Below are 230,686 nucleotides of genomic sequence, written 5' to 3' on the forward strand. Positions count from 1 at the left end.
CCGCCTCTATCGACCAGGGCCTGAACGAGCACGGATACATCATCCCGGGGCTCGGCGATGCCGGCGATAAGATCTTTGGTACGAAATAATCGAATAACGATAAATAAGCCGACTTTGATAGTCGGCTTTTTTTTGAATAAAACACCAACAACAATACTACTCAGAGGAAAACACTATGACGCGCCGTGCTATCGGGGTGAGTGAAAGACCGCCGCTTTTACAGACTATCCCGCTTAGTTTGCAGCACCTGTTCGCCATGTTTGGCGCAACCGTGCTGGTGCCAATCCTGTTCCACATTAACCCGGCAACCGTGCTGTTGTTCAACGGCATCGGTACGTTGTTGTACCTCTTTATCTGTAAAGGCAAAATCCCGGCGTATCTGGGGTCAAGCTTCGCGTTTATCTCGCCGGTTTTGCTGCTGCTGCCGCTGGGTTATGAAGTCGCGCTGGGCGGCTTTATCATGTGTGGCGTCCTGTTCTGCGTGGTGTCCTTCATTGTGAAGAAAGCCGGTACCGGCTGGCTGGACGTGATGTTCCCGCCTGCGGCGATGGGCGCCATCGTTGCGGTCATCGGTCTTGAACTGGCGGGTGTGGCGGCGAATATGGCCGGTCTGCTGCCTGCTGACGGCCAGTCACCGGATTCCAAAACCATTATCATCTCGCTGGTAACGCTTGGCGTAACGGTGTTTGGTTCCGTCCTGTTCCGCGGCTTTATGGCGATCATCCCGATCCTGATCGGCGTGCTGGCGGGCTACGCGCTCTCCTTCGCGATGGGCGTGGTGGACACCACTCCGATTGCCGAGGCGCACTGGTTCGCGCTGCCAACCTTCTACACCCCTCGCTTCGAATGGTTTGCGATTTTCACCATTCTGCCTGCGGCGCTGGTGGTGATTGCGGAGCACGTCGGCCACCTGGTGGTGACGGCGAACATCGTTAAGCGCGATTTGATCCGTGACCCGGGTCTACACCGTTCCATGTTTGCGAACGGTTTCTCCACCATTATCTCCGGTTTCTTTGGCTCAACGCCAAACACCACCTACGGTGAGAACATCGGCGTGATGGCGATTACCCGCGTCTACAGTACCTGGGTTATCGGCGGCGCGGCGATCATCGCCATTCTGCTCTCCTGCGTCGGCAAGCTGGCGGCAGCGATTCAGATCATCCCGGTGCCGGTGATGGGCGGCGTGTCTCTGCTGCTGTACGGGGTAATTGGTGCCTCCGGTATTCGCGTGCTGATTGAATCCAAAGTGGATTACAGCAAGGCGCAGAACCTGATCCTGACCTCAGTAATCCTGATTATCGGCGTGAGCGGCGCGAAAGTGCACATCGGTGCGGCCGAGCTGAAGGGCATGGCGCTCGCGACCATCGTCGGCGTTGGCCTGAGCCTGATCTTCAAGCTGATCTCGGTGATCCGCCCTGAAGAGGTGGTACTGGACGTTGACGAAAGCGAAAAAGCGTCACATTGATCGAAAAGTCGGGCGAGGGATCGCCCGGTTCTCTCCTTGCAGGTTCCGTGTTAAACTCCTTTCCGATTTTACGTAGGATCTCTGGTTGAGGTATTTCTGAACGGACCGGCACAGCTCTCTCTGCCACTTTATCTCCCTGACGACGAAACTTTCGCGAGTTTCTGGCCGGGTGATAACCCCTCTTTACTGGCTGCACTGCAAAACGTGCTGCGCCAGGATCACAGCGGATACATCTATATCTGGTCACGCGAAGGCGCGGGGCGCAGCCATCTGCTGCATGCCGCCTGCGCGGAGCTTTCAGCGCGCGGTGATGCAGTAGGCTACGTGCCGCTGGATAAACGTACGTGGTTCGTGCCTGAGGTGCTGGAGGGAATGGAACATCTCTCGCTGGTCTGCATTGATAATATCGAGTGCGTGGCGGGGGACGAGCCGTGGGAAATGGCGATCTTCAACCTCTACAACCGCATCCTGGAGTCGGGCAAAACCCGGCTGCTGATCACCGGCGATCGTCCACCGCGACAGCTGAATTTGGGGCTGCCGGATCTGGCGTCTCGTCTGGACTGGGGGCAAATCTACAAGCTCCAGCCGCTGTCGGATGAAGATAAGCTTCAGGCGCTACAGCTGCGCGCAAAACAGCGCGGATTTGAGCTGCCGGAGGACGTGGGACGTTTCCTGCTCAAGCGTCTGGATCGCGAAATGCGCACGCTGTTTGACACGCTCGATCAGCTCGATCGCGCCTCCATTACCGCCCAGCGCAAGCTGACCATTCCGTTTGTGAAAGATATTCTCAAGCTTTGAGTTTTTTGCCGGGAGGCGGGCGGGGTTTGTAGGCCCGGTAAGCGCAGCGCCACCGGGCTAAACCATCATAGGATCTCGAGCACGTCTTCCGGCGGACGTCCAATGCGCGCCTGGCCGTTCGCCACCACAATCGGGCGCTCAATCAGCTTTGGATTTTGAACCATCGCCTGGATCAGCTCAGCCTCGGTGAGACGGCTGTCATCCAGGTTGAGCGACTTATACAGATCTTCTTTCTGACGCATCAGCTCTCTAGCGCTGCCCATTCCCAGCATGTGCAGCAGCTGGCGGAGGGTTTGCGCGTCAGGTGGTGTGTCAAGGTACAGTACCACCTCCGGCTCAACGCCGTTAGACTTCAGCAGGCTCAGGGTATCGCGGCTCTTGGAGCAGCGAGGGTTGTGATAAATTTTTACGGCGTCTGTCATGACGTGAATTCTCCTTTATTACATCTTCTCGTACGGCTTAAAGCGCTGCTGCAGGCCGCGAAGCTGATCGATACGCGCGTCGTAACGGGCCTGCTGTAGGCTACCAAGCTTGACCTGCGAGCTGGCGCTGCTGAGCGCGGAAATCGCCTGATCGAGGCGTCCCACCAGGGCAAAGCCTTCGGCACGTGCCGCAAGCTCCTGATCGCGGTTGCCGAGCTGGGCTTCCGCCTGAGCGAGAAGATCCCAGCCGTTTTGATCGTCTTTATTATTAAAGGTGTAACGGTTCAGGATGGTCGCCGCTTCACCCGGCTGGCCGCCCTGCAGGTAAGCATTCGCCAGGTTAAGCTGCAGCACCGGGTTGGTACGGACGTCTTTCGCCCCTTTGAGACGGTTAATCGCATCGGCGGTTTTCTTCTGCCCCAGATCGATATCCGTCGACAGATCGAGATACCACGGGTTGTTCGGGTCGGCAGCCAGAAGCGGTTGCAGCGCTTTACGCGCCTCGTCGTATTTGCTGGCTTCCATCGCCTGAAGCGCCTGACCATACTGCGCGGCGTTTTTCTCACGCACGTTGCCTTTCGCCAGGGTATCCAGCAGGTCACTGGTGAGCTGGTTACGCCCGGAATTGTACATTCCAAGCGTTCTCACTTTCGCCATGTAGAAATCCTGCGAAGACTGGACCACCACCGGACGCATCTGGTTTGCACGGTTACGCGCGTCCGATAGTCGGCTTTCAGGCAGCGGGTGCGTCAGCAGGATTTCCGGCGGACGGGAAGAGTAACGCGCCTGATCGAGCAGTTTTTCCAGGAAGCTCGGCATGGCCTGCGGGTCAAAGCCCGAGCGCTGCAGCACCTGAATCCCGATGCGGTCCGCTTCCTGCTCGTTTTGTTGGGTAAAGCTGATCATCCCCTGACGTGTTCCCGCCAGCGTACCGGTCAGAGCTGCCATCCCGGCCTGCGGGCTGGCCATCGCCAGCAGAATCGATCCCAGTGCACCCACCCAGGTGAGGGGAGCGTTACGTTTCTGGTCTTCCATCGCACGCGCCAGGTGACGCTGTGTGACGTGCGAAATTTCGTGCGCCATTACCGAGGCCAGCTGGCTTTCGTTGTCTGAGTAACGGAATAACGCCGAATGCAGCACCACGTTACCGCCAAAGAAGGCGAAGGCGTTGATTTCGTCATTATTGATTAAATAGAAATGGAAGGGGGTCTTTACCGAGTCGGCGTGCGCTACCAGACGCATCCCCAGCCCGTTTATGTACTGCACCAGCAAAGGGTCGTTGATCAGCGGGGCGCTGCCGCGCAGTTGGCGAACATAGTAATCCCCCATTTGCATCTCTTGCCCAATAGAGAGCGTGCTTCCTGCTGTGGTGCCCATGTCCGGCAATGAATCGGACGAGTCAGCAAAAGCGGGCAACACCTGACCGACCGTCACCGCGGCAATCAGTGTTGCAACCAGTGTTTTTCTCAATTGCCTGAACATAACCACTGTCCTGTATGTTGGATGTGCTAATTTGACCGATGAACCGGCATATCGTTCATCTCTGCTGCCCTGCGAGTGTAGCCGTGTTGTAGCATGAAGAAAATCCCATTCATCAGGCTTTTGCGGATTGCGATCGGGATACAAAAAGCGAAAGTCTTTTTTGTGACAGTTAGATACAATTCACCGTCTCACTCCCGCCATTCGATTCAGGGAAGGGTTGTATGCTCGAAATGTTAATGCAGTGGTACCGGCGTCGGTTCAGCGACCCGGAGGCCATTGCTTTGTTGGTTATTCTGGTTGCCGGGTTCGGTATTCTGTTCTTCTTCAGCGGTCTGCTCGCCCCTCTGCTGGTGGCGATTGTGCTGGCGTACCTGCTGGAGTGGCCCACGGCGCGTCTGGAACATATCGGCTGTTCCCGCCGCTGGGCGACCAGCATCGTGCTCGTGCTGTTTGTCGGCATCCTGCTGTTAATGGCTTTTGTGGTGATGCCGGTCGCCTGGCAGCAGGGAATTAACCTGATCCGCGACATGCCCGGCATGCTGAACAAGCTGTCTGATTTTGCCGCCACGCTGCCGCGCCGTTATCCGGCCCTGATGGATGCCGGAATTATCGACGCGATGGCCGAAAATATGCGCGCTCGCATCATGACGATGGGTGATTCGGTGGTGAAGTACTCTCTGGCGTCCCTGGTCGGACTGCTGACGCTGGCGGTTTACCTTGTGCTCGTGCCGCTGATGGTCTTCTTCCTGGTGAAAGATAAAGATCAAATGCTCAACGCCGTGCGCCGTATTCTGCCGCGCAACCGCGGGCTGGCAGGGCAGGTCTGGGAAGAGATGAACCAGCAGATCACCAACTACATTCGCGGCAAGGTGCTGGAGATGATTGTCGTGGGGGTAGCGACCTGGATTGGCTTCCTGATTTTCGGCCTGAACTACTCGCTGCTGCTGGCGGTGCTGGTGGGACTGTCGGTTCTGATCCCGTACATAGGCGCGTTTGTGGTGACCATTCCGGTTGTTGGGGTCGCGCTGTTCCAGTTTGGGCTGGGGACAGAGTTCTGGAGCTGCTTCGCGGTCTACCTGATTATTCAGGGACTGGACGGTAACCTGCTGGTGCCGGTGCTGTTCTCTGAAGCGGTGAACCTGCATCCGCTGGTGATTATCTTATCCGTGGTGATTTTCGGCGGGCTGTGGGGATTCTGGGGCGTGTTCTTTGCGATTCCGCTGGCGACGCTGATTAAAGCGGTGGTCCACGCGTGGCCGGATGTACCGGCGGTGGAAGAGAAGTAGAGGGTGTGCGGCCTGATGCCCTCACCCCGACCCTCTCCCACAGGGAGAGGGCGAAAACACGAAAAACGGCAACCTGGGTTGCCGTTTTGCTGTTTATCAGGCGCTTTGTTTCAGCCAGTTCAACACCACGTCGTGGTGGTTGCTGGTTTTGAAGTCGTCAAACACGTGTTCAACTTTACCGTCAGCGTCAATCAGGAAGCTGATGCGGTGGATGCCGTCGTAGGTTTTACCCATAAACGTCTTCTCGCCCCAGACGCCGAACTGCTCGCATACCTGATGATCTTCATCGGAAAGCAGCGTGAAGTTCAGCAGCTCTTTTTCAGCAAATCGTGACAGCTTTTCTGGTTTATCGGTGCTGATACCCAGCACTTCCACGCCGACTTTTTTCAACTCGTCCATGTTGTCGCGTAAGCCGCAGGCCTGTACGGTGCAGCCGGGGGTCATGGCTTTCGGGTAGAAATAGACCAGAACACGCTGTCCCTGGAAGTCGGTCAAATTTACTTGCTCGCCGTCTTGATCCGGTAAGCTAAATTTCGGTGCGATGTCACCGGCTTTCAGTGGGTTCATTACTCAACTCCATCCTGTTCGTGCTGCGAATAATTGACGACGCTTATACTGCCCTGCGCGTTTAATTCTGTACAGAGGGCTTTGAACGCTTGCTCGATATTTGACGCATCCTGTGAGGCAGGGCTGTGCGCGGTAATTTGAATAAACAGCACCGGAAGACCATGGTCATCGCTTGTCTGCGTACGGGAAACCAGTTCGGCAATATTCATCTGATGACTGTCAAAAAGCGCCGTGAAACGCTCAATCAGATGCGGAGAATCAGGCACTTCAACCTGTACCCAGACGGTAGAAGGCAGTGCCGGACGCGGACGCGCAGTGGTGCGCTTCATGACAATCAGCAAATCCAGTTCGGCCCCTTTCAGCGGCAGGGTCGATTCAATCAACGTGATGGCGTTCCATGTCCCGGAAAGTAACATAATAAATGTGAACTCTTCACCGAGCATCGCCAGACGGCTGTCTTCGATATTACAGCCGCAGCTGCTTACGTGGCGGGTGATGGTGTTCACGATACCCGGCCTGTCGGCACCCAGCGCAGTGATAACCAGGTAATGTTGTGATGAGGTTGTCAAACCTGTTCTTCCTTTGCATGGTTAAGTCTTCCTAAGGAAAGCATAAAAAAAACATGCATACAACCGCCTGAGAGCCTCAGGTCGCTTGCTTTTATTACAGTTCCAAACGTAACATTGAGGCTCTTGTTCGCACAGAGGATGGCTCATGTTCACGGGAAGTATTGTCGCGCTTGTTACACCGATGGATGAAAAAGGTAATGTCTGCCGGTCAAGCATGAAGAAGCTCATTGATTACCATGTCGCCAACGGAACCTCGGCGATCGTTTCGGTAGGGACTACCGGTGAATCCGCAACGCTGAGCCACGACGAGCACGGCGATGTGGTGATGCTGACCCTGGAACTGGCTGACGGACGTATTCCGGTCATCGCGGGCACAGGGGCTAATGCAACAGCAGAAGCTATCAGCCTGACCAAACGTTTTAACGACAGCGGCATCGTTGGCTGTCTGACGGTGACTCCTTACTACAACCGTCCTACTCAGGAAGGTTTGTTCCAGCACTTCAAAGCCATCGCTGAACATACTGACTTGCCACAAATTCTGTATAATGTGCCGTCCCGTACCGGTTGCGATATGCTGCCGGAAACCGTTGGTCGTCTCTCGGAAGTAAAAAATATTATCGGTATTAAAGAGGCGACAGGGAACTTAAGCCGCGTTCATCAGATCAAAGAGCTGGTTTCAGACGACTTTATCCTGTTGAGTGGTGATGATGCGACCGCGCTGGACTTTATGCAGCTCGGTGGCCATGGCGTGATCTCCGTAACGGCAAACGTTGCGGCGCGCGACATGGCTGAAATGTGCAAACTGGCCGCAGCAGGTCATTTTGATGAAGCGCGCGTCATTAATCAGCGTCTGATGCCGCTGCACAATAAATTATTTGTCGAACCCAATCCGATCCCAGTGAAATGGGCATGCAAGGAGTTGGGTCTTGTAGCAACCGATACGCTGCGTCTGCCAATGACACCGATCACCGACCACGGTCGTGATATCGTCAGGGCTGCGCTGAAGCATGCCGGTTTGCTGTAGAGTTTAGGGAGATTTGATGGCTTATTCAGTACAGAAGTCGCGCCTGGCGAAGGTTGCGAGTGTTTCGCTTGTTATGCTGCTCGCTGCCTGTAGTTCAGACTCGCGCTACAAGCGCCAGGTGAGCGGTGATGAATCCTATCTGGATGCGACCCCGCTTGCTGAACTTCACGCACCGGCTGGTATGATCCTGCCGATTCAGAACGGCGATTATAATATTCCCGTGACCAACGGCAGCGGCCTGGTCGGTAAAGCGCTTGATATTCGTCCGCCAGCACAGCCTCTGGCGCTGGTTAGCGGGGCGCGTACCCAGTTCACCGGTGATACGGCGTCTCTGATGGTTGAGAGCGCGCGCGGTAGCAATCTTTGGCCGCAGGTTGTCAGCGTCATTCAGTCGAAGAACTACACCATCGATAAACGCGATGACGCCAGCCAGACGTTAACCACCGACTGGATCGAATGGAACCGTCTGGATGAAGACCAGCAGTACCGCGGTCGCTATCAAGTCTCCGTTAAACCACAGGGTTATCAGCAGGCGGTCAACGTTAAGCTGTTGAACCTGGAGCAGGCGGGTAAACCGGTTGCGGATGCCGCGTCCCTGCAGCGTTACAGTACCGAAATGTTGAACGTGATTGCCGCAGGTCTGGATAAGACCGCTACCGATGCCGCCAACGCTGCGCAGAGCCGTAACGGTGTGACCTTCGATGTTCAGAGCGGCGCGGATGATACCGGCCTGCCAATGCTGGTGGTGCGTGCACCGTTTAACCAGACCTGGCAACGTCTGCCAGCGACGCTGGAAAAAGTGGGCATGAAAGTGACCGACAGCACGCGTTCAACCGGCAGCATGACGGCAACCTATAAGCCGCTCTCCGACAGCGCGTGGCAGGAACTGGGCGCGAAAGATCCACAGCTTGCCTCCGGTGACTATAAGATTCAGGTAGGCGACCTAGATAACCGCAGCAGTCTGCAGTTTATCGATCCAAAAGGTCACACGCTGACCCAGTCGCAGAACGATGCGCTGGTCGCTGTCTTCCAGGCAGCATTCAGCAAATAAATACGAGGGCTGGTGAATCCAGCCCTTTTTATTTTAGTGCCACGCAAACGTGTGCGTGGCATAATATCCACAGTTTTGAACACAAATCATCACACCAGGAGTAATGAAGATGCAGAAGCAAGCTGAGTTGTATCGTGGCAAAGCGAAGACCGTATACAGCACGGAAAACCCGGATCTGTTGGTGCTCGAGTTCCGCAATGATACGTCAGCAGGGGATGGCGCACGCATTGAGCAGTTCGATCGTAAAGGCATGGTGAACAACAAGTTCAACCACTTCATTATGACCAAACTGGCCGAAGCGGGTATCCCGACCCAGATGGAAGCGTTGCTGTCCGATACGGAATGTCTGGTGAAAAAACTGGATATGGTTCCGGTTGAGTGCGTTATTCGTAACCGTGCGGCGGGCTCCCTGGTGAAGCGTCTCGGCATTGAAGAAGGTATTGAACTGAATCCACCGCTGTTCGACCTGTTCCTGAAAAACGATGCCATGCACGATCCGATGGTCAATGATTCCTACTGCGAAACCTTCGGCTGGGTGAACAAAGAGAACCTGGCGCGCATGAAAGAGCTGACCTACAAAGCCAACGACGTGCTGAAAAAACTGTTTGATGACGCGGGCCTGATCCTCGTCGACTTCAAGCTGGAGTTTGGTCTGTTCAAAGGCGAAGTGGTGCTGGGCGATGAGTTCTCACCAGACGGTAGCCGCCTGTGGGATAAAGAAACGCTGGATAAAATGGACAAAGACCGTTTTCGCCAGAGCCTGGGTGGCCTGATTGAAGCGTACGAAGCGGTTGCTCACCGTTTAGGCGTTAAGCTCGACTAACTCCCTCACTTGCCAAAGGATGTTCGCATCCTTTGGCGTCTTACCTTTGTTTCCTATGGTAATCTTGCCGTTAACCGCCTACGATCATAGCTATTATAAATGGAATAGTTAGAGGTGGTTATGCGCTGGCAAGGGCGTCGTGAAAGTGACAATGTAGAAGACAGACGCAGTGATGGCGGCGGCGGTCCTTCAATGGGTGGACCCGGCTTCCGTTTACCCAGCGGTAAGGGCGGCATCATCCTGCTGATTGTGGTTTTAGTCGCGGGTTATTACGGCGTTGACCTCACAGGGTTGATGACCGGTCAGCCGCTGCAACAGCAGCAATCTCAGCACTCCATCAGCCCGAATGAAGATGAAGCGGCCAAATTTACCTCCGTTATCCTCGCTACAACGGAAGACACCTGGGGTCAGCTGTTTGAGAAGATGGGGCGTACCTACCAGCAGCCGAAGCTGGTGATGTACCGGGGCGCAACCCGCACCGGATGCGGCACCGGACAGTCCGTGATGGGGCCGTTCTACTGCCCGGCGGACGGCACCGTCTATATCGATCTCTCCTTTTACGATGACATGAAACGCAAGCTTGGCGCTGACGGTGATTTTGCCCAGGGCTACGTGATCGCGCATGAAGTCGGCCATCACGTGCAAAAGCTGCTGGGGATTGAGCCTAAGGTGCGCCAGCTGCAGCAAAATGCCTCGCAGGCAGAAGTTAACCGACTGTCCGTCAAAATGGAGCTGCAGGCGGACTGCTTCGCGGGCGTCTGGGGCCACAGCATGCAGCAGCAGGGCGTTCTGGAATCCGGCGATCTTGAGGAGGCGTTAAACGCCGCTCAGGCTATCGGTGACGACCGTCTTCAGCAGCAGAGCCAGGGCCGCGTCGTGCCGGACAGCTTCACTCACGGTACCTCACAGCAGCGCTACAGCTGGTTCAAACGCGGCTTCGACAGCGGCGACCCGGCGCAGTGTAATACCTTCGGTAAAGCGATGTAATGCTGGCGTTTGAACAGCTGATACGCGAGCTTGAGCGCACCGGCCATCGTCGGCTGGTGGTGCTCAGCGGCGAGGCGCAGTGGACGTTAACCCAGGCGCTTGCCCTGCGTGCTGCCCTGCCCGGAGACTGGGTAAGGCTTGACGAACATCCTTCAAAAGCCATCAGCGGCCTGCTGGGACGCGAGTTCCGGCATGCTGTTTTTGACGCCAGCGCCGGGTTTGATGTCGCCGCGTTTGCCGCCCTGAGCGGAACGCTGAGTGCCGGAAGCCTTCTGGTGCTACGGGTTCCGCCACTCGACGCGTGGGCCGGGTTGCCAGACAGCGATTCACTGCGCTGGAGCGACAGCGCGGAAGCAATAGCCACGCCGCATTTTGTCCACCATTTCTCCCGGACGATTGCAGCCGATCCCGACGCGATTGTCTGGCTTCAGGGCCGCGCGTTATCCCTTCCGCCTTTACCCGGCGCGCCAGACTGGCAGCCTGCCAGCGGCGCCCCGCAGCGCGAGCAGGCTGAGATCCTGGATGTGCTGCAGGGGATGTCGGGTGGCATCGTGGCCGTCACCGCCGCGCGCGGGCGCGGAAAATCAGCCCTGGCAGGAATGTTGCTGAGCCGCATTGCTGGCAGCGCCGTGGTTACCGCGCCGTCGAAGGGGGCAACGGATATCATCGCCCGCTTTGCCGGAGAGCGTTTTCATTTTATGGCCCCGGACGCGCTGCTTGCCTCTTCGCGCCAGGCAGACTGGCTGATTGTTGATGAAGCCGCTGCGATCCCCGGACCTCTGCTGGAAAAGTTAGTTGCCCGTTTCCCCCGCGTGCTGTTGACCACCACGGTGCAGGGCTATGAAGGGACGGGCCGGGGATTTTTGCTTAAATTCTGCGGTCGGTTTGCCGGGCTGCAGCGCTACAGCTTATCTACACCTGTGCGCTGGGCGGCGGGCTGCCCGCTTGAGCGGATCGTCGCCAGTGCGCTGCTGTTTGACGATACGCTGATCGACCGTCGCCCGGAAGGAGAGGTGCATTTAACGTCTCTGGCGCCGACGGCATGGGAAAGCCGCCCGGCGCTTGCCGCGAGCGTGTATGAGCTCCTCTGCGCGGCGCATTACCGCACCTCGCCGCTCGATTTGCGCCGCATGATGGACGCGCCCGGGCAGCAGTTTGCCGTTGCCGAAACGAACACGGTTATCGCCGGGGCGCTATGGCTGGTAGAGGAGGGCGGGCTGTCCCCTGAGCTTAGCCGTGCCGTGTGGGCGGGGTTCCGGCGTCCGCGCGGGAACCTGGTGGCGCAGTCTCTGGCGGCACACGGCGGCTCTCCGCTGGCGTCGACGCTCAGAGGACGGCGGGTGACCCGCATTGCCGTGCACCCTCGCCGTCAGCGGGAAGGGATTGGCCAGGCGCTTGTTCGCAGCGCCTGCGGCGAAGATTATCTGTCGGTGAGCTTTGGTTACACCGATGAACTTTGGCATTTCTGGCAGCAGTGCGGCTTTGTGCTGGTGCGGATGGGCAGCCATCGTGAAGCCAGCAGCGGCTGCTACACGGCGATGGCGCTGCTGCCGCTTAGCGAGGCAGGGCGTCGGCTGTGCGCGCAGGAACATCAGCGTTTGTGCCGGGATATGCGCGTCCTGTCTGCCTGGAACGGTGAAAAGATCCCCGTGGAAGACCGATGGGAAGCTACCCTTAATAGTGACGACTGGCTGGAGCTGGCGGGGTTTGCTTTTGCACACCGTGCGTTTTCAACCTCGGTTGCCGCGCTGACGCGGGTGTTGTTAGCCGTGGACATGCCGCTTCCGGCCCTGCGTGGGAAAATGGCAGGAAAAACGGAAGACGTCGGGCGAAAAGCGTTGCTGGCAAAGCTGCGCAGTGAAACCGCGCAAGCGCTTGAAAGCCTTGATTATCCCCGCAGCCATCAGTTGAAAGAAGACATTTTGCAATGGCAATTTTTTCAATGACTTCTTCAGTAAAGTGGCATGGTCATTCACGTCGGGAAGCGTAGAATCCAGGTCATCTATTAAGGAGACCACCATGAAACACGATCATTTTGTTGTTCAAAGCCCTGAAAAACCGGCTAAACAGTTACTGCTTCTGTTTCATGGGGTTGGCGATAATGCCGTCAATATGGGGCAGATTGGCAGCTGGTTTGCACCCGTTTTCCCCGAAGCGCTGATTGTCAGCATCGGTGGCGTAGAGCCATGCGGCCCGAACGGGCGCCAGTGGTTCTCGGTTCAGGGCGTGACGGAAGAGAACCGTCAGGCGCGCATCGACGCCATCATGCCGACCTTTATCGACGTTGTCCGCTACTGGCAGCAGCAGAGCGGCGTGGGTGCCGAGGCGACCGCGCTGATTGGCTTCTCGCAGGGGTCAATCATGTCGCTGGAAAGCGTAAAGGCGCACCCGGGTCTGGTGTCACGGGTGATTGCGTTTAACGGCCGTTTTGCGACGTTACCGACAAGCGCAACCACGCAAACCACGATCCACTTAATCCACGGCGGTGAAGACCGGGTGATTGAGCTCTCGCATGCGGTTGCTGCCCAGGAAGCGCTGATTCGTGAGGGGGGGGATGTGACGCTGGATATCGTTGACGATCTGGGCCACGCCATTGACGACCGCAGCATGCAGTTTGCGCTCGATCGTTTGCGCTATACCGTACCGAAGCACTACTTTGATGAAGCGCTCAGCGGCGGTAAGCCGGATAATGATGATATTGTTGAGTTTATGTGAGGTTATCCCCTCTCCACAGGAGAGGGGATACGGACCGGTTACTTCTTCTGGTCTTTCTTCGGCCAGTCGTCGTCATCGTCCCACTTGTCGTTGAAATCACGGTGCGGGGGAAGATCCGGTTTGTTGGCGAGAAATTTTTTATGGTCCACGCGCTTAAGGTCTTTAATCACGTTAAGCAGTACGCCGACCAGAAAAACCAAAACCAGAACCCACCAGTACTTTGAAAGCCAATCCATTCGCTATTCCTCTCAGAGCGTTCGTCAGGCGACGAGTTGCTCCATAATACGTTGATACATACGGGCCAGCAGTTGTAAATCTGCCGCATTGACACACTCATTTATTTTATGAATGGTTGCGTTCACTGGCCCCAGTTCGACAACCTGTGCACCCATACGGGCGATAAAGCGTCCGTCTGAGGTGCCACCCGTTGTCAGCAGCTGTGGCTTAATTTCATTATAGTGCTCGATGGCGTTCACCACCGCATCCACCAGTTTGCCGCGCTGCGTCAGGAACGGCTGGCCGGAAAGCCACCACTCCACGGTGTAGCGCAGGTGATATTTTTCCAGCAGGGCGACAACCCGCGCCTTGATCATTTCATCGGTCAGCTCAGTGCTGAAGCGGAAGTTGAACTGGACGAAGTAATCCCCCGGGATCACGTTATTGCTGCCGGTCCCGGCCTTGACGTTCGCAATCTGCATGCTGGTCGGCGGGAAGAACTCGTTGCCTTTGTCCCACTCGATGCTCACCAGCTCGTTCAGCATTGGCGCAGCGCGATGGACCGGGTTATCGGCCAGATGCGGATACGCAACGTGCCCCTGAACGCCGTGAATGGTCAGGTTACAGGTCAGCGAGCCACGGCGTCCGTTTTTGACGACGTCACCCACCACTTCGGTGCTGGACGGCTCACCGACCAGGCAGTAGTCGAGACGCTCGTTGCGTGCCATCAGCGCTTCAACAACCTTCACGGTACCGTTGTGCGCGCTGGCTTCTTCGTCGGAGGTTACCAAAAACGCGAGGCGGTTTTTGTGGTTGGGATGCTGCGCCACAAAGCGCTCTGCCGCCACGACCATCGCCGCCAGAGAGCCTTTCATGTCTGCCGCGCCGCGACCAAACAGCATGCCGTCGCGAATGGTCGGTTCAAACGGTGGGTTAATCCAGCGGTCCGCGTCACCGGCGGGAACGACGTCAGTATGCCCGGCGAAGGCCAGCGTTTCGCCCTGGCCGCGCCACGCCCAGAAGTTCTGGGTATCGCCAAAATCCATGCGTTCAACGGTAAAACCGATGGCTCGCAGGCGTTCAATCATAAGAGCCTGACAACCTGCGTCGTCCGGGCTAAGGGAAGGACGGCGAATAAGCTGCTGAGTCAGCTCAATGACCGGGCATGACATAAACTACACCTCAACGAAAAAAGTCGGAATAAAGGGTTTCACTGAAACCCAGCAGCATAGGCTGCCCTGGCGCGCAGAGCAATGGGCGTTTGATAATTGCCGGCATCTCGAGCATCAGTTTTGCCGCGCTGTCGGCATCTTTGATGCTGGCGCGCAGAGATTCGTCCAGTTTACGCCATGTGGTACCGCGTGTGTTCAGCAGAGCTTCCCAGCCCAGTTCGCGGATAGCGCTATGCAGAAATTCTGCATCAAGCCCATCGGCGCGGTAATCGTGGAAGCGGTACTCCACGCTGTTAGCTTCCAGCCATCGGCGGGCTTTTTTGATGGTGTCGCAATTTTTAATGCCGTACATCACAACCATGGTGAATCCTTTTGACCTTATGATGATTAAATGTTCAGTAAATTCGAAGATATATCCTTAAGTGGAATATAACACATTCAGGAATCGTCTGGATTTACACTTTATATTAATTCAACTCACATCTGTACGCTGAATATTCTTTCACCATTTAAGCATAGATGTCCATAAACTTTAAAAACCCAATAAACTCAGCAAATAAAATAAAACTCACCCATCCGTAGGGTTATTTCAAAATATTGCTGGCCGTCACAAAAAATTGAGGTCTCACCGTTCATATTTATCATAAATCCCCGCAGGACGTGGGGTACAATCACAGCAATTGGTTAAATAGTCTTCACAATGATGGCCCGTTTTTGTAGAATGCGCATAATAATAAGAGAGGTAGTTATGATTGAACGTGAACTGGGGAACTGGAAAGATTTTATCGAAGGCATGCTTCGTAAATGACATTCAGTAAGAATTGCAAGAGCACTAAAATAAGTAAAATAACCATAGTGTGAATTAATCACACAGTAAAAAGGCGGCCGATAAAGCCGCCTTTTTTTATTTCAATCACTTACTCAGCACGTTCCTTTAGCGGGAAGCGACGACGCACCAGCACAAAGAACAGCGGAACGAAATAAATGGCCAGGATGGTGGCGGAAATCATGCCGCCCATGACTCCCGTCCCGACGGCATGCTGGCTGCTGGAGCCTGCTCCCGTACTGGTTGCCATCGGCAGTACGCCAAAGACAAACGCCAGTGACGTCATCAGGATCGGGCGCAGGCGCTGACGGCAGGCGTGCAGCGTGGCCGCCATCAGTTCGTGGCCTTTGGCATTCATCTCGTTGGCAAACTCAACGATCAGAATGGCGTTTTTCGCCGACAGCCCAATCACGGTGAGCAGACCCACCTGGAAGTAAACATCGTTCTCCAGACCGCGCATCCAGGTCGCGAGCAGGGCACCAATGACGCCAAGGGGCACGACCAGCATGACGGAGAACGGGACCGACCAGCTTTCATACAGGGCGGCAAGGCAGAGGAAGACCACCAGCAGAGAGAGTGCGTAAAGTGCGGGAGCCTGCGCCCCGGAGAGACGCTCCTGGTAAGACATGGCCGTCCACTCCAGACCAAAGCCGGCGGGCAGCTGTTGCACAAGTTTTTCCATAGTGTCCATGGCGGTACCGGTGCTGACGCCCGGCGCGGCTTCCCCGACGATTTCAACCGCAGAGTAGCCGTTATAGCGCTCCAGGCGTGGCGATCCGCTCTCCCAGTGCGAAGTCGCAAAGGCAGAGAACGGCACCATGCTGCCAGCGTTATTCCTGACAAACCAGCGGTTTATATCATCCGGCAGCATGCGGAACGGCGCGGCGGACTGGACATAGACTTTTTTCACGCGGCCGCGATCCATAAAGTCATTCACATAGCTCGAGCCCCACGCCGTTTGCAGGGTATCGTTGATATCGTTGATCGACACGCCCAGCGCCTGCGCCTTACGCTGATCGATATCCACCTGAAGCTGCGGGCTGTCATCCAGACCGTTATGGCGAACGCGGGTCAGGCCGGGATCGTTGCCCGCCAGCGCTAACAGCTTATCGCGTGCCGCCATCAGCGCCGTGTGTCCCGCACCGGCGTGATCCTGCAGCTCCATGTCAAACCCGGCGGAACTGCCAAGGCCGCTGATTGCCGGCGGGCTGCTGGCAAAGACGCGCGCCTCTTTGATGTGCGCGAAGGCTTTGGTCGCGCGTTCAATGATGGCAAATGATGTTCCCGTTCTGGTATCGCGCTCGTCCCAGTCCTTCAGGCGGACGAACATGCGGGCGACGTTCTGCCCGTTCCCGCCCGGCCCGGAACCGACGGTAGAGAAGACGGATACGACGTTATCTTTCTCTTTAGTAAAGAAATACTGCTCCACTTTCTGGACCACTTTCAGCGTCTGCTGCTGCGTTGCGCCGCTCGGCAGCTGCACCGAGGTGGTGAACATCCCCCGGTCTTCCATCGGCAGGAACGAGGTGGGCAGGTGCAGGAACAGCCACACCATCCCGCCCAGCAGCACGACGTAAACCATCATCCAGCGCAGGCTGCGGTGCAGTACACGCCCAACGGCAGATTCATATCGCGCGGCGTTGCGGTCGAACATGCGGTTAAACCAGTTGAAGAACCCTTTCTGCCCGTGATGCTCCCCTTTATGCAGCGGTTTCAGCAGGGTGGCGCACAGCGCGGGGGTGAGGATCAGCGCGACCAGCACGGAGAGCACCATCGCCGAGACGATGGTGATCGAGAACTGGCGATAAATCGCCCCGGTGGTGCCGCCAAAGAAGGCCATCGGGATAAAGACAGCCGACAGTACCATCGCGATACCGACTAGCGCCCCCTGAATTTGACCCATGGATTTACGCGTCGCCTGGCGCGGAGAGAGCCCTTCTTCGCTCATGATGCGCTCGACGTTTTCAACCACGACGATGGCATCATCCACCAGCAGGCCGATTGCCAGCACCATCGCAAACATCGTCAGGGTATTAATGCTATACCCGAACGCGTAAAGCACCGCAAAGGTCCCAAGCAGCACCACGGGGACTGCAATGGTGGGGATCAGCGTCGCGCGGAAATTTTGCAGGAACAGGTACATGACCAGGAACACCAGCGCGATGGCTTCCAGCAGGGTCTTCACCACGTCCTCAATGGAGGCTTTAACGAAGGAGGTGGTTTCATAGGCGACTTTGTACTCCAGCCCGTGCGGGAAATACTGTGAAAGCTCGTCCAGACGGTCTAACACCAGTTTTGCCGTCGCCATTTCGTTCGCGCCGGAGGCCAGTTTAATCCCCAAACCGGAAGCCTGATTGCCGTTAAAGCGGCTAAGGTAGTCGTATTTTTCGGCCCCCATTTCCACCGTGGCGACATCGCCCAGACGCACTTCCGACCCGTCCTGATTCACGCGCAGGGTGATATTGCGGAACTGGTCCGGCGTCTGCAGCAGGGATTGCGAATTGATGGTGGCGTTCAGGGCTTGCTTATCAACGGAAGGCGTTCCCCCCAGCTGTCCCACCGCAATCTGGGCGTTCTGGGCTTTGATGGCATTCGTTACGTCGGTCGCCGTCATCTGATAGCTGTTGAGCTTGTTGGGATCGAGCCAGATGCGCATGGAGTATTGTGAGCCGTAGGCGTCAATATCCCCGACGCCGTTAATCCGGCTGATGGGATCCTGAATATTACTGGCGACGTAGTCCGCGATGTCCTGTTTATCCATTGAGCCATCTGTCGAGACAAACGCGATGGTCAATATGTTGGTATCACCGGTTTTACGCACGGTTACGCCCTGGTTCTGCACCGCCTGGGGCAGCTTGCGCATGGCCGACTGCAGCTGGTTTTGGACCTGCTGTACGGCTTCGTCCGGATCGGTACCCGCCTTGAAGCTCAGGGTCACCGTTGCCTGTCCCGTGGCGCTACTTTGCGAGGACATGTACATCAGGTTATCCAGACCCGTCATGTTCTGCTCGATAACCTGCGTGACGGTATTTTCCAGCGTCTGTGCGGAAGCGCCGGGGTAGTTTGCTGTGACGCGCACGTTCGGCGGTGCCAGATCGGGGTATTGCTCAACGGGAAGTGAAGTAATCGCCAGGACGCCTGTCAGACACAACAGGATGGCAAGCACCCAGGCAAAAATGGGGCGATCGATAAAAAAATTCGCCATGAAAGTGTGACCTCGTTTTGCTGCACGTCATTATTGTTTATTGCCCGCATAACTTTAGCGGTAAGGCCCAGGTCAAACGTGGAGAAATAAAGGAGATAATGTAAATTATCATGCGCTTTTCCCTGCGCTTCCCTCTTTACCGTTATTTACCCGATATCGGCGTAGGCGCCGGGAACGTCACGCTGACCAGCGTGCCGCCGTTTTGCGGCTGCGAGAAGTGCAGCATCCCGCCGAGCCGTTGCGCGCGTTCGCGCATAATATTCAGACCGTAATGTCCCGGCGGCTCGCTGGCCTCGCCAATCCCAATACCGTTGTCACGAATGCTGACGCTGTGCGTCCCGTCAACTGAGGTCACGCAGCTTACGGTGATCTCGCTGGCCTGCGCGTGCTTAATGGCATTAAGCACGGCCTCGCGGACGATCTGCAGCAAATGCACCTGCTTTTGCGCATCGAGAGCCAGCGAGGACAGACGACAGTCCAGATGCAGTTTCGCCTGCGTCTGGCTCTGCAGCACGTCGAGGGACTCCTGCAGCGCCGCGGGCAAATTCGCGTGGTTCAGCGTCAGGCGGAAGGTAGTCAGCAACTCGCGCAGCTGCTGCCAGGCATTGTTCAGCTCGCGGGAGAAGTCGGTGATGATGGTCTGCGCCGGGGTATTTTCCTCGGGCACGGCGCGTTTGAGCAGCGCAAGCTGAATGCGTAGATACGACAGCACCTGCGCCAGCGAATCGTGCAGTTCGCGGGCAATGGTGGCGCGCTCTTCCATCAGGAGCAGCTGCTGGTAGTGCTTTTGCGCCTGGTTAAAGTACAGCCCGCGCCCGAGCATGGTCGCCACGCTTCTCATCAGCGGAAGGGGGACGCTGTCCGTCTCGCTTTGCCAGCGCAGCTCGCCGTAAAGGGTATCCTGCATCAGTACCGGCAGGTTTTGCAGAGGAGTGCCATGTGCCTCCGTCCCTTCACACAGCCGCCAGTCGTCGCTGGTGCGCAGTTCCAGATAATTCATCTGCGTATAGTCATGGACAATCTGCAGGATATGCCGGAAGCAGTGGCTGTCTATCTGGCCGGTATTCAGCGCCTGAGAGCACTTGAACAACATGTCGAGCTGCTGGTGGGCTTCATGCAAATGTCGCGTCTTTTCAGCGACCGAGGCTTCGAGAGAACGGTAGAGCGTATCCAGCTCGGCTGACATGTGGTTAAAGGCGCGCGAAAGCTGGCCCAGCTCGTTCGGCAGGGCGCTATCCGGCGCAGGCGTGGCAAACTCGCCGCGCTCAATGCGTTCGCTGGCCGCCACCAGGTTATTCAGCGGTAGCACCACCTGGCGGCGGATGCGTCGCAGGGTAAACAGCGTCAGCAGCAGGATCCCGAGTGCGCCAGCCAGCGAGAGCAGGGTGACCGTCTGAATTTTATGTTCAGTGTAGTGCTGCAGGGCGAGCACAAAGGCATCAATGCGGCCGACAAAATCTTCAATATTGCGTTGATACCACGCGCTGTCGCCGCGGGCGATGCGCGCATCCATCTCCTGCCAGGCCACATGCAGCTGCTGATAGCGTGCTTTCACATTGTCCGGGACGTACCAGCGGTTCAGCTTATGCAGGGCAGGCGCGCCGAGCGTCTGTTGCCAGCTCTCGCGATGTGCCGCAAGAGAAGGGCTGTTGCGCTGCATCTCGTAACCCATGCGATAGCTCTGCATGCGCAGCGAACCGGCGATATTGATGGCTTCGGCATCACGCTGGCTGCTTGCCAGCGTCAGCAGCGCGACGGTGCTGGTCAGCACGGACAGGGCTATGATCGAAAAGAAAGCCCAGGCAAGGCTTCCGGAAACGGGTCGTTTAACGGTCACAGAACGGCTCTCTGAATAAAATTGATCTGCCACAGGTTCACTGGAAATAATTGGGCGCTTCAGGCATTTGAACGTTGCCCGATCGCACCGTGATGCGTAAATACCATACTCTTATAAAGAGAAAGGTTATTGAACCAAAAACAGGTGTGGTTATGAATCGTTTTATTATGGCTAACAGCCAGCAGTGCATTGGGTGTCACGCCTGCGAAGTGGCCTGCGTGATGGCGCACAACGATGAGCAGCATGTCCTGAGCGAGCGCCATTTTCATCCGCGTATCACGGTCCTGAGAGCTGGCGAGAAAAGCCGCCCCGTGACCTGTCATCATTGCGAAAACGCGCCCTGCGCGCAAAGCTGCCCGAACGGCGCCATCAGCAAATGCGATGACAGCGTACAGGTGAATCAACAAAAATGCATCGGCTGTAAGGCCTGCGTGGTGGCCTGCCCGTTTGGCACGATGGAGATTATCGTCACCCCGCTAGACAACGGCAGCGTGAAGGCTTCGGCGAATAAATGCGATCTTTGTCTGACGCGTCCACACGGCCCGGCCTGTATCGAAAATTGCCCGGCGGATGTCCTCACCCTGGCGACGCCTGCCGTGCTGGATAAGCTGGTGAAATCACGCCGACAGCGCACGGCCTGCCTGGAGGCGCAGCCCTGGCATGATTCGGAGGCCGTCGGCGTGGACGCGCCGCGTACCAAACTGCAGCAGATGCAGGCGACGGCGCCACGCGGCGAGCCCGACAAGCTGGCTGCCGCAGAACGCGTGGGCCATTTTAACGAAATTTACCTGCCGTTTCGGGCCGAACAGGCCGTTCGCGAGGCGTCGCGCTGCCTGAAATGCGGAGAGCACAGCCTTTGCGAGTGGACCTGCCCGCTGCACAACCACATTCCGCAGTGGATCGAGCGCCTCAACGCGGGAGATATCGCCGGCGCGGCCGAGCTTTCTCATCAGACCAACTGTTTACCTGAAATTACCGGCCGCGTCTGCCCGCAGGATCGATTATGCGAGGGTGCCTGCTCAATACGTGAAGAGGCAGGATCCGTGACCATCGGCAACATCGAGCGCTATATCTCCGATCGGGCGCTGGCGATGGGCTGGCGGCCGGATATGTCCGCCGTCACGCCGTCAGGTAAACGCGTCGCGATCGTCGGCGCGGGGCCTGCCGGGCTGGCGTGCGCCGACGTGCTGGCGCGCCGCGGCGTGAGCGTGACGGTCTATGACCGGCACCCGGAAATTGGCGGATTGCTGACCTTCGGCATCCCGGCGTTCAAGCTGGACAAATCGCTGCTCGCGCGGCGCAGAGAGATATTTACCGCGATGGGGATCCGCTTCGAGCTTAACTGCGAGGTGGGCCAGGACGTGTCGATGTCGCAGTTAAAGAACGATTACGACGCCCTGTTTATTGGCGTGGGAACCTATCGCTCGATGAAGGCGGGTATCCCACATGAAGACGCGCCAGGTGTCTACGACGCGCTGCCTTTCCTGGTGGGCAACACGCGCCATGTTATGGGGCTGGAGGCAACGGCCAGCGAACCATACATCGACACCCATGGCTTAAACGTGGTGGTGCTTGGTGGGGGCGATACCGCGATGGACTGCGTCCGAACTGCGTTACGCCACGGTGCGGCGAAGGTGACCTGCGCCTATCGCCGGGATGAGGCCAACATGCCGGGCTCGAAGAAAGAGGTGAAGAACGCCAGAGAAGAGGGGGCGGCGTTTGAATTTAACGTCCAGCCGGTTGAGCTGACGCTGGATCCGAACGGAAAGGTCAACGGTATCCGGATGCTGCGTACCGAGCTCGGAGAGCCGGATGCGCAGGGACGGCGGCGACCGGTTCCGGTGGCGGGCAGCGAGTTTGTGATGGCCGCGGATGCGGTCATCATGGCGTTTGGTTTTAACCCGCACGCGATGCCGTGGCTGCAGGCGCAGGGTGTCGAAACGGATGACAGGGGGCGGATCGTGGCCTCGGTCGAGAGCCGCTACCGTTACCAGACGACCAACCCGCAGATCTTCGCCGGGGGCGATGCGGTACGCGGCGCGGATCTGGTGGTAACCGCAATGGCGGAAGGGCGCCATGCCGCGCAAGGGATCCTCGACTGGCTTGGGGTTAACGCGCCAAAACATCATTAAACCTGCGGGCGACAAAGCGGGATTCACGGCGTAGTATAGGACGACTCATTGTGCTGTGGAGCCCGTATGACCCTGAAAATTGATGTTATCAAAGACAAAATTCTCTCTGAAAACTACTTTGTCCTGCGTAACATCACCTATGATCTTACACGTAGCAACGGTGAGGTTATCCGCCACAAACGCGAGGTCTACGACCGCGGCAACGGAGCGACCATTCTGCTCTATAACCGTGACAAGCAGAGCGTGGTGCTAATCCGTCAGTTCAGGGTGGCGACATGGGTTAATGGCAACCCTGATGGACGTTTGATTGAAACCTGCGCGGGCCTGCTTGATGACGATGAGCCGGAAGTTTGTATCCGCAAAGAGGCCGTGGAAGAAACCGGCTTCGAAGTGGGTGAGGTCAAAAAGGTCTTCGAGCTGTTTATGTCTCCGGGCGGCGTAACGGAAATTGTGCATTTCTTCATTGCCGAATACAGCGACGCCCAGCGCACGCACCGGGGCGGTGGCGTAGAGGATGAAGATATTGAAGTGCTGGAGCTTCCTTTTACCCGGGCGCTGGAGATGATGCGTTCAGGCGAAATCAGGGATGGTAAGGCAGTGATATTACTGCAGTATTTACAGACGACCGGGTTGATGAACGCTGCTTTCGAGCGGATGTAGTGCATTTTTCGGGTATATCTGATAAATCCGATTGAGCAACCCCGCCGGGAACACGAAGATACTGCCCAGTTAAGCGTTTTCGTTCCGGGACTGTGTCATTCATGCGCTACAGCGTCTTTTTGTTTTACCTGTTTTGTGTGCTCCTCGCACCGCAGGTGCGGGCTGCACCTGCGCAGCAAGCCTTCTCTGACTGGCAGGTAACCTGCAATAACCAGAATTTTTGCCTTGCACGCAACACGGGTGAACACCGTGGTCTGGTCATGACGCTCACCCGTAGCGCCGGGGCGAAAACGGATGCCACTCTGCGTATCGATCTTGGCGGTCTTGATACTCCCTCGATCAAAGAGCCAGAGATTGCCCCCCGGCTGCTGCTGGATAGCGTTCCTCTGAAGCTGGACAAACAGCGCTGGCAGCTCACGCCATGGCATCTGAAAACGGACGATGCGGCCACCATCACCGCCTTTCTGAAAAATATCCAGGAAGGGAAGGCCCTGACTCTGCGCGGCGGTAAGCAGGTCATTTCACTGACCGGGCTTAAGGCCGCGCTACTGTTCATTGATGCGCAGCAAAAGCGCGTCGGCAGCGAAACCGCGTGGATCAAGAAAGGTGACGATCCGCCGTTAAGCGTTCCGCCTGCACCCGCCTTAAAAAAGGTGGCGGTCGTCAATCCGACCCCGACGCCACTCTCCCACGCCGAACTGAACGACCTGCTGGACTATGGTACCGGACGGATGAACAGCAGCCAGTGCTCGCTGGATCCTAACCGCCGGGAAGTGCGCGTCACCGCGTTAACCGATGAGAAAGCGCTGCTGATCGTCAGCTGCGAGGCGGGGGCCTATAACACGGTCGATCTGGCGTGGCTGGTATCACGTAAAAAACCGTTCACCGCACGCAGCGTCAGGCTTCGTCTGCCGTTTACGCCGTCAGGCGACGGGAGCGAAATGGAGTTGATGAACGCCAGCTTCGATGAAAAGACGCGCGAGCTGACAACGCTGGCGCTGGGGCGCGGTTTGGGCGATTGCGGAGTCCAGACGCGCTGGCGTTTTGACGGACAGCGATTCCGCCTGGTGCGCTACGCCGAGGAGCCCAGCTGTGATAACTGGAACGGGCCAGATGCCTGGCCCACGCTCTGGATCACGCGCTAGTTTTGCCCGGTAAGCGTAGCGCCACCGGGCACGCAGACAGCGCTACAGCACGCTCAACGCCTTCTCAACCACGTTCTCAACGGTAAAGCCGAAGTACGGGAACAGCTTGTCGGCGGGGGCGGACTCACCGTAGCCCCTCATGCCGACAATCGCCCCTTTCAGACCCACATATTTGTACCAGTAGTCGGCGATACCGGCTTCCACCGCCACGCGCGCTGCGACGTTTGAGGGCAGTACCGATTCGCGGTACGCCTCGTCCTGGGCATCGAAAATATCCGTAGAAGGCAGGGACACCACGCGCACAGCGTGACCTTCGGCGGTCAGTTTCTCCGCCGCTTTCACCGTGATTTCCACCTCGGAGCCGGTGGCAATCAGGATCACGTCCGGCTTGCCGCCGCTGTCCTTGAGGATGTAGCCGCCGCGGGCGATGTTTTTCACCTGCTCCGGAGTACGCTCGATCTGCGCCAGGTTCTGTCGTGACAGAATCAGTGCAGTCGGGCCGTTATGGCGTTCTACCGCCAGCTTCCAGCCCACCGCAGCTTCGACCTGATCGCAGGGACGCCACGTGCTGAAGTTCGGCGTCAGGCGCAGGCTCGCCAGCTGTTCAACCGCCTGGTGGGTGGGGCCATCTTCTCCCAGACCGATGGAGTCGTGGGTATAGACCATAATCTGCCGCGCCTTCATCAGCGCTGCCATGCGCGCCGCGTTACGGGCGTACTCGACGAACATCAGGAAGGTGGCGGTGTAGGGCACGAAGCCGCCGTGATGGGCGATGCCGTTGGCAATCGCGGTCATCCCGAACTCGCGCACGCCGTAGTGGATATAGTTCCCGGCGATATCCTCTTTCAGCGATTTCGATCCCGACCAGATGGTCAGGTTACTCGGCGCCAGATCCGCCGATCCGCCGAGCAGTTCGGGCAGAAGAGGGCCGATTGCATTCAGGGTATTTTGCGACGCCTTACGGGTGGCGATTTTCGCCGGGTTGGACTGCAGATTTTCAATCAGCGCCTGGGTTTTATCGTCCCAGTCTTCCGGCAGGCCGCCGCTCATGCGGCGGGAAAACTCGGCTGCCAGTTCAGGATGCGCTTTTTTGTAGGCGGCAAATTTATCGTTCCATGCGTGCTGCGCTTTCTCACCCTCTTCGCGGGCATCCCATGCCCGGTAGATCTCTTTCGGGATCTCAAACGGCGGATGTTTCCAGCCCAGCTTCTGCCGGGTCAGCGCCACTTCCTCCTCGCCCAGCGCCGCGCCGTGCGCCTCTTCTTTACCCGCCTTGTTCGGCGAGCCGAAGCCGATCGTGGTGCGGCAGATAATCAGGGACGGTTTGTCCTTCACGCTTTGCGCTTCCTGAATCGCTTTTTTCACCGCTTCTGGGTCGTGACCGTCGATCTCATGCACCACGTGCCAGTGGTAGGCTTCGAAGCGTTTTGCCGTGTCGTCGGTAAACCAGCCTTCGGTTTCCCCGTCGATGGAGATTCCGTTGTGATCGTAGAACCCGATCAGCTTGCCGAGCCCCAGGGTGCCCGCCAGGGAGCAGACCTCATGGGAGATCCCCTCCATCAGACAGCCGTCACCCATAAACACGTAGGTGTAGTGATCGACAATCTCGTGGTCCGGTTGGTTGAACTGTGCCGCCAGCGTGCGTTCGGCAATCGCCAGCCCGACCGCATTTGCCAGCCCCTGGCCGAGCGGCCCGGTGGTGGTCTCCACGCCTGGCGTATAGCCGATCTCCGGGTGCCCCGGGGTTTTGGAGTGCAGCTGGCGGAAGTTTTTCAGCTCCTCAAGCGGCAGATCGTAGCCGGAAAGGTGCAACAGGCTGTAGAGCAGCATTGAGGCGTGACCGTTGGAGAGAATAAAGCGGTCGCGATCGTACCAGGTGGGGTCATTGGGGTTGTGCTTCAGAAAGTCGTTCCACAGTACTTCGGCAATATCAGCCATGCCCATCGGCGCGCCGGGGTGGCCGGAATTGGCTTTCTGCACGGCATCCATGCTGAGGGCGCGGATGGCATTGGCTAGCTCTTTACGGGACATAGTTCACTCCGTGGCAAGGTTAAAGTTTGGCGGCGAGAAGATCTTCTAGTTTGCGCTGGTCGACGGCGAACTGGCGGATACCGTCCGCCAGTTTTTCCACGGCCATGGCGTCCTGGTTGTGCTCCCAGCGGAACTCCGCTTCGGTCATGGCTTTCGGTTTTGGCAGAACGGTGGAGGTCGGCACCAGCTTGCGGATCACCGTTTCTTCTTTGTCCTGTAGCTCCTGGAGCAGGTTGGGTGAAATTGTCAGGCGGTCGCAGCCTGCCAGGGCGAGGATCTGCTCGGTACGGCGGAAGCTGGCACCCATCACGATGGTTTCGTAGCGGTGCTGCTTGTAGTAGTCGTAGATATTACGTACCGATTTCACGCCCGGATCCTCATCCACCACGTACGGATCCATCGGCTGTTTCGCCTGGTACCAGTCGTAGATGCGCCCGACAAACGGCGAGACGAGGAACACGCCCGCTTCGGCACAGGCGCGCGCCTGGGCAAACGAGAACAGCAGCGTCAGGTTGCAGTGGATGCCCTCTTTTTCCAGTACCTCTGCCGCGCGGATGCCTTCCCAGGTGGAGGCGAGCTTGATCAGAATGCGTGATTTATCGATCCCCTGTTCCTCGTACAGTTCCACGAGGCGACGCGCCTTATTGATGCTCTTTTCTTTATCGAAAGAGAGGCGGGCGTCGACTTCGGTCGAGACGCGGCCCGGGATGCTTTTAAGAATTTCCGCACCAAAATTAACTGCCAGCTTGTCGCTGGCTTCGGCGACCTGCTGCTCCTGCGTCTTCCCGCGCTGTTTACCGTAGGCAATGGCGTCATCAATCAGATGACTAAAATGGGTAAGCCCGGCTGCCTTGAGCAGTAGCGAAGGGTTGGTGGTCGCGTCCTCCGGCTGATAGTGGCGAATCGACTCAATATCGCCGCTGTCTGCCACCACCGTGGTGAATTGTTTGATGCCGTCTAGCTGGTTCATAAATGATTACTCCTTGGAAATAAAAGAGTTAGATGAGTGCGTTAGTTCACACTTCTGAAAAAATCATGATGGACTTAACAAAAAAGCATAGCAGACAGGGGAGGCATTGCTTTTGAGACGGGTAACATGGCTGTTATAAATTGATAACAATTTTTAATGTGTGATGGTGAGAGTTTGGCTGCCTTCAAAGTTTAGGAGGCGGCCTGAGGCGATACTAGGCGGCACACCAGGGTGTGCATCAGGATCGCTTACGTCACCCTTTTGACCGATACGTGAAAGGATAAATAAGATGGATGAGCAGTTGAAACAGAGTGCCCTCGATTTTCACGAGTTCCCTGTCCCGGGCAAAATCCAGGTCTCCCCAACCAAGCCGCTGGCAACTCAGCGCGATCTGGCACTGGCCTATTCCCCGGGCGTAGCTGCCCCGTGTCTGGAAATCGAAAAAGACCCGCTGGCGGCCTACAAATACACCGCGCGCGGCAATCTTGTCGCCGTGATCTCTAACGGCACGGCGGTGCTGGGGCTGGGCAACATCGGCGCGCTGGCCGGTAAGCCGGTGATGGAAGGCAAGGGGGTGCTGTTCAAGAAATTCGCCGGTATCGACGTGTTCGATATCGAGGTGGATGAACTCGATCCTGACAAGTTCATTAACGTAGTGGCCGCGCTGGAGCCGACTTTCGGCGGGATCAACCTGGAAGACATCAAAGCGCCGGAATGTTTCTATATCGAGCAGAAGCTGCGCGAGCGTATGAACATTCCAGTGTTCCATGATGACCAGCACGGTACGGCCATTATCAGCACCGCTGCGATTCTGAACGGCCTGCGCGTGGTAGAGAAAAACCTCTCCGACGTGCGCATGGTGGTCTCCGGCGCCGGCGCCGCGGCCATCGCCTGTATGAACCTGCTGGTGGCGCTGGGTATGCAGAAACACAACATTGTGGTCTGCGACTCTAAGGGCGTTATTTATAAAGACCGCGAGCCGAACATGGCGGAAACCAAAGCGGCGTATGCGGTAGAAGACGACGGCAAGCGCACGCTTGAGGACGTCATTGACGGCGCGGATATCTTCCTCGGCTGCTCGGGTCCGAAGGTGCTGACCCAGGAGATGGTGAAGAAGATGGCGCGTGCGCCAATGATCCTGGCCCTGGCGAACCCTGAGCCGGAAATTCTGCCGCCGCTGGCGAAAGCGGTGCGTGAAGACGCCATCATCTGTACCGGCCGTTCGGACTACCCGAACCAGGTCAACAACGTGCTCTGCTTCCCGTTCATCTTCCGCGGCGCGCTGGACGTCGGCGCAACGGCGATCAACGAAGAGATGAAGCTTGCAGCCGTTCACGCCATCGCGGAGCTGGCCCACGCCGAGCAGAGCGAAGTGGTTGCCTCAGCCTATGGCGATCAGGATCTGAGCTTCGGCCCGGACTACATCATTCCAAAACCGTTCGACCCGCGTCTGATTGTCAAAATTGCCCCTGCGGTGGCCAAAGCGGCAATGGACTCCGGCGTGGCGACGCGTCCGATTGAAGACTTCGACGCTTACGTCGATAAGCTCACCGAGTTTGTCTATAAAACCAACCTGTTCATGAAGCCGATCTTCTCTCAGGCGCGCGCCGACGCGAAGCGCGTGGTGCTGGCGGAAGGGGAAGAGGCGCGCGTGCTGCACGCCACCCAGGAGCTGATCACCTTAGGTCTGGCGAAGCCGATCCTGATTGGTCGTCCGAGCGTGATTGAAATGCGTATCCAGAAGCTGGGCCTGCAGATTAAGCCGGGCGTCGACTTCGAGATCGTAAACAACGAATCCGATCCGCGCTTCAAAGAGTACTGGACCGAATACTACGCGATCATGAAGCGTCGGGGGATCACCCAGGAGCAGGCGCAGAAAGCCGTCATCAGCAACACGACGGTGATCGGCGCGATCATGGTCCATCGCGGCGAGGCGGATGCGCTGATCTGCGGCACCATCGGCGATTACCACGAGCACTTTAGCGTGGTGCAGGAGATCTTCGGCTATCGCGACGGCGTGCATACCGCCGGTGCGATGAACGCCCTGCTGCTGCCGAGCGGCAACACCTTTATCGCTGACACCTACGTTAACGACGATCCGAGCCCGGATGAGCTGGCGGAGATCACCGTGATGGCCGCCGAGACCGTGCGTCGCTTTGGTATCGAGCCGAAGGTGGCGCTGCTGTCGCACTCTAACTTCGGTTCGTCCAAATCTGCGGCGGCTTGCAAAATGCGTGAGACGCTGGCGCTGGTGCGCGAGCGCGCGCCGGAGCTGATGATTGACGGAGAAATGCACGGCGATGCCGCGCTCGTGGAAAGCATCCGTAATGAACGTATGCCGGACAGCCCGCTAAAGGGATCGGCTAATATCCTGATTATGCCGAACGTGGAAGCGGCGCGTATCAGCTATAACCTGCTGCGCGTCTCCAGCTCTGAAGGGGTGACCGTAGGACCGGTGCTGATGGGCGTGGCAAAACCGGTGCACGTGTTAACGCCGATTGCCTCCGTGCGTCGTATCGTGAATATGGTCGCGCTGGCGGTAGTTGAGGCGCAGACGCAGCCGCTGTAATTTTTACCCTCACCCTAACCCTCTCCCTTTGGGAGAGGGCCGGGGTGAGGGGAGGGTTACACCCAGTCCCGAACCTGAATAAACTCTTTTAAGGCAGCCTCCGGGCTGCCTTCTTTTGGCTCGTAGCAGTACTCCCAGCGCACCAGCGGCGGCATCGACATCAGAATCGACTCCGTGCGCCCGCCGGTCTGCAGGCCGAACAGCGTCCCGCGATCCCACACCAGGTTGAACTCCACGTAGCGCCCGCGGCGGTAGAGCTGGAACTCGCGCTCGCGCACGCCGTAGCTGGTGTCTTTACGGCGTTCGACGATAGGCAGGTACGCGTCGGTATAGCCTTCACCCACCGCACGCATAAAGCTGAACGCGGTATCAAAATCAGGCGTGTTGAGATCGTCAAAGAACAGTCCGCCGATGCCGCGCTGCTCGTCGCGATGCTTCAGGTAAAAGTAGTCGTCGCACCACTTTTTATATTTCGGGTAAATGTCTTCGCCAAACGGCAGGCAAAGATCCCGCGCGGTGGTGTGCCAGTGCACGGCATCCTCTTCGAAGCCGTAGTAGGGCGTCATGTCGAAACCGCCGCCAAACCACCAGACCGGATCGGCCCCCGGCTTTTCCGCAATGAAAAAGCGCACGTTGGCGTGGCTGGTTGGCACGAACGGGTTGTGCGGGTGCACCACCAGCGAGACGCCCATCGCTTCGAAGCTGCGGCCCGCGAGTTCGGGACGATGTGCCGTCGCAGACGCGGGCATGGCGTCACCGTGAACGTGGGAAAAATTCACGCCAGCCTGTTCGAAGATGCCGCCGTTACGCAGCACGCGGCTGCGCCCGCCGCCGCCGGCCTCGCGCTGCCAGGTATCTTCCTGAAATTCTCCGCAGTCTGCGGCGGCCAGTTTCTGGCAAATCTCATCCTGCAGCTTCAGCAGGAAAGTTTTGACCAGTTGTGCATCGGGTTTCATCAACGTTTCCTGGAGTGCGCTTTTTGGTTATCGAACCAGTTGAAATAACTGATAATGCCAGAGGCGATAGCGTTGGCGATCTTCTGACGAAATGCCGTGGTGCCAAGGAGTCGCTCCTCTTCCGGGTTGGTGATGAAGGAGGTTTCCACCAGCACGGACGGGATGGACGGTGATTTCAGGACCACGAACGCCGCCTGCTCGGTGCCTTTGCTGTGCAGGCGATGCACCGGCTTAATCTTCTTCAGGATGTGCGAGCCAAGCGTCAGGCTGTTTTTGATCGTATCCGTCTGCACGAGGTCGAACAGCACCTGCTGTAGCAGGTGGTCTTTGTCGGTGGCTTTTTTCCCGGCGACTTCATCCGCCCGGTTTTCGCGGTCGGAGAGGTATTTCGCCATGGCGCTACTGGCGCCGCGGTTGGAAAGCGCAAACACCGAGGCACCTGCCGCAGAAGGGTTGGTAAAGCCGTCCGCGTGAATCGACATAAACAGATCCGCACCGTGCTGGTGGGCGATCTCTACGCGGTCATACAGCGGAATAAAGGTATCGCCAGAGCGCGTCAGACGGGCGTCAATGCCGTTACTGCGTAAAATCGTCCGCACATTTTTTGCAATCGCCAGCACGACGTGTTTTTCTTTCGACCCGTTTTTGCCGATGGCGCCGGTATCAATGCCGCCGTGCCCAGGGTCGAGCATCACCAGACGCTTCGCGCCCGGCTTTTTGCTTTTCGGTTTGCTGTGTCCGTTACTGGTTTTAAGCGTGCTCTCGTCTTTCGCCTGAGCCTGCTTTGCGATACCCGTTAACGTTAAGGCCGCCAGCCCCGCTTTGAGAACCTGACGACGCGATGTGAGTGCTTTTAATGGTTTGAATGTGCTCATGCGGCCTGAATACTAAAAAATGGGGTCCTGGTGTTATATCGTATCGTGTTTCCCGTTACGACAGTCCATGTTGAGAATTGTTTTACTTTTCATTTCAATACGTGACAAAGTGACATTATGCCAAATTTTGGCGAGATTTTCCCCGGTTATTGGCTAAAGGCGAGCTTCGCGCCATAATCACTGTTTTTAAACCCGAAAAGGCGGTTAATACCATGGAGATACGCGTTTTTCGCCAGGAAGATTTCGAAGAGGTGATTACCCTTTGGGAGCGCTGCGATCTGCTGCGTCCGTGGAACGATCCGGAAATGGATATCGAACGTAAGGTGAATCACGACGTCAGTCTGTTCCTGGTCGCGGAAGTCAACGGTGAGGTTGTGGGGACGGTAATGGGCGGTTACGACGGCCACCGCGGCTCGGCCTATTATCTGGGCGTCCACCCGGAATACCGTGGTCGCGGCATTGCCAATGCGCTGCTTAACCGGCTCGAGAAGAAGCTGATCGCCCGCGGCTGCCCGAAAATCCAGATTATGGTGCGGGAAGATAACGATGTGGTGCTGGGAATGTATGAGCGTCTGGGCTACGAGCATTCTGACGTGCTGAATCTGGGAAAGCGTCTGATCGAAGATGAAGAGTACTGAGATCCATCCGGCAGACTATGACGCGCAGGGCCGCGTCAGGCTGCCCTTTTTATTCTGGTGCGTTCTGCTGCTCCAGGCCAGAACCTGGGTTCTGTTTGTGATGGCCGCCGCGTCGCGCGGGCAGGGCGATACGCTGCTGAATCTTTTTTATCCCGATCACGATGCTTTCTGGCTCGGCTTACTGCCGGGCGTACCGGCGGTGGTGGCTTTTTTGTGCAGCGGACGACGGCACCTGATCCCTCGTTTTTGGCGCACGCTTCGCTGGCTGCTAATCCTTGCCCAGACTGCGCTGCTCTTATGGCAGCCGGTTCTCTGGTGGTACGGTGAACCGCTGACGGGCACCGGCGTTGCGCTGGTGGTGGCCGATATTGTGGCGCTGCTGTGGCTGATGACCAACCCGCGTCTTCGCGCCTGTTTTGCGCCTCAGGATGATTAATCCGGCACTTTTTGCCGATGTCGCACTCCAACAAGCGTTGATTTAACAAGTAAGGACGTTTTAATGAAATCGCTGCGTTTACTCTTATGCGCTCTCCCGCTGGCATTGACCGGCTGTTCGACGCTCTCCTCCATTAACTGGTCCGCTGCGTATCCGTGGAACTGGTTTGGCTCATCAACGGAAGTAACCGAGCAGGGCGTGGGGAAAATTACCGCCGCGACGGCGCTGGATCAGAATGCTATCCAGGATGCGCTCAGCAGTGATTACCGCCTGCGCAGCGGCATGAAAACGGAGAATGGCAATATTGTTCGCTACTACGAGGCGCTGAAGGGCGACAAGCTGGCGCTGGTGATTAACGGTGATAAAGGCACGGTCAACCGAATTGCCGTGATGGATGAAGATATTCCGACGGCGAGCGGTGTGAAGGTGGGGACCCCGTTTAGCGATCTTTATAAGCAGGCCTTTGGCAACTGCGCCAGCGTGCCGTCTGACGACAAGGTTGCGGTGGAATGTAAGGCTGAAGGCAGCCAGCACATCAGCTATGTCTTCACCGGCACCTGGAGCGGCCCGGAAGGACTGATGCCGTCTGACGACACGCTTAAGAGCTGGAAAGTGAGCAAAATACTCTGGAAGCAGTAATTTGCGCCTGAGCAAACCGCCTCGCTGAAATCCGGGTATAATACCCGCCATCAATGCCACGCTGACGTGGCATCTTTATTTCAGGAGGAGCGATGTCTCAGGTTCAGAGTGGCATTTTGCCAGAACATTGCCGCGCGGCGATTTGGATTGAAGCCAATGTTAAAGGGGACGTGGATGCCCTGCGTGCGGCCAGCAAAGCGTTTATTGATAAACTGGCGACCTTCCAGGCCAAATTCCCGGAAGCACACCTCGGCGCCGTTGTCGCCTTTGGCAATAACGTCTGGCGTCAGCTGAGCGGTGGCGAAGGGGCGGAAGAGCTGAAAGACTTCATCCCATACGGCAAAGGTCTGGCTCCGGCAACCCAATACGACGTGCTGATCCACATTCTCTCCCTGCGTCACGACGTGAACTTTTCCGTTGCCCAGGCGGCGGTAGCGGCTTTTGGCGACAGCATTGATGTGCAGGAAGAGGTTCACGGCTTCCGCTGGGTCGAAGAGCGCGATCTGAGCGGCTTCGTCGACGGTACCGAAAACCCGGCGGGGGAAGAGACGCGTCGTGAGGTGGCGGTGATTAAAGACGGCGTGGACGCGGGCGGCAGCTACGTGTTCGTGCAGCGCTGGGAGCACAACCTCAAGCAGCTTAACCGCATGAGCGTGCACGACCAGGAGATGATGATTGGCCGTACGAAAGAGGCTAACGAAGAGATTGACGGCGACGACCGTCCCGTTACCTCGCACCTGACCCGCGTTGACCTCAAAGAAGACGGCAAAGGGCTGAAGATTGTCCGCCAGAGCCTGCCGTACGGTACTGCAAGCGGAACGCACGGCCTTTACTTCTGCGCCTACTGCGCGCGCCTGTATAACATCGAGCAGCAGCTGCTGAGCATGTTCGGTGATACCGACGGCAAGCGCGACGCCATGCTCCGCTTCACCAAACCGGTGACCGGCGGCTACTACTTTGCGCCGTCCGTTGAGCGTTTGCTAGCGCTGTAATGGCATTTCTCCCTCTCCCTGCGGGAGAGGGCCGGGGTGAGGGCACCAAGCCTCACCCTTATTCCCTTTTCTGCTTCTAAATCACCAAACGGTATATAAAACCGTTACTCCTTTCATCCCCGTTATAAATATTATGACTATAAGATAGTCATCACATTTATAAGGGTGCGCAATGGCCGTTACTGTACTGAAAAAAGGAACTCTGGCGCTGGCAGGTTTACTGCTGGTGGCACAGGCGCAGGCGACTGAACTGTTGAACAGTTCGTATGATGTCTCCCGCGAGCTGTTTGCCGCCCTTAATCCACCGTTTGAACAGCAGTGGGCGAAAGACAATAACGGCGACAAGCTGACCATCAAGCAGTCCCACGCCGGCTCGTCCAAGCAGGCGCTGGCGATTTTGCAGGGCCTGAAAGCGGATGTGGTGACTTACAACCAGGTGACTGACGTGCAGATCCTGCACGACAAAGGCAACCTCATCCCGGCGGACTGGCAGAGCCGTCTGCCGAACAACAGCTCCCCGTTCTATTCCACCATGGGCTTCCTGGTGCGTAAGGGCAACCCGAAGAATATCCACGACTGGAGCGATCTGGTGCGTTCCGACGTGAAGCTGATTTTCCCGAACCCAAAAACCTCCGGTAACGCGCGTTATACCTATTTAGCCGCGTGGGGCGCGGCGGACAAGGCTGACGGTAACGATAAAGCCAAAACCGAGCAGTTCATGACCCAGTTCCTGAAAAACGTCGAAGTGTTTGATACCGGCGGCCGCGGGGCGACAACGACCTTCGCGGAGCGCGGTCTCGGCGACGTGCTGATCAGCTTTGAATCGGAAGTGAATAACATCCGCAAACAGTATGAAGCGCAGGGCTTTGAGGTGGTTATCCCGAAAACCAACATTCTGGCCGAGTTCCCGGTCGCATGGGTGGATAAAAACGTGCAGGCGAACGGTACCGAGAAAGCGGCAAAAGCCTATCTCAACTACCTGTACAGCCCTCAGGCGCAGACCATCATTACCGATTACTACTACCGCGTAAACAACCCGGACGTGATGAACAAGCTGAAAGATAAGTTCCCGCAGACCGCGCTGTTCCGCGTGGAAGAACATTTTGGCTCCTGGCCTGATGTGATGAAAACGCATTTTGCCAGCGGCGGTGAGTTAGACAAACTGCTGGCGGCGGGGCATAAGTAATGTTTGCAGTTTCGACAAAACGCGTCCTGCCGGGCTTTACCTTAAGCCTCGGGACCAGCCTGCTGTTCGTCTGCCTGATCCTGCTGTTGCCGCTCAGCGCGCTGGTGATGCAGCTTGCTCAGATGAGCTGGGCGCAGTACTGGGACGTGGTCACCAACCCGCAGGTGGTGGCGGCCTATAAGGTGACGCTGCTGTCGGCGTTTGTCGCCTCCATTTTTAACGGCGTGTTTGGCCTGCTGATGGCGTGGATCCTGACCCGCTATCGCTTCCCGGGCCGCACGCTGCTTGACGCCCTGATGGATCTGCCGTTTGCGCTGCCGACGGCGGTGGCGGGCTTAACCCTCGCGTCGCTCTTCTCTGTAAACGGGCTGTACGGCGAGTGGCTGGCGAAATTTGATATCAAAGTAACCTACACCTGGCTCGGTATCGCGGTGGCGATGGCCTTCACCAGCATCCCGTTTGTGGTACGTACCGTGCAGCCGGTGCTGGAAGAGTTGGGTCCGGAATACGAAGAAGCGGCGGAAACACTGGGCGCCACGCGCTGGCAGAGCTTCCGCAAGGTGGTGCTGCCGGAGCTCTCTCCAGCGCTGATGGCAGGTGTTGCGCTGTCGTTTACCCGCAGCCTCGGTGAGTTCGGCGCGGTGATTTTTATCGCCGGGAACATCGCCTGGAAAACGGAAGTGACCTCGCTGATGATTTTCATCCGCCTGCAGGAGTTTGATTATCCGGCGGCGAGCGCGATTGCTTCGGTGATCCTCGCCGCCTCGCTGCTGCTGCTGTACTCGATTAACACTCTGCAAAGTCGCTTTGGTCGACGTGTGGTAGGTCACTGATGGCGGAAGTTACGCAATTGAAGCGATACGATGCGCCCCGCATCAACTGGGGTAAATGGTTTCTGATTGGGGCGGGCGTGCTGGTTTCCGCCCTCATTCTCGTCGTTCCGACGATTTATATTTTCGTTCAGGCGTTCAGCAAGGGTCTGATGCCCGCGCTGGAAAACCTGGCGAACCCGGATATGCTCCACGCCATTTGGCTGACCGTGCTGATTGCCCTGATCACCGTCCCGGTGAACCTGGTGTTCGGTACCCTGCTGGCGTGGCTGGTGACGCGTTTTAACTTCCCGGGACGTCAGCTGCTGCTGACCCTGCTGGATATTCCGTTTGCCGTGTCGCCGGTGGTAGCGGGCCTGGTGTACCTGCTCTTTTATGGCTCCAACGGCCCACTGGGCGGCTGGCTGGATGCGCATAACCTGCAGATCATGTTCGCCTGGCCGGGCATGGTGCTGGTCACCATCTTCGTGACATGTCCATTTGTAGTGCGCGAACTGGTGCCAGTGATGCTAAGCCAGGGGAGCAACGAAGACGAAGCGGCGGTGCTGCTGGGGGCTTCGGGCTGGCAAATGTTCCGCCGCGTGACGCTGCCGAACATCCGCTGGGCGCTGCTTTACGGCGTGGTGCTGACCAACGCCCGCGCGATTGGCGAGTTCGGTGCCGTTTCCGTTGTTTCCGGCTCCATTCGCGGTGAAACCCTGTCGCTGCCGCTGCAGATTGAACTGCTGCAGCAGGACTACAACACCATCGGCTCGTTTACTGCCGCAGCGTTGCTGACGCTGATGGCCATTTTGACCCTGTTTTTGAAGAGTGTGGTGCAGTGGCGTTTAGAAAATCAGGAAAAACGTCAGCATCAGGAGGGAAATCATGAGCATTGAGATTGCCAATATTAAGAAGTCTTTTGGTCGCACCCAGGTGCTGAATGATATCTCGCTGGATATCCCTTCCGGACAAATGGTGGCGCTGCTGGGGCCGTCCGGCTCGGGCAAAACCACGCTGCTGCGCATTATCGCCGGGCTTGAGCATCAGACCAGCGGACACATCCGCTTCCACGGCACCGACGTGAGCCGCCTGCACGCCCGCGATCGTAAAGTGGGTTTTGTGTTCCAGCATTACGCCCTGTTCCGCCACATGACCGTATTTGACAACATCGCGTTTGGGCTTACCGTGCTGCCGCGTCGCGAGCGCCCGGATGCGGCAACCATTAAGGCTAAGGTGACCAAACTGCTGGAGATGGTGCAGCTGGCTCACCTGGCGGATCGTTTCCCGGCCCAGCTGTCCGGCGGGCAGAAACAGCGCGTAGCGCTGGCTCGCGCGCTGGCCGTTGAACCGCAAATTCTGCTGCTGGATGAGCCCTTCGGCGCGCTGGATGCGCAGGTGCGTAAAGAGCTGCGCCGCTGGCTGCGTCAGCTCCATGAAGAGCTGAAATTCACCAGCGTCTTCGTGACCCACGATCAGGAAGAGGCGATGGAAGTTGCGGATCGCGTGGTGGTCATGAGCCAGGGCAACATTGAGCAGGTTGACGAACCGGAGCAGCTCTGGCGTGAACCGGCGACCCGCTTCGTGCTGGAGTTTATGGGCGAGGTGAACCGTCTGCAGGGCACTATTCGCGGCGGTCAGTTCCACGTGGGCGCGCACCGCTGGCCGCTGGGCTATACCTCCGCGCACCAGGGCCCGGTCGATCTGTTCCTGCGTCCGTGGGAAGTGGACGTGAGCCGCCGAACCAGCCTGGATTCACCGCTGCCGGTGCAGGTGCTGGAAGCGAGCCCTAAAGGTCACTACACCCAACTGGTGGTACAGCCGCTGGGCTGGTATACCGAGCCGCTGACCGTGGTCATGCGCGACGACGTCCCGCCGCACCGGGGGGAGCGCCTGTTTGTCGGGCTGCAGCATGCCCGGATTTATCACGGGAAGGAGCGCATCGAGACGCGCGAGGATATTGCTCTGGCGGAGTCAGCCTGATAGGTTATTAGGATGTTTATCGCCCGGTGGCGCTGCGCTTACCGGGCCTACAGTTATCACTGCGTCTTGTAGGCCGGGTAAGCGAAACGCCACCCGGCTTTTTTATTGAGTAAAAAACGTGAATACACTCGAACACACCATCGGCAACACCCCTCTGGTCAAACTTCAGCGCATGGGGCCGGCTAACGGCAGCGAAATCTGGGTCAAACTCGAAGGCAATAACCCGGCGGGGTCGGTAAAAGATCGTGCCGCGCTGTCGATGATTGTCCAGGCTGAAAAACGCGGAGAAATTAAGCCGGGAGACGTGCTGATTGAAGCCACCAGCGGCAACACCGGTATCGCCCTGGCGATGATTGCGGCGCTGAAAGGCTACCGCATGAAGCTGCTGATGCCGGACAACATGAGCCAGGAGCGCCGCGCCGCGATGCGTGCCTATGGGGCCGAGCTGATTCTGGTGACCAAAGAGCAGGGGATGGAAGGCGCGCGCGACCTGGCGTTACAAATGGCCGAGCGCGGCGAAGGTAAACTGCTCGATCAGTTTAATAACCCGGACAACCCGTACGCGCACTACACCACAACCGGCCCGGAAATCTGGCAGCAAACCGACGGGCGAATCACCCATTTTGTCTCCAGCATGGGCACCACCGGCACCATTACCGGCGTATCGCGTTTTCTGCGCGAGCAGGATAAAGCCGTCACCATTGTGGGCCTTCAGCCGGAAGAGGGGAGCAGCATTCCGGGCATTCGCCGCTGGCCGGCGGAGTATATGCCCGGCATCTTTAATGCAAAGCTTGTTGACCAGGTGCTGGATCTTCACCAGCGCGAGGCGGAAAATACCATGCGTGAGCTTGCCGTGCGCGAAGGTATCTTCTGCGGAGTCAGCTCGGGCGGCGCGGTAGCGGGTGCGATTCGGGTAGCGCAGGCAAACCCGGGCGCGGTGGTGGTGGCGATTATTTGCGATCGCGGCGATCGCTATCTTTCTACCGGCGTCTTTGGTGAAGAGAGTTATTCGCAGGGGGCGGGGATTTAAGCGTCATGGAGATGATTCTATTCCGGGATAATACCCGGGCGCAGCAAACTGATATTGTCGCGGTACAGTCGCAGGTGGTGTACGGGAGCGTGGGTAACAGCATTGCGGTGCCTAATATTCGAACCCACAGGCTGAACGTCACCGCCGTGCCAACGGTACTGTTCAGCAACACGCCACACTATGACACCTTCTATGGTGGCGTGATCCCCGATGAGTGGTTCAGCGGCTACCTGAAGGCGCTGGAAGAGCGCGAGATCCTGCGCGAGCTTAAGGCGGTTACCACAGGCTATATGGGCAGTGCCAGCCAAATAGTCCTGCTGGCGCAGTGGCTGAAGGCGGTCAAAGCTCAGCATCCTGATCTGCTGGTGCTGGTCGACCCAGTTATCGGCGATATCGACAGCGGGATGTACGTGAAGCCGGATATCCCGCAGGCGTATCGGGAGCACCTGCTGCCGCTGGCGCAGGGGATTACGCCAAACGTCTACGAGCTGGAAGTGTTAAGCGGCAAGCCGTGCCGCACGCCGGAAAGCGCCATCGCGGCGGCACAGGGACTGCTTTCAGACAGCCTGAAATGGGTGGCGATCACCAGCGCGCCGGTCGCTGACGACCCGCAAAATATCCACGTGGTGCTGGTGACGAATGAGGGCGTGACCGTCAGCGCGCACCCGCGCGTAGAAACCGATCTGAAAGGGACGGGCGACCTGTTCTGTTCAGAGCTGGTGAGCGGCATTGTTGAGGGGAAAACCGTTGCCGATGCCATTCGCATGGCCGGCGATCGGGTGACTGACGTGATGCTTTATACCCAGTCGAAAGGCTACGATGAGCTTATCCTCCCGGCATAAACAAAAATGGCGCCCGAAGGCGCCATTTTTCTGTGCGGCAAGAATTACTTCTTGATGCGGATAACCGGGGTTTCACCCACGGTGACGCTGCCAGACAGTTTGATCAGTTCTTTGATTTCATCCATGTTGGAGATAACAACCGGCGTCAGGGTAGACTTGGCTTTTTCTTCCAGCAGTGGCAGATCGAATTCAATCACCGGGTCGCCAACTTTAACACGCTGGCCTTCTTCCGCGATACGTTTGAAGCCTTCGCCTTTCAGTTCAACGGTGTCGATACCGAAGTGAACGAACAGTTCGATACCGCTATCAGATTCGATAGAGAACGCATGGTTGGTTTCAAAAATTTTACCGATGGTGCCGTCAACTGGAGCAACCATTTTGTTGCCAGTTGGTTTGATAGCAATGCCATCACCAACGATTTTCTCAGCAAACACTACATCCGGCACGTCTTCGATGTTGACGATCTCGCCGGAGAGCGGAGCAACAATCTCAATAGTTCCGGAGTCTTTCTTATCATCAGAAACCAGAGATTTCAGTTTATCGAACAAACCCATGATCTTCTCCTAAGCAGTAATTTGGGCCGCATCTCGTGGATTAGCAGATTGTTTTTTCTTCAATGAACTTGTTAACCAGCGTCATTAACTCGTCCGTTGTCGGTTGAGCAAGAGCCTGCTCTGCTAACACCTTCGCATCTTCGAAGTTCGTGTTACGGATAATCTTCTTAATGCGCGGGATGGAAATGGCGCTCATAGAGAATTCGTCCAGACCCATACCCAGCAACAGAAGTGTAGCACGTTCGTCGCCTGCAAGCTCACCACACATGCCAGTCCATTTACCTTCTGCATGAGAAGCATCAATAACTTGCTTGATCAAGTTCAGTACGGACGGTGACATTGGCTGGTAGAGATGTGAAATCATATCATTACCACGGTCAACTGCCAGGGTGTACTGCGTTAAATCATTGGTGCCGATACTAAAGAAATCAACTTCTTTGGCTAAATGACGCGCAATAGTCGCCGCCGCAGGTGTTTCCACCATTACGCCGATCTCGATTGACTCGTCAAACGCTTTACCTTCGTCGCGCAGTTCCTGCTTGTAAATTTCGATCTCTTTCTTCAGTGCACGCACTTCTTCAACAGAGATGATCATCGGGAACATGATGCGCAGTTTACCGAAAGCAGAGGCACGCAGGATCGCGCGAACCTGGTCACGCAGGATCTCTTTACGATCCATCGCGATACGAATCGCACGCCAGCCCAGGAACGGGTTCTCTTCTTTCGGGAAGTTCATGTACGGCAGCTCTTTATCGCCACCAATGTCCATAGTACGGACGATAACCGCCTGAGAGCCACACGCTTCAGCCACGGCTTTATAGGCAGCAAACTGCTCTTCTTCCGTTGGCAGCGCGTCGCGGTCCATGAACAGGAATTCTGTACGATAGAGACCTACGCCTTCCGCACCGTTGCGCTCAGCGCCATCAACGTCGCGAACGGTACCGATGTTTGCGCATACTTCTACCTGATGGCCGTCAAGGGTGATGGCTGGCAGGTCTTTCAGCTTAGCGAGTTCCGCTTTTTCAGTCGCAACCTGCTCCTGAACCGCGCGCAGTTTATCGATCTCTTCATTAGTTGGGTTGACGTAAACCAGATTGTTTACGGCATCCAGAATCAGATAGTCGCCGTTTTTCACCTGAGAGGTGACGCTACCGGTACCCACGATGGCAGGCAGTTCCAGAGAGCGCGCCATGATAGAGGTGTGGGAGGTACGGCCACCCGCGTCGGTGATGAAACCGAGGACCTTTTTCAGGTTCAGCTGTGCGGTTTCAGACGGGGTGAGGTCCGCGGCAACCAGGATCACTTCATCCTGAATTGCGCTCAGGTCGATAATGGCCAGACCCAGGATGTTGCGCAGCAGGCGCTTACCGATGTCACGTACGTCAGCCGCACGCTCTTTCAGGTATTCATCATCCAGTTCTTCCAGGGCAGTTGCCTGACCTTCGATAACTTCATGCGCAGCCGCGTCGGCCGTCATGCCTTTATCTTTAATCAGGGCTATGATTTCCTGCTCCAGCTCCTCATCTTCGAGCAGCATGATGTGCCCTTCGAAGATGGCTTCTTTTTCTTCACCGAAAGTTTCGCCAGCTTTAGTTTTGATTGCTTCCAGTTGCGCAGATGCCTTGGCACGACCGCTCAGAAAACGTTCAACTTCCTGATCAACCTTGTCGGCAGAAATTTTTTTCCGGTCGATGACGATCTCGTCTTCTTTCAGCAGCAGTGCTTTGCCGAAAGCGATACCCGGGGATGCTAAAATGCCTGAAATCATAACCCTACCTTACTTGTGACTGATATTTAAAAGAACCCGGAAACTTACTCGAGCTCAGCCATCAGTTTTACCAGATGCTCAACTGCTTTCTGCTCGTCTTCACCTTCCGCAGAGATGGTGACAACGGTGCCCTGAGTCAGGCCCAGAGTCTGCAGTTTGAACAGGCTTTTTGCGCTCGCGCTTTTGCCGTTGGAAGTCACAGTGATTTCAGAAGAAAAGCCTTTTGCTTCTTTAACAAACTGAGCAGCAGGGCGGGTGTGCAGACCGTTCGGAGCGGTAATGGTAACTTCTTGCTGGAACATTGTATTTCCCCAACTTATAGGTTTAGTGTTGTGGAACTAAAGTCTAGCCTGGCGACTGAACTTTAGCCTGTATTGTTAGCGCTGACGTTTCGATCGTCATTAAACATTATGCAGCGAAAGCAAGACTTGAACCAAATCATAAAATCGATTCAGCAAGGCTATTTCATTCACCGATTAATTTCACGCATCAAAATAATTGCTGGTTTAAATACCAGACCCAACGGGGTGAAGCAATGCCAGGAGGGGCAAAAGTTTGAAGCAGGCCACAAAAAAGCACCTGGAAAGGTGCTTTTTTACGCGTTATTAACATGCTGGCACTACTGTTGCAGCTCTTTTTCGGTAAACAGATCGGCAAACAGTGCGGTGCTCAAGTAACGCTCACCCGAGGACGGAAGGATAACCACAATATTCTTATTGGTAAAGGCTTCGTCTTCCTGCAGCTTGAGCGCTGCCGCAACGGCCGCACCGGAAGAGATACCCGCCAGAATGCCTTCTTCATCCATCAGGCGACGCGCGGTAGAGATGGCCTCTTCGTTAGTGATGGTGACCACTTTATCGATCAGCTTCAGATCCAGGTTGCCCGGAATGAAGCCTGCGCCAATACCCTGGATTTTATGCGGGCCTGGTTTGAGCTCTTCACCGGCCAGGGCCTGGGTGATAACCGGTGAGTCAGTCGGCTCAACGGCAACGGTGATCAGGTCTTTTTTACCCTTTGTGCCTTTAATATAGCGTGACACGCCGGTCAGCGTACCGCCGGTACCCACGCCGGAGATAAAGACGTCAACCTGGCCGTCGGTATCTTCCCAGATTTCCGGACCGGTGGTCTTCTCGTGAATTTCCGGGTTTGCCGGGTTGCTGAACTGCTGCAGCAGCAGATATTTCGCCGGATCGCTGGCTACAATCTCTTCGGCTTTCTGAATGGCGCCCTTCATGCCCTTCGCGCCTTCGGTCAGAACCAGGTTCGCGCCCAGCGCTTTAAGCAGCTTACGACGCTCGATGCTCATCGTTTCTGGCATAGTCAGCGTCAGCTTGTAGCCGCGCGCAGCAGCAACATAGGCCAGAGCAATACCGGTGTTGCCGCTGGTCGGTTCCACCAGCTCAACGCCAGGCTTCAGCACGCCACGTTTTTCAGCATCCCAAATCATGTTTGCACCGATACGGCATTTAACGCTGAAGCTCGGGTTACGTGATTCGACCTTCGCCAGGATGCGTCCATTACCGATACGGTTCAGTCGAACCAGGGGCGTATGACCGATAGTCAGCGAGTTGTCTTCATAAATCTTACTCATGGCCTGTCCTTAACTGTATGAAATTGGGATACCGACCCAGCATACCTGTTGAGCAGGTAGGGGGAAGTAAGGAATTCGCATATCTATATACTGCAAGGAAATAATGGGGATCAGTATGGAATAAGGGGCGGCATAAGCCACCCCTGCTTTACACATTTTTTCATTATTTCCATAACGCGTGCTTAGCACGGTAGCAGTCGACCCACATCGCCGTCGCGCCGCAAACGGCGACGGGCATAATGAACAGATTAAGGAAGGGAATCATGGTGAACAGGCTGGTCAGTGCGCCAAACTGCATATTGGCGACCTTCTGGCTGCGCAGGGCGGTGCGCATCTCTTTAAACGGTACCTTGTGGTTATCGAAAGGATAGTCGCAGTACTGAATGGCCAGCATCCAGGCGCTGAACAGGAACCACAGCACCGGTGCCACGGTCTGGCCAATGCCTGGCACAAAATAGAGGATAAGCAGCACGAGCGCGCGGGGCAGGTACCAGGCAAACTTCTGCCATTCGCGCTTCATAATGCGAGGGAGGTCTTTCATGATTCCCCATATCCCTGTGTCCGGCGGCGTCGCACCGGTAAGCCGCGCTTCCAGCTGTTCCGCCAGCAGACCGTTAAACGGTGCGGCTATCCAGTTTGCAATTGTCGAGAAGAAGTAGCCAAACACCAGCAGCACGGAGATCACCGCCACCGGCCAGAGCAGGTAGTTAAGCCACTGCAGCCAGTCCGGCACGTAACTCATCAGCGACGGGATCCAGCTCTCCAGCTTTGTAAACAGCCACCAGAACGCGCCGCCCATAAGAATAATGTTGATCAATAGCGGCAGAATGACGAAGCGTCGAATCCCCGGCAGGGAGACCAGTTTCCAGCCCTGAGAAAAATACCAGACGCCGCTGCGCGGGGGGGAAGAAGATGTTGAAACCATAGCCAGGCTGTACTCCTTTTTACACAACCAGTGGAATTGCACGCCTATATTATCCACTTACGGAGCAATGACCAGTTCGGAAATGTTCGAAAAACCAGCAAAAAGCACGATTTCCTTCATCTTTATGCTGTGAATGCTCTGCACACACTTGCACTTGACGTAAACGGCAAATACTCTTAGTGAGTAAATGTTTGCCGTGGTGGCAAGGTGTTAGAACAACAGAGAATATAATGATGCAGGATTTGCGTCTGATATTAATCATTGTTGGCGCGATCGCCATAATCGCTTTACTGGTACATGGTTTCTGGACCAGCCGTAAAGAGCGTTCATCGATGTTTCGCGATCGCCCACTGAAGCGCATGAAGTCCAGTCGTGACGACGATGACAGTGAAGATGACATCGACGGCAGCGATGACGACGGCGTGGGTGAAGTTCGTGTTCATCGGGTCAATACTGCGCCCGGCGCAGGCCATGGGGAGCATGAAGCGCCTCGTCCTTCGCAGCACCAGTATCAACCGCCGTATGCTTCTGCACAGCCGCGCCAGCCAGCGCCGCAGCCTGTGGAAGAGCCGGTGCGCCAGCCGCCGCAACAGCCTGTTTATCAGCAGCCTGCTGCGCCACAGCCGGTTCAACATCAACCGGTACAGCAACCGGTTCAGCAGCCCGTGCAGCAACAACCTGCTCAGCCGGTACAACAACCGCAGCAGCCTGTTCACGTACAGCCTGCGCCTCAGCCTGCTCCGGCCCCGCACGTTGAGCCTGAGCCCGTTGTAGAGCCAGAGCCGGTTGTTGAAAAACCGCAGCGTAAAGAAGCGGTGATCATCATGAACGTGGCCGCGCATCACGGTAGCCATCTCAATGGCGATGTGCTGCTTAACAGTATTCAACAGGCAGGCTTCAAGTTTGGCGATATGAATATTTTCCATCGCCACCTGAGCCCTGACGGTAGCGGTCCGGCGCTGTTTAGCCTGGCCAACATGGTTAACCCTGGCACCTTCGATCCGGAAATGACCGGTGATTTCGTGACCCCGGGCGTCACTATCTTTATGCAGGTGCCGTCCTACGGTGATGAACTGCAAAACTTTAAGCTGATGCTGCAGTCCGCTCAGCACATCGCTGACGAAGTCGGTGGCGTGGTGCTCGACGATCAGCGTCGAATGATGACCCCGCAGAAATTGCGCGAGTATCAGGACCGCATCCGCGAAGTTAAGGAAGCTAACGCGTAATCGCCGCGTTGACTTCAATTCCTCCTCAACCCCCGCATGTCGGGGGTTTTTTCTCATTGATGGTGCGATATGGACTCAATCGAACAACAACTCACTGAACTGCGAACCACGCTTCGCCATCATGAATACCTCTATCATGTTATGGACGCGCCGGAAGTGCCGGATGCGGAGTATGACCGCCTTATGCGCGAGCTGCGCGAACTAGAGTCGCAGCATCCTGAACTCATCACGCCGGATTCCCCCACCCAGCGCGTCGGCGCTGAGCCGCTGGGCGCTTTCAGCCAGGTGCGTCATGAAGTGCCGATGCTGTCGCTGGATAACGTCTTCGATGAAGAGAGCTTCCTCGCGTTTAACAAGCGCGTGCAGGATCGCCTGAAAAGCAGCGACTCTCTCACCTGGTGCTGCGAGCTCAAGCTGGATGGCCTGGCGGTCAGTCTTCTCTATGAAAACGGCGTGCTGGTGCGTGCCGCGACGCGTGGCGACGGCACGACGGGCGAAGACATCACCACCAACGTGCGTACCATCCGCGCGATCCCTCTGAGGCTGCAGGGTGACAACATTCCTGCTCGTCTGGAAGTGCGCGGCGAAGTGTTCCTGCCGCAGGCGGGCTTCGAGAAAATTAACGAAGAGGCTCGTCGCACCGGCGGGAAAGTGTTTGCTAACCCGCGTAATGCGGCGGCGGGCTCGCTGCGCCAGCTTGACCCACGTATTACCGCGAAGCGACCGCTTACTTTCTTCTGCTACGGTGTGGGTATTCTGGAGGGCGGCGAGCTGCCGGATACGCACCTCGGACGCCTGCTGCAGTTTAAAGCGTGGGGCCTGCCGGTAAGCAATCGCGTCCAGCTCTGCGACTCGCCGGAAGCGGTACTGGCGTTCTACCACAAGGTGGAAGAGGACCGTCCGACGCTCGGTTTTGATATTGATGGCGTCGTCATCAAGGTGAATTCACTGGCGCTGCAGGAGCAGCTGGGCTTTGTGGCGCGCGCGCCGCGCTGGGCGGTGGCGTTTAAGTTCCCTGCCCAGGAGCAGATGACCTTCGTTCGCGACGTGGAGTTCCAGGTCGGTCGAACGGGGGCTATTACACCGGTCGCCCGTCTGGAACCAGTGCAGGTGGCGGGCGTGCTGGTGAGTAACGCCACGCTGCACAACGCCGATGAAATCGAACGCCTGGGCCTGCGCATTGGTGACAAAGTGGTGATTCGCCGCGCAGGGGACGTGATCCCGCAGGTGGTTAACGTCGTTGAGTCAGAGCGTCCTGACGATACGCGCGAAGTTGTCTTCCCGACCCATTGTCCGGTGTGCGGCTCGGACGTTGAGCGCGTAGAAGGTGAAGCGGTGGCGCGCTGTACGGGCGGCTTAATCTGTGGCGCGCAGCGTAAAGAGTCACTGAAGCACTTCGTTTCCCGTCGCGCAATGGACGTTGACGGAATGGGCGATAAGATTATCGATCAGCTGGTTGAGAAAGAGTATGTTCACACGCCAGCGGACCTCTTCAGGTTGACCGCTGGTAAACTGACCGGTCTGGACCGCATGGGACCTAAGTCTGCCCAGAACGTGGTTAACGCGCTGGAAGCCGCAAAAGAGACGACTTTCGCCCGTTTCCTCTACGCGCTGGGCATTCGTGAAGTGGGTGAAGCAACCGCAGCAGGTCTGGCAGCATACTTTGGTACGCTGGAGGCGCTGGAAAAAGCGAGCATCGAGGAGCTGCAGAAAGTCCCGGACGTAGGTATTGTCGTCGCCACGCACGTCTTTAACTTCTTCGCCGAAGAGAGCAACCGTAACGTCATCGGCGAACTGCTGGAAGAGGGCATTAAATGGCCCGCGCCGGTGGTGGTTAACGCTGAAGAGATCGACAGCCCGTTCGCCGGTAAAACGGTGGTGCTGACCGGCAGCCTGAGCCAGCTTTCACGCGACGATGCCAAAGCACGTCTGGTGGCGCTGGGGGCAAAAGTTGCGGGCAGCGTGTCGAAGAAAACCGACCTGGTGATCGCCGGTGAAGCGGCGGGTTCGAAGCTGGCGAAAGCCCAGGAGCTCGGCATTGCGGTTATCGACGAAGCGGAAATGATGCGTCTGTTAGGAGAGTAACGTGGAGAAAGAGCAGCTCGTTGAGATCGCCAATACGGAGATGCCGTTTGGTAAATACAAGGGCCGCAGGCTGATTGATTTGCCGGAGGAGTATCTGCTGTGGTTTGCCCGTAAGGATGAATTCCCAACAGGGCGACTGGGCGAGCTGATGGCTATCACGTTATTGATCAAAACCGAGGGGCTGACCCAGCTGGTGCAGCCCCTGAAACGTCCTTAACTTAAGCCTTCGCGGCGCGGGTCTCTTCCTGCGCCAGCTTTTCGGTCTGGCGCTTGTAGCGACGCGCCAGCACCGCGCAGACCATCAGTTGGATCTGGTGGAAAATCATCAGCGGCAGCACCATCATCCCAATCACCGAGGTCGGGAACAGAATGTTGGCCATCGGGATGCCGTTCGCCAGGCTCTTTTTCGAACCGCAGAACACAATCGTGATTTCATCCGCTTTGTTGAAGCCGCACTTGCGTGCCACAAAGACGTTTACCGCAATCACAATCGCCAGCAGGACGATGCTGACCACCACGATAAACAGCAGCGAGCCTGCCCCCACCTTGTGCCAGATCCCGTTCACGACCGCTTCGCTAAAGGCGGAGTAAACCACCAGCAGAATCGAGGTCTGGTCGGTTTTTGAAATCCATTTTTTATGCTTCGCCACAAACGCCCCGGTCCACGGTCGGGAAAGATGCCCCAGCACAAACGGCAGCAGCAGCTGCAGACAGATTTTGCCCACCTGCTCAAGGTTACCTTCCGCACCGTGCATGTTCATCAGCAGGCCTACCAGCAGCGGGGAGACGAAAATTCCTAACAGGCTGGACGCGGATGCTGAACAAACCGCCGCCGCTACGTTGCCGCCAGCCAGCGAGGTAAACGCAATGGCGGACTGCACGGTCGCGGGCAGAATGCACAGATAGAGGAAGCCCGTATAAAGGGCCGGATCGACGTTTACCGGTGCCCACCAGGCAAACAGCACGCCGAGGATCGGGAACAGAATGAACGTGCTGCACATCACCCACAGGTGTAGTCGCCAGTGGCTACCGCCCGCGATAATGGCTTCGCGGGAGAGCTTTGCGCCGTGCATAAAGAACAGTAGCGCGATGGCGGCCGTCGTCAGCCCTTCAAAAAACGGGACGAAACCGCCGCGAGCGGGGAAGAAAGAGGCCAGTAAAACGGTAACTACCAGGGTGAGCGTAAACGGATCAACAATACGAAATAGTTTCATAATGACTCCTGAAAACAGATGACGCTATTGTGCTTTTTTCCATTTGAGAAATAAAATTGATTTATTGCATCCATTCATGAATTAAACAGATGAATTATTCACTACGTCAGCTTCGTGTTTTTGTCACCGTGGCGCAGGCTCGTAGCTTTAGCCGGGCAGGAGAGATGATTGGCCTGAGCCAGTCGGCGGTTAGCCACAGCGTGAAAGAGCTGGAAAATCAGACTGGCGTCCGGTTACTTGACCGAACCACGCGCGAAGTGGTGCTGACCGAAGCGGGGCAGCAGCTCGCTCTGCGCCTTGAACGGTTGCTGGATGAGCTCAACAGCACGCTCAGAGACGTGGGGAGGCTGGGCCAGCAGCTTTCGGGTACCGTGCGGGTCGCGGCCAGCCAGACGATATCCGCACACCTTATACCTCAGTGTATTGCCGAGGGAAGCCATCGCTACCCGGACATTGATTTTGTGCTGCATGACAGGCCGCAACAGTGGGTGCTGGAGAGCATCCGCCAGGGGGATGTCGATTTTGGTATTGTTATCGATCCCGGTCAGGCAAGCGATCTGGCGTGCGAAAGCGTACTTTCTGAGCCTTTTTTGCTGCTCTGCCGTGACGACGATCCGCTGGCCTCGTTGCCGGAGGTCAGCTGGCAGTCCCTGCAGGGCGCGAATCTGGTATTACAGGATTATGCCTCGGGCAGCCGTCCGTTGATTGATTCCGCGCTGATGAATCAGGGCGTAAAGGCAACAATCGTGCAGGAGATTGGTCACCCGGCGACGCTGTTTCCCATGGTGGAAGCCGGCATTGGCATCAGCGTATTGCCCGCCCTGGCGCTCCCCCTGCCGCAGGGAAGCAGACTGGCCGTCAGGCGATTAACGCCCGTTGTCGAGCGAAAGCTGATGCTGGTGCGGCGAAAAAATCGTTCACTCTCGGGGGCGGCGCAGGCTATCTGGGAAGTGGTGCGTATCCAGGCACAACGATTAACCGAAGCCCGCATACGCGACCCACTGTTTAACGCATCAGAAGATCAGATGTAGATATCAATCTGATTATTGTCTGACGGGCTATTCACGCCTTCCACTTTGCCCAGTTTTTGTTCCTGCTTCTTCTGGGCCTCTTCGGCCTGCTGGCGCTGCAGCGCCGCGAGCTGAGCCTGCAGCACTTTGAGCTGGGTCTGAATAAGTTCCTGCTGCTTTTTCTTCTCGTCGGTGCTGATGGGGCTGTTCGACAGCTCTTTTAACTGCTGGGTCAGTTTTTTGATCTTGTCGAGAATGCGGGTGATTTGCGCAGAGATATCGTTACTGCTCGAAGTTCCACTCGCGCCGCTGGTTTGAATCTGTTGGGTTGAAGCCTGAATGGTCGTCATACTTTTTCCTCGCGTTATAAAACAGAGGTATCGGCACCAATGGGATTAGCTTGAGCAAAACTGCCATATCTGGCAGGGAGTTGCATCGATACACAATCAGTATTGATTGCGACGTTGAAGGCAGGGAAGTAGACAAACTGCGGATAGCAAAAAGGCGCCTTTAGGGCGCCTTTTTACATTGGTGGGTCGTGCAGGATTCGAACCTGCGACCAATTGATTAAAAGTCAACTGCTCTACCAACTGAGCTAACGACCCGAAATGGTGGGCGATGACGGGCTCGAACCGCCGACCCCCTCCGTGTAAAGGAGATGCTCTACCAACTGAGCTAATCGCCCATTTCGGAACTGCTGTGATAAGGTGAGAATGGTGGGCGATGACGGGCTCGAACCGCCGACCCCCTCCGTGTAAAGGAGATGCTCTACCAACTGAGCTAATCGCCCAATCTCAATTCTTATCTACACTGCGGGTCTACCGAAGTAGATGGTGGGTGATGACGGGCTCGAACCGCCGACCCCCTCCGTGTAAAGGAGATGCTCTACCAACTGAGCTAATCACCCCCGCTGTGTGGAGTCGCATTATAGGGAGAGTTGAAAATGAGTCAACGCATTTTCTAAAGTTTTTATTCGTTCGTCGTAAAATTAAGCAAAACGATCGCGAAACGGGCTGTGGCGCATGATTTCTAAACAAAAATCGCAAACTCGGTCACGATAAAGGGATCAACATTGAGGAATCGCCGCACAGTGATAGAATATTGCCCATCGTTTTTTCCCCAGGATTTGCCGATTGCCGGCATCTTTATAACGTAAGGCCATTTCATGAAAATCAAAACTCGCTTCGCGCCGAGCCCGACAGGCTATCTGCACGTCGGTGGTGCACGTACCGCTCTCTATTCCTGGCTTTTCGCACGCCACAACAAAGGTGAGTTCGTGCTGCGTATTGAAGACACCGATCTTGAGCGCTCCACGCCAGAAGCAATTGAAGCCATTATGGATGGGATGAACTGGCTGAATCTGGAATGGGACGAAGGCCCGTATTTCCAGACCAAACGCTTTGACCGCTATAACGCCGTCATTGATGGAATGCTGGTCGCGGGCACGGCGTATAAGTGCTACTGCTCCAAAGAGCGTCTGGATGCGCTGCGCGAAGAGCAGATGGCGAATGGTGAAAAGCCGCGTTATGACGGCCGCTGCCGCCATGACCACAGCGAGCATGCTGCTGATGAGCCTTGCGTTGTGCGTTTTGCTAACCCGCAAGAGGGATCTGTGATCTTTGACGACCAGATCCGTGGCCCGATCGAATTCAGCAACCAGGAGCTGGACGATCTGATCATCCGCCGCACCGATGGTTCCCCAACCTACAACTTCTGCGTGGTGGTTGACGACTGGGATATGGAAATTACTCACGTTGTCCGTGGTGAAGACCACATCAACAACACGCCACGTCAGATCAACATCCTGAAGGCGCTGAACGCCCCTGTGCCTGTTTATGCGCACGTCTCCATGATCAACGGCGACGACGGGAAAAAGCTGTCTAAACGTCACGGCGCGGTCAGCGTCATGCAGTATCGCGACGACGGTTATCTGCCAGAAGCGCTGCTGAACTATCTGGTGCGTCTGGGCTGGGCTCACGGTGACCAGGAGATCTTCAGCCGTGAAGAGATGATCGAACTGTTCTCTCTGAGCTCTGTCAGCAAATCAGCGAGCGCGTTTAATACCGACAAGCTCCAGTGGCTGAACCATCACTACATCAATACCATGCCTCCAGAATATGTGGCGACGTACCTGCAGTGGCACATTGAGCAGGCAAATATTGATACCCGCACTGGCCCTGAGCTGGTGGATCTGGTGAAACTGCTCGGCGAGCGCTGCAAAACTCTGAAAGAGATTGCTGAAAGCTGCCGCTACTTCTATGAAGAGTTTGCTGAGTTCGACGCGGACGCCGCGAAGAAACACCTCCGTCCGGTTGCGCGTCAGCCGCTGGAAGTGGTGCGTGACAAGCTGGCTGCGCTCACCGAATGGACCGCTGAGAATGTGCATCACGCCATTCAGGCGACGGCAGACGAGCTGGAAATCGGCATGGGTAAAGTCGGTATGCCACTGCGCGTTGCGGTGACCGGTGCGGGTCAGTCTCCGGCGCTGGACGTAACGGTTCATGCCATCGGCAAATCACGCAGCGTGGCGCGCATTAACAAGGCGCTGGACTTTATCGCTGAACGAGAAAATCAGCAGTAATAACGTCTCAGATAAAACAAACGGCAGGGGAACCTGCCGTTTTTTTATGCTTCTTCTTCTGCTATACCCAGACGCTTAAGAAATCCGTGTATGCCTTCGCGCTTCAATAACGCATCCAGACGCTTCTGCTCCGGCTTAGTCATACTCTCCAGCGTCTCAATAATGCCCGGATACAGGTTTGAAGAGGGGGTATTGTAGGAAGACGTGGCCTCCGCGAGATGGTAAACCTCGTGAGGGGTGCGAATTGCCGGGAGGCTCATAATATGTTCCTTCACGCGCGCATCGACATGAATGAGTCGCGCGCGACCGCCTTTCACGCCGTTGAGCCCTTCGGTTTTCCATCCCTGCTGGCGTATCCAACGATTAACCGTTTGCCTGGCGACGCCCAAACTCTCCGCCAGCTCTTCCGTGGTCATTTTGCTCCGTAATCTTTTCATATCAGTCCCGATCGCGAATCCCTAAACGTTGCAACAATCCGGTGATCCCTTCCCGCAGTAATAGCGATGTCATCTGCTTCTGCTCTTCCAGCGTCATTTCATTGGCTAGCGTCAGGAGCAGGGTGTGAAGTGAACTATCATGACTGACGCCTTCTGGCAGTTCGGATGTTTCGCTTTCCCGACGTGCACTGCGGATAAATTCACGGACTTTTTCGTTCACATGTACCAGACGCGCTTTCCCGCCCTGGACGCCTGGTTTAGGTGACGTAATCCAACCCTCTTTGCGTACCCATTTATTGATGGTCTGTCGGCTATAGCCAGTGAGGAGGGCTAACTCTTCTGGCGTCATTCGTTCCTTGATCATGCAATTTCCTGAATATCAGTGGGGTTAATTAGCGGCTCATTTTATAGCACCGTTTAACGTGAAAACGTGACAGGCTTAACTCCTGACTGCGAGCAGGCTCGCAAAGTGATTCATTTGCATGATTTTTCGGCGATTGAATAGCTGGAATTGATTTTGCCGTTGACACTCCGCAGCGGAATTCATATTATGCCGCCCGTCAACATGACAGCTTTACGATGGGGCTATAGCTCAGCTGGGAGAGCGCTTGCATGGCATGCAAGAGGTCAGCGGTTCGATCCCGCTTAGCTCCACCAAACTCTGAACCCAACAGAGTGCGGTCAGTAAAGTCATATGTGGGGCTATAGCTCAGCTGGGAGAGCGCTTGCATGGCATGCAAGAGGTCAGCGGTTCGATCCCGCTTAGCTCCACCAAAATTGTAAACCCTCGTCGAATGACGGGGGTTTTTTTTATCTGTTTGTAACGCCCTTTACCGCATTTTGTTATCAAAAAGAAGGTATTTCTGTACCTCGCCTCAATCGTAATCAATAAACCGGTCTATAAATAGACTTGAACTTGATTCGCGCAATTAATAAACCTATTATCCATCCGGTCAATGATTCTCCTGGAAAATAACGTCCCTGATTAATGAATAAAAAAACGTATGATAATGTAAAGATATTTATGATTGCCCTGGCACTTTGCCTGATTGCGGTACCTGTCTCCCGTTATCTTTCTCCACGCGCAATTGTTAATGGTCACGACGTTTATTTAGCATGGTTGCCACTCAGCGTTATGCTGGCGGTCATTCTGATATTTGGGCGCAGAGCAATTCTTCCCATTCTGTTAGGTTTTACTGTCACTAATTTATTCTATATTAATTTAGCGCCGCTACAATATCCAGTTTTACTGTTCTGTCAGACCTTTGCGTTATTCGCGGGGTGCGGCCTGCTACGCCTTATGCTGGGCAAGCGCTGGCGCTACAGTATCCCTAACAAACACATCGGGCTTCGTATATTCTGGCTCGGTTTTGTCGTGCCATTAGGTATTAAGCTGTCGATGTATATGGCAGGCTATTTCTTTGATTTTCCGGTGACAATTTCGACCTATTTCGGCGAAGGTACGGTAATTTATAACGTTGTGGATATTCAAAGCCTGATATGCGCGGCGCTGATTTTTACCATGATGTTCTATTACCCGTTAAGAATGATAATTAATCCTCGTTATGCCGTCACCTTCTGGCGGCGAAGCGTGAAGCCCGTGTTTTATCACAAGAATCCATTATATATTTTTGTCTGGTTAGCGCTTTTAAGCTTCATTCTTGTCATTTTATGTGGTCCTTTTGAGTCACCGGTCATTGCGGGCTATTTGATGCCGCTGATATTTATTCTTTTTACCTTAGCGATAAGCCGCCTGACCTATGCGTTGATTTCTCTGCTGTGGGCCACATCAGCGCTCCTGCTGCTGACATACAACTATAATTTCCTTAACGGGGTGGAATCGGGACATTCGCTCTCCTTTATCCTCTCCGTGCTGATTTCTTTCGCCATCTGTTTGCTTTACATGTCTCGCATTTACCAGCGCAGCGAGTGGCTGAAGCGGGGCTGGCAGGACAGGGCACTGACCGATCCTCTTACCGGTCTGCCTAATATTCGTGCGCTGGAGGATTACCTTGAAATTCATCCGGATGCCAAAGTGTGCATTTTGCGCATGGATAATCTGGAGTTTTTGAGCCGCCACTACGGGATTATCATGCGGGTCCATTGCAAACGAACGATCGCCACGTCGCTCCAGCCGCTCCTGCAAAAAGATGAGATGCTCTTCCAGCTGCCCGGAAGCGAGCTGGTGCTGGTATTGCTTGGGCCCGAAATTGCTGAACGACTCCAGCATATGGTCGATCGGCTCAACAGCAATAAGATTTTCTGGAACAACACCGGGCTGGATATTGAGTTTGGCGCGTCATGGGGAATGGTCGAAGACGGCGAGAAACTGCATCATACGCTTGGGCAGCTAAGCTGGTTGGCAGAGCAGGCAGGCGGAGCGCAAAACGTTCTCGCGCTGACGAATAGCCTTGAGGTGGCATCAGGGCAAACGACAGAGCGTGTCCTGATGCTGGCCCGGATTAAGCATGCGCTTGAGGCGGGGCAGTTCCATTTATATGCGCAGCCGATCCAGAAGGCGGACGGGAGCGGGTACTATGAAATCCTGACGCGAATGGAAAGTGAGGGGGAGATTATTACTCCTGACCGCTTTATTCCGCTGATTGCGCAGTTCAACCTCAGCCATCGGTTTGATATGTGCGTCATGGAAAAATTACTGGTATGGCTGCGAGATAACCCTGCAACGCACGCTGGCACCCGTTTTTCCATCAACCTGATGCCGCTGACGCTGATGCAAAAAGAGGTGGCGACCGAGATTTGCGCGCTGTTTGAACGGTACGGCGTTGCGCCTCAGGCCGTCGTGATTGAGATTACTGAAGAGCAGGCTTTCTCAAATTCAGGCACGAGTATCAATAATATTCAGCAATTGCGGGAGTATGGTTTCCGGATCGCCATCGATGATTTTGGTACTGGCTACGCTAACTATGAGCGTCTCAGACGCCTGCAGGCGGACATCATTAAAATCGACGGCTGCTTTGTGAAAGACATTTGTACAGACGACATGGATGCAATGATTGTGCAGTCGATGTGTAATCTGGCAAAGACAAAATCGCTCTGCGTCGTCGCGGAATATGTGGAAACACCGGCGCAGCGGGAGATGCTGCTCCGCTTCGGTGTGGATTACCTGCAGGGCTACCTGATAGGCAAACCCAAACCGCTGGAAGAATTACGGACATAAAAAAACCGGGAGCCAGGCTCCCGGTTTTTGTTTCACGGTAAACGTTACAGAACCAGTGCCGCAATGGACGCTGACAGGACGCTAACCAGCGTAGAGCCGTAAACCAGTTTCAGGCCGAAGCGAGATACCACGTTACCCTGTTCTTCGTTCAGACCTTTAATCGCACCCGCGATAATCCCGATGGACGAGAAGTTCGCGAAGGAGACCAGGAACACGGAGAGAATGCCTTCCGCACGCGGAGAAAGCGTACTGGCAATTTTCTGCAGATCCATCATTGCAACGAATTCGTTAGAAACCAGCTTGGTTGCCATGATACTGCCCACCTGCAGCGCTTCGTGAGCCGGAACACCCATCACCCATGCAACCGGATAGAAGATGTAGCCCAGAATCCCCTGGAAGGAGATACCCAGCACCGCAGCGAACAGGGCGTTCAGCGCAGAAATCAGCGCAATGAAGCCGATCAGCATGGCGGCAACGATAATCGCGACTTTGAAACCGGCCAGAATATACTCACCCAGCATTTCGAAGAAGCTCTGGCCTTCGTGCAGGTTTGACATCTGAATGTTCTCTTCGCTTGCGTCAACGCGGTACGGGTTGATCAGCGACAGAACGATAAAGGTGCTGAACATGTTCAGAACCAACGCAGCAACCACGTATTTTGGTTCCAGCATGGTCATATACGCGCCCACGATAGACATGGAAACGGTAGACATTGCGGTTGCCGCCATGGTGTACATGCGGTTGCGGGACATCTTGCCGAGAATATCTTTATACGCGATGAAGTTCTCAGACTGACCGAGGATCAGGGAACTAACGGCGTTGAAGGATTCCAGCTTGCCCATACCGTTCACTTTGGATAACAGGAAACCAATTCCACGAATCACGAACGGCAGAACACGGATGTGCTGCAGAATACCGATCAGCGCGGAGATGAAGACGATAGGGCAGAGAACCTTCAGGAAGAAGAACGCCAGACCTTCGTCGTTCATTTTACCGAAGACAAAGTTGGTCCCTTCGTTGGCGAATCCGAGCAGTTTTTCGAACATTTCGGAGAAGCCTTTCACGAAGCCGAGGCCTACGTTGGAGTTCAGGAAGAACCACGCAAGTAAAACTTCAATGACCAGCAGTTGAACAACATAACGGATACGAATTTTTTTGCGGTCTGTGCTGACCAGCAATGCAAGTGCAGTAACGACAACAAGTGCCAGGACAAAGTGAAGGACGCGGTCCATATTTGCTCCAAATATGAGGCAGGTTTAATTTTCGTGCACATTCTATGTAACAAGCGAAAAGAAAACGAGATCGAGGACACACTATAGTTACATCCTGTGACGAGTCTCAAAAATAGTGATCCACAATACATTTTTGTTATGTTAGGTAAATGAGTGAAAAGTTAAGTTTGTGTGCTAGTCTTCACAAAAGCATGCGCGATTTCAGTTTCGGTTAGATCGCCCCACCTACCCGCCCGTCTATCGTTCAAAGCTATCAGAGAAATCACTGCAAACTTCATAAATGATCTTGATAATCATTCTCATTTTGATAGCATTAAACATAGCAAAGGCTATATTTCAGAGGCAGACATGACAAACAGTCGCGTAGAGGGTAGCAGTGGCAGAGCCGCGCGCAAGTTGCGGTTCGCATTAATGGGACCTGCGTTCATCGCTGCCATTGGCTATATCGATCCAGGAAACTTTGCGACCAATATTCAGGCCGGGGCCAGCTTCGGCTATAAGCTGCTGTGGGTGGTCGTCTGGGCTAACCTGATGGCGATGCTGATTCAGATGCTCTCCGCAAAGCTGGGGATTGCGACGGGTAAAAACCTGGCGGAGCAAATTCGCGACCATTACCCGCGCCCCGCCGTCTGGCTCTACTGGGTTCAGGCTGAAATCATCGCCATGGCCACTGACCTCGCTGAGTTTATCGGTGCAGCGATCGGCTTTAAGCTGATTCTGGGCGTGTCGCTGTTGCAAGGGGCGGTGCTGACCGGGATTGCCACTTTCCTCATCCTGATGCTGCAGCGTCGGGGTCAAAAGCCGCTGGAGAAGGTGATTGGTGGTCTGCTGCTTTTTGTGGCGGCGGCCTACATTGTCGAGCTGATTTTCTCACAGCCGAATCTGGCACAGCTCGGTAAAGGGATGGCGATCCCAAGCCTGCCAACGTCGGAAGCGGTGTTCCTGGCCGCCGGGGTGCTGGGGGCGACCATCATGCCGCACGTGATTTATTTGCACTCCTCGCTGACGCAGCATCTCCACGGTGGGACGCGTAAAGAGCGTTACTCCGCCACCAAGTGGGACGTCGCGATCGCTATGACCATCGCAGGGTTTGTAAACCTGGCGATGATGGCGACTGCAGCCGCGGCTTTCCACTTTAACGGTCATACCGGTATTGCCGATCTCGACCAGGCGTATCTCACGCTGGAGCCGTTGCTGAGCCATGCTGCCGCCACGATATTTGGTCTCAGCCTGGTAGCTGCAGGCCTCTCTTCTACGGTGGTGGGCACGCTGGCAGGCCAAGTGGTGATGCAGGGGTTTGTCCGCTTCCACATTCCGCTGTGGGTTCGTCGCTCCGTCACCATGCTGCCGTCATTTGTGGTGATTCTGATGGGTCTCGACCCAACGCGAATTCTGGTCATGAGCCAGGTTCTGCTGAGTTTTGGTATCGCGCTGGCGCTGGTGCCGCTGCTGATCTTTACCAGCAACAAAACTCTGATGGGCGAGCTGGTTAACTCAACGCTGGTAAAACGAACCGGATGGGCCATCGTGGTGGTGGTCGTTGCGCTGAACCTGTGGTTGTTGGTGGGAACCGCACTGGGTCTTTAACAAAAAAAGGAGCCTCCATGGCTCCTTTTTTATTAGTGGTGATGGCCGTGACCATGACCTTTCCCGCGACCCCAGCCGCCGCGACGGTCGTCACGATCGTTCCAGCCTTCACGGTAGCCGCGCTCATACGCGTTGTCTTTATACCAGCCGCGGTGTCTGCCGTTATCATGTTTCCACCAGCGATCGCCGCGCCATTCATAATGACGGTGCCAGTAGTCACGGTCGCGCCAGTAGCCGCCGTCCCAGTATCTGCCGTAGTCGTCACGATCGCCAATTTGTAATTTTACTGATGGCAACAGGGTGATTTCGCCCGCAGTGGCGATCAGCGGCGCCGAAGCCAGTAATACCGCTGCAAGAATCAGTGACCTGAACATACTCTTTCTCCTTCACGATCGGGGCCTTTGGTGGGCCTGTTAACGCAATTTTACGAGTTGGTAAAGCTTCGTATCATCGCCTCAACTCCGAATTCCTGGGGGAGAGCACTTTTTGCTAAAAACGGTTTTATATTGAACTGCTCAGGATCGCGTCTATACGGGCCAACTCATCCACAGAGAAATGGCGGTTTGCCAGCATCCCCACGGCGTCATCAATTTGAGCCGCTTTACTCGCCCCAATCAGCACTGAGGTCACACTCTCATGACGTAATACCCAGGCCAGCGCCATCTGGGACAGCTTCTGGCCGCGCTCTTCCGCCATGGCGTTCAGCTTTCTAATCTTCTCCAGCTTCTCTTCGGTGAGCTGGTCGGGGTTAAGGAACTGACTGCCGCTTGCCGCGCGTGAGTCTGCGGGAATGCCGTTCAGATAGCGGTTGGTCAGTTGCCCACCGGCCAGCGGCGAGAAGGGAATACAGCCGACTCCTTTTTCCTGCAGCACGTCCAGCAATCCCTCTTCCGGCGCACGCTCAAACAGGGAATATTTCGGCTGGTGGATCAGGCAGGGCGTACCGAGATCGTCAAGGATATCAATCGCCTTGCGGGCCAGTTCAGCGGGGTAGTTGGATAATCCAACATACAGAGCCTTCCCCTGACGCACCGCATGGTCAAGCGCTTTCATGGTTTCCAGCAGCGGCGTCTGCGGGTCAGGACGGTGATGATAGAAGATATCCACATACTCCAGCCCCATCCTCTTCAGGCTTTGATCGAGGCTTGCCAGCAGGTATTTGCGTGACCCCCAGTCGCCGTAAGGACCCTCCCACATGGTATAGCCCGCTTTGGTTGAGATGATTAGCTCGTCGCGCCAGGGCAGGAAGTCCTCCTGTAAAATACGGCCGAAATTACGTTCGGCCGATCCCGGTGGCGGGCCATAGTTGTTGGCAAGGTCGAAATGCGTAATGCCCAGATCGAACGCACGCTGTAAAAGTTGACGGCTGTTTTCGATAAGGGTGGTATCACCGAAGTTATGCCACAGCCCGAGCGAGATGGCGGGCAACCTGAGCCCGCTTTGCCCACAGCGGCGATACTCCATTGTCCCGTAACGATTTTTGTCCGGCTGATAACCCATTTTCGTAACCTCTGGCGCTGAAGTGTAAAATCAGTGTATGCGTTTACATTTTTAGGAAAAAAAGCAGCATAGCGCAGCCTTTTTTGTAAAGCATTCTTTCCATGCCCTTCTTATCGCCAATTCTGGACAGCCATCACGCTTATTTAATACTCAAGGTGAGGTCAACATTAGAAGGATACCTGTTCATGCGTACCCCATACTGCGTCGCCGATTACCTGCTGGACCGTCTTACAGATTGTGGAGCCGATCATCTGTTTGGCGTGCCGGGCGACTATAACCTGCAGTTTCTCGACCACGTGATAGACAGCCCCGATATCTGCTGGGTGGGCTGTGCCAACGAGTTAAACGCCTCTTATGCCGCGGACGGATATGCCCGATGTAAGGGCTTCGCCGCGCTGCTGACGACATTTGGCGTAGGAGAGTTAAGCGCCATGAACGGCATTGCGGGCAGCTATGCCGAACATGTTCCGGTACTGCATATTGTGGGGGCGCCGGGTATGGCGTCACAGCAAAGAGGGGAGCTACTGCACCACACGCTGGGCGACGGTGAGTTTCGTCATTTTTATCATATGAGCGAGCCGATTACTGCTGCACAGGCGATCCTGACCGAACAAAACGCCTGCTATGAAATCGACCGGGTGTTAACCACTATGCTCCGGGAGCGTCGCCCCGGTTATCTGATGTTGCCTGCCGACGTGGCAAAAAAGGCCGCCACGCCTCCTGTAAGCGCTCTCACGCTCCGCCATGCGCATGCCGATAGCGCCTGCCTGAAAGCGTTCCGGGAGGCCGCTGAGAACAAGCTTGCCAGAAGCAAGCGTACTGCGCTGCTGGCCGATTTCCTTGTCCTGCGCCATGGCCTGAAGCATGCGCTACAGAAATGGGTTAAAGACGTGCCGATGGCACATGCCACCATGCTGATGGGCAAAGGAATATTTGACGAACGTCACGCTGGTTTTTACGGCACCTACAGCGGCTCGGCGAGTGCCGGCGCGGTAAAAGAGGCGATTGAAGGGGCTGATATCGTGCTGTGCATCGGGACGCGATTTACCGATACCCTTACCGCCGGCTTCACGCATCAGCTCACCCCGGCACAAACGATAGAAGTTCAGCCTCATGCTTCACGCGTTGGTGATATCTGGTTTACCGGCATCCCCATGCTTCAGGCAATCGAAACGCTGGTGGAGCTGTGTAAACAGCACGTGCACGGTACGCCCGTACCGTCCTCTCAAAACTTGATGGCCTACCCGCAGCCGGATGGCTCGCTGACGCAGGCGAATTTCTGGCAAACGCTGCAGACGTTTATTCGTCCGGGAGACATCATTCTTGCGGATCAGGGCACCTCGGCCTTCGGCGCGATCGACCTTCGTCTGCCGGCGGACGTGAATTTTATCGTCCAGCCGCTGTGGGGATCGATTGGCTATACGCTGGCGGCGGCATTTGGCGCACAGACGGCCTGCCCGAACCGGCGCGTGATTGTTCTGACGGGGGATGGCGCGGCGCAGCTCACCATCCAGGAGCTCGGCTCGATGCTGCGGGATAAACAACACCCCATCATTCTGGTCCTTAACAACGAAGGGTATACGGTGGAAAGAGCGATCCATGGGCCTGAGCAGCGGTATAACGACATTGCGCTATGGAACTGGACGCAAATCCCGCAGGCTCTGAGCCTTGATCCTCAGGCCCAGTGCTGGCGGGTCAGTGAAGCGGAGCAGCTGGCGGACGTCCTTGAAAAAGTAGCGCACCACGAGCGGCTCTCGCTGATTGAGGTGATGCTGCCGAAAGCGGATATCCCGCCGCTGCTGGGGGCGATTACCAAAGCGCTGGAAGCGCGCAATAGCGCCTGATTATTTGTCGTTTCGCCAGGCCATCATCATCGGTTTGCCCGCCAGCAGGAGCCAGGCGGGCAACATCACTATACAAAGCAGAGGGAAAAGCGTTGAATCCGGTACGACTACCGCCGCCATAAACAGGCTTAGCCAGGCGTCGCGCGTGACCACCAGAACCAATCCCAGAATAGAACAAGAGACGGTAATGGCCGCAGGGACCGCATCGACATGCTCGTGCAGCATCAGCCCCAGCGCGACGCCGACAAAAACCGCCGGGAAGATGCGTCCACCGCGGAAACCACAGGCGGCGGCCACCACCAGCGCTGCCAGCTTGATCACGGCAAAAAGCAGATAGTCGGAGACGCTAAACACCTGGCTGAAGGCCAGCTGCTGCATCTCGTCCAGACCTTTGAACAATGTCACCGTCCCGCCGATTGCCCCTAAAATACCGAGGATCAAACCGCCGGCTCCCAGAATCAAAATCGGGTGTTTGAGTCTGTGCATCAGCCGATGCAGACGTGGAAGGCACCATACCGCCACCATGCCCAGCGCAATGGCGATGGCGACGACGATGGCGCCGCTGAAGATATCGGCGATTTGCATCTGGCCGTAGTGTGGCAGGGAGAGTGAAAAATGGGGATGGAAAAACAGGCTGGTGGTCAACGCCCCGGCTGCGGCAGCCATCAGCGGCGCAAACAGCTTATCCCACAGCGGGACATCGTTATTACTACTGAGCGTCTGTGAAAAGATCAGTGCTGCCGCAACGGGCGTGCCGAATAGCGCCCCGATGGTGCCTGCGGAGGCGAGAATGGTCCAGTCCAGCGCGCCGACGCGAGGCAAAATGCGTGAACCGAGAAAAACCGCCAGGCCAATATTCACGGCCATAATCGGGTGCTCAGGACCCAGGCTGACGCCGCCGGCAAGCCCCAGAATCAACGCAATGATTAGCCCTGGCAACGCCGAGGGTGCAACCGGGGCACCAATCAACGGTTCCTGCGCCGGGTCTGGTCCAGCATGGCCGGGACTGAAACGGATCACCAGACCCACCGCTATACCGGTTAACGTCAGCATTCCAACGATCCAGGCAGGAGAATCAGCGGGGACGCCCAGTCCTGCAGGAAGCGCGTTCCATAATAGTGTTTGCAGCACCGACGCGACTTTCATCACGACAATGAGCACCAGACTTGAAACCACGCCAATGATGAGCGCCGGAATGGCCAGCAATAGCATGGTTCTGGCTCGCGGGTGGAGCATGATGATTTCCTTGTACAAAACGGTATTACGTTACTTTGCACATTAAGCCTTATGGCAATAGTGCAAAAGGTGCTGAAACGGTAAAGTTATTCTGTGACGAAGATCGATAATCCACGGGCATTCACCTTCCGGTCGTTGTTGTTATCACGCCTTGAATTTACAGTGTCCCAAAGATTTATTTTGACTTTAGCGGAGCAGTTGAAGAATGACAAAGTATGCGTTGGTAGGTGATGTGGGCGGCACGAACGCGCGCCTCGCATTATGCGATGTAAGTAGCGGTGAAATTTCCCGGGCGAAAACCTATTCCGGGCTGGATTATCCAAGCCTTGAGGCCGTTGTCCGCGTCTATCTGGAAGAACATCAGGTGAGCGTTGAAGATGGCTGCATCGCAATTGCCTGCCCGATAACCGGCGACTGGGTCGCCATGACCAACCATACCTGGGCATTCTCCATCGCCGAAATGAAAAAAAACCTCGGCTTTGCGCATCTTGAAATCATCAATGACTTCACCGCGGTGTCCATGGCGATCCCGATGCTGAAGCCGGAGCATCTGATCCAGTTTGGCGGCGCTGAACCGGTCGAGGGTAAGCCGATTGCTGTCTACGGGGCCGGTACCGGCCTGGGCGTTTCACATCTGGTGCATGTCGCTCAGCGCTGGGTGAGCCTGCCGGGTGAAGGTGGTCACGTGGACTTTGCGCCTAACAGCGAAGAAGAGGGCATTATCCTCGAAGAATTGCGCGCTGAGATCGGCCACGTCTCCGCCGAGCGCGTCCTTTCAGGTCCGGGACTGGTGAACCTGTACCGGGCGATTGTGAAATCAGACGGTCGTCTGCCGGAAAATCTGCATCCAAAAGACGTTACCGAACGCGCGCTGGCGGACAGCTGCATTGACTGCCGTCGTGCCCTGTCGCTGTTCTGCGTGATTATGGGACGCTTCGGCGGCAACCTGGCGCTGACGCTGGGCACCTTCGGGGGCGTTTATATCGCGGGCGGCATTGTGCCGCGCTTCCTGGAGTTCTTCAAAGCCTCCGGCTTCCGCGGCGGATTCGAGGATAAAGGGCGCTTCAGAAGCTACGTGCAGGACATTCCGGTTTATCTGATCGTGCATGATAACCCAGGCCTGCTGGGGTCGGGTGCCCACCTGCGTCAGGTTCTCGGTCAGATTCTCTGATGCTTGGCCCTCTCCCGCGGGAGAGGGCTTTTTCGTTACAGGTGCATGAGCTGGCGGAACTCTTTCACCTTGCTGCGGCTCACCGGCACCTGAAAATCCAGATCCTTCAGGCGCAAGATATAGGTGTTGTTAAACCACGGTTCGATCTCGCGGATCTTGTTTAAATTCACGCAGAACGAGCGGTGGCAGCGGAAAAAGTGCGACGCAGGCAGCTTGCTGCAAAACTCGGTGATGTTCATCGCCATCACGTAAGATTCCCGCCGCGTATAGACAAAGGTCATCTTTTCATGGGCTTCGGCATAGTAGATATCATTGACCGGCGTCACGATGATGCGCTCATCTTTGACCAGATTGATGGTGTCGTTGTCCCTTACCGTTGGGCTGGCGTTAGCAGGGGCTGTCTGCTGCTGCCATGCGGCCTCCAGCTTTTGCAGCATGCTGACAATCCGCGATTCCTGGTAAGGCTTAAGGATATAGTCAAACGCCTCCAGCTCGAAGGCCTCTACGGCGTGCTCTTTCCAGGCGGTAACGAACACAATAAACGGCTTATGGGCAAACTGATTGATGTTTTGCGCCAGTAATACGCCATCCAGCGACGGAATATTGATATCCAGAAAAATGGCGTCGACCCGGTTATGCTGCAAAAACTTCAACACGTCCAGACCGTCATCAAACGTACCCACAATGTCCATCTGGCTGTGGGTGTTGATAAGCCAGGTTAGCTCCTGTTGAGCCAGAATTTCATCTTCGACAATAATAACTTTCATGGGTTACTCCACCTGGGGCAACAGTGATGTTGTCGAATGGACCGGAGAGCGCTCATTCGGGACGTAAAAAGCAATTTCGGTGCCCGGTTCAAGACGCTGAATGTGCAGTCCATCGCCGTAAAGCAGCTTGACCCGGTGGTGCACGTTCAGCAGGCCGATTTTATTTCCGGGCATCTCGTTAGACTCGACGCGCTCAATGACTTTAGGATCAATTCCGTGGCCGGTATCGCGCACGGCAATCCGCACCCGGTTTCCGCTTTCGGTGATGCTGATGGTGACCACCCCTTTGCCTTTACAGGGTTGAATGCCGTGAACAATCGCGTTTTCGACCAGCGGCTGGATAAGCAGGCTCGGTATCACGCAGTTGACCTCTTCATCAATATCGTAAATGACCGTGAGCTTGTCGCCAAAGCGCGCCTGCTCAATCGCGATGTAGTCTTTTATCTGATACAGCTCTTTTTTGATGTCGATCTGCTCGTCATCTTTCAGCTCGATGTTGTAGCGCAGATAGCGCGACAGATTAAAAATCAGCTGGCGCGCGGTGTCCGGATTAAGACGAATGGACGAGGAGATGGCGTTCAGCGCGTTAAACAGGAAATGGGGATTGATTTTGCTCTGCAGCGCGCGAAGCTCTGCCTTATTTGCCATCTCACGCAGCTGTTCTGCCCGCGAAACCTCCAGCTGAGTCGAGATAATCTGCGACAGGCCGATGGCCATCTCCTGCAGCGTCGAGGTGATCTGATGCGCGTGGCAGTAATAAATTTTCAGCGTGCCCGTCACGACGCCTTTCTCCCACAGCGGGATCACCAGCATGGAGTGGATTTCCGGCGTTCGGTGGGCTTCATCATTGTTTTTAATAATGATTTTACCGTAGTTAATCGCCTGTCTGGTGGTCGGGCTAATGGTGTCATCGTTGTCGCGATAGTTGTGTTCCCCCACGCCGACGTAGGCCAGCACGTGGTCAATATTGGTGATGGCGACAGCGTCAGCGTGGATATCGTGGCGGATAATTTCGCAGACCTGACGCAATGATTCCGCGTTAACGTGACGGAAGAGCGGCAGCGTTTTGTTGGCGATATCCAGCGCCAGCTTGGCCTGACGTGCGGCGCTTGCTTCTTTTTCGCCTTCAACGCTTTGCACCAGCAGCACAATAAAGCCGATGCACACGCTGCCCAGAATCATCGGAATACCGATTTTCGAGACGATATCTAGCCCCAGCGTGGTGGTGGGGGCCCAGATAACGACCAGGATCATGGTCAGCGTTTCGCACACCATGCCCGCCACGATCCCGGCGCGCCAGCGCTGTTTTTTCGGGATTTTGCGGCTGATCCAGCCGGAGAGCACCCCGGCGATAATACTGGTAATAAAGCAGGGCACCGCCGTGACGCCGCCGATATCAATCAGATAGCGATGGGTTCCGGCAATCACGCCGGTGATGACGCCCACCCACGGGCCAAACAAAATTCCGCCGGACATCACCGCGATAATACGCACGTTAACCAGCGAGCCCTCTACCGGTACGCCTGACCAGGTGCTGAACAGGGCGAACAGGGAAAAGATAGCGGTAACGGCCAGCAGCTCTTTTGGCGAGTGTGCGGATTTGTGCAACAGCTCGCGAAACAGGCGAATGCGAATGAGGAAGAACAGGCAAATCAGCATTAATGCCGCACGGTCAAAAACCGCCAGCAGCATAGTAAATATTTCGTGCACGAGTAGACCTGGGAAAACGGGAAAGAGCCATGATAAAAAACCTGACGCGTATTGACCAGCTATCCGACAGGTTTATCAAATGAGGAAAAACCATAATTTCTAAAGGGGATTGTCTGTCGGTAACGGACACGTCCTGATTTTTTATATCCTGCGTATCGTCAGGTAACTGTTTTGATATCATCCTGTTAAATAACGGCTATCAGAAAGCCAACCCTGAAACAGGGGCTTCCGCTTTTCGGCACAGGAGGGTTCCGGTTTTCAGGCGTTCGCTTTTTTTTCACTTCCCTCTCGACAGCATGATTTTTTTCAGGTTATTTTCTAAGCATGCCACATCGGTGGCAGCGTCGCTCGGACGGTCCGGGCGCTAACGTTAATCTGAGGAATCTATGGCTGAATTCAGTCCTGAACGCCGTTTTACGCGTATCGATCGTCTCCCCCCTTATGTTTTCAATATCACAGCTGAACTGAAAATGGCTGCGCGTCGGCGCGGCGAAGATATTATTGATTTCAGCATGGGTAACCCTGACGGCCCAACGCCACCGCATATCGTTGAGAAGCTCTGCACGGTTGCCCAGCGTCCGGATACGCACGGCTACTCAACCTCTCGCGGTATTCCCAGGTTACGTCGCGCGATCTCGCGCTGGTATCAGGATCGCTATCAGGTTGATATCGATCCGGAAAGTGAAGCGATTGTCACCATCGGCTCGAAAGAGGGGCTGGCACACCTGATGCTGGCTACGCTGGATCATGGCGATACGGTGCTGGTGCCTAATCCAAGCTATCCGATCCATATCTACGGCGCGGTGATTGCCGGCGCCCAGGTCCGCTCTGTGCCGCTGGTGGAAGGTGTCGATTTCTTTAACGAACTGGAACGTGCGATTCGTGAAAGTTATCCGAAACCGAAGATGATGATCCTCGGCTTCCCGTCGAACCCAACGGCGCAGTGCGTGGAGCTTGATTTCTTCGAGAAAGTTGTTGCGCTGGCTAAGCGTTATGACGTGCTGGTGGTTCACGATTTAGCCTATGCTGACATCGTCTATGACGGCTGGAAAGCCCCGTCGATTATGCAGGTCCCGGGCGCGCGTGACGTGGCGGTAGAGTTCTTTACCCTGTCGAAAAGCTACAACATGGCGGGCTGGCGTATTGGCTTTATGGTGGGTAACAAAACGCTGGTGAGCGCACTGGCGCGCATTAAGAGTTACCACGATTACGGCACCTTCACGCCGCTGCAGGTCGCGGCTATCGCTGCCCTGGAGGGCGACCAGCAGTGCGTTCACGAGATTGCCGCCCAGTATAAGCGCCGCCGTGACGTGCTGGTAAAAGGCTTGCATGAGGCGGGCTGGATGGTGGAAATGCCGAAGGCGTCCATGTACGTCTGGGCAAAAATTCCGGAACCGTATGCGGCGATGGGATCGCTGGAGTTTGCCAAAAAACTGCTTCAGGATGCAAAGGTGTGTGTCTCGCCTGGCATTGGATTCGGTGATTATGGCGACACCCATGTGCGATTTGCCCTGATTGAAAACAGCGACCGTATTCGTCAGGCGGTGAGGGGCATCAAGAGTATGTTCCGTGCCGATGGTCTTCTCACCTCAAAGAGCGTCGCAGAACATCCCGCATCGTCATGACATAAAAAAACAGGAGCCGATGGCTCCTGTTTTTTTGACTGCATGTTCTTCACTAAATCATCAGGGCAAAGGTTCCGGCCCAGACTAAAACAATCACCGAAATGCCCATAAAGAAATATTTCACGTTTGCTCGCTCCGCGTATCTTGTGGTACGCATTTAAAAACAGAGTCCACCTGATTATAGAGAGCTGAAATACGGTCAAAACGAAAATGAGAATTTTCCCGTTACGCCGCCGACTCCAGCTCAGAATTCTGTGCTTTCCTGTTGCCAGACGGCGCTAATGTACGCCTAAAAATGAAGGGTGACAAGAGGGATTTTTTTAAATAATTTCCGCTACTTACGAGTGTCGTGGAACGGCGACAGTTTGATTTCACAACGCAATAAATTCACTTTGAGCGACGCAATGAGTGACGAGTTTTCAGCGGGAAGACAGGTGATTGAAAAGGTTAGTTTCTTAGCGAAACTAACCTTCATGAAGAGCTTAAATATAGAGCGAGGCTTCGCCAAGAGGGCGTGTTTTGAAACGACGATGCATCCACAGATACTGCTCAGGAGCACGCATGATTTCAGTTTCGATGACTTTATTGATAAACGCTGCGGCTTCGCACTCGTTTTCCGGATAGTTAGCCATTTCAGGGGAGATGTGCAGACGGTAGCCTGATTTATCTGCTTTTCTCACCATCGTCACGGTCAGCATGGAGGCGCCCGATAATCGAGAAATGACAAAGGTACCGTTAGTCGTCGCAACGTCTTTCACCGCAAAGAAGGGGGCAAAGCTGCTGCCTTTACGTCCATAATCCTGATCGGGTGCAAACCAGACGGCCTCTCCTTTCTTGAGAGCGCCGACCATACCGCGCAGGTTATTACGACTGATCATCGCCTTATTGGAACGCATGCGGCCACGCGTTTGCACCCACTCCATCAGAGCGCTGTTGTGCGGTCTGTAAGTTGCCATCATTGGCTGACAAAGCCCCATCACTCGGCCACCCAACTCCAGCGACATAAAGTGAACGCCGACGACCATCACGCCGCGTTTTTGCATCTGCGCGCGTTTCAGATTATCCAGTCCTTCCACGTCAAACCACTTGCGGACACGCTCATCCGGCCAGAACCAGGCCATGCCCGTTTCAAGCAGCGCCATGCCGATAGACTTGAAGTTTTCAGCAATGAGTTTCTCGCGCTCTTCGGCATTGTACTGCGGAAAACAAAGCTCAATATTTTTACGCGCGATGGATTCGCGACGTTTCAGGAAAACGCGGGAAGCGCTGCCCAGTTTCGACCCCAGCAAGCGCAGGGCAGGGTATGGAAGTTGAACCAGCAGCCAGAGTACGCCAAGACCAAACCATGTAAACCAGTAACGCGGGTGTAAAAACGCGCGTTGAAATTTGGATTGAGACAAAATAGTAGAACCTATATGAAGCCTGTAAAGGTAGCGCAGAGTTTGCGATACGACGTGCCGATAAGACCGTTCTTCAAGGTGATGGTTGCAGGCTTTACCGAACTTTACGGCGTTGCCTGGCCACTGCTGATTTGGGCGGGCGGCGTAATGTAGCACCGTTATACGATATGTGCTATTACTCGTTTTTGATTAAAAAAGCGGCAGCTCAGGAGGTGCTTGATTTTACAGATTTTATCGACTTTCACATGGAAAGCGCCTTTCCTGCCCCAGCGGAACGCAGTAGCGTTAGCGTTCAGAAAGAAAGCGTAACGAAAAAAATGCGTCGTTGATTTTCGCCTAATTAAATATTTACGCGCTCATTTATCCCTTCATATAATACTTAAGAATTTTCTTTATGAAAATTCTTAAGTATTATTCATGCTGTCAATGGAGTGGCCGCCTTCTTTCCTCGTTTACGTTCCCCTTTTAATCGCGCCGCAAAAAGATATTGCAGTTCTTCAGCGTTTTTTGGCGTGGCGCTGTGATGCAAATCAAAACAAGATGTTTTTATTAACATCTCTCTGGCTGCAATCCCTTCTGCGATACAAATATTCGATTTGTGCGAAAAGAGCAGTTTCTTTTTCTGAGTTAATTAGGCAATTTGCGATAATGTATTAGAGGAAAATTCTTAAGAAAATTCTTGTCGTGGATAAATGATCTGTGTATTTGATTTTGTTTCGATCATTATTCTATTATTGCGCATCAAGAACGATACCGTGAAGTTGGCATAGCTAAACAAAGAGGGATGATTAAATGGCTGACAGTTTTCAGAATGAGGTGCCTAAGGCACGTATTAACCTGAAGCTTGACCTGCATACTGGCGGAGCAAGCAAGAAAATGGAATTACCCTTGAAACTGCTTGTTACAGGTGATTTCAGTAATGGACAGGAATCTGCACCAATATCGGAGCGTGAAAAAGTTAATATCAACAAAAATAATTTTGATAGCGTTCTTTCCGAATATTCCCCAAAAGTTAATCTGGCCGTTAAAAATACGCTGTCTGAAGATGGCGGTGAGGACAACATTCAGCTGACTTTCCAGAGCATGAAAGATTTCACGCCAGAGCAGGTGGCGGCCCAAATTCCACAGCTGAAGGCGATGCTGGCAATGCGCAACTTGCTCCGCGATCTGAAGGCCAACCTGCTGGATAACCAGACTTTCCGAAAAGAGCTGGAGAAAATCGTTCTTGACCAGACGCTTAGTGCTGAGTTGCGAAATGAGTTATCCGCGCTGGCTTCAAAAAAACCTTAATCATCATGCTGTTTTAACGGATTAATCAAGGAATGCTCATGTCTGTACAAAATAATACTGCTGGCGGGGAAAGCGTGGTGCTGGAACGCCCTGCTGTGGGTGGGGTGTACGCCTCACTGTTTGAGAAAATCAATCTGAACCCTGTCTCTGAGCTGAGCGCGCTGGACATCTGGCAAGATGCGCAGGCGATGTCGGATGCGACCGCAGACGAGCGTCTGACCGCAGGTATGCAGGTCTTTCTGGAATGCCTGACCAAGGCAGGCTCGAAGGTCGAAAAACTGGATAAAAGCCTGATCGATCACCATATCGCTGAGCTCGACTACCAGATAAGCCGCCAGCTGGACGCCGTTATGCACCATGAAGGGTTTCAGTCGGTTGAGAGCCTGTGGCGCGGAGTGAAGTCGCTGATTGATAAAACAGATTTTCGCCAGAACGTGAAAATCGAGCTTCTGAGCATGTCTAAAGAAGAGCTGCGCCAGGACTTTGAAGACAGCCCGGAAGTCATCCAGAGTGGTTTGTATAAACACACCTACATTGATGAATATGATACCCCAGGCGGCGAGCCGATCGCGGCGTTGATTTCCGCTTATGAGTTCGATGCTTCAGCGCAGGATGTCGCTCTGCTGCGCAACATCTCTAAAGTATCTGCGGCTGCACATATGCCATTTATCGGCTCAGCAGGCCCGAAATTCTTCCTCAAGGAGTCCATGGAAGACGTCGCGGCGATTAAAGATATAGGTAACTATTTTGACCGCGCAGAGTACATCAAGTGGAAATCGTTCCGCGATACGGACGACGCTCGCTACATCGGTCTGGTGATGCCCCGCGTGCTTGGACGTTTACCGTATGGCCCGGATACCGTTCCGGTTCGCAGCTTCAACTATGTTGAAGAAGTCAAAGGTCCGGATCACGACAAATACCTGTGGACGAATGCGTCGTTTGCCTTCGCTTCCAACATGGTGCGTAGCTTTATTAATAACGGCTGGTGTGTCCAAATCCGTGGCCCGCAGGCCGGCGGTGCGGTTCAGGATCTGCCTATCCATCTTTATGATCTGGGGACAGGCAATCAGGTAAAAATACCGAGCGAAGTGATGATCCCTGAAACGCGTGAATTCGAATTCGCGAATCTGGGCTTTATTCCGTTGTCCTACTACAAAAACCGCGACTACGCCTGCTTCTTCTCAGCAAACTCCACTCAGAAACCGGCGCTGTATGACACCGCTGATGCAACGGCCAACAGCCGTATCAATGCGCGTCTGCCGTACATCTTCCTGCTGTCGCGTATCGCCCACTACCTGAAGCTAATTCAGCGCGAGAACATCGGTACCACCAAGGATCGTCGACTACTGGAGCTGGAACTGAACACCTGGGTCCGCAGTCTGGTGACAGAAATGACCGATCCGGGCGACGAGCTGCAGGCGTCTCATCCACTGCGTGATGCAAAAGTGGTGGTGGAAGATATTGAAGATAACCCAGGCTTCTTCCGCGTGAAATTGTATGCGATTCCACACTTCCAGGTGGAAGGGATGGGCGTCAACCTGTCGCTGGTTTCCCAGATGCCGAAAGCGAAATCGTAATAACAGGCAGGAAGCCGATGAAAACGGAACAACCGTTATGGGGTAGGGGCATTATGGTCGCTCCCCAGCATTTTCAGCAACAGGTCGCTTATGCGGCCTGGTCTGCCGAGTGTATTGCCCGGCTGGGCCTCTCCTGCCCGTGGGGGGTTATAAATGCTACCTTCGAGCCGGAAGCTCTCAGGCTTGGACGTCTGCAGGCCCGTCATCTGCATGTCCGTTTTCAGGACGGTACGCTGATTGATACAAACAATGCTGATTCGCTGCCACCGGTACTGTCGCTTGAAAGCGAATCGCAGGAGGTGACGGTGGTGCTGGCGCTCCCGCTACTGCGGGCGAACGGCGGCAACTGCCTGAAACCCGATGAGGTGGCCGAGCGTCCGGTGCGATATCGTCAGCGCTGGCGGGATGTACGCAATACCTTTGGGGAAGACACTCGTCAGATTGCCGTGATGCAGCCGGAACTGACGCTGCGTTTTGCGCATCAGAACAACAGCGATTATCTGACTTGTCCGGTCGCCCGCCTGCAGCAGGACTCACAGGGGATGTGGTTACTGGATGAGACGTTTCTCCCTCCGTTGTTGACCCTCCAGGGCAGCCGTTGGCTGGTAACTCAGCTGGAACAGCTGATGACCCAACTGCGGGCCCGACTGTGCCGTCTGATGGCAATGCGGCGTGAAAGCAATGAGCGTATGGCAGACTTCGCCGTGGCTGATGTATCACTGTTCTGGCTGCTAAATGCGCTGAACAGCGCCGAGCCCGTGCTCGGACAGTTTCAGCGATACCCGCAAAGCCCACCGGAGCGTCTATATCTGGAACTTTCTCGCCTGGCGGGGAGCCTGCTGACCTTCTCCCTGGAGCATCAGGTGAGCGCCATTCCGGCCTGGCATCATGAGCAACTCAATGCAGTGTTTCCACCGCTGTTTGACTTGCTTGGCGATCTGCTTGAAGCCAGCCTGCCGTCACGGGTGGTGGCCCTGGCACTCGACAATGACCCACGGCTGCACTTCTGGCAGGCTCGCCTGCATGACCCGCGTCTGCGCGAAGGGGCGGATTATTACCTCTCAGTGCGTTCACCGATGCCGGTGGCACAGCTGCAGGAACAGTTCCCACGTCAGTGTAAGGTCGGCAGCCCTGACCATGTCAGGAGTATCGTCAATTCATCACGGGTGGGGGTGCCCCTGGTGCCACTGCGCCATGTGCCGGCTGCCATTCCGCTTCGCCTGGAAAATCAGTATTTCAGTCTCGATCTCTCCCATCCTCTGGCGACTGAAATGCTCCAGAGTGGGACATGTATGTTTTACGTCCCGGGCATGCTCGGCGAGCCTGAACTTGAACTCTTTGCGGTATTGAGAACATGAGTGAACGTAAACACGGCGCGGTCGTGTCTGTTGATATTGACGCACTGCTGCAGGATACCTGGCTTCAGGTAATCAGCCTTCGCCATGGCCCGCAGTTTCAGGAAGGAGAAGGTCGGGTCTTGTGGGAACGCTGTATCGCTGATGTGGAACGCGTTCAGCGTGAACTGAAAGCGAGTGAACTCGATGAAGCCAGCTGTAAGCATATCCTCACTGCACAATGTGCATTGCTTGATGAGGCGGTCAAAGGGCGCGGTGTAGAGGATGATGCCTGTGTGCAGTGGTATGACATTCCTCTGCAGGGACACTTCCTCGGCACAATGGACGCGGGTGACACTTTGTGTGACAGGATGCGCGATGTGCTGCGTGAACCTGCATCAGACAATGCCGTACTGACCTGTTTTCAGCGTGTAATGATGCTCGGATTTCTGGGAAACTTTCGCTCGCTGAACGATCCAGAACGCCAGAAGCTGGTCAGCGCCCTCAATGAACGTGTTACGCCGTTCAGCTATCCGCAGACTCACCCTGTTCTGGCAGAAAGCCGCACGGGGCGCGGGGCGGGTGGCTGGCTGGCGTCATGGCCCGCGCGCATAGGCCTGAGCGTGATTGTTATTGTCGCGCTCTGGTGGGGACTTGATCGCTGGCTCGATCAGATGCTGCTGACCCTGTTGCCGGGAGTCGCAAAATGAGTCCTGTACAACAGCGCGTTCTTGCGCTGTGGGCCGCCCTGCTGAGTGCCGTGGTCTGTCTGGCTTTTCTGCCGGTATCCCGGCTGGCTTCAGTGCTCGTTTTGCTGGCGATGTTCGGGGTTATCGTCGCGTTCTGGTATATCGCCAGATTTCGTAGGGAGCATGACGTCACCCTGCATCTGGATGACCTTCCTGAAACCACTTACCGTCAACCTGTGGTGCTGGTTTGTGGCGATATGCCTCTGACCTGGCCGCAACAGTCACCGGTACTGATGGTCACGCAGGGATGCTGGATCCGTGTTGAGGACCATCAGGATCTGGAACATGTAGCCCGTCAGATTCTGTGGCAGCGTCCGGACTGGGGGCGTCAGCTGTCGGTGATGGTCAGTGTCTGCCCGCAGAAACACGTCGACAGCGAAGCCCTGACAAGTCGTCTGCTGGCTCTGCGCTGGCAAATCAGCCAGTTGCGTAAAGAAACGGGACATTCTGTGCCATTGATTCTGAATGGTCAGATCGGCAGTGGGATGACGGATGACATGCTCTGGCAGGCCGCTATTCCGGATGAAGGGTGCACTGTCTGGCGTGAGTCGAATGCGCCTTGTTCGATCGCCGCGTGGGTCACCACTGGTGGTGCGCCTGTGATGCAGCAGCAGGTGCTGATGAATAGCCTGATGAGTTGGTTCCATCAGCATGTCCAGGCGGTATTCATCGATGAGAATCCTGATGTTCCGGCCATTGCACCTGCAGCGTTGCTGTGGGGAATGGGGCCGATTCTTGCCGGAAGCCTTGCGTCCTCTGCCTGGACGGCGTGGTTATCGCGTCATACTGCCATGCAGCAGGTAGCCGGCTGGCAACCGGTAGGGACGGACAGTACGGTGATATCACCCTTCCCGGATTTCATCCTGCCGCTGTTACCGGAAGGAAGTGGAGTTACTCCCCGGACCCGCACCTGGCGCTGCGCCCTTGGTCTTTTCACCCTGGCGGCCATCGCCGCGCTGCTCAGCAGTGGCTGGAACAATCGCCAGCTGCTGCATCGCGTGAGCTTCGATATAGCCCGTTACGACAGCCTCTCCATCGATGATTATGGCCCGAAGGCTACCGCCGTTTCGGTCCTTCGCGAGAATGCGGCGCTGCTGGATAACTATGCACGTAACGGTGTACCGGCCCGGTTGGGTCTGGGGCTTTATCAGGGAGAACGTCTACGGATGCCCCTTCTGGAAGCGATCCGCTCGTATGTGCCGCCGCCCCCTAAACCGCAGCCAGCCCCAAAACCGGTTCCGAAAATAGTAAGGCTGGACAGCATGTCGCTGTTCGATACCGGCAAGTTCGTGCTGAAAGCCGGCTCTACCAAAATGCTGGTGAATTCATTGGTTGGCATTAAAGCGAAGCCGGGCTGGCTGATTGTCGTGTCAGGGCATACCGATAACACCGGCAATCCGCAGTTGAACCAGACGCTGTCTCTGAAGCGTGCCGAAGCGGTGCGCAGTTGGATGCGTGACACCGGCGACGTGCCGGAAAGCTGTTTTGCGGTGCAGGGCTATGGCGAAAGCCGCCCTGTCGCAACCAACGACACCCCGGAAGGGCGTGCGCTTAACCGCCGTGTCGAAATTAGTCTGGTACCGCAGGCGAACGCCTGTCAGATACCCGGCAAACACCCGGCGTCATCGCAGGATGATGGCGCTTCACTACACAATGGAGAGTAATTCCATGGCAATTCCTGTTTATCTTTGGCTGAAGGACGACGGCGGCGCGGACATCAAAGGGTCTGTTGACGTTCAGGATCGTGAAGGCAGCATCGAAGTGGTCGCTCAGGAACATAATCTGTACATCCCGACCGACAACAACACCGGCAAGCTGACCGGTACCCGTATCCACACGCCGTTCCTGTTCACGAAGGAAATCGATTCCTCCAGCCCGTACCTGTACAAGGCGGTGACCACCGGTCAGACCCTGAAATCAGCTGAATTCAAGTGGTACAAAATCAACGACGCGGGTCAGGAAGTGGAGTACTTCAACACCAAACTGGAAAACGTGAAGGTAGTGAAAGTGAATCCTGAAATGTATGACATCAAGGATCCTTCTAAAGAGAAGCACAACCACCTTGAACGCGTTGAACTGCGTTACGAAAAAATCACCTGGACCTACAAAGACGGCAACATCATTCATTCTGATTCCTGGAACGAACGCGCCACGGCGTAATCCTGATGCGGGCAGGTTTTCCTGTCCGCAGTTTTTTGCTGAGTGCCTGAGATGCGGGCACTCAGCAAAGAAAAAATCTGCCTGCCTGACCTTATGCGCTTTGGTGAACAGCGAGGGGCGGTAGCGTGTCCAGGAACCGACAAAGAGAGAATCTCATGGAAAATCCAGCCATCCTGTTACGTCGTCTGAACCCTTACTGTGCCCGAGCGATGGAAGGCGCAGCTTCGCTTTGTCAGACCCGTGCCCATGCCGAAATTCTGCCGGAGCACTGGCTGCTTAAGCTGCTGGAGCAGGGGGAAGGTGACCTGACGGTGCTGGCGCGTCGCTATGAATGGGATATGGATGGCATCTGGCAGGATCTGCTCGGCTGGCTCGACAGACAACCTCGCTCCGTGCGCCATCGGCCCCAGCTCTCAGAGGACATCCAGACTCTGATGCAGCAAGCCTGGCTACTGGCCTCACTCCATGGCGAAGAGCACATTCGCAGCGTCCATCTGCTGATGGCCCTGGTGGAAAAACCAAAACTGGCACGTTGTGACGGCCTTTGGCCGCTGTTAACGCTTGCTCAAAGCCAGCTGGAGCGCCTGCGACCGTTGCTGGATGCGCAATCGGATGAGCGTCCGGAAATGCAGCGCGAAGCCGAGCTGGCACAGAACCACGGTGGTGAGGTGGAGTTTGTCGGGCGTCCGGCTGGCGTGGAAATGAAAGAGGGGGAGCTGAGCCCTGCGCTGCAGAACACGCTTGATAAATTCACCCTCGATGTCACCGCCAAAGCGAAGGAAGGGAAGATCGATCCGGTGTTTGGCCGCGACACAGAAATCCGTCAGATGGTGGATATCCTCTCTCGTCGCCGCAAAAACAACCCGATTCTGGTCGGCGAGCCGGGCGTGGGGAAAACCGCACTGGTTGAAGGTCTGGCATTGCGTATTGCCGAGGGTAATGTGCCTGAATCCCTGAAAGCTGTCACTCTGCGTACCCTTGATCTGGGCCTGCTGCAGGCCGGTGCAGGCGTGAAAGGCGAGTTCGAACAGCGGCTGAAAAACGTCATCGATGCGGTGCAGCAATCCCCGTCCCCGGTCCTGCTATTTATTGATGAAGCGCATACCATCATCGGCGCGGGCAACCAGGCGGGGGGCGCCGATGCAGCGAACCTGCTGAAACCGGCGCTGGCGCGTGGCGAACTACGCACCATTGCGGCCACCACCTGGTCTGAATACAAACAATACTTCGAGCGCGACGCGGCCCTGGAGCGTCGTTTCCAGATGGTAAAAGTCGATGAGCCTGACGACGACACCGCCTGCCTGATGCTCCGTGGTTTGAAATCCCGCTATGCCGAACACCATAACGTGCACATTACCGACGATGCGGTGCGCGCTGCTGTTACGCTTTCCCGCCGCTATCTGACGGGCCGCCAGCTGCCGGACAAGGCGGTTGATCTGCTCGACACCGCCGCAGCGCGCGTCCGGATGAGCCTCGACACGGTACCGGAACAGCTGACCTGCATTCGCTCGCAGATTACCTCTCTTGAAATGGAGAAGCAGGCGCTGCTGGAAGATATTGCTGTCGGCAATCAGAGCCATGGTGAACGCCTGACCGTCATTGAGCGGGAAGAGAACGCTCTTATCGTTGCTCTCGACGAGCTTGAAACGCAGTACGGGCAGGAATTGAAACTCACCGAACAACTGCTGGAAAGCCGCCAGGATATCTCCCGTCAGAGCGAGACGCACATGCTGCAGCAGGAACTGAACGGCATGCAGCACAGCAACCCACTGCTCTCTCTGGATGTGGATGTACGCACCGTTGCCAACGTGATTGCTGACTGGACAGGCGTGCCGCTGTCATCGCTGATGAAAGATGAGCAGACCGAACTGCTGACCCTCGAAAATGAAATGGGTAAACGTGTGGTCGGGCAGGATGTGGCGCTTGAGGCCATCGCCCAGCGTCTGCGTGCGGCAAAAACGGGTCTCACCTCCGAGAATGGCCCGCAGGGCGTATTCCTGCTGGTGGGACCGAGCGGGGTGGGGAAAACCGAAACCGCGCTTGCGCTGGCCGATGTCATGTACGGCGGTGAGAAGTCACTCATTACGATTAATCTCTCAGAATACCAGGAGCCGCATACGGTTTCCCAACTGAAGGGTTCACCTCCGGGTTACGTCGGTTATGGCCAGGGAGGGATCCTGACCGAAGCCGTGCGCGAGCGCCCGTATAGTGTGGTTTTGCTCGATGAAGTCGAAAAAGCCCACCGCGACGTGATGAACCTGTTCTATCAGGTCTTTGATCGCGGCTTTATGCGCGACGGCGAAGGGCGTGAAATCGACTTCCGCAACACCGTTATTCTGATGACCTCGAATCTCGGCAGCGACCGCCTGATGCAGCTGCTTGACGAACAGCCGGAGGCCAGCGAAGGCGATCTTCACGAGCTGCTGCGTCCGATACTGCGCGATCACTTCCAGGCGGCGCTGCTGGCCCGCTTCCAGACCGTGATTTACCGCCCCCTCTCGGAAGCAGCCATGCGTACCATCGTGGAAATGAAACTCTCACAGGTCAGCAAGCGCCTGCATCGACACTACGGCCTGAGCACGCACATTGATGAAAGTCTTTATGACGCGCTGACTTCAGCCTGCCTGCTGCCAGATACCGGTGCGCGTAACGTCGACAGCCTGCTCAATCAGCAAATTCTGCCGGTGCTCAGTCAGCAACTGTTGACCCATATGGCCGCAAAACTGAAACCACAGTCATTACGTTTTAGCTGGAGTGAGGAAGAGGGGATCGGGCTGGAATTTGATGTGAAACAGGGAGTGGACGCATGAGTAATAATCCTCCGTTAAGATACAGCCATAACCACCACCTGCTGGCGGTGAAAGGATGTGAGTCCACGCTCGACGTGCTGGCGTTTGAAGGCGATGAAGCCCTGAGCACGCCGTTCCGCTACCGTATTGAATTCACCAGCAGCGACCACGCCATCAGCAAAGAGATGATGCTGATGAAGCCCGGTACGCTGACGCTGCAGGCCCCGGTAGACCAGGGTTACGGCATTAAAGTGCAGCAGGCCGTGCGCACCCTTCAGGGCGTAGTGACCTGTTTTGAACGCCTCAGCACGTCAAAAGATGAAACCCGCTACGCCCTGACGCTCCGGCCACGTCTGGCGCTGCTCGACCGCTCGCACCAGAACGCTATTTACCAGGACATGTCGGTTCCGCAAATCGTGGAAAAAATCCTGCGCGAGCGCCACGGCATGCGCGGCCAGGATTTTCTGTTCTCGCTGTCAAAAGAGTACCCGCGCCGTGAGCAGGTGATGCAGTACGGTGAGGACGACCTGCACTTTATCACCCGCCTGCTGGGTGAGGTCGGTATCTGGTTTCGCTTCACCACCGACACGCGCCTCAACATTGACGTGGTGGAGTTTTACGACAGCCAGCAGGGGTATGAAAAAGGTCTGAAGCTGCCGTCGGTACCGCCATCGGGCCAGCATTCAAAAGGCGTGGATTCAGTCTGGGGAATGGAATGCCATCACAACGTGGTGCAGAAGCAGGTCAGCACCCGGGACTACAACTACCGTCAGGCCACGCAGGACATGAATAGCCTGGTGGATGCGACCCGCGGGGATGTCACCACCTGTGGGGAGGCTTACCACTGGGGAGATAACTACCTGACGCCGGGCAGCGCGCATGACCGCAACCCGGCCCCGGAGTCCGGGGCGTTTTATGCCCGCCTTCGTCACGAACGCTACCTGAATGGTCAGACCCGGACGCAGGGCGTCACCAGCTGTCCGACCCTCTCGCCGGGTCAGGTACTGAAAGTCACCGGTGGGTATGAAGTGGCCGATGTGTTTGCGCAGGGCGTGGTCATCACGGCGATGCACACGGATGCCCGCCGGGATAAGGACTTTGCGGTTGATTTTGACGGCATTCCGGACAGCACCGATTTTGGTTTCCGCCCGGAACCTGGCTCACGCCCGGTGATGGCTGGCACCTTACCGGCCCGCGTCACCAGCACCACCGAGAACGACACCTACGGGCATATCGATAAGGACGGTCGCTACCGCGTCAACATGCTGTTCGACCGTGATAACTGGGAAACCGGGTTCGAGAGCCTGTGGGTGCGCCAGTCCCGCCCTTATGCAGGGGACACCTACGGTCTGCACCTGCCGCTGCTGGCGGGCACCGAAGTGGCGATTGGCTTTGAGGACGGTAACCCGGACCGGCCGTACATTGCCGGCGTGCTGCACGACTCGGCACACGGCGACCACGTCACCATCCGCAACTACAAACGCAACGTCCTGCGTACCCCTGCGAACAACAAAATCCGCCTCGATGACGAGCGCGGGAAAGAGCACATCAAGGTGTCGACGGAGTACGGCGGGAAAAGTCAGCTGAACCTGGGGCACCTGGTTGATAGTAAGAAGCAGAAGCGGGGCGAGGGGTTTGAGCTTCGCACGGATAGCTGGGGGGCGATACGTGCGCAGAAGGGGATGTTTATCAGCGCTGACGGTCAGGCGAAGGCGCAGGGGCAGGTGCTGGATATGGCACCTGCAATCAGCCTCCTGAAAGGGGCGCTGAATCAGATAACAGAATGGGGCAGTATTACCCAGACCCACCATAACTTTTCACCGGACGCAGATTCACTGAGAGAGTTTGTTAACGGTGCCAGTAACCTGAAAGAAGCGGCTTTATTGATGTCTGCCCCGAATGGTATAGCAGCCGTTACGCCTGAAACCACGCTCATGCACAGCGGGAAAGGTCTTTACCTGCAGAGCCTGGGCGAGGTCAATATTGCAACTGCGCAGCGCCACTCTGTAAATGCCAGTAAAGCGATTTCTCTACTTTCACAGCAGGAAGGGATTCGGGTGGTCTCGGCGAAGGGACCACTTGAAGTAGAATCACACGCAGACACACTCTCCCTTACGTCACTGAAAGACGTTACGGTTCAGTCAACCCAGGGCCGCCTGCAGCTTACTGCAAAGAACGGGATCACTATTGCATGTGGTGGTGCTTACATCCAGTTGACACCTCAGGGAGAGATTAGGGTTCATGGCCCAGGCCTGTTAAGCCTTAAAGGGCAGCACAACATGGAAGGGCCTGCGAGTCAGGATTTCCCGTTGCCTGAATTACCCTCTTCGGTCTGCAAAGATTGTCTGAAACGAGCGCAAGAAATTGCTCAAGGTTTTGTTTCAAGGGAGATGTAAAAGTGGATTTCGTTTCTCCGTGGATGGACAAAATTAGAACAACCTGCCAGCGTGCAGAACTGGACCATATTGATGTGATTATCGATCAGTGTGCTGTTAATTTCTCTGTCCTGCCCGCACTTACTACTTTCAGTAACCCTGTGATGTGGCAGTCGCTATATCAAGGGCTACCTGAGGATATTTATCCTGAGGATGCGCCTGTACTGGTTCGGGTGGATCTATCGGACGCCGAACATGTTCAGTGGCTACATAACCTTGCAGCAGAAATGATGGAATCGGCTCCCCTGCTGATATGCGGTTCTTGCTGGTCGTTTGAACAGCTTGCTGATTGGCTCAGGGATTGTGTTGATGCGCAACATGAAGGCCGGGAGGGGATTTTCCGTTTCTGGGATACCCGTATTTTTCCTTTCTTGTTCAGCCACATTCTTGATGTTGAGCAGCAAAAGCAACTTCTGAAACCGATTTTATTCTGGACCTGGCTGGATGGTGATAATCAGCCCTCCATTCAATTGGGGAGTGGTGAAATTCCTGATTCTGATGAATCGGTGATACAAATCGAATTTACCGATAGCCAGTTTGAAAAACTAATGTGTGTCAGTGATACGAGTCAGTTTCTGAGCTACGAAAGTGTGCCAGAAGGGATGTTCACTAGCCGGCAAGCCGAATTTACAGCCTGTTATGAGGCGATGCTGACCGCAACAGAGCAGAGAATTGTTTTTGATGATAAGCGCAATGACTGGGTTATGGCGCAGGTTATTTCAAATAACTCTGTTACCTGATTAATCCCTCACAAGGAGTGTCAAATGAAATCTCCCTTTCTCTTGTTAGTCGCAGCGGTATTGCTGTTAACGGGCTGTAACCAGCCTGCTGAATCTGAATCAGTCAGCGGGGGGGGCGGAACCATCGAGGCGATCAACCATACCCACTGGGCCATCAACCACTTTAGTGTCAACGGGCAGTCCGGTGTCGATATTATCGGCCCGTGGCAGGGAGGAGGCGGTGCTGGTTACTTTGGTGTGCCTCCCAAATGGGAACCGGGAATGACGGTAAAAATTGAGTGGGAAACAGGCGTTGGGTATTCAATGGATTTTCCTGGTTTCGGGGATGATAAAAAAGTCCTTGAATGGGAAAAAAAAATAAAATCTCAGAAGCGAGAGCATAGCGAAATTGTTCCCGTTCCTGATTATAACGACCAGAAAACCTGTGGCATCAAAATACACTTTCTTCCGTGCGATAAGGTAAAAGTGACAACCAGTTGTTACGATTACGGCAATCCGAATTACCCGATTAAGGATCCGATAAAGATGGAAGAACCCAAAGTATGTCCAAAATAAATTCAGGACTGTCACGGCATGCTTAGCCTCTGGTGACAAAGGGCTGGGATCGGAACCTGTATTCTCTCATTATCCCCTAAACAAAGGAGTGTTAAATGAAATCTCCCTTTCTCTCTTTAGTTGCAGCGGTATTGCTGTTAACGGGCTGTAATCAGCCTGCGGAAACTGACTCGGTCAGCGGTGGGGGTGGAACCATTGAGGCCATCAACCATACCCACTGGGCTATCAACCACTTTAGTGTCAACGGGCAGTCCGGTGTCGATATTATTGGCCCATGGCAGGGAGGAGGCGGTGCGGGTTATTTTGGTGTCCCTTCAAAATGGGAACCGGGAATGACGGTAAAAATTGAGTGGGAGACAGGCGAAGCATCTACAGATGACTTCCCTGGTTTTGGAGATGATAAAAAAGTTCTTGAGTGGGAAAAAAAAATAAAAGCAAGTCATAAAGAACACAACGCAATAGTACCTGTTCCTGATTATAACGGCCAAAAAACCTGTGGAATAAAAATACATTTCCTTCCGTGCGATAAAGTAAAAGTCACAACCAGTTGTTACGATTACGGCAATCCGAATTACCCGATTAAGGATCCGATTAAGATGGAGGAGCCTGAAGTATGTCCAAAATAAATCCAGACTTAACATGGTATCCACCTCACTTTCCAAAACAAGGGCGTTTACCAACAGATGCAGCAGCAACGAAGCGAAACTGTAAACAGCAGGATAGCCATGAGCTGACATACCGGAATGAGCTTTGCCAGGCCGCAGGTAAACTCGTTGAGCCGCCTTGCTGTAAAACGCTGCATATCAGCTTATTTTTTGATGGTACAGGGAATAACCTTAATAACGATCTGTATATTTCCAGCCCTAAGCATCCAACAAATATTGCCCGTTTGTTTCGCGCAACGATCGGTCAGGGTTATGCTGGTGGCGTTCAGGGTCATACTGAAGAGCTGGTTGATTTAGCAGGAACTTCAAACAACAAATATTATAAATATTATATCCCGGGTGTCGGAACGCCTTTTCCTGAAGTTAATGACCTTGATTACAGTATGCCAGGTCTGGCTTTAGCGACTTACGGCGAAGAGCGAGTAAACTGGGGTCTATTGCGAATTATTGATGCTCTCAGGAGAACATCGGGTTTAACTGAGATTTCTGATGCCGAGTGTTATGCTGCCGTCAACAGAATGACATCAAATCTGGGATCGGACGGGCCAGACAGGCGTTATACCGTTTTTAATGAACTTTTAAAGGCAGCAGATCTTGCACCTAAACTGAAACAGGCAGTCATACAACCAGAACCCGGGAAACCTAAGCTATTAGGCATTAAGCTATATGTCTATGGTTTCTCCCGCGGTGCAGCAAGTGCGCGAGCGTTTGTGAACTGGCTATCTGAGTTGCTGCCAGGGGGCAGGAGAAAGGGAAGTAAACCTGAGCTTTGTCTGAAGTCGGGTGACGTAAAAATCCCCTTAAGTATTGAATTTCTTGGCCTGCTCGACACTGTGGCATCCGTCGGCATTGCAAATATTGCACCCTTCGCAGAAGGGCATATGGGATGGGCTGATGGCACCATGGAATTACCGGATAATGGGCTGATCAAAAAATGCACTCACCTCGTTTCATCCCACGAACAAAGACTTTGTTTCCCGCTGGATTCAATTTGCCGCAGCGACGGAACTTACCCAAGTTATGCTACGGAAGTGGTTTATCCTGGAATGCACTCCGATATTGGTGGGGGATATCCCCCGGGAGATCAAGGAAAAGCAGTAGGTCATAATGATAGTAATTTACTTTCGCAAATAGCTTTACATGATATGTATGCATCAGCTTTTCAAGGCGGTGCTCCACTAAAAGTCACAAAAAAATCGTTACCTAATGAGCTAAAAAAAGATGTTTGGAGATCTTTATCTGCAGATCAGGTATTAGAGTTTTTCGTTTCTGAAGTGTTAGTGGAAAGATTCAATGCTTGGCGCGAGCTTACTCTTAATTTATCTTCAGATGGTGCTGAAAGTTCTACTGATGCGCTCCAATTCAACCCCATACGTGCAAGCTCGAATATAATTAACTCCCTTGAAGATCAACTCGGCTGGATTACGGCCTGGCGTATCGGGCGATATGCAAATGGTGCTTATAAATCTCAGGGGTTTTACAAATCGTCAGGTGCCGAGTGGCAAAATAAAGACTCAGACCCGGCCACTCTGGCTGCATCTAAGGCTGAGCAAGAACGGAAACAAAAAGAGGTGGAGGATGCGCGCCTGAGAGCAATCGTGGATAATAGGTTTCAAAATAAAAAGTTCATTCCATTACCTCCTGGCCCAAAAGATTTTGACCCGGCTATCGCTCAGGTTCAGCTAAGACAGGCGGCAGAAGAATTCAATGCCGATTACCAGTCTAAGCCACGCCCCGTTACGGGGAACTGGAAATATACGGTTTCTCAGCAATTATCTAATGTGATGTATGCCTTCAGTGAGAATGATTTCTCTGTTGAGTATGATCGCATCAAAAGCTCAGGTGACAGTAAATTTAACACACTGTTTCCTAAACAATCTGCTGGAGAACCCGCTCAATCGCCAGACAGTCTGGTCAGATCGTTATTTGACGATCAGGTTCATGACTCACGCGCCTGGTTCATGCAGGCAACCTTTGGTGACAGAGAACCCTGGGGAAGTTATTTCCTTTATCGGATGATTTATTTTGGTGAATTGATGAGTAAAAATGTCTCATTGATCGCTAAATATGGTAGGTTTGTTGAAGGTCAACTTAAATCAGCGATAAAAGGGGCCAGTCTTACATTTAACAACACGACTATCACCAATAATATATCGGATGAAATCACATCGGGTATTAAACAAATGATTTCTATCACCCCTGCTTCGGCAATTACTCCTGAAATCATTAAGGCAGAATCTACTATTCAACCTGCAATGACAAATGGAATTGCGCCATTGGGCAGTCAGACACGTAAAGCTTTAGAGGCCGCGAAACTGGCCGAAACCAAAGCTGATATTCTCAAAATGTGGTGATGGTTCATTGTTTTATCCTGGTTAATTCAAGTAAGGAATGTTGATGAAACATATTATCAGGCAGGGTGACACGCTTAAGGAGTATGGTGGTTCAGTTATTGGCGGCCACTATCTTTATTTTGGTAAAGGTATTGCAGTGAAAGGTGATGCTGTGAAATGTAATAAGCATGGGATGACAACCATTGCTGAAGGCAGTTCTCTGACAAAAGTTGACGGGCAGCCCGCGGCATTACATGGTCATCGCTGCGCCTGTGGTTGTACGCTGGTGAGTTCCAACCCCGATTGTCGGATTGCGCAGTGAGGGCGATTCCAACATTTCCTCGCTATCGGCTTGCGAAACCGCCGGTTGCAAAACGCTGGCTAGGGGTAATAGCTGCTCTGGTTTTGCTCTCTGGCCTCATCGCGGCCATGGTAAGACAATCCGCCGATGCCAATGCCAGTATCATTCTGATTAGCATGGTTGGAATGGTATTACTCGGTGGTCTTTTCTGGTTTGTACGTACGATATTCTTTCGTCTTTCAGTTCATCATTCACATACCTGGGATCGCGAAGCAGAAAATGTGCGCAGGCATTGGTGGGAAATCCATCGGCGTCAGTTTGCTCTGAAAGATATTGTCCTGATTGGCCCGGCAGGCGCTGAACTTTCTGACTGGCTGCGTGTGATTAAGCGAGAGCATCAGGCTCCATCATTCAGGCAGGAATCCATGGGGAAATCGTTGCGTATTGCCAGAAGTTTCTCTTCTGATCCCATTGAACGCGAGAAACAACTGGCTCAAATGCTGGTATTGCAATGGAAAAGGCAACGAGGGAAGGAATTTTTAGTTTCTCCTGAGAAATATTTCTGGCTGGGGAGCCCGGAAGCCTGGCAAGCCTTTGTGGCTCAGCTCATTGAGAGTTTTCCTGGAATTAAACCCCCTGAATTACCTGAGTTATGGCAAGGGGAGAAAACATTATCCTTACTGGCTAATGTTCTTGCGGACAATGAACAGCAGGCTAATTTTTTGATTGCCGGGTGCCAGTCTTTGTCTCCGACTTCTGACTCCACTCGTCCTGCTGGTGAATGCGCAGTACTGTGGCTGGCTGGAAGCCAGGGGGACGTCACATTATCCCGCGGTGAATTTTTTGACCCTTCTGATAGTGAATCTCTGCAGCACGTTGCCTTGCGAGCTGAAAAACAAAGTGAACTTCATGAGTCGCCTGAACGGTTCATTCTCTTCTCACACCCGGAGCAACCTCAACTCGCCGCTTGTGGCTGGAATGTGACCCACAATATCCAGGATGATTACTGGGGTGATCCTGGAAAGCTTGATGCGCTGGTTGTGATATCGCTCGCTGCAATTACCGCTAAGAGTGAAACAAAACCCTGCGGCTGGATAGCGTCAGACCCCTTTCATACCTTAGCACTTGGGATCGTAAAACCACATGGAAACAGATAAGGACAAAAACCAGACCCAGGAAATTTCTGCCGGGATCACTGTACTGCTTATTGTTGTGGCAGTAACGCTGGTGATCATGCTGGGGGGATTTGCATACTGGTTTATTGCCGGAGAGCGTTCGACGGAATGGTCAGTTATTTCCCCAATCCTGCTTGTGTGCAGCCTCCTCTGGGTCACACTTGCCTGTGTGATCGCACTGGCGTTCCTTGCCGTTCATTTTTGGATCATCAGCCGGGTTAAACGAACAACAGCAATCACGCAGCAAAAAGAAGACAAAAAGAAGAATAAGGAAAGGTGCCTGACGCTCGCCAGCGACATTGGCACTGTGCTGCGTAAACGTTATCACCTCTTCTGGCGCCGTAACGTCCGCCTGCTGCTGATTACCGGTGATGAAACGGCAATCGAACAGCTGGTTCCTGGTCTGCAGGAAAACCAGTGGCTTGAAGGCAATCGTACCGTACTGATTTATGGCGGCAGTCTGGCTTCTGAGCCCGATCGCGAAAAATACACCGCGCTGCGTAAACTTCGCCGGGGACGTCCACTGGACGGGGTTATCCGGGTCATACCTCCAGCATTTAACCTGACACCGCAGATAAGTGACAACGATTTACGCGGGCTGGAAAAAATCAGCGAACTGCTGCGTTATTCCGCACCGGTATGGTTATGGCAACTGCGCGACAGTAAATGGTCGCAGGCTAAGCGTATTGAGCAGGTGGTGGGGGCTCATTTCCCGCTGCGCGCTAAAGAAAGCGACATTATCGGTCAGCTTGAACTGATGCTGCCAGCATTGCGGACGCAGGGGGTGAACCAGGTCGCTGAGAACAACCGTCACGATTTCCTGCTACGTCTGGGCCAGCATCTCAAAGACGGCGGCATTGCCCGTTGGTCTCAGCAACTGACGCCATGGCTCTTTGTCTCTCAGCAGCGTGTTCCGCTGCGTGGCCTGATATTTAGCTGCCTGCCGGACAAAAAATCTACTGACGCAGAGTGCTCTATCGCGTCTGTACAGCGCCATGCCCTTGCCCTGCCCGCAACATGGCAGGGTATCGTTGATGACTGCATCCGTGTGCGTGGCCGCCGTGTCGGTATGGCCTGGGAACAGACGCTGGCCTGGACGCTGATGACCATCATCGGTATCTGGGGAGCGGGTACACTGCTGTCGTTCGCGGTCAACCGCATGCAGATAGTCTCTGTTGCCGAGCAGGCGCATGCGCTGGTGGAGCATCCTTCCGTATCGGATTACCAGCTCACGGCTCTGCATACCCTACGTAATGACGCTGGCCGCCTGCAGCACCGTATTCAGGATGGAGCGCCCTGGTACCAGCGCTTCGGTCTGGACCATAACCAGCAGCTGCTCGATGCGTTGCTGCCTTGGTACGGCGTGGCAAACAACCGCCTGATACGCGACCCGGCGAATCAGGCGCTGACACAAAAACTCAGCGCATTGGCAAACTCTGCTCCCAACAGCGACCAGCGTGCACAGCTGGCGAAGCCGGGTTATGACCAGCTTAAAGCCTGGCTGATGATGTCTCGTCCGGATAAAGTCGACGGCGCGTTTTATGCGCAGACCCTGAAAACCGTGCAGCCGACACGAATGGGTATTTCTACCGGTCTGTGGCAAAGCCTGGCGCCGGATTTGTGGGCCTTCTACATCACCGAACTGCCTAAGCAGCCCCAGTGGAAAATCACACCGGATGCGCAGCTGGTCAGCCAGAGTCGCCAGTTGCTGCTGCAGCAAATTGGGCGTCGTAACGCTGAAAGCACACTGTATGAAAATATGCTCAAGTCAGTGCGTCGTAACTTCGCCGATGTCTCCCTGGAGGATATGACCAGCGGTACCGATGCGCGTCGTCTGTTCACTACCGACGAAGTGGTGCCGGGCATGTTTACCCGCCAGGCCTGGGAAGGGGGCATTCAGCAGGCCATTGAGAAGGCGGCAACGTCGCGCCGCGATGAAATTGACTGGGTGCTGAGTGACAGCCGGAAAGCCGTTTCCTCTGACCTGTCGCCGGAAGCACTGAAAGCGCGTTTGACGCAACGCTACTTCACCGACTTTGCCGGCAGCTGGCTGAGCTTCCTTAACAGCCTGCGACTTAATCCGGCAAACAACATTGCGGACGTTACCGATCAGCTGACGCTGATGAGCGATGTCCGCCAGTCGCCACTGATTGCCCTGATGAATACCCTCGCCTGGCAGGGTCAGACAGGCCAGCAAAGCGAAGGTCTTTCGGACTCCCTCATCAAATCGGCCAAAGAGCTGGTTGGTGGAAAAGACAAACCCGCAATTGACCAGTCAGCGACAGGTACCCAGGGACCACTGGATGAAACTTTCGGTCCGCTGCTTCAGCTTTTGGGTAAAAACACGGGCAGCAACGTCATGTCGGCGGATAACTCCCTGAGTCTGCAGACGTATCTGACCCGCATCACCCGCGTGCGTCTGCGGCTGCAGCAGGTGGCCAGCGCTTCTGACCCGCAGGCAATGATGCAGACCCTGGCGCAGACCGTATTCCAGGGCAAAAGCGTGGACCTCACCGACACTCAGCAATACGGCAGCCTGATTTCGGCAAGTCTTGGCGAGGAGTGGAGCGGATTTGGCAGCACAATGTTTGTGCAGCCGCTGACCCAGGCCTGGGAGACCGTGCTTCAGCCGTCGGCAGCCAGTCTGAATGACAAATGGAGCCGTTCGGTTGTCGCGAACTGGCAAACTGCCTTTGACGGTCGTTTCCCGTTTGCTGCCAGCAAAAGTGATGCCTCTTTACCGATGCTGGCTGAATTTGTGCGTAAGGACAGCGGACGGATAGAGCGCTTCCTGTCGACAGAGCTCAACGGCGTGCTGCACAAAGAGGGCAGCCAGTGGGTACCGGATAAGGTCAACAGCCAGGGACTCAACTTTAACCCGGCCTTCCTGCGGGCCATTAACCAGCTGAGCCAGCTGTCAGACATTCTGTTCACCGATGGCAGCCAGGGCATCAGCTTTGAGCTGCAGGCGCGGCCTGTGCCGCAGGTGGTGGAGACACAGCTAACCATTGATGGACAAAAGCTGCATTACTTCAACCAGATGGCCGACTGGCAAAGCTTCCGCTGGCCGGGAGAGACTTACAAGCTGGGAACGATGCTGACATGGACCACGGTCAACGCCGGTGCGCGCCTGTTCGGGGATTACAGCGGGACCTGGGGCTTTATCCGCTGGCTGGACTTGAGCAAGCGTCAGCAACTGGACCGCAGCCAGTGGATGATGAGCTTTACCGCACCGGACGGTCGCACCCTGCAGTGGGTGCTGCGCTCACAACTTGGAAAAGGCCCGCTGGCGCTGTTGGATCTGCGTGGTTTCACTCTGCCGGATCACATATTCAGTGTCGACAGCGCGGCCACCGCTCAGGCGCTGATGGCTAATACGGAAAACAATGACATGGAGGGCGTCGAATAATGAGCACATTGCAGAATTTGGTTACCGCCTGTCAGGCTGACGATACTCAACTGCGTGAAAAGGCGCAGGCGCGCACGGATAACTGGCAGCCCTGGCTTGCTCCGGTAAGCGTAGCCAGTCCGACAGGGGAAGACCCGGGATATGACGATGATTTTCAGCGTATCCGCGAAGAGGTTAATAAGCTCTCCGGGATTGATACCGAACTGATATGCACACTTGCTGAAAAATTACTGACCACCACAGCCAAAGACATCCGTATTGCGACCTATTACTGCTGGGCGCGTCTTCACCAGGATGGCGAAGCCGGCTTTGCCGAAGGGCTTGAACTGCTGGCGGGATTACTGCAGCGCTACGGCATGCAGCTTCACCCGCAGCGGGACCGAAGCCGCAAGGCTGCACTGGAATGGCTCGCCGGTAGCCGTGTCCTGGACAGTCTGTCACTGTTCCCGGAGGTCATCCGCGAGGATGCACAGCGTACAGCCGGGGCCTTGCTGCTCATCAGTACCCGTCTGGAGACCGAGCCGGAAGCATCGCGGCCAGAGCTGAATGCCCTGTACAGCGGGCTGGAGTCTCGCCTGATGAAGGCCGGTGGTGTGGATGCCGTGGTACCGCAGAACGCAGGGAGTAAGGCGCAGTCACAGCCCTTTACGCATGCGACCGAGTCAGATGCGCCGGTTCTGAACCGCATCACCTCCGGTCAGGATTTGCTGGCCCAGGCCCGTATCCTGACGGGATATCTGCGCGAGCAGCCCGATGGCTGGTTAGCCGCACACCGGCTGATGAAAAGCCTGCGCCATGACACGCTGAGAGCGATCCCTGCACCGGATGCCGAAGGGAAAACGCGTATCGAACCACCGCGGGCTGACCAGCGGGCCATGCTTAAACGGTTGTACCTGCAGCAGAGCTGGCTGGAGATACTGGAGCAGGCGGACAGCACCTTCTCGCGTGGCGCTAATCACCTCTGGCTGGATTTGCAGTGGTATATCCACCAGGCTCTGGTGAAATTGGGGCACGATGTGCTGGCCGATATCATCATCGCTGACCTGAAAGGGCTGTTGCGGCGCCTTACCGGACTTGAAACGCTGGCCTTTAACGACGGTACGCCGTTTGCCGATGAGGTCACGCTCAACTGGATAAATCAGAGCGTGCTCGACGATATGCCCGGCTGGCGGGATGAGCCGGTCAGTGCTGTTGGTGAGACAGATAACGATATCCTGCTCCTCGAACCGGAAGCGCTGGATAAAGCGGACACTGACGGTCTGGATGCCACACTTCACTGGCTCCAGACACGTCCGGGTAACGACTCTACAAAAGACAAATGGCTGCTGCGCCTGCTGATGGCCCGCATAGCCGAGCAAAAGGGTAAAAATGAGCTGGCCCTGCATCTGCTGGGTGAACTCGATAGCGCCGCACGGTCAATCACCCTCACGCAGTGGACACCGGCGCTGTTATTTGAAGTGAAATCCCGTCGCCTCAGACTGCTACGCATGAAAGCTACACGCAGTGAAACCGATAAGTCACGCCTTCAGCCTGAGATGGACCAGCTTCTGGCCGGTCTGATTGCGCTCGACCCGGCAAGCAGTGCGGTGCTTTGCGGATGAAAACGCCTGGCTACCTTTAACATTCCTATATTCAGGTTCTTTATGGACGACTTAACCCTGCGTTATTACGACGCTGAAATGCGCTACCTGCTGGAAGCCGGCGAAGAGTTTGCCCGTGCTCACCCCGAGCAGGCAGCAATGCTCAACCTCGATAAAGCCGGTGCGCGCGACCCGTATGTTGAACGCCTGTTCGAGGGCTTTGCCTTCCTGATGGGGCGCTTGCGTGAAAAGCTCGATGACGACCTGCCTGAACTGACCGAAGGGCTGGTCAGCCTGCTATGGCCGCATTATCTTCGTACCATTCCGTCGATGTCAGTGGTGGAGTTCACGCCTGACTGGCGCGAAATGAAAGAGCCGATGCGCATCGTCAAAGGTTTCGAAGTGAACTCACGGCCGATCGGTCAGAAGGGCACGCGTTGCCGGTATACCACCACCAAAGAGATCACCCTTCAGCCATTGTCGCTTGAGAGTGCCCGGCTGGCGACCGATCCGGATGGCCGTTCGGTCATCACGCTGCGCTTTAACTGCAGCCATCTCGCCGACTGGAGTCGTATCGATCTCGGCCAGATCCCGCTCTACTTCAACGCTGATGCACCGCTGGCCTGCGCCATGCATGAAGCCTTTACCATGAACGCAGCGCGCCTCTGGCTGCGGATACCGGGCGACATGGACAGAAGACCGCTCGACGGGTATTTCACCGCGCTGGGCTTTGGCGATGATGACGTCCTGTGGCCGAAAGGCAGCAGCAGCTTTAGCGGCTATCAGCTGCTGCTCGAGTATTTCACCTTCCGTGAGAAATTCATGTTTACCGGCCTGCGTGGGCTGGAGACCGTACTCTTTCCGGCTGAGCTCCCATGGTTTGAAATCGACGTGGTGCTGGCAGAGCGTTGGGAGCATGATTTCAGCTTTACCGAAAAGCATCTGCGCCTGAACTGTGTGCCGGTGATTAACCTGTTCCCGCTGGAATCCGATCCGCTGACGCTCAATTCCCTGCAGACCGAATACATGCTGCGCCCGATGCGCGTGCAGGATGGCCATACCGAGATATACGCTGTCGATTCTGTGATGTCATCGAGCCAGCATACCTACGTGCCGTTCTCCAGCTTCCGTCACAAAGGCGGAATGATGCGCCACGAAGCCCCGGAATATTACTACCACACCCGCGTGCGCCGTGGCCCGTCGGGGTTGCATAACACCTGGCTTATCCTGGGGGGTGAAGCGTTTGATAACCACACGGTGCCGGAGGATGAAAGCCTGTCGCTGACGCTAACCGGCACCAATGGTCAACTACCTCGCAGAGCGTTGCAAAGTACCGTGCTCGATACGGTGATGAAAACCACTTCAGCCAGTATCGCCGTGCGTAACCTGTGTGCGCCGACGCTGCCTTGTTATCCCCCGGCACAGGATCGCTTTCACTGGCGTGTGCTGAGCCATCTCGGCAGCGGCTTCCTGTCGATGATGGACAATGCCGACGTGCTGCGCGGCACGCTGGCGCTGTACGAGTGGACCGACAGCGAGATGAACCGCCGTCGTCTGGAGGCGATTATCGATGTGAAGCACAGTGAAACGGAACGCTTTGAGCAGGGATATCTGGTGCGCGGGGTGCAGATTGAGGTGACGCTTGAGAGCAACGGCTTTGCCGGGCGGGGTGATATTTGCCTGTTTGGCGAGATGCTGAGCCGCTTCTTCGCGCTCTACACCGATATCTATCTGTTTAACCGCCTGATTATTATTCTGCAACCGACCGGAGAGCGCCTGGAATGGGAAGAGAAGCACAACCGCCGTATTCCCGGCTGACCCCGCGGCTGGAGGCCGATCTTCACCGCATCAACTTTTATCGTTTATGCCAGCTGCTGGAGAAGCGCCATCCGGACCGGCCGCTGATGGGCTCTACCAGCCATCCGGCGGATGACCCGGTACGCTTTGCACCGCACTCTGGAATGGGGTTCCCTGTAAGTGAATTGAAGGCTGTCGAGTATGACGAGGATGATGACAGCAAGCCACCGATCATCCGTACAACCTTTATGGGGATGTATGGCGTTGATTCACCGCTGCCGACCGCCTATCTCGATGACATCACCCAGCGCCGGGAAGGGCATGAGGCGCTGCAGGGCTTTCTGGATATTTTCAGTCATCGCATCCTGACGCAGTTTTATCGCGTCTGGCGTAAATACTCGTACCCGGCCACGTTTGAGCCTGGAGGCACCGACAGCATTTCGCAGTCGCTACTGGGTCTGGTTGGTCTGGGGATACCAGGCACGGCAAATCATATTATCACGCCGGTGTCGCGCTTTCTGGCTCTGCTGGGGGTTTTGCAGCAGCCGGGCAAAACTCAGGAAGGGATGCAGGCACTGGTGAGCCTGCTGGCCCCCGAGACGACGGTGCAGGTGAGTCCGTATTGTCTCCGGCCTGTAGTAATAGACAGGCCGCTGGGTTTTTACGGTGACGAAGATTTTCTGCTTGATGGCAATACTCCGCTGGGTGACGAAGCGATGGATGCCGGCAGCCAACTGCTGGTTGCTCTCGCGACGGACAACGAACAGGAAGCGCAGGGCTGGAAACCGGATGGTCAGTTGTACCTGGATTTCCTGGTAATGCTACGGGTGTATCTGGGCTGGCGGTTTAAGGCCAGAATTACCCTGACCACTTCCGTACGTCTGCTGGCCGTTCCACCGCTTGGAGAAAATCCTTTCTGGCTGGGGTTGAACGGCGTGCTTGGCGCTGACGGTGATAGCCTACCGGATGATATTCCTGAGACCTTTACCACAGAGCTGGGTTATTACAGCGGTCTGGAGCCTGCAAAATCACAACAAGGAAACCGACGTGTTACGTACAAGTTTAATTAAGACTACGCGCTGGCTGATGCCGCTGATAGCACTCTCTCTAACTGGCTGTGGGGTAACGCAGAGCGTCACCGACGGAACCAAATCGGCGTTCAATTCTGTGTTCTATAAAAAAATTAAAATCCTGCATCTGGATTTCACCGCGCGTGAGGCGCTGAACACCGACTCCCGTGAAAGTAACTCGCTGTCTCAGCCGGTGGTGGTAAGGGTTTACCAGCTCAAAGATCGCAAAACCTTTGATAAGACGGTATATCAGCAGTTGCTTCAGGATGATAGCACCATTCTGAAAGACGACATGCTGGCCAGTCGTGATGTCGTGGTGAAACCGGGTGGTGATGCAAACCTTGATATGCCAATGGAAGAAGAGGCGCAGTTTGTCGCGGTGGTAGGGCTGTTCCGTCATCCGGACATGACCAACGACACCTGGAAGCAGGTTATTAAACGCAGTGACCTGGATCCGGATAAACCGCGAATTCTGGAAGCAGGCGATAACTCTCTGACGCTGCAACCGCTTAAGGACGACTGATGCCCTACGGACATAACACGCCTTCGCTGTATGAAATGCTGACTGGAAATTTTACAGGCGGCCTCAGCCTCAACCAGGTCAGTGAGGAAAATCAGGTCATCCTCTCGGTACTTGATAACATGCAGCGTATCCTTAACTGCCGCGCCGGCACGCTGGCGCATCTGCCTGACTACGGCCTGCCGGATATGACCAAAATTCTGCAGGGCATGCCGGGAACGGCCCATGAGCTGATGGGCACATTGTCTGCCGTTCTGCTCAAATATGAACCGCGCCTGAAAAGCATAAATGTCATTCTGCTCGACCAGAAAATCCCTGGTGAGTTGCGCTATGCCATTGATGCTGAACTTAAAGGGATTGGCCTGGTGCGCTACGGGACTGAATTTATGCCCGAAGGACGGGTCCTGTTAAGGCATCTCAGGCAACAGCAGTATCTCGACACCACTCTCCGTATATAAGGTCCGATAACATCATGTCCGTAAAATCACAGTTCCTGAAGAAGTTGCAGGCAAGACAACCTGCACCTGTTCCTGCAATCAGCAGGAGTCAGGCTGATATTGCAGAGTTTCGCCAGCGAATGGCTGAGCTTCATGATGAGATGGACGCGTGGCTGACAGATACGGGACTGAATGTGGAGCCACTGACGGTATCCGTTCCGGATCTGCTGGTGGAGGGCGGGGCTTTTGAGATTTCCGGTATCGTTCTGCGTTATGGCAGCCGAGCGGTCAGATTTATGCCGATCTTTCTGTATGGACAGGGCATAGCAGGTTGTGTCGAGGTGACTTTCTGTTCCGGGGATAAGGTGATTTCTCAGGGACGCCTGTTCATGCGTGTGGGGAGCGTAAATGGCTGGATCTTTACGCCCCCTGATATCTCATCCCGTTCAGGACAACTATTTGATGAAGGTATCTTTTACGGTCTGATTTTAGCGCTGCTGCCATAGCGATAACATTCATTCCTTTTATTAGTCACTGCATTTTTAATCGCAAAATAGCCTTACATCTCAACTGACGAAATTAACTACACGGATATGCAGGCCCTTCAGGATGACCACACATATAACGTTAAAAACCGGCGGCGACCCGCGTACGCTGCCAGATTACGCCGCCCTTCGCGATGAACTCGGCAAGCTTACGCATCCTGCTCGCCCGGATGTGAACTGGCAATATGTCGAAAAACTCTGTCTCTCTCTGTTTGAACAAAACGGTGTGGAGTTGCAGACTGCGGCCTGGTACACCCTTGCCCGTACTCACCTGTCTGGATTAGCTGGCCTGAACGAAGGGTTGGCAATTCTGGAGGCCCTGATTAGCCGCCAGTGGGACGTTTTCTGGCCGAAGACGCTACACGCTCGTCTGGAAATCCTTAGTGGCCTGAGCCAGCGCCTGCAGCAGCGCATGCGCATGCTTGCATTGAACAACAGCCATCTACGTGAGCTTTATAGTGCTGAAGCGTTGCTTACCAGCCTGAGCGCGGTGTTCCAGCGTCTCGAACTCAAACACCTTAGCCAGTTCGATACGTTACGAACGTTGATACGTTCAAGTGCTGAACGGCTGGAAAGCGGTAATGACGCATCAGATTTGGATGCGATCATAATGCCCGGTCGCGAGTTACCTCAGGAAAGGGCAGAACCGATTGGCGAAGTGAAATGGGTCTACGTTGTGCAGCAGGAAAATCAGCCGGATACAAAGGATCGTCCGACTGCGCACGGGTCTGTCGGACCATGGAAACCCTTTGTCGCCGGGATGTGTTCTGTGCTGGTGGTCAGCCTCGCCGTGGCATGGGGAGGGGGCTTTCTGTCGAGACCGGATCCCTTAACGACTCAGGCCATTGCCTCGCTGGCGCCGTTACCTGAAGTGCTTACACCTGTTCAGCAAGACGCGTTAGCGCAGCGAGGCACCATTCCGTCCACGTTTATCACCGACACGCAGCAGCAGCTTGCCCGACTGGATAAGCTGCCACCTGACTGGAATATTTCCTACAGCCTTCAGTTGTTAGCGCAACTCCAGACATTGCAGCCGGAGGAAGCGAAGTCGCTCACCGTGCAGTGGAAGCAAAAATTTAACGCGGCAGCGTTGCCTGTCGATTCCATGAACAGCTGGTATCTGGGAATGATGAAGCTTCAGCAACTGAGCCATAGGCTGAGTAGTCTGGATGAGCAAAAAGGAAAATATATCACGGTGAGTGAGCTTAAATCGGTGATTTTTTCGACAATGCAGTCCTTTAACCAAACCATACCGGCTGAAGAACAACTCCGGCGCCTGTCAGAGCATAGTGCTGAAAGTGCGCTTCCTGAAGCCGAAAAGACCCAGCTGGAGTTGCGTCTAAGACAGCTGGCAACGCGTTATGCTCAAATCAAACAGGATTTTTCTGCTCAGTGAATGCGGGTAGTGGATAAACGATGTGCAGAAATAAGCGGGAGGGTAAAGTGTCCCCTGCAGGAATCGAACCTGCAACTAGCCCTTAGGAGGGGCTCGTTATATCCATTTAACTAAGGGGACGAGGCGGCACGAGTATAGCCTTATTTACACTTTGCGTTAAGCGCATCGCCGCCTGACTGCTCAAAGAGTCACCATTCAGGTCGATTTTTTTGTCGATTTATCATCATTTTCCCGTGCCTTAAGCTCAGCTTTGCGTTTGTTTGACATGTCGTTACGGATTTGGGCATGGCTTAACAGCGCGAAGATAAACGTCCCGCCGCAGATGTTTCCCGCCAGCGTCGGAAGGGCAAACGGCCAGAAGAAATCGCTCCAGTGAAGCGTACCGTTGAAGACCAGATAGAGGATTTCAACGGTACCGACCACAATATGCGTAGTGTCCGCCAGCGCAATCAGCCAGGTCATCAGTACGATCACGACAATTTTGGCGCTGCCTGCTGAAGGGAACATCCACACCATCGTGGCGATAATCCAGCCGGAGATGATGGCATTCGAGAACATCTCGACCGGCGTGTTTTTCATTACATCCATGCCGATTTTTACAAACGCATCCCGTGTGGGTTCATCAAATATCGGCATATATTCAAACGCCCAGGCCGCGATGCCCGTGCCAATGATATTTCCCAGCAGGACCACGCTCCAGAGCCGCATCAATAAACCGAAATTTCCGAGTGTGGGGTTTTGCATCACCGGCAGCACAGCGGTCACCGTGTTTTCAGTAAATAGCTGCTGGCGGGCCATGATGACGATAATAAAGCCGAAGGTATAACCGAGGTTCTCGAGTAAAAAACCGCCGGGTACGCCTTCCAGCTGCACATGAAATATCCCTTTCGCAAGCAGAGATGCGCCCATTGAGAGCCCTGCCGCGATGGCTGACCAGAAGAGAGCCATCGCGTCGCGCTCCATCTCTTTTTCACCGTCCTGGCGGATATGCTCGTGGATGGCCATCGCGCGGGAAGGGAGGCGATCTTCATCAATTTCTATTTTCTCGCCGCGCGCTTTCTCCTCGCTTTCAATTTCAAGTTCCTCATTGCTCTCGCCAATTTTTTCTTCGCCCACTTCTTTCATATATGCTCCCGGAGATTGATCTTTCTGTTAAGCGTAGCGGCTTTTGTCGGGATGCCTGTGGGGATGCTCTTAAATTGGCAGCAATGACAACAAAGGTGATACATCTCTTTCAAAGACATTATAAAATTACCAGCGAAACGAATTCTAAAAGCCAGGCTATGCTGAGATCAGAGTCACGGTGGTTACTGCCCGTAATTGTGCTCATAGACATCGGTAAACGTGCTGTTACAATCGCTTGCACGTTTACAGACGGAGCATCAGGCTCCGTTACGGATGGCAATCAACGATAGCCATACTGAACAGGGAGATATTTATGAAACTTCGGCTGTCGGCGCTTGCGCTGGGCGCGACGATGCTTGTGGGCTGCGCCAGCTCTGGGGAGCAAACGGGCCGCTCCGATCCTCTCGAAGGATTTAACCGCTCCATGTATAGCTTCAACTACAACGTGCTGGACCCTTATGTGGTTCGCCCGGTGGCAGTGGCATGGCGTGATTATGTTCCACAGCCCGCGCGTAACGGGTTAAGTAACTTTACCAGCAACCTCGAAGAGCCGGCGGTAATGGTGAACTACTTCCTGCAGGGAGACCCTTATCAGGGGATGGTCCACTTTACCCGCTTCTTCCTGAACTCCATTCTGGGGATGGGCGGCTTTATTGACGTCGCAGGCATGGCTAACCCGAAACTGCAGCGTGAACAGCCGCACCGTTTTGGTAGTACGCTGGGGCATTATGGTGTCGGTTACGGCCCTTACGTTCATCTGCCGTTCTATGGCAGCTTCACCGTGCGTGATGACGGCGGTGATATGGTCGATACGCTGTATCCGGTTCTGTCATGGCTGACCTGGCCGCTGTCGGTGGGTAAATGGACGGTAGAAGGGATTGAAACCCGCGCGCAATTGCTCGACTCTGATGGCCTGCTGCGCCAGTCTTCCGACCCGTACATTATGGTACGTGAAGCGTACTTCCAGAATCATGACTTTATTGCCAACGGCGGTAAGCTGAAGCCGGAAGAGAATCCAAACGCGAAGGCGATCGAAAACGAACTAAAAGATATCGATTCTGAGTAAATAAAAAAGGTGAGCAATGCTCACCTTTTTTGATTCTGTCGCGCTTAGAACGCGTAGTTGAAGTTCATGCCGTACAGCCAGGCTTTACCTTCGGAAGAGAACTCATACGGACCTTCCTTAAAGTTAACTTTTTGACCGTGCATATAAGATATGCCCGCATCAATAGAAGCATCCTTGTTAAATGCATAGGTCGCACCAGCGCTCAGCCAGAAGCGGTCCTGATCCGGAATCGAGATAGAGCGTTTGTCTGCTGGTACCGGACTATCATCGAAGGCAATACCGGTGCGGAATGTCCAGTTGTCATCCATATAATAGGTTGTACCCAGCGCGATGCGGTAAGCATCACGGAAGCTCTCATCTTTATAGAAGAGCGTGTCGCCGTTGCTATTGGTCGCCTTCAGCTCCTGGAACTGGCTCCAGCTGGTGTAGGTTAGGCTATAGTGAACTGCCCACTGTGGCGCCACTTTGTTATAACCTGACAATTCCCACATTTCTGGTAAGTGCAGGCTCAGAGAGCCGCCAGTGGTTTGGCCATTGGTTCCCATTGGCAGACCGAAGTTGCCGAGGATCTGGTTATAAGCAGAAGGGAGGCTGCTTTTGTAATCTCCATCAAAATCGATTTTTACTTCTGAACGGTAGGTAAAGCCGTAACGGTTGTTTTTATCGAGTTCATAAAGGATACCGGCGTTCCAGCCAAAGCCCCACTCATCGCCCTTCAGATAAGCGATCTGAGTATCCGCTGGGATACCAGCCACACGCTGTGCCAGGGCTGGTGGAAGTGCGCCTGAGCCAGCGACGACTTTGCCCAGGTCACCTGCGTAACGTTCGATCTTCGCTTTAGCATAAACAGCGTCAAAGCCAACGCCGAAACTCCAGTGATTATCCAGACGGTAAGCACCGCTCAGGTTCAGGTTCAGGGTTTCCAGGTCGGTTTTACCGCCAAACGCTCCAGCTGCATAGTCGTTATTGAACTCGGTTGCTAAACCGTAGTTAGAGGTCACGGATGCGCCCCAGCCGAACTGCTCGTTAATCGGCGCCACGAAGTGCATGTTTGGAACCCATGCCGTTGGGGCAATGTTATCCGATTTCAGATCTGCACCTGTCGGAGAACGGCCCGAGATATCAACACCTGGATCGACAAAAATTGCACCGGCAGAGAAAGTCGGACGATCGAACATCATGATCAACGCGGGGTTACGACTCGCGTTACCCGCATCATCAGCAATAGCGCCTTCCCCGGAATACGCACGGCCAAGGCCAGAGGAAGAAAATTCGTTTAACTGAAAGCCCGCTGACCAGGCGGAAGTGGAGACGAGTGCCACTGCGACTGCCAGCGCAGTCTTGTTGAACAGGGTTTTCTGGCTCATGACCATAACCTCATTGAGTTATTTTTATTCAATAATTGTTACATACCGTAACAGGAGCGCGAAGTGTAGGGTCTGAGGTATGACAGACAAATCAGACCAGTGGCCAGAGTATAGGTCTGACCAGCCAGAATGTTGCAAGTTTGTTTATTAATATTTTCAAACATGTTTCGCGAAACGAGATCTGGTTGGCAAAATTGTGACCATCGCGACTCACCCAAAAGGGTGGTTTTTGTTCTGGATCATTTTTTAGTGTGATATTGGTCACTTATCCGTTTTTGCGCCATTAACGGCTGGAGAGAGCCCGCGCCGGGGCGTAAAATCTCAGCATCGTGTTTATCTCGCGCGCTGCGCGAATACAGAGGAAATTGAGCTATGAGTAAATGCAGTGCTGATGAAACCCCGGTTTGCTGCTGTATGGATGTTGGGACCATCATGGACAACTCCGATTGCACCGCGTCTTACAGCCGTGTGTTCACTAACCGTGCCGAAGCGGAAGAGACCCTGGCCGCGCTGAGCAAGCGTGCGCGTGATGTTGAATCCGATCCGTGTGAAATCAAGTCGACCTTTACCGAAGTGGAAGGCGGCGTGAAGCTGGACATCGACTTTGTTTTCGCCTGCGAAGCAGAAACGCTGATTTTCCAGCTGGGTCTGCGCTAATCCTTTTTGCCCGGCGGCGCTTCGCTTGCATGGGCCTACGATCGTGTAGGCCGAGTAAGGCAACGCCGCCACCCGGCAACAAACCGCACAAATGCCCCTGCCATGCAGGGGCATTTTCTTTTTCTTCTCTGTGTTTTAGCTCGCACTTTTTCGTTTCCCCGATTGGCTGAATGTAAAAAAATGGTTAAGACTATTATCAGGTCAGACCACTTTATGTTTGCGAAAAATTTTTTACAGGGGAGTGTTATGAGTCAGGCATTACCGCTAATTACCCGTCAGGGCGATCGCATTGCCATAGTCAGTGGATTGCGAACGCCATTTGCGCGTCAGGCAACGGCGTTTCATGGCATACCGGCCGTTGACCTGGGGAAAATGGTAGTGGGGGAGATGCTGGCTCGCAGCGAAATTTCGCCTGAGGTCATCGAGCAGCTGGTGTTCGGTCAGGTCGTGCAGATGCCTGAAGCTCCCAATATTGCGCGGGAAATCGTACTCGGTACCGGGATGAACGTGCATACCGATGCCTACAGCGTCAGTCGCGCCTGCGCAACCAGTTTCCAGGCCGTGGCTAACGTCGCTGAAAGCCTGATGGCGGGCACTATTCGCGCCGGAATTGCAGGTGGGGCAGACTCCTCTTCGGTGCTGCCGATTGGGGTCAGTAAAAAGCTGGCGCGTATCCTGGTCGATGCCAACAAAGCCCGTACGACGGGTCAGAAACTCAAACTCTTCTCGCGTTTACGTCTGCGCGATCTGATGCCCGTGCCACCTGCCGTAGCGGAATACTCCACTGGCCTGCGCATGGGCGATACCGCCGAGCAGATGGCTAAAACCTACGGCATTACCCGTGAGCAGCAGGATGCGCTGGCGCATCGTTCACATCAGCTTGCGGCAAAAGCCTGGTCGGAAGGCAAGCTGACCGATGAGGTCATGACCGCCTATGTTCCCCCCTACCGTGAACCGCTTGTGGAAGATAACAATATTCGCGGCACCTCGACGCTGGCGGATTACACAAAGCTGCGCCCGGCGTTTGACCGCAAGCACGGCACGGTGACGGCGGCGAATAGTACGCCGCTGACGGACGGGGCCGCCGCCGTGATCCTTATGACCGAATCCCGCGCGAAAGAGCTGGGCATCACTCCCCTGGGCTATTTACGCAGCTATGCCTTCACCGCCATTGATGTCTGGCAGGACATGTTGTTAGGTCCGGCATGGTCCACGCCGCTGGCGCTGGAGCGCGCGGGGCTGACGATGGCTGATTTGACCCTGATTGATATGCATGAAGCGTTTGCCGCGCAGACTCTGGCAAACGTTCAGCTACTGGCAAGCGAGCGTTTCGCGCGCGATGTGCTGGGCCGCGCCCATGCCACAGGCGAAGTGGATCAGAGTAAGTTCAACGTGCTGGGTGGTTCTATCGCCTACGGTCATCCGTTTGCCGCCACCGGTGCGCGAATGATCACGCAAACATTACATGAACTCCGTCGCCGCGGCGGCGGGTTTGGCCTCGTTACCGCCTGTGCGGCGGGTGGCCTTGGCGCAGCAATGGTTCTGGAGGCTGAATAATGGATATGCCATCTGCATTTAATCTGACGGTTCGCCTCGATAACGTGGCCGTTATCACTATTGATGTGCCTGATGAAAAGATGAATACCCTGAAGGCCGAATTTGGTGTTCAGGTGCGCGCGATGCTAAAGCAGATCCGCGAAAACAAAGCCATTCGCGGCCTGGTGTTTATCTCAGCCAAACCCGACAACTTTATAGCCGGGGCGGATATCAACATGATCGACCGGGCGCAAAACGCACTGGAAGCCGAAGAGCTGGCGCGTCAGGGCCAGCAGGTAATGTCGGAGATCAACAGCCTGCCGATCCCGGTTATCGCAGCGATCCACGGCGCCTGTCTGGGCGGCGGGCTTGAGCTGGCGCTGGCATGTCACAGCCGGATTTGTACTGACGATGCAAAAACCATCCTGGGCCTGCCGGAAGTGCAGCTGGGCCTGCTGCCTGGCTCCGGCGGAACGCAACGACTGCCGCGCCTCGTGGGCGTCAGCACGGCGCTGGAGATGATCTTAACCGGTAAACAGCTGCGCGCCCGTCAGGCGCTAAAAGCCGGTCTGGTCGATGACGTCGTGCCGCAGTCTATTTTACTGGAAGCCGCCGTCGAGCTTGCGCTGAAAGGGCGTCAGGCAAAACGTCCTCTGCCGGTCCGTGAGCGCGTGCTGGCTGGTCCGCTGGGAAGAACGCTTCTGTTCAACATGGTGGGTAAAAAGACGGAACAAAAAACCAAAGGCAACTACCCGGCGGCAAAGCGGATCCTGGAAGTGATCGAAACCGGGCTGTCGCAGGGAAGCAGCAGCGGCTATGCCGCGGAGGCCAAAGCCTTCGGCGAACTGGCGATGACGCCGCAGTCACAGGCGCTGCGCAGCATCTTCTTCGCCAGCACAGACGTGAAAAAAGATCCCGGCAGCGAGGCTGAGCCTGCACCGCTGCGTGCCATTGGCGTACTGGGTGGGGGGCTCATGGGCGGCGGTATCTCTTTTGTTACCGCCAGCAAAGGCAAATTACCTGTACGTATCAAAGACATTAACCCTAAGGGGATCAACCACGCGCTGCAGTACAGCTGGCAGAACCTTGATCAAAAGGTCAAACGCCGCCATATCAAAGCAAGCGAGCGTGATAAAACCCTGGCGATGATCTCCGGTACGACGGATTACAGCGGTTTTGCGCACCGCGATCTGGTGATTGAAGCCGTGTTTGAAGATCTGGCGCTTAAGCAGCAGATGGTGGCAGACGTTGAGCAACATTGTGCTCCGCATACCATTTTTGCCTCCAATACGTCGTCATTACCGATTGGCGATATCGCGGCGAAAGCCGCGCGTCCGGAGCAGGTGATTGGGCTGCACTTCTTTAGCCCGGTCGAAAAAATGCCGCTGGTGGAAGTCATTCCACACGCGACGACCAGTCCGCAAACCATCGCCACGGTAGTCAAACTTGCGAAGAAGCAGGGGAAAACGCCGATCGTAGTAGCAGATAAGGCCGGCTTCTACGTCAACCGCATTCTGGCTCCCTATATTAATGAAGCCATGCGGTTGCTGACGGAAGGCGAGAAGATCGAGCACGTCGACGAGGCGCTGGTAAAGTTTGGTTTCCCCGTAGGCCCAATCCAACTTTTGGATGAGGTGGGAATAGACACCGGCACTAAAATTATACCAGTGCTGGAAGCCGCATACGGCGATCGTTTCAGCCCACCTGCAAATATTGTTTCTGCGATTTTGAAGGACGATCGCAAAGGCAGAAAAAATGAACGCGGTTTCTATCTTTACGGCGCGAAAGGGCGTAAAAGCAGAAAACAGGTCGACCCTTCTGTTTATGGACTTATTACGACTTCTGGTCAGGGAAAACTCTCTGCCGTTCAGTGCGCTGAGCGCTGCGTGATGATGATGCTCAATGAAGCGTCGCGCTGCTTTGGTGAGCAGGTGATCAAGAGCGCGCGCGATGGCGACATTGGTGCGGTATTTGGCATTGGTTTCCCGCCGTTCCTTGGCGGCCCGTTCCGTTACATGGATACGCTCGGCGCGGGTGAAGTGGTTGCAATCCTGCAACGTCTGGCTTCGCAGTATGGTCCACGGTTTACACCGTGTGACCAATTATTGCAGATGGCGGAACGGGGCCAGACATTTTGGCCAGCAAGGGAAACTGTCCTCGTAAGCTGAGGTCAAAGAAGGGTAAATCCTGAAGTGAAGGAACCTGTTCTGGCGATTTTGTAAACAGAGATTGACTATACTTACGCCATTGAGGTAAAAAACAGCGTTTCATTCACCGAATGGATCAGGCACAATGCCCGGCCATCGGGTTTTCTACCTCACAGCATTTATCGCGGGTAGTTAACGCCGGTGATTCTGGTTAACAAAAGCGGTGCAATATGCAAGTTTTTATCATGCGTCACGGCGACGCGGCACTCGATGCCGCCAGTGACTCAGTACGTCCTTTGACCGTCTGTGGCTGCGACGAATCTCGTCTGATGGCGACCTGGCTTAACGGTCAAAAAGTGGACATCGAACGCGTTCTGGTGAGTCCGTTCCTGCGTGCAGAACAGACGCTTGACGTGGTAGGGGAGTGTATGAACCTACCATCCAGCGTGGATGTTCTCCCTGAACTCACCCCGTGTGGCGATGTAGGCCTTGTCAGCGCTTATCTTCAGGCGCTGTGCAATGAAGGTGTCGCTTCCGCGCTGGTCATTTCCCACCTGCCACTGGTTGGCTATCTGGTATCTGAGCTTTGCCCTGGCGAAACCCCGCCTATGTTCACGACATCCGCTATTGCCAATGTTTCTCTCGACGAAACGGGCAAAGGTGTCTTCAACTGGCAAATGAGTCCGTGCAACCTGAAGATGGCAAAAGCGATCTGACGTGACGTGCGATATGGCGGGGTGCAATGTGCTTCCCGCCATTCTGTCAGGGCAACTCTGGCGGTTGCCACTCTTCCACTTCAATCAACACCAGCAACGCGGCATCTCCGCCGTACTCTTTCGGTGCCTGATGAAAAGCCATCACGTGCGGGTGCTGCGCCAGCCAGAGGGGCGTCTGTTGCTTGAGAATATGTTTACCGTGGCCATGCATTACGCAGGCGCAAAAAACATGTTCGCGACGGCAGGCGGCAATCAATGCCCCCAACTCCTGTTTCGCCTGCATCTGCGTTAAGCCGTGGAGATCGAGAAACAGCTCCGGCGAATAATCCCCGCGGCGTAATTTTTTCAGCTCAAAATGGCTGACGTCTTCGCGTACATACTTAACAGCCCCTTGCGTATTAAGCAGCGGCTGAAATTCATCTGAAAAATAGTGGCTGTTATCGGCCTGCTCCTGCAGCAGGCGTTTGACCGGTATTTCGCTGATTTTTTTACGCTGCGGGCGATGAACGATGGTGTCCTGCGCGATCTTACGCGTCCCGGTCATCAGCTGTCGGAAGAGCGCCTGATCCTCCTCACTGAGCGATGTTTTCTTTTTCATTCGTCATTCTCATCTCGTATTTCCGATAGTGTACCCGACTAAACGCATTTTTTAACCTCAAGCGGTACGCGTCATTGCTGATTTATCGCCGTCTTCATGGCAAACTAGCCGCCGAAAATTATGCGAGCATGCCCTGGAGGAAAGAGTGGATAAAATATTTGTCGATGAAGCAGTAAACGAGCTGCATACCATACAGGACATGTTGCGCTGGTCGGTTAGCCGCTTCAGCGCCGCCAATATCTGGTACGGTCACGGTACCGATAACCCTTGGGATGAAGCCGTGCAGCTGGTGCTGCCGTCCCTCTACCTGCCGCTGGATATCCCGGAAGACATGCGCACCGCGCGCCTGACCTCCAGCGAAAAACACCGCATCGTTGAGCGCGTGATCCGCCGCGTGAACGAGCGTATTCCGGTCGCCTATCTGACCAACAAAGCCTGGTTCTGCGGCCACGAGTTCTATGTCGATGAACGCGTGCTGGTGCCGCGTTCCCCGATTGGCGAGCTGATTAACAATCACTTTGAAGGCCTGATCGGCCATCAGCCGCAGCACATTCTCGATATGTGTACCGGGAGCGGCTGTATCGCGATTGCCTGCGCTTACGCCTTCCCGGAAGCGGAAGTGGACGCGGTTGATATCTCCACCGACGCGCTGGCCGTGACCGAGCACAACATCGAAGAGCACGGCCTGATCCATCACGTTACGCCAATTCGCTCCGATCTGTTCCGCGACCTGCCCACGCTGCAGTACGATCTGATCGTCACCAACCCGCCGTACGTCGATGCGGAAGACATGTCCGATCTGCCGAACGAATACCGCCACGAGCCGGAGCTGGGTCTGGCGTCTGGCTCTGACGGCCTGAAGCTGACCCGCCGCATTCTGGCCTGCGCGCCGGATTATCTGACCGACGACGGCGTTCTGATTTGTGAAGTGGGCAACAGCATGGTACATCTGATAGAGCAGTACCCGGATGTGCCGTTCACCTGGCTTGAGTTCGACAACGGCGGTGACGGCGTCTTTATGCTGACCAAAGCGCAGCTGCTCGACGCGCGCGAACACTTCAGCATCTATAAAGATTAATCCAGCGGGCTTCGGCCCGTTTCACAACGCTCAAACACAAACAACAACATCGGAGCCGTGATGGCAGGAAACACTATTGGACAGTTATTCCGCGTGACCACCTTTGGCGAGTCACACGGGCTGGCGCTGGGCTGTATCGTTGATGGCGTACCGCCAGGCATCGAACTGACCGAAGCCGATTTACAGCACGACCTCGACCGTCGTCGTCCGGGCACCTCTCGCTACACCACGCAGCGCCGCGAGCCGGACCAGGTCAAAATTCTCTCCGGCGTCTTTGAAGGCCGCACCACCGGCACCAGCATTGGTCTGCTGATTGAAAACACCGATCAGCGCTCCCAGGACTACGGCGCCATCAAAGACGTGTTCCGTCCGGGCCATGCCGACTATACCTACGAACAAAAGTACGGGTTCCGCGACTATCGCGGCGGCGGACGCTCTTCCGCCCGTGAAACCGCAATGCGCGTGGCGGCTGGCGCCATTGCCAAAAAATACCTGCAGCAGAAATTTGGCATCGTTATCCGCGGCTGTCTGACCCAGATGGGCGAGATTCCGCTGGCGATCAAAGACTGGGATCTGGTCGAGCAAAACCCGTTCTTCTGTGCCGATGCCGACAAGCTGGACGCGCTGGACGAACTGATGCGCGGCCTGAAAAAAGAGGGCGACTCCATCGGGGCGAAAGTGAGCGTGGTGGCCGATGGCGTCCCGCCAGGCTGGGGCGAGCCGGTATTTGACCGTCTCGACGCCGACATCGCCCACGCGCTGATGAGCATCAACGCGGTGAAGGGCGTTGAGATTGGCGACGGTTTTGACGTGGTATCCCTGCGCGGCAGCCAGAACCGCGACGAAATCACGAAAGCGGGCTTCCAGAGCAACCACGCGGGCGGCATCCTGGGCGGGATCAGCAGTGGGCAGCAGATTATTGCCAACATCGCGCTGAAGCCAACCTCCAGCATTACCGTGCCGGGCCACACGATTAACCGCGATGGCGAAGAAGTTGAGATGATCACCAAAGGACGTCACGATCCGTGCGTGGGGATCCGCGCGGTGCCGATTGCAGAAGCGATGCTGGCGATCGTGCTGATGGATCACTTCCTGCGCCAGCGCGCGCAGAATGCGGATGTGACGACCACCATTCCACGCTGGTAAACATGAAAAAAACCGCAATTGCTCTGCTGGCGCTGCTTGCCAGTGGAGCCAGTCTGGCCGCCACACCGTGGCAAAAAATCACCCATCCGGTGGCGGGGAGCGCGCAGTCGATCGGCGCCTTTTCCAACGGCTGTATCGTGGGCGCGCAGGAACTTCCGCTGCAATCGGATACCTATCAGGTGATGCGTACCGACCAGCGTCGTTACTTCGGCCACCCGGATCTGGTGCTGTTCATTCAGCGACTGGGAAACCAGGTTCATAACCTGGGGCTGGGCACGATGCTGATCGGCGATATGGGGATGCCTGCCGGCGGTCGTTTTAACGGTGGACACGCCAGTCACCAGACCGGACTGGATGTTGATATCTTCCTGCAGTTGCCTAAAGCCCGCTGGACCGCCGCCCAACTGCTGAAACCGCAGGCGCTGGATCTGGTGGCGAGCGACGGCAAGCGCGTTGTGCCGTCCTTGTGGACGCGGGACGTATCCAGCATGATCAAGCTGGCGGCAGAAGATAACGACGTCACGCGGATTTTCGTTAACCCGGCCATCAAGCAGCAGCTCTGCCTGGATGCCGGAACCGATCGTGACTGGCTGCGCAAAGTGCGGCCGTGGTTCCAGCATCGTGCGCACATGCACGTTCGTCTGCGCTGCCCGGCGAATAGCCTGGAATGTGAAGATCAGCCGCTACCTCCGCCGGGCGATGGCTGCGGTGCGGAACTGCAAAGCTGGTTTGAACCGGCAAAACCTGGAACCTCTAAGCCTGAGAAGAAGACACCGCCTCCGCTGCCGCCTTCCTGCCAGGCGCTACTGGATGAGCATGTACTTTAATGGATAATTTCGTCGATCTGTTTATGGTGTCACCGCTGCTGCTGGTGGTGCTGTTCTTTGTGGCCATGCTGGCCGGCTTTATCGATGCCCTTGCGGGCGGTGGCGGGTTGTTAACCGTTCCCGCGCTGCTGGCGGCGGGCATGAGCCCGGCGCAGGCGCTTGCCACCAATAAGCTGCAGGCCTGCGGCGGCTCGCTCTCGGCGTCGCTCTATTTTATTCGCCGCAAGGTGGTGAGCCTGGCCGATCAGAAGCTCAATATCCTGATGACCTTTATTGGTTCTACGTCCGGCGCGCTGCTGGTGCAGCACGTGCAGTCGGATATTTTGCGCCAGATCCTGCCGGTTCTGGTTATCTGCATCGGTCTCTACTTCCTGCTGATGCCAAAACTCGGCGAGGAAGACCGCCAGCGTCGTCTTCACGGCCTGCCGTTTGCCCTGATTGCCGGGGGCTGCGTCGGTTTTTACGACGGTTTCTTCGGCCCGGGGGCAGGCTCGTTTTACGCGCTGGCGTTCGTGACGCTGGCCGGGTTTAACCTCGCCAAATCCACAGCTCATGCCAAAGTGCTCAACGCCACCTCGAACGTCGGCGGCCTGCTGCTGTTTATCATTGGCGGCAAGGTCATCTGGGCAACCGGGTTTGTGATGATGGCAGGGCAGTTCCTGGGCGCGCGCGCGGGCTCGCGCCTGGTATTAAGCAAAGGGCAAAAACTGATTCGCCCGATGATCGTCATCGTCTCGGCCGTGATGAGCGCCAAACTACTTTATGACAGCCATGGACAGGAGATCCTCACCTGGTTGGGGATGCACTAATGAACAGTACGCATAAATACGAACAGCTGATTGAGATTTTCGACGGCTGTTTTGCTGACGATTTTAATACCCGTCTGATTAAAGGCGACGACGAACCGATCTATCTTCCTGCAGATGACGAGGTTCCGTATAACCGCATCGTCTTTGCCCACGGCTTTTACGCCAGCGGCTTGCACGAGATTTCGCACTGGTGCATCGCCGGAAAAGCGCGGCGCGAGCTGGTAGACTTTGGTTACTGGTACTGCCCGGACGGACGTGACGCCGCGACGCAGGGGCAGTTTGAAGATGTGGAAGTCAAACCGCAGGCGCTGGAATGGCTGTTCTGCGTCGCGGCGGGTTTCCCGTTCAACGTCAGCTGTGACAACCTCGAAGGCGACTTCGAGCCAGACCGTATCGTCTTCCAGCGCCGCGTGCATGCGCAGGTGATGGAATATCTTGAGAAAGGCATCCCGGAACGTCCGGCGCGCCTGATCGAGGCCTTACAGAATTATTACCACACGCCGGCGATCGCGGCGGAATGCTTCCCTTGGCCGGAAGATCTTTAACAGAGGAAAGAAGATGATCGCAGAATTTGAATCACGCATTCTGGCGTTAATTGATGACATGGTGGAACACGCCAGCGATGATGAGCTGTTCGCCAGCGGTTATCTGCGTGGTCACCTGACGCTCGCGGTAGCCGAGCTTGAAGCGGGGAACGATCACTCTGCCGACGCCGTTCACGAAGAAGTGACCCGCAGCCTGGAGAAAGCCATTCAGGCCGGGGAACTCTCTCCGCGCGACCAGTCTCTGGTGCTGGGCATGTGGGACAACCTGTTCCAGCAGGCAAAAGCGAAGTAAGTGTTTCACCACCCTCTCCCGGTGGGAGAGGGGCGGGGTGAGGGCCCCGGAACGCACCCTACTTAATCTTCTTCCCCTTCAGCAGTTTCCGCACCCACAATCGATTCGGATTCAGGCCCGCAAGCGTAATTCTGTCCAGCGGAATCGGCTCTCCGCTCATTTGCGCGGCTAAGACTTCGGCCAGAAGCGGCGCAGAACACAGCCCGCGAGAACCCAGCCCGCCGAGTATATACAGTTCCGGATAAACCGGAGCGCTCACCGCTTTATCCCGGTTATCAGCAAGGTTCTGATAAACCTCAAGCGTTGCCTCATAGTCCGGCACATTGCCCGCCATCGGCAGATGATCGCGGGTGGCGCAGCGCACGCCGCAGCGCGCGTCTGCGGCGCTGACGTCGACTTCTTTCGCCCACGCCGCATCCGGGAAGCAGTCAATCAGACGCTGGCGGTTCTGCGCCTGATCCACTTCGCTGTAGCGCATATCCGTTTTGCCACGATGATAGCTGGCCCCGATGCAGTGATGGCCGTTAGACGGATTTTGCGGCGTCAGATAGCCGTCATAGCACAGCACCTGGCGCAGTTTGCCGAGCTCAGGCGCGGTGGGAATATGGCTTACCTGGCCGCCAACAGGATAAACCGGCAACGACTCCGTCTGGGCAAACTGGCTGATGTGATGTCCGTTTGCCAGCACAACGCTGGCATGGCGTGCCTCTTTGCCATTAGCAAAACGCAGATCCCAGCATTCTGTCCGGCTCAGCGATTCAACCTTGTAGGCATACTGCACCGTCAGCCCGCGCGACTGCGCCAGGGCAATGACCGCCGCGGTCAGTTCAGCCGGGCACAGCCAGCCGCCGAGCGGATACTGAATGCCCCCACACCCGGTTTCCACGCCACAGGTGTCTTCCACCTCTTGCGCACTTACCGCGCGGGCAATCTCTTCGGGCAGGCCCAGAGACAGCATCTGCGCGATCTTCTGCTGGCTCTTCTCATCCCAGCCGAGCTGCGTGACGCCGCACCAGTCATGGTCGAAGGCCACCGGAAGCGCGTCATAAAGGCGACGAGCGAAGGTAAACGCTGCCGGGAAAAACTGGAACAGAGCCGGGTCGTGCGCGCTTAAAAGCGGATAGAGCGCCCCCTGACGGTTGCCGGACGCGCCGCTGGCGGGCGCGTCGTCAGCACAGTAGAGCGTGACCTGCCAGCCGCGCTGGAGAAGGGCGAGCGAGAGCAGGGCGCTGGCGATCCCGCCGCCAACGATCGCTACGTCGCGCGATGCGCTCGCGCGGCGCGCAAACCAGGGCGTCTGAGCGGGGATGTCCAGCGTCTGCTCCATCCTGCCGACCAGCATGTCGCGCTTGCGGCCAAAGCCTTTGGTCTTCTGCATGGTAAAGCCCGCCTCCTGCAGTCCGCGGCGGACAAAGCCTGCCGAGGTGAAGGTGGCAAGCGTCGCGTCAGGACGCGCCAGCCGCGCCATCGCGTTAAACAGATGCTGGCTCCACATGTCCGGGTTTTTGGCGGGGGCAAAACCGTCCAGGAACCACGCGTCGACCTTCTGATTCATCGAATCATCGAGCCTGTCGGTCAGGTCGTTGATGTCGCCGAGCCATAAGTCCAGCGTGACGCGTCCACCGTCCAGAATCAGACGGTGACAGCCGCCGATGTGGGGCGGCCACTGCGCCTGAAGCTGCTCCGCCCAGGGCGCAAGCTCCGGCCAGCGCTGGTGGGCAAGCCGCAGATCGTGCGCGGTAAGCGGGAATTTTTCGAAACTGATGAAATGTAATCTTTGTAGCGTAGCCTCAGGGTGAGCAGCGTGGAACTGGTTAAACGCCTGGCAGAGGGTTAAAAAATTCAGCCCGGTGCCGAATCCACTTTCCGCGACCACAAACAGGCTCCGCGGGTGCGCCGGGAAGCGGGTGCTGAGCTGGTTTCCGTCGAGGAAAACATAGCGAGTTTCTTCGAGTCCGTTATCATTAGAAAAATAGACGTCATCAAAATCTCGGGAAACAGGTGTACCCTCAGCGTTGAATTCGAGGTTGGCGGGTTGTATAGCGTTTTGTTTCACGTAAGTTACTCGTCTGACAGGCAGTGGCACGATCTTAACGATGTGAGTCCATCGGTGCAAATTTCCGCAGAAAATGTCTGATCGGACTTGTTCGGCGTACAAGTGTACGCTATTGTGCGACTCGAAACTTACTATAGTGCGACTTACAGAGGTATTGAATGAAACGTGCAGTGATTACTGGCCTGGGCATTGTTTCCAGCATCGGTAATAACCAGCAGGAAGTCCTGGCATCTCTGCGTGAAGGACGCTCCGGGATCACTTTCTCTGAAGAGTTTAAAGATTCAGGTATGCGTAGCCACGTATGGGGTAACGTCAAACTGGACACCACCGGTTTGATCGACCGCAAAGTGGTTCGTTTCATGAACGATGCCTCTATTTATGCTTATCTCTCCATGCAGGAAGCGATCAAAGATTCCGGTCTGAGTGAAGAGGTTTATCAGAACAACCCGCGCGTGGGTCTGATTGCCGGTTCCGGCGGCTCATCTAAAGCGCAGGTATTCGGTGCTGACGCAATGCGTAGCCCGCGTGGTCTGAAAGCGGTAGGTCCGTACGTGGTTACTAAAGCCATGGGTTCTGCGGTTTCCGCGTGCCTGGCGACCCCGTTCAAAATCCACGGTGTGAACTACTCCATCAGCTCCGCGTGTGCGACCTCCGCACACTGTATCGGTAACGCTGTTGAGCAGATCCAGCTGGGTAAACAGGACATCGTATTTGCTGGCGGCGGCGAAGAGCTGGGCTGGGAAATGGCCTGTGAATTCGACGCGATGGGCGCACTGTCCACCAAGTACAATGAAACCCCGGATAAAGCCTCCCGTACCTATGATGCGCACCGTGACGGTTTCGTCATCGCGGGCGGCGGCGGTATGGTTGTGGTTGAAGAGCTAGAGCATGCCCTGGCACGTGGCGCGCACATCTACGCTGAGATCGTGGGCTACGGTGCAACGTCTGACGGCGCCGACATGGTTGCGCCATCCGGCGAAGGCGCGGTGCGCTGCATGAAGATGGCGATGCACGGCGTTGACACCCCAATCGACTACCTGAACTCCCACGGTACCTCTACTCCTGTAGGCGACGTGAAAGAGCTGGGTGCGATCCGTGAAGTCTTCGGCGACAACAGCCCGGCGATCTCCGCGACTAAAGCCATGACCGGTCACTCTCTGGGTGCGGCTGGCGTGCAGGAAGCGATCTACTCTCTGCTGATGCTGGAAAACGGCTTTATCGCGCCAAGCATCAACATTGAAGAGATGGACGAGCAGGCTGCCGGCCTGAACATCGTGACCAAACCAACGGAAGCGACGCTGACTACCGTCATGTCAAACAGCTTCGGCTTCGGTGGCACCAACGCCACGCTGGTTATGCGTAAGCTGAAAGCATAAGCTTTAAGTTTGATTCCGAAAGGGAGCCATAAGGCTCCCTTTTTTATGCATTGACAAGCGGCTGATCTCACAGGCAAACTTCACCCCTCAACATTATCCTCACGATAATGCGTAAGCGTTTAACGTCAACCAACGCGCCTTAATCCTGATAACCAGGTAGAGGGGGCGTGGCATTTTCCCGCCTTACTCTTCATTTCGGAGTAAAGCATGACTGCAGTAACTCAAACAGAAACAACCCCTTCAGCGAACGTCTCGCTGTTCCGTATCGCCTTTGCGGTATTCCTGACCTATATGACCGTTGGCCTGCCGCTGCCGGTGATCCCGCTTTTCGTTCATCAGGAACTGGGCTATGGCAACACCATGGTCGGCATTGCCGTGGGCATTCAGTTTTTAGCCACGGTATTAACCCGCGGTTACGCCGGACGTCTGGCGGATCAGCACGGTGCCAAGCGCTCGGCGCTGCAGGGCATGTTTGCCTGCGGGCTGGCGGGCGGCGCCTGGCTGCTGGCGGCTCTACTGCCGGTCGATGCCGCGTATAAATTTGCGCTGCTGGTGCTGGGCCGTTTAATCCTGGGCTTCGGTGAAAGCCAGCTGCTGACCGGCACCCTGACCTGGGGAATGGGGCTGGTGGGGCCTGCTCGTTCCGGTAAGGTGATGTCCTGGAACGGTATGGCCATCTATGGCGCGCTGGCTGCCGGTGCGCCGCTTGGGCTGCTTATCAATAGCCAGTTTGGATTTGCGGCATTGGCCGCAACCACCATGGTTTTACCTCTGCTGGCGTGGGCGTTTAACGGCTCGGTGCGTAAGGTGCCCGCGCACAAAGGCGAGCGACCTTCCCTGTGGAGCGTGGTAGGCCAAATCTGGCAGCCGGGTCTTGGCCTGGCGCTGCAGGGCGTGGGTTTTGCGGTGATTGGGACGTTCGTTTCGCTCTATTTTATGAGCCGTGGCTGGGCGATGGCCGGTTTTACGCTCACCGCTTTTGGCGGCGCGTTTGTACTAATGCGCGTCTTCTTCGGCTGGATGCCGGATCGCTTTGGCGGCGTGAAGGTGGCGGTGGCGTCGCTGGTGATTGAGACCATCGGTCTGCTGCTGCTGTGGAATGCTCCCGTGGCTTCCGTTGCGTTGTTTGGTGCGGCGCTGACCGGCTGCGGCTGTTCACTGATCTTCCCGGCGCTGGGTGTTGAAGTGGTGAAGCGCGTGGCCCCGCAGGTACGCGGTACGGCGCTGGGCGGCTATGCGGCGTTTCAGGATATCTCATACGGGGTAACCGGGCCGCTGGCCGGGGTGTTAGCCACCTCGTTTGGCTATCCGTCCGTCTTCCTGGCAGGTGCGGTTTCCGCGGTGGTTGGGATTGTGGTCACGCTGGTGGCGTTTCGCAGGACTTGAGCCGTTGTAGGCCCGGTAAGCGCAGCGCCACCGGGCCAAACCTCAGACAACCAGCCAGAAAATCGCCAGTGCAATCAGTAGCGCAATAAACATCAATCCCGGACGCGCGGAGAGCGTTCTGAAGGTTTCCACGACCGGCGCAAACAGCGGGCTGTAGATCGGCTGAATGTTTCTCACCTCCGGCACGCCGCCTTCACGCTCTGCGCGGCGAACGAAGATCTGGTTGAGCAGATCCTGCACCTGCGCGGTGGTCAGTACCGTCTGCGGCGTGGCCTGCCAGTTTTGCTGAGCGTATTCCCGAATCACCTCGAACTCGTGCGGCTCAAGCGGCTGTTTCAGCGCGGCCTGGACGGTATGCAGGGTAGGGGCGCTCTGGGTGCTGAGCGTCTGGCGCGCCTGAAGCCAGGTCACCAGATGAGTAAACTGTTTGGCCGGGATTAACTCACCCGCCTTCACGCCGGACAGCTCCAGCATGGATTGCCAGATAAGCTTCGTCGGCTCGCCGGTGGCCGCGGCCAGCTTCGTCACCATCTGCTTGAGCGTATTGTGCTCGGCGGGCAGCAGAGGACGCTCGGTCGCCGGGCGCACCTGTGGCTGCGGAATAGACAGCTCGTTATTCTGCAGCAGGGTCAGCACGGTTTTGAGCTGGTCGGGCGTCAGCTGGCCCAGCGCGGTCTGACCATACTGCTGGCGAATAAAATCACTTACCGCCTGGCGGTTATTTCCCTGGCCCAGCAGCTCCGTCAGCTGAGAAACAATCTGGCGGGTGGTGTGGTTCTGCTGCGCGGTCGTAATACGCTGGTTCAGATTTTGTTCGGCCGCCGGGAAATGGCGCGACTGCAGCGGTGCGTCGTTCCTCACGCCTAAATCATGCTTTACCCCGGCCCAGACTTCCGCGTTTTGCTGCGAAGTCAGCGCAATCAGGCGCGTGATCAGTCGCTCCAGCACGGTGCGCTGTTGCGTGGATAGCGGTTGTTCACCGGCAACGTTTGGCGTGACCGGGCCTTCACCCGGAGGGCGTGGCGGCGTACCTGAAATGGGCTGCATCGTCAAAAATCCTTAAAGTCAAAACTCAGCGTAAACCTGGCAGACGTATATGCCTGGCGGCCAGATTATGGCACACTTGGCAGGTTTTCTTCCTCTCAAACAGGTACTCAGACGTGAAAATCCTCGTTGATGAAAATATGCCTTACGCCCGTGAGCTGTTTAGCCGCCTGGGTAACGTTAAGGCTGTTCCTGGTCGCCCGATCCCGGTCAACGAACTGGACGATGCCGACGCCCTGATGGTGCGCTCGGTGACCAAGGTAAATGAGGCGTTGCTCGCCGGTAAGGCGATTAAGTTCGTTGGGACCGCAACGGCAGGGACCGATCATGTGGATGATAAATGGCTGAAGCAGGCCGGAATCGGTTTCTCCGCCGCGCCGGGCTGTAACGCGATTGCCGTCGTGGAATACGTTTTCTCCTCGCTGCTAATGCTGGCCGAGCGCGACGGTTTTGCGCTGAAAGACCGCACCGTGGGGATTGTCGGCGTGGGTAACGTCGGCGGGCGCCTGCAAAAGCGCCTTGAAGCGTTAGGGATCCGCACTCTGCTGTGCGATCCGCCGCGCAAAGACAACGGCGAGGACGGGGATTTCCGCTCGCTGGACGAGCTGGTTGAACAGTGTGACGTGCTGACGTTCCACACGCCGCTGTTTAAAGAGGGTCCGTATAAGTCGCTGCATCTTGCCGATGAGGCGCTCATTCGCCGTCTGAAGGCTGGCACTATTCTGATAAATGCCTGTCGTGGTCCTGTGGTAGACAACGCCGCGCTGCTGACGTGTCTGAACGAAGGACAAGACCTCAGCGTGGTGCTGGACGTCTGGGAGCCGGAGCCGGACCTCAACGTTGAGCTGCTTAACAAGGTGGACGTGGGCACCGCGCATATCGCCGGTTATACCCTCGAAGGGAAAGCCCGCGGCACGACGCAGGTCTTCGAGGCCTACAGCGCCTTTATCGGTCATCCGCAGCAGGTGGCGCTGGATACCTTACTCCCCGCGCCTGAATTTGGCCGCATTACTCTCCACGGCCCGCTCGATCAGGCAACGCTGAAAAGGCTGGTGCATTTGGTGTATGATGTGCGCCGCGATGATGCGCTGCTGCGTAAAGTGGCGGGGATCCCGGGCGAGTTTGATAAGCTGCGCAAGAACTACGTTGAGCGCCGCGAGTGGTCTTCCCTGTATGTGATGTGCGACGACGCCCCGGCGGCGACGCTGCTGCACAAGCTGGGGTTTAACGCCGTTCATCACCCGGCGCATTAATGTCTTCTTAATGCTCCCTGTCGGATACTCCGACAGGGACGCTTTTTTATTTCTGGAGTAAACCACCATGTCTGAAGGCTGGAACATTGCCATTTTAGGTGCCACGGGTGCCGTGGGCGAAGCCCTGCTCGAAACGCTTGCTGAGCGTCAGTTCCCGGTGGGCGACATCTATGCGCTGGCGCGTACCGACAGCGCGGGTGAGCATCTGCGTTTTAACAGTAAATCCGTCATGGTTCAGGATGCGGCGGCGTTCGACTGGACGCAGGCGCAGCTGGCGTTTTTCGCCGCGGGCGCTGAAGCCACTGCGGCGTACGTTGAAGAGGCGACCAACGCAGGCTGCCTGGTCATCGATCTGAGCGGCCTGTTCTCCATGGAGCCGGATGTGCCGCTGGTGGTGCCGGACGTGAACCCGTTTGTGCTGGCTGACTACCGCAACCGTAACGTTATTGCGGTCCCCAACAGCCTGACCAGCCAGCTGCTGACTGCACTGAAACCGCTGATCGACGACGGCGGCCTGTCGCGCATTACCGTCACCAGCCTGCTGTCGGCGTCCGCAAACGGCAAAAAGGCCGTTGACGCGCTGGCCGGGCAGAGCGCGAAGCTGCTGAACGGCATTCCGATTGATGAAGATGATTTCTTTGGCCGCCAGCTGGCGTTCAACATGCTGCCGCTATTGCCGGATCGCGAGGGCTCCGTGCGCGAAGAGCGCCGTATCGTCGATGAGGTGCGTAAAATTCTGCAGGACGATGGCCTGATGATCTCCGCAAGCGTCGTGCAGTCCCCGGTCTTCTACGGTCATGCCCAGATGGTCGGCTTTGAAGCGCTGCGTCCGCTGGCGGCAGAAGAGGCGCGCGATGCGTTTGGCCGCGGGGAAGACATCGTCCTCTCTGAAGAGAGCGAGTTCCCGACCCAGGTGGGCGATGCTACCGGTAGCGCGCATCTTTCCGTTGGCTGCGTGCGTAACGACTACGGTATGCCGGAGCAGGTCCAGTTCTGGTCCGTTGCCGACAACGTTCGTTTCGGCGGCGCGCTGATGGCGGTCAAGATCGCTGAAAAACTGGTGCAGGAGTACCTGTACTGATGTCAGACGTGGAACAAACGCCGGTTCATAAAATTGCCCTCGGTATTGAATACGACGGCAGTAAATATTATGGCTGGCAGCGTCAGAATGAGGTTCGCAGCGTTCAGGAGAAGCTGGAGAAAGCGCTCTCTCAGGTGGCAAACGAGCCGATTAACGTCCTGTGCGCAGGCCGTACGGATGCCGGCGTTCACGGCACGGGGCAGGTGGTTCACTTTGAAACCACCGCCGTGCGTAAGGATGCCGCCTGGACGCTGGGCGTAAATGCGAATTTACCTGGTGACATTGCGGTGCGCTGGGTGAAAGCTGTGCCGGATGATTTTCACGCGCGCTTCAGCGCCACGGCGCGCCGTTACCGCTACGTCATCTACAATCAGCGCCTGCGTCCGGCTGTGTTAAGCCAGGGCGTGACGCATTTTTATGAACCGCTCGACGCAGAACGTATGCATCGCGCGGCGCAGTGTCTGATTGGTGAAAATGACTTTACCTCGTTTCGTGCGGTTCAGTGTCAATCCCGTACGCCGTGGCGCAACGTCATGCACATCAACGTCAGCCGTTTTGGCGCGTATGTGGTGGTGGATATCAAAGCCAATGCCTTTGTACATCATATGGTTCGGAATATTGTGGGCAGCCTGATGGAAGTAGGTGCCGGACACCAGCCGGAGAGCTGGATTGCAGACCTGCTGGCAGCGAAGGACAGAACGCTTGCGGCAGCCACGGCGAAAGCGGAAGGATTGTATCTGGTCTCAGTAGACTATCCGGAACGATTTGACCTGCCGAAACCGCCAATGGGCCCGCTGTTTTTAGCGGACTAAACAAAGGTGCAATAAGGGCTTAGACAATATGGACGTAATACGTTTTCTGATTGATTTCATTCTGCATATTGATGTTCACCTGGCGGAGCTGGTCGCGCAGTACGGCGTCTGGGTTTACGCCATTCTGCTCCTCATTCTGTTTTGTGAAACCGGTCTGGTCGTTACCCCATTCCTGCCAGGGGATTCACTGCTGTTCGTTGCCGGGGCGTTATCGGCGTTACCCACCAATGACCTGAACGTGCATCTTATGGTTGTGCTGATGGTAATTGCCGCCATTGTCGGTGATGCGGTCAACTATACGATTGGTCGCGTATTCGGTGAGCGGCTTTTCAGCAATCCGGATTCGAAAATTTTCCGTCGCAGCTATTTAGATAAAACCCATGCGTTTTATGAACGCCATGGCGGTAAAACCATTATCCTTGCGCGTTTTGTGCCTATTGTGCGTACATTTGCACCGTTTGTGGCGGGAATGGGACATATGTCCTATCGTCATTTTGCCATGTATAACGTCGTGGGGGCGCTGCTGTGGGTACTGCTGTTTACCTATGCGGGTTACCTGTTTGGCGATCTTCCAGTTGTTCAGGAAAACCTTAAGTTACTGATTGTAGCGATTATTGTGCTTTCCGTACTGCCTGGCGTTATCGAAATTATTCGTCACAAACGTGCGGCGGCAAAACAAGCGAAGTAAATGCACGCTGGCGGTTCGACCACTTTTTTATCCAAAGTTTCGGGCTGTTATGTTTTAATGTGCAACATTCATGGTCTGTTGGAGGCAAAAATGGCATTATTCGCCTCTTATAGCAAAACTGGCATACGACCAGGTTCAGGCAGAAAGGTTATCAATGAGCTGGATTGAACGAATTAAAAGCAACATTACCCCAACGCGCAAAGCGAGCATTCCTGAAGGGGTATGGACGAAGTGTGATAGCTGCGGTCAGGTTCTGTATCGCGCAGAGCTGGAACGCAACCTTGAGGTGTGTCCGAAGTGTGACCACCATATGCGTATGTCGGCGCGCAACCGCCTGCATAGCCTGCTGGACGAAGGTTCTCTGGTAGAACTGGGCAGCGAGCTTGAGCCAAAAGACGTGCTGAAGTTCCGCGATTCCAAGAAATATAAAGATCGTCTGGCCTCCGCACAGAAAGAGACCGGCGAGAAAGACGCGCTGGTCGTCATGAAAGGCACCCTGCATGGGATGCCGGTTGTTGCCGCTGCGTTTGAGTTCTCCTTTATGGGCGGCTCAATGGGCTCCGTGGTCGGTGCGCGCTTCGTGCGTGCCGTTGAGCAGGCGCTGGAAGACAACTGTCCGCTGATCTGTTTCTCTGCCTCCGGCGGAGCACGTATGCAGGAAGCGCTGATGTCCCTGATGCAGATGGCTAAAACCTCTGCAGCGCTGGCGAAGATGCAGGAGCGCGGTCTGCCGTACATCTCCGTGCTGACCGACCCAACCATGGGCGGCGTCTCCGCGAGCTTCGCGATGCTGGGCGACCTGAACGTCGCTGAGCCAAAAGCGCTGATCGGCTTTGCGGGTCCTCGCGTTATCGAGCAGACCGTTCGTGAAAAACTGCCGCCGGGCTTCCAGCGCAGTGAGTTCCTCATCGAGAAAGGTGCCATCGACATGATCGTCCGCCGTCCGGAAATGCGCCTGAAGCTGGCGAGCATCCTGGCGAAGCTGATGAATCTGCCAGCGCCAAACCCGGATGAGCCGCGCGAAGGCGTGGTGGTACCGGATCAGGAACCCGAGGCCTGATAACTGAAAAGGGCAGGGCCGGTTGGCGCTGCCCTTTTGCTTTCTAATCTGTTAATGACAACCGGGCATTATGGAAAATAAAAGCATTCCCCAAGCCACGTCGCCCCTGGCCGCGTGGCTTTCTTATCTGGAAAACCTGCACAGTAAAACCATCGATATGGGGCTTGAACGGGTGAGCCAGGTTGCCGCGCGTCTTGATGTGCTCAAACCGGCACCTTTCGTGTTCACCGTCGCAGGGACCAACGGTAAAGGCACGACCTGCCGCACGCTGGAGTCCGTCCTGATGGCGGCCGGTTACAGGGTAGGCGTTTATAGCTCTCCACACCTGGTCCGCTACACCGAGCGGGTTCGCGTGCAAAATCGCGAACTGCCGGAATCCGCGCATACGGCGTCGTTCGCAGAAATTGAAGCCGCGCGCGGTGAGATCTCATTAACCTATTTTGAATACGGCACCCTGTCGGCCCTGTGGCTGTTTAAACAGGCGCAGCTGGATGTGGTGATCCTTGAGGTTGGCCTCGGCGGACGTCTTGATGCAACCAATATCGTGAATGCAGATGTGGCGGTGGTTACCAGCATCGCGCTGGATCATATCGACTGGCTGGGTCCGGATCGTGAAAGCATTGGCCGCGAGAAGGCCGGTATTTTCCGCGCAAATAAACCCGCCGTGGTCGGCGAACCGGATATGCCGCACACCATTGCTGACGTGGCAAACGAGAAGGGCGCGCAGCTGCTGCGCCGCGGCGTTGACTGGCAGTATGAGGTTCAGGACAACGGCTGGCGCTTTAGCGACGCTCAGGGGGCACTGGATAACTTGCCGCTGCCGCAGGTCCCGCAGCCAAACGCGGCCACCGCGTTGGCGGCACTGCGCGCCAGCGGATTGGTGGTGAGCGAGCAGGCAATTCGCGACGGCATTCAGAGCGCAATTTTGCCCGGGCGTTTCCAGATTGTCAGCGAGTCACCGCGCCTGATTCTGGACGTGGCGCATAACCCGCATGCGGCGGCGTATCTCGCGGGACGTCTCAAATCGTTACCAAAAACCGGGCGCGTGCTGGCGGTTATCGGTATGCTTCATGATAAAGATATCGGCGGGACGCTGGCCTGCATGGAGAGTGTGGTCGATAGCTGGTATTGTGCTCCTCTGGAGGGGCCGCGCGGCGCGACGGCCGAGCAGCTGATGGAACATCTCGGCAAAGGCGCAATCTACAGTAGCGTGGCTCAGGCCTGGCATGCCGCGATGGCGGATGCTAAACCAGAAGATACCGTGCTGGTGTGTGGTTCATTCCACACGGTGGCACATGTCATGGAAGTGATGGACGCGGGGAGAACCGGTGGCGAGTAAGTTTCAGAACCGTTTAACAGGAACCATTGTGCTGGTCGCGCTCGGGGTGATTATTCTTCCCGGGCTGCTCGACGGGCAGAAAAAGCATTATCAGGATGAGTTTGCCGCTATTCCGCTGGTGCCTAAACCGGGTGACCGCGATGAGCCGGATATGCTGCCCGCGGCGACGCAGGCGCTCCCTGCTCAGCCACCGGAAGGGGCGGCGGAAGAGGTGCGCGCGGGCGATGCCGCAGCACCGTCGCTCGATCCGTCTCGCCTGGCGGCAGCGAGCAGCAGCGATATCGATCCGGTGCCGGTAGAGCAGCCTAAACCGGTTGAAAAACCGAAGCCGGTTGAGAAGCCGCAGCCGAAACCGCAGCGGGATAAAACGGCAGAACAGCTCGCCGCGGCGTCAGAAACCCCACCGCCAGCAAAACCAGCGCAGCAGGACGCTGCTGCCCCAACGGGTAAAGCCTACGTGGTGCAGCTCGGTGCGCTGAAAAACGCCGACAAAGTCAACGAGGTCGTGAGCAAACTGAGAAGTGCGGGATATCGTGTTTACACTTCACCTTCCACGCCGGTGCAGGGTAAAATTACCCGTATCCTCGTGGGGCCAGAAGCGTCTAAAGACAAGCTTAAAGGGTCGCTGGGTGAGCTGAAGCAGATCTCCGGCCTGAGCGGTGTGGTGATGGGCTACAGCGCAAACTAAGTACGACCTGCTCCTTTAAGAGAGAGGCGATAGGCCACGGCGTTGAACATTTTTTCAGCGCCTTTTTTATTTACGCGCGGGAAGGAAATCCCTACGCAAACGTTTTCTTTTTCTGTTAGAATTCGCCCCGAACTGGATGACAGGGCGTTAAATCGTGGGACACATATGGTCTGGATTGATTACGCCATCATTGCGGTGATTGGTTTTTCCTGTCTGGTTAGCCTGATCCGTGGCTTTGTTCGTGAAGCGTTATCGCTGGTGACTTGGGGTTGTGCTTTCTTTGTCGCCAGTCATTACTACACTTACCTGTCTGTCTGGTTCACGGGCTTTGAAGATGAACTGGTCCGAAACGGAATTGCCATCGCGGTGCTGTTTATCGCAACGCTGATTGTCGGCGCTATCGTGAATTACGTGATAGGTCAGCTGGTCGAGAAAACCGGTCTGTCAGGAACGGACAGGGTGCTCGGGATCTGTTTCGGAGCGTTGCGAGGCGTGCTGATTGTGGCCGCGATCCTGTTCTTCCTGGATACCTTCACCGGGTTCTCCAAAAGCGAAGACTGGCAGAAATCGCAGCTCATTCCAGAGTTCAGCTTCATCATCAGATGGTTCTTTGACTATCTGCAAAGCTCGTCGAGTTTTTTGCCCAGGGCATAAACCCTGAGATGTGGCTTAACGAGGAAAAGACGAATGTGCGGTATTGTCGGTATCGCCGGTTTCATGCCGGTAAACCAGTCGATTTATGACGCGTTAACGGTGCTTCAGCACCGTGGGCAGGATGCTGCGGGTATCATCACCATTGATGCAAACAACTGCTTCCGTTTACGCAAGGCGAATGGCCTGGTAAACGATGTGTTTGAAGCCCGCCATATGCAGCGTCTGCAAGGTAATATGGGGATCGGTCACGTTCGTTATCCTACTGCTGGCAGTTCCAGCGCCTCCGAGGCACAGCCTTTCTACGTCAACTCACCGTACGGCATCACCCTTGCCCATAACGGCAACCTGACGAACGCACATGAGCTGCGTAAAAAGCTGTTCGAAGAGAAACGTCGCCACATTAACACCACCTCTGATTCTGAAATCCTGCTCAATGTGTTCGCCAGCGAGCTGGATAACTTCCGTCACTATCCGCTGGAAGCAGACAACATCTTTGCCGCGATTGCCGCGACAAACCGTCAGATCCGCGGCGCGTACGCCTGCGTTGCGATGATCATCGGTCACGGTATGGTCGCCTTCCGCGATCCAAACGGCATTCGTCCGCTGGTGCTCGGTAAGCGCGACCTTGGCGACGGCCGTACTGAATATATGGTTGCCTCTGAAAGCGTGGCGCTGGATACCCTGGGCTTCGAATTCCTGCGCGACGTTGCGCCGGGCGAAGCGGTCTACATCACCGAGAAGGGGCAGCTGTTTACCCGCCAGTGTGCCGATAACCCGGTCAGTAACCCGTGCCTGTTTGAATACGTTTACTTTGCCCGTCCGGATTCCTTCATCGACAAGATTTCCGTCTACAGCGCGCGCGTCAACATGGGCACCAAGCTGGGCGAGAAGATTGCCCGCGAGTGGGATGATCTCGACATCGACGTGGTTATTCCTATCCCGGAAACCTCCTGCGATATCGCGCTGGAGATCGCCCGCATTCTGGATAAGCCATACCGTCAGGGCTTCGTGAAGAACCGCTACGTTGGCCGCACGTTTATCATGCCGGGGCAGCATCTGCGCCGTAAGTCCGTGCGCCGCAAGCTGAACGCCAACCGCGCGGAGTTCCGCGACAAGAACGTTCTGCTGGTGGATGACTCCATCGTTCGCGGCACCACCTCTGAGCAGATTATCGAGATGGCGCGTGAAGCGGGTGCGAAGAAAGTCTACCTGGCCTCTGCTGCGCCGGAGATTCGCTTCCCGAACGTGTACGGTATTGATATGCCAACCGCCAACGAGCTGATCGCTCACGGTCGTGAAGTGGATGAAATTCGTCAGATCATCGGTGCCGACGGCCTGATTTTCCAGGATCTGAACGATCTTATCGACGCGGTGCGTGCCGAGAATCCGGAAATTCAGCAGTTTGAATGCTCCGTGTTTAACGGTATTTACGTTACCAAAGACGTTGACCAGCAGTACCTCGACTATCTTGATTCACTGCGCAACGACGACGCCAAAGCCGTCCAGCTGCAGAACGATCTCGAAAGCTTAGAGATGCACAACGAAGGTTGATGCTCCGGCAGGTGAGGGCGAATGCCCTCACTTGCAACTCCCCGCAAAATCCTGCACAGTCTGCCCTGAAATCAGTAAGGGCGAAAATCATGAAACGACTCATTGTTGGGCTCAGCGGCGCCAGCGGCGCGATTTATGGCGTACGTTTGTTACAGGTTCTGCGTAGCGTGGCGGACGTCGAAACCCATCTGGTGATGAGCCAGGCGGCGCGGCAGACCCTCTCTCTGGAAACCGATCTCTCCCTGCGCGATGTTCAGGCACTGGCGGACGTGGTTCACGATGCCCGTGATATCGCCGCCAGCATCTCTTCAGGCTCGTTTAAAACGACCGGCATGGTTATCCTGCCCTGTTCGATTAAAACGCTCTCCGGCATTGTGAACAGCTATACCGACACCCTGGTGACGCGCGCGGCGGATGTGGTGCTGAAGGAGCGTCGCCCTCTTGTGCTCTGCGTGCGGGAAACGCCGCTGCACCTGGGCCATCTGCGCTTAATGACGCAGGCTGCGGAGCTGGGCGCTGTCATCATGCCGCCAGTACCCGCGTTCTATCATCGCCCGACCTCGCTGGATGACGTGATTAATCAGACCGTTAATCGCGTGCTGGATCAGTTTGACATCGACCTGCCCGAAGATCTCTTCAGCCGCTGGCAGGGTGCCTGAATCTGTGCACAAACCAGGTGCATGAAAAGACAAGTTGCCCTGTTTCAGGGCAATTATGCAACGGCGATCATATCCTCGACATTTAATTCGTTTTTTCCCTTTTTCTCTTTCCGGTTCGTTCGGCAGACCTGCTATCTTTCACCAGTAAGGCAATATCGCAACGTTTTATTAACATATTTAACGTCGAAGTTTTGACCAGACGGCAATGTGGCATAAGACCTGCAAGATGAAGCCTGCAACACAACACACAACACAATACATAATAAAATCACGGTACTTGAGGGTAAATGTATGAAGAAGACGGTTCTGGCTCTGTCTTTGCTCGTGGGGTTAAGTGCGGCAGCAGGTAGCTACGCAGCGCTTCCACAGACGGTTCGTATCGGTACAGACGCAACCTACGCGCCATTCTCTTCCAAGGATGCGAAAGGCGATTTCGTGGGGTTTGATATCGATCTGGGTAATGAAATGTGCAAGCGCATTGCGGTGAAATGCACATGGGTGGGCAGCGACTTCGACGCGTTAATCCCGTCGCTGAAAGCCAAGAAAATTGACGCCATTATCTCTTCTCTCTCCATCACCGAAAAACGTCAGCAGGAGATTGCCTTCTCTGACAAGCTCTACGCCGCGGATTCTCGCCTGATTGCGCCGAAAGGCTCCCCGATTAAGCCCACCATCGACTCTCTGAAGGGCAAACACGTCGGCGTGCTTCAGGGCTCGACGCAGGAAGGTTATGCCAATGCTAACTGGCGTGAGAAGGGCGTAGACGTGGTGGCTTACCAGAACCAGGATCTGATTTACTCTGACCTGTCGGCAGGCCGTCTGGATGCGGCATTCCAGGATGAAGTCGCCGCGAGCGAAGGCTTCCTGAAACAGCCTGCGGGCAAAGAATTCGCGTTTGCTGGCCCGTCTGTAAAAGACAAAAAGTACTTTGGTGACGGCACCGGTATTGGCCTGCGTAAGGATGATACCGAGCTGAAAGCCGCCTTCGACAAAGCCTTTGCAGAGCTGCGTAAAGACGGTACTTACGACAAACTGGCGAAGAAATACTTCGACTTCAACGTATACGGTGAATAACACCTGGCGCTAACGCACCGAAAAAGTGCGTTGCGGGAGAGGTTGACCCAATGCGGTGCATTTGTTGCACCGTATTGGATCGCTTTGTGCATACTTAAGCATTTATAATGCAAAAATTCCCGCCTGAAGGGCATTAGTCTTTGCCTGGCAGAGGGGATTAATGGCACATTAGCACCACCCCGTCGTCGTAAAAATCCCGTATGAAGACAGTTTGTTGAGGATAAATATGAAAAAACTCGTGTTGTCACTATCTCTGGTACTGGCCTTTTCCAGCGCCACCGCGGCATTCGCAGCCATTCCGCAGAAAATCCGAATTGGTACCGATCCAACCTATGCGCCGTTCGAATCGAAGAATTCAAAGGGTGAACTGGTCGGTTTTGACATCGATCTGGCCAACGAGCTGTGCAAACGCATCAAAGCACAGTGTACCTACGTTGAGAACCCGCTGGATGCGCTGATCCCGTCCCTGAAAGCGAAAAAAATCGACGTAATCATGTCCTCGCTCTCCATCACCGAAAAACGCCAGCAGGAGATTGCCTTCACCGACAAACTCTATGCGGCCGATTCACGTCTGGTGGTAGCTAAAGCTTCTGACATTCAGCCAACGCTGGAGTCGCTAAAAGGCAAACGCGTCGGCGTGCTGCAGGGCACCACGCAGGAAACCTACGGCAACGAACACTGGGCGCCGAAGGGGATTGAAATCGTCTCCTATCAGGGCCAGGAAAATATCTACGCTGACCTGACGGCAGGCCGAATTGATGCGGCATTCCAGGATGAAGTCGCGGCAAGCGAAGGCTTCCTGAAAACGCCGGTGGGTAAAGATTACAAGTTTGGCGGCCCGTCCATTAAGGACGTGAAGTTGTTTGGTGTGGGCACCGGTATGGGCCTGCGCAAAGAAGACAACGAGCTGCGTGAGGCGCTGAACAAAGCGTTCGCTGAAATGCGTGCTGACGGTACCTACGACAAGCTGGCGAAAAAGTACTTTGATTTTAATGTTTACGGCGGCTAATCGCCCCGTCAAATAACGTGCGGCCCCTCCCGCTGCGGGAGGGGAAAAGACACGGTTCCACCACTCACGATACGACAGGGCTCGCGGTATGCTGTACGGATTTTCTGGCGTTATTTTACAGGGCGCGCTTGTCACCCTTGAGCTGGCTATCAGCTCCGTGGTGCTGGCGGTGCTGATAGGTCTGGCAGGCGCAGGGGCGAAGCTTTCGGCTAACAAACCGCTGGCGCTGATTTTTGAAGGCTACACCACGCTTATTCGCGGCGTTCCCGATCTGGTGCTGATGCTGCTTATCTTTTACGGTCTGCAGATTGCGCTGAACAGCGTAACGGACGCGATGGGCATGGGACAAATTGATATCGACCCAATGGTGGCCGGTATTATTACCCTCGGTTTTATCTACGGCGCCTACTTCACTGAAACCTTCCGCGGTGCTTACATGGCCGTGCCGAAAGGCCACATTGAAGCGGCAACCGCATTTGGTTTTACCTCTTCACAAACGTTTCGTCGGATTATGTTCCCGGCCATGATGCGCTATGCGCTTCCGGGCATCGGCAACAACTGGCAGGTTATCCTCAAAGCCACGGCGCTGGTCTCACTGCTCGGTCTGGAAGACGTCGTGAAAGCGACTCAGCTGGCGGGCAAGAGCACCTGGGAGCCGTTCTACTTTGCGGTGGTCTGCGGCGTGATCTATCTGGTCTTTACGACCGTCTCCAATGGTGTGCTGCTTCTTCTCGAGCGTCGCTACTCCGTGGGTGTGAAGAGGGCTGACCTGTGATTGAGATTATTCAGGAATACTGGAAATCGCTGCTGTGGACAGATGGCTACCGCTTTACCGGCGTGGCGATTACCCTCTGGCTGCTGATCTCCTCCGTGGTGATGGGCGGTATTCTGGCGGTGTTTCTCGCCATTGGCCGCGTGTCGAACAATAAATTCATCCAGTTCCCGATCTGGCTGTTCACCTACGTATTTCGCGGTACGCCGCTGTACGTGCAGCTGCTGGTGTTCTATTCGGGGATGTATACGCTTGAGATCGTAAAAGGCACTGAGATGCTGAATGCGTTCTTCCGCAGCGGTCTGAACTGTACGGTGCTGGCGTTGACGCTCAACACCTGCGCCTACACCACCGAGATTTTCGCGGGGGCGATTCGTTCTGTCCCTTACGGTGAGATTGAAGCGGCGCGCGCGTACGGCTTTTCCTCGGTGAAACTTTATCGCTGCATCATTCTGCCGTCGGCCCTGCGTATCGCGTTACCGGCGTACAGTAACGAAGTGATTTTGATGCTGCACTCCACCGCGCTTGCCTTTACCGCGACGGTGCCGGATCTGCTCAAAATCGCGCGCGATATTAACTCCGCGACCTATCAGCCGTTTACCGCGTTTGGCATTGCGGCGGTGCTCTATTTAATTATCTCTTATGTTCTGATTAGCCTGTTCCGTAAGGCTGAAAAACGCTGGTTGCAGCATATAAAACCTTCTTCGACGCACTGAGAAAGATGATGGCTGAGAACAAATTAAACGTTATTGATTTGCACAAACGCTACGGCGAACATGAAGTGCTGAAAGGGGTGTCGCTGCAGGCAAATGCTGGCGACGTGATCAGTATCATCGGCTCATCCGGCTCGGGGAAAAGTACCTTCCTGCGCTGCATTAACTTCCTCGAAAAACCGAGCGAAGGCTCGATTGTGGTGAGCGGGCAGAATATTAACCTGGTGCGTGACAAAGACGGCCAACTGAAGGTTGCGGATAAAAATCAGCTGCGCCTGCTGCGTACCCGCCTGACGATGGTGTTCCAGCACTTCAACCTCTGGAGCCACATGACGGTGCTGGAGAACGTGATGGAAGCGCCGGTTCAGGTGCTGGGCCTGAGCAAGCATGAAGCTCGCGAGCGCGCGGTGAAATACCTGGCGAAAGTGGGTATCGACGAGCGCCAGCAGATGAAATACCCGGTGCATCTCTCCGGTGGTCAGCAGCAGCGTGTCTCTATCGCCCGCGCGCTGGCTATGGAGCCCGAAGTGCTGCTGTTCGACGAACCGACTTCCGCGCTGGACCCTGAACTCGTTGGCGAAGTGCTGCGCATCATGCAGAAGCTAGCCGAAGAGGGCAAAACGATGGTGGTGGTGACGCACGAGATGGGCTTCGCCCGTAACGTCTCGAACCACGTTATCTTCCTGCATCAGGGGAAAATTGAAGAGCAGGGGCACCCGGACGAAGTGCTGGCGAACCCGCAAAGCCCGCGTTTGCAGCAGTTCCTGAAGGGGTCGTTGAAGTAGATTTTGTCTTTCCCCCTCTCCCTATGGGAGAGGGGCGAGGTGAGGGCATCAGGCCGCACCGCACTCCAGCCTGTACACCCAGTCGTCATAGCGCACGCCGTCAATCTCATACGCCTTTTCCAGCACCTGCGTACGCACGAACCCGACTTTCTCCAGCACCCGCACCGACCCGCCGTTGTCCGCCAGGACATACGCGTTAATCGCTTTCACGCCGGTCTGGTTGAACGCATAATCACACACCGCGCGCAGCGCTTCGCTGGCGATACCTTTGCCCTGCGCGGCAGGCACAACCGTATAGCCAATATCTGCCTCTTCACGATTCTCAGGGCTGATTTGCAGGCCGATATCGCCCAGCGGCGTATCATCATGCCGGGCGCGAATAACAAACACATGAGCAGCAGCGAGTCGCGCGGCAAACACGCGTCGGGTCTCTTTTTCCGGCGCGATGGCGGCCATGTAGCGCATGATACTGCGATCTTCTCGTAGCGAGCGGAAGAAGGCCCAGTCAGTGGGTTCGAAAGGGGTGAGGTAAAGCCGGGGTGTGGTGATGGTTGCCATTGTTACGCCATATCTTCGGAACATGGCCTGTCACTGTACCATATTCACCGCACCACATCCCCCAGCGCTTCTTCTAATTCATACCAGCGGAACGCAAACCCGGCCGCTTCCAGCCGTTTTGGCAGCGCTCTCTGTCCGCCCAGTACCAGAACAGACGCTTCACCCATCAGCAGACGAATGACCGTGGCAGGCACGCGCAAAATTGCCGGACGGTGCAGGGCATGCCCCAGCGCGTGGGCAAACTGTTCATTACGCACCGGATACGGCGCAACCATATTGAACGGCCCGCGCAGATCGTTATCCAGCAGCCACAGAATCCCGTTGACCATATCGTCGATATGGATCCAGGCCAGGTACTGACGACCATTACCGATGGGGCCACCGAGTCCGAGCCGGAAAGGGGGAAGCATTTTCGCCAGAATGCCGCCTTTCGGCGCGAGCACGACACCGGTCCGTAGCAGGCAGACGCGGGTCCGCTCGCTCTGCGCCGCGCAGGCGATACGCTCCCACTGGGCGCAGAGCTTATGGGTAAACTCGTTATGGGGCGGCTCTTCCTCGGTTACAACCACCTCGCCAAGATCGCCGTAATAGCCCACCGCTGAACCCGAAATCAGCACCGAAGGCGGGGTGTGGCTATTGCGGATCAGCTCGACCAGCTTTTCGGTGATGTTCCACCGGCTGCTGCATAACAGCTGTTTTTGCTCTTCCGTCCAGCGCTTATCGGCGATGGGTTCACCCGCGAGGTTAATGACGGCGTCGAAGCCGTCCAGATTTTGCTGCTCGGCCAGATTTTTCCAGATATCAACACCTGCCCCCAGCACCTGGCGCGCTTTCTCCGGGCTGCGCGTGACCACGGTGATGTCATGATGCATGGCCTGCAGACGCGCAATGAGGTGACGACCAATAAGGCCTGTACCGCCGGTCAGCAAAATCTTCATACAACCTCCAGGTTTACGCCTGGCGCCGCCAGCTTAACGTCATGGAGACGGAGTCGGCATAGCGCAGGGCGTGAAGTTTATCGATCTCAACTTCAGCATAAGTGACCCAGTGATGTTCGCGTGCGATATCGAGCACATCCTGAGTTAATTTTTCCAGCAGAGAGAAGCGGTTATTCTCAACGTACTGGATGATGTTTTTGGTTATTGTGCGGTAGTTCAGCGCGTCGTTGATGTCTTCGCTGGCCCGCGCTTTGTCTGCGGGGTAGTGAATTACCACGTTAATGACAATATCCTGACGGTTGGCGATCTCTTCCTCTTTGATGCCGATGAAGGTACGCAGGCGTAAATTTTTTATGCGAATAATAGCGTCTGGCTGTGACATTGCAGGTCTTCTCCGTGTCAGTATTTCCTGCCCATAATACATGAGAGCTTCACAGGCACCCAGCCTCATACCGGGTTAAATTTGCTGGATTTTTTGCATCGCCCGCTCGGTCGCCGGGCGGGTCCGGATGCGCTCAAACCAGTTGTTCACCGCCGGGTAAGCGGCCAGGTCAATGCGGTGTTTTTCATGCGTATTCACCCACGGCCAGCAGGCGATATCGGCAATACTGTAATGATCGCCCCCGAGCCACGGCGTTTTCTTCAGCCGACGGTTCAGAACGTCATAGAGCCGTTGAGTCTCAACCTGATAGCGTTCTATCGCGTAAGGAATAGGCTGCGGGGCGTAAGCGGTAAAATGATGATTTTGTCCCAGCATGGGGCCCAGCCCGCTTGCCTGCCAGAAAAGCCATTGCAGGGTATGGTGACGCTCGCGCAGTTCGCCGCTCAGCAGCTTGCCGGTTTTCTCCGCCAGATAGAGCAAAATTTCACCGGATTCAAACAGGCTCAATGGTCTGCCCCCGTCCGCCGGCTGGTTATCAATAATGGCCGGGATTTTATTATTCGGCGAGATAGCCAGAAAGAGAGGGCTGAACTGTTCGCCTTTGCTGATATCCACGCGAATGATCCTGTAATCCAGCTCGGCTTCTTCAAGAAAGAGGGTGATCTTATGGCCGTTTGGGGTAGGGGCGTAATAAAGGTCGATCATTCTCAACTCCTGTCCATGCGAATAGTGGTGCCATGACAAATGAGTATAGGTGGTTGTTGTAAATCGTGAGTTTTCATCAAGTGACAGCGAGGCAAAGAGATTATATGTTGAGTAAAAACCCGATCAGCCGATGAGGATGTTATGAACCAGCCCGTAATCACGTTGTGGTCCGATGCGAATTTCTTTTCTCCCTATGTTATGAGCGTATACGTTGCGCTGGCCGAAAAAGGACTCACCTTTACGCTGAAGACCGTTGATCTCGACGGCGGTGAACATCTCAATCCACAGTGGCAGGGTTACGACCTGACCCGACGCGTGCCGGTGCTGGAGATTGACGGTTTTGCCCTGAGCGAATCGTCGGCGATCGATGAGTATCTGGAAGATCGGTTCGCCCCCCCGGAGTGGGAACGTATCTATCCTCACGATCTGCAAAAGCGCGCGCGGGCGCGGCAGATCCAGGCGTGGCTGCGTAGCGATCTGGTGCCGATTCGCGTCGAACGCTCGACGGACGTCGTGTTTGCCGGGGTGAAAAAGCCGGCGCTGAGCGCAGAAGGTGTAGAAAGCGCGAAGAAACTGATTGAAACCGCCATCTCGCTGCTTGCCCATGGCAACCCGAATCTTTTTGGCGAGTGGTGCATTGCCGACGCCGATCTGGCGTTGATGTTAAACCGCCTGATCCTCAACGGTGATGAGGTGCCGCAGCTGCTGGTGGATTATGCTGCGTTTCAGTGGCAGCGTGCCTCCGTGCAGCGCTATGTGGCACTCTCGGCTAAGCGCGCGGGCTGATAAGCCCAGACGCTTAAGGTATGATGGGGGCAGTCTGTTTTCCCGAGGAGTGACTGATGAAACTGATGTTTGCGTCGGATATCCATGGATCGCTGCCCGCAACCGAGCGTGTCCTTTCCCTGTTTGCACAAAGCGGTGCGCAGTGGCTGATTATTTTGGGCGACGTGCTGAATCATGGCCCTCGCAACGCGCTGCCGGAGGGCTATGACCCTGCGCGGGTCGTGGAAAAACTCAACCCGTATGCCTCGCGCATCATCGCCGTTCGCGGCAACTGTGACAGCGAAGTGGACCAGATGCTGCTGCATTTTCCCATTACCGCGCCGTGGCAGCAGGTGCTGCTCGAACAACACCGCCTGTTTCTGACCCACGGACATCTTTTCAGCCCGGATAATCTCCCGGCTCTCGCGGCTGGCGATGTCCTGGTTTACGGTCATACTCATATTCCGGTTGCGGAAAAACGCGGTGAGATTTATCACTTTAATCCGGGCTCGGTTAGCATCCCAAAAGGCGGATATCCTGCGAGCTACGGCATGCTGGAAGGAAATACCCTGAGCGTTATCGCACTTAATGATCAGCAAGTTATTGCGCAGGTAGCGATTAATCCGTAAGTTACACCTCAACTGCAAACGCGCCGAAAGAGCGCTTAGAAGAGAAGGTTTCCCGATGGTGGAGCAGAGTCATTTGGCAAGTACAGAGTGGGTTGACATTGTCAGCGAAGAGAATGAAGTGATCGCGCAGGCCAGTCGCGAACAAATGCGTGCGGAGCGTCTGCGTCACCGTGCAACGTACATCGTTGTGCATGACGGTATGGGCAAAATTCTGGTCCAGCGCCGTACGGACACCAAAGATTTTCTCCCAGGGATGTTGGATGCCACTGCAGGCGGGGTTGTCCAGGCAGATGAAGTGCTGCTGGATTCCGCGCGTCGAGAAGCAGAAGAAGAGCTAGGTATCGCCGGTGTGCCGTTTGCAGAGCACGGTCAGTTCTATTTCGAAGACGAAAACTGTCGCGTCTGGGGCGGGCTGTTTAGCTGCGTTTCTCACGGCCCGTTTGCCCTGCAGGAAGAAGAGGTGAGTGAAGTCTGCTGGATGACGCCGGAAGAAATTACCGCGCGTTGCGACGAGTTTACGCCGGATTCGTTAAAAGCGCTGGCGCTGTGGATGACCCGCAACGCCAAAAACGAATCGACCAAATCAGAGAAAGAGGAAGAGGCTGAGTAAGCTTCAGCAACTCTCTCTCAGACACAGACTGGACGCGATGGGCTTTTGATCGCGCCAGTCACCGTCATTCAGACGCTCCAGCAACGCTTTCCCGGCTTCAATTCCAATCTTACGATGCGGCACCGCCATCGTCGTCAGCGGCGGCTGACAGACGCGGCTCACGTCGCTATCGCCAAAGCCTACCACTGCCAGATCGTCCGGCACCTTGATTCGCCTGCGCTGGCACTCGTATAGCGCGCCGCAGGCCAGCTCGTCAGAGACGCATACCAGCGCATCCAGCTCCGGCCAGGCCAGCAGGAACTCGGGCAGCTGCGCCGCGCCGGTCGAGAAGCTAGGCGGCATCGCCGCGTTAATGACCCGGTTCGGCGACATATGGTGGCGAAGCATGGCTTTGTACCAGCCCTGAAGGTGCTGCTGGAAAATCCACTGCTCCTGGTTGGCGCACAGCAGGCCAATATTTTGATAGCCGCGCTTAATCACCATTTCCGTGAGTTCATACATGGCCGCCACGTTATCAATCCCGATATTCATATCAATCGGATCGGCGCGCATTGCGCCCATCTCCATCACCGGAATAGAGGCATTTTTCAGCCAGTGGCGAACAGTATCGGTATGTTCAACGCTGAGCAGGATAGCGGCGGCAATGTTCGACGCCAGCAGCGTCTCCAGCAGTTTCTCCTCCTGCTCAAGGCGATGCTGGGATTCTGCCAGCATGATCTGATATCCGGCAGGCTGCAGCACCTGCTGTAGCCCGGCGAACATCTCCGAACAACCGGCTTCGGAGAGGTTGGGCACCACCATGGCTATCGTCCATGACGACGCCGAGGCAAGGGCACTGGCGGCAAGATTAGGCATATAACCCAGCTCCTGCACGGCAGCTTCAATTTTTTCTCGTAGTTTATCGGAAACCTGTTCGGGCGTGCGAAGCGCACGGGACACGGTCATCGTGCCCACACCGGCAAGCTGTGCGACATCGGCAAGTGTCACTTTACCAGTACTGCGCCGTTTTCGGGTTAGAGACATACACCTTCCTGCTGACCAGACGCGTTCTTATTTTCCTTCGTTTCACGTGACAGGCAGTATACGCCTTAAATCCCTTTTTTTGCTGTGATTTAGCACCGTGATTGCAATTTGATAGCGCTATCACATTTTTGCATGTTAACTATTGGTAGCGCTATCTTTGTGATCGCGATCGCAGTCATCCAGCGATCTGTTGAATAAAGTTTGCTCATCTTTAGCGTGTAGCGGGAGTGAAAAGTGCTCAAAAAATGGATATATGATACAACCATCACGCTGCAGGATAGCGTGGAAAACTGGCCGCAGGCGCTGGAGCTGTGCGCGAAGCCGCTTCTGGATTTGCAGGTGATTGAGCCCGAATACGTCACGGCCATCATCCAGCAACACCACACGTTAGGACCCTATTATGTGCTGGCACCAGGGCTGGCGATGCCGCATGCGCGGCCGGAGGAAGGCGCCAAAGGATTGGGGTTGTCTTTATTAAAACTAAAACAGGGCGTCTCGTTTGGTGCCGGTGAGTTTGACCCTGTCGATGTGATTATCATGCTCGCGGCACCGGACAAACATAGCCATATTGAAATGATATCCGCACTCGCGGAATTATTTTCCAGCGACGAGGATATGGAGAAACTGCATCAGGCGAATACGCGGGAGGAAATTAAAACAATTATTAACCGCTTCTGATTTAATTCTGTAATCCGGTTTTTCACAACATTACGCGTCAGCGTGATGGGGCGTACTCTACTCAAAATAAGGGGATAACAATGAAAATCATGGCTATTTGCGGTTCTGGCCTGGGCAGCAGTTTTATGGTCGAAATGAATATAAAAAAGGTGCTCAAAAAGCTGGAGATTGAGGCTGAGGTTGAACATTCCGATCTCTCCTCGGCCACGCCAGGCGCGGCCGACCTGTTCGTGATGGCAAAAGACATTGCGGCCAGCGCCAGCGTGCCGGAAAGCCAGCTGGTGGTGATCAACAACATCATCGACATCAACGAACTTGAAGCGCAGCTGCGCGCCTGGTTCGAAAGACAATAACCCTGATAAGGCGAGGTGGATATGTTTATCCTTGAAACGCTGAATTTCGTTGTTGATATTTTAAAAGTCCCTTCGGTGCTGGTCGGTTTAATTGCGCTTATTGGTCTGGTTGCGCAGAAAAAAGCGTTTTCGGACGTGGTGAAAGGAACCATTAAAACTATTCTGGGCTTTATTGTGCTGGGCGGTGGCGCCACTGTGCTGGTCGGGTCATTAAATCCGCTAGGCGGTATGTTCGAACACGCCTTTACGATTCAGGGCATTATTCCAAACAATGAAGCTATTGTCTCCATTGCGCTGGAAAAATACGGTGCAGCGACCGCGCTGATTATGGCCTTCGGCATGGTGGCGAATATTATCGTCGCGCGCTTTACTCGCCTGAAGTACATCTTCCTGACCGGGCACCACACGTTTTACATGGCATGCATGATTGGCGTGATCCTGACGGTGGCGGGCTTTGAAGGCGTAGGACTGGTCTTTACAGGCTCGCTGATCCTCGGCCTGATCATGGCTTTCTTCCCGGCGATTGCGCAGCGCTACATGAAGCGCATTACCGGCAACGATGAGATTGCCTTCGGCCACTTCGGCACGCTGGGCTACGTGCTTTCAGGCTGGATTGGCAGCAAGGTCGGCAAAGGCTCCCGCTCAACCGAAGAGATGAACCTGCCGAAGAATCTGAGCTTCCTGCGCGACAGTTCGATCTCCATCTCCCTGACCATGATGATTATCTACCTGATCATGGCTGTGAGCGCCGGGCGCGAGTACGTCGAGGCTACCTTCAGCGCCGGCCAGAACTACCTCGTCTACGCCATCATCATGGCAATCACCTTTGCGGCGGGGGTGTTCATTATCCTGCAGGGCGTACGCCTGATTCTGGCAGAAATCGTCCCGGCCTTTACCGGCTTCTCGGAGAAACTGGTGCCGAACGCGCGTCCTGCGCTGGACTGCCCGGTGGTGTACCCCTATGCGCCAAACGCGGTGCTGATTGGTTTCCTGTTTAGCTTCCTCGGCGGGATTGTGGGGTTGTTCATCTGCGGTCAGTTCAGCTGGGTGCTAATCCTCCCGGGCGTGGTGCCGCACTTCTTCACCGGCGCAACCGCTGGCGTGTTCGGTAATGCCACCGGCGGACGTCGCGGGGCGATGATTGGTGCGTTTGCCAACGGTCTGCTGATTACCTTCCTGCCGGTCCTATTGCTGCCGGTACTGGGCGCCATTGGTTTTGCCAACACCACCTTCTCGGACGCCGACTTCGGCGCGGTCGGGATTGTCCTCGGCAACCTGGCGCGCTTCCTGTCGCCGCTGGCCATCACCGGGCTGGTCGTGGCGCTGTTCGCGCTGCTGGTGGCGTACAACGTCTTCGCGAAAAACAAACCTGCGGGCGGTAACGCGCAGGAAAACACCGGAGCCAAATCATGAATGAGAAAGAGATAACCGAACTCGCGCGTCAGATCCGCCTTGAGACGCTGAAGTCGCTGACGCAGCTGGGCTTTGGCCACTACGGCGGCAGCATGTCGGTGGTTGAAACGCTGGCCGTACTCTACGGCGCGGTGATGAAAATCGACCCGGCGGATCCGGACTGGCCGGAGCGAGACTATTTTGTCCTGTCGAAAGGCCATGCGGGCCCGGCGCTCTACAGCACGCTGGCAATCAAGGGCTATTTCCCGGTGGAAGAGCTAAGCACGCTGAACCAGAACGGCACGCGCCTGCCGAGCCACCCGGACCGCCTGAAAACGCGTGGCGTAGATGCTACTACCGGTTCGCTGGGACAGGGGATTTCCATCGCCGGCGGTATGGCGCTGTCGCACAGGCTGGCCGGGCGACCGAATCGGGTCTTCTGTATCGTCGGCGACGGCGAGCTGAACGAGGGGCAGTGCTGGGAAGCATTCCAGTTTATTGCCCACCATCGCCTGAACAACCTGACGGTATTTGTCGACTGGAACAAACAACAGCTCGACGGCGAGCTGGACGAGATCATCAGCGCGTTCGACCTGGAGGGCAAATTCCGCGCCTTTGGCTTTGACGTGGTGACGGTGAAGGGGGACGACATTCCTGCGCTGCTGGAGGTGACGTCCCGGGTGCCTGCCGCGGACGCTCGCCCGCGGGTGGTGATCCTCGACAGCATCAAAGGCCAGGGGGTGCCGTATCTGGAGCAGCTCAGCAATTCGCACCACCTGCGATTGACCGCGGAGAGCAAAGCGGCCCTCAACGAGACGATTCGCCAACTGGAGGCTTCACATGATTAAGGTTGCACCGGCAGGACAGAAAGACGCCGTTGAGATGCGTAAGGTCTACGCTGGCTTCGTGGCAAAACAGATTGAGGCCGGAAGTGACATCATTGCGCTCGAAGCAGATCTGATGAGCTCGATGGCGATGGACGGCGTAGCGCGCGATTATCCGCAGCACGTGATTAACTGCGGCATTATGGAGGCCAACGTCATCGGCACGGCGGCGGGGCTGTCGCTTACCGGACGCAAGCCGTTCGTTCACACCTTCACCGCCTTTGCCAGCCGCCGCTGTTTTGACCAGCTGTTTATGTCTCTGGACTATCAGCGAAACAACGTGAAGGTGATTGCTTCAGACGCGGGCGTGACGGCCTGCCACAACGGCGGAACGCATATGTCGTTTGAGGATATGGGCATCGTGCGCGGTCTGGCGCATTCGGTGGTGCTGGAGGTGACCGACGCGGTGATGTTCGAGGACGTGCTGCGACAGCTTATCGATCTCGACGGCTTCTACTGGGTGCGGACCATCCGTAAGCAGGCACCGAGCGTGTATGCGCCTGGCTCAACCTTCACCATTGGCAAAGGCAACGTGCTGCGCGAAGGAACCGATATTACCCTGATTGCCAACGGCATCATGGTGTCGGAAGCGCTGGAAGCCGCGCGCCAGCTTGAGCAGGAGGGCGTCAGCGCGGCGGTCATCGACATGTTTACCCTGAAGCCCATTGACCGGATGCTGGTGAAAAACTACGCCGAGAAAACCGGGCGCATCGTCACCTGTGAAAACCACAGCATTCACAACGGCCTCGGGTCGGCGGTGGCGGAAGTGCTGGCGGAAACCTGCCCGGTGCCGATGCGGCGGGTGGGCGTTAAGGAGCGTTATGGCCAGGTGGGGACGCAGGATTTTCTGCAGAAAGAGTATGGCCTGACGGCACATGACATTGTATCGGCGGCGCGCGAGCTGCTGTAAATAAAAAAGGCGACCGGTTAAGTGGTCGCCTTTCTTGCCCGGTAAGCGCTAGCGCCACCGGGCTTTTTAACATTACTGCTGCTGCGAAGACTGGATAGCCGTCAGCGCGATGGTGTAAACGATATCGTCTACCAGTGCGCCACGAGACAGGTCGTTCACAGGTTTGCGCATGCCCTGCAGCATCGGCCCGATGGAGATCAGGTCGGCAGAACGCTGCACCGCTTTGTAGGTGGTGTTACCGGTGTTCAGATCCGGGAAGATGAACACGGTAGCGCGGCCTGCAACCGGCGAGTTCGGCGCTTTAGATTTCGCAACGTCAGCCATTACGGCGGCGTCGTACTGCAGCGGGCCGTCGATCATCAGGTCAGGACGTTTTTCCTGTGCCAGACGGGTCGCTTCACGCACTTTCTCTACGTCGCTACCTGCACCAGAGGTACCGGTGGAGTAGGAGAGCATCGCCACGCGCGGTTCGATACCGAAGGCAATCGCGGAGTCCGCGGACTGGATAGCGATTTCTGCCAGCTGTTCTGCGGTTGGATCCGGGTTGATCGCGCAGTCGCCGTAAACGTAAACCTGTTCAGGCAGCAGCATGAAGAACACGGAAGAAACCAGAGAGCTGCCTGGCGCGGTTTTGATCAGCTGCAGCGGTGGACGGATGGTGTTCGCTGTGGTGTGAACCGCACCGGAAACCAGACCGTCAACTTCGTCCTGCTCCAGCATCAGCGTGCCCAGCACAACGTTGTCTTCCAGCTGCTCGCGCGCAACGGCTTCGGTCATGCCTTTGCTCTTACGCAGCTCTACCAGACGGGCAACGTAGCTTTCGCGAACCACTTCCGGGTCAACGATTTCAATGCCTGCGCCCAGCTCAACGCCCTGAGAGGCCGCCACGCGGTTGATCTCATCCGGGTTACCCAGCAGCACACAGGTCGCGATGCCGCGCTCTGCACAGATAGCCGCTGCTTTAACGGTACGTGGTTCATCGCCTTCTGGCAGAACAACGCGTTTGCCCGCTTTGCGCGCCAGCTCGGTCAGCTGGTAACGGAATGCTGGAGGAGACAGACGACGGCTGCGCTCGGAGGTCGCAGTCAGGGATTCGATCCAGTCTGCGTTGATGTAGCCCGCAACGTATTCCTGAACTTTCTCGATACGCTCGTGGTCATCAACCGGCACTTCCAGGTTGAAGCTCTGCAGGCTCAGGGAGGTCTGCCAGGTGTTGGTGTTCACCATGAAGACCGGCAGGCCGGTAGCGAACGCGCGTTCGCACAGCTTGCTGACGCGCGGGTCCATCTCGTAGGCACCGGTCAGCAGGATCGCACCGATTTCCACACCGTTCATCGCGGCCAGGCAGGCTGCAACCAGCACGTCAGGACGGTCTGCGGAGGTCACCAGCAGGGAACCTGCGCGGAAGTGTTCCAGCATGTGCGGAATGCTACGCGCACAGAAGGTCACGGACTTCACGCGGCGGGTGTTGATGTCGCCTTCGTTAACGATGGTGGCGTTCAGGTGACGCGCCATGTCGATTGCACGGGTGGCAATCAGATCGAAGCTCCATGGCACCGCGCCCAGAACTGGAAGCGGGCTGGATTCCTGCAGCTTAGCCGGGTCAACTTTGATGACTTTCGCTTTGGAAGAGTCGTCGAAGATCTCGGACAGGTCAGGGCGAGTACGGCCCTGCTCATCCACTGGCGCGTTCAGCTTGTTGACGATCACGCCGGTGATGTTGGTGTTTTTCGCGCCGCCGAAGCTGCTGCGCGTCAGCTCGATACGCTCGTTCAGCTGCTCTGGGGTGTCGGTGCCCTGAGACATCACGAAAACGATCTCTGCGTTCAGGGTTTTCGCAATTTCAAAGTTCAGAGACTGAGCAAACTGATGTTTGCGGGTTGGAACCAGACCTTCTACCAGCACCACTTCCGCGTCTTGCGCGTTAGCATGGTAGTTGGCGATGATCTCTTCCATCAGCACATCTTTCTGGTTGCTGGAGAGGAGAGATTCAACGTGGCTCATCTTCAGCGGTTCGGCCGCTGGCAGATTGGAGTTTTTGCGCACGATGGTGGTGGTCTGGTCTGGCGCATCGCCACCGGCACGTGGCTGGGCGATTGGCTTAAAGACGCTCAGACGAACGCCTTTGCGTTCCATAGCACGGATAACGCCAAGGCTGACGCTGGTCAGGCCGACGCTGGTTCCGGTAGGGATCAGCATAATAGTACGGGACACGGTTTATCCTCTTTCGTTACCGCCGCAATTGGGCGGGTTACAAAACAGCACCGCCAGCATTGCTGGCGGTGTGGAATCAGGCAGTCAGGCGGTGCGCGTCTTGCGCGATGACCAGCTCTTCGTTAGTTGGGATTACGAGAGCAGGGCGGGTGCCTTCTTTGTTGATGAAGCCAGACTTGCCGAAGCGGGCAGCCAGGTTACGCTCGTGATCAACCTCAAAGCCCAGAACGCCCAGTTTGCCCAGGGACAGTTCACGAACCATTGCCGCGTTCTCACCGATACCACCAGTGAAGATAACCGCGTCCAGACGGCCTTCCATCAGCGCAGTGTAAGAGCCGATGTACTTCGCCAGACGGTGGCAGTAAACGTCCATTGCACGTTTAGCGTCTTCTTTCTCTGCGTAGTTGTCTTCAACGTAACGGCAGTCGCTGGTGACTTCGGTCAGACCCAGCAGGCCAGACTCTTTGGTCAGCATTTTGTTGATCTGGTCAACGCTCATGCCCAGGGTGTCATGCAGGTGGAAGATGATTGCCGGGTCGATGTCACCGGAACGGGTACCCATCACCAGACCTTCCAGCGGGGTCAGACCCATGGAAGTATCAACACATTTACCGTTGCGGATAGCCGAAACAGAACCACCGTTGCCCAGGTGGCAGGTGATGATGTTCAGTTCTTCAACCGGCTTGTTCAGGACTTTTGCGGCTTCCTGAGTCACATAGAAGTGGCTGGTGCCGTGCGCGCCGTAACGACGTACGCCGTGTTCTTTGTAGAGGCTGTATGGCAGGGCATAGAGGTAAGACTCTTCCGGCATGGTCTGATGGAACGCGGTGTCGAACACGGCCACGTTTTTGTCTTTCAGATTCGGGAAGGATTTCAGTGCTTCAGCGATACCGATCAGGTGAGCCGGGTTGTGCAGCGGTGCGAAGGACGCAGAGTCCTTGATGCCCTGGATCACAGATTCGTCGATCACCACGGAGCTGGTGTATTTTTCGCCGCCGTGGACGATACGGTGACCAATCGCAGTCAGCTGAGCAGACAGTTCTGGTTTTTGTGCCAGAATAGTGTTAACGATAAAGTTCAGCGCTTCACTGTGAGCGGCGCCTGCACCTAAAGCCGCTTCTTGTTTGCTGCCGTCCATCTTCCACTTGATACGTGCTTCAGGCAGATGGAAACATTCGGCCAAACCAGAGAGGTATTCGTCACCGTTGAGCGCATCGATGATGGCGAATTTCAGTGAGGAGCTACCGCAGTTCAGAACCAGTACTAACTTACTCGACATGGAAGTACCTATTATTGATACGTGGCTAAAAAAACGTCAGTGAGTCTAACAGCGTAACGCATGATGACTCGGACATTTATGATTAACATCATGCCAAACGAACATTGTGGCATGATGGAAGAAATAACTATGATTTTATGCCATTTTGCACAATTTTCAGCCAATGGCATAATATGCAATAATTTGACGAGCTAATGATTCTCGTCTATGGCCCTATCAGGCTGGCACAGGATACCCGATACGGGGTAGAGATGACAAAATATTTTGAACGTTGTCATAGCTTGTTGTGGTTTTGCACGAAAATTTTAATTTTTATATGTGAAGTTGAGGTACAGCCATGTCGACACCAGAGAACCCGTCCGTAAATTTCTTCAGTCTGTTTCGTCGGGGACAGCATTATGCAAAGACGTGGCCAATGGAAAAGCGCCTTGCGCCGATGTTTATTGAGAATCGCACCATCCGCGCCACGCGCTATGCGATTCGCTTTATGCCGCCTGTCGCTGTCTTTACGCTGTGCTGGCAGATTGCGCTGGGTGGGCAGCTTGGACCTGCCGTCGCCACGGCGCTCTTCGCATTAAGCCTGCCGATGCAAGGCCTGTGGTGGTTAGGTAAACGGTCCATCACGCCACTTCCACCTTCTATTTTACACTGGTTTTATGAAGTGCGCGGTAAGCTTGAAGAGGCCGGGCAGGCGCTCGCCCCGGTTGAAGGCAAGCCGGATTACCAGGCGCTGGCGGACACGTTAAAGCGTGCTTTTAAGCAACTGGATAAAACATTCCTCGATGATTTGTGATTGATCATCGAAACGACGACGAAAAGAAGGCACAGTAACAATCAGTTACCGTGTCTTTTTTTTAAGTGCAATGCGCTACAGGAGTCGAAAGATGGAAATGACCCATGCTCAACGTCTGATTTTGTCTAACCAGTACAAGATGATGACTATGCTTGATCCCGATAACGCTGCGCGCTACAGCCGCCTGCAAACCATAGTCGAACGCGGCTTTGGTTTGCAAATGCGTGAACTGGACCGCGAGTTTGGCGAGCTGAAAGAAGAAACCTGCCGCATCGTGATCGATATTATGGAGATGTATCACGCTCTGCACGTGTCCTGGACGAATCTCAAAGATCGGCAGTCCATTGACGAGCGCCGCGTGACCTTTTTAGGCTTTGATGCCGCAACGGAAGCGCGTTATCTGAGCTATGTTCGTTTTATGGTGAATACTGAAGGGCGTTATACCCACTTTGACGCGGGCACCCACGGCTTCAACGCGCAGACCCCGATGTGGGATAAGTATCAGCGCATGCTGAGCGCGTGGCATGCCTGTCCGCGTCAGTACCATTTAAGCAGCAACGAAATTCAACAAATCATTAATGCCTGACGGAGGTGCGTGTGCAGTGTAGAGGTTTTCTGTTTGATCTGGACGGTACGCTGGTGGACTCGCTGCCGGTTGTTGAGCGTTCATGGTGCCATTGGGCTGACAGACATGGCATCGACCATCAGGACGTGCTGAATTTTATCCATGGCAAACAGGCCATTACCTCGCTACGGCACTTCCTGGCCGGACGCACTGAGGACGAAATTCAGGCGGAGTTCAAATACCTGGAGCATATTGAAGCCACCGATACTGACGGCATCACCGCATTACCAGGCGCGCACGAACTGCTTGAGCATTTGAACGAGGCGCAGATCCCGTGGGCTATCGTCACCTCCGGTTCCGTACCGGTTGCCCACGCCCGACACAAGGCGGCAGGGTTGCCGACGCCTGACGTGTTTATTACGGCGGAGCGCGTGAAGCGGGGTAAACCGGAACCTGATGCATTTTTACTGGGCGCTGAACTGCTGGGCCTCGACCCGGCAGAGTGCGTGGTGGTGGAAGATGCGGCGGCAGGCGTACTGGCCGGGCTGAACGCAGGGAGCCACGTCATCGCCGTTAACGTTCCGGCGGGATCTCCCCGCCTGGAGGAGGCAGATTTGGTGCTCGATTCACTGACGGCACTGGCTGTTTCGAAAGCCTCTGATGGTGTTGTAACCGTCTCGCTAAAAATGTAAACCCATGATATAGCCCCACGCTGATGGGGCTTTTTTATGGCAAAATTTCTCATCTCCCACTGACAAGGACATGTTGTGAACGGTGAACTGATTTGGGTCCTGAGCCTGCTTTTAATCGCCATCCTTCTTTTTGCAACGGGCAAGGTACGCATGGACGCCGTCGCCCTGTTTGTCATCGTCGCGTTTGTGCTGAGCGGTACGCTCACGCTGCCGGAAGCCTTCTCCGGGTTTAGCGATCCCAACGTTATCCTGATTGCAGCCCTGTTTATTATTGGTGATGGGCTGGTGCGCACCGGCGTGGCGACTATTGTGGGGTCGTGGCTAGTGAAAGTGGCGGGCAGCAGCGAAACCAAAATGTTGATCTACCTGATGGTGACCGTCGCCGGGCTGGGAGCGTTTATGAGCTCCACGGGCGTGGTCGCCATCTTTATCCCGGTGGTGCTGAGCGTTTCCATGCGGATGCAGAGCTCGCCGTCGCGCCTGATGATGCCCCTGAGTTTCGCCGGTTTGATCAGCGGAATGATGACGTTGGTGGCAACGCCGCCGAACCTGGTCGTCAACAGCGAGCTGATCCGGGAAGGATTTGAGGGCTTCAGTTTTTTCAGCGTCACCCCGCTTGGGCTGGTTATTCTTGTAATGGGCGTGGTCTACATGCTGCTGACCCGTTTTGCCCTTAAAGGTGAAAGACAGGACAAAAATAAAGAAGGATGGAAGCGACGCACCTTCCGCGATTTGATTAAAGAGTACCGCCTTACCGGGCGCGCGCGCCGTCTGGCTATTCGCCCCGGCTCGCCGATGGTGGGACAGCGGCTGGATGACCTGAAACTGCGTGAGCGCTATGGCGCGAATGTGATTGGCGTAGAGCGCTGGCGACGTTTTCGTCGAGTGATCGTTAACGTCAACGGGGTGTCGGAATTCCGCGCGCGTGACGTCCTGCTGATTGATATGTCCACCGCGGACGTGGACCTGCGCGATTTTTGCAGCGAACAGCTGCTGGAACCTATGGTGCTTCGCGGGGAGTATTTCTCCGATCAGGCGCTGGATGTCGGCATGGCCGAGGTGTCGCTAATCCCGGAGTCGGAACTGTTAGGTAAAACCGTGCGGGAAATGGGATTCCGTACCCGTTATGGCCTTAACGTCGTGGGGCTGAAGCGCGATGGCGTGGCGATGGAAGGGGCGGTAGTCGATGAGCCGATCCTGCTGGGCGACATCTTCCTGGTTGTCGGTAACTGGAAGCTGATAAGCCAGCTCGGGCAAAAAGGGCGTGATTTTGTGGTGCTCAACATGCCTGTTGAGGAGAGCGACGCGTCGCCTGCGCACAGCCAGGCGCCTCACGCTATTTTTTGTCTGGTGCTGATGGTGGCGCTGATGCTGACCGATGAAATTCCCAATCCGGTCGCGGCAATCATCGCCTGCCTGTTGATGGGTAAATTCCGCTGTATTGACGCCGAAAGCGCCTATAAAGCCGTTCACTGGCCGAGCATAATTCTCATTGTCGGAATGATGCCCTTCGCCCTGGCGCTGCAAAAAACCGGCGGGGTGGATCTGATCGTTAAAGGCTTAATGGACGTTGGCGGCGGGTATGGGCCGTACATGATGATGGTCTGTTTATTTATCATGTGCGCCACCATCGGTCTGTTTATCTCGAATACCGCGACGGCGGTTCTGATGGCGCCTATCGCGCTGGCGATGGCAAAGTCCATGGGCGTTTCGCCGTACCCGTTTGCGATGATGGTGGCGATGGCCGCTTCCGCGGCATTTATGACGCCGGTCTCTTCTCCGGTAAACACGCTGGTGCTGGGGCCGGGGAACTATCGATTCAGCGATTTCGTAAAGCTGGGCGTGCCGTTCACCGTGCTGGTGATGGTGGTGTGCGTGGTATTGATACCGGTCCTGTTTCCGTTTTAAGCGTGAGCATAGAAACGTAGGCCGGGTAAGGCGAAGCCGCCACCCGGCGAAAAATTACAACGGCGAATCCTGGCTAATCTCATCCAGCGATAAATGGAAGCTCGGTACAAACACCTGCATAAAGTAATCCATCTCTTCGCTGCGGCGGGATTCCAGCGTTTTTTCCAGGCGCGTTTTTGCCAGCAAAAATTCGTTATTCCCTGCGGACAGCTCTTCGAGACACTTCAGATAGGCACAAAGCGCGTCCGCCTGCTTGACCAGCGACTTTTCATCTTCCGTGTACTGATGCTCATCGATGAGCGGCTCAAAGATGTCGCGCAGCTCTTCCGGCACCATCTCAATCAGCTTCTGCTGGGCCATTTTCTCGATGGCCTTATATTCCTGCGCAATCTGCGAGTTGAAATATTTCACCGGCGTAGGCAGATCGCCGGTCAGCACTTCTGACGCATCATGGTACATCGCCAGCAGTGCAATGCGCTCTGCATTGACCTGACCGTTGAATTTGCGGTTTTTAATGGCGGCCAGCGCGTGAGCAACCATCGCAACCTGCAGGCTGTGCTCTGACACATTTTCCGTGCGGACATTGCGCATCAGCGGCCAGCGGTTGATGAGTTTCAGGCGGGATAGGTGGGCAAAGAAATGACTCTGACTCATAGGTTACCTTTTGTCTTCACTGCGACAGGCGTTCATTGTGCGGGGAGGGGAGGGAAGATGCAAATCAGGCTACCGAAGTAGCCTGATTTTAAGATTACTGATGGTATCCAGAGAGGAAGCGACCAAAGCGGCTGATGGCCATTTCGAGGTCATCTTCGCGCGGCAGCGTCACGATGCGCACATGATCCGGCCACGGCCAGTTAAACGCCGTGCCCTGAACCAGCAGCACTTTTTCCTGCAGCAGGAAATCGAGCACCATTTTTTGGTCGTCGTGAATATTGAAGCGCTTCGCGTCAATTTTCGGGAACATATAGAGCGCCCCGTTCGGCTTCACGCAGGAGACGCCCGGGATATCGTTGATCAGCTCCCACGCGCGGTTACGCTGTTCGTACAGGCGACCACCGGGCACGATAAACTCGCTAATGCTCTGATAGCCGCCGAGTGCGGTCTGGATCGCGTGCTGTGCCGGAACGTTGGCGCATAAACGCATGGAAGCCAGCATCTCCAGCCCTTCAATATAGCCTTTGGCGTGCTTTTTCGGACCGTTCAGTACCATCCAGCCCTGACGGAAACCGGCCACGCGGTAGGTTTTGGACAGGCCGTTAAAGGTGACGGTCAGCAGATCCGGGGCCAGCGCTGCGATTGAGTGGTGCTGTGCCGCGTCGTACAGGATCTTGTCGTAAATTTCGTCGGCAAAGATGATCAGGTTGTGCTGGCGGGCGAGCTCGACTATCTCCATCAGCAGCTCTTTTGAGTATACCGCGCCCGTTGGATTGTTCGGGTTAATGATCACGATGCCGCGCGTGCGGGGCGTGATTTTTGCGCGAATATCATCGAGGTCCGGGAACCAGTCGGAGGACTCGTCGCAAAGATAGTGCACGGCCTTACCGCTGGACAGGGATACTGCAGCCGTCCACAGCGGATAGTCCGGTGCGGGAACCAGCATTTCGTCCCCGCTGTTCAGCAGTGCCTGCATCGCCTGCACGATCAGTTCGGAGACGCCGTTGCCAATATAAATATCTTCAACGGTAACATCACGCATGCCGCGTGCCTGGTAATGCTGCATGATGGCTTTACGTGCGGAGTAAAGTCCTTTTGAATCGCAATAGCCTTGTGCAGTAGGAAGGTTGCGGATCACATCAACCAGAATTTCATCCGGCGCTTCAAAACCAAATGGCGCAGGGTTACCAATGTTGAGTTTCAGAACCTTGTTGCCCTCTTCTTCAAGGCGTTTTGCCTCTTTCAGAACCGGGCCGCGGATGTCATAACAGACGTTATCTAGCTTGCTGGATTTTTCGATAGGGGACATGAACCTTTAACCTTTTCGCTATTATTGCCGCTCCCTGCCGTGGAAGTCAGCACGGAATAATGTACTCCCCCCTCGCTTCGTTTTGAAGGGTGTGCAGTAGAAGATTTTGTGCCGGCAGCAAAAAATTGATAAATCTTTTTCGCTGCACATTCGCTTTTATACTGGCTTAAAGTTGCACTTACGGTACCAGGATGGGTCGAATGTGCTATTAATTTGTCAAAATCATGTATATTGTGCTGAATAAAATAAGTGGTGAGCCGGACGACGGTAGCAATCACCCTGAGTGACTTTTCGTAAATCCTGAATGCTTGAGGAATGATCCTGTAAAAGCATAATGTGGCTAAAAGTTACTCATGTGAAATTAATGTTAAGTGCCATTAATGAATGGTCTTAATCTAAATTAAAATTTATTTATTATTAACCTATAAAATGCAACTTTAGTTAATTTTAATAAAATTAGTTTAGAAGCTTAACATTCTTCTTTAATCCTCAATATTGCAATAAGACTTATAAATAAAGTGGATTTGGGTTAAGATGTCTTACAGGAAAGCAGGGGGCAGATACACGGCTTTTGTATATCTGTAACTGATTTTCCGAATTAATTGATTGTTATTGTTGGAGTTATCTCTGGCTGGAATGTGTCGAACATCTCCTGCTACGTTGACAGCGCTGCGATAAAGATGGCAGAAAAGGTGTTATACCTTTAATGTAATTTACATAAACCTGCGAACATCTAAATATCCTGAACGTTTAAGAGAATAAAAATAACGTCATGAAACGTGCTTTCTGACTGTTGATATAAAGCAGCACAATAACTATCTGTCAGGCAGTCTGCCGGGCCGGGATGCGAGGGAAAACCTTCAGAGGGAATTGCTTAACTGTTACACACAGCTTCAACCCGGGCAGCTCCGCACGAGCAACCTGAAAGTGAATAGATATGATAAATGCAAATCGTCCGATAATGAATCTCGACCTCGATCTGCTGAGAACGTTTGTTGCGGTCGCCGATCTCAACACTTTTGCAGCAGCTGCTGCCGCCGTTTGCCGAACTCAGTCCGCCGTCAGCCAGCAAATGCAGCGGCTTGAGCAACTGGTTGGTAAAGAGCTTTTTGCGCGTCATGGGCGTAATAAGCTCTTAACGGAACACGGTATTCAGCTTCTGGGTTATGCCAGGAAAATTCTTCGCTTTAATGATGAAGCATGTATGTCATTAATGTTTAGCAACCTACAAGGGGTGCTAACGTTAGGCGCATCTGATGAGTCAGCGGATACAATATTGCCGTTTCTTCTCAACCGTATTAGTTCGGTTTATCCGAAGCTTGCACTGGACGTTAGCGTAAAGCGTAATGCTTTTATGGTTGAGATGTTAAATGAGAATAAAGTCGACCTGGTGGTGACTACGCATCGTCCCGGGCAGTTTGATTGCCTGACGCTGCGTACATCGCCTACGCACTGGTATTGCGCAGCCGAATACGTGCTGCAAAAAGGGGAACCGGTTCCGCTGGTCTTGCTTGATGATCCGAGCCCGTTCCGCGATATGGTGCTCACGGCGCTGAATGAGGCCAACATTCCGTGGCGTCTGGCGTATGTGGCTTCCACGTTGCCAGCGGTTCGTGCCGCCGTGAAGGCCGGTCTGGGCGTAACGGCGCGTCCGGTAGAGATGATGAGCCCCGATCTGCGCGTTCTGGGAAAATCCGATGGCCTGCCTGCGCTGCCGGATACGGAATATCTGCTCTGCCACAATTCGTCCAGCCATAACGAGCTGGCAAAGGTGGTGTTCGACGCGATGGAAAACTACCATAACCCGTGGCAGTTCGAGCGCGTTACCTCCGAAGGGGGGGATGATTCCCTGATCGTTGAAGGGGATTTTGAGTGATCGCCAGCTCAAAATTCTGGTAACAAAATGTAAGTGTAAAAAAAGGCCACTCGTGTGATTTTCGCATGCAGTGGCTTTTTTTTAGCAATAATATCCGCTTATAGCATATGGATTTTCAGGATACTCTCTATTTATCAATCAGCTAAATGATTTTGCTTACATATTGTCCGTTTTCCGTTCTAACTTCATCCATATCCCTCTCATGTTAAAAAAACAGGAAATATGTTGCCGTTTTCCTGGTTGAATTAACAAAAGCGTGTCACAGATCAAGAAAATACTCCTATTTGGGGGGAGGAATCGTTGGCAAATCCTGTCAAAATAGGAGGGTTATTTTTTTTACTTCCGAAACGGACACGATTCAACAACATACATTTGACGGAAAGTCATGCACCCACCAGGGTTAAAGGGCACCAAATGTTAATGAGAATCGCTCGATGTAATTTAATGTGAAGAAACCTTTGTTAAAGTTGACAATAGGTTATAGAAAGGAGTAAAAAACCCCATCATTTTGCTGTCTACGTCTCATTTCTGACAGTTAGTGTAAGGTTATTTGTTCCTCCCCATGAATCGATGTGATGCCCATCTGCCAGCAAGAGCAGTGTCGTTGGTATCACTTTTGATGAGTAAGCAATGAGTATGTCAACATCCACAGAAGTCATCGCTCATCACTGGGCATTCGCAATCTTTCTTATTGTAGCCATTGGCCTGTGCTGCCTGATGTTAGTCGGCGGCTGGTTCCTGGGCGGTCGCGCCCGTGCAAGGCACAAAAACACACCTTTCGAATCAGGTATTGATTCAGTAGGTTCCGCTCGCTTACGCCTGTCTGCCAAGTTCTATCTGGTAGCCATGTTCTTCGTCATCTTCGACGTGGAAGCGCTTTACCTTTTCGCATGGTCGACGTCCATCCGCGAAAGTGGTTGGGTGGGCTTTGTCGAGGCCGCAATTTTCATTTTAGTGCTACTGGCCGGTCTGGTTTATCTGGTGCGTATTGGCGCGCTTGACTGGACGCCTGCGCGTTCACGTCGTGAACACATCAACCCGGAAAACAGTATCTCTAATCGTCAGCAGTAACAGCGAGGCAATAAGATGGATTATACGCTCACCCGCATAGATCCTAACGGTGAGAATGACCGTTACCCCCTGCAAAAACAGGAGATCGTAACCGACCCCCTGGAGCAAGAAGTCAATAAAAGCGTGTACATGGGCAAACTCGAACATGCCATGCACGATATGGTCAACTGGGGTCGTAAGAACTCCATCTGGCCTTACAACTTTGGCCTTTCTTGCTGCTACGTTGAAATGGTGACGTCATTCACTGCGGTGCATGACGTTGCGCGTTTTGGGGCAGAGGTACTGCGTGCTTCCCCACGTCAGGCTGACCTGATGGTGGTAGCCGGTACGTGCTTTACCAAAATGGCACCTGTTATTCAGCGTCTTTATGACCAGATGCTGGAGCCTAAATGGGTTATCTCCATGGGGGCATGTGCAAACTCTGGCGGTATGTACGACATCTATTCCGTCGTACAGGGCGTAGATAAATTTATCCCAGTGGATGTGTACATCCCGGGTTGTCCGCCACGTCCGGAAGCTTACATGCAGGCGCTGATGCTGCTGCAGGAGTCTATCGGTAAAGAACGTCGCCCACTGTCGTGGGTTGTTGGCGATCAGGGTGTGTATCGCGCGAACATGCAGTCTGAGCGCGAGCGTAAACGTGGTGAACGTATTGCCGTCACCAATCTGCGTACGCCTGACGAAATTTAAATTGCGCCTGTAGGCCTGGAGAACACCTTCGCATATCACTACTCAAATAGCGCGAAGCCAGGCTCAACAGTCACCACGGACCATTTGCAATGGTGAACAATATGACCGACTTAACCGCGCAAGAAGCCGCCTGGCAGACCCGGGATCATCTGGATGACCCAGTCATTGGCGAACTGCGCAACCGTTTTGGGCCGGATGCCTTTACTGTTCAGGCTACCCGCACCGGGGTACCCGTTGTTTGGGTGAAGCGTGAGCAATTGCTGGAAGTTGTCGATTTCCTCAAGAAATTGCCAAAACCGTACGTCATGCTGTTTGACTTACACGGCATGGATGAACGTCTGCGTACCCACCGCCAGGGTCTCCCTGCTGCGGACTTTTCCGTTTTCTACCACCTGATCTCAATAGACCGTAATACGGATATCATGCTCAAGGTGGCATTGTCTGAAAACGACATGCATTTGCCGACGATCACCAAACTTTTCCCGAACGCCAACTGGTATGAGCGTGAAACCTGGGAAATGTTCGGCATGACCTTCGACGGCCACCCGCACCTGACGCGCATCATGATGCCGCAGACCTGGACCGGCCACCCGCTGCGTAAAGACTACCCGGCACGTGCAACCGAATTCGATCCGTTTGAGCTGACTAAAGCCAAGCAGGATCTGGAGATGGAAGCGCTGACCTTCAAACCGGAAGACTGGGGCATGAAGCGCGGTACCGACAACGAGGACTTCATGTTCCTCAACCTAGGTCCGAACCACCCGTCTGCGCACGGTGCATTCCGTATTATTCTTCAGCTCGATGGCGAAGAGATTGTCGACTGCGTGCCTGACATTGGCTACCACCACCGTGGTGCTGAGAAGATGGGCGAGCGTCAGTCCTGGCACAGCTACATTCCGTACACCGACCGTATCGAGTACCTCGGCGGCTGCGTCAACGAGATGCCATACGTGCTGGCCGTTGAGAAACTGGCCGGTATTGTTACGCCGGATCGCGTCAACGTGATTCGCGTCATGCTGTCAGAACTGTTCCGTATCAACAGCCACCTGCTGTACATCTCCACGTTCATTCAGGACGTCGGCGCGATGACCCCGGTGTTCTTCGCCTTTACCGACCGTCAGAAAATCTACGATCTGGTAGAAGCCATTACCGGTTTCCGTATGCACCCGGCCTGGTTCCGCATCGGCGGTGTGGCGCACGATCTGCCGCGCGGCTGGGACCGTCTGCTGCGTGAATTCCTCGACTGGATGCCAAAACGTCTGGCGTCTTACGAGAAAGCCGCGCTGCGTAACACCATCCTGAAAGGCCGTTCCCAGGGCGTTGCTGCCTACGGCGCGAAAGAAGCGCTGGAGTGGGGTACGACAGGTGCAGGTCTGCGTGCGACCGGTATTGATTTCGACGTGCGTAAAGCCCGTCCTTACTCTGGCTACGAGAACTTCGACTTTGAAGTCCCGGTGGGCGGCGGTGTTTCCGACTGCTACACCCGCGTGATGCTGAAAGTGGAAGAGCTGCGCCAGAGTCTGCGCATCCTTGAGCAGTGCCTCAACAACATGCCGGAAGGCCCGTTCAAGGCGGATCACCCGCTGACGACGCCGCCGCCGAAAGAGCGCACGCTGCAACATATCGAAACCCTGATCACCCACTTCCTGCAGGTTTCCTGGGGTCCGGTCATGCCGGCGCAAGAATCCTTCCAGATGATTGAAGCGACCAAGGGTATTAACAGTTACTACCTGACCAGTGACGGCAGCACCATGAGCTACCGTACCCGCGTGCGTACGCCGAGCTTTGCGCACCTGCAGCAGATCCCGTCCGCCATCCGCGGCAGTCTGGTCTCTGACCTGATTGTGTATCTGGGTAGTATCGATTTTGTTATGTCAGATGTGGACCGCTAATTATGCACGAGAATCAACAACCACAAACCGAGGCTTTTGAGCTGAGTGAAGCAGAACGTGCCGCCATTGAGCACGAGATGCACCACTACGAAGACCCGCGTGCGGCGTCCATTGAAGCGCTGAAAATCGTACAGAAACAGCGTGGTTGGGTGCCGGATGGGGCGATCTATGAGATCGCGAAAGTGCTGGGTATTCCGGCAAGTGACGTAGAAGGCGTAGCCACGTTCTACAGCCAGATCTTCCGTCAGCCGGTTGGCCGCCATGTGATCCGCTACTGTGACAGCGTTGTCTGCCACATCACCGGTTATCAGGGCATCCAGGCTGCGATTGAGAAGAAGCTCAATATCAAGCCGGGCCAGACCACGTTCGACGGCCGCTTTACGCTGCTGCCAACCTGCTGCCTGGGTAACTGCGACAAGGGGCCGACCATGATGATTGATGAGGACACTCACAGCCATCTGACGCCGGAAGCGATTCCTGACCTGCTGGAGCAGTACAAATGAAAACTGTAATTCGTACTGCTGAGACGCATCCGCTGACCTGGCGTCTGCGTGATGACAAACAGCCGGTATGGCTCGAAGAATATCAGAGCAAAAACGGCTATGCCGGCGCGCGTAAAGCCCTTGGCGGCATGGCGCCGGACGACATCGTTAACGCGGTAAAAGAGTCTGGCCTGAAAGGGCGCGGCGGTGCGGGCTTCTCCACCGGTCTGAAGTGGAGCCTGATGCCAAAAGACGAATCCATGAACATCCGTTACCTGCTGTGTAACGCCGATGAAATGGAGCCGGGTACCTATAAAGACCGTCTGCTGATGGAGCAGCTGCCGCACCTGCTGGTGGAAGGCATGCTGATTTCCGCGTTCGCGCTGAAAGCGTACCGTGGCTACATCTTCCTGCGCGGTGAGTACATCGAAGCGGCAGAAAACCTGCGTCGCGCGATTGCCGAAGCCACCGAAGCGGGCCTGTTGGGTAAAAACATCCTGGGCACCGGGTTTGACTTCGAACTGTTCGTGCACACCGGCGCCGGGCGTTATATCTGCGGTGAAGAAACCGCGCTGATTAACTCCCTGGAAGGCCGCCGCGCGAACCCGCGTTCCAAGCCACCGTTCCCGGCAAGCTCCGGCGTATGGGGTAAACCGACCTGCGTAAACAACGTCGAAACCCTGTGTAACGTTCCGGCTATCCTCGCCAACGGCGTGGAGTGGTATCAGGGCATCTCCTCAAGCAAAGATGCCGGTACCAAGCTGATGGGCTTCTCCGGTCGCGTTAAAAATCCTGGCGTCTGGGAGCTGCCGTTCGGTACCACCGCACGTGAAATTCTTGAAGACTACGCTGGCGGCATGCGTGATGGCCTGAAATTCAAAGCCTGGCAGCCGGGTGGGGCAGGGACAGACTTCCTGACCGAAGCCCACCTTGACCTGCCGATGGAATTCGAAAGTATTGGTAAAGCAGGCAGCCGTCTGGGTACGGCGCTGGCGATGGCCGTCGACCACGAGATCGGCATGGTCTCGCTGGTGCGTAACCTGGAAGAGTTCTTCGCTCGTGAGTCCTGCGGCTGGTGTACACCGTGCCGTGATGGTCTGCCGTGGAGCGTGAAGATCCTGCGTGCAATCGAACGTGGCGAAGGCCAGCCTGGCGATATCGAGACGCTTGAGCAACTGTGTCGATTCTTAGGCCCGGGTAAAACCTTCTGTGCCCACGCACCGGGTGCCGTCGAACCTCTGCAGAGCGCGATCAAATATTTCCGCGACGAGTTCGAAGCAGGCATCAAGCAGCCGTTCAGCAATACCCATGCCATCAATGGGATTCAGCCGAACCTGCTTAAAGCGCGCTGGTAACGACAAGAATTTTGATTAACGCTCGGTTTCGACCGAGCCAACTGGAAGCATGCTAATGGCTACGATTCATGTAGACGGCAAAGAATACGAAGTCAACGGGGCGGACAACCTGCTGGAAGCTTGTCTGTCTCTTGGCCTCGATATTCCGTACTTTTGCTGGCATCCGGCGCTGGGCAGCGTCGGTGCTTGCCGCCAGTGTGCGGTGAAGCAATATCAAAACGCGGAAGACACGCGTGGTCGCCTGGTGATGTCCTGTATGACGCCAGCCACCGAAGGCACTTTTATTTCGATTGACGACGAAGAAGCCAAACAGTTCCGCGAGAGCGTGGTGGAGTGGTTGATGACCAACCACCCGCACGACTGTCCGGTCTGTGAAGAGGGCGGTAACTGTCACCTTCAGGATATGACCGTGATGACCGGCCACAGCTTCCGTCGCTATCGCTTTACCAAGCGTACCCACCGTAACCAGGATCTGGGGCCGTTCATCTCTCACGAAATGAACCGCTGCATCGCCTGCTACCGCTGCGTGCGTTACTACAAAGACTATGCAGACGGTCAGGATCTGGGCGTGTATGGCGCGCATGACAACGTCTACTTCGGTCGTCCTGAAGACGGTACGCTTGAAAGCGAATTCTCCGGTAACCTGGTAGAAATCTGCCCGACCGGCGTTTTCACGGATAAAACCCACTCCGAGCGTTACAACCGTAAATGGGACATGCAGTTTGCGCCAAGCATCTGCCAGCAGTGTTCCCTCGGCTGCAACACCAGCCCGGGTGAGCGCTACGGCGAACTGCGTCGTATCGAAAACCGTTACAACGGTACTGTTAACCACTACTTCCTGTGCGACCGCGGTCGTTTCGGCTATGGCTATGTGAACCTGAAGGACCGTCCGCGTCAGCCGGTTCAACGCCGTGGCGACGACTTCATTACCCTGAACGCTGAACAGGCGATGCAGGGCGCGGCAGATATTCTGCGTCAGTCGAAGAAAGTGATCGGTATCGGCTCTCCGCGCGCCAGCATCGAAAGCAACTTCGCCCTGCGCGAGCTGGTTGGGGCGGAAAACTTCTATACCGGTATCGCCCAGGGCGAGCAGGAACGTCTGCAGCTGGTACTGAAAGTGCTGCGTGAAGGCGGTATCCATACCCCTGCGCTGCGCGAAATCGAATCCTATGATGCGGTCCTGGTGCTGGGTGAAGACCTGACGCAGACCGGCGCACGCGCGGCTCTGGCGGTTCGCCAGGCGGTGAAGGGTAAAGCACGTGAAATGGCAGCGGCGCAGAAAGTGGCTGACTGGCAGATTGCGGCAATCCTGAACATCGGCCAGCGCGCGAAGCATCCTCTGTTTGTGACCAACGTCGACAACACCCGTCTGGACGATATCGCCGCGTGGACCTACTGCGCACCGGTTGAAGATCAGGCGCGCCTCGGCTTTGCGATTGCCCACGCGCTGGACAACAGCTCACCGGCCGTTGAGCTGGATCGCGACCTGCAAAACAAGGTCGACGTGATTGTTCAGGCCCTGGCAGGTGCGAAGAAGCCGCTGATTATTTCCGGTACCAACGCCGGTAGCGCAGAGATCATTCAGGCGGCAGCCAACGTGGCCAAAGCCCTGAAAGGCCGTGGTGCGGACGTCGGCGTGACCATGATTGCCCGTGCGGTGAACAGCATTGGTCTGGGCATGATTGGCGGCGGCTCGCTGGAAGAAGCCTTAAGCGAACTGGAATCCGGTGCCGCTGACGCCGTGGTGGTGCTGGAAAACGACCTGCATCGTCATGCTTCTGCCGCTCGCGTTGACGCTGCGCTCTCCAAAGCGCCGCTGGTAATGGTGATTGACCATCAGCGCACCGCGATTATGGACAAAGCGCACCTGGTGCTCTCTGCGGCAAGCTTCGCAGAAAGCGATGGTACCGTTATCAACAACGAAGGCCGCGCGCAGCGTTTCTTCCAGGTTTACGACCCGGCGTACTACGACAGCAACACCGTGATGCTGGAAAGCTGGCGCTGGCTGCACTCCCTGCACAGCACCGTGCAGAGCCGTGAAGTGGACTGGACGCAGCTCGACCACGTTATCGACGCGGTAGTCGAAAAACTGCCTCAGCTGGCAGGCATTAAAGATGCCGCGCCTGAAGCAAGCTTCCGCATTCGCGGCCAGAAACTGGCGCGTGAACCGCACCGTTACAGTGGCCGTACTGCGATGCGTGCCAACATCAGCGTGCACGAACCGCGCCAGCCGCAGGATAAAGACACCATGTTCGCCTTCTCGATGGAAGGGAACAACCAGCCGTCTGCGCCGCGTTCGCAAATCCCGTTCGCATGGGCACCGGGCTGGAACTCCCCGCAGGCATGGAACAAGTTCCAGGCTGAAGTGGGCGGCTCCCTGCGCCACGGCGATCCGGGCGTGCGTCTGATTGAAGCCTCCGAAACCGGTCTGGACTTCTTCACCACCGTACCGGCGAGTTTCCAGGCGCAGGACGGTAGCTGGCGTATTGCCCCGTACTACCACCTGTTCGGTAGCGACGAGCTGTCCCAGCGTTCACCGGTCTTCCAGACCCGTATGCCGCAGCCGTACATCAAGCTTAACCCGGCTGATGCCGCGAAGCTTGGCGTTAACGCGGGTGCAAACATCGCCTTTAGCTATGACGGCCAGACCATCAGCCTGCCGCTGATTATTTCTGAAAGTCTGACAGCAGGGCAGGTGGGTCTGCCGATGGGTATGCCTGGCATCGCGCCGGTTCTGGCGGGTGCGCGTCTTGATAATCTGCAGGAGGCAAAAGCATGAGTTGGTTAACGCCGGATCTTATCGACATCCTGCTGAGCATTCTGAAAGCGATTGTAATCCTGCTGGTGGTGGTCACCTGCGGCGCGTTCATGAGCTTTGGTGAACGTCGTCTGCTCGGTTTGTTCCAGAACCGTTACGGACCGAACCGCGTGGGCTGGGGTGGTTCACTCCAGCTGGTCGCGGATATGATCAAGATGTTCTTTAAAGAGGACTGGATCCCGCGCTTCTCGGACCGCGTGATCTTTACTCTGGCACCGATGATCGCCTTCACCTCGCTGCTGCTGGCGTTTGCTATCGTTCCGGTCAGCCCGACCTGGGTGGTCGCTGACCTGAACATCGGCATTCTGTTCTTCCTGATGATGGCAGGCCTCGCGGTTTACGCGGTCCTGTTTGCAGGCTGGTCCAGTAACAACAAATACTCGCTGCTGGGTGCGATGCGTGCTTCCGCGCAGACCCTGAGTTACGAAGTGTTCCTGGGACTTTCCCTGATGGGCGTGGTGGCGCAGGCCGGTTCATTCAACATGACCGACATCGTCAACAACCAGGCCGACATCTGGAACGTTATTCCGCAGTTCTTTGGGTTTATTACCTTTGCCATCGCGGGCGTGGCAGTGTGTCACCGTCACCCGTTTGACCAGCCAGAAGCCGAACAGGAACTGGCCGACGGTTACCACATCGAATATTCCGGTATGAAATTCGGTCTGTTCTTCGTGGGCGAGTACATCGGTATCGTCACCATTTCCGCGTTGATGGTAACGCTGTTCTTCGGTGGCTGGCATGGCCCGTTCTTACCGCCGTTCATCTGGTTCGCGCTGAAAACCGCGTTCTTCATGATGATGTTCATTTTGATTCGCGCAGCGTTACCGCGTCCGCGTTATGACCAGGTAATGTCCTTCGGCTGGAAAGTGTGCCTGCCGCTGACGCTCGTCAACTTGTTGGTAACGGCCGCTGTCATTCTCTGGCAGCAGCCATAAGGGGCAATAGACCATGACCTTAAAAGAATTACTGGTAGGCTTCGGTACCCAGGTACGCAGTATCTGGATGATCGGCCTGCACGCGTTTGCCAAACGCGAAACCCGGATGTACCCGGAAGAGCCGGTATATCTGCCGCCGCGCTACCGTGGCCGTATCGTGCTGACGCGCGACCCGGACGGTTCCGAGCGCTGCGTTGCCTGTAACCTGTGTGCGGTAGCGTGTCCGGTAGGCTGTATCTCTCTGCAGAAAGCCGAGACGGTAGACGGCCGCTGGTACCCTGAGTTCTTCCGCATCAACTTCTCACGCTGCATTTTCTGCGGTCTGTGTGAAGAAGCGTGCCCAACCACGGCGATTCAGCTGACTCCAGACTTCGAGCTGGGTGAGTACAAGCGTCAGGACCTGGTGTACGAGAAAGAGGATCTGCTGATTTCCGGTCCGGGCAAATACCCGGAATATAACTTCTACCGGATGGCGGGTATGGCAATCGACGGCAAAGATAAGGGTGAAGCAGAGAACGAAGCTAAGCCTATCGACGTCAAGAGCCTGTTACCGTAAGGAGAGGGCAATGGAATTCGCTTTTTATATCTGTGGCCTTATCGCCATCCTGGCTACGCTGCGAGTGATTACGCACACCAATCCGGTGCATGCGCTGCTGTACTTAATCATCTCGCTGCTGGCCATTTCCGGGGTGTTCTTCGCACTGGGCGCGCACTTCGCTGGTGCGCTGGAAATCATCGTCTACGCCGGGGCCATCATGGTGCTCTTCGTGTTCGTGGTGATGATGCTGAACCTGGGCGGCTCTGAAATTGAGCAGGAACGTCAGTGGTTAAAACCGCAGGTGTGGATCGGCCCGGCAATTTTGTCGGCCATCATGCTGGTGGTGATCGTGTACGCCATTCTGGGTGTTAACGATCAGGGCATCGACGGCACGCCAATTGGCGCGAAAGAGGTAGGTATCACGCTCTTTGGCCCATACGTTCTGGCGGTTGAACTGGCCTCAATGCTGCTGCTGGCAGGTCTGGTTGTTGCTTTCCACGTTGGCCGCGAAGAGCGTGCTGGCGAGGTGCTGAGCAACCGCACTGACGACCGCGCGAAAAGAAAAACGGAGGAGCGCGCATGATCCCCTTAACACATGGACTGATCCTCGCTGCGATTTTATTCGTTCTGGGTCTGACCGGTCTGGTTATCCGCCGCAATCTGCTGTTTATGCTGATCGGGCTGGAAATCATGATTAACGCCTCCGCGCTGGCCTTCGTGGTCGCCGGAAGCTACTGGGGCCAGACCGATGGTCAGGTGATGTACATTCTCGCCATCAGCCTCGCGGCTGCCGAAGCGAGTATTGGCCTGGCGCTGTTGCTGCAGCTCCATCGTCGCCGCCAGAATCTGAACATCGATTCAGTAAGTGAGTTGCGTGGATGAACATGCTTGCCTTAACCATTATTTTTCCGCTGATTGGCTTCGTGCTGCTGGCGTTTTCTCGCGGCCGCTGGTCTGAGAATCTGTCTGCGACCGTCGGCATGGGCTCTGTTGGCCTGGCTGCGCTGGTGACGGCGTATGCGGGTATCGACTTCTTTAACAACGGGCGTCAGCCTTTCAGCGTGCCGCTGTGGACCTGGATGTCGGTCGGTGATTTCAACATCGGCTTCAACCTGGTGCTGGACGGCCTCTCGCTGACCATGCTCTCCGTGGTCACCGGCGTCGGCTTCCTGATCCACATGTTCGCCTCCTGGTATATGCGCGGTGAAGAGGGGTACTCCCGCTTCTTCGCCTACACCAACCTGTTTATCGCCAGCATGGTGGTTCTGGTGCTGGCCGATAACCTGCTGCTGATGTATCTGGGCTGGGAAGGCGTAGGTCTGTGTTCTTACCTGCTGATCGGTTTCTACTATACCGATCCGAAGAATGGCGCAGCGGCCATGAAAGCATTCGTCGTGACCCGCGTGGGTGACGTCTTCCTCGCTTTCGCGCTGTTCATTCTTTACAACGAACTGGGCACGCTGAACTTCCGCGAAATGGTGGAACTGGCGCCGGCGCACTTCGCCGCAGGCAACAACATGCTGTGGTGGGCAACGCTGATGCTGCTGGGTGGTGCCGTGGGTAAATCCGCGCAGCTGCCGTTGCAGACGTGGCTGGCCGACGCGATGGCGGGTCCAACCCCTGTCTCCGCGCTGATCCACGCTGCGACCATGGTAACCGCCGGTGTTTACCTGATTGCGCGTACCCATGGCCTGTTTCTGATGACCCCGGAAATTCTGCATCTGGTGGGTATCGTCGGTGCGGTCACGCTGGTGCTGGCAGGCTTTGCCGCGCTGGTGCAGACCGACATCAAGCGCGTTCTCGCGTATTCCACCATGAGCCAGATTGGTTACATGTTCCTGGCGCTGGGCGTTCAGGCGTGGGACGCGGCCATTTTCCACCTGATGACGCACGCGTTCTTTAAAGCGCTGCTGTTCCTCTCATCCGGTTCCGTGATTCTGGCCTGCCACCACGAGCAGAACATCTTCAAAATGGGCGGACTGCGTAAGTCCATTCCGCTGGTTTATGTCTGCTTCCTGGTGGGCGGCGCGGCGCTGGCGGCACTGCCGCTGATCACCGCGGGCTTCTTCAGTAAGGACGAAATCCTTGCGGGTGCCATGGCGAATGGTCATATCAATCTGATGGTTGCAGGTCTGGTCGGTGCGTTCATGACCTCCCTGTATACCTTCCGTATGATTTTCATCGTATTCCACGGTAAAGAACAAATTCACGCTCACGCAGGGAAGGGGATTACCCATCACCTGCCGCTGATTGTGCTGCTGGTACTGTCCACCTTCGTTGGCGCGATGATTGTGCCACCGCTGCAGGGCGTATTGCCAGACACCACCGAGCTTGAGCACGGTCGCGTTCTGACGCTTGAAATCACCTCCGGTGTGGTCGCTATCGCGGGCATCCTGATCGCTGCATGGCTGTGGCTGGGCAAACGTACGCTGGTCATTGCCGTGGCCAACAGTGCGCCGGGCCGCCTGCTGGGCACCTGGTGGTACAACGCGTGGGGCTTCGACTGGCTGTACGACATGATCTTCGTTAAGCCGTTCCTGGGCATCGCGTGGCTGCTGAAGCGCGACCCGCTGAACAGCCTGATGAACATCCCGGCGATCCTTTCCCGCTTTGCAGGTAAAGGCCTGCTGTACAGCGAGAACGGTTACCTGCGCTGGTATGTGGCGTCCATGAGCATCGGTGCGGTTGTCGTGCTTGCGCTGCTGATGGTGTTGCGTTGATCGTTAAGTGAATTTTATTCGAATTCGTTGAAAATCAGGCCCCTGCTGGGGGCCTTAAAAAGGAATGTAAATCGCCATGTTACTACCCTGGCTAATATTAATTCCCTTCATCGGCGGCTTCCTGTGCTGGCAGACTGAACGCTTTGGCGTGAAGATGCCGCGCTGGATTGCGCTGATCACCATGGGATTGACGCTCGCGCTTGGCCTGCAACTGTGGTTGCAGGGCGGTTACTCACTGACCCAGTCTGCGGGCATTCCGCAGTGGCAGTCTGAGTTCATCCTGCCGTGGATCCCGCGTTTCGGCATTACGATCCACCTGGCGATTGACGGTCTGTCTCTCCTGATGGTGGTGCTGACCGGTCTGCTCGGCGTTCTGGCGGTACTCTGCTCCTGGCGAGAAATTGAAAAATACCAGGGCTTCTTCCACCTGAACCTGATGTGGATCCTGGGCGGCGTAATCGGCGTGTTCCTTGCCATCGACATGTTCCTGTTCTTCTTCTTCTGGGAGATGATGCTGGTGCCGATGTACTTCCTGATCGCGCTGTGGGGCCACAAGGCGTCCGACGGTAAAACGCGTATCACGGCGGCAACCAAGTTCTTCATCTATACCCAGGCGAGTGGTCTGGTGATGTTGATTGCCATTCTGGCGCTGGTGTTTGTTCACCACAACGCGACCGGCACCTGGACCTTTAACTACGAAGACCTGCTGAAGACCCCAATGTCGCACGGCGTTGAATATCTGCTGATGCTGGGCTTCTTCATCGCGTTCGCGGTGAAAATGCCGGTCGTTCCGCTGCACGGCTGGCTGCCAGACGCGCACTCTCAGGCACCAACGGCGGGTTCCGTTGACCTGGCGGGCATCTTGCTGAAAACGGCGGCCTACGGTCTGCTGCGTTTCGCTCTGCCGCTGTTCCCGAACGCCTCCGCAGAGTTCGCACCGATTGCCATGTGGCTGGGTGTGATCGGTATCTTCTACGGTGCCTGGATGGCCTTCACGCAGTACGACATCAAGCGTCTGATTGCCTACACCTCCGTTTCCCACATGGGCTTCGTGCTGATTGCTATCTACACCGGCAGCCAGCTGGCGTACCAGGGCGCGGTGATCCAGATGATTGCGCACGGTCTGTCTGCAGCCGGCCTCTTCATCCTGTGCGGTCAGCTGTACGAACGTCTGCATACCCGCGACATGCGTATGATGGGCGGTCTGTGGAGCAAAATTAAGTGGCTGCCAGCGCTGTCCATGTTCTTCGCGGTGGCTACCCTGGGGATGCCGGGTACCGGTAACTTCGTCGGCGAATTTATGATTCTGTTCGGCAGCTTCAAAGTGGTACCGGTGATTACCGTGATCTCCACGTTTGGTCTGGTGTTCGCTTCCGTATACTCGCTGGCGATGCTGCACCGCGCTTACTTCGGTAAAGCGAAGAGCGAAATTGCTGCACAAGAACTGCCGGGGATGTCGCTGCGTGAGCTGTTCATCATCCTGCTGCTGGTCGTACTGCTGGTGCTGCTGGGCTTCTTCCCGCAGCCAATTCTGGATACCTCGCACAGCGCGATGGGTAACATCCAGCAGTGGTTTGTTAATTCTGCTTCTACTACAAGGCCGTAATTCGCCATGACAATAACTCCACAACAACTGATCGCGCTGCTACCGCTGCTGATCGTCGGATTGACGGTGGTGGTTGTGATGCTCTCCATTGCGTGGCGACGCAATCACTTCCTGAATGCCACGCTGTCGGTCATCGGCCTGAACGCCGCGTTAGTCTCTCTCTGGTTTGTTGGTCAGGGTGGGGCGATGGACGTCACCCCGCTGATGCGCGTTGACGGTTACGCCATGCTGTATACCGGACTGGTGCTGCTGGCAAGCCTGGCAACCTGTACCTTTGCGTACCCGTGGCTCGAAGGCTACAACGACAATAAAGAAGAGTTTTACCTGCTGGTTCTGATTGCCGCGCTGGGCGGCATTCTGCTGGCGAATGCGAACCACCTGGCCGCGCTGTTCCTCGGCATTGAGCTGATATCTCTGCCGCTGTTCGGCCTGATTGGTTACGCCTTCCGTCAGAAGCGCTCCCTGGAAGCAAGCATCAAGTACACTATTCTGTCTGCTGCTGCATCCTCGTTCCTGCTGTTTGGTATTGCGCTGCTGTACGCACAGTCCGGTAATCTCTCCTTCATGGCGCTCGGCAAGAGCCTAGGCGACGGCATGCTGCATGAGCCGCTGCTGCTGGCGGGTCTGGGCATGATGATTGTTGGCCTCGGCTTCAAACTCTCTCTGGTGCCGTTCCACCTGTGGACGCCAGACGTATACCAGGGCGCTCCGGCTCCGGTGTCGACCTTCCTGGCGACGGCGAGCAAAATCGCTATCTTCGGTGTGGTCATGCGTCTGTTCCTGTACGCGCCGGTAGGTGACAGCGAAGCGGTTCGCGTGGTGCTGGGCATTATCGCGTTCGTCTCCATCATCTTCGGTAACCTGATGGCGCTGAGCCAGACCAACATCAAGCGTCTGCTGGGCTACTCGTCTATCTCTCATCTGGGCTACCTGATGGTGGCACTGATTGCGCTGCAGAGTGGCGAGATGTCGATGGAAACCGTGGGCGTGTATCTGGCCGGTTATCTGTTCAGCAGCCTCGGCGCCTTCGGCGTGGTGAGCCTGATGTCCAGCCCGTACCGTGGTCCGGATGCCGATTCACTGTTCTCCTACCGTGGCCTGTTCTGGCACCGTCCGATCCTGTCTGCGGTGATGACCGTGATGATGCTCTCTCTGGCAGGTATCCCGATGACGCTTGGCTTTATCGGTAAATTCTACGTGCTGGCCGTCGGTGTGCAGGCGCACCTGTGGTGGCTGACCGCGGGCGTGGTGATCGGTTCCGCGATTGGTCTCTACTACTACCTGCGCGTGGCCGTGAGCCTGTACCTGAGTGCGCCTCAGCAGCTCAACCGTGATGCCCCAACCAACTGGCAGTACAGCGCCGGTGGTATCGTAGTGCTTATCTCGGCGCTGCTGGTGCTGATCTTCGGTATCTATCCGCAGCCGCTGATTGATATCGTGCAGCGAGCGATGCCGCTGATGTAAAACAAAAAACCCGCCTCGGCGGGTTTTTTTATGGTTTGCCCAGCGGCGCTACGCTTGCAGGGCCTACGATTTTTGTAGGTCGGGTAAGCGAAGCGCCACCCGACTAAGCCAGCTGCTTCCTGCTTATAAGCGGCCCGTCAATCTTCTTCATCGAGCGGTCCAGCACTTCCTCAATCACCGACGACAGCTCGTTCAGCTCAAACTTCGCCACGTAACCGTCCGCCTTCACCTTACGAATATGATCTTCGTTGGCGTTACCGGAAAGGGAAGAGTGGATCACCACCGGAATGTCCTTTAATACCGGGTCGGTTTTGATTTTGCGCGTCAGCGTAAAGCCGTCCATCTCCGGCATTTCAAGATCGGTCAGCACAAGCGCGATCTTATCGGTGATGGGAACTCCCTCAGCCTGCGCCTGAGCGGCCAGTACGCCAATTTTCTCCCACGCATCTTTGCCGGTGATATGCAGCTGTGCCGGGATCTCCATCGCCTGCAGGCCTTTCTCCAGCATCGAGCGCGCGACTTTCGAATCTTCTGCGACGATTGCGACTGCGCCCGGCTTAATATGGAATTTGGTGGTCTTCAGATTGGTGGCGTGCAGATCGTGATTGGCCGGAGTGATGTCATACAGGATCTGCTCAACGTCCAGCACCATCGCCAGATCGTTGGTATCCGTTTTCTCGTCCAGGCAGGCGATGCTGGTGATGTAGCGACCGCTGACGGCGGTTTCCGCCGCGTGCACCTGCTTCCAGTCCAGACGCATGATGTTCTCAACCGACTCCACGGCAAACGCCTGCACGCTGCGCGCATATTCGGTGATCAGCAGGATATTCAGCCCGGTGGTGGGCTTACAGCCCGCCACGGCGGCCAGGTCGATCACCGGGATCACCTGATCGCGAATATTCACCATTCCCATCAGCGGTGATTTCATCCCGGCAGGTTTCGTGAACTCCGGCATCGGCACAATTTCACGCAGTTTAAAGACGTTAATGCCAAACAGCTCAGATTTATTTTCGTTAAGAGAAGTGCCAAGACGGAACAGCAACAGTTCAAAACGGTTCGACAGGGTCAGATTCGCCCTGTCATCAATATCTTTCTGGAAATTATCCATTCTACCCTCGAGAGAAATGCTGACCTTTTAATCGTTATCGGCATCCTGAGGGAAAAATGAAGGACTAAACGCTGACCTGAGCGAAATCTTCGGCCAGCTCACATTCCGGGAACAGCGCGCGGCACTCTGCCAGCAGCTTTTCACAGCCCCGCGCGTCGTAGCGCGAGCTGACATGGGTGACGATGAGTCTCCCGACGCCCGCGTCACGGGCAAGCTGCGCCGCCTGACGCGTAGAGCTATGGCCCCGGCTGTTGGCTTTTTCTTCCATCGCTGTTTCAAGCGTTGCTTCATGCACCATCACATCCACGCCCTGGGCAAGGTGAAGCGCTGCCGGGCACGGGGCCGTGTCGCCAAATATCGCCAGCTTTTTGCCGGGCTGCGGTGCGGCGAGATAATCCTGGCCGTTGATGACGCGCCCGTCCTCCAGCGTGACGGTCTCACCGTGCTTCAGGCGCTGGAACAGCGGCCCGGGTTTTACGCCGTCGGCCATCAGCGCGGCGGCATCCAGCGCGCCGGGTTTATCATACGCATCAATACGGTAGCCATAGCACTCGACAGGATGATTGAGCGGTTGAGCGCTCACCTTATATTCGCCGTCATCGAAAACCAGGCCTTCGGTAATCTCAACGACCTCCAGGGGATAATCTGTCCATGACCCGCTCAGGCGTAGCGTAGTTTCGACAAATTCACGAATACCCGCTGGCCCGTAAATCGTCAGCGGGTTGGCGTTACCGGCCATCGAGCGGCTGCACAGCAGGCCGGTAAGGCCAAACAGGTGGTCGCCATGCAGATGGGTGATAAAAATTTTATCCAGCTTGCCGGGGTGGTAAGCGGTGTGTAACAGCTGATGCTGCGTCCCTTCACCGCAGTCAAACAGCCACAGCCCGCCGCGGGTGGGATGCTTAAGATCCAGAAGGATCGCCGTCACGTTCCGTGAGCGGGTTGGCACGCCAGCGGACGTACCCAGAAAAATCAGTTCCATAACGCAATCAGCCCTTTGCCGAACGGGGAGGGGTTTAGTATAACGTGATGAACCCCAGGAAGGAGACTGACATGATCCAGTGGCAAGATTTACACCATAGTGACCTCACCGTTCATTCACTTTACGCCCTGCTGAAACTGCGCTGCGAAGTGTTTGTGGTTGAACAGACCTGCCCGTATCAGGACATCGACGGCGACGATCTTGTCGGCGAGAACCGCCATATTCTTGGCTGGCGGGATAACGAGTTGGTGGCGTATGCGAGGATTCTGAAAAGCGAAGACGATTTTGAGCCTGTCGTCATTGGCCGCGTCATCATCAGCGGTAAGGCGCGCGGCGAAAAGCTGGGCTATCAGCTGATGGAAAAAACGCTGGAGGCGTGCCGGAAACAGTGGCCTGACAAGGCGTTATACCTGGGCGCGCAGGCACACCTGCAGTCCTTCTACGGCCACTTTGGTTTCGTGCCGGTCACCGATGTGTACGATGAAGATGGCATTCCCCACGTCGGCATGGCGCGAGAAGCGAAGCAGGCGTAATAGCGAGTCGTTGGCTATAGTTAGCGGACTGGTGTACTAACATGGAGAAAAATATGTCATTTCAATCCTGGGATACCCGTATCGACGACGACCTGGCTTTACTGAGCGAAACGCTGGAAGAGGTGTTACGTTCCTCGGGCGACCCTGCCGATCAGAAATATATTGAGCTAAAAGCCCGCGCCGAGCAGGCGCTACATGAAGTGAAAAACCGCGTCAGCCATGCGTCTGATACCTACTACTACCGGGCCAAAAAAGCAGTGTATCGTGCCGATGATTACGTGCATGAAAAACCATGGCAGGGTATTGGCGTGGGGGCTGCCGTAGGGCTGGTACTGGGGCTGCTGCTGGCCCGTCGCTAAACCGCTTAACCACTCCCTATACGTGGGTACTGCTATTTATCGTCAGTACCCCGTATAATACGAGGTTTTAACAGGGAGAGGTTCGCGTGAATTCGATTTTCCTCGCGCTGGAGCAATTGCGTACCCAGCTTTCGCAAGCGTTACCCGCAACACCCGGCTTACGTCATTTCGACGTCTCTTTCCCGTTAAACGACGCCTTCGACCCTCTCGCCTGGCTTGGGGCTCAGCAGTGCTATCCGCAGTTTTACTGGCAACAGCGTAACGGCGATGAAGAGCTGGCTGCGCTGGGGGCGGTTACCCAATTTTCCTCTCTGGCGTTAGCCACGCAGTTTTTGCGCGAGCAAAATGCGGCACAAGATACCCGTATCTGCGGCCTGAACGCTTTTAATCCGGAGCAGGGGAGCCTCTTTTTACCGCGGCTGCTCTGGCGACGTACCGCCGGCAACGCCACGCTGCGCCTGCAGTTGTGGAGCAATTATTCTCTTCAGGAAGATGCCCGCGCCGCGCTGGATTTTTTACAGCAGCTCCGTCCTGCAAGGCCTATCCGCCCGCTGTCCGTTCAGGTAGAGCACGAAACCCATCTGCCGCAGCAGGCCGAATGGCTGACGCTTATCCGCAGGGCGACAGAGACCATTGCGTGCGGTGAATTTGAAAAAGTGGTTCTCGCCCGGGCAACCGATATTCGTTTTACACAGCGCGTAAACCCCGTCGCGCTGATGGCAGCCAGCCGGGCCCTGAATTTACATTGCTACCATTTCTGCATGATTTTCGACGCCAGCAACGCGTTTCTCGGCTCGACCCCCGAGCGTCTGTGGCGGCGGCGCGGCACGCTGCTGCGTACGGAAGCGCTGGCGGGCACCGTCGCCAGCCATAGCGATGATAGCCAGGCGCAGCGTCTCGGCGAGTGGCTGCTGAACGATGATAAAAACCAGCGTGAAAATATGCTGGTCGTGGAGGATATTTGCCAGCGTCTTCAGCACTCTACGCAGACGCTCGAGGTACTGCCCCCCCAGGTGGTACGCCTGCGTAAAGTGCAGCATTTGCGCCGCTGTATCTGGACCGAGCTTAAACAGGCTGATGACGAGCAGTGTCTGCTCATGTTGCAGCCAACCGCAGCCGTTGCCGGATTACCCCGACAGCCTGCGCGCGAGTTTATTCAGAAGGTTGAACCCTTTAACCGCGAATGGTACGCCGGTTCGGCCGGGTATTTATCCCCCGAGCAGAGTGAGTTTTGCGTGGCGCTGCGCTCCGCGCGCGTTCAGGAGGACTCCCTGCGGCTCTACGCCGGCGCCGGTATCGTCAGCGGATCTGACCCGGAGCAGGAGTGGCAGGAGATTGAAAACAAAGCCGCCGGATTGCGCTCTCTGCTCCTAAGGGATTAATACAGATTCGCGCATTCCCGATTCATATCAAAATTCCAATTTTTTCTATTATTTATACTGTGTCGCATTCTTGATACCGGACAATCTCATGTCAGTAAGTTCTTTTAACCGACGCTGGGCGGCGGTGATCCTTGAAGCCCTGACGCGCCATGGCGTCAGGCACGTGTGTATTGCACCGGGTTCTCGCTCAACGCCGCTGACGCTGGCGGCCGCCGAAAACCGGGCGTTAATTCACCACACCCACTTTGATGAGCGCGGCCTCGGCCATCTTGCGCTGGGTCTGGCGAAGGTCAGCAAAGAACCCGTGGCGGTGATTGTCACTTCCGGTACCGCCGTGGCGAACCTCTATCCGGCGCTGATTGAAGCCGGGTTAACCGGTGAAAAACTGATTCTGCTGACGGCCGATCGTCCCCCTGAGCTTATCGACTGCGGCGCCAATCAGGCCATTCGCCAGCCGGGACTCTTTTCTTCGCATCCTTCGCAGACGATTTCGCTGCCCCGTCCCACCCAGGATATTCCGGCAAGCTGGCTGGTCTCTACCGTCGATCACGCCATGGAGACGTTGCGTAGCGGATCGTTGCATATCAACTGCCCGTTTGCCGAGCCGCTTTACGGTGAGCTGGACGACACGGGTCTTGACTGGCAGCAGACCCTCGGCGACTGGTGGGAGAGTGAAAAACCGTGGTTGCGCGAGCAGACGCATCTCGAGAGCGCGAAGCAGCGCGACTGGTTCTTCTGGCGACAGAAGCGCGGCGTGGTTATCGCCGGGCGCATGAGCGCCTCTGAAGGCAAGCTGGTTGCCGAATGGGCGCAAACCCTGGGCTGGCCGCTGATAGGCGACGTGCTTTCCCAGACCGGTCAGCCGCTGCCGTGCGCCGATCTCTGGCTGGGTAATGCCAAAGCGGTCACCGAACTGGCGCAGGCGCAGATTGTGGTCCAGCTTGGATCGAGCTTGACCGGCAAACGGTTACTGCAGTGGCAGGCGACCTGCACACCGGACGAGTACTGGCTGGTGGACGCGCTGGAAGGGCGGCTTGACCCGGCGCACCACCGCGGCCGTCGTCTGGTGAGCAGTATCGACGCCTGGCTGACGCTTCATCCGGCTGAGAAACGCAAGCCCTGGGCGGTGGCCATTCCGGACCTTTCGCGCCAGGCGTGGGAATTAACCAAAGCGCACTGTGAAGCGTTTAGCGAAGCCGGGCTGGCGCACCGTATTCGCCAGTACCTGCCCGAGCAGGGGCAGCTGTTTGTCGGCAACAGCCTGGTCGTGCGGCTGATTGATGCTTTTTCGAAGCTGCCCGCGGGCTACCCGGTGTACAGCAACCGTGGTGCCAGCGGCATCGACGGGCTGATCTCCACGGCGGCGGGCGTGCAGCGCGCCAGCGCGAAATCGACGCTGGCGATCGTGGGCGATCTCTCCGCTCTCTACGATCTCAACGCGCTGGCGCTGCTGCGTCAGGCGTCAGCCCCGTTTGTGCTGATTGTGGTCAACAACAACGGTGGGCAGATTTTCTCCCTGCTGCCTACGCCGCAGAGCGAGCGCGAGCGTTTCTATCTGATGCCGCAGAACGTGCAGTTCGAACACGCCGCGGCGATGTTTAGCCTGAAATACCATCGCCCGGAAAGTTGGGAACAGCTGGACGCGGCGTTAAACAGCGCATGGAAACAGCCGGGCGCGACGCTGATTGAGCTTGTGGTGAACGATGCTGACGGTGCGCAGGCCCTGCAAAGTCTGCTGGCGCAGGTGAGCCAGCTGTGATCCTCTCGGGTGTGCTGCAGGCCGGAAAACCAGGCTATCCCTGGCTGGTCTTTTTGCACGGTTTTTCGGGTGACTGTCGCGAGTGGCAGAGGGTCGGTGAAGGACTTAGCGATTATCCCAGGCTATATCTGGATCTGCCGGGGCACGGTGGATCCCGGAATCTGGGTGTGAAGGGGTTTGACGAGATGAGCGCGTTGCTCACCCGAACCCTGCTTAGTTACAACATACTTAAATTCTGGCTTGTCGGGTACTCCCTCGGCGGCCGCATTGCGATGTTCCATGCCTGCCAGCAGCCAAAGGGGCTGCATGGCGTGCTGGTGGAGGGAGGGCATCCGGGCCTGCAGGATGCCGATGCGCGAAATGCGCGGCTGGCATCCGACCGCCGCTGGGCAACGCGTTTTCGTACCGAACCGCTGGAGAAAGTATTCGCTGACTGGTACCAACAGCCCGTTTTCGCCTCCCTTACGGACGCCCAGCGCGATGCGCTGATTACTCTGCGCAGCCAGAACAGCGGCGCGACGCTGGCGATGATGCTCGAGGCAACGTCGCTGGCCGTGCAGCCCGACCTGCGTGCTGCCCTGAGCGCGCGCGATTTCTCTTTTGATTATCTCTATGGCGAACGTGATGAGAAGTTTGCGGCCCTGGCCGCTGAGCTGAACGCCGTTCGCCATGCAATTCCCAACGCCGGACACAACGCCCACCGGGAAAATCCCGATGCGGTTACCGCAAGTCTGGCTCAGATACTGCGTCTTCGCATAAAGGACACTCTATGATCTACCCTGATGAAAACATGCTCTATGCACCGGTTGAATGGCAAGACTGCTCCGAAGGCTACACCGACATTCGTTACCACAAATCCACCGACGGCATTGCTAAAATCACCATTAACCGTCCGCAGGTGCGTAATGCCTTCCGTCCGCTGACCGTGAAAGAGATGATTCAGGCCCTGGCGGATGCGCGCTACGACGATAACATCGGCGTGATTGTCCTGACCGGCGAAGGCGATAAAGCGTTCTGCTCCGGCGGCGATCAGAAAGTGCGCGGTGACTACGGCGGATACCAGGACGATGCGGGTACACACCACCTGAACGTCCTCGATTTCCAGCGTCAGATCCGCACCTGTCCAAAACCGGTGGTGGCGATGGTGGCGGGCTACTCCATCGGCGGCGGTCACGTGCTGCACATGATGTGTGACCTGACCATTGCGGCCGAGAACGCCATCTTCGGCCAGACGGGCCCGAAAGTGGGATCCTTCGACGGCGGCTGGGGTGCCTCCTACATGGCGCGCATCGTCGGGCAGAAAAAGGCCCGCGAAATCTGGTTCCTGTGCCGCCAGTACAACGCGCAGGAAGCGCTGGATATGGGCCTGGTGAACACCGTGGTCCCGCTTGCCGAACTCGAAAAAGAAACCGTGCGCTGGTGCCGTGAAATGCTGCAAAACAGCCCGATGGCGCTGCGCTGCCTGAAAGCGGCACTTAATGCCGACTGCGACGGTCAGGCGGGTCTGCAGGAGCTGGCTGGCAACGCCACTATGCTGTTCTACATGACCGAAGAGGGTCAGGAAGGGCGCAACGCGTTTAACGAAAAACGCCAGCCGGACTTCAGCAAATACAAACGGAACCCGTAATGCGTCGCGCGCAGGTTTACCGCTGGCAGATACCGATGGACGCGGGTGTGGTGCTGCGTGAACGGCGGTTAAAAACCCGTGACGGCTTCTTCGTGCATCTGCAGCAGGACGAGCGGGAAGGCTGGGGCGAGATTTCACCGCTGCCGGGCTTTAGCATGGAGTCGCTGGAAGACGCGCAGTCAGCATTGCTGGCGTGGGCAGACGCGTGGCGTGAGGGCACGAATCCGGCATTGCCGGATGTGCCTTCCGCGGCTTTTGGTATCAGCTGCGCGCTCGCGGAGCTGGACGGCAGCCTGCCGGAAGCGGGAAATTACCGCGCGGCACCGCTCTGCACGGGCGATCCGGACGAACTCTTCGCGCTGCTCTCCGCTATGCCGGGCGAGAAGGTCGCGAAAATCAAAGTTGGGCTCTATGAGGCGGTGCGCGACGGCATGGTCGCCAACCTGCTGCTGGAAGCGATCCCCGATCTTCATCTGCGTCTGGACGCCAACCGCGCCTGGACGCCGCTTAAGGCGCAGCAGTTTGCGAAGTACGTCAATCCGGCGTACCGCAGCCGCATTGCCTTCCTCGAAGAACCGTGCAAGACGCGGGAGGATTCGCGTGCGTTTGCCCGCGAAACGGGGATTGCCATCGCCTGGGATGAAAGCCTGCGCGAGGCCGATTTTGAATTTGTCGCCGAACCCGGCGTCAGCGCGGTGGTGATTAAACCAACGCTGACCGGCAGCCTGGCGAAAGTGCGCGAGCAGGTCGCGGCGGCGCACGCCTTAGGGCTGACGGCGGTCATCAGCTCGTCGATTGAGTCCAGCCTTGGGCTAACCCAGCTGGCGCGCATTGCCTCCTGGTTAACGCCTGACACGGTCCCTGGTCTCGACACGCTGAACCTGATGCAGGCTCAGCTTCTCCGCCCGTGGCCGGACAGCGCGCTGCCGTGCCTCGACGTTACGGCGCTGGAGCCGCTGCAATGAGTTTTACCGACTGGCCGTGGCGGCACTGGTGTGCGCAGTTTGCCGATAAACCGGCCCTGAGTCTGAACGACGAGGTGCTCAGCTGGCAACAGCTGTGCGCGCGCATTGACCGCCTTGCGGCGGGCTTTCACCGTCAGGGCGTGGAGGAGGACGACGGCGTGCTGCTGCTGGCCCATAATCATCCGCACACCCTGCTGGCGTGGCTGGCGCTGCTCCAGTGCGGGGCGCGTATTCTTCCCGTGAATCCGCAGCTGCCGCGCCCGCTGCTGGACGTGCTGCTCCCGCAGATGACGCTGCGCTTTGCGCTGGTGCTGGACGGCAGCTACGACGCTCTTCCTGCCCTGTGCATGCGCGAGACCACCGATGCGTATAGCGCTGCGTGGCAACCGGCGCGGCTGGCGTCCATGACGCTGACCTCCGGCTCCACCGGGCTGCCGAAAGCGGCGGTCCATACCTGCGACGCCCATCTCGCCAGCGCGCGCGGCGTTTTGTCGCTGATCCCCTACGGTGAAGACGACGACTGGCTGCTTTCGCTGCCGCTGTTTCACGTTTCCGGCCAGGGGATTTTATGGCGCTGGCTGCAGGCCGGCGCGCGGTTAACCGTGCGCGAGAAACAGCCGCTGGCGGAGGCGCTGTGCGGCTGCACCCACGCCTCGCTGGTGCCAACCCAGCTCTGGCGTCTGCTTAATGCACACCAGCATTTTGCACTGAAAGCGGTGCTGCTGGGTGGGGCGGCCATCCCTGTTGAATTGACCGAACAGGCGAGAGAGCAGGATATTCGCACCTTCTGCGGCTACGGCCTGACCGAGTTTGCCTCTACCGTCTGCGCGAAAGAGGCGGACGGCGAGCCGGACGTGGGCTATGCGCTGCCGGGCAGAGAGGTTCAGGTGGTTAACGGGGAAGTCTGGATCAGGGCGCAAAGCATGGCCTCTGGCTACTGGCGGGATGGCGAACTGATTCCGCTGACCAACGCGCAGGGATGGTTCGCCACACGCGATAGCGGCGAATGGCATAACGGACGTCTGACGATCCTGGGCCGCATGGACAACCTCTTTTTTAGCGGCGGAGAAGGGATCCAGCCGGAATCGCTGGAACGCGTTATCGCCACGCACCCGCAGGTTAACCAGGTATTTATTGTTCCGCTGGACGACGCCGAGTTTGGGCAGCGTCCGGTGGCGGTGGTGGAGTGTGAGCCGGGAACGGATATCACCTGTTTACCTGACTGGGTGAGGGATAAGGTGGCGCGTTTTGAGCAACCCGTCCGCTGGCTGCTGTTGCCGACCGAACTCAAAAATGGCGGTATTAAAGTCTCGCGCCGCGCGTTGCAGCAATGGGTGAACGCATCGCTGAAGGGATAATAGCCGTTTCAAATAGTTACAATCTAATGACCTGCCGCACGCAGAGTGCTTGATCCCCGGGAGACTCCGGTTAAAATCTCGCGGTTTTGGGACTTCTTTATAATAATTGTGCGGGATCACGACAATGAAAAAAGTGGCATTAGTGGGCTTAGGCCTGATGGTTGTATCTGCGGCGGCTAACGCCATCAGCATTAACGGATCGGCGGGTCAGGATTATACCCACCTTGGCTTTGGCATGGGTACCGAGACTTCGGGTCTGGCGATGACCGGCGGCTGGACGCATAACGATGATGACGGCGACGCGGCCAGCCTCGGCCTGGGTCTCAACGTTCCTCTTGGCCCGTTCCTGGCCACCGTCGGCGGTAAAGGTATCTATACCAACCCAAATGACGGTGACGAAGGGTACGCGGCGGCAGTGGGCGGCGGCCTGCAGTGGAAAATTGGCGACAGCTTCGGCCTGTTTGGTGAGTACTACTATTCGCCGGACTCCCTCTCAAGCGGTATCGAAAGCTATGAAGAGGCTAACGCCGGCGCGCGCTGGACCATCATGCGTCCGATTACCATCGAAGCGGGCTATCGCTATCTGAACCTGGCCGGTAAAGACGGCAACCGCGACAACGCGCTGGCCGACGGCCCGTACGTGGGCGTCAGCGCAGGCTTTTAATCACTCCGGCGCGGCAATCTGTCGCGCCAGTTTCTCTCTTATCCACCCCGCGTTTGCGTTATAGTGTTTTGACCAAATAAGCGGGAGAACATAATGATTAACGTGGAGATGTTATCCACCGGCGACGAAGTGCTGCATGGACAAATTATTGATACCAATGCTGCCTGGCTTGCCGATCTTTTCTTTGAGCAAGGATTACCGTTAACGCGCCGCAATACGGTGGGCGACAATCTTGAGTCACTGGTCGCTATTCTGCGTGAACGCAGTGAGCACTGTGACGTGCTGATTGTGAACGGTGGGCTCGGCCCTACCAGTGACGATCTCAGCGCGCTGGCCGCCGCGACCGCAAAAGGCGAAGGGCTTGTGCTGCACGAGGCGTGGCTTTCGCAGATGGAGCGCTTTTTCTCCGAACGTGGCCGCGTCATGGCCCCCAGCAATCGCAAACAGGCTGAAATTCCCGCCAGCGCCGAGCTGGTTGATAACCCGGTGGGTACCGCGTGCGGATTTGCCATGCAGCTGAACCGCTGCCTGATGTTCTTCACGCCGGGCGTGCCCTCAGAATTTAAAGTGATGGTCGAGCAGCAGATCCTGCCGCGCCTTCGCCAGCGTTTTACCCTGCCGGAACCGCCGCTGTGCCTGCGTCTGACCACCTTTGGCCGCTCGGAAAGCGATCTGGCCCAGAGCCTCGATCACCTTCCGCTGCCGCCGGGCGTGTCCATGGGCTATCGCTCCTCCATGCCGATCATTGAACTTAAGCTGACAGGCCCGGCCGAGCAGAAAGAGGCGATGCTGGCGTTGTGGCCCGAGGTGCAGCGCGTGGCTGGTGAAAGCCTGATCTTTGAAGGTACGGAAGGGTTGCCCGCGCAGATTGCGAAGCATCTGCAGGCGCGTCAGCTCAGCGTGACCTTAAGCGAGCAGTTCACCGGTGGCCTGCTGGCGCTGCAGCTGTCGCGCGTCAACGCGCCGCTGCTGGCCAGCGAAGTTGTGCCGTTCCAGCAGGAGACCCTGGCGCAGACCGCACGCTGGGCGTCCGAGAGAAGGGTGAAGCATTTTGCCGGTCTGGCGCTGTTTGTCGGCGGGCTTGATGAAGAACATCTCAACTTCGCGCTGGCGACGCCCGAGGGCACCCACGCCCTGCGGGTAAAAATGAGCATTACCCGCCACAGCCTGGCGGTGCGTCAGGAGGTGTGCGCCATGATGGCGTTGAATATGCTGCGCCGTTGGCTGAATGGCAAAGAGGTGGCCAGCGAGCACGGCTGGATTAACGTGGTTGAGTCGTTGTTCGTGGAGTAACACCTGCGCCGGGGCCTTTCGCCCCGGCCATGTTCAGCCGAGCGCCTTTGCCAGCAGCGTAATCGGATGTTCGCAGCGCTTGCTGGTGGACATCTCAATCTGCCATTTGCAGGTTTCGCAGTCCGTTACTACGATATCTGCGCCGCTCTCCTCAATCTGACGAAACAGCGGGGCGCCAATCGCCTGTGACGTTTCGTAGTTTTCACGCTTAAAGCCGTAGGTTCCCGCAATCCCGCAGCAGCGCGAGTCCAGCACCGTCAGCTCCAGCCCCGGGATTAGCCGCAGCAGCTCCAGCGTATAGAGCGACCAGCCCATCTTCTCCATATGACAAGGTGTGTGATACACCACCTTCAGGGATAATTCCCTCAGCGGCAAGGTCTGCCCGCTATCCAGCTTGCGCCACAGGAAACGTGTCGCCAGCTCGATGTGCTCGCGCAGTCCGGTGTTGTCCACGTCCAGCAGATGCGGGTACTCATCGCGCAGGGTAAAGGTACAGGTGGACGAGGTCGACAGCACCGGAATACCTTTATCAACAATCGCTTCGCGCAGTGACGTGACATTGCTCTGAGCCTGCCTGCGCGCTTTATCGGTAAACCCGTTGGCGATCAGCGGTACGCCGCAGCACTTCTCTTTATTCAGTAGCTGAACGCCCGTTCCCATGGCGTTCAGCACCTTCAGCAGGTCTTTACCCAGCTGCGGGTGGTTGTAATTCACGTAGCAGCCGTGGAAAAAGGCCACCTGCTCGGCGTACTGCGCCTGTTTCGCCGCGACGGATTTATACCAGCGGCGGAACGTACCGTGAGAATATTTCGGCAGGCTGCGGTGATGGTCTATCTTCAGCGTGGCATCCAGCAGCTGGCGCACCGGTTTGAGGGAGGTCGCGGCATTCACCAGCGGGGCAAACGGCGTAGAGACGCTGCCCATCAGATCGGTATGGCTCAGAATCGCGTCCCGCAGCGACGGCTTTTGCGCGCTGTAGCGCGCCCGGGCGCGCTGGATGATATCGCCGATTTTCACATCCGACGGGCAGGCGACTTCGCAGCGTTTGCAGTTGATGCAGTATTTCAGCGCTTCATCATACAGCTTGCCGTCCTTCAGGCGCAGACGCTCGCCGTCCGGTCCGGCCTGCTTTGGTCCGGGATAGCGTGGGTTCACGCCGCTGACCGGGCAGACGGTGGTACACACCGTGCATTTGATGCAGCTTTCAAAACGGGTATCGTTCATTGTTCAGCCTCCGTGCGCTGGCTAATCTGCTCTGCCACATACAGCGCCGTGACGGCGCAGACGCCGCCACCGCACCCCTGAGCAATAGGATCGTACCCGCCCAGCAGCGAGCCGATGGCAAAGAGATTACTGACAGGTCTACCGGCAAGCTGCGGATGCAGGTGGTTATCGACAATCACGCCGAACTGCTGCCAGGGCTGCGGCGAGAAGAAATCACTTTGATACCAGTCCGCGCGGGAGGCATGCTGGCGAACATCCAGTCCCATAATAGCTTCCCGGATACCCTCCCGGCTGCTCAGCAGCCCGTTGCTGAAGAAGCTGCCGCTTGCCAGCACCGTATAGCGCGCACGAAGCGGAATATCGTCGTGGTTGCGCGTCCAGATTTCGCTCACCGCGCCGCCGGTCAGAGTGATTTTTTTCACCTCATCACCCGCCATCCACACGCCGCCCTGCGCGACAAACTGGCGCTGGAGCTGGGTATGCAGACGAATGCCGGGTACGGACGGAGGCAGCGTTGGCAGCAGGCCGAGCGAGCAGGGCAGACGATCCGAGAGCCAGCGCCAGAGCCGGTTGTCGCGTAAGCCAAAGCAGGCGGGCATCAGCAGGGCGTCACAGCTGTCGCTGAGGGGCCTGAGCGCGTCATACAGCAGCGGCCATTTGTCCTCGTTATCCAGAAATCGGGCGATATTCACCGCGCGAAACTCGCTCGGGTTATCGCGCAGGACATCAAGCTCAGGTAGCTCTATCTCTGCCGTTTCGGCATTGATACCCTGGCGGCAAAGCGACGCCGCCGCGAGATGGGGCTGAAAATCCAGAAAACCACTAATACCCACGACCCGAACGCGCGCGGCATTGAAGGGGGCAACGGGCACCTCCTCCGGGCTGAGCCAGGCAGAGCGTAAGGTACCGAGCGGCGTGACGCGCTGGTGATTGAGCCGGGCGCTCCCCTTCAGACGCGCGCCGCAGTCCGCCAGCAGCGCTTCCGTTTCCAGCGCAAAGCGGTCAACGTTGTGCGCGCCAATCAGGTGATAGGGGTGCTCCGGCGGCAGCTTATCGCGGTACGTTTCGTCCACCAGATCCAGCGAGCCCGACGAGAAGTGCAGGGCGCTCTGGCCCCGTGTGATAATGGCGCAGCGCAGCCCCTGCCTGGTGAGCCTGATGCCGCAGAGCAGGCCTGCCAGCCCGCCGCCGACGATTACGGTATCAAATTTCATCGCGTTGCTCCTTCTCAAGACCGCAAAGCCCCTGGTAGACCCAGCGGGTAAATTCGCTTTCGCGCAGGGCATCGCCCCAGGCGACAGGCTGAATGCCTTTCCAGCGCTCGTTTAAAAACGCGCTGAGCTGATCGAGCGACTGGGTGGCGGTGGTGGTATGAAAGCGCTGCAGCAGTCCGGCGGCACGACAGGCGCACAGCTCGCCCTGACAGGTCCCCATTCCGACGCGGGTGCGGCGGCGAAGATCGAGCAGGCTGTTAACCGTCAGACTTTCCACCGCGTACTGCACCTCACCGGCGGTGACGGCTTCGCACTCGCACACCAGGCTGCGGCTCAGGCGCCCTTCACCGAGCCACTGCGGCGTTCTGTCGCCGTGGCGGTAAATAGCGGATCCGCGCAGCGGCGCGGGCAGGGAGATGATTTTTTGCAGCGTTTTTTCGGTGGACTGACGCGAGCCGGGCAGGGGTTGTTCTGCCGTCACGCACCGTTCGGTATTGCCCAGCTTGCGGCAGACGGCATCGGTCGCCCACTCGGCCATCAGGCGGTAGGTCATCAGCTTGCCGCCGGTGATGGTGATAAACCCATCCAGCCCGTCACGCTCGGCGTGATCGAGCAGCACAATGCCTCGGCTGACGTTACGCCCGCTCGGATCGTTATCGCTGGCGACCAGCGGACGCACGCCTGCGTAGGCGCGCAGAATACGCGTCTGCGCCATCACCGGGGCCAGTTTTTCCCCTTCGCGCAGCAGGATGTCGACCTCTTTAGCGGTCACGCGGTTGTAGTCAATCTCGCTATAGTCCACGTGGGTTGAGGTCGTACCGATTAATGAGATGGTGTCGCCCGGCACCAGAATATCGGCATCTGACGGTTTGCGGCAGCGGTTAATTACGTGGTTATTGATGCGGTGGTCGAGGATCAGCAGCGAGCCTTTCGCCGGGAACATGCGCACCGACAGGTCCGCGTATTCCGCGATGCGCTGCCCCCAGATCCCCGCCGCGTTGACCACCACGGCGGCATACAGTTCGCTGTGTTCGTTATATTGCGTATCAACAATCCGTACGCCGCAGATGCGGTTTCCCTCGCGGATAAGCCCGGTCACTTCGTGTCCGGTCAGGATGTGAGCGCCATGTTCGCGGGCGTCCAGCATGTTGGCGGCAGTCAGGCGGAAGGGGTCAACGGTGCCGTCAGGCACTTTAACCGCGCCGATAAGCGCCGGGTTAACCGACGGTTCCAGCCGCCGCGCCAGAACCGGATCCATGGCCTCAGCCTGAATGCCCGCTGCACAGCAGGCGGTAATAAAGGTGTCCTGAAAGGTGAGGTCATCTTCGGGAAGAGTGATAAACAGGCCGTCAGTCGGCTCAATGCAGTGGCGGGCGATACGCTTGAGGATCTGGTTTTCAGCAATACATTCGCGCGCGGATTCAGCGTCGGTGACCGCATACCGGGCGCCGCTGTGCAGCAGGCCGTGGTTACGTCCGGTTGCGCCCGTGGCGATATCATGGCGTTCCAGAAGCGTGACGCTTAAGCCGCGAAGGGCGCAATCGCGCGCGATCCCGGCGCCGGTTGCGCCACCACCAATGATTATCACATCACTATAACGAGGATCGTGACTGGTCATTGTTTACCCTCTATGTTCGTTTTTTATCATTTAGCCATATTAATTTTGTGGTTTGTTTGATTTCGAACATAAACGCGCGGAATTCGAAAGTGAAACGTGATTTCATGCGCCTTTTTGCGCATTCTGTCATATTTCTGTAACAATCTGTGCGTTGATTCACAGTAACAATCACCGTGATTTCTTAACATCCCCGCCTCTGGAATTCAGGTGCGAGCCACCTGCTCATTCATTTCAAGGCCACGGAGGCTGTTATGCTCAGTATCTTCAAACCTGCGCCGCACAGGGCGCGTCTGCCAGAGGCAGAAATAGATCCGCTCTATCGCCGTCTGCGTTGGCAAATCTTCCTGGGGATCTTCTTCGGGTACGCGGCGTACTACCTTGTACGTAAAAACTTCGCGCTCGCCATGCCGTATCTGGTGGAGCAGGGCTTTTCCCGTGGCGATCTGGGGTTCGCGCTGTCGGGGATCTCCATCGCCTACGGTTTTTCCAAATTCATCATGGGCTCCGTGTCGGATCGCTCGAATCCGCGCGTGTTCCTGCCCGCCGGTCTGATCCTGGCGGCCGCGGTCATGCTGTTCATGGGCTTTGTGCCGTGGGCTACCTCCAGCATTGCCATCATGTTCGTGCTGCTGTTCCTCTGCGGCTGGTTCCAGGGGATGGGGTGGCCGCCGTGCGGGCGTACCATGGTGCACTGGTGGTCGCAGAAAGAGCGCGGCGGCATCGTGTCGGTGTGGAACTGCGCCCATAACGTGGGCGGCGGTATTCCGCCTCTGCTGTTCCTGCTGGGGATGGCCTGGTTCAACGACTGGCATGCGGCGCTCTATATGCCTGCCTTTGGCGCCATTCTGGTGGCGATTATTGCCTTCGCCCTGATGCGCGATACGCCGCAGTCCTGCGGCCTGCCGCCCATTGAAGAGTACAAAAACGACTATCCGGATGATTACAGCAAGGAGCACGAAGAAGAGCTGACTGCGAAACAGATCTTCATGAAGTACGTGCTGCCCAATAAGCTGCTGTGGTACATCGCGGTCGCGAACGTGTTCGTTTACCTGCTGCGCTACGGCATCCTCGACTGGTCGCCAACCTACCTGAAAGAGGTGAAGCACTTCGCGCTGGATAAATCCTCCTGGGCGTACTTCCTGTATGAATATGCCGGGATCCCGGGCACGCTGCTTTGCGGCTGGATGTCGGACAAGGTGTTTAAGGGTAACCGCGGCGCGACGGGCGTGTTCTTTATGACTCTGGTGACCATTGCTACCGTGGTGTACTGGCTCAACCCGCCGGGCAACCCATCAGTAGATATGGCCTGCATGATCGTCATCGGCTTCCTGATTTACGGTCCGGTGATGCTGATCGGTCTGCATGCCCTGGAGCTGGCGCCGAAAAAAGCGGCGGGCACGGCGGCGGGCTTTACCGGCCTGTTCGGCTACCTGGGCGGTTCGGTCGCGGCGAGCGCCATCGTGGGCTACACCGTTGACTTCTTTGGCTGGGACGGCGGCTTTATGGTGATGATCGGCGGTAGCGTGCTGGCGGTACTGCTGCTGATTGTTGTGATGATCGGTGAGAAACGTCACCACGCGGAAGTGCTGGCGCGTCGTCAATAAGGAGCTTAGCGATGAAATTAACCCAACTTGCAACCGGCCTGCTGCTGGCGGGCCTGATGACCGGGTCCGCGCTGGCGGCGGATAAAATTGTTATTGCCCACCGCGGCGCCAGCGGCTATCTGCCGGAGCATACGCTGCCGGCGAAGGCGATGGCCTATGCGCAGGGTGCGGATTACCTGGAGCAGGATCTGGTGATGACGAAGGACGACCAGCTGGTCGTCCTGCACGATCACTATCTTGACCGCGTGACGGACGTGGCGGATCGTTTCCCGGACCGCGCGCGCAAAGATGGCCGCTTCTATGCCATCGACTTCACGCTGGCGGAGATCCGTTCCCTGAAGTTTACCGAGGGCTTTGAGATTGAAAACGGCAAGAAGGTGCAGGTATATCCAGGACGTTTCCCGATGGGCAAATCTGACTTCCGTATTCATACCTTCCAGGAAGAGATTGAGTTTGTGCAGGGGCTGAACCACTCCACCGGTAAAAACATCGGCATCTACCCGGAAATCAAAGCGCCGTGGTTCCACCATCAGGAAGGAAAAGATATTGCCGCGAAGACGCTCGAGGTGCTGAAGCAGTACGGCTACACCGGCAAGAAGGACAAGGTCTACCTGCAGTGTTTTGATGCCGCCGAGCTGAAACGCATCAAAACCGAGCTGGAGCCGAAGATGGGGATGGATCTCAATCTGGTTCAGCTGATTGCCTATACCGACTGGAATGAAACCCAGGAGAAGCAGCCGGACGGGAAGTGGGTTAACTACAACTACGACTGGATGTTTAAGCCGGGCGCGATGAAGCAGATTGCGCAGTACGCCGACGGCATCGGGCCGGATTACCACATGCTGGTGGCGGAAGGTTCAACGCCTGGTCACGTGAAGCTGACTGCGATGGTGAAAGAGGCGCATGCCAGCAGGATGCAGGTGCACCCGTATACCGTGCGTGCAGACCAGCTGCCGCCATATGCCACGGACGTGAATCAGCTTTATGAGGTGTTGTATAACCAGGCGGGCGTGGACGGACTGTTTACGGATTTCCCGGATAAAGCGGTAACGTTCTTAAAATAGAAAAAAGGGCCGTAAGGCCCTTTTTTACATCTCGATCTCTATATCGCCTTTTGCCCGGCAGCAGCAGGGCAAAATTTCCCCTTCGTTGATAAAGGCCAGCGGCTCGGTCAGCCAGTCCACCTGGCCGGCGACCAGACGGCAGCGGCAGGAGCCGCAGTAGCCGGAACGACACTGGTACTCTACTTCTACCTGATGCGCCTCAAGCGCCACCAGCAGAGAAGGGTGCTCCTCCCGACACAGTACCTCAGTGCCGGAAAGACTTAACGTGACGCGTGACATCAGAGCTGGAAGTTGCTCAGGTCGTCGGTGTTGACTTCAGAATCAATCTGACCGACCAGATAAGAGCTGACTTCCACTTCCTGCGGCGCAACCTGCACGTTATCGGACACCAGCCAGGTGTTGATCCACGGGATCGGGTTAGAGCGTGTCTGGAACGGAAGGTCGAGACCAACAGCCTGCATGCGGATGTTGGTGATGTACTCAACGTACTGGCACAGGATGTCTTTGTTCAGGCCAATCATGGAGCCGTCGCGGAACAGGTAGTCTGCCCACTCTTTCTCCTGCTGAGCGGCCAGCACGAACAGGTCGTAGCACTCCTGCTTGCACTCTTCAGCGATTTCAGCCATCTCCGGATCGTCCGTACCGCTGCGCAGCAGGTTCAGCATGTGCTGGGTGCCGGTCAGGTGCAGGGCTTCATCACGGGCAATCAGACGGATGATTTTGGCGTTGCCTTCCATCAGCTTGCGCTCGGCAAAGGCGAAGGAGCAGGCGAAGCTGACATAGAAGCGGATCGCTTCCAGAGCGTTGACGCTCATCAGGCACAGGTACAGCTGCTTTTTCAGCGCGCGCAGGTTCACGGTGATGGTTTTACCATCCACGTGGTGGGTGCCTTCGCCCAGCAGGTGCCAGTAGCTGGTCATCTCGATCAGCTCGTCGTAGTAGTGGGCAATGCCTTCCGCGCGCTTCTGGATCTGCTCGTTGGTGACGATATCGTCAAACACCACCGCCGGATCGTTCACGATGTTGCGGATAATGTGCGTGTAAGAGCGGGAGTGAATGGTCTCGGAGAATGCCCAGGTTTCCACCCAGGTCTCCAGCTCAGGAATCGAGATCAGCGGCAGCAGCGCCACGTTAGGGCTACGTCCCTGAATAGAGTCCAGCAGCGTCTGGTACTTCAGGTTGCTGATGAAGATATGTTTTTCGTGATCCGGCAGCGACTGGTAGTCAATACGGTCGCGGGATACGTCCACTTCTTCCGGACGCCAGAAGAAGGAGAGTTGCTTTTCAATCAGCTTTTCGAAGATGTCATATTTTTGCTGATCGTAGCGTGCCACGTTGACCGGCTGGCCGAAGAACATCGGCTCTTTGAGCTGGTCGTTTTTCGTCTGTGAAAAGGTGGTATATGCCATGAGTGTGTCCTGTCTTACGAAATAAAGGCGGGGATATCCCCGCCCTTCATTAGATCTTACATGCGCCGCTTTCGCAGCCATCGTCCTGAATTGACGGTACCAGGTCGTCCTGCGCGTCTTCCGCACCATCACGGGTGTTGTGATAGTACAGGGTTTTCACGCCAAATTTGTAGGCGGTGAGCAGGTCTTTCAGCAGTTGCTGCATCGGGACCTTGCCTGACGGGAAGCGCGTCGGGTCATAGTTTGTATTGGCAGAGATCGACTGGTCGATAAACTTCTGCATGATACCCACCAGCTGCAGGTAGCCGTCGTTGTTTGGCATTTCCCAGAGCAGCTCGTAGTTGTCACCCAGCGTCTCGTAATCCGGTACCACCTGACGCAGCACGCCGTCTTTCGACGCTTTGATGCTGACGTGGCCGCGCGGTGGCTCAATACCGTTGGTGGCGTTAGAGATCTGCGAAGAGGTCTCAGACGGCATCAGGGCAGAGAGCGTGGAGTTACGCAGGCCGTGAGTCTTGATGGACTCGCGCAGGCCTTCCCAGTCGAGATGCAGCGGCTCGCTGACAATCGCATCCAGGTCTTTCTTGTAGGTGTCGATTGGCAGAATGCCTTTCGCGTAGGTGGTTTCGTTGAACCACGGGCACGCGCCTTGCTCTTTCGCCAGCTCGTTGGACGCTTTCATCAGGTAGTACTGAATCGCTTCGAACGTCTGGTGCGTCAGGTTGTTGGCGCTGCCGTCAGAGTAACGCTTGCCGTTTTTCGCCAGCCAGTAGGCGAAGTTGATCACGCCGATACCCAGGGTACGGCGGCCCATCGCACCGCGTTTAGCGGCCGGGATTGGATAATCCTGGTAGTCCAGAAGGGCGTCGAGCGCACGAACCGCCAGCACGGCCAGCTCTTCCAGCTCGTCCAGGCTCTTAATCGCGCCCAGGTTGAACGCGGACAGCGTACACAGCGCGATTTCGCCGTTTTCGTCGTTCACGTCTTCCAGCGGTTTGGTCGGCAGGGCGATCTCCAGGCACAGGTTAGACTGGCGCACTGGCGCAACCACCGGATCAAACGGGCTGTGAGTGTTGCAGTGGTCAACGTTCTGGATGTAGATACGGCCGGTAGAGGCACGTTCCTGCATCATCAGGGAGAACAGGTCTACTGCCTTCACGCGCTGCTTACGGATGCTGTCGTCTTTTTCGTATTTGGTGTACAGACGCTCGAACTCGTCCTGATCGGCAAAGAACGCGTCATACAGGCCCGGGACGTCGGACGGGCTGAACAGGGTGATGTCTTCGCCTTTCAGCAGACGGGTGTACATCAGCTTGTTGATCTGCACGCCGTAGTCCATGTGACGCACGCGGTTGCCTTCCACGCCACGGTTGTTTTTCAGAACCAGCAGGCTTTCCACTTCCAGGTGCCACATCGGGTAGAACAGGGTCGCAGCACCGCCGCGCACGCCGCCCTGAGAGCAGGATTTTACGGCCGTCTGGAAGTGTTTATAGAACGGGATACAGCCGGTGTGGAACGCTTCACCGCCGCGAATCGGGCTGCCCAGCGCACGGATGCGACCGGCGTTGATGCCGATACCGGCACGCTGGGAGACGTATTTCACGATGGCGCTGGAGGTGGCGTTGATTGAATCCAGGCTGTCACCACACTCGATCAGTACGCAGGAGCTGAACTGACGGGTTGGGGTACGCACGCCAGACATGATCGGCGTCGGCAGAGAAATCTTGAACGTGGATACCGCATCGTAGAAACGCTTCACGTAATCCAGACGGGTATCACGCGGATAGTTTGAGAACAGGCAGGCGGCCACCAGAATGTAGAGGAACTGGGCGCTTTCGTAGATCTCACCGGTTACACGGTTCTGAACCAGGTATTTGCCTTCGAGCTGCTTCACCGCCGCGTAGGAGAAGTTCATGTCGCGCCAGTGATCGATAAACCCGTTCATCTGCTCGAACTCTTCTTCCGTATAGTCTTCCAGCAGATGCGTGTCGTATTTGCCCAGCTCAACCATTTTCACCACGTGATCGTAAAGCTTCGGCGGCTCAAACTGACCGTAGGCTTTTTTACGCAGGTGGAAAATCGCCAGACGTGCAGCGAGGTACTGATAATCCGGTGCTTCGCGGGAGATGAGGTCTGCCGCTGCTTTAATGATCGTTTCGTGGATATCAGACGTTTTGATGCCGTCGTAGAACTGAATGTGGGAGCGCAGTTCAACCTGGGAGATAGATACGTTGTTCAGTCCTTCTGCTGCCCAGTCGAGAACTCGATGGATTTTGTCCAGATTGATACGCTCGGTAGTACCGTCGCGCTTTGTCACCAGCAGACTCTGATTCATGTGGGTTTTACCTGTCCGTGAAATAAAAAATATCCCCCGTTTATCCACAGATCCGTCTTGTGACTAACTCTGTGGATAAATACTACATGTAGGGGGTTTGCGATAAGAAAAACGCTATATGGTGAGTATTCTAGTATCGAATCTTTTCAGCACAAGGGTTGATTTTGGCGTTAAATTGAGGTTGTGAAAGGGTAAAAAAGGCTAAGTCCTCGTACCGTAAGGCCTGGAAGACATGTCAATAATTAAGAAAAAAAATTCAAAATTTGATCGAGTGCTGATTTCTTCAACGGGAGGTCAGAATTGCGCAACATGATGTCGCGCAATCTTTATAAGAATAACGAATGACGTTAGTCGTTTTTGGCGGTTGTGTGCAACATATAGTTAACATCAACGCCCGGTGCGAGTTTGAATTTATTGGTTAGCGGATTGTAGTGCAGGCCGGTGATGTGCTGCTCTTTGAGCCACGTCTGGTCAACCCAGCTTAACAGCTCCGCAGGCTTGATGAATTTCTTCACGTCGTGCGTCCCTTTCGGCACCATGCGCAGTACATACTCCGCGCCAACGACGGCCATCAGCCACGCTTTACCGTTACGGTTGATGGTTGAGAAGAAGACCTGGCCGCCCGGCTTCACCAGTTTTGCACAGGCATGTACCACCGACTGCGGATCGGGTACGTGCTCCAGCATCTCCATGCATGTCACCACATCGTACTGATGGGCGTGTTTTGCCGCGTGTTCTTCCACGGTTTCCTGCACGTAGTCTACCTGTATGCCAGACTCCAGCGCATGAAGACGGGCAACCTGCAAAGGTTCAAAGCCCATATCCAGGCCCGTGACGTTCGCCCCTTCGCGCGCCATGCTTTCCGCCAGGATGCCGCCGCCGCAGCCGACGTCGAGCACTTTCTTACCGAACAGGCCGCCGGAACGCTCCGCGATATAGCCCAGACGCAGCGGATTAATGCGATGCAGCGGTTTGAACTCACCTTCGAGATCCCACCAGCGGGACGCCACCGCTTCAAATTTGGCAATCTCTTCGTGGTCAACGTTGTGAGCCACCGGGGATTTTTCGGCATTCATGGGCGCTTTTACTCCTTATTTAGCAAGACAAAGGAGTATATCAGGCAATCCCCGTGAATAAAGCGTATAGGTTTACCTCAATCACCTCGGCTGTGTTATAATTTGCGACCTTTGAATCCGGGATACAGTAGAGGGATAGCGGTTAGATGAGCGACCTTGCGAGAGAAATTACACCGGTTAACATCGAGGAAGAGCTGAAGAGCTCCTATCTGGACTATGCGATGTCGGTCATTGTTGGCCGTGCGCTGCCGGACGTCCGCGATGGCCTGAAGCCGGTACACCGTCGCGTACTATACGCCATGAACGTATTGGGCAATGACTGGAATAAAGCCTATAAAAAATCTGCCCGCGTCGTCGGTGACGTCATCGGTAAATATCACCCGCATGGTGATACCGCCGTTTATGACACCATCGTTCGTATGGCGCAGCCATTCTCCTTGCGCTACATGCTGGTAGATGGTCAGGGTAACTTTGGTTCAGTCGACGGCGACTCCGCTGCGGCGATGCGTTATACGGAAATCCGTATGTCGAAAATCGCTCATGAGCTGATGGCCGACCTGGAAAAAGAGACCGTTGATTTCGTCGATAACTACGACGGCACCGAGCGCATCCCAGATGTGATGCCAACCAAGATCCCGAACCTGTTGGTTAACGGTTCTTCCGGTATCGCGGTCGGTATGGCAACCAACATTCCGCCGCACAACATCACGGAAGTGATCAACGGCTGCCTGGCCTATATCGACGATGAAGACATCAGCATTGAAGGGCTGATGACACACATTCCGGGCCCGGACTTCCCGACGGCGGCGATCATCAACGGTCGTCGCGGCATTGAAGAAGCGTACCGTACCGGCCGCGGCAAGATTTACATCCGTGCCCGCGCCGAAGTGGAAGCGGATGCTAAAACCGGCCGTGAAACCATTATTGTTCACGAGATCCCGTATCAGGTGAACAAAGCGCGTTTGATTGAAAAAATCGCCGAGCTGGTAAAAGAAAAACGTGTTGAAGGCATCAGCGCGCTGCGTGACGAGTCTGACAAAGACGGTATGCGCATCGTGATTGAGATCAAACGCGACGCGGTGGGTGAGGTCGTCCTGAACAACCTGTACTCCCAGACTCAGCTTCAGGTCTCCTTCGGTATCAACATGGTTGCGCTGCACCATGGTCAGCCGAAGATCATGAACCTGAAAGAGATCCTGAGCGCGTTCGTCCGTCACCGCCGTGAAGTGGTGACCCGTCGTACCATCTTCGAACTGCGCAAAGCGCGCGATCGTGCGCACATCCTTGAAGCGCTGGCGGTTGCGCTGGCCAACATCGACCCGATCATCGAACTGATCCGTCGTGCGCCAACCCCGGCAGAAGCGAAAACTGCGCTGATTTCCCGTCCGTGGGATCTGGGCAACGTCGCCGCGATGCTGGAACGTGCGGGCGATGACGCGGCGCGTCCTGAGTGGCTGGAACCTGAATTCGGCGTGCGTGACGGTCAGTACTACCTGACGGAACAGCAGGCCCAGGCGATTCTGGATCTGCGTCTGCAGAAACTGACCGGCCTTGAGCATGAAAAACTGCTCGACGAATACAAAGAGCTGCTGGAACAGATTGCTGAGCTGCTGCACATTCTGGGCAGCGCAGAGCGCCTGATGGAAGTGATCCGCGAAGAGCTGGAGCTGGTCCGCGATCAGTTCGGCGACGAGCGCCGCACCGAAATCACCGCCAACAGCGCGGACATCAACATCGAAGACCTGATCAACCAGGAAGACGTTGTTGTGACCCTGTCTCACCAGGGCTACGTGAAGTATCAGCCGTTAACGGACTACGAAGCACAGCGTCGTGGCGGTAAAGGTAAATCTGCAGCACGTATTAAAGAAGAAGACTTTATTGACCGCCTGCTGGTGGCGAACACCCACGACACGATCCTCTGCTTCTCCAGCCGCGGTCGTCTGTACTGGATGAAAGTCTATCAGCTGCCGGAAGCAAGCCGCGGCGCGCGTGGTCGTCCAATCGTTAACCTGCTGCCGCTGGAAGCGAACGAACGTATCACCGCTATTCTGCCGGTACGCGAGTACGAAGAGGGCGTGAACGTCTTTATGGCGACCGCCAGCGGTACCGTGAAGAAAACCGCGCTGACCGAATTCAGCCGTCCGCGTTCTGCCGGTATTATCGCCGTGAACCTGAACGAAGGCGACGAGCTGATTGGCGTGGATCTGACCTCGGGATCTGATGAAGTCATGCTGTTCTCTGCGGCCGGTAAAGTGGTGCGCTTCAAAGAAGACGCCGTCCGTGCAATGGGCCGTACCGCGACGGGCGTGCGTGGTATCAAGCTGGCTGGCGAAGACAGCGTTGTTTCTCTGATTATTCCGCGCGGTGAAGGGGCTATCCTGACCGTGACGCAGAATGGTTACGGTAAACGTACGGCGGAAGGGGAATACCCAACCAAGTCTCGCGGTACGCAGGGCGTTATCTCCATCAAGGTGACCGAGCGCAACGGTTCCGTTGTCGGCGCGGTGCAGGTGGATGATGCGGACCAGATCATGATGATCACCGATGCCGGTACGCTGGTGCGTACCCGCGTGTCTGAGATCAGCGTGGTGGGTCGTAACACCCAGGGCGTGATCCTCATCCGTACAGCGGAAGATGAAAACGTGGTGGGTCTGCAGCGCGTTGCCGAGCCGGTGGATGACGAAGAGCTCGACTCCATCGACGGCAGCGTTGCGGAAGGCGATGATGATATCGCGCCGGAAGCCGACACCGACGATGACGTAGCGGATGACGCTGACGAGTAATGTCTCCTGATGCAAAAAAGGGCCGGATTCCGGCCCTTTTCTTTTGCATTAGCAGATAAGTCAACGTTGCGACCTGGCGCGTTTACCGCTACCTTAACCACATTCTTTTGACCCCGACGGCGGAGCCTCGCCCCCTTGAAATACCTCGTCTCCTTTCGTACTACGCTGAAAGTCTCTCGCTATCTGTTTCGGGCGCTGGCGCTCCTGCTTTGGCTGCTGGTGGCCCTGTTCTCGGTGTTTTACATCGTTAACGCCCTGCACCAGAAAGAAGCGGAGATCCGCCAGGAGTTTAACTTAAGCTCCGACCAGGCCCAGCGCTACATTCAGCGAACGTCTGACGTCATGAAGGAGCTGAAGTATATTGCCGAAAATCGTCTGACGGCGGAAAACGGCATCCTTGCGCTTCGCGGGCGTGATGACAAAACCGAGGTCCCGGACTTCCAGCCGCTGTTCCCGGATTCCGATTGCTCCGCCATGAGCAATACCTGGCGCGGGTCGCTGGAATCCCTTGCCTGGTTTATGCGCTACTGGCGCGACAATTTCTCCGCCGCCTATGACCTGAACCGCGTCTTCCTGATTGGCAGCGAGAATCTTTGCATGGCTGACTTTGGCCTGCGCGATGTGCCCGTTGAGCGTGATGATGCGCTGAAAAGCCTGCATGAACGTATTGTGAAATACCGCAATGCGCCGCAGGACGAGCGCGGGAATAACATCTTCTGGGTTAGCCAGGGTCCGCGCCCGGGCGTGGGCTATTTTTACGCCCTGACGCCGGTCTATCTGGGCAATCGCCTGCAGGCGCTGATGGGGATTGAGCAGACCATTCGCATGGAGAACTTCTTCACCCCGGGCAGCCTGCCAATGGGGGTGACCATTCTGGATGAAAATGGTCATCAACTGATCTCGCTTGCCGGGCCCGATAACCGTCTAAACGTCGAACCACACTGGATGCAGGAGCGGTCGTGGTTTGGCTATACCTCGGGTTTCCGCGAGCTGGTCCTGAAGAAGAGCCTGCCGCCTTCGTCGCTGAGTATCGTCTATTCGCTGCCGGTAGATATGGTGCTTGAGCGGATACGCATTCTTATCATGAATGCGATTCTGCTGAACCTGCTGGCGGGGGGCGCGCTGTTCACGCTGGCGCGCATGTATGAGCGGAAAATCTTTATTCCCGCAGAAAGCGACGCCCAGCGGCTCGAGGAACACGAGCAGTTTAACCGCAAGATTGTCGCCTCGGCGCCGGTGGGGATCTGTATTCTGCGTACCCAGGACGGAACCAATATCCTGAGTAATGAACTGGCGCATAACTACCTGAACATGCTGACGCATGAAGACCGGCAGAGGCTGACGCAAATTATCTGCGGCCAGCAGGTTAACTTCGTCGACGTGTTGACCAGTACGCACACCAATCTGCAGATCAGCTTCGTGCATTCCCGCTATCGCAATGAAAACGTGGCGATTTGCGTGCTGGTAGATGTTTCCGCGCGCGTGAAAATGGAAGAGTCGTTACAGGAGATGGCGCAGGCCGCAGAGCAGGCGAGTCAGTCGAAATCCATGTTCCTTGCGACCGTAAGCCACGAACTGCGTACGCCGCTGTACGGGATTATCGGTAACCTCGATCTGCTGCAGACGAAGGAATTGCCGAAAGGAGTCGACAGACTGGTGACGGCGATGAACAACTCCTCCAGCCTGCTGCTGAAAATCATTAGCGATATTCTCGACTTCTCTAAAATTGAGTCTGAGCAGCTGAAAATTGAGCCGCGGGAATTCTCACCGCGCGAGGTGATGAACCACATCAGCGCCAACTATCTGCCGCTGGTCGTGCGTAAACAGCTGGGACTCTACTGCTTTATCGAACCGGACGTGCCGCTGACGCTGCACGGCGATCCGATGCGCCTGCAGCAGGTCATCTCAAACCTGCTCAGCAACGCCATCAAATTCACCGATACCGGCTGTATTGTGTTGCACGTCTGCCGGGCAGGAGATTACCTGAGCATTCGCGTGCGCGACACGGGGGTCGGCATTCCGGCGAAGGAGGTGGTTCGTCTGTTCGACCCGTTCTTCCAGGTCGGTACCGGCGTGCAGCGTAACTTCCAGGGAACCGGACTGGGGCTGGCGATTTGTGAGAAGCTCGTCAGCATGATGGACGGCGATATCTCTGTGGATACCGAGCCCGGCATGGGCAGCCAGTTCACCATTCGCATTCCGCTTTATTCGGCGCAATATCCGGCTAAAGCGACGGTAGACGGGCTGAGCGACAAGCGCTGCTGGCTGGCGGTGCATAACGCCTCGCTGAATGACTATCTGACGGCGCTGCTTACCCACAGCGGAGTGAGAGTGTGCCGCTATGAAGGTCAAACGCCGGACGTGGACGATGTGCTGATCGCCGACGAGATGCTGGAGCTGCCGTGGCAGGGGAGAGGGTCAGTGCTCTTCTGCCGTCGCCACATCGGTATCCCGGTTGAGCGTGCGCCAGGAGAATGGGTACACAGTGTCGCAACCCCGCACGAACTGTTGAGCCTGCTGGCGCGCATCTACAAAGTGGAACTGGAAGAGAGCGACGGCGCGGGCGGATTGCCGTCACCGGAGTCTCTGGCGTCGGTGAATGACGATATGATGATTCTGGTGGTGGATGACCATCCAATTAACCGTCGCCTGCTGGCTGACCAGCTTGGATCGCTGGGCTATCAGTGCAAAACCGCCAATGACGGCGTGGATGCGCTGAACGTGCTGAGTAAGAATCATATTGATATCGTGCTGAGTGACGTCAACATGCCTAACATGGACGGCTACCGTCTGACGCAGCGCATCCGGCAGCTTGGCCTGACGTTGCCGGTGGTGGGCGTAACGGCGAACGCGCTGGCGGAAGAGAAGCAGCGCTGTCTGGAGTCAGGGATGGACAGCTGTCTGTCCAAACCGGTGACGCTGGACGTGCTGAAGCAGACCTTGTCGATTTACGCGGAGCGCGTGAGAAAAACCAGAATATAAAAAAGGCCCGCAAGGGCCTTTTATGTTTTTCCCCCTCTCCCGGTGGGAGAGGGATGGGGTGAGGGCATCAGGCCGCACACCCGTCGGGATCAATCCTTGTCCGTTGCGCTCAGCGTGACGGAGGAGAGATAGTTCAGCAGTGCAATATCGTTGTCCACGCCCAGCTTCATCATCGCTGATTTCTTCTGGCTGCTGATGGTTTTAATACTGCGGTTCAGCTTCTTGGCAATCTCGGTCACCAGGAAACCTTCTGCGAACAGGCGCAGAACTTCACTCTCTTTCGGAGACAGGCGTTTGTCACCGTAGCCACCCGCGCTGATTTTTTCCAGCAGACGAGAAACGCTTTCAGGCGTGAACTTCTTGCCTTTCTGCAGCGCTGCGAGCGCTTTTGGCAGATCGGTCGGTGCACCCTGTTTCAGCACAATCCCTTCGATGTCCAGATCCAGTACCGCGCTCAGGATCGCCGGGTTGTTGTTCATGGTCAGAACAATGATCGAGATATCCGGGAAGTGACGTTTAATATATTTGATGAGCGTGATCCCATCACCGTATTTGTCTCCAGGCATGGAGAGGTCGGTAATGAGCACGTGTGCATCAAGCTTTGGGAGGTTATTGATCAGTGCTGTAGAGTCTTCAAATTCACCGACTACATTCACCCACTCGATCTGTTCAAGTGATTTGCGAATACCGAACAGTACAATCGGATGGTCATCGGCAATAATTACGTTCATATTGTTCATGTATAAGGCTACCTTGCTACAGCAAGCTTTTGACGTAGGCGTCAATGTCGCTGATGTATTTTTCAATGCCAGAGGCATCTTTCTCACGAATTAGATGTTCCAGCGTTTCACATAACTGCTTGCCGGGAACCAGATTAAGCATGGCAAACACCCCTTTAAGTCGGTGTGCTGTCTGTGCCAGCGCTGCAAAATCATTCGCAGCGGACTCAGTATACAACCGCTTAACATCATCTGGTACTGTATCAACAAAGAGTGAATAGTATCCGCTGGCGTGAAGCTCGGCATTTTCATTACCGCCAAGCGGGGATTCCGCTATCTCTTCCTGCGCCAGCTGCTCTTCTATTAGTTGTAGTACAGCTTCCTGCATCGCATTGCTTATATTAAAGTTGACGCGCAGCTGGCCAGGGCCGATTTTCCGCACGCCTGACTCATCATCGCTTAAAAGCAAGCCGGAGGCAGTAAGATTAGACGGATTATCAGTTAAAAACAGATCAAATTCTTGACTTGCAAGTCTTTCATCCGGCGTGATGCAGGCCGCACCCCAGTTTTCTAGCTGGCGAACGACAATATTGCGGATCTCGTTCGACGTAACGTCGACCATCACCACGACATCATCGAGCAGACGTTCTTCATCTTCTTCCTGCGGATTGGCGGCCATTTTGACGTGCAGAGAATAGCGGGTGCCGAGGGATTCACGGGCCTTGATATTCAGATGGCCGCCGAGCTTACGCGCCAGCTGATCGCATAGCCAGAAGGTAAGGGCATTTGCCTTGCCGTAGCGATCGCTTTGTGTGTCATTCAGGAACGGGAAGTGCAGATTATCAATTTCACTCGTGGTGACGCCTTCACCAGTGTCCAGGATGCGGAACGTCAGGCGGTCTTCTGCCGACTCTTCCGTACTGACTTCAAGGGTGATCTTGCCAATCTGCGTGGTAGTCACCGCGTACTGAATAATCATCAACAGTATGCGGCGCAGCGCTTCACGATCGCCGTGGCGTTCGTCATTTGCCGGGAGATTGTTATTGATCAGCAGCTGCAGACCTTTGCGCTTAATCACGGGCAGGACTTCCGGAACCACTTCATCAATCAGAGCCTGAATAGAGAAAAGGCTTGGCGTTCCCTTCCAGAAATCATTCTCCAGCATGTTCGCCAGCTGGATCTCATCAACCATTCTGACCAGCGAGTCGGCCTGACAGGCAAGCTGGTGGCTTTCTGACGTATTTAACGCCGCCGCCTGGGTCGCCAGCGTTTTTAACGGCTGCTTGAAGGCATCGCCAATGTTCTGCATAAATGCGGCGCGCCCCTGCTGGTTTTTCTCATACAGCCTTTGCGCCTGCTTGAGCTTTTTATTCACCAGCACTTCGCGATCCTGATCGCGGATGATGAAGATTTGCGTGCGTGGAGCCACCTGGCTGCGGAACTGGCGGATCTCGTACAGTTCATTGTTGATGGTGGCCTGAATCACCCCCTGGTGCTGATCCGCCATGGTGGTGATGTTCTGCAGGTTAAGATGCGGCAGCAGATGGTCGGCAATTTTGTTGCTCATCACCGTGCGATTCGCTTCCTGGTCGTGAACTAAGACCCCAAGCGGCAGCACGGAAACAATCTCTTCATTCAGCGCGCGTAATACGCGCAGCTCATTGCTGGTGCCGGCAGGAACCGCAGAGGCGTCGCTTTGACGCCCCGACTGGAAACGGAAGGTGCTGTACCCAAACAGGGCCAGCGCCAGCAGACCGATATTCAGCAGCAGAGGCAGCAGGATATTTTGCAGGGTATCCAGCAGCAGCGTGCCAAACGGCACCTGCCACACCAGACGCATACCGGTCGAGTTCAGGGATGAGGCAATTTCGATTTTCGAGCCGTTAAAGGAGATCGATACGCTCTCTGCGGCCTCTTTGTCAGATGCCGCACGCATGTTCTGAGTGCTGCTGTCGGGCTCCAGACGGAAACTATCGAGCGGCATGTCCGGTGGGATTAAATCATTTATCGGTAAATCGAAGGCGACCACCGTCGCCAGATGTCCTGGCTGGTTGAACGTGGTGCGCAGAGTAAAATAATGACCGTTTTGCCATGCCAGACGGCGCAGAGAAGAGAAGCTCTCACGTTCATCAAGCGCATTCGCCTGCTGCAGCATCTCTGCCCGGCGGGAATCGACGATGCTGCCCACGGTGGTCTCTTTAAACCCGGAAGAGAGATCTTTTAACGGTAGCGTAGAGATCAGGATCATGCTGTTGTCCTGACCATTCAGATAATACATCGACCATGGCACCGTTTCCGCACCCCAGAGGGTATCCAGATAGGTCGAAATACGCTGCGTCATCTCAAGCGTCGCGCTGTCGTGAGAGCCAAAAATAAGCGCCTCGGTTTTACGCTGCGGTTTTTCGAGGTAATAGACATCCTGCTTAAGCCGCGTCTCCTGAAGTCCATCTCCGGACGAGGAGGCAGGCGCGGCCGCGATATTGTCGTAAATCTGCCATGTGGCGTAGCGCCAGGTATCTATGCGCTTATGGACGGCGTGGGTGATATCGACGACCTGATAGCTCTTATCCTTCAGCCATGCATTAACCGCGCTTTGTACCATCACCCCCATGGTCACTAACAGCACAACGATCAAAAGAAGAAAGAAACGGGTGATGCTCCCGGGAAGGAGGGAGAATTTGCTCGGGGCGGTGGTTTCAGTCTGACTCATTGATATCTTTAACCCGTTGTGGTCGTGCTCTGTGGCGATAGGGCAGTATAAAGGGTAATAACTGAATTTCCAGCGCCACTGTCCGGGAAGAGGCGACTTTTTCACTGGACAATATCGGCGGTGGATGGAGCAATAAACGTGTACAAACTCGCCGTGCGCGTACAAATAATAAGTGCGCTAAGCCAGCAAATAGCACGAATTAACAAGAAATTAAGCGCTATATCATTTGCGTGCCAGAGAAGGATAGCCGGTGAGAAATTAGTTAATAGTCGTTACAATTTCGGATCGGTAGCACAAAAAATGAGAAGTTACGTAAAGAAAGGTAAAAAAAAACCGAATGCGAAGCATTCGGCTCAATTAGGGATAAACAGACATTCAAAATTGAATGACGGTAATAAATAAAGTTAATGATGATAGCGAGAGTTATTTTAGAGATTAGGTGCGATCTTGTTTTGTCATTCAGTGCTGTAACGGATTTTATTGTAACCTATTGATTTATATGTGTTGTATTTTACGTTTGATTATAAGTGCTAATTTTCTAAGCTATTTGTGCTTTGTAAAAGTTCCTTGATATTTACATTTTGAAACATGTTGATAGATAAATGAAACATCTTCAAAGTTTTCGTATCATATTCGCATTGGATTATTCTGTAATTTTGCGGAGAATGAAATTGCCGACTGGTTAATGAGGGTTAACCAGTAAGCAGTGGCAATTATAAGGCATATAACAGAGGGTTAATAAAATGAAAGTTAAAGTACTGTCCCTCCTGGTACCAGCACTCCTGGTGGCAGGCGCAGCAAATGCGGCCGAAATTTATAACAAAGATGGCAACAAATTAGATCTGTACGGTAAAGTTGATGGTCTGCACTATTTCTCTGACGACAAGGGTGCCGACGGCGACCAGACCTACATGCGTCTCGGCTTCAAGGGCGAAACTCAGGTTAACGATCAGCTGACCGGCTACGGCCAGTGGGAATACCAGATCCAGGGCAACACCTCCGAAAGCGAAAATGATGCATGGACGCGTGTGGCGTTTGCGGGTCTGAAATTCGGTGACGCGGGTTCTTTCGATTACGGTCGTAACTACGGCGTAATCTACGACGTAACCTCCTGGACTGACGTTCTGCCAGAATTTGGTGGCGATACCTACGGCGCAGACAACTTCCTGCAGTCCCGTGCTAACGGCGTTGCGACCTACCGTAACCAGGACTTCTTTGGTCTGGTGGATGGTCTGAACTTTGCTCTGCAGTATCAGGGTAAAAACGGCAGCGTAAGCGGTGAAAACGTGGGTGGACGCAGCCTGCTGAAACAGAACGGCGACGGCTACGGTGCTTCCGTGACCTATAACCTGGGCGAAGGCTTCAGCGTAGGTGGCGCAATGTCCTCCTCCAAACGTACCGCCGATCAGAACGGTGCAAGCGTTTACGGTCATGGCGATAACGCAGAAGTTTATTCTGGCGGCCTGAAATACGATGCCAACAACATCTATCTGGCAGCGCAGTACTCCCAGACCTACAACGCAACCCGTTTCGGTACCTCTAATGGCGACAGCCCGACTACCGCTTACGGTTTTGCTAACAAAGCGCAGAACTTCGAAGTGGTTGCTCAGTACCAGTTCGACTTCGGTCTGCGTCCATCCGTGGCCTACCTGCAGTCTAAAGGCAAAGACATCGAAGGTTACGGCGATCAGGATCTGCTGAAATATGTTGACGTTGGTGCGACTTACTACTTCAACAAAAACATGTCCACCTATGTGGATTACAAAATCAACCTGGTTGATGAAAATGAATTCACCCGTCAGGCGGGTATCGGTACTGACGATATCGTAGCGCTGGGCCTGGTTTACCAGTTCTAATCGCTTTATCGTGTGACGTAAGGGGCCTGATGGCCCCTTTTTTGTGCTTCCCCGATGCTCACTACTCACCCGTTTTGGTGTACTCTTGCCGCCCTGGCATGAGGATAATAATGAATGGACATGACTTTTTTACGCGCCAGCTTTCTGGCTATGCTTTTTTTCCTGACCGCGTGTGACGATCCCGCGCCCGTGGCGAAAACCGATGCACCCGCCGCGACGGTGCTCGAAGGCAAAACGATGGGAACCTTCTGGCGCGTCAGCGTGATGAACCTCGATAAAACTCGCACGGATGAGCTTCGCAGCAAAATTCAGGCGCAGCTGGACGCCGACGATCAGCTGCTCTCAACCTATAAAAATGACTCGGCGCTGATGCGCTTTAATCTCTCCACCAGTACCTCTCTGTGGCCGGTGAGCGAGGCGATGGCCGATATCGTGACTGAATCCATACGCGTGGGTTACAAAACTAACGGGGCGATGGATGTGACCGTCGGCCCTCTGGTGAACCTCTGGGGATTTGGCCCGAATAAACAGCCTGTGAAGACGCCTGAACAGGCGGCCATTGATGACGCCCGCGCCCGAACGGGGCTGCAGCATCTGACGGTGATCAACCAGTACGGGCAGCAGTACCTGCAAAAAGATATTCCCGATCTGTTTGTCGATCTGTCAACGGTCGGGGAAGGCTATGCGGCGGATCATCTTGCTGCACTGATGGCGCAGGAAGGCATTTCCCGTTATCTGGTCTCGGTTGGCGGCGCGTTGGTCAGCCGGGGCATGAACGCCAGCGATAAGCCGTGGCGCGTAGCGATTCAAAAACCAACCGATCGGCAAAATGCCGTGCAGGCGATAGTGGATATCAACGGACATGGCATCAGTACATCCGGAAGCTATCGTAACTATTACGAGCTTGACGGGAAGCGTATTTCACATGTTATCGATCCGCAGACCGGGCGCCCCATCACGCATAATCTGGTCTCAGTGACGGTCATTGCCCCCACCGCGCTGGAAGCGGATGCCTGGGATACCGGGTTAATGGTTCTCGGCCCGGAAAAAGCTAAAGAGGTGGTCCGTCAGGAAGGGCTGGCGGTTTATATGATTGTTAAAGAGGGCGACGGGTTTAAAACCTGGAGCTCGCCGCAGTTCAACAGTTTCCTGGTCAGCGACAAAAATTAAAAAGCAAGGTTGCGGGTTTTTTATCGGTGGCGCTCAGGCACGCTCTATGTATGCTTATACGAGGAGCCGATCATGAAAAACCCAACCTTAATAACCAATGAGGATCGCTGGCAGGCCGTGCTGGCCCGCGATCCGCTCGCTGACGATCAGTTTGTCTTCGCCGTGCAGACGACGGGTATATTCTGCCGTCCGTCATGTCGCGCCCGCCACGCGCTGCGTAAAAATGTCCGTTTTTATCCTGATGCCCGGCATGCCGTTCAGGCAGGGTTTCGCCCGTGCAAGCGCTGCATGCCGGACAAACGCGATCCGCAGGCGCAGAAGCTGGCAAAAGTGGAACATGCCTGCCGGCTTCTGGAGCAGGATCCTGCGTTAACCCTGGAGAAGCTGGCGGAGCAGGTCGCCATGAGTCCTTTCCATTTTCACCGTCTGTTTAAAACCGTGACCGGCATGACGCCAAAAGCCTGGCAGCAGGCTGCGCGGGGTCAGCGTCTGCGCACCGCGCTTGCGCAGGGAGACAAAATTACCGACGCCGTGCTGGCGGCGGGATTTCCCGACAGCAGCAGCTATTATCGTAAAGCCAACGATGCGCTGGGCATGACGGCGAAGCAGTACCGCAAAGGGGATGCGGCAGTGCGTTATGCCATCAGCGACTGCTCGTTAGGACGCTGTCTGGTTGCGGAAAGCGAGCGGGGGATCTGCGCGATCCTGCTGGGTGACAGTGATGAAGAATTAGCCGAAGAGCTTGCCGCGCATTTTCCAAAAGCAGCGCATGCGCCGCTGGAAGAGGATTTCGCACAGCGGGTCAAGCAGGTGATTGCCAGTATCGATCACCGCGATGTACCGCTTGCGCTGCCGCTGGATATTCGTGGAACCGCTTTCCAGCAGCGCGTCTGGCAGGCACTTCGCAACATTCCCTGCGGCGAAACGGCAAGTTACCAGCAGGTGGCGCAGGCGATTGGCCAGCCCAGGGCGGTACGCGCCGTTGCCGGAGCCTGTGCGGCAAACACGCTGGCAATTGTGATCCCCTGTCATCGCGTGGTTCGCAACGACGGCGTGCTGTCGGGCTACCGCTGGGGAACGGCGCGAAAAGCGCTATTACTGAAACGTGAGGCGAAACGCCGGGAGGGATAATGCTCGATCTTTTTGCGGATGCTGAACCCTGGCAGGAGCCGCTTGCGCCGGGGGCGGTTATCCTGCGTCGCTTTGCTCTCTCCCGTGCGGAGGCGTTGCTTGCCGGAATTGAAGAGGTCACAGCGGTTTCACCGTTTCGCCATATGGTGACGCCGGGCGGCTACACCATGTCGGTGGCCATGGCCAACTGCGGCGAACTGGGCTGGGCGACGAACGAGCGGGGCTATCTGTATGCCCCGAACGATCCTGCGACCGGCCAGCCCTGGCCTCCGATGCCTGCGGTTTTTCAGGCGCTTTGCCATGAGGCCGCCGTGGCAGCCGAGTATCCTGACTTTCGGCCGGATGCCTGCCTGATTAACCGCTATGCCGTTGGCGCAAAGCTCTCGCTGCATCAGGATAAGGATGAACCCGATCTGCGCGCGCCTATCGTCTCGGTATCGTTAGGTCTGCCCGCCGTCTTCCAGTTTGGGGGATTACGCCGCAACGATCCGCTCAAACGCATCATGCTGGAACATGGCGATGTGGTGGTGTGGGGCAGGGAATCGCGGCTTTATTATCACGGCATTCAGCCGTTGAAACCCGGCGTCCACCCCCTCACGGGTGAGTACCGCTTTAATCTGACCTTCCGTCAGGCGGGGATGAATAAACTAAAATAAGAATTATTCTTGATGTCCGCGCAGGGCAGTTTACACTGCTGGCTGTTTTTTTAATGTCCGGATTGCCTGCATGCAACTACTTCTCCTCGTCTGGCGTCAGTATCGCTGGCCCTTCATCGCCGTTATGGCGTTAAGCCTTGCCAGCGCCGCGCTGGGTATTGGCCTCATCGCGTTTATTAACGTGCGGTTGATAGAAATGGTCGACACCTCGCTCTCCGTATTGCCGGAGTTTCTTGGCCTTCTGCTGCTGTTGATGGCGGTTACGCTCGGCTCACAGCTGGCGCTGACCACGCTTGGCCACCATTTCGTTTTTCGTTTGCGCAGTGAGTTTATCAAGCGGATCCTGGACACCCAAATAGAGCGCGTTGAGCAGCTCGGCAGCGCCTCCCTGCTGGCGGGGCTGACCAGCGACGTGCGCGCCATTACCATCGCGTTCGTTCGTCTGCCGGAGCTGGTGCAGGGGATCATTCTGACCTTTGGCTCGGCGGCCTATCTCGCCTGGCTCTCCACCAAAATGCTGGCGGTGACTGCACTGTGGATCGCCATCACCATCTGGGGCGGTTTTATGCTGGTGTCACGCGTCTATAAACATATGGCGGTGCTGCGCGAAACCGAAGATAAGCTCTATAACGATTACCAGACGGTACTGGAAGGGCGTAAAGAACTCACCCTGAACCGCGAGCGCGCTGAGTATATCTTTAACAATCTCTATATCCCGGACGCGCGCGAATACCGGCATCACATTATTCGCGCTGATACCTTCCACCTGAGCGCGGTGAACTGGTCAAACATTATGATGCTGGGTGCCATTGGCCTGGTATTCTGGATGGCGAACAGCCTGGGCTGGGCGGACACCAACGTAGCGGCAACATACTCGCTGACGCTGCTGTTTTTGCGCACGCCGCTGCTCTCGGCGGTCGGCGCGTTGCCCACCTTACTGAGTGCGCAGGTGGCCTTTAATAAGCTCAAAAAATTCGATCTCGCGCCGTTCCAGGCAGAATTTCCGCGCCCGCAGGCCTTCCCGAACTGGCAGACGCTCGAGCTACGTAACGTCACGTTCCGCTATCAGGACAGCGCCTTCTCCGTGGGGCCGGTCAACCTGACGATCCGCCGCGGCGAGCTGTTGTTCCTGATTGGCGGCAACGGCAGCGGTAAATCGACGCTGGCTATGCTGCTCACCGGGCTTTATCAGCCGCAGTCGGGCGAGATTTTGCTGGATGGCAGGGCGCTGAGCGCGGAGAAGCCCGAAGATTACCGCAAGCTTTTCTCGGCGGTATTCACCGACGTTTGGCTGTTCGATCGGCTGCTGGGGCCGGATGGGCAGCAGGCTAATCCGGCGCTGGTGGAAAAATGGCTGGCGCAGCTGCAGATGTCGCACAAGCTGGAGTTACAGGACGGGAAGATCCTCAACCTGAAGCTTTCCAAAGGGCAGAAAAAGCGCGTGGCGCTGCTGCTGGCGCTGGCGGAAGAGCGTGACATCATCCTGCTCGACGAGTGGGCAGCGGATCAGGACCCGCATTTCCGCCGCGAATTTTATCAGGTGCTGCTGCCGCTGATGCAGGAGATGGGCAAAACCATTTTCGCCATCAGCCACGACGATCACTACTTCATTCATGCTGACCGCCTGCTGGAGATGCGCGACGGCAGGCTGAGCGAGCTGACCGGTGAAGAGCGCGATGCGGCATCGCGTGACGCGGTGGCGCGTACGGCCTGATGCCCTCACCCAAACCCTCTCCCACAGGGAGAGGGGAGAGATCGTGGCCGTAATGCCGCTTTTTTCTCCATCCCGGCCCGTTGTTTATTCTTATTTACATATCCCCGCGCTATGCTTAACCCCAACTCATTTAATGGATTTATGATTGATGTCGGTATTAAAGAAAAACAGCGCCAGACAGCGTGACCAGGAGCGCGCGCGACTCATCTGGCTCCTCACGACCGATAAAGCGGTCACTTCTACGCTATTAGGCAAACTCACCCTGGCTGAGCAATATGATGTCGGCACCTTGGCCGACGATATTGCTGAGGTAGGTGCGCTGGTTGCTCACTTACCCCCGCCGGATCTGGCGGACACCCTTGAAGCGCTTCCCTCGGAAGAACGTCACGCCCTCTGGCGTCTGGTACAGGATCACGAGCGCGGACAGGTGCTGCTTGAGGCCTCCGAAAACGTCTGGGACGACCTGATTGACGAGATGAGCGACCGGGATATTCTCGACGCTCTGCAAACGCTGGATATCGACGAGCAGATTTACCTCGTTCAGCACCTGCCGCGAAACCTGACCGGTCGCCTGCTGGCGTCACTGCCTGCGGAGGAGCGGGCGCGCGTGCGTCAGGTGATGCACTATGAGAAAAACAGCGTCGGCGCGATCATGGAGTTCGGCGTTATCACGGTGCGACCGGACGTGACGCTCGGTACCGTACAGCGCTATCTGCGTCGCCTGGGCAAAATGCCGGATAACACCGATAAACTGTTTGTCACCTCCCGGGACAAAACCCTGCTCGGCGAGCTGGAGCTGAAAACCATCCTGCTCAACAGCACCCAGCGGAAGGTGAGCGAGGTGATGGAAAACGAGCCGATGGTCTTCTCCCCGGAAGACGATGCGGAGAAAGCGGCGCGAACCTTCGAACGTGACGACCTCGTGAGTGCTGCCGTCGTGGATTCCGTCGGCAAACTGATGGGGCGTCTGACCATCGACGAGATCGTTGACGTGGTCTACGAAGAAACCGATAACGATCTGCGTGCGCTCGGAGGGATCAGCGCAGAAGATGACGTCCATGCCTCCGTCGGCAAGGCGGTGAAAACGCGCTGGGCGTGGCTGGCCATTAACCTGTGTACCGCGTTTATCGCCTCCCGCGTGATTGACGGCTTTGAACACACTATTTCGCAGCTGGTGGCGCTGGCCTCGCTGATGCCGATTGTGGCCGGGATTGGCGGCAACACCGGAAACCAGACCATCACCATGATCGTCCGCGCGCTGGCGCTGGAAAATATTCAGCCCGGCAACTTCGCCTTTCTGATCTTCAGAGAGATGGGGGTGGCGTTGATCAACGGCCTGGTATGGGGCGGCATTATGGGCGGCATCACCTGGTGGCTGTATGACGATATGGCGTTAGGCGGAGTGATGATGCTGGCGATGGTGCTGAATTTGCTGGTGGCATCGATGATGGGCGTCATTATCCCGTTGACCATGACCAAACTGGGGCGCGACCCCGCGGTGGGGTCGAGCGTGATGATCACCGCCATCACCGATACCGGCGGTTTCTTTATTTTTCTTGGACTGGCGACGATTTTTCTTCTTTAAGCCGACGCTTAATGCGGGCGGGGAGGAGTGCCATGACGATAATTCCGCCCAGCACGCCAATTGCCAGATTGCCGGTTGATACCGTGGCGGCAACGGTGACCAGCATGACGACCGTTTCCGCTATCGGGGCCGTTTTCAGCGTGGTGGGCTGAAGGCTGTGCCAGCTGAAGGTTTTGACGGCGACGATCGCCATAATGCCCGCCAGCACCGCCATCGGGATGTTGGCCATCACCTCGCTGAGCGCCGTCACCAGGATCAGCAGCACGATGCCCGCAGCGAAGGTTGAAATGCGGCTTCGGCCTTTCCCCATCTCCACGTTAACGATGGTTTGTCCTATCATCGCGCAGCCTGCAATACCACCGTAAAATCCGGCCAGAATATTGCCGACGCCTAATCCAATGCTTTCGCGGCGTTTACTTGACGGTGTCGCGGTCAGTTCATCCACCAGCTTTGCCGTGAGCAGGGACTCCAGCAGGCCGACAAAGGCGATGCTCAACGCGCACGGCCAGATAATGCTCAGCGTCTGTAAATTGAGGGGGACCAGAAGTTCACTAAGTCCCGGCAAACTGCCGCTCATTGAGCCTTCATCGCCCACGGTCGGCAGGCTTTGCACGGTTGAAACGGTAAACAAGGTTAACAGCACAATCGCAATCAGCGGGGAAGGGATGCTTTTGATATATCGCGGCACCCAGAGCACGATCAGCAGCGTCAGCACGAACAGGCCCACAATCAGCGGGCTTCGGCTCCAGAAATGCGGCACCTGAGCTAAGAAGATCAAAATGCCCAGGGCGTTAACAAACCCGGTCATGACCGACTGGGGAATAAAGCGCATCAGCCTTGCCATGCCCAGCACGCCAAACAGAATCTGAATCACGCCAGCCATGAGCACGGCGGGAAGAATGTACTGCACGCCGTGCTGATACACCATCGGGCCAATGACCAGCGCCACGGAACCGGCCGCTGCCGTGACCATCGCCGGACGACCACCGAGTACGGACAGGGCGAGACACAGCACTACGGAAGCGATCAGGCTGACCTTCGGGTCAACGCCCGCGACCACCGAAAACGAGATGACTTCGGGGATCAGAGCCAGGGCGGTAATCACGCCTGCCAGCGTTTCGCGCGTCAGCTTCTTAGGGGAACGCAGCACGTTGGCTACGCGCTCTTCGGGGGATACAGCAGAATGGGGTAAGGACATAACAGTTCGCTGGTTAGGGCAGGCTTCCGTGCGCGCGATCACAAAACGCAACATACTAGCCAGTAAAACCGCGCTTTACCAGACGCATCGCTAATTCCTCACAAACAATCCATCATTAAATTTCACAATTACAATAATTTCGTAACCTTTAAACAATATTTAAAAGTTGTTACCGTGCCACCGCAGCTTTTTTCACCTGCAATTTCCACGCATCAAGCACTTTTACACTAAGGCATAAATTATGAAAAAAATGACTGCCATGCTCTTTTCTCTGGCCGTGGGGCTTAACACCGTCTCCATGGCGGCGAAAGCTGACGCACCAAAAGAGCAGGAAACGGACGTCCTTTTAATCGGTGGCGGGATCATGAGCGCCACGCTGGGAACCTATCTGCAAGAACTGCAGCCGGACTGGTCTATGACCATGGTCGAGCGCCTTGATGGCGTGGCGCAGGAGAGTTCGAACGGCTGGAATAACGCCGGTACCGGCCATTCGGCACTCATGGAACTGAACTATACGCCGCAGAAAAAGGACGGTTCCATTAGTATCGAGAAGGCAGTAGAAATCAACGAAGCATTCCAGGTTTCTCGCCAGTTCTGGTCTCATCAGGTCAACAGCGGCGTGCTGCACGACCCGCACTCCTTCATCAACACCGTGCCGCACATGAGCTTTGTGTGGGGCGAGCAGAACGTCAACTTCCTGCGCGCGCGCTACGCCGCTCTGCAGCAGAGCACGCTGTTCCGCGGGATGAAATACTCTGAAGACCACGCGCAGATTAAAGAGTGGGCTCCGCTGGTCATGGAAGGCCGTGACCCGAACCAGAAAGTGGCGGCGACCCGAACCGAAATTGGTACTGACGTTAACTACGGTGAAATTACCCGTCAGCTGGTGACGTCTCTGAAGAAAAAAGAGAACTTCAATCTGCAGCTCAGCACCGAAGTGCGCGGTTTCAAGCGCAACGCGGATAATAGCTGGAGCGTGACCGTTGCCGATCTGAAAAACAATGAAGCTGAACACGTCATCAAGGCGAAGTTTGTCTTCATCGGTGCGGGCGGCGCGGCGCTGAAGCTGCTGCAGGAGTCCGGTATTCCGGAAGCTGACGACTACGCGGGCTTCCCGGTCGGCGGTCAGTTCCTGGTGTCCGATAACCCGGAAGTGGTGAATCGTCATCTGGCAAAAGTGTACGGTCAGGCTTCCGTGGGCGCGCCGCCAATGTCCGTTCCGCACATTGACACCCGTATGCTTGACGGCAAACGCGTGGTGCTGTTTGGACCGTTCGCGACCTTCTCCACTAAATTCCTGAAAAACGGCTCCCTGTGGGATCTGCTGAGCGCAACCACCACCTCTAACGTCAAGCCGATGATGGACGTGGGTCTGGATAACTTCGATCTGGTGAAATACCTGATTAGCCAGGTGATGCTCTCTGACGACGACCGTTTCGAAGCGCTGAAAGAGTACTATCCTCAGGCGAAGAAAGAAGACTGGCGTCTGTGGCAGGCGGGTCAGCGCGTTCAGATCATCAAGCGCGATCCGAAAGAGGGTGGCGTGCTGCGTCTGGGTACCGAAGTGGTGAGCGATAAGGATGGCACAATCGCCGCGCTGCTGGGCGCGTCACCGGGTGCGTCTACCGCTGCGCCAATCATGCTGCACCTGATGGAAAAAGTGTTTAAAGATAAAGTCGCCAGTCCGGAATGGCAGGCGAAGCTGAAAACCATTATTCCATCCTACGGCACGAAGCTGAACGGTAACGTGGACGCGACGGAGCAGGAGCTGGAATACACCAGCCGCGTACTGCAGCTGCAGTACATCAAACCGCAGGCTGCGGATGCTGCGCCGAAAGCGGAGCTGAAGCCTCAGCCGGAAAACAAACCGGTTGCGGATATCGCGCTGTAAGGTAAAAAAGCCGGGTGGCGCTGACGCCTACCCGGCCTATGTTCGGTGTTGTTTTGTAGGTCGGGTAAGGCGAAGCCGCCACCCGACTTAATTTCAACGTACGACAGCCTGCTCAATCTTCTCTTCAGCCTTCCACACGCGATACTTCACTTCCACGTTTTCAGGCGTATAAACCACGATCGGCAACTTGCTGTTGTAGCGCAGCAGGCTATTGTCGCCCAGATACGCTGTCACAAATTTCTTCTCTTTCTTGCCGTCCGGGCAGGCCATCATGGTGGAGACCGGAGAGGTCACTTTATCAAAGACGTAGTAGTCATAACCCCAGCCTTCCAGCGTTTTGCTTTCCAGCTGACCGCCCAGACGATGCTGGTTGCAATCCACTTCCAGCGTCTTGCCAATCAACAGCTCCACTTTGAAATTCGCTTCATCCTGCTGTGCCGGTAGCTGGATCACCTGACGCTTCATCCCTTTATCCGCTTTCGGGTACGGGGCGACTTTTTCCAGCGGCTGCTCTTTAGATGTTTCGCTGGCGAAAGCACTGGTGCTGACACACGCGGCGGCGATGAGTGCGATGGCAAATTTAGGTGCGTTTTTCATTGTCATTCCTTTATGTCAAAACGATCCTGCACAGGTTAACATATCAGTCATGAATGACTGGTGTTATTTACTTACATTTTCAATATGAATAGCGTAATAAACCACGTGCAAGTCATTTGATTAGATGTTTGTGCTGTCGTAGAGTCTGGCAGGGGTTTGTGTTATTTTAGACCCCCTATAATGTTATTCATCTGTAAAAGGGAAGAGAGATGGTTCGTGCAAAACTGAAAACGCCTGAAGGCCGCAAGTTCCTCCTGGCGCTGCTGGTCGTGTTTATGATTGCTGCCGCGTGCGTGGGGCGGGCCACCATTGTAGGCGTTATCGAACAGTACAACATTCCTCTCTCTGCCTGGACAACCAGCATGTATGTCCTTCAGTCGGCGATGATCTTTGTCTACAGCCTGGTGTTCACCGTTCTGCTGGCTATCCCGCTGGGCATTTTCTTCCTGGGCGGACGTGATAAACACTAGACGCCGATTTGCGATATCGAAGCCATCCTGCGGGGTGGCTTTTTTATGGTCTCATCTCACTCTCCTCAGGTTTTTTTAATCCGGGATATCCTATCCTGTAAGCATTCAGGCAACTGTTTTTAAAGCAGGAGCGGTAGATGCGTTCCAGATTTCCAGTGCTCAGTCAGATCCCCAAAGGCGTCTGGGTTGTGGGGGGAGTCAGTATGTTGATGGATATCTCGTCGGAGAGTATTCACAGCCTGCTGCCACTTTTTATGATGACCACCCTCGGTACGAGCGTGCTGTTTATCGGTCTGATTGAAGGGCTGGCGGAGGCTACTGCGCTTTTTATTAAGGTCTTTTCGGGGGCAATAAGCGACTATCTTGGCCAGCGCAAGGGGTTGGCCTTGTTAGGATATGGCCTGGGGGCGCTAAGCAAACCCCTTTTCGCTTTAGCTTCCTCTTCCGGGATGGTTTTAGGCGCACGTCTGATGGACCGTACGGGGAAGGGAATTCGGGGCGCACCGCGGGATGCTTTGGTTGCAGACGTTACGCCGCAGGAAATGCGTGGTGCGGCATATGGCCTGCGTCAGTCAATGGATACTACAGGGGCATTTCTTGGTCCATTACTGGCTGTAAGCTTAATGCTATTGCTCGATAATGACTTTCGCACAGTTTTCTGGATAGCCCTTATCCCCGGTCTGCTTTCAGTCGCTTTGCTCTATTTTGGTCTTCAGGAGCCGAAAACGCCCCTCGAACATAAACGTACTAATCCCATTAAACGAGAGAATTTAAGGCGGCTGGGTAAAGCGTGCTGGTGGGTTATTGGCCTTGGTGCAGTGTTCACGCTTGCCCGGTTTAGCGAGGCTTTTCTCGTACTTCGTGCGCAGCAGTCGGGCGTTCCTCTGGCCCTTATTCCGCTGGTGATGGTGGTCATGAACGTACTCTATTCCCTTTCGGCTTATCCTTTTGGCAAACTTTCTGATGGTATGAGCCATACCCGACTTCTGCAGTGGGGGCTGATGGTGTTGATTGCCGCAGATGTTGTTCTGGCACTGAGTAGCCAATGGTTTGGAGTCCTTCTGGGCGTCGCGTTTTGGGGAGTACATATGGGTATGACCCAGGGATTACTGGCGGCAATGATCGCTAAAACCGCACCGCCCGATCTGCGCGGCACTGCTTTCGGTATTTTTAGTCTGGTCAGCGGCGTGGGATTATTAATCGCCAGCGTGGGAGCCGGCGCGATATGGGAAACGTTTGGCGCGGAATATACGTTTTATGCCGGAGCGGTGATTTGTCTGGCTACGCTGGTGTATCTGCGCAAAACCCCGGACGAGGCGAAATAAAAAAACCAGCCATCAGGCTGGTTTTCAGTATGTTTTTGGTCGGCACGAGAGGATTTGAACCTCCGACCCCCGACACCCCATGACGGTGCGCTACCAGGCTGCGCTACGTGCCGACGCATAAAAAGAATACTACTCGATTCCGTTTTGAATGCAAGGGAATCTGTCGCTAACTGGTTTATTATTAATCAGTTAGCGATGAAGCGCTTCTCATCCGTCAGGACCTGCAACAGCAGGCTCAGCTGCGGTTTCTGGTCTTTCAACCGTTCACCCTGCAGATTATACGTCTGATAATTCCCGTTACTGTTCAGCACCAGCGTCAGCTTCGGTGTGGTCACCACCAGCGTGTCATTCCCGGCAGCCGTGACCCAGTTATGGCGGCGCGCAGCGCTGAAGAGATCCTGTCCCTGCGAATACTCGTTCGCTGGCGTGCTGACATGCAGCAGGCGTTGCATCAGGGTAGTCATCACATCTTTATGCTCGGTAAGCATATTGATGCGCTGCGCCGGGGTGCCAGGCCAGTGGATCACCAGCGGAACCTGCAGGTTCGGGCGTGACCAGCTCATGCTCTTCGTCTCGTCACCTAACGGGACGCCATGGCCTGCGGTCACGATCACCACGGTGTTATCCAGCTTGCCGGACTCACGTAGCGCGTCAAGCACGCGGCCAATCTGCGCATCAACATCACCCGCCGCGCGGCCATAGCGGCGCGCGAAATCATTCTTATTGCTGTTAGCAAGCGTTGTGCCGTTAAAGGCAACCCATGAGAACCAGCGGTTATCTTCCTGCGCGTAGCGCTGAAGCCAGTTTATCCATTGGCCGGCGGTCTGCGCATCGGACTGATTTTGTGCCGCTGGCAGTGAGAAATCGGACAGTAGTGCCTGGCGGTAGAGCGGGCTGTTAAAGCCATCGGATGAGAATAACCCTAACTGATAGCCCTGCTGATTCAGCCCGGTGATCAGCGCCGCAGGCGTGCGGGTAGAGAGTACGCCGTCCATGTATCCGGCTGAAATGCCATAGAAGAGGCCAAAGATGCCCGCGTCGGTTGTGTTACCGGAGCTCATATGCTGAGTAAACGAGACGTTTTGCCTCGCAAAATCGGCCAGCACAGGCATCTGCTTCTCGTAACGGGAATAGTTCAGGCCATCAACGGTGATCAGCAGGACGTTTTGCCCGCGCCCCATATCGCGATAGCGTAGATCGCTCAGAGGATACTGCACGCTGACGGCTTCCGGATTACCCTGCTCGATAAGACGGCGCTGGTACTCCTGAGCGTCAAGCAGGCCGTGTTTCTCGAGGAAACGACGGGCCGTCATCGGGTACGAGAGCGGCAGGTTCGCGCGCTGCATGGTAATAGGGCGATAGAAGTTCGCATCCGCCCAGATATACATGATGTGCGAACTGATAAAGGAGACGAAAAAGAGCGCGGCGACGGGCTTCGCGTAATGGCGTCGCCGGGTCAGGCTGCGGAGCTTTTGCCAGCTCCACGTCGCAAACAGCATCTCAATCAACAGGATCACCGGGACGCTGATAAACATCAGCTGCCAGTCACGGGCCGTTTCGTTCTGGTCGGGGTTAATCACCAGTTCCCAGACGATGGGGTTAAGATGCAGGTGGAAGCGGGTGAACACTTCACTGTCGATAAGCAGCAGCGTCATCCCCACCGTCGCGAGGATGGCGGATAAGAACCGCATCAGACGCTGCGACATGACGATAAACGTCAGGGGGAACAGGATCAGCAGATAGGTGGCGAAAACCAAAAAGCTAAAGTGACCGACAACGCTTATCCAGGAGTAGACACGCCCGGTTAGCGTTGTTGGCCAGTCTGCGACAAACAGATAACGACAGCCAATGACCGTCGCCAACAGAATGTTGAACAGGGCAAACCAGTGCCCCCAGCTGACCATCTGGGAGACTTTTTCACGGTAGCGCTGACGATTCGTCACCATAAACTGTTGTTCGTATCCCTTAATGGGCCGGGTCGTTGCTGACGGACGACTGTAAAGCCTGGGCGAAAGATTTTGCGATCGCCTGACGCTGAGCCGGAGCAACGCTGGTGTTAATCAGGTTGGTGACCATATTTCCCAAAACCATCAGGGAGAGATCGGTCGGCGTTTTATGTTTTTCCAGTACGTTGACCAGCTCACTGAGCAGTTGTTCAACGTGTTCATCACTGTAGCGGGAATGTTGTGGCATAAATCAAAATCAGTTTGTTGATGAAAGGGCAACATATTACCGTAGCAACAGCTTTTTTTCCCCTTTTTTATCTGTTGTTGCACACATGTCCTGGTGGTGGTTGAATACCGCCCGGTCTAAAAGGAGAGTTTATCATGAGTCTGGAAATCAACCAGATTGCCTTGCACCAGCTTATCAAGCGTGATGAGCAAACCCTTGAAGTGGTGCTGCGCGATTCGTTACTGGAACCCACGGCGACCGTGGTGGAGATGATGGCAGAGCTGCATCGCGTCTACAGCGCCAAAAATAAAGCCTATGGTCTTTTCAGCGAAGACAGCGAACTGGCCGATAGCCTGCGCCTGCAGCGCCAGGGTGAAGAGGATTTCCTGGCGTTTAGCCGTGCGGCAACCGGGCGTCTCCGCGACGAGCTGGCTAAATATCCGTTCGCCGACGGCGGGATTGTCTTGTTCTGCCACTACCGCTATCTGGCGGTCGAGTATCTGCTGGTTACCGTGCTGAATAACTTAAGCAGCATGCGCGTGAACGAGCAGTTGGATATCAGCTCGACGCATTATCTGGACATTAACCATGCGGATATCGTGGCGCGTATTGATTTGACCGAGTGGGAAACCAACCCGGAGTCGACCCGCTACCTGACTTTCCTGAAGGGACGCGTGGGCCGCAAAGTGGCGGATTTCTTTATGGACTTCCTCGGTGCCAGTGAAGGGCTTAACGCCAAAGCGCAGAACAAAGGGCTGCTCCAGGCGGTTGACGATTTCACAGCCGAAGCGCAGCTTGATAAATCTGAGCGCCAGACGGTGCGCCAGCAGGTTTACAGCTACTGCAACGAACAGCTGCAGGCAGGGGAAGAGATTGAGCTGGAGTCACTGTCAAAAGAGCTGGCGGGCGTCAGCGAAGTCAGCTTCCAGGAGTTTACCGCAGAGAAGGGCTATGAGCTTGAAGAGAGCTTCCCGGCGGATCGCAGCACGCTGCGTCAGTTAACCAAGTTTGCCGGCAGCGGCGGTGGGTTAACCATTAACTTTGATGCGATGCTGCTGGGTGAACGTATCTTCTGGGATCCGGCCACCGATACGCTGACCATTAAAGGTACGCCGCCGAATCTGCGCGATCAGCTTCAGCGCCGCACCTCGGGCGGTAAATAGCAGGCACAAAAAACCCCGCAGAAGCGGGGTTTTTTCGACAGGTTTGCGATTACGCGCGAACGAAGTCGATGTGAGTCAGTTTTGGCTTGAACGCGTGACGCTGAACAGCCTGAACTTTCACTTTTTCTTCTTTACCGCCAACAACGATGGTCAGAACTTCGCTGTAGAATTCAGCTTTGGTCTGCAGGTTCCACAGTTTGTCGTGATCCAGTTCGATGGCAACTGGAGCAGCTTCGCCACCGTAAACGATAGCCGGGAACTTGTTAGCGGTACGCAGGCGGCGGCTCGCACCCTTACCCTGCACGTTACGTACTTCTGCTTCGATAGTGAACATTGATTTCTCTCTGTATTTAAAACCCTACTACAGGCGACCCAGCAGCAGGTGAGTGTTCTGCCTCACGGATGTGAAGCGGGCGGCATTTTATACTCAAATGCCCCCCACATCAATGAAAAGTCCCGCTAACCGCGCAATTCGTTGGCGCGACGGAAGCGACCTTCGTAGTCAAAGAGTTTCTCGCGCACCTGCCAGAACTGGCCTTTTTTGCGGGCGACCACAAAATCCGGATGGCGCAATAGCACCTGCTGGCGCACGATATCCGCCACGGTGATCCAGCGCAGGGGCACTCCCGGGGTGCGGATGTGCGGGCGAATAAACAGCTGTTCGAAGGCCGTTCGCTGGGCAGGCGTCTGGAGCCGGAAGCGCTCGCTGACGTCCGCCCCGTCTTCATCGTAATAGGTGATTTTCAACCATTCACCTTTTTCATCGGCGCCGGGCTGCAACGCCATGCCGGAACAGCGCAGCACCAGCGCATCTTTCAGCTTTAATGCCGCTTTCAGCATGTCGTCCGGGTCAACCAGCACCGTGTCGCATTCCCGACAGCGGCGAGCGGCAATGTCGTTTTCGGCGTTGCACTGCGGGCAGTTTTTAAAGCGGAAACGAAAATCGCACTGCTCGCGATGCCCGTCATCATCTTCAAACCAGCCCTGACAGCGGCGGCCAAAATGTTCGATCAGCGTACCGTCGGCGGTGGTTTTTCCCCAGAAGGTGTTGGCAAACCCGCAGGCAGGGCAAAAGACCTGCACGGGCACGTTGTCGCTTTTCCCTTTTGGCGCGCCGACCTCAGGCGTATAGAGATCGTGCGGGTTACCGGCATAATCCAGAATCAGGCAGTCGGTTTTCCCCGGCGCCAGACGCAGGCCGCGGCCAACAATTTGCTGATACAGACTGACCGATTCGGTCGGACGCAAAATAGCGATCAGGTCGACGTGCGGGGCGTCAAAGCCGGTGGTCAATACCGATACATTAACCAGATAGCGGAACTGCTGGGCTTTAAAGGCCTCAATCAGGCGGTCGCGCTCGGGGCCGGGCGTCTCGCCGGTGATGAGCGCCGCGTCGCCGGGGGGCAGTAACCCGGTGATTTCTCGCGCGTGCTCAACGGTGGCGGCAAAGATCATCACCCCTTTGCGCGTCGCGGCGAACTCCTCTATCTGGCTGATGATATGCGGCGTAATGCGCTTTTGCTTTTTCAGCTCCTGGTTAAGATCCGCTTCGCTGAATAACCCGTTGCTCTGCGCCTGCAGGCGGCTGAAATCGTACTGCACCACCGGCATATCCAACCGCTCAGGTGGCGTCAGGTAGCCATGTTTAATCATGTAGCGCAGAGGAAGCTCGTAGATGCAGTCGCTAAACAGGGCCTTGTCATCGCCGCGCACCATGCCGTGATAATGGTAACGATAGATCCAGCCTTTCCCCAGGCGAAACGGGGTCGCCGTCAGGCCCAGCAGGCGCAGGTGAGGGTTCACCTCTTTCAGGTGCGACAGGATTTGCTGATACTGGCTGTCGTCGTCGTCGCTGATGCGGTGACACTCGTCGACAATCAGCAGCGAAAATTCGCTGCGAAACAGGTTCAGATTGCGCGCCACCGACTGCACGCTGCCAAACACCACTTTGCCGTGGCTCTCTTTACGCTTTAGCCCGGCGGCGAAAATATCGGCTTCCAGCCCAAGCGCACAATACTTGGCATGGTTTTGCGCGACGAGCTCTTTAACGTGCGCCAGCACCAGCACGCGGCCGCGGGCCAGACGCGCCAGTTCGGCGATGACCAGGCTTTTGCCTGCGCCGGTTGGGAGCACAATCGCCGCCGGCTCGCGATGTTTACGGAACCAGGCGAGGGTGGCGTCAACGGCTTCCTGCTGATAGGGACGAAGTGTAAAAGTCATGGGGTCTCGGTTTCGTTATTCCGCACATAGTATGCCACGAAACTTTTTCCCTTGAGTGGCGCAACCAGACCATTATACTGAACCGTTCCATACTGCTTCTTTTTTCGGACCTGTTGTCCGACTTCCTGCACCATTAAGGCTAAAAAGATTTCATGCGACTTGATAAGTTTATCGCTCAGCAACTCGGCGTAAGCCGCGCTATTGCCGGGCGCGAAATTCGCGCCAGCCGCGTTACCGTGGATGGCGACATTGTGAGAGACAGCGCGTTCAAACTGCAACCTGACCATCAGGTGGAGTATGACGGCAATCCGCTGACCCAGCAGCACGGTCCGCGCTACTTCATGCTCAATAAGCCGGAAGGCTACGTCTGCTCAACGGACGATCCGGATCACCCGACGGTGCTCTATTTCCTCGACGAGCCGGTGGCGCACAAGCTGCACGCCGCAGGTCGACTCGATATCGATACCACCGGGCTGGTGCTGATGACCGACGACGGTCAGTGGTCGCATCGCATCACCTCTCCACGCCACCACTGCGAGAAAACCTATCTCGTGACGCTGGAGTCACCGGTGTCGGATGACACGGCAGAGCACTTCGCGAAAGGCGTTCAGCTGCATAATGAAAAAGATCTGACCAAACCGGCGGTGCTCGAAGTCATCACTCCGACGGAGGTCCGCCTGACCATCAGCGAAGGGCGCTACCATCAGGTGAAACGTATGTTTGCCGCGGTGGGGAACCACGTTGTTGGCCTGCATCGCGAACGGATTGGTGCGATTGAACTCGATCCCGACCTGGCGCCTGGCGAATATCGCCCGTTAACGGAAGAAGAGATCGCCAGCGTCGGTCTGCCTTCGCACTAATTTCAGGAGAACTCTGTGACCACCAGGCCACACTCGTCGTTCAAAATCGTCTTCATTCTTGGCCTGCTGGCCATGCTGATGCCGCTGTCAATTGATATGTATCTGCCCGCGCTGCCGGTCATTTCCGCGCAGTTTGGCGTCCCGGCGGGCAGCGCGCAGATGACGCTCAGCACCTATATTCTCGGCTTTGCCCTCGGCCAGCTGTTTTATGGCCCGATGGCCGACAGCCTTGGACGCAAGCCGGTCATTCTGGGCGGGACGCTGGTGTTTGCGGCCGCAGCGGTTGCCTGCGCGCTGGCGCAGACTATCGATCATCTGATTATCATGCGTTTCTTCCACGGTCTGGCGGCGGCAGCGGCAAGCGTGGTGATTAACGCCCTGATGCGCGATATCTACCCCAAAGAAGAGTTCTCCCGCATGATGTCGTTTGTCATGCTGGTGACGACGATTGCGCCGCTGGTGGCGCCAATGGCCGGTGGTGCGGTGCTGGTGTGGTTCAGCTGGCATGTGATTTTCTGGATCCTGGCCCTGGCCGCGCTGCTGGCCTCCGCGATGATCTTCTTCTTTATTGATGAAACGCTTCCCGTCGAGCGCCGCCAGAAGTTTCACATCCGTACCACCATCGGCAACTTTGCCTCGCTGTTTCGCCACAAGCGCGTGCTCAGCTATATGCTGGCAAGCGGGTTCAGCTTCGCCGGAATGTTCTCCTTCCTGAGCGCCGGGCCGTTTGTCTATATCGAGCTGAACCACGTTTCGCCGCAGCACTTCGGCTATTACTTTGCGCTTAACATCGTCTTCCTGTTCATCATGACCATCATCAACAGCCGCTTTGTCCGGCGGGTGGGGGCGCTGAACATGTTCCGCGCCGGGCTGTGGATCCAGTTTGTGATGGCGATCTGGCTGGTGGTGAGCGCGTTTCTGGGCGTGGGCTTCTGGGCGCTGGTGGTCGGCGTGGCGGCCTTTGTTGGCTGCGTGTCGATGGTGTCGTCCAATGCGATGGCGGTGATCCTGGATGAGTTTCCGCACATGGCAGGAACCGCATCATCTCTGGCAGGGACGTTCCGCTTCGGCATCGGCGCTATCGTCGGGGCGTTGCTTTCGATGGCCACCTTTACGACGGCATGGCCCATGCTGTGGGCGATGGCTTTTTGCGCAACCAGCTCGATACTCTTCTATCTTTACGCCAGTCGACCGCGAAAAGCGGCCCACTAAAACGCAGAGAAGGCCCGGAAGGGCCTTTTTTGTTGATGCATATCAACCAAACCCCCGTTCGTTTATTCCGTGTTTGTTTATTTTATGTAAAATCTATTTGTGTAAAAAGTCACATCATTGTATTCAAAAAGGTTGAGTTAGATCGCAGAAACGGGTACATATAGCGCCGACGCGAGCCTGAATACCGATAAAAAAGTGCTGAATAGTGCAGGCTGACGATGATGTGTTACTATAAATGTAAATAAATTGTGAAGTAAGTTTTGCTTCCGGGGAACGAACGTGAATACATTACAACTTTCTATTGTCCATCGCTTGCCCCAGAGCTATCGCTGGTCGGCGGGTTTTGCTGGTTCGAAAGTTGAACCGATTCCGCAAAACGTCGCGGGCTGTGAAAACTGCCTGGTGGCGCTCAAGCTGCTGAGCCCGAGCGACGAAAATGCCTGGCGGGTGATGGAGCGTCTCAGTCAGGCCCTGACGGATATCGAAGTGGACAGCTCCGTACTGGAGTGCGAAGGTGAGCCGTGCCTGTTTGTGAAAAGCCAGGACGAGTTTGCTGCTACCTGCCGCCTGAAAAATTTTGGCGTTGCTATTGCAGAGCCTTTCTCCGGCCAGTATCCATTCTGAGCGCTAGTCTGACGACAACAGCTGGCGCGTGTAGCGCTGCGTTGGCGCGCTAAATAGGCGCTGGCAATCACCCTGCTCGACCACCTCTCCCTGACGCAACACAATCACCTGATGGCATAGCGCCCGCACCACCTGTAAATCATGGCTGATAAAGATATAGGCCAGCCGGTGCTTTTCCTGTAACCCTTTCAGCAGCGCCAGGATCTGCGCCTGTACGGTCCTGTCCAGCGATGACGTCGGTTCATCCAGAATAATCAGCTCCGGTTTCAGGATCAGCGCGCGGGCAATGGCGATACGCTGGCGCTGCCCACCGGAATATTCCGCAGGGTAGCGGTGGCGCGTCTCGGGATCTAGACCCACTTCGGTCATGACCCGCATGACCTCCTGCTCGCGTTGCTGCGCGCTCAGGCCGGGCTGATGGACGCGCAGACCCTCTTCGATAATCTGTAACACGCTGAGCCGTGGGTTAAGCGAGGAGTTGGGATCCTGAAACACCACCTGCATGCGGGGACGCACGGGCAGCATCTGGCGGCGGTTCCAGCGGTGCAGCGGCATATCGTCAAAGAGGATCTCGCCCTGGGAAGCAATTAAGCGCAGCAGCGCCAGACCGGTGGTGCTTTTGCCCGAGCCGGATTCGCCCACCAGCCCCAGGGATTCCCCCGGGCGCAGCGAGAAGCGGATATTTTTCAGCACCGGATTGCGATCGACAATGCGTCGCAGAATACCTTTGCGGATCGGGAACGAGACGGACAGATCCTCAACGCGCAGCAGCGGCGTGCTGTCCGCATCGAGAGGAACCGGGTCGCCGGAGGGTTCGCTGTCGAGCAGGCGCTGCGTATAGGGGTGCTGTGGGGCACTCAGCAGCGCGGACGCCGTATTCTGTTCAACACAGCGTCCGTTTTGCATCACCGCGACGCTGTCGGCCAGCTTTCTCACAATGCTCAGGTTGTGCGTGATAAACAGCAGGCTCATGTTCAGCTCGTCACGCAGTTCCCGCAGCAGCGTCAGTATTTGCGCCTGTACCGTCACGTCAAGCGCCGTTGTGGGCTCGTCGGCAATCAGCAGTTCGGGGCGCGTCAACAGGGCCATGGCGATCATCACGCGCTGGCGTTCGCCGCCGGAGAGCTGATGCGGAAAATCATTCAGCCGTTTGGCCGCATTGCGTATGCCCGTTCGTTCAAGACAATCCAGAATTTCTCCCCGCGCGGCCTCTTTGCGCATCCCTCGGTGCAGGGAAAGCACTTCATAAAGCTGTTTTTCGAGGCTGTGCAGAGGGTTAAGTGAAACCATCGGCTCCTGGAAGATCATCGCGATTTTGTTGCCGCGAATGCCGCGCAGGGTATGTTCGTCGGCATGCAGCAGCGAACGGCCGTGAAAAAGAATGTCCCCTTGCGGATAGCTCACCGGCGGAGAAGGCAGCAGCCGCAGGATGGAGAGCGCCGAAACGCTCTTGCCTGAACCCGATTCACCGACCAGAGCCAGCGTTTCCCCGGGCTGGATCTGCAGCGATAAATCGTTGACAACGGTACGCGTCTCGCCCTGCTTTGAAAAAGCAATCGACAGGTTATCAATACTCAGAAGAGGCTGGGTCATCTTATACCGCCTTGTTCGGATCAAAGGCATCGCGCACGGCTTCGCCAATAAAAATCAGCAGCGACAGCAGCACGGCCACGGAAAGAAAGGCGGCGATGCCTAACCACGGTGCCTGGAGGTTGTTCTTACCCTGCAGCAGCAGTTCGCCAAGCGACGGGGAACCCAGCGGTAGCCCGAAACCGAGAAAATCCAGCGAGGTGAGGGTGGTGATGGAGCTACACAGAATAAACGGCAGGAAGGTGAGCGTTGCCACCACGGCGTTGGGCAGCATATGGCGGAAGATGATACTCCGGTCGCTAACGCCAAGCGCCTGCGCGGCGCGGATATAGTCGAAATTGCGGGTGCGCAGAAACTCCGCCCGCACCACGCCGACCAGCGCCATCCAGCCGAACAGGACGGTGATGCCTAATAGCCACCAGAAGTTCGGCTGCACCACGCTGGAAAGCAGGATGATCAGAAACAGCGTTGGCATACCAGACCAGACTTCGATGATACGCTGGCCCCACAGGTCAATTTTCCCGCCGTAGTAACCCTGAACGGCGCCCGCCACAACGCCCATCACGCTGGAGAAGAGCGTCAGCATCAGCCCAAAGAGAAGCGATATTCGCGTGCCGTACAGGATGCGTGCCAGCACGTCGCCGCCGTTAGCATCCGTTCCCAGCCAGTTTTGCGCGGAGGGCGGGGAAGGGAAGGGGGTCGTGGTAGCGAAGTTTATACTGTTTGCGCCAAAGCGCACCGGCGCCCAGAGCGCCCAGCCGTGCTGCTCAATCTGCTGGCGAAGCCACGGATCCTGATATTCCGCCCGTGTCGCAAACGGGCCGCCAAAGTCGCTTTCGCTGTAGCTGGCGAAGACCGGCACGTACCAGCGATCGTTAAAATGCACCAGCAGCGGCTTGTCGTTGGCGATCAGCTCCGAACACATGCTTAAGGCAAACAGCACGGCAAAAATCCACAGCGACCAGTAGCCGCGGCGGTTGTGGCGAAAACGGGCCCAGCGGGCCTGATTGACGGGGCTTAAACGCGGCATCAGCGGCCCTCAAAATCGATTCGGGGATCGACCAGCGTATAGCTGATATCACTGATGATATTCAGCAGCAGGCCAATCAGGGTGAAAATATAGAGTGTGCCAAACATCACCGGATAATCGCGCGATACGGTAGCCTCATAGCCCAGCAGCCCCAGTCCGTTGAGCGAGAACATGACCTCTATCAACAGCGAGCCGGTAAAAAACATGCCGATGAACGTGGCCGGAAACCCGGCGATTACCAGCAGCATGGCGTTGCGGAACACGTGTTTCCACATGATCTGCTTCTCGCTCACGCCCTTGGCGCGGGCAGTAACAACGTACTGCTTACGAATTTCATCGAGAAAGGCGTTTTTGGTCAACATGGTCAGGGCCGCAAACCCGCCAATGACCGTGGCCAGAACCGGCAGTGTGATATGCCAGAGGTAGTCCGTGATTTTCTGATACCACGGCAGGGAACTGAAATCGGCGGAGACCAGCCCTCGCAGCGGGAAAAGGTCAAAATAACTTCCCCCGGCAAAAAAGACGATCAGCAGGACGGCAAACAGAAACGCCGGGATGGCATAGCCGATGATAATGAACGTGCTACTCCAGATATCGAAACGGCTACCGTTATACACCGCTTTGCGGATCCCAAGCGGTATAGAGACCAGATAGATAATCAGCGTTCCCCACAGCCCCAGCGTGATCGAAACCGGCAGGCTTTGCTTGATCAGCGTTAACACTGACGCACTGCGAAACAGGCTATCGCCAAAATCAAAGCGGATGTAATCCCAGAGCATTTTGAAATAGCGCTCGTGAATCGGTTTGTCAAAGCCGTAGCGGTGGGTGATCTCGGCGATCACTTCCGGATCCAGCCCGCGTCCGCCGCGATAATGGCTTTCGCTGATATTTCCAACGCCGGTTCGCGCATGGCTTGCACCCATGCCTTCACCTCCGCCGCCGGGCATGCCGCCGCTGTTGCCAAATTCAATGGCGGCAATCGCCTGATCGACCGGGCCGCCGGGAGCAATTTGCACGATAAAAAAGTTAATCGTGATGATGGCCCACAGGGTGGGGATGACCAGCAGGAGACGACGGATAAGATAGGCACCCATGATGATTCCTTATCGCCGCTCAGCGGGAAGTCTGGCGGCTTTGTTAACGTCATACCACCAGGTATCAAAGCCCAGGGAGTAGACAGGGCGCACGGCAGGCACGGAGAACTTGTCCCAGCGCGCAAGGCGATCTTCGCCCATATACCACATCGGCAACATGTAGTAGTTCCAGGTTAAGACCCTGTCGAGGGCGCGCCCGAGCGGCAGGAGCTTTTCTTTATCCCCCTGCGCCGCCACGATTTTCGCAATCAGCGCGTCAATCGCCGGGCTTTTTACCCCCGGCGCATTGTACGAGGAGTCGATGTAGCTGGAGGCCCAGGAGATTTGCAGGTCCGAGCTGGGCCATGGTTGGGCGGGCCACAGGCGCTGCATCATGTCGTAATCACGGCTGCGCATGCGGCTGGTGATCTGCGCGTTATCCACCTGGCGAATGTTCATGGTCACGCCCAGCCGCTCAAGATTGTGCTTAAACGGCAGCACCCACTGGTCGTTGCCCCCGGACGAGAGCAGCAGCTCAAAGCTGAGAGGCTTTCCCGTTTTGGCATCAACACGTTTTTGATTCTTCAGATGCCAGCCCGCGTCATCCAGCAGCTTGCTGGCTTTGAGCAGGTTGTCGCGGTCGTAACCGTCACCGTTTGAAGCCGGCGGCTGAAACACCGTTGTAAACACCTCTGGCGGTACCTCTGCTTTAAGGGGTGCCAGCAGAACCAGTTCGTCGGCTTTCGGATAATCACGCGCGGCATATTCCGTGTTCTGGAAATAGCTGTTGGCGCGGCTGTAAGCCCCGTAAAACAGCGCTTTGTTCATCCACTCAAAATCAAAGGCCAGGGAGATGGCTTCCCGCACCCGGCGGTCATTAAATACCGGACGCTGAATATTAAACGCCAGCCATCGCGTGTCTTGCGCAGACTCATTTTTATGCTCGTCTTTGACGATATAGCCTTTGGCGAAATTTTTGCCGATATAGCGGGTCGCCCAGTTTTTGGCGCTGCTCTCGACCCGCAAATCGAAGGCCCCCGCTTTGAACGCTTCAAACGCCACGTTATCGTCAAGGTAGTAATCATAGCGAAGGGTGTCGAAGTTCCAGCGCCCGCGGTTTACCGGCAGATTGGCTGCCCAGTAGTCTTTGACGCGGGAATAGACGACATATTGCCCCATGCGCCAGTCGGTGATGCGGTAGGGGCCGCCAGCCAGAGGAGGCGTGGAAAGCGGGTCGCTCAGCTTGTGGCTTTTCCAGAACGATTCCGGCATCACCGGCAGCGAGAACAGGCTGAGCATGTTCTCTTTATTTGGTTCGCTCAGCTCGATGCGCACGGTAAGCGGCGCAATGGCTCTGACCGACGCGCCTTTATACACGATGCGGAACTGGGGAACGCCTTCGGTCATAAATTTATGAAAGGTGAACGCAACGTCGCTGGCCTTAACCGGCGTACCATCATGAAAACGAGCTCGAGGGTTAAGGGAGATCTCCGCCCAGGCGAAGTTATCGGCGTAACGCACGTTCTCGGCAATAAGCGGATAGTAGCTGCCGGGCTCGTCATCGGAGGTGACAAAGAGCGTATCGTAAAGCGATTCCGTCCGCGCGGCCGCCACGCCGCGCAGGGCGAAGCGGTTGAAGTTGTCGAAGGTTCCCGTGGCGGAAAGCGTGACCTTTCCGCCCTTCGGCGCGGCAGGGTTGACGTAATCGAAGTGCGTAAAATTGACCGCGTATTTCGGCTCGCCAATCACCGCGAAGGCGATATTTTCTTTGATGGCTTGCGCCTGGCTGGACAGGCTCGTGAATGCCAACATCAGCAACATAAAGCGCATAAGCATCTCGCGGCAGCTCCCTCTTTACAGACCGGCTCGGTTAAGCTGAATAATAAGTGACGTCACGGGCAATGTGAAATTAATCACCCTCGGCCGAAATATCAGGCCGCCATTCGCG

205 protein-coding genes and 8 tRNA genes (2 of these 213 cut by a window edge) are annotated in these 230,686 nt (G+C 55.8%); 141 read left to right on the forward strand and 72 right to left on the reverse strand.

The window, feature by feature from the left end; genetic code table 11:
- From upp to USH94_RS00515, 3 genes are all read left to right on the forward strand, one after another.
- Positions 1-89: the 3' end of a uracil phosphoribosyltransferase gene (gene upp, locus USH94_RS00505; protein ID WP_111965178.1), read on the forward strand. 538 nt of this gene lie to the left of the window's left edge; only the last 89 of its 627 coding nucleotides appear in the window; its start codon lies off the left edge, out of view; its stop codon occupies positions 87-89.
- An 86-nt stretch (positions 90-175) separates the two neighbouring features.
- Positions 176-1,465 (forward strand): uracil permease, encoded by a 1,290-nt coding sequence (uraA, locus tag USH94_RS00510; RefSeq protein WP_111965179.1) that lies wholly within the window; start codon positions 176-178, stop codon positions 1,463-1,465.
- Between the two features lie 96 nt (positions 1,466-1,561).
- Positions 1,562-2,263, forward strand: a complete 702-nt coding sequence (locus USH94_RS00515) for a DnaA inactivator Hda (protein WP_211438414.1) — start codon at positions 1,562-1,564, stop codon at positions 2,261-2,263.
- Between the two features lie 65 nt (positions 2,264-2,328).
- Here the strand turns inward: USH94_RS00515 and arsC are convergent, their stop codons facing one another.
- Both arsC and bepA read right to left on the reverse strand, forming a co-directional pair.
- Entirely contained in the window at positions 2,329-2,685 is a 357-nt protein-coding gene (arsC, locus tag USH94_RS00520; protein ID WP_111965180.1) for an arsenate reductase (glutaredoxin), read from the reverse strand.
- An 18-nt stretch (positions 2,686-2,703) separates the two neighbouring features.
- Positions 2,704-4,167, reverse strand: coding sequence for a beta-barrel assembly-enhancing protease (gene bepA, locus USH94_RS00525; RefSeq protein WP_111965181.1), 1,464 nt, complete (start codon positions 4,165-4,167; stop codon positions 2,704-2,706).
- A 221-nt stretch (positions 4,168-4,388) separates the two neighbouring features.
- On the opposite strand from bepA, the gene USH94_RS00530 reads away from it, so the two are divergent.
- Positions 4,389-5,453, forward strand: coding sequence for an AI-2E family transporter (locus USH94_RS00530; RefSeq protein ID WP_033146172.1), 1,065 nt, complete (start codon positions 4,389-4,391; stop codon positions 5,451-5,453).
- A 96-nt stretch (positions 5,454-5,549) separates the two neighbouring features.
- Here USH94_RS00530 and bcp read toward each other — a convergent pair whose 3' ends face one another.
- On the reverse strand, positions 5,550-6,020 hold the full coding sequence (bcp, locus tag USH94_RS00535) for a thioredoxin-dependent thiol peroxidase (RefSeq protein WP_014171119.1): 471 nt from the start codon (positions 6,018-6,020) through the stop codon (positions 5,550-5,552).
- Positions 6,020-6,589, reverse strand: coding sequence for a glycine cleavage system transcriptional repressor (locus USH94_RS00540; RefSeq protein WP_023308758.1), 570 nt, complete (start codon positions 6,587-6,589; stop codon positions 6,020-6,022). The genes bcp and USH94_RS00540 overlap by 1 nt, the downstream gene beginning before the upstream one ends.
- Before the next feature lie 145 nt (positions 6,590-6,734).
- Here USH94_RS00540 and dapA point away from each other — a divergent pair, with 145 nt between their 5' ends.
- The 6 genes from dapA (at position 6,735) to ypfH (ending at position 13,189) form a co-directional block, all read left to right on the forward strand.
- Positions 6,735-7,613, forward strand: a complete 879-nt coding sequence (dapA, locus tag USH94_RS00545; RefSeq protein WP_008501633.1) for a 4-hydroxy-tetrahydrodipicolinate synthase — start codon at positions 6,735-6,737, stop codon at positions 7,611-7,613.
- Positions 7,614-7,629: 16 nt separating this feature from the next.
- Entirely contained in the window at positions 7,630-8,664 is a 1,035-nt protein-coding gene (gene bamC, locus USH94_RS00550; protein WP_111965182.1) for an outer membrane protein assembly factor BamC, read from the forward strand.
- A 109-nt stretch (positions 8,665-8,773) separates the two neighbouring features.
- Positions 8,774-9,487: a phosphoribosylaminoimidazolesuccinocarboxamide synthase gene (purC, locus tag USH94_RS00555; protein WP_008501631.1), complete on the forward strand. Its 714-nt coding sequence runs from the start codon at positions 8,774-8,776 to the stop codon at positions 9,485-9,487.
- A gap of 120 nt (positions 9,488-9,607) precedes the next feature.
- Positions 9,608-10,474 carry a neutral zinc metallopeptidase gene (locus USH94_RS00560; protein WP_111965183.1) on the forward strand — a complete coding sequence of 289 codons (867 nt, stop codon included), beginning with the start codon at positions 9,608-9,610 and terminating at the stop codon, positions 10,472-10,474.
- Entirely contained in the window at positions 10,474-12,420 is a 1,947-nt protein-coding gene (locus tag USH94_RS00565; RefSeq protein WP_111965184.1) for a tRNA(Met) cytidine acetyltransferase TmcA, read from the forward strand. The genes USH94_RS00560 and USH94_RS00565 overlap by 1 nt, the downstream gene beginning before the upstream one ends.
- A 73-nt stretch (positions 12,421-12,493) precedes the next feature.
- Complete coding sequence (gene ypfH / locus USH94_RS00570; RefSeq protein WP_111965185.1) at positions 12,494-13,189, forward strand: esterase; 696 nt, start codon at positions 12,494-12,496, stop codon at positions 13,187-13,189.
- Positions 13,190-13,227: 38 nt separating this feature from the next.
- Here ypfH and USH94_RS00575 read toward each other — a convergent pair whose 3' ends face one another.
- From USH94_RS00575 to USH94_RS00585, 3 genes are read right to left on the reverse strand one after another with little or no spacing between them, the layout of a single operon-like run.
- Entirely contained in the window at positions 13,228-13,425 is a 198-nt protein-coding gene (locus USH94_RS00575) for a YpfN family protein (RefSeq protein ID WP_008501627.1), read from the reverse strand.
- Between the two features lie 24 nt (positions 13,426-13,449).
- Complete coding sequence (gene dapE, locus USH94_RS00580; protein ID WP_111965186.1) at positions 13,450-14,577, reverse strand: succinyl-diaminopimelate desuccinylase; 1,128 nt, start codon at positions 14,575-14,577, stop codon at positions 13,450-13,452.
- A gap of 10 nt (positions 14,578-14,587) precedes the next feature.
- Positions 14,588-14,938, reverse strand: coding sequence for an ArsC family reductase (locus USH94_RS00585; RefSeq protein WP_111965187.1), 351 nt, complete (start codon positions 14,936-14,938; stop codon positions 14,588-14,590).
- A 387-nt stretch (positions 14,939-15,325) separates the two neighbouring features.
- Between USH94_RS00585 and ypfM the strand changes: the two genes are divergently transcribed.
- The gene (gene ypfM / locus USH94_RS00590) at positions 15,326-15,385 is read left to right on the forward strand and encodes a protein YpfM (RefSeq protein ID WP_015572204.1); all 60 of its coding nucleotides are present in this window, start codon (positions 15,326-15,328) and stop codon (positions 15,383-15,385) included.
- Positions 15,386-15,494: 109 nt separating this feature from the next.
- On the opposite strand, the gene acrD is transcribed toward ypfM, so the two are convergent.
- Both acrD and narQ read right to left on the reverse strand, forming a co-directional pair.
- Positions 15,495-18,608 (reverse strand): multidrug efflux RND transporter permease AcrD, encoded by a 3,114-nt coding sequence (gene acrD, locus USH94_RS00595; RefSeq protein WP_111965188.1) that lies wholly within the window; start codon positions 18,606-18,608, stop codon positions 15,495-15,497.
- 142 nt (positions 18,609-18,750) lie between these two features.
- Entirely contained in the window at positions 18,751-20,445 is a 1,695-nt protein-coding gene (gene narQ / locus USH94_RS00600; RefSeq protein WP_111965189.1) for a nitrate/nitrite two-component system sensor histidine kinase NarQ, read from the reverse strand.
- Positions 20,446-20,597: 152 nt separating this feature from the next.
- Between narQ and aegA the strand changes: the two genes are divergently transcribed.
- From aegA to USH94_RS00615, 3 genes are all read left to right on the forward strand, one after another.
- Positions 20,598-22,577: a formate-dependent uric acid utilization protein AegA gene (gene aegA / locus USH94_RS00605; RefSeq protein ID WP_111965190.1), complete on the forward strand. Its 1,980-nt coding sequence runs from the start codon at positions 20,598-20,600 to the stop codon at positions 22,575-22,577.
- A 66-nt stretch (positions 22,578-22,643) separates the two neighbouring features.
- A complete protein-coding gene (gene nudK / locus USH94_RS00610) occupies positions 22,644-23,237 on the forward strand; it encodes a GDP-mannose pyrophosphatase NudK (protein WP_111965191.1) in 594 nt (197 codons plus the stop codon).
- A 101-nt stretch (positions 23,238-23,338) separates the two neighbouring features.
- A complete protein-coding gene (locus tag USH94_RS00615; protein ID WP_111965192.1) occupies positions 23,339-24,382 on the forward strand; it encodes a DUF1176 domain-containing protein in 1,044 nt (347 codons plus the stop codon).
- 42 nt (positions 24,383-24,424) lie between these two features.
- Here USH94_RS00615 and tkt read toward each other — a convergent pair whose 3' ends face one another.
- Both tkt and tal read right to left on the reverse strand, forming a co-directional pair.
- Complete coding sequence (gene tkt / locus USH94_RS00620; protein ID WP_111965193.1) at positions 24,425-26,413, reverse strand: transketolase; 1,989 nt, start codon at positions 26,411-26,413, stop codon at positions 24,425-24,427.
- 19 nt (positions 26,414-26,432) lie between these two features.
- Positions 26,433-27,383: a transaldolase gene (tal, locus tag USH94_RS00625; protein ID WP_059446262.1), complete on the reverse strand. Its 951-nt coding sequence runs from the start codon at positions 27,381-27,383 to the stop codon at positions 26,433-26,435.
- 289 nt (positions 27,384-27,672) lie between these two features.
- Between tal and maeB the strand changes: the two genes are divergently transcribed.
- On the forward strand, positions 27,673-29,952 hold the full coding sequence (gene maeB, locus USH94_RS00630) for an NADP-dependent oxaloacetate-decarboxylating malate dehydrogenase (RefSeq protein WP_111965194.1): 2,280 nt from the start codon (positions 27,673-27,675) through the stop codon (positions 29,950-29,952).
- Between the two features lie 56 nt (positions 29,953-30,008).
- On the opposite strand, the gene hemF is transcribed toward maeB, so the two are convergent.
- On the reverse strand, positions 30,009-30,908 hold the full coding sequence (gene hemF, locus USH94_RS00635; RefSeq protein ID WP_111965195.1) for an oxygen-dependent coproporphyrinogen oxidase: 900 nt from the start codon (positions 30,906-30,908) through the stop codon (positions 30,009-30,011).
- Positions 30,908-31,783, reverse strand: coding sequence for an N-acetylmuramoyl-L-alanine amidase AmiA (gene amiA / locus USH94_RS00640; protein ID WP_111965196.1), 876 nt, complete (start codon positions 31,781-31,783; stop codon positions 30,908-30,910). The genes hemF and amiA overlap by 1 nt, the downstream gene beginning before the upstream one ends.
- 212 nt (positions 31,784-31,995) lie before the next feature.
- On the opposite strand from amiA, the gene USH94_RS00645 reads away from it, so the two are divergent.
- From USH94_RS00645 to pdxK, 10 genes are all read left to right on the forward strand, one after another.
- On the forward strand, positions 31,996-32,421 hold the full coding sequence (locus USH94_RS00645) for a GNAT family acetyltransferase (RefSeq protein WP_014884750.1): 426 nt from the start codon (positions 31,996-31,998) through the stop codon (positions 32,419-32,421).
- Entirely contained in the window at positions 32,408-32,857 is a 450-nt protein-coding gene (locus tag USH94_RS00650) for a DUF2919 domain-containing protein (RefSeq protein WP_111965197.1), read from the forward strand. The genes USH94_RS00645 and USH94_RS00650 overlap by 14 nt, the downstream gene beginning before the upstream one ends.
- A 63-nt stretch (positions 32,858-32,920) precedes the next feature.
- Positions 32,921-33,496 carry an RpoE-regulated lipoprotein gene (locus USH94_RS00655; RefSeq protein WP_111965198.1) on the forward strand — a complete coding sequence of 192 codons (576 nt, stop codon included), beginning with the start codon at positions 32,921-32,923 and terminating at the stop codon, positions 33,494-33,496.
- A gap of 92 nt (positions 33,497-33,588) precedes the next feature.
- Entirely contained in the window at positions 33,589-34,488 is a 900-nt protein-coding gene (locus tag USH94_RS00660) for a Dyp-type peroxidase (protein ID WP_111965199.1), read from the forward strand.
- Positions 34,489-34,660: 172 nt separating this feature from the next.
- Positions 34,661-35,674 carry a sulfate ABC transporter substrate-binding protein gene (locus USH94_RS00665; RefSeq protein ID WP_111965200.1) on the forward strand — a complete coding sequence of 338 codons (1,014 nt, stop codon included), beginning with the start codon at positions 34,661-34,663 and terminating at the stop codon, positions 35,672-35,674.
- Complete coding sequence (gene cysT, locus USH94_RS00670) at positions 35,674-36,507, forward strand: sulfate/thiosulfate ABC transporter permease CysT (RefSeq protein ID WP_004123378.1); 834 nt, start codon at positions 35,674-35,676, stop codon at positions 36,505-36,507. Before USH94_RS00665 ends, cysT begins: the two co-directional genes overlap by 1 nt.
- A complete protein-coding gene (gene cysW, locus USH94_RS00675) occupies positions 36,507-37,382 on the forward strand; it encodes a sulfate/thiosulfate ABC transporter permease CysW (protein ID WP_045325891.1) in 876 nt (291 codons plus the stop codon). The genes cysT and cysW overlap by 1 nt, the downstream gene beginning before the upstream one ends.
- Complete coding sequence (gene cysA / locus USH94_RS00680) at positions 37,372-38,466, forward strand: sulfate/thiosulfate ABC transporter ATP-binding protein CysA (protein ID WP_008501607.1); 1,095 nt, start codon at positions 37,372-37,374, stop codon at positions 38,464-38,466. The genes cysW and cysA overlap by 11 nt, the downstream gene beginning before the upstream one ends.
- Positions 38,467-38,584: 118 nt before the next feature.
- The gene (cysM, locus tag USH94_RS00685; protein ID WP_111965201.1) at positions 38,585-39,496 is read left to right on the forward strand and encodes a cysteine synthase CysM; all 912 of its coding nucleotides are present in this window, start codon (positions 38,585-38,587) and stop codon (positions 39,494-39,496) included.
- A gap of 5 nt (positions 39,497-39,501) precedes the next feature.
- Positions 39,502-40,338, forward strand: coding sequence for a pyridoxine/pyridoxal/pyridoxamine kinase (pdxK, locus tag USH94_RS00690; RefSeq protein WP_111965202.1), 837 nt, complete (start codon positions 39,502-39,504; stop codon positions 40,336-40,338).
- A gap of 44 nt (positions 40,339-40,382) precedes the next feature.
- On the opposite strand, the gene crr is transcribed toward pdxK, so the two are convergent.
- The 5 genes from crr to cysZ all read right to left on the reverse strand — a co-directional run bounded on the left by crr (position 40,383) and on the right by cysZ (position 45,176).
- Positions 40,383-40,892, reverse strand: coding sequence for a PTS glucose transporter subunit IIA (gene crr, locus USH94_RS00695; RefSeq protein WP_003861316.1), 510 nt, complete (start codon positions 40,890-40,892; stop codon positions 40,383-40,385).
- 40 nt (positions 40,893-40,932) lie between these two features.
- Positions 40,933-42,660 carry a phosphoenolpyruvate-protein phosphotransferase PtsI gene (ptsI, locus tag USH94_RS00700; protein WP_023332954.1) on the reverse strand — a complete coding sequence of 576 codons (1,728 nt, stop codon included), beginning with the start codon at positions 42,658-42,660 and terminating at the stop codon, positions 40,933-40,935.
- Between the two features lie 44 nt (positions 42,661-42,704).
- Complete coding sequence (gene ptsH / locus USH94_RS00705) at positions 42,705-42,962, reverse strand: phosphocarrier protein Hpr (RefSeq protein WP_045909449.1); 258 nt, start codon at positions 42,960-42,962, stop codon at positions 42,705-42,707.
- Between the two features lie 317 nt (positions 42,963-43,279).
- The gene (gene cysK / locus USH94_RS00710) at positions 43,280-44,251 is read right to left on the reverse strand and encodes a cysteine synthase A (RefSeq protein WP_014884739.1); all 972 of its coding nucleotides are present in this window, start codon (positions 44,249-44,251) and stop codon (positions 43,280-43,282) included.
- 163 nt (positions 44,252-44,414) lie between these two features.
- Positions 44,415-45,176 (reverse strand): sulfate transporter CysZ, encoded by a 762-nt coding sequence (gene cysZ, locus USH94_RS00715; RefSeq protein ID WP_111965203.1) that lies wholly within the window; start codon positions 45,174-45,176, stop codon positions 44,415-44,417.
- 230 nt (positions 45,177-45,406) lie between these two features.
- On the opposite strand from cysZ, the gene zipA reads away from it, so the two are divergent.
- From zipA to USH94_RS00730, 3 genes are all read left to right on the forward strand, one after another.
- The gene (gene zipA / locus USH94_RS00720; protein WP_111965204.1) at positions 45,407-46,402 is read left to right on the forward strand and encodes a cell division protein ZipA; all 996 of its coding nucleotides are present in this window, start codon (positions 45,407-45,409) and stop codon (positions 46,400-46,402) included.
- A gap of 69 nt (positions 46,403-46,471) precedes the next feature.
- Entirely contained in the window at positions 46,472-48,487 is a 2,016-nt protein-coding gene (gene ligA / locus USH94_RS00725; protein WP_111965205.1) for an NAD-dependent DNA ligase LigA, read from the forward strand.
- 1 nt (position 48,488) lies between these two features.
- Positions 48,489-48,704: a DUF3820 family protein gene (locus tag USH94_RS00730; RefSeq protein WP_045894690.1), complete on the forward strand. Its 216-nt coding sequence runs from the start codon at positions 48,489-48,491 to the stop codon at positions 48,702-48,704.
- Between the two features lies 1 nt (position 48,705).
- Here the strand turns inward: USH94_RS00730 and USH94_RS00735 are convergent, their stop codons facing one another.
- On the reverse strand, positions 48,706-49,701 hold the full coding sequence (locus USH94_RS00735) for a bile acid:sodium symporter family protein (RefSeq protein WP_111965206.1): 996 nt from the start codon (positions 49,699-49,701) through the stop codon (positions 48,706-48,708).
- 89 nt (positions 49,702-49,790) lie between these two features.
- Here USH94_RS00735 and USH94_RS00740 point away from each other — a divergent pair, with 89 nt between their 5' ends.
- Entirely contained in the window at positions 49,791-50,732 is a 942-nt protein-coding gene (locus USH94_RS00740) for a LysR family transcriptional regulator (RefSeq protein ID WP_111965207.1), read from the forward strand.
- Here USH94_RS00740 and USH94_RS00745 read toward each other — a convergent pair.
- The 5 genes from USH94_RS00745 to USH94_RS00765 all read right to left on the reverse strand — a co-directional run bounded on the left by USH94_RS00745 (position 50,723) and on the right by USH94_RS00765 (position 51,618).
- Positions 50,723-51,061 carry a FlxA-like family protein gene (locus USH94_RS00745; protein ID WP_111965208.1) on the reverse strand — a complete coding sequence of 113 codons (339 nt, stop codon included), beginning with the start codon at positions 51,059-51,061 and terminating at the stop codon, positions 50,723-50,725. The two genes, USH94_RS00740 and USH94_RS00745, sit on opposite strands and share 10 nt — an antisense overlap.
- A gap of 179 nt (positions 51,062-51,240) precedes the next feature.
- Positions 51,241-51,316, reverse strand: a tRNA-Lys gene (locus USH94_RS00750).
- A 4-nt stretch (positions 51,317-51,320) separates the two neighbouring features.
- Positions 51,321-51,396, reverse strand: a tRNA-Val gene (locus USH94_RS00755).
- Between the two features lie 29 nt (positions 51,397-51,425).
- Positions 51,426-51,501: transfer RNA gene (locus USH94_RS00760), tRNA-Val, on the reverse strand.
- Between the two features lie 41 nt (positions 51,502-51,542).
- Positions 51,543-51,618, reverse strand: a tRNA-Val gene (locus USH94_RS00765).
- A gap of 258 nt (positions 51,619-51,876) precedes the next feature.
- Here USH94_RS00765 and gltX point away from each other — a divergent pair.
- The gene (gltX, locus tag USH94_RS00770) at positions 51,877-53,292 is read left to right on the forward strand and encodes a glutamate--tRNA ligase (protein WP_111965209.1); all 1,416 of its coding nucleotides are present in this window, start codon (positions 51,877-51,879) and stop codon (positions 53,290-53,292) included.
- Between the two features lie 44 nt (positions 53,293-53,336).
- Here gltX and USH94_RS00775 read toward each other — a convergent pair whose 3' ends face one another.
- Entirely contained in the window at positions 53,337-53,729 is a 393-nt protein-coding gene (locus USH94_RS00775) for a YfeC-like transcriptional regulator (protein ID WP_111965210.1), read from the reverse strand.
- A 1-nt stretch (position 53,730) separates the two neighbouring features.
- Positions 53,731-54,093, reverse strand: coding sequence for a YfeC-like transcriptional regulator (locus tag USH94_RS00780; RefSeq protein WP_111965211.1), 363 nt, complete (start codon positions 54,091-54,093; stop codon positions 53,731-53,733).
- Positions 54,094-54,310: 217 nt separating this feature from the next.
- Between USH94_RS00780 and USH94_RS00785 the strand changes: the two genes are divergently transcribed.
- The 3 genes from USH94_RS00785 (at position 54,311) to USH94_RS00795 (ending at position 56,907) form a co-directional block, all read left to right on the forward strand.
- A tRNA-Ala gene (locus USH94_RS00785) sits at positions 54,311-54,386 on the forward strand.
- Between the two features lie 41 nt (positions 54,387-54,427).
- A tRNA-Ala gene (locus USH94_RS00790) sits at positions 54,428-54,503 on the forward strand.
- A 214-nt stretch (positions 54,504-54,717) separates the two neighbouring features.
- Positions 54,718-56,907, forward strand: coding sequence for an EAL domain-containing protein (locus USH94_RS00795; protein WP_111965212.1), 2,190 nt, complete (start codon positions 54,718-54,720; stop codon positions 56,905-56,907).
- Positions 56,908-56,951: 44 nt separating this feature from the next.
- Here the strand turns inward: USH94_RS00795 and USH94_RS00800 are convergent, their stop codons facing one another.
- A complete protein-coding gene (locus USH94_RS00800) occupies positions 56,952-58,139 on the reverse strand; it encodes a NupC/NupG family nucleoside CNT transporter (RefSeq protein ID WP_008501591.1) in 1,188 nt (395 codons plus the stop codon).
- Between the two features lie 348 nt (positions 58,140-58,487).
- Here USH94_RS00800 and USH94_RS00805 point away from each other — a divergent pair, with 348 nt between their 5' ends.
- A complete protein-coding gene (locus USH94_RS00805) occupies positions 58,488-59,726 on the forward strand; it encodes an Nramp family divalent metal transporter (RefSeq protein WP_008501590.1) in 1,239 nt (412 codons plus the stop codon).
- Positions 59,727-59,758: 32 nt separating this feature from the next.
- Here USH94_RS00805 and USH94_RS00810 read toward each other — a convergent pair whose 3' ends face one another.
- A complete protein-coding gene (locus USH94_RS00810) occupies positions 59,759-60,100 on the reverse strand; it encodes a DUF2502 domain-containing protein (protein ID WP_111965213.1) in 342 nt (113 codons plus the stop codon).
- 127 nt (positions 60,101-60,227) lie between these two features.
- Entirely contained in the window at positions 60,228-61,226 is a 999-nt protein-coding gene (mgrA, locus tag USH94_RS00815; RefSeq protein WP_111965214.1) for an L-glyceraldehyde 3-phosphate reductase, read from the reverse strand.
- Between the two features lie 185 nt (positions 61,227-61,411).
- Between mgrA and ipdC the strand changes: the two genes are divergently transcribed.
- Entirely contained in the window at positions 61,412-63,070 is a 1,659-nt protein-coding gene (gene ipdC, locus USH94_RS00820) for an indolepyruvate decarboxylase (RefSeq protein ID WP_111965215.1), read from the forward strand.
- On the opposite strand, the gene USH94_RS00825 is transcribed toward ipdC, so the two are convergent.
- Positions 63,071-64,306, reverse strand: a complete 1,236-nt coding sequence (locus tag USH94_RS00825; RefSeq protein WP_111965216.1) for an ion channel protein — start codon at positions 64,304-64,306, stop codon at positions 63,071-63,073.
- A gap of 205 nt (positions 64,307-64,511) precedes the next feature.
- Here USH94_RS00825 and glk point away from each other — a divergent pair, with 205 nt between their 5' ends.
- Positions 64,512-65,477: a glucokinase gene (gene glk / locus USH94_RS00830; protein WP_111965217.1), complete on the forward strand. Its 966-nt coding sequence runs from the start codon at positions 64,512-64,514 to the stop codon at positions 65,475-65,477.
- Positions 65,478-65,512: 35 nt separating this feature from the next.
- Here glk and USH94_RS00835 read toward each other — a convergent pair whose 3' ends face one another.
- On the reverse strand, positions 65,513-66,244 hold the full coding sequence (locus tag USH94_RS00835) for a LytR/AlgR family response regulator transcription factor (protein ID WP_111965218.1): 732 nt from the start codon (positions 66,242-66,244) through the stop codon (positions 65,513-65,515).
- Between the two features lie 3 nt (positions 66,245-66,247).
- Positions 66,248-67,954, reverse strand: coding sequence for a sensor histidine kinase (locus USH94_RS00840; RefSeq protein ID WP_111965219.1), 1,707 nt, complete (start codon positions 67,952-67,954; stop codon positions 66,248-66,250).
- Between the two features lie 386 nt (positions 67,955-68,340).
- Here USH94_RS00840 and alaC point away from each other — a divergent pair, with 386 nt between their 5' ends.
- A complete protein-coding gene (gene alaC, locus USH94_RS00845; RefSeq protein ID WP_023308710.1) occupies positions 68,341-69,579 on the forward strand; it encodes an alanine transaminase in 1,239 nt (412 codons plus the stop codon).
- 52 nt (positions 69,580-69,631) lie between these two features.
- On the opposite strand, the gene ypdK is transcribed toward alaC, so the two are convergent.
- The gene (ypdK, locus tag USH94_RS00850) at positions 69,632-69,703 is read right to left on the reverse strand and encodes a membrane protein YpdK (protein ID WP_099458937.1); all 72 of its coding nucleotides are present in this window, start codon (positions 69,701-69,703) and stop codon (positions 69,632-69,634) included.
- A 358-nt stretch (positions 69,704-70,061) separates the two neighbouring features.
- A complete protein-coding gene (gene lpxP, locus USH94_RS00855) occupies positions 70,062-70,982 on the reverse strand; it encodes a kdo(2)-lipid IV(A) palmitoleoyltransferase (RefSeq protein ID WP_111965333.1) in 921 nt (306 codons plus the stop codon).
- 12 nt (positions 70,983-70,994) lie between these two features.
- On the opposite strand from lpxP, the gene USH94_RS00860 reads away from it, so the two are divergent.
- The 23 genes from USH94_RS00860 (at position 70,995) to USH94_RS00970 (ending at position 99,836) form a co-directional block, all read left to right on the forward strand.
- Positions 70,995-71,132 carry a hypothetical protein gene (locus USH94_RS00860; protein WP_159427010.1) on the forward strand — a complete coding sequence of 46 codons (138 nt, stop codon included), beginning with the start codon at positions 70,995-70,997 and terminating at the stop codon, positions 71,130-71,132.
- Positions 71,133-71,771: 639 nt separating this feature from the next.
- Positions 71,772-72,269: a type VI secretion system contractile sheath small subunit gene (gene tssB, locus USH94_RS00865; protein WP_111965220.1), complete on the forward strand. Its 498-nt coding sequence runs from the start codon at positions 71,772-71,774 to the stop codon at positions 72,267-72,269.
- 32 nt (positions 72,270-72,301) lie between these two features.
- Positions 72,302-73,846, forward strand: coding sequence for a type VI secretion system contractile sheath large subunit (tssC, locus tag USH94_RS00870; protein ID WP_111965221.1), 1,545 nt, complete (start codon positions 72,302-72,304; stop codon positions 73,844-73,846).
- A gap of 17 nt (positions 73,847-73,863) precedes the next feature.
- Entirely contained in the window at positions 73,864-75,204 is a 1,341-nt protein-coding gene (tssK, locus tag USH94_RS00875; protein ID WP_111965222.1) for a type VI secretion system baseplate subunit TssK, read from the forward strand.
- Positions 75,201-75,890 (forward strand): type VI secretion system protein TssL, short form, encoded by a 690-nt coding sequence (gene tssL, locus USH94_RS00880; protein WP_111965223.1) that lies wholly within the window; start codon positions 75,201-75,203, stop codon positions 75,888-75,890. Before tssK ends, tssL begins: the two co-directional genes overlap by 4 nt.
- Positions 75,887-77,593 (forward strand): OmpA family protein, encoded by a 1,707-nt coding sequence (locus tag USH94_RS00885; RefSeq protein ID WP_111965224.1) that lies wholly within the window; start codon positions 75,887-75,889, stop codon positions 77,591-77,593. Before tssL ends, USH94_RS00885 begins: the two co-directional genes overlap by 4 nt.
- A 4-nt stretch (positions 77,594-77,597) precedes the next feature.
- The gene (gene hcp, locus USH94_RS00890) at positions 77,598-78,089 is read left to right on the forward strand and encodes a type VI secretion system effector Hcp (RefSeq protein WP_023325816.1); all 492 of its coding nucleotides are present in this window, start codon (positions 77,598-77,600) and stop codon (positions 78,087-78,089) included.
- Between the two features lie 155 nt (positions 78,090-78,244).
- On the forward strand, positions 78,245-80,899 hold the full coding sequence (gene tssH / locus USH94_RS00895) for a type VI secretion system ATPase TssH (protein WP_111965225.1): 2,655 nt from the start codon (positions 78,245-78,247) through the stop codon (positions 80,897-80,899).
- Positions 80,896-83,274: a type VI secretion system Vgr family protein gene (locus tag USH94_RS00900; RefSeq protein WP_111965226.1), complete on the forward strand. Its 2,379-nt coding sequence runs from the start codon at positions 80,896-80,898 to the stop codon at positions 83,272-83,274. Before tssH ends, USH94_RS00900 begins: the two co-directional genes overlap by 4 nt.
- Before the next feature lie 2 nt (positions 83,275-83,276).
- Positions 83,277-84,053, forward strand: coding sequence for a DUF4123 domain-containing protein (locus USH94_RS00905; protein ID WP_111965227.1), 777 nt, complete (start codon positions 83,277-83,279; stop codon positions 84,051-84,053).
- Between the two features lie 24 nt (positions 84,054-84,077).
- Entirely contained in the window at positions 84,078-84,608 is a 531-nt protein-coding gene (locus USH94_RS00910; protein ID WP_111965228.1) for a DUF3304 domain-containing protein, read from the forward strand.
- A 95-nt stretch (positions 84,609-84,703) separates the two neighbouring features.
- Positions 84,704-85,234: a DUF3304 domain-containing protein gene (locus USH94_RS00915; protein WP_111965229.1), complete on the forward strand. Its 531-nt coding sequence runs from the start codon at positions 84,704-84,706 to the stop codon at positions 85,232-85,234.
- Positions 85,222-87,627 (forward strand): T6SS phospholipase effector Tle1-like catalytic domain-containing protein, encoded by a 2,406-nt coding sequence (locus USH94_RS00920; protein ID WP_111965230.1) that lies wholly within the window; start codon positions 85,222-85,224, stop codon positions 87,625-87,627. Before USH94_RS00915 ends, USH94_RS00920 begins: the two co-directional genes overlap by 13 nt.
- A 43-nt stretch (positions 87,628-87,670) precedes the next feature.
- Complete coding sequence (locus USH94_RS00925) at positions 87,671-87,928, forward strand: PAAR domain-containing protein (RefSeq protein WP_111965231.1); 258 nt, start codon at positions 87,671-87,673, stop codon at positions 87,926-87,928.
- Positions 87,925-89,064, forward strand: coding sequence for a hypothetical protein (locus tag USH94_RS00930; protein WP_258525053.1), 1,140 nt, complete (start codon positions 87,925-87,927; stop codon positions 89,062-89,064). The genes USH94_RS00925 and USH94_RS00930 overlap by 4 nt, the downstream gene beginning before the upstream one ends.
- Positions 89,051-92,491, forward strand: a complete 3,441-nt coding sequence (locus USH94_RS00935; RefSeq protein WP_111965233.1) for an ImcF-related family protein — start codon at positions 89,051-89,053, stop codon at positions 92,489-92,491. The genes USH94_RS00930 and USH94_RS00935 overlap by 14 nt, the downstream gene beginning before the upstream one ends.
- A complete protein-coding gene (gene tssA, locus USH94_RS00940) occupies positions 92,491-94,092 on the forward strand; it encodes a type VI secretion system protein TssA (protein WP_111965234.1) in 1,602 nt (533 codons plus the stop codon). Before USH94_RS00935 ends, tssA begins: the two co-directional genes overlap by 1 nt.
- Positions 94,093-94,134: 42 nt before the next feature.
- A complete protein-coding gene (gene tssF, locus USH94_RS00945; protein WP_111965235.1) occupies positions 94,135-95,889 on the forward strand; it encodes a type VI secretion system baseplate subunit TssF in 1,755 nt (584 codons plus the stop codon).
- Complete coding sequence (gene tssG, locus USH94_RS00950; RefSeq protein WP_111965236.1) at positions 95,853-96,938, forward strand: type VI secretion system baseplate subunit TssG; 1,086 nt, start codon at positions 95,853-95,855, stop codon at positions 96,936-96,938. The genes tssF and tssG overlap by 37 nt, the downstream gene beginning before the upstream one ends.
- A complete protein-coding gene (tssJ, locus tag USH94_RS00955) occupies positions 96,916-97,461 on the forward strand; it encodes a type VI secretion system lipoprotein TssJ (RefSeq protein ID WP_111965237.1) in 546 nt (181 codons plus the stop codon). The genes tssG and tssJ overlap by 23 nt, the downstream gene beginning before the upstream one ends.
- Complete coding sequence (tssE, locus tag USH94_RS00960) at positions 97,461-97,916, forward strand: type VI secretion system baseplate subunit TssE (RefSeq protein ID WP_111965238.1); 456 nt, start codon at positions 97,461-97,463, stop codon at positions 97,914-97,916. The genes tssJ and tssE overlap by 1 nt, the downstream gene beginning before the upstream one ends.
- Before the next feature lie 14 nt (positions 97,917-97,930).
- Complete coding sequence (locus tag USH94_RS00965; protein WP_111965239.1) at positions 97,931-98,401, forward strand: hypothetical protein; 471 nt, start codon at positions 97,931-97,933, stop codon at positions 98,399-98,401.
- Positions 98,402-98,504: 103 nt separating this feature from the next.
- Positions 98,505-99,836, forward strand: coding sequence for a VasL domain-containing protein (locus USH94_RS00970; RefSeq protein WP_111965240.1), 1,332 nt, complete (start codon positions 98,505-98,507; stop codon positions 99,834-99,836).
- A 48-nt stretch (positions 99,837-99,884) separates the two neighbouring features.
- Here the strand turns inward: USH94_RS00970 and USH94_RS00975 are convergent.
- Both USH94_RS00975 and USH94_RS00980 read right to left on the reverse strand, forming a co-directional pair.
- A tRNA-Arg gene (locus tag USH94_RS00975) sits at positions 99,885-99,956 on the reverse strand.
- A 75-nt stretch (positions 99,957-100,031) separates the two neighbouring features.
- Positions 100,032-100,961, reverse strand: coding sequence for a formate/nitrite transporter family protein (locus tag USH94_RS00980; RefSeq protein WP_111965241.1), 930 nt, complete (start codon positions 100,959-100,961; stop codon positions 100,032-100,034).
- 313 nt (positions 100,962-101,274) lie between these two features.
- Between USH94_RS00980 and mlaA the strand changes: the two genes are divergently transcribed.
- Positions 101,275-102,027, forward strand: a complete 753-nt coding sequence (gene mlaA / locus USH94_RS00985) for a phospholipid-binding lipoprotein MlaA (RefSeq protein WP_023336447.1) — start codon at positions 101,275-101,277, stop codon at positions 102,025-102,027.
- 44 nt (positions 102,028-102,071) lie between these two features.
- Here the strand turns inward: mlaA and fadL are convergent, their stop codons facing one another.
- Complete coding sequence (gene fadL / locus USH94_RS00990; RefSeq protein ID WP_181574039.1) at positions 102,072-103,394, reverse strand: long-chain fatty acid transporter FadL; 1,323 nt, start codon at positions 103,392-103,394, stop codon at positions 102,072-102,074.
- Positions 103,395-103,766: 372 nt separating this feature from the next.
- Here fadL and USH94_RS00995 point away from each other — a divergent pair, with 372 nt between their 5' ends.
- The 4 genes from USH94_RS00995 (at position 103,767) to sixA (ending at position 108,450) form a co-directional block, all read left to right on the forward strand.
- Complete coding sequence (locus USH94_RS00995) at positions 103,767-104,051, forward strand: YfcZ/YiiS family protein (RefSeq protein ID WP_023294142.1); 285 nt, start codon at positions 103,767-103,769, stop codon at positions 104,049-104,051.
- A gap of 246 nt (positions 104,052-104,297) precedes the next feature.
- Positions 104,298-105,608 carry an acetyl-CoA C-acyltransferase FadI gene (fadI, locus tag USH94_RS01000; protein WP_111965243.1) on the forward strand — a complete coding sequence of 437 codons (1,311 nt, stop codon included), beginning with the start codon at positions 104,298-104,300 and terminating at the stop codon, positions 105,606-105,608.
- A complete protein-coding gene (gene fadJ / locus USH94_RS01005; protein WP_111965244.1) occupies positions 105,608-107,755 on the forward strand; it encodes a fatty acid oxidation complex subunit alpha FadJ in 2,148 nt (715 codons plus the stop codon). Before fadI ends, fadJ begins: the two co-directional genes overlap by 1 nt.
- Before the next feature lie 209 nt (positions 107,756-107,964).
- Positions 107,965-108,450 carry a phosphohistidine phosphatase SixA gene (sixA, locus tag USH94_RS01010; protein ID WP_045330962.1) on the forward strand — a complete coding sequence of 162 codons (486 nt, stop codon included), beginning with the start codon at positions 107,965-107,967 and terminating at the stop codon, positions 108,448-108,450.
- 46 nt (positions 108,451-108,496) lie between these two features.
- Here the strand turns inward: sixA and smrB are convergent, their stop codons facing one another.
- Positions 108,497-109,048 (reverse strand): endonuclease SmrB, encoded by a 552-nt coding sequence (gene smrB / locus USH94_RS01015; protein ID WP_111965245.1) that lies wholly within the window; start codon positions 109,046-109,048, stop codon positions 108,497-108,499.
- Positions 109,049-109,193: 145 nt separating this feature from the next.
- Between smrB and prmB the strand changes: the two genes are divergently transcribed.
- From prmB to USH94_RS01045, 6 genes are read left to right on the forward strand one after another with little or no spacing between them, the layout of a single operon-like run.
- On the forward strand, positions 109,194-110,126 hold the full coding sequence (gene prmB / locus USH94_RS01020; RefSeq protein WP_008502612.1) for a 50S ribosomal protein L3 N(5)-glutamine methyltransferase: 933 nt from the start codon (positions 109,194-109,196) through the stop codon (positions 110,124-110,126).
- Between the two features lie 60 nt (positions 110,127-110,186).
- Positions 110,187-111,272 (forward strand): chorismate synthase, encoded by a 1,086-nt coding sequence (gene aroC / locus USH94_RS01025; protein ID WP_111965246.1) that lies wholly within the window; start codon positions 110,187-110,189, stop codon positions 111,270-111,272.
- Between the two features lie 2 nt (positions 111,273-111,274).
- Positions 111,275-112,099 carry a penicillin-insensitive murein endopeptidase gene (gene mepA / locus USH94_RS01030; RefSeq protein ID WP_111965247.1) on the forward strand — a complete coding sequence of 275 codons (825 nt, stop codon included), beginning with the start codon at positions 111,275-111,277 and terminating at the stop codon, positions 112,097-112,099.
- A complete protein-coding gene (locus USH94_RS01035; protein ID WP_008502609.1) occupies positions 112,099-112,908 on the forward strand; it encodes a sulfite exporter TauE/SafE family protein in 810 nt (269 codons plus the stop codon). The genes mepA and USH94_RS01035 overlap by 1 nt, the downstream gene beginning before the upstream one ends.
- Positions 112,908-113,453, forward strand: coding sequence for an elongation factor P hydroxylase (locus tag USH94_RS01040; protein WP_111965248.1), 546 nt, complete (start codon positions 112,908-112,910; stop codon positions 113,451-113,453). The genes USH94_RS01035 and USH94_RS01040 overlap by 1 nt, the downstream gene beginning before the upstream one ends.
- A 13-nt stretch (positions 113,454-113,466) precedes the next feature.
- Positions 113,467-113,745, forward strand: a complete 279-nt coding sequence (locus USH94_RS01045) for a YfcL family protein (protein ID WP_111965249.1) — start codon at positions 113,467-113,469, stop codon at positions 113,743-113,745.
- A gap of 58 nt (positions 113,746-113,803) precedes the next feature.
- On the opposite strand, the gene mnmC is transcribed toward USH94_RS01045, so the two are convergent.
- Complete coding sequence (gene mnmC / locus USH94_RS01050; RefSeq protein ID WP_111965250.1) at positions 113,804-115,801, reverse strand: bifunctional tRNA (5-methylaminomethyl-2-thiouridine)(34)-methyltransferase MnmD/FAD-dependent 5-carboxymethylaminomethyl-2-thiouridine(34) oxidoreductase MnmC; 1,998 nt, start codon at positions 115,799-115,801, stop codon at positions 113,804-113,806.
- 158 nt (positions 115,802-115,959) lie between these two features.
- Between mnmC and fabB the strand changes: the two genes are divergently transcribed.
- A complete protein-coding gene (fabB, locus tag USH94_RS01055) occupies positions 115,960-117,177 on the forward strand; it encodes a beta-ketoacyl-ACP synthase I (RefSeq protein WP_014832795.1) in 1,218 nt (405 codons plus the stop codon).
- A 207-nt stretch (positions 117,178-117,384) separates the two neighbouring features.
- The gene (locus tag USH94_RS01060) at positions 117,385-118,563 is read left to right on the forward strand and encodes an MFS transporter (protein ID WP_111965251.1); all 1,179 of its coding nucleotides are present in this window, start codon (positions 117,385-117,387) and stop codon (positions 118,561-118,563) included.
- A gap of 42 nt (positions 118,564-118,605) precedes the next feature.
- On the opposite strand, the gene flk is transcribed toward USH94_RS01060, so the two are convergent.
- The gene (gene flk, locus USH94_RS01065) at positions 118,606-119,610 is read right to left on the reverse strand and encodes a flagella biosynthesis regulator Flk (protein ID WP_111965252.1); all 1,005 of its coding nucleotides are present in this window, start codon (positions 119,608-119,610) and stop codon (positions 118,606-118,608) included.
- A 113-nt stretch (positions 119,611-119,723) separates the two neighbouring features.
- Between flk and pdxB the strand changes: the two genes are divergently transcribed.
- The 15 genes from pdxB to hisP all read left to right on the forward strand — a co-directional run bounded on the left by pdxB (position 119,724) and on the right by hisP (position 133,745).
- Positions 119,724-120,860, forward strand: coding sequence for a 4-phosphoerythronate dehydrogenase PdxB (gene pdxB / locus USH94_RS01070; protein WP_111965253.1), 1,137 nt, complete (start codon positions 119,724-119,726; stop codon positions 120,858-120,860).
- Positions 120,861-120,927: 67 nt separating this feature from the next.
- Positions 120,928-121,941 carry an aspartate-semialdehyde dehydrogenase gene (locus USH94_RS01075; RefSeq protein ID WP_032646629.1) on the forward strand — a complete coding sequence of 338 codons (1,014 nt, stop codon included), beginning with the start codon at positions 120,928-120,930 and terminating at the stop codon, positions 121,939-121,941.
- Positions 121,941-122,753, forward strand: coding sequence for a tRNA pseudouridine(38-40) synthase TruA (truA, locus tag USH94_RS01080; protein WP_111965254.1), 813 nt, complete (start codon positions 121,941-121,943; stop codon positions 122,751-122,753). Before USH94_RS01075 ends, truA begins: the two co-directional genes overlap by 1 nt.
- 28 nt (positions 122,754-122,781) lie before the next feature.
- Positions 122,782-123,441, forward strand: a complete 660-nt coding sequence (locus tag USH94_RS01085) for a DedA family protein (protein ID WP_111965255.1) — start codon at positions 122,782-122,784, stop codon at positions 123,439-123,441.
- A gap of 154 nt (positions 123,442-123,595) precedes the next feature.
- Complete coding sequence (gene accD / locus USH94_RS01090; RefSeq protein ID WP_111965256.1) at positions 123,596-124,501, forward strand: acetyl-CoA carboxylase, carboxyltransferase subunit beta; 906 nt, start codon at positions 123,596-123,598, stop codon at positions 124,499-124,501.
- Between the two features lie 70 nt (positions 124,502-124,571).
- Positions 124,572-125,840, forward strand: coding sequence for a bifunctional tetrahydrofolate synthase/dihydrofolate synthase (folC, locus tag USH94_RS01095; protein WP_111965257.1), 1,269 nt, complete (start codon positions 124,572-124,574; stop codon positions 125,838-125,840).
- Positions 125,830-126,528: a cell division protein DedD gene (gene dedD / locus USH94_RS01100; RefSeq protein WP_111965258.1), complete on the forward strand. Its 699-nt coding sequence runs from the start codon at positions 125,830-125,832 to the stop codon at positions 126,526-126,528. The genes folC and dedD overlap by 11 nt, the downstream gene beginning before the upstream one ends.
- Positions 126,529-126,693: 165 nt before the next feature.
- Positions 126,694-127,182 (forward strand): colicin V production protein, encoded by a 489-nt coding sequence (cvpA, locus tag USH94_RS01105; protein WP_000262116.1) that lies wholly within the window; start codon positions 126,694-126,696, stop codon positions 127,180-127,182.
- Positions 127,183-127,215: 33 nt separating this feature from the next.
- On the forward strand, positions 127,216-128,733 hold the full coding sequence (gene purF, locus USH94_RS01110) for an amidophosphoribosyltransferase (protein ID WP_021241570.1): 1,518 nt from the start codon (positions 127,216-127,218) through the stop codon (positions 128,731-128,733).
- Between the two features lie 89 nt (positions 128,734-128,822).
- Complete coding sequence (locus USH94_RS01115) at positions 128,823-129,392, forward strand: UbiX family flavin prenyltransferase (protein ID WP_111965259.1); 570 nt, start codon at positions 128,823-128,825, stop codon at positions 129,390-129,392.
- A 291-nt stretch (positions 129,393-129,683) separates the two neighbouring features.
- On the forward strand, positions 129,684-130,466 hold the full coding sequence (argT, locus tag USH94_RS01120) for a lysine/arginine/ornithine ABC transporter substrate-binding protein ArgT (protein ID WP_111965260.1): 783 nt from the start codon (positions 129,684-129,686) through the stop codon (positions 130,464-130,466).
- Positions 130,467-130,692: 226 nt separating this feature from the next.
- Complete coding sequence (hisJ, locus tag USH94_RS01125; RefSeq protein WP_023336423.1) at positions 130,693-131,475, forward strand: histidine ABC transporter substrate-binding protein HisJ; 783 nt, start codon at positions 130,693-130,695, stop codon at positions 131,473-131,475.
- A gap of 88 nt (positions 131,476-131,563) precedes the next feature.
- Complete coding sequence (locus tag USH94_RS01130) at positions 131,564-132,250, forward strand: histidine ABC transporter permease HisQ (RefSeq protein WP_014832782.1); 687 nt, start codon at positions 131,564-131,566, stop codon at positions 132,248-132,250.
- Complete coding sequence (locus tag USH94_RS01135; protein ID WP_008502590.1) at positions 132,247-132,963, forward strand: ABC transporter permease; 717 nt, start codon at positions 132,247-132,249, stop codon at positions 132,961-132,963. The genes USH94_RS01130 and USH94_RS01135 overlap by 4 nt, the downstream gene beginning before the upstream one ends.
- A gap of 8 nt (positions 132,964-132,971) precedes the next feature.
- Complete coding sequence (gene hisP / locus USH94_RS01140) at positions 132,972-133,745, forward strand: histidine ABC transporter ATP-binding protein HisP (RefSeq protein ID WP_014832781.1); 774 nt, start codon at positions 132,972-132,974, stop codon at positions 133,743-133,745.
- 48 nt (positions 133,746-133,793) lie between these two features.
- On the opposite strand, the gene USH94_RS01145 is transcribed toward hisP, so the two are convergent.
- The 4 genes from USH94_RS01145 to yfcG form a co-directional block, all read right to left on the reverse strand.
- On the reverse strand, positions 133,794-134,303 hold the full coding sequence (locus USH94_RS01145) for a GNAT family N-acetyltransferase (protein WP_111965261.1): 510 nt from the start codon (positions 134,301-134,303) through the stop codon (positions 133,794-133,796).
- A gap of 44 nt (positions 134,304-134,347) precedes the next feature.
- Positions 134,348-135,241 (reverse strand): TIGR01777 family oxidoreductase, encoded by an 894-nt coding sequence (locus tag USH94_RS01150; protein ID WP_111965262.1) that lies wholly within the window; start codon positions 135,239-135,241, stop codon positions 134,348-134,350.
- A 13-nt stretch (positions 135,242-135,254) separates the two neighbouring features.
- A complete protein-coding gene (gene folX, locus USH94_RS01155) occupies positions 135,255-135,623 on the reverse strand; it encodes a dihydroneopterin triphosphate 2'-epimerase (RefSeq protein WP_023312555.1) in 369 nt (122 codons plus the stop codon).
- Positions 135,624-135,698: 75 nt separating this feature from the next.
- Complete coding sequence (gene yfcG, locus USH94_RS01160) at positions 135,699-136,328, reverse strand: GSH-dependent disulfide bond oxidoreductase (protein ID WP_023312554.1); 630 nt, start codon at positions 136,326-136,328, stop codon at positions 135,699-135,701.
- Positions 136,329-136,469: 141 nt separating this feature from the next.
- Here yfcG and yfcF point away from each other — a divergent pair, with 141 nt between their 5' ends.
- From yfcF to yfcD, 3 genes are read left to right on the forward strand one after another with little or no spacing between them, the layout of a single operon-like run.
- Positions 136,470-137,114: a glutathione transferase gene (gene yfcF / locus USH94_RS01165; RefSeq protein ID WP_111965263.1), complete on the forward strand. Its 645-nt coding sequence runs from the start codon at positions 136,470-136,472 to the stop codon at positions 137,112-137,114.
- A 56-nt stretch (positions 137,115-137,170) separates the two neighbouring features.
- Entirely contained in the window at positions 137,171-137,722 is a 552-nt protein-coding gene (gene yfcE / locus USH94_RS01170) for a phosphodiesterase (protein WP_146749043.1), read from the forward strand.
- Positions 137,723-137,777: 55 nt separating this feature from the next.
- Positions 137,778-138,332: an NUDIX hydrolase YfcD gene (gene yfcD, locus USH94_RS01175; protein ID WP_032641987.1), complete on the forward strand. Its 555-nt coding sequence runs from the start codon at positions 137,778-137,780 to the stop codon at positions 138,330-138,332.
- 3 nt (positions 138,333-138,335) lie between these two features.
- Here the strand turns inward: yfcD and USH94_RS01180 are convergent, their stop codons facing one another.
- A complete protein-coding gene (locus tag USH94_RS01180) occupies positions 138,336-139,355 on the reverse strand; it encodes a LacI family DNA-binding transcriptional regulator (protein WP_029741925.1) in 1,020 nt (339 codons plus the stop codon).
- Between the two features lie 234 nt (positions 139,356-139,589).
- Between USH94_RS01180 and USH94_RS01185 the strand changes: the two genes are divergently transcribed.
- The 5 genes from USH94_RS01185 (at position 139,590) to USH94_RS01205 (ending at position 143,572) form a co-directional block, all read left to right on the forward strand.
- On the forward strand, positions 139,590-140,033 hold the full coding sequence (locus USH94_RS01185) for a PTS sugar transporter subunit IIA (protein WP_111965265.1): 444 nt from the start codon (positions 139,590-139,592) through the stop codon (positions 140,031-140,033).
- 80 nt (positions 140,034-140,113) lie between these two features.
- Positions 140,114-140,386, forward strand: coding sequence for a PTS sugar transporter subunit IIB (locus tag USH94_RS01190; RefSeq protein ID WP_003861447.1), 273 nt, complete (start codon positions 140,114-140,116; stop codon positions 140,384-140,386).
- 21 nt (positions 140,387-140,407) lie between these two features.
- Positions 140,408-141,799, forward strand: coding sequence for a PTS ascorbate transporter subunit IIC (locus USH94_RS01195; protein ID WP_023617386.1), 1,392 nt, complete (start codon positions 140,408-140,410; stop codon positions 141,797-141,799).
- The gene (locus tag USH94_RS01200; protein WP_111965266.1) at positions 141,796-142,626 is read left to right on the forward strand and encodes a transketolase; all 831 of its coding nucleotides are present in this window, start codon (positions 141,796-141,798) and stop codon (positions 142,624-142,626) included. The genes USH94_RS01195 and USH94_RS01200 overlap by 4 nt, the downstream gene beginning before the upstream one ends.
- The gene (locus USH94_RS01205; protein ID WP_111965267.1) at positions 142,619-143,572 is read left to right on the forward strand and encodes a transketolase family protein; all 954 of its coding nucleotides are present in this window, start codon (positions 142,619-142,621) and stop codon (positions 143,570-143,572) included. The genes USH94_RS01200 and USH94_RS01205 overlap by 8 nt, the downstream gene beginning before the upstream one ends.
- A 72-nt stretch (positions 143,573-143,644) precedes the next feature.
- Here USH94_RS01205 and pta read toward each other — a convergent pair whose 3' ends face one another.
- The gene (gene pta / locus USH94_RS01210; RefSeq protein ID WP_047174245.1) at positions 143,645-145,786 is read right to left on the reverse strand and encodes a phosphate acetyltransferase; all 2,142 of its coding nucleotides are present in this window, start codon (positions 145,784-145,786) and stop codon (positions 143,645-143,647) included.
- A 76-nt stretch (positions 145,787-145,862) separates the two neighbouring features.
- Positions 145,863-147,065, reverse strand: a complete 1,203-nt coding sequence (gene ackA / locus USH94_RS01215) for an acetate kinase (RefSeq protein ID WP_063145415.1) — start codon at positions 147,063-147,065, stop codon at positions 145,863-145,865.
- A gap of 337 nt (positions 147,066-147,402) precedes the next feature.
- Here ackA and yfbV point away from each other — a divergent pair, with 337 nt between their 5' ends.
- The 4 genes from yfbV (at position 147,403) to USH94_RS01235 (ending at position 151,023) form a co-directional block, all read left to right on the forward strand.
- Positions 147,403-147,858, forward strand: coding sequence for a terminus macrodomain insulation protein YfbV (gene yfbV / locus USH94_RS01220; protein WP_023312543.1), 456 nt, complete (start codon positions 147,403-147,405; stop codon positions 147,856-147,858).
- A 91-nt stretch (positions 147,859-147,949) separates the two neighbouring features.
- Positions 147,950-148,444 carry a YfbU family protein gene (locus tag USH94_RS01225; protein ID WP_023617380.1) on the forward strand — a complete coding sequence of 165 codons (495 nt, stop codon included), beginning with the start codon at positions 147,950-147,952 and terminating at the stop codon, positions 148,442-148,444.
- 11 nt (positions 148,445-148,455) lie between these two features.
- Positions 148,456-149,115, forward strand: coding sequence for a sugar phosphatase (locus USH94_RS01230; RefSeq protein WP_111965268.1), 660 nt, complete (start codon positions 148,456-148,458; stop codon positions 149,113-149,115).
- A gap of 75 nt (positions 149,116-149,190) precedes the next feature.
- Positions 149,191-151,023 (forward strand): SLC13 family permease, encoded by a 1,833-nt coding sequence (locus tag USH94_RS01235; protein ID WP_111965269.1) that lies wholly within the window; start codon positions 149,191-149,193, stop codon positions 151,021-151,023.
- Between the two features lie 54 nt (positions 151,024-151,077).
- Here USH94_RS01235 and yfbR read toward each other — a convergent pair whose 3' ends face one another.
- Entirely contained in the window at positions 151,078-151,677 is a 600-nt protein-coding gene (yfbR, locus tag USH94_RS01240) for a 5'-deoxynucleotidase (RefSeq protein ID WP_111965270.1), read from the reverse strand.
- A 94-nt stretch (positions 151,678-151,771) separates the two neighbouring features.
- On the reverse strand, positions 151,772-152,986 hold the full coding sequence (gene alaA / locus USH94_RS01245; RefSeq protein ID WP_008500204.1) for an alanine transaminase AlaA: 1,215 nt from the start codon (positions 152,984-152,986) through the stop codon (positions 151,772-151,774).
- Positions 152,987-153,923: 937 nt separating this feature from the next.
- Between alaA and lrhA the strand changes: the two genes are divergently transcribed.
- The 14 genes from lrhA to nuoN all read left to right on the forward strand — a co-directional run bounded on the left by lrhA (position 153,924) and on the right by nuoN (position 170,433).
- Positions 153,924-154,862: a transcriptional regulator LrhA gene (gene lrhA / locus USH94_RS01250; RefSeq protein ID WP_111965271.1), complete on the forward strand. Its 939-nt coding sequence runs from the start codon at positions 153,924-153,926 to the stop codon at positions 154,860-154,862.
- A gap of 630 nt (positions 154,863-155,492) precedes the next feature.
- Positions 155,493-155,933, forward strand: a complete 441-nt coding sequence (nuoA, locus tag USH94_RS01255; RefSeq protein ID WP_014171000.1) for an NADH-quinone oxidoreductase subunit NuoA — start codon at positions 155,493-155,495, stop codon at positions 155,931-155,933.
- A gap of 15 nt (positions 155,934-155,948) precedes the next feature.
- Positions 155,949-156,623: an NADH-quinone oxidoreductase subunit NuoB gene (gene nuoB, locus USH94_RS01260; RefSeq protein WP_003861482.1), complete on the forward strand. Its 675-nt coding sequence runs from the start codon at positions 155,949-155,951 to the stop codon at positions 156,621-156,623.
- Between the two features lie 89 nt (positions 156,624-156,712).
- Positions 156,713-158,515, forward strand: a complete 1,803-nt coding sequence (gene nuoC / locus USH94_RS01265; protein WP_023312537.1) for an NADH-quinone oxidoreductase subunit C/D — start codon at positions 156,713-156,715, stop codon at positions 158,513-158,515.
- Between the two features lie 2 nt (positions 158,516-158,517).
- Positions 158,518-159,018: an NADH-quinone oxidoreductase subunit NuoE gene (gene nuoE, locus USH94_RS01270; RefSeq protein ID WP_006176513.1), complete on the forward strand. Its 501-nt coding sequence runs from the start codon at positions 158,518-158,520 to the stop codon at positions 159,016-159,018.
- Positions 159,015-160,352: an NADH-quinone oxidoreductase subunit NuoF gene (gene nuoF, locus USH94_RS01275; RefSeq protein WP_111965272.1), complete on the forward strand. Its 1,338-nt coding sequence runs from the start codon at positions 159,015-159,017 to the stop codon at positions 160,350-160,352. The genes nuoE and nuoF overlap by 4 nt, the downstream gene beginning before the upstream one ends.
- Before the next feature lie 55 nt (positions 160,353-160,407).
- A complete protein-coding gene (gene nuoG / locus USH94_RS01280; protein WP_127731786.1) occupies positions 160,408-163,131 on the forward strand; it encodes an NADH-quinone oxidoreductase subunit NuoG in 2,724 nt (907 codons plus the stop codon).
- The gene (gene nuoH / locus USH94_RS01285; RefSeq protein ID WP_008500211.1) at positions 163,128-164,105 is read left to right on the forward strand and encodes an NADH-quinone oxidoreductase subunit NuoH; all 978 of its coding nucleotides are present in this window, start codon (positions 163,128-163,130) and stop codon (positions 164,103-164,105) included. Before nuoG ends, nuoH begins: the two co-directional genes overlap by 4 nt.
- A gap of 13 nt (positions 164,106-164,118) precedes the next feature.
- Entirely contained in the window at positions 164,119-164,661 is a 543-nt protein-coding gene (gene nuoI / locus USH94_RS01290) for an NADH-quinone oxidoreductase subunit NuoI (RefSeq protein ID WP_003861491.1), read from the forward strand.
- 10 nt (positions 164,662-164,671) lie between these two features.
- Positions 164,672-165,226, forward strand: coding sequence for an NADH-quinone oxidoreductase subunit J (gene nuoJ, locus USH94_RS01295; RefSeq protein WP_008500212.1), 555 nt, complete (start codon positions 164,672-164,674; stop codon positions 165,224-165,226).
- Positions 165,223-165,525 carry an NADH-quinone oxidoreductase subunit NuoK gene (nuoK, locus tag USH94_RS01300; RefSeq protein WP_003861496.1) on the forward strand — a complete coding sequence of 101 codons (303 nt, stop codon included), beginning with the start codon at positions 165,223-165,225 and terminating at the stop codon, positions 165,523-165,525. Before nuoJ ends, nuoK begins: the two co-directional genes overlap by 4 nt.
- Positions 165,522-167,363, forward strand: coding sequence for an NADH-quinone oxidoreductase subunit L (gene nuoL, locus USH94_RS01305; protein ID WP_111965274.1), 1,842 nt, complete (start codon positions 165,522-165,524; stop codon positions 167,361-167,363). The genes nuoK and nuoL overlap by 4 nt, the downstream gene beginning before the upstream one ends.
- A 76-nt stretch (positions 167,364-167,439) precedes the next feature.
- The gene (gene nuoM / locus USH94_RS01310) at positions 167,440-168,969 is read left to right on the forward strand and encodes an NADH-quinone oxidoreductase subunit M (RefSeq protein ID WP_023312532.1); all 1,530 of its coding nucleotides are present in this window, start codon (positions 167,440-167,442) and stop codon (positions 168,967-168,969) included.
- A 6-nt stretch (positions 168,970-168,975) separates the two neighbouring features.
- Complete coding sequence (nuoN, locus tag USH94_RS01315; RefSeq protein WP_023312531.1) at positions 168,976-170,433, forward strand: NADH-quinone oxidoreductase subunit NuoN; 1,458 nt, start codon at positions 168,976-168,978, stop codon at positions 170,431-170,433.
- Positions 170,434-170,536: 103 nt separating this feature from the next.
- Here the strand turns inward: nuoN and USH94_RS01320 are convergent, their stop codons facing one another.
- Together USH94_RS01320 and rbn are read right to left on the reverse strand one after the other, a co-directional pair.
- Positions 170,537-171,541 (reverse strand): chemotaxis protein, encoded by a 1,005-nt coding sequence (locus USH94_RS01320; RefSeq protein ID WP_023312530.1) that lies wholly within the window; start codon positions 171,539-171,541, stop codon positions 170,537-170,539.
- 64 nt (positions 171,542-171,605) lie between these two features.
- Entirely contained in the window at positions 171,606-172,523 is a 918-nt protein-coding gene (gene rbn / locus USH94_RS01325) for a ribonuclease BN (RefSeq protein ID WP_111965275.1), read from the reverse strand.
- 71 nt (positions 172,524-172,594) lie between these two features.
- Between rbn and USH94_RS01330 the strand changes: the two genes are divergently transcribed.
- The 10 genes from USH94_RS01330 (at position 172,595) to USH94_RS01375 (ending at position 182,463) form a co-directional block, all read left to right on the forward strand.
- Complete coding sequence (locus USH94_RS01330) at positions 172,595-173,056, forward strand: GNAT family N-acetyltransferase (RefSeq protein WP_111965276.1); 462 nt, start codon at positions 172,595-172,597, stop codon at positions 173,054-173,056.
- A gap of 53 nt (positions 173,057-173,109) precedes the next feature.
- Positions 173,110-173,415 (forward strand): stress response protein ElaB, encoded by a 306-nt coding sequence (gene elaB / locus USH94_RS01335; RefSeq protein ID WP_008500219.1) that lies wholly within the window; start codon positions 173,110-173,112, stop codon positions 173,413-173,415.
- An 86-nt stretch (positions 173,416-173,501) separates the two neighbouring features.
- Positions 173,502-174,797, forward strand: a complete 1,296-nt coding sequence (menF, locus tag USH94_RS01340) for an isochorismate synthase MenF (protein ID WP_111965277.1) — start codon at positions 173,502-173,504, stop codon at positions 174,795-174,797.
- Between the two features lie 88 nt (positions 174,798-174,885).
- Complete coding sequence (gene menD, locus USH94_RS01345; protein WP_111965278.1) at positions 174,886-176,556, forward strand: 2-succinyl-5-enolpyruvyl-6-hydroxy-3-cyclohexene-1-carboxylic-acid synthase; 1,671 nt, start codon at positions 174,886-174,888, stop codon at positions 176,554-176,556.
- Positions 176,553-177,329: a 2-succinyl-6-hydroxy-2,4-cyclohexadiene-1-carboxylate synthase gene (menH, locus tag USH94_RS01350; protein WP_111965279.1), complete on the forward strand. Its 777-nt coding sequence runs from the start codon at positions 176,553-176,555 to the stop codon at positions 177,327-177,329. Before menD ends, menH begins: the two co-directional genes overlap by 4 nt.
- Positions 177,326-178,183 carry a 1,4-dihydroxy-2-naphthoyl-CoA synthase gene (menB, locus tag USH94_RS01355; RefSeq protein WP_045327944.1) on the forward strand — a complete coding sequence of 286 codons (858 nt, stop codon included), beginning with the start codon at positions 177,326-177,328 and terminating at the stop codon, positions 178,181-178,183. Before menH ends, menB begins: the two co-directional genes overlap by 4 nt.
- A complete protein-coding gene (gene menC, locus USH94_RS01360; RefSeq protein WP_111965280.1) occupies positions 178,183-179,148 on the forward strand; it encodes an o-succinylbenzoate synthase in 966 nt (321 codons plus the stop codon). Before menB ends, menC begins: the two co-directional genes overlap by 1 nt.
- Positions 179,145-180,506, forward strand: a complete 1,362-nt coding sequence (gene menE / locus USH94_RS01365) for an o-succinylbenzoate--CoA ligase (protein WP_111965281.1) — start codon at positions 179,145-179,147, stop codon at positions 180,504-180,506. The genes menC and menE overlap by 4 nt, the downstream gene beginning before the upstream one ends.
- 124 nt (positions 180,507-180,630) lie before the next feature.
- Complete coding sequence (locus tag USH94_RS01370) at positions 180,631-181,170, forward strand: YfaZ family outer membrane protein (protein ID WP_111965282.1); 540 nt, start codon at positions 180,631-180,633, stop codon at positions 181,168-181,170.
- A 93-nt stretch (positions 181,171-181,263) separates the two neighbouring features.
- On the forward strand, positions 181,264-182,463 hold the full coding sequence (locus USH94_RS01375) for a nicotinamide mononucleotide deamidase-related protein YfaY (RefSeq protein WP_111965283.1): 1,200 nt from the start codon (positions 181,264-181,266) through the stop codon (positions 182,461-182,463).
- 33 nt (positions 182,464-182,496) lie between these two features.
- Here USH94_RS01375 and glpC read toward each other — a convergent pair whose 3' ends face one another.
- The 3 genes from glpC to glpA are packed head-to-tail and all read right to left on the reverse strand — an operon-like array spanning position 182,497 to position 186,519.
- Positions 182,497-183,687, reverse strand: coding sequence for an anaerobic glycerol-3-phosphate dehydrogenase subunit GlpC (glpC, locus tag USH94_RS01380; RefSeq protein WP_111965284.1), 1,191 nt, complete (start codon positions 183,685-183,687; stop codon positions 182,497-182,499).
- Positions 183,684-184,901 (reverse strand): glycerol-3-phosphate dehydrogenase subunit GlpB, encoded by a 1,218-nt coding sequence (gene glpB, locus USH94_RS01385; RefSeq protein WP_111965285.1) that lies wholly within the window; start codon positions 184,899-184,901, stop codon positions 183,684-183,686. The genes glpC and glpB overlap by 4 nt, the downstream gene beginning before the upstream one ends.
- Complete coding sequence (gene glpA, locus USH94_RS01390) at positions 184,891-186,519, reverse strand: anaerobic glycerol-3-phosphate dehydrogenase subunit A (protein WP_111965286.1); 1,629 nt, start codon at positions 186,517-186,519, stop codon at positions 184,891-184,893. The genes glpB and glpA overlap by 11 nt, the downstream gene beginning before the upstream one ends.
- 251 nt (positions 186,520-186,770) lie before the next feature.
- Between glpA and glpT the strand changes: the two genes are divergently transcribed.
- Entirely contained in the window at positions 186,771-188,123 is a 1,353-nt protein-coding gene (gene glpT, locus USH94_RS01395) for a glycerol-3-phosphate transporter (protein WP_045354273.1), read from the forward strand.
- 11 nt (positions 188,124-188,134) lie between these two features.
- Positions 188,135-189,187, forward strand: a complete 1,053-nt coding sequence (gene glpQ / locus USH94_RS01400; RefSeq protein WP_111965287.1) for a glycerophosphodiester phosphodiesterase — start codon at positions 188,135-188,137, stop codon at positions 189,185-189,187.
- A gap of 24 nt (positions 189,188-189,211) precedes the next feature.
- Here the strand turns inward: glpQ and yfaE are convergent, their stop codons facing one another.
- The 4 genes from yfaE to ubiG all read right to left on the reverse strand — a co-directional run bounded on the left by yfaE (position 189,212) and on the right by ubiG (position 194,007).
- Positions 189,212-189,466, reverse strand: coding sequence for a class I ribonucleotide reductase maintenance protein YfaE (yfaE, locus tag USH94_RS01405; RefSeq protein WP_008500234.1), 255 nt, complete (start codon positions 189,464-189,466; stop codon positions 189,212-189,214).
- Positions 189,466-190,596 carry a class Ia ribonucleoside-diphosphate reductase subunit beta gene (gene nrdB, locus USH94_RS01410; RefSeq protein WP_111965288.1) on the reverse strand — a complete coding sequence of 377 codons (1,131 nt, stop codon included), beginning with the start codon at positions 190,594-190,596 and terminating at the stop codon, positions 189,466-189,468. The genes yfaE and nrdB overlap by 1 nt, the downstream gene beginning before the upstream one ends.
- 49 nt (positions 190,597-190,645) lie before the next feature.
- On the reverse strand, positions 190,646-192,931 hold the full coding sequence (gene nrdA / locus USH94_RS01415; RefSeq protein ID WP_045908710.1) for a class 1a ribonucleoside-diphosphate reductase subunit alpha: 2,286 nt from the start codon (positions 192,929-192,931) through the stop codon (positions 190,646-190,648).
- A gap of 347 nt (positions 192,932-193,278) precedes the next feature.
- Positions 193,279-194,007: a bifunctional 2-polyprenyl-6-hydroxyphenol methylase/3-demethylubiquinol 3-O-methyltransferase UbiG gene (gene ubiG, locus USH94_RS01420; protein ID WP_021241539.1), complete on the reverse strand. Its 729-nt coding sequence runs from the start codon at positions 194,005-194,007 to the stop codon at positions 193,279-193,281.
- A 146-nt stretch (positions 194,008-194,153) separates the two neighbouring features.
- Here ubiG and gyrA point away from each other — a divergent pair, with 146 nt between their 5' ends.
- Positions 194,154-196,790, forward strand: a complete 2,637-nt coding sequence (gene gyrA, locus USH94_RS01425) for a DNA topoisomerase (ATP-hydrolyzing) subunit A (protein WP_111965289.1) — start codon at positions 194,154-194,156, stop codon at positions 196,788-196,790.
- Between the two features lie 135 nt (positions 196,791-196,925).
- Positions 196,926-199,772 carry a two-component system sensor histidine kinase RcsC gene (rcsC, locus tag USH94_RS01430; RefSeq protein WP_111965290.1) on the forward strand — a complete coding sequence of 949 codons (2,847 nt, stop codon included), beginning with the start codon at positions 196,926-196,928 and terminating at the stop codon, positions 199,770-199,772.
- An 89-nt stretch (positions 199,773-199,861) separates the two neighbouring features.
- Here the strand turns inward: rcsC and rcsB are convergent, their stop codons facing one another.
- Together rcsB and rcsD are read right to left on the reverse strand one after the other, a co-directional pair.
- Positions 199,862-200,512, reverse strand: coding sequence for a response regulator transcription factor RcsB (rcsB, locus tag USH94_RS01435; RefSeq protein WP_003859405.1), 651 nt, complete (start codon positions 200,510-200,512; stop codon positions 199,862-199,864).
- 16 nt (positions 200,513-200,528) lie between these two features.
- Positions 200,529-203,201, reverse strand: coding sequence for a phosphotransferase RcsD (gene rcsD, locus USH94_RS01440; protein ID WP_111965291.1), 2,673 nt, complete (start codon positions 203,199-203,201; stop codon positions 200,529-200,531).
- A gap of 743 nt (positions 203,202-203,944) precedes the next feature.
- Between rcsD and USH94_RS01445 the strand changes: the two genes are divergently transcribed.
- The 6 genes from USH94_RS01445 (at position 203,945) to mgtE (ending at position 211,313) form a co-directional block, all read left to right on the forward strand.
- Positions 203,945-205,057: a porin OmpC gene (locus USH94_RS01445; RefSeq protein ID WP_033146057.1), complete on the forward strand. Its 1,113-nt coding sequence runs from the start codon at positions 203,945-203,947 to the stop codon at positions 205,055-205,057.
- Positions 205,058-205,171: 114 nt separating this feature from the next.
- Positions 205,172-206,227, forward strand: coding sequence for an FAD:protein FMN transferase ApbE (gene apbE, locus USH94_RS01450; RefSeq protein ID WP_111965292.1), 1,056 nt, complete (start codon positions 205,172-205,174; stop codon positions 206,225-206,227).
- Between the two features lie 72 nt (positions 206,228-206,299).
- Positions 206,300-207,358 (forward strand): bifunctional DNA-binding transcriptional regulator/O6-methylguanine-DNA methyltransferase Ada, encoded by a 1,059-nt coding sequence (ada, locus tag USH94_RS01455; RefSeq protein WP_111965293.1) that lies wholly within the window; start codon positions 206,300-206,302, stop codon positions 207,356-207,358.
- Complete coding sequence (gene alkB, locus USH94_RS01460; RefSeq protein WP_111965294.1) at positions 207,358-208,014, forward strand: DNA oxidative demethylase AlkB; 657 nt, start codon at positions 207,358-207,360, stop codon at positions 208,012-208,014. Before ada ends, alkB begins: the two co-directional genes overlap by 1 nt.
- 70 nt (positions 208,015-208,084) lie before the next feature.
- The gene (locus USH94_RS01465) at positions 208,085-209,728 is read left to right on the forward strand and encodes a multidrug ABC transporter permease/ATP-binding protein (protein WP_111965295.1); all 1,644 of its coding nucleotides are present in this window, start codon (positions 208,085-208,087) and stop codon (positions 209,726-209,728) included.
- A gap of 148 nt (positions 209,729-209,876) precedes the next feature.
- Positions 209,877-211,313: a magnesium transporter gene (gene mgtE, locus USH94_RS01470; RefSeq protein ID WP_069303099.1), complete on the forward strand. Its 1,437-nt coding sequence runs from the start codon at positions 209,877-209,879 to the stop codon at positions 211,311-211,313.
- Here mgtE and USH94_RS01475 read toward each other — a convergent pair.
- The gene (locus USH94_RS01475) at positions 211,276-212,565 is read right to left on the reverse strand and encodes a SulP family inorganic anion transporter (RefSeq protein WP_111965296.1); all 1,290 of its coding nucleotides are present in this window, start codon (positions 212,563-212,565) and stop codon (positions 211,276-211,278) included. The two genes, mgtE and USH94_RS01475, sit on opposite strands and share 38 nt — an antisense overlap.
- Before the next feature lie 187 nt (positions 212,566-212,752).
- Here USH94_RS01475 and mqo point away from each other — a divergent pair, with 187 nt between their 5' ends.
- A complete protein-coding gene (gene mqo, locus USH94_RS01480; protein WP_047652540.1) occupies positions 212,753-214,402 on the forward strand; it encodes a malate dehydrogenase (quinone) in 1,650 nt (549 codons plus the stop codon).
- Positions 214,403-214,495: 93 nt separating this feature from the next.
- On the opposite strand, the gene eco is transcribed toward mqo, so the two are convergent.
- Positions 214,496-214,999 carry a serine protease inhibitor ecotin gene (eco, locus tag USH94_RS01485; protein ID WP_111965297.1) on the reverse strand — a complete coding sequence of 168 codons (504 nt, stop codon included), beginning with the start codon at positions 214,997-214,999 and terminating at the stop codon, positions 214,496-214,498.
- Positions 215,000-215,208: 209 nt separating this feature from the next.
- Between eco and USH94_RS01490 the strand changes: the two genes are divergently transcribed.
- Positions 215,209-215,469: a DUF2534 family protein gene (locus USH94_RS01490; RefSeq protein WP_010433451.1), complete on the forward strand. Its 261-nt coding sequence runs from the start codon at positions 215,209-215,211 to the stop codon at positions 215,467-215,469.
- A gap of 137 nt (positions 215,470-215,606) precedes the next feature.
- Entirely contained in the window at positions 215,607-216,794 is a 1,188-nt protein-coding gene (locus USH94_RS01495) for an MFS transporter (protein WP_111965298.1), read from the forward strand.
- 36 nt (positions 216,795-216,830) lie between these two features.
- Here the strand turns inward: USH94_RS01495 and USH94_RS01500 are convergent.
- From USH94_RS01500 to USH94_RS01510, 3 genes are all read right to left on the reverse strand, one after another.
- A tRNA-Pro gene (locus USH94_RS01500) sits at positions 216,831-216,907 on the reverse strand.
- A gap of 72 nt (positions 216,908-216,979) precedes the next feature.
- A complete protein-coding gene (yejM, locus tag USH94_RS01505) occupies positions 216,980-218,740 on the reverse strand; it encodes an LPS biosynthesis-modulating metalloenzyme YejM (RefSeq protein ID WP_111965299.1) in 1,761 nt (586 codons plus the stop codon).
- Between the two features lie 19 nt (positions 218,741-218,759).
- Positions 218,760-218,987: a YejL family protein gene (locus USH94_RS01510; RefSeq protein WP_008500958.1), complete on the reverse strand. Its 228-nt coding sequence runs from the start codon at positions 218,985-218,987 to the stop codon at positions 218,760-218,762.
- Between the two features lie 134 nt (positions 218,988-219,121).
- Between USH94_RS01510 and yejK the strand changes: the two genes are divergently transcribed.
- On the forward strand, positions 219,122-220,129 hold the full coding sequence (gene yejK, locus USH94_RS01515; RefSeq protein WP_109845346.1) for a nucleoid-associated protein YejK: 1,008 nt from the start codon (positions 219,122-219,124) through the stop codon (positions 220,127-220,129).
- 49 nt (positions 220,130-220,178) lie between these two features.
- Here the strand turns inward: yejK and rplY are convergent, their stop codons facing one another.
- Entirely contained in the window at positions 220,179-220,463 is a 285-nt protein-coding gene (gene rplY, locus USH94_RS01520; protein ID WP_008500956.1) for a 50S ribosomal protein L25, read from the reverse strand.
- Positions 220,464-220,588: 125 nt separating this feature from the next.
- Positions 220,589-222,349, reverse strand: coding sequence for a DEAD/DEAH box helicase (locus USH94_RS01525; protein WP_111965300.1), 1,761 nt, complete (start codon positions 222,347-222,349; stop codon positions 220,589-220,591).
- 152 nt (positions 222,350-222,501) lie between these two features.
- On the opposite strand from USH94_RS01525, the gene rsuA reads away from it, so the two are divergent.
- From rsuA to USH94_RS01540, 3 genes are all read left to right on the forward strand, one after another.
- A complete protein-coding gene (gene rsuA, locus USH94_RS01530; RefSeq protein WP_021241522.1) occupies positions 222,502-223,209 on the forward strand; it encodes a 16S rRNA pseudouridine(516) synthase RsuA in 708 nt (235 codons plus the stop codon).
- Positions 223,210-223,224: 15 nt separating this feature from the next.
- Complete coding sequence (locus USH94_RS01535; protein WP_008500953.1) at positions 223,225-224,421, forward strand: Bcr/CflA family multidrug efflux MFS transporter; 1,197 nt, start codon at positions 223,225-223,227, stop codon at positions 224,419-224,421.
- Between the two features lie 279 nt (positions 224,422-224,700).
- The gene (locus USH94_RS01540; protein WP_008500952.1) at positions 224,701-225,045 is read left to right on the forward strand and encodes a YejG family protein; all 345 of its coding nucleotides are present in this window, start codon (positions 224,701-224,703) and stop codon (positions 225,043-225,045) included.
- Between the two features lie 3 nt (positions 225,046-225,048).
- On the opposite strand, the gene yejF is transcribed toward USH94_RS01540, so the two are convergent.
- From yejF to USH94_RS01565, 5 genes are all read right to left on the reverse strand, one after another.
- Positions 225,049-226,638, reverse strand: a complete 1,590-nt coding sequence (gene yejF / locus USH94_RS01545) for a microcin C ABC transporter ATP-binding protein YejF (protein WP_111965301.1) — start codon at positions 226,636-226,638, stop codon at positions 225,049-225,051.
- Position 226,639: 1 nt separating this feature from the next.
- A complete protein-coding gene (locus USH94_RS01550) occupies positions 226,640-227,665 on the reverse strand; it encodes an ABC transporter permease (protein WP_111965302.1) in 1,026 nt (341 codons plus the stop codon).
- Positions 227,665-228,759, reverse strand: coding sequence for a microcin C ABC transporter permease YejB (locus tag USH94_RS01555; protein ID WP_029740961.1), 1,095 nt, complete (start codon positions 228,757-228,759; stop codon positions 227,665-227,667). The genes USH94_RS01550 and USH94_RS01555 overlap by 1 nt, the downstream gene beginning before the upstream one ends.
- 9 nt (positions 228,760-228,768) lie before the next feature.
- Entirely contained in the window at positions 228,769-230,574 is a 1,806-nt protein-coding gene (locus USH94_RS01560) for an extracellular solute-binding protein (protein WP_111965303.1), read from the reverse strand.
- A gap of 73 nt (positions 230,575-230,647) precedes the next feature.
- A protein-coding gene (locus USH94_RS01565; protein WP_111965304.1) for a cyclic di-GMP phosphodiesterase crosses the window boundary here: on the reverse strand, positions 230,648-230,686 show its 3' portion. 1,518 nt of this gene lie beyond the right edge of the window; only the last 39 of its 1,557 coding nucleotides appear in the window; its start codon lies beyond the right edge, outside the window; the stop codon is at positions 230,648-230,650.

This window comes from Enterobacter sp. 148H3 (assembly GCF_034107425.1).
Taxonomy (GTDB): domain Bacteria; phylum Pseudomonadota; class Gammaproteobacteria; order Enterobacterales; family Enterobacteriaceae; genus Enterobacter; species Enterobacter vonholyi.

Bases quoted from the DNA above. Each gene is read 5' to 3' on its own strand.
- USH94_RS00775 (WP_111965210.1), bottom strand. From the start codon at position 53,729: ATGAAAAGATTACGGAGCAAAATGACCACGGAAGAGCTGGCGGAGAGT.
- nuoC (WP_023312537.1), top strand. From the start codon at position 156,713: ATGGTGAACAATATGACCGACTTAACCGCGCAAGAAGCCGCCTGGCAG.
- yfaE (WP_008500234.1), bottom strand. From the start codon at position 189,466: ATGTCACGCGTCACGTTAAGTCTTTCCGGCACTGAGGTACTGTGTCGG.
- tssB (WP_111965220.1), top strand. From the start codon at position 71,772: ATGGCTGACAGTTTTCAGAATGAGGTGCCTAAGGCACGTATTAACCTG.
- yfcG (WP_023312554.1), bottom strand. From the start codon at position 136,328: ATGATCGACCTTTATTACGCCCCTACCCCAAACGGCCATAAGATCACC.
- USH94_RS00970 (WP_111965240.1), top strand. From the start codon at position 98,505: ATGACCACACATATAACGTTAAAAACCGGCGGCGACCCGCGTACGCTG.
- hisJ (WP_023336423.1), top strand. From the start codon at position 130,693: ATGAAAAAACTCGTGTTGTCACTATCTCTGGTACTGGCCTTTTCCAGC.
- menB (WP_045327944.1), top strand. From the start codon at position 177,326: ATGATCTACCCTGATGAAAACATGCTCTATGCACCGGTTGAATGGCAA.
- cysK (WP_014884739.1), bottom strand. From the start codon at position 44,251: ATGAGTAAGATTTATGAAGACAACTCGCTGACTATCGGTCATACGCCC.
- dapE (WP_111965186.1), bottom strand. From the start codon at position 14,577: ATGTCATGCCCGGTCATTGAGCTGACTCAGCAGCTTATTCGCCGTCCT.
- smrB (WP_111965245.1), bottom strand. From the start codon at position 109,048: ATGAAAAAGAAAACATCGCTCAGTGAGGAGGATCAGGCGCTCTTCCGA.
- yfbV (WP_023312543.1), top strand. From the start codon at position 147,403: ATGTCGACACCAGAGAACCCGTCCGTAAATTTCTTCAGTCTGTTTCGT.
- USH94_RS00655 (WP_111965198.1), top strand. From the start codon at position 32,921: ATGAAATCGCTGCGTTTACTCTTATGCGCTCTCCCGCTGGCATTGACC.
- sixA (WP_045330962.1), top strand. From the start codon at position 107,965: ATGCAAGTTTTTATCATGCGTCACGGCGACGCGGCACTCGATGCCGCC.
- folX (WP_023312555.1), bottom strand. From the start codon at position 135,623: ATGTCACAGCCAGACGCTATTATTCGCATAAAAAATTTACGCCTGCGT.
- mepA (WP_111965247.1), top strand. From the start codon at position 111,275: ATGAAAAAAACCGCAATTGCTCTGCTGGCGCTGCTTGCCAGTGGAGCC.
- USH94_RS01115 (WP_111965259.1), top strand. From the start codon at position 128,823: ATGAAACGACTCATTGTTGGGCTCAGCGGCGCCAGCGGCGCGATTTAT.
- ipdC (WP_111965215.1), top strand. From the start codon at position 61,412: ATGCGTACCCCATACTGCGTCGCCGATTACCTGCTGGACCGTCTTACA.
- USH94_RS01320 (WP_023312530.1), bottom strand. From the start codon at position 171,541: ATGGATAATTTCCAGAAAGATATTGATGACAGGGCGAATCTGACCCTG.
- arsC (WP_111965180.1), bottom strand. From the start codon at position 2,685: ATGACAGACGCCGTAAAAATTTATCACAACCCTCGCTGCTCCAAGAGC.
- fadJ (WP_111965244.1), top strand. From the start codon at position 105,608: ATGGATATGCCATCTGCATTTAATCTGACGGTTCGCCTCGATAACGTG.
- accD (WP_111965256.1), top strand. From the start codon at position 123,596: ATGAGCTGGATTGAACGAATTAAAAGCAACATTACCCCAACGCGCAAA.
- apbE (WP_111965292.1), top strand. From the start codon at position 205,172: ATGGACATGACTTTTTTACGCGCCAGCTTTCTGGCTATGCTTTTTTTC.
- USH94_RS01225 (WP_023617380.1), top strand. From the start codon at position 147,950: ATGGAAATGACCCATGCTCAACGTCTGATTTTGTCTAACCAGTACAAG.
- nuoI (WP_003861491.1), top strand. From the start codon at position 164,119: ATGACCTTAAAAGAATTACTGGTAGGCTTCGGTACCCAGGTACGCAGT.
- glpC (WP_111965284.1), bottom strand. From the start codon at position 183,687: ATGAACGATACCCGTTTTGAAAGCTGCATCAAATGCACGGTGTGTACC.
- tssK (WP_111965222.1), top strand. From the start codon at position 73,864: ATGAAAACGGAACAACCGTTATGGGGTAGGGGCATTATGGTCGCTCCC.
- USH94_RS01490 (WP_010433451.1), top strand. From the start codon at position 215,209: ATGGTTCGTGCAAAACTGAAAACGCCTGAAGGCCGCAAGTTCCTCCTG.
- cysW (WP_045325891.1), top strand. From the start codon at position 36,507: ATGGCGGAAGTTACGCAATTGAAGCGATACGATGCGCCCCGCATCAAC.
- purF (WP_021241570.1), top strand. From the start codon at position 127,216: ATGTGCGGTATTGTCGGTATCGCCGGTTTCATGCCGGTAAACCAGTCG.
- USH94_RS01035 (WP_008502609.1), top strand. From the start codon at position 112,099: ATGGATAATTTCGTCGATCTGTTTATGGTGTCACCGCTGCTGCTGGTG.
- fadI (WP_111965243.1), top strand. From the start codon at position 104,298: ATGAGTCAGGCATTACCGCTAATTACCCGTCAGGGCGATCGCATTGCC.
- hemF (WP_111965195.1), bottom strand. From the start codon at position 30,908: ATGAAACCCGATGCACAACTGGTCAAAACTTTCCTGCTGAAGCTGCAG.
- tkt (WP_111965193.1), bottom strand. From the start codon at position 26,413: ATGTCCCGTAAAGAGCTAGCCAATGCCATCCGCGCCCTCAGCATGGAT.
- fadL (WP_181574039.1), bottom strand. From the start codon at position 103,394: ATGAGCCAGAAAACCCTGTTCAACAAGACTGCGCTGGCAGTCGCAGTG.
- USH94_RS00645 (WP_014884750.1), top strand. From the start codon at position 31,996: ATGGAGATACGCGTTTTTCGCCAGGAAGATTTCGAAGAGGTGATTACC.
- yejM (WP_111965299.1), bottom strand. From the start codon at position 218,740: ATGGTGACGAATCGTCAGCGCTACCGTGAAAAAGTCTCCCAGATGGTC.
- gyrA (WP_111965289.1), top strand. From the start codon at position 194,154: ATGAGCGACCTTGCGAGAGAAATTACACCGGTTAACATCGAGGAAGAG.
- tssF (WP_111965235.1), top strand. From the start codon at position 94,135: ATGGACGACTTAACCCTGCGTTATTACGACGCTGAAATGCGCTACCTG.
- USH94_RS01200 (WP_111965266.1), top strand. From the start codon at position 141,796: ATGAATGAGAAAGAGATAACCGAACTCGCGCGTCAGATCCGCCTTGAG.
- USH94_RS01130 (WP_014832782.1), top strand. From the start codon at position 131,564: ATGCTGTACGGATTTTCTGGCGTTATTTTACAGGGCGCGCTTGTCACC.
- nuoF (WP_111965272.1), top strand. From the start codon at position 159,015: ATGAAAACTGTAATTCGTACTGCTGAGACGCATCCGCTGACCTGGCGT.
- USH94_RS01555 (WP_029740961.1), bottom strand. From the start codon at position 228,759: ATGGGTGCCTATCTTATCCGTCGTCTCCTGCTGGTCATCCCCACCCTG.
- USH94_RS00995 (WP_023294142.1), top strand. From the start codon at position 103,767: ATGAGTAAATGCAGTGCTGATGAAACCCCGGTTTGCTGCTGTATGGAT.
- nudK (WP_111965191.1), top strand. From the start codon at position 22,644: ATGACCCTGAAAATTGATGTTATCAAAGACAAAATTCTCTCTGAAAAC.
- glpB (WP_111965285.1), bottom strand. From the start codon at position 184,901: ATGAAATTTGATACCGTAATCGTCGGCGGCGGGCTGGCAGGCCTGCTC.
- aegA (WP_111965190.1), top strand. From the start codon at position 20,598: ATGAATCGTTTTATTATGGCTAACAGCCAGCAGTGCATTGGGTGTCAC.
- ubiG (WP_021241539.1), bottom strand. From the start codon at position 194,007: ATGAATGCCGAAAAATCCCCGGTGGCTCACAACGTTGACCACGAAGAG.
- alaC (WP_023308710.1), top strand. From the start codon at position 68,341: ATGGCTGAATTCAGTCCTGAACGCCGTTTTACGCGTATCGATCGTCTC.
- nuoG (WP_127731786.1), top strand. From the start codon at position 160,408: ATGGCTACGATTCATGTAGACGGCAAAGAATACGAAGTCAACGGGGCG.
- USH94_RS00530 (WP_033146172.1), top strand. From the start codon at position 4,389: ATGCTCGAAATGTTAATGCAGTGGTACCGGCGTCGGTTCAGCGACCCG.
- cysA (WP_008501607.1), top strand. From the start codon at position 37,372: ATGAGCATTGAGATTGCCAATATTAAGAAGTCTTTTGGTCGCACCCAG.
- cysT (WP_004123378.1), top strand. From the start codon at position 35,674: ATGTTTGCAGTTTCGACAAAACGCGTCCTGCCGGGCTTTACCTTAAGC.
- cvpA (WP_000262116.1), top strand. From the start codon at position 126,694: ATGGTCTGGATTGATTACGCCATCATTGCGGTGATTGGTTTTTCCTGT.
- USH94_RS01085 (WP_111965255.1), top strand. From the start codon at position 122,782: ATGGACGTAATACGTTTTCTGATTGATTTCATTCTGCATATTGATGTT.
- ptsH (WP_045909449.1), bottom strand. From the start codon at position 42,962: ATGTTCCAGCAAGAAGTTACCATTACCGCTCCGAACGGTCTGCACACC.
- USH94_RS00660 (WP_111965199.1), top strand. From the start codon at position 33,589: ATGTCTCAGGTTCAGAGTGGCATTTTGCCAGAACATTGCCGCGCGGCG.
- pdxK (WP_111965202.1), top strand. From the start codon at position 39,502: ATGGAGATGATTCTATTCCGGGATAATACCCGGGCGCAGCAAACTGAT.
- purC (WP_008501631.1), top strand. From the start codon at position 8,774: ATGCAGAAGCAAGCTGAGTTGTATCGTGGCAAAGCGAAGACCGTATAC.
- USH94_RS01475 (WP_111965296.1), bottom strand. From the start codon at position 212,565: ATGTTGCGTTTTGTGATCGCGCGCACGGAAGCCTGCCCTAACCAGCGA.
- USH94_RS01205 (WP_111965267.1), top strand. From the start codon at position 142,619: ATGATTAAGGTTGCACCGGCAGGACAGAAAGACGCCGTTGAGATGCGT.
- USH94_RS01190 (WP_003861447.1), top strand. From the start codon at position 140,114: ATGAAAATCATGGCTATTTGCGGTTCTGGCCTGGGCAGCAGTTTTATG.
- yejK (WP_109845346.1), top strand. From the start codon at position 219,122: ATGAGTCTGGAAATCAACCAGATTGCCTTGCACCAGCTTATCAAGCGT.
- glk (WP_111965217.1), top strand. From the start codon at position 64,512: ATGACAAAGTATGCGTTGGTAGGTGATGTGGGCGGCACGAACGCGCGC.
- uraA (WP_111965179.1), top strand. From the start codon at position 176: ATGACGCGCCGTGCTATCGGGGTGAGTGAAAGACCGCCGCTTTTACAG.
- rsuA (WP_021241522.1), top strand. From the start codon at position 222,502: ATGCGACTTGATAAGTTTATCGCTCAGCAACTCGGCGTAAGCCGCGCT.
- alaA (WP_008500204.1), bottom strand. From the start codon at position 152,986: ATGTCCCCTATCGAAAAATCCAGCAAGCTAGATAACGTCTGTTATGAC.
- mgrA (WP_111965214.1), bottom strand. From the start codon at position 61,226: ATGGGTTATCAGCCGGACAAAAATCGTTACGGGACAATGGAGTATCGC.
- USH94_RS00800 (WP_008501591.1), bottom strand. From the start codon at position 58,139: ATGGACCGCGTCCTTCACTTTGTCCTGGCACTTGTTGTCGTTACTGCA.
- flk (WP_111965252.1), bottom strand. From the start codon at position 119,610: ATGCAGCCCATTTCAGGTACGCCGCCACGCCCTCCGGGTGAAGGCCCG.
- menC (WP_111965280.1), top strand. From the start codon at position 178,183: ATGCGTCGCGCGCAGGTTTACCGCTGGCAGATACCGATGGACGCGGGT.
- USH94_RS01495 (WP_111965298.1), top strand. From the start codon at position 215,607: ATGCGTTCCAGATTTCCAGTGCTCAGTCAGATCCCCAAAGGCGTCTGG.
- nuoL (WP_111965274.1), top strand. From the start codon at position 165,522: ATGAACATGCTTGCCTTAACCATTATTTTTCCGCTGATTGGCTTCGTG.
- USH94_RS01045 (WP_111965249.1), top strand. From the start codon at position 113,467: ATGATCGCAGAATTTGAATCACGCATTCTGGCGTTAATTGATGACATG.
- bepA (WP_111965181.1), bottom strand. From the start codon at position 4,167: ATGTTCAGGCAATTGAGAAAAACACTGGTTGCAACACTGATTGCCGCG.
- ligA (WP_111965205.1), top strand. From the start codon at position 46,472: ATGGACTCAATCGAACAACAACTCACTGAACTGCGAACCACGCTTCGC.
- USH94_RS01510 (WP_008500958.1), bottom strand. From the start codon at position 218,987: ATGCCACAACATTCCCGCTACAGTGATGAACACGTTGAACAACTGCTC.
- USH94_RS00805 (WP_008501590.1), top strand. From the start codon at position 58,488: ATGACAAACAGTCGCGTAGAGGGTAGCAGTGGCAGAGCCGCGCGCAAG.
- alkB (WP_111965294.1), top strand. From the start codon at position 207,358: ATGCTCGATCTTTTTGCGGATGCTGAACCCTGGCAGGAGCCGCTTGCG.
- yfbR (WP_111965270.1), bottom strand. From the start codon at position 151,677: ATGAGTCAGAGTCATTTCTTTGCCCACCTATCCCGCCTGAAACTCATC.
- rcsD (WP_111965291.1), bottom strand. From the start codon at position 203,201: ATGAGTCAGACTGAAACCACCGCCCCGAGCAAATTCTCCCTCCTTCCC.
- USH94_RS01060 (WP_111965251.1), top strand. From the start codon at position 117,385: ATGACTGCAGTAACTCAAACAGAAACAACCCCTTCAGCGAACGTCTCG.
- USH94_RS00925 (WP_111965231.1), top strand. From the start codon at position 87,671: ATGAAACATATTATCAGGCAGGGTGACACGCTTAAGGAGTATGGTGGT.
- rcsB (WP_003859405.1), bottom strand. From the start codon at position 200,512: ATGAACAATATGAACGTAATTATTGCCGATGACCATCCGATTGTACTG.
- USH94_RS00740 (WP_111965207.1), top strand. From the start codon at position 49,791: ATGAATTATTCACTACGTCAGCTTCGTGTTTTTGTCACCGTGGCGCAG.
- menE (WP_111965281.1), top strand. From the start codon at position 179,145: ATGAGTTTTACCGACTGGCCGTGGCGGCACTGGTGTGCGCAGTTTGCC.
- USH94_RS00915 (WP_111965229.1), top strand. From the start codon at position 84,704: ATGAAATCTCCCTTTCTCTCTTTAGTTGCAGCGGTATTGCTGTTAACG.
- USH94_RS01445 (WP_033146057.1), top strand. From the start codon at position 203,945: ATGAAAGTTAAAGTACTGTCCCTCCTGGTACCAGCACTCCTGGTGGCA.
- USH94_RS01465 (WP_111965295.1), top strand. From the start codon at position 208,085: ATGCAACTACTTCTCCTCGTCTGGCGTCAGTATCGCTGGCCCTTCATC.
- USH94_RS01145 (WP_111965261.1), bottom strand. From the start codon at position 134,303: ATGGCAACCATCACCACACCCCGGCTTTACCTCACCCCTTTCGAACCC.
- USH94_RS01150 (WP_111965262.1), bottom strand. From the start codon at position 135,241: ATGAAGATTTTGCTGACCGGCGGTACAGGCCTTATTGGTCGTCACCTC.
- USH94_RS00665 (WP_111965200.1), top strand. From the start codon at position 34,661: ATGGCCGTTACTGTACTGAAAAAAGGAACTCTGGCGCTGGCAGGTTTA.
- mqo (WP_047652540.1), top strand. From the start codon at position 212,753: ATGAAAAAAATGACTGCCATGCTCTTTTCTCTGGCCGTGGGGCTTAAC.
- acrD (WP_111965188.1), bottom strand. From the start codon at position 18,608: ATGGCGAATTTTTTTATCGATCGCCCCATTTTTGCCTGGGTGCTTGCC.
- elaB (WP_008500219.1), top strand. From the start codon at position 173,110: ATGTCATTTCAATCCTGGGATACCCGTATCGACGACGACCTGGCTTTA.
- USH94_RS00885 (WP_111965224.1), top strand. From the start codon at position 75,887: ATGAGTCCTGTACAACAGCGCGTTCTTGCGCTGTGGGCCGCCCTGCTG.
- USH94_RS01560 (WP_111965303.1), bottom strand. From the start codon at position 230,574: ATGCTTATGCGCTTTATGTTGCTGATGTTGGCATTCACGAGCCTGTCC.
- zipA (WP_111965204.1), top strand. From the start codon at position 45,407: ATGATGCAGGATTTGCGTCTGATATTAATCATTGTTGGCGCGATCGCC.
- USH94_RS01550 (WP_111965302.1), bottom strand. From the start codon at position 227,665: ATGCCGCGTTTAAGCCCCGTCAATCAGGCCCGCTGGGCCCGTTTTCGC.
- USH94_RS00910 (WP_111965228.1), top strand. From the start codon at position 84,078: ATGAAATCTCCCTTTCTCTTGTTAGTCGCAGCGGTATTGCTGTTAACG.
- ypfH (WP_111965185.1), top strand. From the start codon at position 12,494: ATGAAACACGATCATTTTGTTGTTCAAAGCCCTGAAAAACCGGCTAAA.
- USH94_RS00825 (WP_111965216.1), bottom strand. From the start codon at position 64,306: ATGCTCCACCCGCGAGCCAGAACCATGCTATTGCTGGCCATTCCGGCG.
- USH94_RS00900 (WP_111965226.1), top strand. From the start codon at position 80,896: ATGAGTAATAATCCTCCGTTAAGATACAGCCATAACCACCACCTGCTG.
- truA (WP_111965254.1), top strand. From the start codon at position 121,941: ATGTCAGACGTGGAACAAACGCCGGTTCATAAAATTGCCCTCGGTATT.
- USH94_RS01330 (WP_111965276.1), top strand. From the start codon at position 172,595: ATGATCCAGTGGCAAGATTTACACCATAGTGACCTCACCGTTCATTCA.
- rplY (WP_008500956.1), bottom strand. From the start codon at position 220,463: ATGTTCACTATCGAAGCAGAAGTACGTAACGTGCAGGGTAAGGGTGCG.
- USH94_RS00795 (WP_111965212.1), top strand. From the start codon at position 54,718: ATGAATAAAAAAACGTATGATAATGTAAAGATATTTATGATTGCCCTG.
- nuoH (WP_008500211.1), top strand. From the start codon at position 163,128: ATGAGTTGGTTAACGCCGGATCTTATCGACATCCTGCTGAGCATTCTG.
- hcp (WP_023325816.1), top strand. From the start codon at position 77,598: ATGGCAATTCCTGTTTATCTTTGGCTGAAGGACGACGGCGGCGCGGAC.
- mlaA (WP_023336447.1), top strand. From the start codon at position 101,275: ATGAAACTTCGGCTGTCGGCGCTTGCGCTGGGCGCGACGATGCTTGTG.
- glpA (WP_111965286.1), bottom strand. From the start codon at position 186,519: ATGACCAGTCACGATCCTCGTTATAGTGATGTGATAATCATTGGTGGT.
- USH94_RS00980 (WP_111965241.1), bottom strand. From the start codon at position 100,961: ATGAAAGAAGTGGGCGAAGAAAAAATTGGCGAGAGCAATGAGGAACTT.
- tal (WP_059446262.1), bottom strand. From the start codon at position 27,383: ATGAACCAGCTAGACGGCATCAAACAATTCACCACGGTGGTGGCAGAC.
- ackA (WP_063145415.1), bottom strand. From the start codon at position 147,065: ATGTCGAGTAAGTTAGTACTGGTTCTGAACTGCGGTAGCTCCTCACTG.
- nrdA (WP_045908710.1), bottom strand. From the start codon at position 192,931: ATGAATCAGAGTCTGCTGGTGACAAAGCGCGACGGTACTACCGAGCGT.
- glpQ (WP_111965287.1), top strand. From the start codon at position 188,135: ATGAAATTAACCCAACTTGCAACCGGCCTGCTGCTGGCGGGCCTGATG.
- tssC (WP_111965221.1), top strand. From the start codon at position 72,302: ATGCTCATGTCTGTACAAAATAATACTGCTGGCGGGGAAAGCGTGGTG.
- yfcE (WP_146749043.1), top strand. From the start codon at position 137,171: ATGAAACTGATGTTTGCGTCGGATATCCATGGATCGCTGCCCGCAACC.
- mgtE (WP_069303099.1), top strand. From the start codon at position 209,877: ATGTCGGTATTAAAGAAAAACAGCGCCAGACAGCGTGACCAGGAGCGC.
- rbn (WP_111965275.1), bottom strand. From the start codon at position 172,523: ATGGAACTGATTTTTCTGGGTACGTCCGCTGGCGTGCCAACCCGCTCA.
- tssG (WP_111965236.1), top strand. From the start codon at position 95,853: ATGGGAAGAGAAGCACAACCGCCGTATTCCCGGCTGACCCCGCGGCTG.
- nuoJ (WP_008500212.1), top strand. From the start codon at position 164,672: ATGGAATTCGCTTTTTATATCTGTGGCCTTATCGCCATCCTGGCTACG.
- USH94_RS00920 (WP_111965230.1), top strand. From the start codon at position 85,222: ATGTCCAAAATAAATCCAGACTTAACATGGTATCCACCTCACTTTCCA.
- ptsI (WP_023332954.1), bottom strand. From the start codon at position 42,660: ATGATTTCAGGCATTTTAGCATCCCCGGGTATCGCTTTCGGCAAAGCA.
- argT (WP_111965260.1), top strand. From the start codon at position 129,684: ATGAAGAAGACGGTTCTGGCTCTGTCTTTGCTCGTGGGGTTAAGTGCG.
- tssA (WP_111965234.1), top strand. From the start codon at position 92,491: ATGAGCACATTGCAGAATTTGGTTACCGCCTGTCAGGCTGACGATACT.
- cysZ (WP_111965203.1), bottom strand. From the start codon at position 45,176: ATGGTTTCAACATCTTCTTCCCCCCCGCGCAGCGGCGTCTGGTATTTT.
- USH94_RS00565 (WP_111965184.1), top strand. From the start codon at position 10,474: ATGCTGGCGTTTGAACAGCTGATACGCGAGCTTGAGCGCACCGGCCAT.
- lrhA (WP_111965271.1), top strand. From the start codon at position 153,924: ATGATAAATGCAAATCGTCCGATAATGAATCTCGACCTCGATCTGCTG.
- eco (WP_111965297.1), bottom strand. From the start codon at position 214,999: ATGAAAAACGCACCTAAATTTGCCATCGCACTCATCGCCGCCGCGTGT.
- folC (WP_111965257.1), top strand. From the start codon at position 124,572: ATGGAAAATAAAAGCATTCCCCAAGCCACGTCGCCCCTGGCCGCGTGG.
- glpT (WP_045354273.1), top strand. From the start codon at position 186,771: ATGCTCAGTATCTTCAAACCTGCGCCGCACAGGGCGCGTCTGCCAGAG.
- USH94_RS00780 (WP_111965211.1), bottom strand. From the start codon at position 54,093: ATGATCAAGGAACGAATGACGCCAGAAGAGTTAGCCCTCCTCACTGGC.
- USH94_RS00965 (WP_111965239.1), top strand. From the start codon at position 97,931: ATGTCCGTAAAATCACAGTTCCTGAAGAAGTTGCAGGCAAGACAACCT.
- amiA (WP_111965196.1), bottom strand. From the start codon at position 31,783: ATGAGCACATTCAAACCATTAAAAGCACTCACATCGCGTCGTCAGGTT.
- nrdB (WP_111965288.1), bottom strand. From the start codon at position 190,596: ATGGCATATACCACCTTTTCACAGACGAAAAACGACCAGCTCAAAGAG.
- USH94_RS01075 (WP_032646629.1), top strand. From the start codon at position 120,928: ATGTCTGAAGGCTGGAACATTGCCATTTTAGGTGCCACGGGTGCCGTG.
- USH94_RS01525 (WP_111965300.1), bottom strand. From the start codon at position 222,349: ATGACTTTTACACTTCGTCCCTATCAGCAGGAAGCCGTTGACGCCACC.
- fabB (WP_014832795.1), top strand. From the start codon at position 115,960: ATGAAACGTGCAGTGATTACTGGCCTGGGCATTGTTTCCAGCATCGGT.
- nuoN (WP_023312531.1), top strand. From the start codon at position 168,976: ATGACAATAACTCCACAACAACTGATCGCGCTGCTACCGCTGCTGATC.
- nuoA (WP_014171000.1), top strand. From the start codon at position 155,493: ATGAGTATGTCAACATCCACAGAAGTCATCGCTCATCACTGGGCATTC.
- USH94_RS01195 (WP_023617386.1), top strand. From the start codon at position 140,408: ATGTTTATCCTTGAAACGCTGAATTTCGTTGTTGATATTTTAAAAGTC.
- USH94_RS00650 (WP_111965197.1), top strand. From the start codon at position 32,408: ATGAAGAGTACTGAGATCCATCCGGCAGACTATGACGCGCAGGGCCGC.
- nuoB (WP_003861482.1), top strand. From the start codon at position 155,949: ATGGATTATACGCTCACCCGCATAGATCCTAACGGTGAGAATGACCGT.
- hisP (WP_014832781.1), top strand. From the start codon at position 132,972: ATGGCTGAGAACAAATTAAACGTTATTGATTTGCACAAACGCTACGGC.
- USH94_RS01180 (WP_029741925.1), bottom strand. From the start codon at position 139,355: ATGTCTCTAACCCGAAAACGGCGCAGTACTGGTAAAGTGACACTTGCC.
- dapA (WP_008501633.1), top strand. From the start codon at position 6,735: ATGTTCACGGGAAGTATTGTCGCGCTTGTTACACCGATGGATGAAAAA.
- USH94_RS01040 (WP_111965248.1), top strand. From the start codon at position 112,908: ATGAACAGTACGCATAAATACGAACAGCTGATTGAGATTTTCGACGGC.
- USH94_RS00810 (WP_111965213.1), bottom strand. From the start codon at position 60,100: ATGTTCAGGTCACTGATTCTTGCAGCGGTATTACTGGCTTCGGCGCCG.
- nuoK (WP_003861496.1), top strand. From the start codon at position 165,223: ATGATCCCCTTAACACATGGACTGATCCTCGCTGCGATTTTATTCGTT.
- tssL (WP_111965223.1), top strand. From the start codon at position 75,201: ATGAGTGAACGTAAACACGGCGCGGTCGTGTCTGTTGATATTGACGCA.
- USH94_RS00935 (WP_111965233.1), top strand. From the start codon at position 89,051: ATGGAAACAGATAAGGACAAAAACCAGACCCAGGAAATTTCTGCCGGG.
- ada (WP_111965293.1), top strand. From the start codon at position 206,300: ATGAAAAACCCAACCTTAATAACCAATGAGGATCGCTGGCAGGCCGTG.
- yfcD (WP_032641987.1), top strand. From the start codon at position 137,778: ATGGTGGAGCAGAGTCATTTGGCAAGTACAGAGTGGGTTGACATTGTC.
- USH94_RS00560 (WP_111965183.1), top strand. From the start codon at position 9,608: ATGCGCTGGCAAGGGCGTCGTGAAAGTGACAATGTAGAAGACAGACGC.
- USH94_RS00745 (WP_111965208.1), bottom strand. From the start codon at position 51,061: ATGACGACCATTCAGGCTTCAACCCAACAGATTCAAACCAGCGGCGCG.
- crr (WP_003861316.1), bottom strand. From the start codon at position 40,892: ATGGGTTTGTTCGATAAACTGAAATCTCTGGTTTCTGATGATAAGAAA.
- USH94_RS01375 (WP_111965283.1), top strand. From the start codon at position 181,264: ATGATTAACGTGGAGATGTTATCCACCGGCGACGAAGTGCTGCATGGA.
- USH94_RS00615 (WP_111965192.1), top strand. From the start codon at position 23,339: ATGCGCTACAGCGTCTTTTTGTTTTACCTGTTTTGTGTGCTCCTCGCA.
- USH94_RS00860 (WP_159427010.1), top strand. From the start codon at position 70,995: ATGAAGCCTGTAAAGGTAGCGCAGAGTTTGCGATACGACGTGCCGATA.
- tssH (WP_111965225.1), top strand. From the start codon at position 78,245: ATGGAAAATCCAGCCATCCTGTTACGTCGTCTGAACCCTTACTGTGCC.
- bamC (WP_111965182.1), top strand. From the start codon at position 7,630: ATGGCTTATTCAGTACAGAAGTCGCGCCTGGCGAAGGTTGCGAGTGTT.
- aroC (WP_111965246.1), top strand. From the start codon at position 110,187: ATGGCAGGAAACACTATTGGACAGTTATTCCGCGTGACCACCTTTGGC.
- menD (WP_111965278.1), top strand. From the start codon at position 174,886: ATGTCAGTAAGTTCTTTTAACCGACGCTGGGCGGCGGTGATCCTTGAA.
- USH94_RS01370 (WP_111965282.1), top strand. From the start codon at position 180,631: ATGAAAAAAGTGGCATTAGTGGGCTTAGGCCTGATGGTTGTATCTGCG.
- tssE (WP_111965238.1), top strand. From the start codon at position 97,461: ATGCCCTACGGACATAACACGCCTTCGCTGTATGAAATGCTGACTGGA.
- gltX (WP_111965209.1), top strand. From the start codon at position 51,877: ATGAAAATCAAAACTCGCTTCGCGCCGAGCCCGACAGGCTATCTGCAC.
- maeB (WP_111965194.1), top strand. From the start codon at position 27,673: ATGGATGAGCAGTTGAAACAGAGTGCCCTCGATTTTCACGAGTTCCCT.
- nuoM (WP_023312532.1), top strand. From the start codon at position 167,440: ATGTTACTACCCTGGCTAATATTAATTCCCTTCATCGGCGGCTTCCTG.
- USH94_RS00575 (WP_008501627.1), bottom strand. From the start codon at position 13,425: ATGGATTGGCTTTCAAAGTACTGGTGGGTTCTGGTTTTGGTTTTTCTG.
- bcp (WP_014171119.1), bottom strand. From the start codon at position 6,020: ATGAACCCACTGAAAGCCGGTGACATCGCACCGAAATTTAGCTTACCG.
- USH94_RS00735 (WP_111965206.1), bottom strand. From the start codon at position 49,701: ATGAAACTATTTCGTATTGTTGATCCGTTTACGCTCACCCTGGTAGTT.
- USH94_RS00585 (WP_111965187.1), bottom strand. From the start codon at position 14,938: ATGGTTGTGATGTACGGCATTAAAAATTGCGACACCATCAAAAAAGCC.
- yejF (WP_111965301.1), bottom strand. From the start codon at position 226,638: ATGACCCAGCCTCTTCTGAGTATTGATAACCTGTCGATTGCTTTTTCA.
- USH94_RS00835 (WP_111965218.1), bottom strand. From the start codon at position 66,244: ATGAAAGTTATTATTGTCGAAGATGAAATTCTGGCTCAACAGGAGCTA.
- nuoE (WP_006176513.1), top strand. From the start codon at position 158,518: ATGCACGAGAATCAACAACCACAAACCGAGGCTTTTGAGCTGAGTGAA.
- yfcF (WP_111965263.1), top strand. From the start codon at position 136,470: ATGAACCAGCCCGTAATCACGTTGTGGTCCGATGCGAATTTCTTTTCT.